Genomic DNA, 230,686 nt, shown 5'->3' on the forward strand with positions numbered 1-230,686 from the left:
CCCGGCGACGAATTCGAGATATTCGAGCGGCGTGAGCTTGTCATAGATCATCGGCTCGTCGGAGACCCAGGCCATCACTTGCTTCGCGGCGATCGGCTCGCGCAGCGCATCGATGCCGAAAATCTCGATGCGGCCGGCATCCGGACGCAGCAGACCGGCGACCATGCGCAACGTCGTCGTCTTCCCGGCGCCGTTGGGGCCGACCAGCGCGTAGAACTCACCGACGCGCACGATCAGGTCGAGCCCGTCGACCGCAGGCCGTTCGAAACATTTCGTTAACCCTCGCACGGCGAGGGCTGGAGTGTCTGGTGTCATGAACCGCTCGTTCTCTTCGCGCCTCCAACTTGGACGCAACTCGTTGCAGCGCGGTGAACGCCCGCTCGATTGCGATGCCGAAGGTCGATCCCGGGGATCCAGCTGCTCCGCGCACTACACTCCTGAGCCGGATCGCCACCGCAGCTTAGCGCAATGATCCGAGCGCGGAGCAGAATCGTTGGCCATGTGGGCCGCCGCCGCGGAACCTTGCGCTCCACGGCTCCGGAGGGGATGGATATGACGAACGAGCTGATCGCAACGCCACGGGGCCGGCACCGCTGATGGAGCAGCTTCTCCCGCCTCCCGCGCACCGCCAAGGCCGCGGCCTCCACGACTGGCGCGGCACGCCAGTCCCGTGTTGACGCGCCATGCCGAAAATGCGGCGCAAGGCCGACCTGCCGATCAAGATCTGCAAGGCGTGTGGCCGCCCCTTCGCGTGGCGGCGCAAATGGGCGCGCGACTGGGACGGGGTGAAGTTCTGTTCCGATCGCTGCCGATTCGAGCGGCAACGAAAAGGCCCGGCCGCGCAATCGTGATGCCTGCCCAGCGGAGCCCGATTGGCTGTCGGCCATGGACAAGGCGGCAATCCCTCGGGCAAGCTTGCCCATCCCTCGCGAGGCGCCATGAACATCCTGCTGCTCAATCCCAACATCCGCACTGATATCACCGAGCTGATGCTGCAGGTCGGTCGCGAGGCCGCCGCACCCGGCACGACCTTGATCCCCTGCACCGCGCCGCGTGGCGTGCCCTATATTGCGACCCGCGCTGAGGCGCAGATCGGCGGGGCCGTCGCGCTGGAGATGCTGGCCGAACGTAACGGCACGTTCGATGCCGCGATCATCGCCGCGTTCGGCGATCCCGGCCTGTTCGCCGCGCGCGAGCTGTTCGACGTGCCGGTGATCGGGCTCGCGGAAGCGGCGATGCTGACCGCCTGCATGGCCGGACGGCGCTTCGCCATCGTCACCTTCGCGCAGGCGCTCGGCCCCTGGTACGAGGAGTGTGTGCGCATGCATGGGCTGATGGATCGCTGCGCCGGCATCCGCATGCTCGACGGCAGCTTCAAGCAGATCTCCGACGTGCAGCATGAAAAGGAGGAACTGCTGGTCGGGTTGGCATTGCGCGCGGTCGAGGAGAACGAGGCCGACGTGCTGATCTTCGCCGGCGCGCCACTCTCAGGGCTGGCGGCCCGCGTCGCGCACCGCATTCCCGTGCCGGTGGTCGATCAGGTGATCGCCGCGGTGAAGCAGGCCGAAGCGCTGCTGGCCCTGAAGATGCGCAAGGCGACCGCAGGGACGTTCAGGCGGCCGGCAGCGAAGCCGACGGTGGGATTGGCAGAGGCGCTGGCCGCACGGCTGGAGCATCGTGATGCGTAGTCGACAATTGAGCGTCGTGAGGAACACCGGCTCTCTCCCCACGTCATTCCAGGGCGCGCGTCAGCGCGAGCCCGGAATCCATAACCACGACTGCACGGCTGGACCCGAGACATAGCCACGGCGCCCTCGCTCCGCGATGACGGCCTGTGGATACGGATTCCAGGCTACGCGCCCCCCGGAATGGCGCGCGGAGAGAGTAAGCCACAAACCAAGTGCGACGCCGGCGGATCGAGTAGCGTCGTTTGAGCCCCTCCGATACCGGCGCCTGCAGCTCCTGTACACAAGCCGCTTCCGCTGCCTGAAAAGGCGGCACGCTTCTTGCTTTTTCAAACGAATAGAGCAGGAAGCCCATGGCCAGCGTATCGGAAGCCAAGTCGCTAGTTCTGGATCGGATCACGCACCGCTTTGCCAGCGGCACGATGGCTGTATCCGACATCAATCTCGATGTGAAAGGCGGCGAGATCATCGCCCTGCTCGGCCCGTCCGGCTGTGGCAAGACCACGCTGCTGCGGATCATCGCCGGCTTCATCGGCCAGAGCGAGGGGCGTGTCATCATCGGCAATAACGTCGTCGATGCGCTGCCGCCAAATCGCCGCGCCGTCGGCATCGTGTTCCAGAACTACGCACTGTTCCCGCATCTGTCGATCAACGAGAATGTCGGCTACGGCCTCGCCGCACGCGGCGTCGGCCAGGCCGCGCGCAACGCGGAAGCGCAACGACTGCTCGACATGGTGCAGCTCGGCCAATTCGGCGAACGACTGCCGCGGCAATTGTCGGGCGGCCAGCAGCAGCGGGTGGCATTGGCACGCGCGCTCGCGATCAAGCCCTCGATCCTGCTGCTCGATGAGCCGTTCGCGGCGCTCGACAAGAATTTGCGGCTGGACATGCAGATCGAGGTCAAGCGGCTGCAACGCATGGCGGGCATCACCACCCTCATCGTGACCCACGACCAGGAGGAGGCGTTGTCGATGGCCGACCGCGTCGCCGTGCTGAGCCACGGCCATCTCGAGCAGTTCGGCACGCCGAGTGAGATCTATGACCAGCCGCAGACGCTGTTCGTGAACACCTTCGTCGGCACGGCGAACAAGATGAAGGGCGTGGTGCTTGCGACCGATGCGAGTAACGTAAGGGTCGGCCTTGAGGCCGGCGGCGAGATCATCGCCCGCGCGCCGAAGACGGTTCGTGCCTCAGACGAGGTCACCGTCTGCCTGCGTCCCGAGCATCTCACCTTCGTCAGCGACGGCTCCGGCTTTGCCGGCGAGATCGGCATGGCGCTGCCGCTCGGTGCCACCGTCGTCCATGAGATCAAGGCCAAGGACGGATCGAGCATCAAGATTTCGCAGGCCCGTACCGGCGGTACGCCGCTGCGGGAGGCCGGCACGCCGGTGCGCGTTGCGCCGCTCGCACCGGGACTCGCGACCGTCTTTCCGCAATGAACAACCAACACATCGGAGTGAAACATGATGCTTGATCGCCGCCGGCTCCTCACCAGCGCCTTGACGCTGGGCGCAATGCACGCCTTCCCTGGTCTCAGTCTCGCGCAGGCGCGGCCGCTGGTGTTCGCGACCTTCACCGGCAGCTGGGAGGAAGCGCACAAGGCGGTGCTGGTCCCGGCCTTCCGCAAGGCCAACGCCGATGCAGCGATCGTGCTCGACCCGATGCTGTCGGTCGACCAGATCGCCAAGGTCAACGCCGCCAAGGCCAATCCGCCGATCGACGTCATGCTGCACGATCCGGGTCCGGCGCTGGTCGCGATCGGCCAGGACCTGGTCGATCCGTTCCCGGCCGACAAGAGCGCGTACTACAAGGATCTGATTCCGGAAGCGCAGGACGCCATGGGCCCGGCGCCGTTCTTCCAGGTCGTCGGCCTCACCTACAATCCGGAGACCGTGAAGACGCCGCCAACGTCATGGGCCGATCTGTGGAAGCCGGAATTCAAGGGCAAGGTCGGCATCACCAACCTGAACTCGACGCTCGGCACCGGCTGGCTGGTCGAGATCGCCCGCATGCGGGGAGGCTCGGAGGCCAATGTCGACGAAGGCTTCAAGGCGCTGGAAGAGCTGAAGCCGAACCTCGCTGCCGTCGCCGCCAATCCCGGCGCACTGGCGACGTTGTTCCAGCAGGGCCAGGTCGACATCTCGCCCGGCAATTTCAACGCTATCCAGATCCTCAAAGCGCGCGGCGTGCCGGTCGAATTCGTGGCGCCGAAGGAAGGCGCGATCGCCTTCAAGACCACGATCCACATCGTCAAGAACTCGCCCAACAAGGAACTCGCCTTCAAGCTGATCGAGGCGGCGCTGTCGCCCGAGGTGCAGACCACCTTGATGAACTCGCCCTATCTGATCGTGCCGACCAATACCAAGGTCGCCATGTCAGGCGAGATCGCCAAGGTGCTGGCCAAGGATACCGACGAGTTGAAGAAGAAGTTCGTGTTCCAGGACTGGAAGAAGATCAACGAGCAGCGCGCCTCCTGGATCGAGAAGTTCAACCGCGACATCAAGATCTGACGCGATGAAGAGCGCCACGACAGCGCCGGGAGACGTAACCAGCTTCAGCCTGGGGCTCGCGCTGCCCCTCGGCGCGGCCTTCGCGATCTTCTTCGTGCTGCCGCTGGCGCAGCTGCTTTATCTGTCGCTGCACAACGACACTGCAGCGACGGTGTGGGGGCTCGGCCAGTACATCAAGTTCCTGACCGATCCCTTCAGCCTGTCCGTGCTCGGCTCGACGCTTCTGCTCGGCGCCGAGGTGACGCTGGCCTGCCTCGTGCTCGGCTATCCCATTGCCTGGCTCTATCAGCGCTCCGGCAGCCGGGTGCAGACGCTGATCATCATGATCGTGCTGCTGCCGCTGCTGACCAGCGTCGTGGTCCGCACCTTCGCCTGGATCGTGATCCTGGGACGGCAAGGCATCATCAACTCCGTGCTGCAGTCGCTCGGCCTGATCGGCACGCCGCTGCGCATGATCTATACGCAAGGCGGACTGATCGCGGCACTGGCGCAGGTGCAGATGCCGCTGATGGTGCTGCCGCTGATCACCGCGATCGGCCGCATCGACCCCAATCTCTCCGATGCCTCGGCCTCGCTCGGCGCCGGCAGCTGGCGCACCTTCGTCAAGGTGTTGCTGCCGCTGTCGATGCCCGGCATCATCGCCGGCTGCACCCTGACCTATGCGGCTGCCATCACCGCCTTCATCACCCAGTCGCTGGTCGGCGGCGGGCAGATGCTGTTCATGCCGATGTATCTCTATCAGCAGGCCTCGACCCTGCAGAACTGGCCGTTCGCCGCCGCGATCTCGATCATCTTCCTGTTCGCGGTGCTGGCCATCGTCGCGCTGTTCTCGACGCTCGGACGGCGCGCCCGTGGCTATGGAGACATCAGATGAGCCGCAGGCAGCACAATCTCGAAGCGCTCAGCTTCCAGATCGTCATGACGGTCATCGCCATCCTGGCGCTGATCCTGATCGTGTCGCCGTCGCTGGTCGTGGTAATCGTCTCGTTCACGTCAGGTTTCTCGCTGAAGTTCCCGCCGCCAGGGTATTCGACGCGCTGGTACCTCGAGCTGTGGAACGCCTGGCAGCTTCAGTTCGCCGCACGCAACAGCGTCGTCGTCGCGCTATGGTCGACCGGACTGTCGATCGTGCTCGGCGTCGCCGCATCGCTGGCGATCTCGCGCTCCAAGCGCCTGACCGCCAAGCTGCTCGATTCGCTGTTCATGTCGCCGCTGGTGCTGCCGGCGCTCGCTTTTGGCCTCGCAGCGCTGATGTTCTTCTCGCTGATCGGGCTGCCGGTGTCGCTGCTGACGCTGGTGATCGGCCACACCATCGTCTGCGTGCCCTATGTGGTCCGCAATACAGTGGCGGCGCTGGCGCAGCTCGAGCCGACCTTGCTGGAGAGTTCGGCCATTCTTGGCGCGTCCAGGCTGTACACCTTCCGCCGCATCGTGCTGCCGCTGATCCGTCCGGGCATCATCTCCGGCGCGTTCATCGCCTTCATGTCGTCGTTCGACAACGTGCCGGTATCGCTGTTCCTGCGCGATGCCGCCACCGACATGCTGCCGATCCGGATGTGGCAGGACCTCGAAGGCAAGCTCGACGTCACCATCGCCGCCCTTTCCAGCGTGCTGATCATCGCCACCATCGCCCTGATGGCCATCATGGAGCGCACCACGGGCCTGTCAAAGCGGCTGACGGGCTGAGCCTCGCTCTCAAGCCCCGCGGAAGATCGAATAGCCCCAGGGGGTGAATTTCAGCGGCAGGTGAAAATGCTCCTCGACCTTGTCGATCGCGAAACGGAAGGGCACTGTTGTCAGGAATTTCGTCTGCCCGCCCGCTCCGAAGAACTCACCAATATGGAACAGCACCTCATACTCGCCGGCAGTAACGCCGTCGCCCGTGACGACCGGCGCCTCAAGGGTGCCGTCGGCGCCAAGCTGGCCTTCGGCGAGCAGCGTGCGATCGGGCACCACGCGCCAGATCGCGACGCGCAGGCCCAGCGCCGGCCGCCCGTTCGCCACATCGACCGCGTGAACCGAGATACCGCCGGCCATCACCTACTCCGCTGCCAGGTTATCAAGTCATGATAGACGCGAAACGGGTCGCCGCGCCAGCAGCGCCGCTGTGGCCCGCCGTCGCTGCCATGACGGCGCTACAGGCGCTGGTCTCGTTGGCTTTGTTCGCGCCGGGCACGATCGCGCCTCGTGCGGGGATCAGTATCGAGCAGCTGTCGCTGTTCTCGACAGCGGCGTTCGCCATCAGCCTCGTCTCCTCGTTCTGGGGCGGCACATTGGTGCAGAAGGTCGGCTCGCTGCGCGTCGCAGCGCTGTGCGCGGTCGCCGTCTGCGCCGGCATGTCGCTGGCGACGCTCGGCTATGGCTGGGCGCTGCTCGGCGCCGGGCTGACGCTGGGCCTAGCTGCCGGACCGGAAACGCCGGCGAGCTCGGCGCTGCTCGGTCGGCTGGTGCCGCCTGAGAAGCGCGCGATGGTGTTCTCGATCCGGCAGACCGGCAGCCAGATCGGCGCCGTGATGGGCTCGCTGCTGCTGCCGCCGCTTGCCGTCGGACTCGCGCCAAGCTCGGCCTATGCCGCGGTGATCGTCTGCGCCGTCATCGGCTTCGTCAGCTTCGAGCGGCTGCGCCCGGCCTATGCCGTCACGACGCAGGTCATGCCGAACCTCGGCCTGCGGCAGCGGCTGCAACTCGTCAGCACCGACGGCCGCATGGCCGCGCTCGCGATTGCCTCGATCCCGTTCAGCGGCATGCAGGTGATCCTCAACACCTGCTTCGTCAGCTTCGGCACCGCGGAGCTCGGGCTGAGCCATGTCGAGGCCGGCTGGGTGCTGGCATCAGCGCAAGGCGCGGGCCTGATGGGACGGCTGGGTTGGGGCGTGGTGGCGACACGGCTGCGCTCGGCGCACGCGGTGCTGGTGATGGCGGGCGCGGGCATGGCGGCCTGCGCGCTGCTGCTCGGTCTCTGGGGTCCGCTGCTGAGCAGACCAATCCTGGTCCTGCTCACCGTCGTGTTCGGACTGACGGCGAGCGGCTGGAACGGTGTGTTCATTGCCGAGATCGCCAACCTCGCCAAGCCCGAACGTGTTGCCGAGGCAACGGGCGCGGTGCTCACGGCGTCGTTCCTCGGCCTCGTCGCGGCGCCTCTGCTCGTTGCCGTTCTGACGCCTCGCTTTGGGCTCGGCGGCAGCTTTGTCGCGCTGGCGCTGCTATCCGCCGCGGGTGCGGCCGTGCTGCTGATGGAGCGGGTCCATGCGCGCGAGTGAGATCGCATTTGCCGTCAACGCGCGGCAGAGCACCGCCAGGGAAATGGCCGAGCAGGCATTGGCGCGCATCGCCGCTGCGCGCGACCTCAACGCCATCGTCACCACAGATCCGGAGCGCACACGCGCCGAGGCCGACGCTGTCGACGCGCGCGTAGCCGCGGGCGAGACGCTGCCGCTCGCCGGCGTGCCGGTCGTGGTGAAGGACAATATCTGGGTCGCAGGCTGGCGCATCACGCAGGGCTCGCGTCTGTTTGCCGAGTTCACGGCACCCGAAGATGCCATCGCAGTCGCGCGGGTGCGCCGGGCCGGCGCGGTCGTCGTCGGCATCGGTGCGACCTCCGAATTCGCCTGCAAGGGCGTCACGACCTCGCTCCTGTTTGGGCCGACGCATCATCCGCAAGACCCGCGTCTCACGCCGGGCGGATCGTCGGGCGGACCGGCCGCAGCCGTCGCGGCCGGCCTCGTGCCGCTCGCGATCGGCACCGATGCCGGCGGATCGAGCCGCCGGCCGCCGGCCCATGTCGGCGTCGTCGGCTTCAAGCCGTCCTATGGCGCGATCCCTTATGGGCCCGGGTTTCCCGAGCCGTTCTGGGGCATCTCGGTGATCGCGCCGATTGCAGCCGATGTCGGCGATGCCAGGCTTGCGTTCGAGGTCATGGCCGGCGCCGATCCGCGGGATCCTGATTCATTCGATGTGCCCGCGGCACATCCTGCAAAGCCGCTCAGCGTGGCGTTCTCGCCGCGGCTCGGGCTCGATACTGCCGTCGATGATGAGGTGAGCACGGGCCTGCAGCAGGCGGTCGATCGCCTGCGCGCCAAGGGCATGATGATCGTGAACAGGGATCCGGTCTGGCCATCCGGTCTCGCCGAGGACGCCGTCATGCCACTCCAGCATGCCGGGCTCGCCGCGCTCCATGGCGATGCCTTCCGCAAAGATCCCGCGCAGTTCGATCCGGACATTGCCAGGCAGATCGAGCGGGGCCTGAGCCTGAGCGGCGCCGATGTCGGCCGCGCACTGGAGGCCAGCACACGAATCGCGCGCGCCTTCGCGAGCTTCTTCACAGAGGTCGATGTGCTGCTGGCGCCGACCGTGCCATGTGTCGCGTGGCCGTTGACACAGCTTGGCCCGACCACGATCGGCGGCCGGCCGGCGAGCCCGCGGGCACACGCGGTGTTCACGCCCTCCGCCAATCATGCGGGAGTGCCGGCGATCTCCGTTCCCTGCGGGACGAATGCGCAGGGCCTGCCGTTCGGTCTGCAACTGATTGCGGCGCGCGGCCGAGACCGGATGCTGCTGGATGTCGCCGCGGAGGCGGAGCGAGTGTTGCTGGTCTAGTTTGACCCCGGCGCGAGCGGCTTGCTCGTGTACCGCTCTTGTCCGCCGTAGCTCGAAGAGCGAAGGCGGATGCGGATGCGGATGCGGGGAGAGGCCGGATTGCATCGCCAGATGCAATCCGGGTGAGGGGGTACAGGTCTCTCCACAAACACTTCCCGTGCGGCTGTCCCTCACCCCAACCCTCTCAGCGCGAGCGAAGCTCGTCGCGGCCCCGTAAGAACGGGGAGAGGGAGCGCACCGTCAGCACGGCTCCATCCGGGGCTTCATGAGCTCGCAACTACAAAAGCCTTCACCCCTGCTCGAACTTCTTCGCCAGCCGCGCCCGCGTGATGTGGCCGATCTGGTCGATCGCGTTGGCGATCTCGGTGTCCAGGTCGTTGCCGATGCGACGGTCCATCTCGGCGATGACCGAGGGGCGGTCGGCGTGCAGCGCAAGGGCCACGATCAGCGGCATGCCGAACTTGTCGCGGTAGCGGCGGTTGATGTCGGCGACGCGCTCGAACTCGGCGCGCGACAGCGCCGTGAAACCGAGCCGGCCCTGCTCGCCGATCGAATCGTTCGTCATCTCGCCGGCCAGCGCTTCTCGCCCGGCCAGTTCAGGATGGGCGCGGATCAGCCTCAGTCTCTCGTCGCGGCTCATGGCGCGGACGACGTTCATCAAGGTCGTGTGCAGCGCATCAGCGGAATCGTCGAATGCGGACAGACCCGCGCGATAGGCACGATCGGCAATCTCGGGCGTGTGCTCGAAGATGTCGCCATAGCGCTCCACGAACAGCACGCGCGACATCTGCGACGGCCTGAGATGGCCGGCCGGCGGATGCGTCCTGATCCAGTGCCGGGCGATGTCCAGCCGGGTCGCCACCCAGACCTTGTTGTGGCCCATGACGTAGTCGAGGAAGCGCGCCAGCGCCGCGGCGCGCCCGGGACGGCCGACGAGACGGCAATGCAGCCCGACCGACAGCATGCGCGGGCTCTCCGCGCCTTCGGCGTAGAGCGTGTCGAAGCTGTCCTTCAGATAGGCGAAGAACTGATCGCCCGAATTGAAGCCCTGCGGGCTTGCAAAGCGCATGTCGTTGGCATCGAGCGTGTACGGCACGATCAGCTGCGGGCCGTGCGGGCCTTTGATCCAATAAGGCAACTCATCGGCATAGGAATCGGCGCTGTAGACGAAGCCCTGCTCGTTCAGGACGATGTCGAGCGTGTTGGCTGACGTGCGGCCCTGGTAGAAGCCGAGCGGCCGTTCTCCGGTCAGTTCGGTGTGAAGGCGGATCGCCTCCTCGATATGGGCGCGCTCGTCGGACTCGGAGACGTCGCGGTAGTCGATCCATTTCAATCCGTGCGAGGCGATCTCCCAGCCTGCCTCCTTCATGGCAGCGACGGCCTCCGGGTTGCGTGCCATCGCGGTGGCGATGGCGAACACCGTGACCGGCAGCTTGCGCGCGGTGAACATGCGCCACAGACGCCAGAACCCCGCCCGCGAGCCGAACTCGTAGATCGACTCCATGTTCATGTGGCGCTGGCCCGGCCAGGGCTGCGCGCCGACGATCTCGGAGAGGAACGCCTCGGACGCGGCGTCGCCGTGGAGAATGTTGTTCTCGCCGCCTTCCTCGTAGTTGATCACGAACTGCACGGCGATGCGGGCATCACCCGGCCAGCGCGGATGCGGCGGCGTGCGGCCGTAGCCGACCATGTCGCGCGGATAAACGTCCCCACTCATCCGGCTCAACTCCCGCGATAGGTCTGATAGCTCCAGGGTGTCGCGAGCAGCGGCACATGGTAGTGCGCGTCGGCGTCGGCGACCGTGAAACGGAGCGGGATCAAATCGAGAAACAGCGGATCGCCCGAGGCAAGGCCGTGCGCCTTGAAATGAGCGCCCATATGGAAAGTCAGCATGTAGGTGCCGGTCGTGAGCTCGTCCCCCGCCAGCAGCGGCTGGTCGGTGCGGCCGTCGTCATTGGTCCGGACCTGCTTCACCCGGCGCCAGGAGCCATCCGACTGCAGAGCATCCAGGTCGATCGCAACGTCGGCGGCGGGCTTGCCCCTGACCGTGTCCAGAATATGCGTGCTCAGCCGCCCCATCCGTATGTCCTTCTCGTGCCGGTCCGAACAGAACATTAGCAGCAGCCAGAGCGGCGTTCGAAGCGATTTTCGAGGCCGTGCGTCAGCCCGCGATGACGTCGTTAAAAAAGCTCACCGGCCCCATCTGCCCGCCCTTGAGGATGATGTCGCGGCCGTCGAGGTGGGGATCGTCGCTATGCAGGCGGCACAGCGGCGCGCCAGGGGCCATCGGTGCCCGATAGGACAGCCCCCAGGCATCGAGCGCGGCGAACGCGAGGCTCGAGGTGTCGCCGCCGGCCACGACGATGCGCGAGACGTCCGCCCCGGCGAGCACTGCGGCGAGCAGCGCGCCGGTCGCATGCGCCACGCGCGCCATCTCGGCGCCGGGTGCCCCATCCGTGACCAGCATGACGTGTCCGTGGGCAAGTCCCGCGACGGCGTCGCGGCACAGCGCCTGCTGATCACCGTCGTTGACGAGCAGCCTCGCCGGATCGACCGCGATGATCTTGTAGCCCCCCGCCGCCGCGACCTGCGCCCGCGTCACCGGCGACAGGCTTCCGACCAGCGCCAGCACGGAGCCGCCGACGCGCGGCGTGGCAGCGGGCAGAGCCGAGTTCTCGGCCGGCCCATCCCACGCCGACGCAAACGCCCTCGCCACCGAGCTCGGGCCGACCGCGAGCATCGAGCCGGCGGCGAGGCGATCGGTGAGCAGCCGGCCGATGACGGCCAGGTCGCTCTCCTGGGCCACATCCAACAGCACGGCATGAGGCGCGGCCGCCATGTTCGCATCGAGGCTGGTCTCGGCGTCCCCGTCCGCATAGGCGCGGTAGTCGATCAGTGCGATCCGCTCCAGACCTTGAGCCGCGAGATGCCGGCGCAGATCGGCCTCGGCCATCGGCGTCACCGGATGCCGGCTCATGGTCGGGTGGCGATCGATGCGATGAACCTCGACACCAGCACCGGCTGCGGCGAACAACTGACCGAACAGGCAGTAGCGGCCGAGATTGGGCTGGCCGCCGACGATCGGCACGAGCGGATTGGCGACATGCCGCCGCAGCACTGACACGGCCGCGCCGATGCTGCCGACCTCGGGCGCGCTGTCGAAGGTCGAGCAGCATTTGTAGTGCAGGACGTCGACGCCGAGTGCCGCCAAAGCACGTCCGGCGGCGTCGAGCTCCACGGCAGCCGCAGCGGGCGGCATCGATCGGGTCGCACCGGCGATGCCGACGGCGTCGAGCGGACCTGCCGCTGCCAACTGCGCCGTCGTCGGCGGCCGCAGAAACAGCTGCGCGCGATGGCCGCGCTCGGCCCAGGTCGCGAGCGTGTCGGTGGCGCCGGTCAGGTCGTCGCCATACCAGCCGACGCGCGGCCGCGCGAAATGTGCCAAGGCACTCATCCGGTCCGCCCGAAGCTCGCCAAAGCCTGCCGCAACTCCGGATGCACACCGGCCGCCTGTTCGAGCGAAACACCTGACGTGACCGCGTCCCAAGCCTGCCGGATGCTGCTGACGCCGGCCGCGGGTCCGCCCGGATGCGCCATGATGCCGCCGCCGGCCATGAACAGGAGATCGGCGTGGCCAATCGCGTCATAGGTCGCCTGGACCGTGGCGGCGGATTGCCCGGAGGAGAAGGCCGGCAGCACGCGATCGTCGCAGCCCTCGGTCAGCGGCGTCACGCAGTCCCTCGCCGACTCGACCACCTCGTCGTCCTCCTGCGCGAACTTGCCCTGCAGCCCGTGCACATGCATGTGGTCGACCCCGGCGAGCCGCCACAACGTTTGATAAGGCTGGAAGCCGATGCCGAGCAGCGGGTGGCGCGAGATCGCGCCAAAGCCGTTGCGATGACCATGCAGCGCAAGATCGGAGCTGCGGCGCAACGTCGTCACCGCCGAGAAACCGCACCAGTTCAGCGACACCATGGCGCAGGATCCGCCATGCTGCGCGATCAGATCGGCGTGGCGCCGCATCGCGTCGGTCTCGTCGGTGATGTTGAATGCCATCATGACGTGCTTGCCGGTTGAATCCCGATGCCGCCTGATCGCCGCCATCACGGCAGGGATGCGCTTGGCGAGCGGGGCGTGATCGGGATCGGCGGAGATCTCGTCGTCCTTGATGAAGTCGACGCCAGCCGCGCAGAGACGCGCGACCAGCGCCGCGGTCTCGTCCGCGTCGAGGCCGACATTCGGCTTGATGATCGAGCCGACCAGCGCGCCGCTACGAACTCCCGTCAGCCGGCGCGTGCCGGCGATGCCCTGCTTCGGACTATCGAAGCGCGCGCGATAGGCCGCAGGCAGCGTGATCTGCTCCAGCCGGAGACCGGTGACCTCGCCGAGATCGTAGAGATTGCCGGCAACGACCGAGGCCAGCGTCGGCAGATTGGCGCCGACATTGGCGACGGGAAACGAGATCGTCACGCGCGCGCGACGATAGGGACCTGTCGCGCCCTTGCGCCGCAGCCAGGCATTCGGCAGGCTGGGTTGGTCCACGGCCGGTAGCTCCACGACGCCGGTCACCGAGGCGCGGGCGCGCGCGCGCAAGGCATCGGTCTCGCCCTCGACCCGGGTGAACGTGCCGCAGGACTGCTCGCCCGCCATCACCTCCGCAACATCCAGGGGATCGAGCGGCGTCTCGATCAGGTAGCTGGCCTCGAAGTGGTCGGACGCAACCATGCTCACAACCTGCTGAGATCCGGGAACGGGCGCACCGGGTCCTTGCCGTCCCAGTCCTGCGAAGCCTCGCGGATCATGCGGAACATCGTGCCCTTCGGTCCCAGCACCTCCGACAGCTCGATGACGGTGCCGGGATGATAGTGCGTGTCAAAATAGATGAAGCGGCCGCGCTCGCCAACCTCGCCGCTCATGACCGGCTTGAAGCCCTGGCCGAGCAGCCGTTCGAGATCGGCGTCGTAGCTCTCGGTCCAATACGCCACATGCTGCAGGCCGAAATGGCCAGCTTGCGTGAAGTCGCGATACATCGAGGGCACGTCGTTGCGGCACTGGATCAGCTCGATCTGCAGCGGGCCGGAATTGGCCAGCGCCACCGAATTGTGCGGCTCGTAGCTCGCGCCGCGATATTGGTAGTTCCTGATCGGGACACGCTCGTTGTAGAAAAACGGGCCGACGCCCAGCACGCGTGACCAGTAATCCATCGCCGCCTCGATATCGGGTACGACATACCCGGCTTGACGGATCTCGCCGAACAGGCGGCTCATGGCAACGTCCTTTCCAACACTGGCCCAAACATCAAAGGAAGCCGATCGAGAACCACGGGATTGCGGCCACGGCGACAAGACCGAGCAGCAGCGCGAGCACATAGCCCCAGATGTAGCGCAGCCCCTCGTCCGGATTGATCTTGCTGATGGCGCAGGCGCCGTAGTAGCCGACGCCGAACGGCGGCGCGAACAGGCCGATGCCCATCGCGAAGATCACCACCATCGCGTAGTGCACCTCGTGCACGCCGGCCTGGCGTGCGATCGGGAACAGCAGCGGCCCGAACAGCACGATCGCTGGAATGCCTTCGAGGATGCTGCCGAGGATGATGAAGGTCACGATCGAAACCGCCAGGAAGCCCCAGGCCCCGCCGGGAATGGCCGCCATCAGCTCCGCAAGCTTCTGCGAGAAGCCGGATTGGGTGAGACCCCAGGCCATCGCCGTGGCGCAGCCGATGATGAAGACGATGGCGCCGGTGAGCGCGGCGGTCTCGACCAGCATCGCCGGCAGCCGGCGCCAGTCGAACTGGCGATAGATCAGGAGGCCGGCGATCACGGAATAGGCGATGCCGATGGTCGAGACCTCGGTGGCGGTCGCCACGCCTTCCACCACGGCAAGCCGGATCACAAATGGCAGTGCGATCGCGGGCAAGGCGACCAGGCCGAGCCGTCCGACCTCGCGCCACGTCGGACGCCGGACATGGCTGAGATCCTCGTTACGATAGCGCCACCAGACGACGCTGCACAACCCGAGGCCCAGCACCAGCGCCGGCAGCATGCCGCCGGTAAACAGCGCGGCGATCGAGACGCCGGTGACGGAACCAATCGTGATCAGCACGATCGAGGGCGGAATGGTTTCGGTCTGCGCGCCCGTGGCCGCGAGCAGCGCGACGAGATCGCCCGGCTTGGCGCCGCGCGCTTGCATCTCTGGAAACAACACCGGCGCGATCGCGGCCATGTCGGCGATCTTCGAGCCTGAAATGCCCGACACCAGATACATGGCGCCGATCAGCACATAAGAGAGCCCGCCTCTGACGTGGCCGAGCAGCGCCGACAGCCACTGAATCATGGCCGCGGCCATCCCGGTCATGCCGATCAGGGCGCCCAGGAAGATGAACAGCGGCACGGCCAGGAGAACGAGATGGCTCATGCCCTCGTCGAGCCGGCCGACCATCACCAGCATCGGCGTCGAGGTGGTCAAGCCGAGATAGCCGAAGGTGGCGAGCGCGAAGGCGAACGCGATCGGCACGCCCGCGAACACGTTGAGGCCGACGACGCCGACGAAGAAAACCACGAGATTGAGCCGTCCGAGCGGCTTCAGCACCGGTCCCGCGAGCCAGAACACCATCAGCAATGCAGCCGTGAGCGCGATCGCGAGGAGCACCGGCTTGAGTGCGTGCAGCCGCACCAGGCGAAACACCGCCGCAAGCAGCATCAGCGCAATCCCGGTCGGGATCGCCGCCGCGCGCCAGGCGCTGGCGATTTCCAGCGCCGGCGTGACGATGAAGCGTTCCTCGGATGCGTAGTCCAGCGCATGCGGCAGGATCAGCAGCAGGAACGCGATCGCCGCCGTCGTCGCCACGGCTTCGAGCAGCGCCCTCACCGCGGGCGACACCCGCGCCACCACGCCTGTCATGCGCATGTGCTCGCCGCGCCGGAGCGCGATCGCTGCACCCAGCATCGACAGCCACAGGAACAGGATCGAGGCGAGCTCGTCCGACCACACCAGCGGCGCATGCAGGACGTAGCGCGCGATGACGCCGGCGCCGAGGATCAGGATCTCGGCGACCAGCACGATCGCGGCAACGGCCTCGACGATGCGGCCCACGGTCTGCTCGATCCGATGGGCAGCCGCCGTCAGGCCTGATGCCGGCAGATCCGGCGCCGGCATCGCAACCGCGTGACTGTTCATGGCGCTCGACTCCCGAAGCATCTGGCGACGCTCAGGCGAGCACGCCGACCTCTTTCTCCAGCAGGCCCCACGCCTCCGCGCCGAACCGCTCCTTCCATTCCTTGTAGAAGCCGGCGTCGCGCAGCTTGGCGCGGAAGGAGTCCGGCGCGGCCTTGTTGAAGGCGAGGCCCTTGGCCTGCAGTTCGGCCTGAACCGATTCATTCAGGCGCCTGACGTCGTCGCGCTGCTTCATGCCGGCGTCGTTGAGCGCCTCGGTGATGACGGCCTTGACGTCATCGGGCAGACCCGCCCAGGCGCGGCCGTTGGCGACGAACCAGAAGCCGTCCCAGATGTGGTTGGTGAGCGCGCAGAATTTCTGCACCTCGTAGAGCTTGGCGACCTGGATGATCGACACCGGGTTCTCTTGCGCATCGACGATGCGGGTCTGCAGCGAGGTATAGACCTCGCTGAACTGCAGGCTGGCCGGCGCCGAGTCGAGCGCCTTGAACATCGACAGGCTGAGCGGGCTCACCGGCACGCGGATCTTGAGCCCCGCCATGTCCTTGGCCGACTCGATCGGCTTGCTGCTCGAGGTCATCTGGCGGAAGCCGTTGTCCCAGATCTTCTCGAACGCGTGCAGATTGACCTTGGCGATCGCGGCGCGAACATGCGCGCCGAGGCCGCCATCCATCGCGCGCCAGACCTGATCGTAATCGGCGAAGGCGAAGCCGACCGCGTTGATCGCGGCCACCGGCACCAGCGTCGCGATCACCAGCGCCGACGGCGTGAAGAAGGTGATGCCGCCATTGCGCACCTGGCTCAGCATGTCCGTGTCGCCGCCGAGCTGGTTGTTGGGGAAGATCTTGATCTCGACCCGGCCGTTGGTCTTGTCCCTGACCTGATCGGCCGCCTGCTGCGCGCGGATGTTGAGCGGATGGGTCGAGGGCAGATTGTTGCCGTAGCGCAGCTCGATCTCGGCTGCGCGCGCCACGACAGGCGCGCCGATCATTGAGGCCGCGGAGGCACTCGCGAGCACCCCCAGGACGCTGCGCCGGCTCAGTCGGGTCATGACTTCCTCCCTTTGTTGTTGGTCGGCCAGCCCTTGTTGTCAGGCTCTTGCCGCATCGTCGCCGGCACGATAGAGAGCACGGATGACGGCCGTCAAACTCAATTCTTGATGGTTTTTGATGGCTTTTTGACCCGCCAGGAACGACCTGATGACGGAGACGAGCACTGAAACGCCGCGCCGCCGCCGGCGGGCGGGCATCGACGACATCGCGCGGCTTTCCGGCGTCTCCGCCGCCACCGTCGACCGCGTGTTGAACCAGCGGCCCGGCGTTCGCCCCATCACGGTGCAACGCGTGCTGCAGGCCGCCAAAGAGCTCGGCTATCTCATGGAAGGCACGCTGCACGCGCAGGCGCTGAAGCCGTGGCGGCTCGGCTTCCTGCTGCCGGCCGGCACCAATCGCTTTCTCAACATGCTGGGACGGCTGATCATCTCCTCGCAGGACCAGCTCGCCTCGTTCAACATGCGCGCCCGCGTCGAGCACATCGAGAGCCTGAAGCCGGATCTGCTGGCGCAGGAGCTGCTGCGGCTCGGCCGTGAGGTCGACGGCATCGTGTTCATGGCGATCGAGCATCCTGCGGTCCGCGAGTCGGTCGACGTGCTCGCCGAACGCGGCGTGCCGACGGTGACGCTGATCTCGGACATCGCCAATACACGACGCGTCGCCTATGTCGGGCTCGATAACCGTGCGGCCGGCCGCACCGCTGGCTATCTGATCGCGCGCTTCATCGGCAACCGCCCGGCGCAGGTGGCGATGATCGCGGGCAGCCTCAGCTATCGCGCCCATGAGGAGCGCGAGATGGGCTTCCTGCATCTGTTCCGCGAACAATTTCCTGAGATCGAGGTCGTGGGTCTGCGCGAGGGTCACGACGACGAAGCGCACAACTATCGCCAGACCAAGCTGCTGCTGGCCAAGCATCCGCGGCTTGCCGGCATCTACAACATCGGCGGCGGCGCCGACGGCATCGGACGCGCGCTACGCGAGGCCGGGCGCCAGCACGACGTGGTGTTCGTCGGCCATGGCCTGTCGCCCGACACCCGCGCGATGCTGCTCGACGGCACCCTGGACGCCGTGATCTCGCAGAACCCGCAGACCTCGCTGATGGACTGCGTCACCATCTTCTCCAGCCTGCGCGCCGGACGCGCCGTGCAGGACATCGCACGCGCCCGCGCCGAACTGATCCTGCGCGAGAACCTGCCGTGACCTAAATTCGTCAGCCTGCGTTTCTGCCGAAGCGCTCGACCAGGAAGTCGATGAAGAGGCGGACCTTCACCGACAGGTGTCGCGTCGGCGGATAGATCGCGTAGAGCGCCAGCGGTGGCGCGATGTAGTCGGAGAGGATCGCGGTGAGCGCGCCGCTCGCGAGCGCCTCCGCGGCGATGAAGCGCGGGATCAGCGCGATGCCCTGCCCGCGGATAGCGACGTCGCGCAGCACCTCGGCATTGTTGACGCACAGTCTCCAGGCCGGCTGGATCCAATGATCGCCGTCGCGTCCCGTGAGCTTCCACTGATTGCCGGTCAGCAGGAAGCCATAGGTCAGCGAGGTGTGGCGGCGGAGATCCTCCGGGCTTTGCGGCGTGCCATGCCGCGCCAGATAGCCGGGCGCGGCGCAGATAACGCGCTCGACCGGCATGATCCGTCGCGCCACCAGGCTGGAGGATTCCAGCTCGGCGATCCGCAAGGTCACGTCGAAGCCGTCCTGCACCGGATCGAGCAGGTCGTCGCTGAGCACGATCTGCAGCTGCAACTCGGGGTAATCGGCCATGAAATCGGCAACGACCGGCCCGAGCCGCATGGTGCCGAACGACATCGGCGCATTGACGCGGAGCAGCCCGCGCGGCGCGGCCTGGGACTGGCTGACGGCCTGGTCGGCCGCGTCGAGCTCGGCGAGGATAGCAACTGCGCGCTCGAAATAGCGCTGGCCGGTCTCGGTCGGGCTGGCGTGACGCGTGGTGCGGACGATGAGTTGCACGCCGAGGCTCTGCTCGAGCTCGCCGATATATTTCGAGATCGCCGAGCGCGACAGCCGCAGCTGCCGCCCGGCTTCAGCAAAACTGCCGCTCTCGACCACCTTCACGAAGGCGCGCAGGCTGCTCAGTTTGTCCATGGTCCCCGGACCATTATTGTCGCCATTTCGTAGACAGAGACGTCACAAGAGCACGGATTGTCTCCAAATCAAAGCCGACCAATATTGCGTCACAGGAATTCAACGGCCCACTCGGGGCCCTACCGGCAGGAGACCCACATGCCCGGACTTCACCACGTGACAGCGATTGCCGGCGACGCGATCCGCAATTTCGGCTTCTACACCCGCGATCTCGGCCTGCGCTTCGTCAAGAAGACGGTCAATTTCGACGATCCCGGCACCTATCATTTCTATTATGGCGACGAGACCGGCCGCCCCGGCACCATCCTGACCTTCTTCCCCTGGGCCGGCGCGCGGCCCGGCCGTCGCGGCGTCGGCGAGACGCATCAGACCGCGTTCCGGGTGCCGCAGCGCTCCCTCGGCTACTGGACGCAGCGGCTCACCGAAAAGGGCATCGCCTATGAGGCGCTGGAGAAACGCTTCGGCGAATCCGTGCTGCCGTTCACCGATCCCGACGGCATGGCGCTGGCGCTGGTCGGCGTCCCCGGCGCGGAGAATGAGCCGGGTTACAGCAATGGCGACATTCCGGCCGAGCACGCCATCCGCGGCTTCCACGGCATCACGCTGCTGCTCGACTCGGCCGAGAAGACCGCCGCCGTCCTGACCGACGTGTTCGGCTTCGAGGAAAAGGGGCGCGAAGGCTCGGTGATCCGCTTCAAGGCGCCGGGCGACGCGCAAGGCAGCGTGGTCGACATCTACGAGGCCAAGGGATTCCTTCGCGGCGCGCAGGGTGCCGGCTCGGTGCATCATATCGCGTTCCGTGCGGCCGACGACGCGGCGCAGGGTGTCATGGCGCAGCGGCTGGTCGATCGCCACGGCCTGCATCCGACCGAGCAGAAGGACCGCAACTACTTCCGCTCGATCTACTTCCGCGAGCCGGGCGGCGTGCTGTTCGAGATCGCGACCGACATCCCGGGCTTTGCGGTCGACGAGCCGGTCGCCGAGCTCGGACGCAATCTGAAGCTGCCCGCGTTCCTCGAATCGCACCGCAAGCAGATCGAGGGCGTGCTGCCCAACCTCGAGGAGGCCACATCGTGACCGGGACATTGTCCTTCACCCACCGCTTCCAGCCTGGAAGCACACCGGGAGCAGCACCATTGCTGCTCCTGCACGGCACCGGCGGCGACGAGAACGATCTGCTGCCGCTTGGCGCCACGCTGTCGCCCGGCGCGGCGCTGCTGTCGCCGCGCGGGCAGGTGCTCGAACATGGCATGCCGCGCTTCTTCCGCCGCTTGGCGGAAGGCGTGTTCGACGAAGACGATGTGCGCCGGCGCGCGCTGGAGCTCGGCGCCTTCGTCGGCGAGGCACGTCAGCGCTATGGCATCGCGGCGCCGGTCGCGGTCGGCTATTCCAACGGCGCCAACATCGCCGCCGCGCTGTTGCTGCTACAGCCGGAGGTGCTGGCCGGCGCGGTGCTGTTCCGCGCCATGGTGCCGCTGACGCAACCGCCGGCAGTCAAGCTGAAGCGCCAGCCGGTGCTGATGCTGTCCGGGCTGGCCGATCCGATTGTGCCGGCGGCCAATTCGGCCAAGCTGTGCAGCCAGCTGTCGGATGCCGGCGCCGACGTGACCCACACGACGCTGCCGGCCGGGCACCAGCTGTCGCAGGCGGACATCGCGCTCGCCCGCGACTGGATCGCCGGACTGCCGCAGGCCATCGCGGCCTGAAGGCGCTTGCAGCTCTCACCGCTCTTGATCGAGAATGTCTTCTCGTCAGCGCCAGCATCGGACCGTCCACGGCGGCTCCAATGCTGGCGCGCGGATGGGAAGGATTTCCGGATGGCCGTCGACAAGCTGTTCATCAATGCGCGGCTCGACCGCGGCGCTCGCCATGCGATCACGGTCGACAACGGCCGCATCAGCGGCCTGCTGGCCGAGACGGAGCGGCCAGAAGCACGCGAGGTGATCGATCTCGGCGGCGCGCTGGTCGTGCCCGGCTTGGTCGAGGGCCACATCCATCTCGACACCAGCTTCTATGGTGATGCCTGGAAGCCGCACAAGCCGTGCACTGATGGTTTCGACGTGCACGAGCGGGTCGCGTTCCAGGCGCAGAACATGGCCGCTGCGGCGCCGATGGACGTCCGCGCCCGTAACCAGCTCGATCTCTGCATCGGCCATGGCACCACACGGATGCGCAGCCACGTCATGGTCGACGGCTCGGTCGGTCTGAAATCCCTGGAGACCATCCTGCGCGTGCGCGAGGAGTATCGCGACCTCATCGAGATCCAGCTCGTCGCGTTTCCGCAAAGCGGCATCCTCAAGAGCCCAGGCACGCCGGAGTTGCTCGACGAGGCGATCAAGCTCGGTGCCAACCTCGTCGGCGGCCTTGATCCGGCGAGCTTCGACCGCGACGTCGAGAAGCATCTCGATGTCGTGTTCGGCACGGCGCACAAGCACGGCGTCGATGTCGACATCCACCTGCACGATGCGAGCATGCTCGGTCTGTTCGAGCTGGAGCAGATCGCGGCGCGCACGCGTGCGCTGGGGATGCAGGGCCATGTCGCGGTCAGCCACGCCTATGCGCTCGGCGATCTGCCTGCGGACCCGCTCAAGAAGATCGCCGACGTGCTGGCGGCATCAGGCGTCGCCATCATGACGAACGCGCCGGGCGCACGGCCCTTCCCTCCGGTCGCGCTACTGCGTGCGGCCGGCGTCACCGTGTTCAGCGGAAACGACAACATCCGGGATTCCTGGTGGCCCTATGGCGACGGCGATCTCTTGAACCGAGCCATGATGATCGGCTACCGCTCCGGTTTCTACGTCGACGATGAGTTGCGGGTCGCCTTCGACCTTGTGACCGAGGCCGGCGCCAAGGCGCTGCGGCTCCAAGATTATGGCCTTGGCGTCGGCGCCCGCGCTGATTTCGTGACCTTGAGCGCCGAGCACGTTCCTGAAGCTGTAGTCAGCGTGCCCAAAGGACGCTCCGTGTACAAGGACGGCCGCCTCGTCGCGCGCGACGGACGCGTGACGAAGCCAGCTTTCTGAGCTGCGCTCACTGCGCCGGTTCGACCGGCGCCTGCGAGCGCGGCGGCTCGGCGCGAGAGATGGTCGCAGCAGCGATCCACTGCGTGACGGCCGAAAGCTGCCCCCCGGACTCACGAAACGCCTGCAGCTGATAATCCGACGAGCTGCCGAACTGCATGATGGTGCGGCAGCGCTCGACCTCGGCGAGACATCCGAGCTCTTCGGCATGCGGCGCCACGTCGGTGATCATCCGGTTCAGGATTTCCTGGCCGGTGACGGGACCATCCTCGGTGACGAAGATGCAGTCGGTGCCGTAGCGCTGGGCCCGCCACTTGTTCTCGACCGCGATCGCGCGCTCGACATTGCCGACGGTCTCAGCGAGTTCCGGGTTGAGATAGAGGTGGCGCGCGAGGGCGCGATAGAGCGAGGCGATGGCGACGGCATCGTCCACCGCGGTGCAGACGTCGGGAGCACGCAATTCGAGGGTTGGATGACGCAGCGACGGCCGCATTGCCCACCAGACATGGCTCTCGTTCGGCATCGCGCCGGACTTGGTCAGTGCCGCGACGTAGCGGTCGAATTGCTGCTTGGACGTGAACAGTTCGGGCAGGCCCGTGCGCGGCAGCTCGTCATAGGCGGCAAGCCGGTAGCCCTTCAACCCCGTCTCGCGCGAATTCCAGAACGGTGACGACGCCGACAGCGCGATGAACACCGGGATATAAGGGATCATCGCCCGCATCACGACGAAGCGCAGCTCGGGATCCGGCAACTGGACATGCACGTGCATGCCGCAAAGCATGTTGCGCTGCCCGACGATGCGCAGATCCTCCATCATCTCCGCGTAGCGCGGCTTCGGGCTCGGCTGCGAGCTGCGCCACATCGCGGTCGGATGGGTCGAGCAGGCCAGGATCGTCAGGCCGTATTGGCTCGCGACGCTGGCCACCTCGCGGCGCAGGAATTTAATCTCCTCGCGCGCATCGCCGACGTCGACATGGACGTTGGTCGCGACCTCGAGCTGCGCCTGCAGCATCTCGCGCATCGCCTGTCCACCGGTCGACCAGTTGGCGGCCTCGAACAGGTCGTCCGGCGTGCGGATCGCGACATCCAGCGTCTGGGCATCGACCAGGAAGTATTCCTCCTCGATGCCGAAGGAATATTCGCTGACCTCTTCGCCACCGGTGGCGGAACGGATCACCAGGCGGCGTTCATCGTCACTCAAACCCAGCCGCAGCTTTTCGAGTATCCTTGGATCCAAACCCATTTTGGCAATCCCTGTCTGTTGTCAAATTCCGTGGGTCTGCAGCCAGGCTTCCAGCAAGGCCGCCTGCCACAGCCGCGAATGTCCCTTCGGACTCATCTCGGCTTCAGGGTGTTGCAGCATATGGTCGACGAAATCGCGCTGGTAGAGACCCCGCGTCCGCGCCTTGTCGGCAGTGAGGACGTCACGCACATAGTCCAGGAACGGCCCGCGCAGATAGCGCAGCGATGGCACCGGGAAGTAGCCCTTGGGGCGGTCGATCACCTCGGCCGGCACGCACCGGCGCGCAGTCTCCTTGAGGATGTACTTGCCGCCGTTCTTCACCTTCAGCCCGGCGGGCATCCGCGCGGCAAGCTCCACGACCTCGTGGTCGAGAAACGGCACGCGGGCTTCCAGGCCGAACGCCATGGTCATGTTGTCGACCCGCTTCACGGGGTCGTCGACCATCATGATCTCGGTGTCGATCTGCAGCACCTTGTCGACCGCGGATGCGCGGCCGCAATCGCCGAAGAAGCGCTCCACGAAGGTCAGGCTATGGTCATCGCCCAGCAACTCCGGCGTCAGCAGCCGCTGCAGATCCGAATGCTTCCAGTCGAAATAAGCCGCCTGATATTGCTGGACCGGATCGTTCGCCGACAGGAAGCCGGGATACCAGCTGTAGCCGCCGAACACCTCGTCGGCACCCTGCCCGCTCTGCACCACCTTGACGCGCTTGGCGACCTCCGACGACAACAGATAGAAGGCCACACTATCGTGGCTGACCATCGGCTCGGACATTGCATCGATGGCATTGGGCAATGCCTCGAGTGCGCGGTTGCCGCCGATCCTGATCTGCTCGTGGTTGGTGCCGAACGTCCGCGCAATGATGTCCGAGTAGCGGAACTCGTCGCCGCTATGCTCTTCGACCGCATCGAATCCGATCGAGAAGGTTCTGATGTCCTGATGCCCGAGCTTCGACAGCAGCGCCACCAGCAGCGACGAATCCAGGCCGCCCGACAGCAATACGCCAACCGGAACGTCGGCAACGCGGCGGCGGTCGACGGCAGCGGTCATCGCTTCGAGCAGCGCGTCAGACCATTCTTCCTGGCTCATGGCGCGATCGGTCGGGCGCGGCTCGCCGACGCTGAACTGCCAATAGCGCTCGCGGTGCTGTGTTCCGTCCGGCTCGATCGTCAGCAAGGTTGCCGGTTCGAGCTTTTTCACACCGTTGAGGATGGTCCGCGGCGCGGGGACGGCAGCGTGAAAGCTGAAGAAGTGGTGCAACGCAGTTCGATCGAGCGAGGTGTCGACACCACCGCCTGCGAGCAACGCGGGAAGAGATGAAGCAAAACGGAAGAAGCCAGGGCTTTCGGTATAGTATAGCGGCTTGATGCCGAGCCTGTCGCGCACAAGCACGAGGCGCCCGCTGTCGCGCTCCCATAGCGCGAACGCGAACATGCCCTTGAAGCGCTCAACGCAGGCTTTGCCCCAGGCATGATAGGCCTTGAGGATGACCTCGGTGTCGCCGTCAGAGAAGAAGCGATAACCCTTCGCCTGCAGCTCCGAACGCAATGCACGGAAATTGTAGATGCAGCCATTGAACGCGATGCCGAGACCCAGCGCCGCATCGATCATCGGCTGCTGCGCGGCGGCCGAGAGATCGAGGATGCTGAGCCGGCGATGGCCGAGCGCAATTCCGCCCTGCACGTACACGCCGGCCGCATCGGGCCCGCGCGCCTGCATCGCGTCATTGACGCGGCCGAGCGCCGTGAGCGACGGCTGACCGGAATATCTGACTTCACCACAAATGCCGCACATCGCGGACCATCGAACTCCCTGTTGTTCTATATGCGTCCGATAACCCTCTGTGATCGCTTGCGTTCCGCCTCGAAGCCGACGGAACCTGCGACAAGGAGCGGAACGATTTCGGCACGGCGTGACGCGCGCGCGACCAGCACGTGGTCCGGCGGCACCTCGATCCAGTCCGACTCCTTGTCATAGGGCTCGGAGACAGCGATGACCTGATCGCCGTCCTCGCGGTAATAGAGCGAGTTGGCGTGATCGTTCGCGGCGAAACGAAACGCATAGAGATCGTGGCCGTTCGACAACGCCGAGGTGAAGCGCAGATGCTCGCTGAGACCGTCCTCATTGACCAGTTGACAGAGCGCGCGCAGAACCGTGCTGGTGGCTCCGATCGGATCCTTATCGATCCCGGCGCCGACGATGGCGAGGAACACGGCTTCCGAGTCCGTGGTACCGAGCCGCGACGGATACAGCGCATCTGGAATCATCGCCTCGACCTTGCGTCGCAGCCGGTTCCAACTGCCGACGAATCCGTTGTGCATGAACAGCCAGCGGCCGCAGGCGAACGGATGGCAGTTCTGCCGCGTCACCGCCGTGCCGGTGGCTGCGCGCACATGGGCGAAGAACAAATGCGAATGCAGATGCCGGCAGAGATAGCGCAGATTTTCGTCCGACCACGCCGGCCGCGTCTCGCGATAGAGACCCGGTTCGGGATGATCACCGTACCAGCCGAGACCAAAGCCGTCGCCATTGGTGCCTGCGGTCGATTCCAGCGCACGCAGGCTTTGTGTGACCAGCGAGTGCTCAGGCTCGGTGACGTAATGCTCGAACGCGGTGCGCTCTCCGCGATAGGCGATCCAACGGCACATCCCTGCCCCCTCTGGATGGATGAATGAAATCGAGGCGCGCTTCGGTTCGCGCATGGCGAGGGAGGCAGGAACGCGTCAGGACGAAGCAAGTTCCGCACGCCTCCAAGGCGTGTTCCTCAGCTTGAGCTACATCCCGGCTGGTTGCGTCGCGCCGCGCGTCACGCCTCGCCGCCGCGCTCGCGCACCAGCCTGAGCCACGCGGCCGCAGCGGGCGACAGATAGGCACCGCGCCGCCAGGCCATCGCCAGCGTCCATTCGGTGCCGGGCTCGTCGAGCAGGACGAGACTGATCGGCACCTGCGTGCGCTGGGTTGCGATCATGCGCGGCAGGAAGGCGATGCCGAGTCCCGCGCCGGCAAGTTCGGCAATGAAATCGATCTGGGTGCTGCGCGCCGCCACGATCGGCTCGAAGCCGTGACGACGGCAGGCCTCACGGATGATGCGGTTGAGCGCGAAGCCGGCCTCGAACAGCACGAACGGCATGCCGCGCAGCTCTGCCAGTGTGACGCTCTCGCGCTGCGCCAGCGGATGGTCGACCGAGATCAGCGCCATCAGCGGCTCGCGGCGCACGACCTGGGATGCGAACTCATCGGCGATCGGCGGCAGCAAGCCGGCAAAATCGATGTCGCCGGCCGCGAGCAGTTCGCTCAAGCGGTCGCTGCCGTGCTCGACCAGCCGGATCTCGATCTCCGGATAGAGTTGGCGATAGAGCGCGAACAACGGCGCGAACAGCGTGCTCGATCCGATCGGCGGCAGACCGAGACGAAGCACGCCGCGCTTGAGCCCGCGCAGCTCCTCGAGCTCCGCCTGGAGGTCGTCCCGTTCGGCCAATAACCGGATGGCGCGGCGATAGACGATCTCGCCGGCTGCGGTCATGCGGCTCTTGTGGCCGAGCCGGTCCAGCAGCGGCAGGCCGAGCTCGTCCTCGAGCTGCTTGACCGCCTTGCTCACGGTCGACTGGGTGGCGAACACCACCTTGGCGGCCTGGGAGAAACCGCCCTGCCGGACGACCTCCACGAAGGTTTTCAGGGTCCTGAGTTCCATAATGGGACACACTATTCCTAATACGACTTGAGATCATTCATTCAATTCACTTTCTACATGCTGCGATGCCGCATAATCTATGCTGCAGAAACCGATTTGGACCTCTCCATGACGCATCGCAGCATTCCTATCCAGCTCCAACGCCTGCTCCGCCGCAATCGGCTGGTGCAGATCGGCCTGCTCGGCGCGTTCTGGGCCGCCGGCGAGGCACTGGCGCGGACGACTGGCCTGCCGCTGCCCGGCGGCATCATCGGCATGGTGCTGGCCCTCGTCCTATTCCTGGCCGGCGGGCTGAAGGTCGCCAGCATGAAGCGCGGTGCCAACTGGATGCTGGCCGAGATGCTGCTGTTCTTCGTACCGGCGGTGCTGGCGCTGCTCGACCATCGCGAGCTGTTCGGCCTGCTCGGCCTGAAGATCTTCGCCCTCATCATCGTGAGCACGACCGCCGTGATGTGCGTGACCGCGCTCACCGTCGACATCTGCTACCGCTGGACGGAGCGTGATGACAGCAGCAGCGCTGTGGCGTGAGCCGCTGGCCCAGGCTGCGGTCTGGTCGCTGGCGACGATCCTGCTCTATCTGCTGGCCAAGCGCCTGCACCGCCGCTGGCCACGCTGGTGGCTGATGCCGCTTGCGGTGGCGCCCGCGCTACTGATGATCGCAGCGCTCGCGCTCAACGTTTCCTATCGCGACTACATCCGCGGCACCCATTGGCTGGTGGCGCTGCTCGGCCCTGCCACCGTCGCCTTCGCCGTGCCGATCTACGAGCAGCGCGCGCTGATCCGCCGCCGCTGGCCGCTGCTGCTGGCCGGCATGGTCGCCGGCAGCCTCACCGCCGTCGCGACCAGCTGGGCGCTGGCCTACGTGCTGGGCATCGATGGCGAACTGCGGCTGAGCCTGTTGCCGCGCTCGATCAGCACGCCGTTCGCGATGGAGATCTCCGGCGAGATCGGCGGCAGTCCCGACCTCACGGCCGTATTCGTCGTGCTCACCGGCATCATTGGCGCAGCCGTCGGCGACATCGTGCTGGCGCGTCTGCCGCTGCGCTCGACGCTCGCCAAGGGCGCCCTGTTCGGCGTCGGCGCGCATGGGGCCGGCACCGCACGCGCCCATCAGATCGGCCGCGAGGAAGGCGCGATCGCCGGCTTGGTGATGGTGCTGGTCGGGCTGATGAACGTGGCACTGGCGCCGCTCATCGTTCAGTTCATGAGGTAGCCGTCTCAGCGGGCGTCGAGCGAGGCGATCCAGTTGCTGATCTCGGCCTGGCGCAGCCCGTCATTCGCGACGTCCTGATCGAGCCCGAGGCGCCAGAGAATGTCGCGCCTCGCACGATCATGATGGAGGGCGGCGAGATCGACGGCATAGCGCTCGAGCTCGGCCAGATCAGCGAAGAATCCTTCATCGACCAACGGCTGCCCGATGCGACGGATCACCCAGGAGACGTCCTGCAGGCTGAACTCGGGATGATACTGCACGCCCCAGAACCGGCCCCGTCCATTGCGGATTTCCGCGGCTTGCACCTCGCTCATCGCGTTGCGCGCTGTAACCGTCGTGTCCGGCGGCAGCCGGGTGACAATGTCGCTATGGATCGCGGGGGCGTCGAACACATCGCCGCGCGCCACGTGCATCGGATGGGCGCGGCCAAGTTCGGTCAGTGCGATCTTGCGCGCGAAGCCGACCTCGCGGCCGGCCGGATTGAGCGACACTTCGCCGCCGGCAGCGACGGTGGCGAGCTGCAGCCCCCAGCACGAACCGAACATCGGCACGCCCTGCACGAAGATCGCACGCACCAGTTCGATCTGGCGCAGCGATTCCGGCTCGCGCTGATAGATGTTGAGCGCCGAGCCGGTGATGACGATGCCCTGATAGGCGTCGAGCGGCTGCGGCAGCCGCGCATCGGCATCGGCGGGCGTGCAGATGTCGACGACGGCGCCGGGCGCCAGCGCGCGCAGCACGTCAGCATAGCTTTCCGACGGCGTGAGACCCGCGACCTCCGCCCAACGACGGCGGCCGGCCAGCGAATTGCCTTCGAGGACGAGCAGTCTCAGCACCTTTGCAATCTCCGACCATTCGCCGAGATGACGGCCTTACGGATTCAGGACCCCGCGCAGGAACGAAGCGGTCCGCTCCCGTACCTCCGGCCGATTCAGGATGGTGTGCACGTCGGCATCGATCACCAGGACCTCCGCCTTCGGATCGTCCTTGAGGGCCGCGGCACAGGAGCCGGTAACGGCGCGGTCCTTGTTCCAGGGGTTCGCCGCCGAAAAATACGGATCGCGCGCCGAGATCGCGTTCAGCACCGGTTCCTTCGGCCCGATGCCGAGCCGCGGCGCGGTGACGAAGTAGTTGTCCTCGCACGACCATGAATAGATCAGGCGCGCAGCGGCGTCCTTGCCGGCGTACCGGGCGACCGCGACCGCGCCCTCGCTGGTGCCAGCCAAGACGACGCGAAAGCGGTCGACCCAGCTCCAGTCGCGCACGGCCTTCAATGCGTTTTCCAGCTCGGCCAGCCGCAAGGCATGGACGCGTTCGTACGTCGCCACGTCGACCGGGGACGTGTAGGTCAGCCGGTCGGGGATCGCGAGGCTGTCGGGCGCCACCGACGCGGCGCCGAGCTCATCGGCGAGCCAGACCTGATAGTCCTTGATGGCAGGCGCCACGCCGCTCGATCCGTGCATCACGACGACCAGCGGCGCAATGCCGACCACGTCTGGTGCGTCCTCTGCATGCCCCTCCCAGCGCCGTCCGCCCATGAGCGTCGCCGGCAACACCAGGTTCGCTCTCGCCCAGGTCAGCGCCAGATTGTCGGGCGACGGCTCCAGCGCCGTGCCCTTGGTCTCACCGGGCGCGTCGGCGGCGAGAACGGCGGTGGCGAGCAGCAGCGCGGCGGACGCGAGCAGGAAGCGCGACAAGAACATGAACGGGCTGCACCTGGTTGCCAGTGACGAGCACGCGAGCCGGGCGCGCCATATCCACCTCAATCTCACGACACGGATATCCGGACAAGCGGCGTGCGCCGAGCGGCGCCTGCAGGGCACCCATGCGCGCTCATGTGACCGAACCGTGTCGCGCATCCGCGGCACCGGATGCCTTCGGGTGAAATCGCTCGCTACTTGCCCAAATAGGCCGCCAGGAAGTCTTGCATCTCAGAGGTCGAGCGCGCGGCTGCGTCGGCATCGTATTGCAGCCAATGGCCGAAGCTCGACAGGCCATATTTGAGCGCGGGAAAATCGAACGCGTGATAGGCGCCGGGATAGACCTGCAGCCGGACGGCGGCTCCCTTGGCTGGCCGCAGCGACAGCCATTGCAAGCAGTTCTCTGCCGGCGTCCAATCGTCCTTTTCGCCGATCAGGATCAGCGTCGGCACCGCGAGCCAACGCGTCGCGACGCTGCAGATCGGATAATAGGCGACGGCGACCTTGAAGGTGAGATCGTCGGGCACATCATAGATCTTGACGTCATGCGTCGAGGCGAGCCGCATCGTGACTATGCCGCCCTGCGAGGAGCCGACGATGCCGATCCGCGCCCGGTCCACAAACGGCAGCGACGAGAGGTACGCCATGGCGCCCCAGGCGTCGGCCTGACGATCGGGCATCGGTCGGTCGCAGGCCTGCGCGAGGCCGCGCGCACTGAAGCTGTCGACGGCAAGCACGACATAGCCCCAGCCCGTCAACATGCTGGCGAAATGACGGCGGGTGCGCTCGCTGAGCCCGCCACATCCGTGCAGATATACGACGGCCGCGAACGGACCCGCGCCTTCGGGCTTCGACAGATAGCCATCGATGCTCTGGCGGGTTGCCCTCACCATCTCGCCACGCTCGAGTGCGAGACGCTGCTGCAGGCGGCCGAGCACGTAGGGCGCGGGGCCAAAGGTGACGTGTTCATCTGCGGTCTGGGCTGCCGCGTCCTCCATGAGGGCGGACAGGCCGATCAGCAGTGCCGCAACGAATCCGGAGCGATGCATGGCACCTCAGCTCTCGCGATATCCGTAGCAGCTTGCGCCCAATGCACCTGAAATTCCACTGCATTGATCAACGGTGCGGCCCCCCGGACACACTCCGGCTCGATCAACGCCAGCGCAGGCGGCGGCGCTTGGCGGCCGGCGTGCGCAACGAGCGGACGCGATGGCGTGGCGTCATCGCGTCGTGAGACATCGCGCTCGGCGCGATCGCTGACGCGGCCTGGGCTTCGAGCGCCCCGCCGCAATCGCTGACAACGCGAAGCCGCGGCCGGGGCGAGCACACATCGCGAGAGACGTCGGCGCCTTCGCGCGGGCGGCGTTGGCTGTCCGCCGGAACCAGGGCGGACAGCGTCGCCTTCAACCCTGCCAAGATCGCGGCCATGGCGCGCGACGGCCGTGTCCACCGGGGCGAGCGATGCTTGCGACGACCGACGCGCTTCGCTCGCATCCCCGCGCCCGTCCGTCGGCCGCGCGGCTCGCAAGTCGATACGTCCTCATCGGACTGCAGCATCAACCGGAACGGCTCTTCCCACGGACCGGCCGCGATCAGCAATTTGCGCATGCGTCTCACCTTTATCTCAACGCGGCCAATCGTTCGGCCGCGCTGATCGCACCGTTGCGCAGCAGCGGTGACGGCAAGCTGTTGGCTGATGTCAGCGACATGTCAGCTCCGCCGTCCCCGCCGTCAGCCTCAGTTCTCCTCCCTCATCATCGCCCTGTCCGCGGCGCCTCGCGCTTCAGCTGTTCGAGCGCCTCCGGCATCATGCGGCCGAACATCGAGCTCAGCATCGCGGTCGGAATCAGACCGGAATTTCCGCTCTCCTGGCCCTGCCCGCCCGACATCAGGAATTGCGGGACCAGCGGCTGGTTGATCTTGGTGAGCGCGTCGGCGAACTTGGCGAAGTTCTGCTCGGCAAGCCTGAACTCCGGCCCGCCATAGGCATCGACCGCAAGCTTGGTCGCCTGGGCGCTGGCGGTACCGACCGCGAGCGCACGATCGGCCTCGCCCTGGCCTTCCAGCCGCGACTGTTCGCCGACGGCGGCCGCCGTCACCTTGCGGGTCTCGGCATCCTTCTGCGCGCGGGCGAGCGCGGCGGCGCCCTCGTTCTCATTGACCCGGATCTGGATCAGCGACTGCGTCAGCGCGGCCTGTGCCGCGGCCGTCGCCTTGGCCTCGTTCAGCGTGCGCTCCTGCACCGCGGCCTTCTCCTGCTCCTGGAAGGTCTCGACCTGCTCGCGCGCGACCTGGCGCATGCGTAGCTGGATCAGGATGTTCTCGATGGTCTGGTCGCCTTGAGCCGCGCGCGGCGTGCCGATCAGGACCTCCTGCAGTTCGAGCGAATAGCCTTCGAACTTCACCTTCATCTCGGCCGCCGATTCCTCCTGGATCGCAGCACGGTTCTGCAGCAGCTCGATCAGGGTCATCTTCTGGGCGACGTTCTTGAAGAAGGCCGAGACCATCGGATCGAGCGTCTGCTCGACCAGCTTCTTCACGTCGCCGAAGCGCTGGATGATCATCGGCGCCTTCTTGTAGTCGATGTGCATGACCACCGAGAGCGGCAGGGTCGGCTCGAACGCGTCCTTGGTGATCAGCGAGATCTCCGACAGGTTCTCGTCGAGCTTCATCGCACCGACCTCGCCGCGCACCCATTTCAGGATGAAGTTGACGGTCGGGATGATCTCGATCTTGCCGGCGTAGGTGTTGAAGGCGTACTTGCCGGGCAGCAGCGGATCCTTCCAGACACCGCGGCTGCCATTGCCGACCAGCTCGCCATGGCGATACTGCTCGCCCGAGACGTCGGCGGTGCGCGGTCCTGTATAGAAGATCACGACGCCGACATTGCCGACCGGGATGATCGTCTTCGCCACGCTCTCGACGGTCGCGAACAGCCGGTTGATGTACCAGGTGCCTTCGACGATGACCTGCAGCTGACGGCCGCGGTGGCCGCCGGCGGCGAGGAATTTCTCGGGCTCCTGGAAGTTGTTGTGGAACGTCGCGGCGTCATGCAGATCGGTGCCGACCTCGGGCGCGATTATCTCGCCGGGAGGCAGCGACGGGCCGTCATGCACGGTGACGATGCCGACCAAGTCATGATCGGCCGCCAGGATGACCGGCGTGAAGCCCCAGCGCTCGGCGATCGTCAGTTGCATCGCGTCGAGCACGATGCGCTCCTGGTCGCTCAGCGCATGGCCGTAGACGCGCTCGTCGGTGATGATGGCGAACTGCGTCGTGTTGATCGCATAGGTGCCCTCGCGCAGGATCTTGCGCTGCGGACCCTTCTGACCGCCGGCACGGAGAAAGCGCCGCGCATTCTGGAAGTCGCTCTTGTCGTCGCTCTCGTTGGCGCCCAGCACCTGCGAAGCGCCGAGCGGCGCGCCGTCCCGGGCAAACACATAGGCGATCTTGCCCTGGCCGACCGTCACCAGGTCGGAGCGGTGGATGCGGTACATGAAGGGAAAAAACAGATGCAGGCCGCCGCGCAGCACCTCCGGCTCGAAGCCGGCCTCGCCGTTGAGCGCGATGAAGCCGTCGGCGACGGAGCCGCTGGTGCTCCACAGCTTCTCGACGATTCCGACCTGGTTGTTGGGGATGTAGCGAATGATGTTGGAAAGCTTCAGCAAGGCAAGCAGCGCAATGACCGCCCCGGCCCAGAGGGCCGGTTGGATCAGACTGGTGATGTCCATGAGGGATCTCCAAGTCGCGCGCGGCCGGCGCGGCTGCTGCCGCAACGCTGTCGCCGTGCGCGATCATGCCGTTCGATGTCGGCGGGCGAGCAATTAGGCATGAGCGCTGCGTTTCAAAGACCACCATCGCCGAAATATTTCGTCTCCTCCGTTTGAACCGACGCCCCGCTCCGGCGACTCAGGCGGCTCCGCCCAGCCGTGACGCCACCAGCGCCAGCACGTCGGGCTCGTCGAACGCAGCCGCAGTGAGCACGGCGCCCGCCGCGATCAGGTCGTCATGGCCGAGATTGGTGCGCATGCCGATGGTGGCAATGCCAGCGGCAGTTGCAGCCGTGATGCCGGCGCGCGAATCCTCGAACGCGACCGCGTCCTCCGGCGCGGCGCCCGCCGCGCGCAGACCTTCGAGATAGGGCAGCGGGTGCGGCTTGCCGTGCGGCAGCTCGTCGCCGATGATGACGGCGCGAAACCGGTCCGTGATGCCGAGCCCGTGCAGGATCATCTCGGCATTCGCACGCGGCGCGTTGGTCACCGCGACGACCGGGATCGCCGCCGCCTCGGCATGAGCGAGCAACGCCATCAACCCCGGCAGCGGCTGCACCTTGCCTGCGGCGAGGCTGCGAAACACCTCCTCCTTCCGCGCCATGATGGCGGCGCGCTGCTCGGGCGGCTCATCCGGCAGAAATTCGGCACCGATCGACAGATTTGAGCGTCCCAACAGTTCGCGTGCCGCACGCGGGCGATCGAAATCATGGCCGAAGGGCCCGAACACCGCGTTGAAGGCCTCGATATGCAGCGCATCGGTGTCGGCGAGCGTGCCGTCGATGTCGAACAGCAGGGCCCGCGGCCCCTTGAGAACGCCTCGCATCAGCAAATTGACCTCATCTAATCCGGAAGTTGACGCGATCTGATCCAACTATCGACCTGAGCCGCTGTCGTTATCTCGCAAACGGAGTGAAACCGCGACGGGGGAAATTGCAATGATTGGCCAGTCGAACACGTTGCCTGATCTCAGATCGACGAAGCTCGGAGCCGCCGCAGCGCTCATGACCGTCATCTGCCTTGCTGCACCCGCGGCTGCGCAGGCGGGCTCGACGAACAGCGAGACCGTCAACGGGCAATACTGCAACGATCTCTGCAAGGCCTATATGGCCTGGTCCAATCGCGTTCTCGCCATCACCCAGCCGTCTTATGCCCGGCCGCAAATGCGGGTCGCGCTGCCGCAGAGCAGTTCGCCGAAGAAGATGGACCACCTCGACAAGCCGGAGCGGATGACGCAGCAGACGCCGAAATCGCACCGGCCGGCCAATCTGGACTCGTTCGCGCAGTTGCCGGCCGGCAGCCGGGCGGCGATGGACCGGACATCGGGCGACGACGGCTCGGCCGCCTATGCCGGCGCGCAAATGGGACGAATGCTGGCAGCCGATGCCCCGGCGCCGGAGCTGACCGGCCTGCGTGGCAGCACGGCCGACGCCGCCGACATGCGGCTGGTGTCGATGACCGACCCCCGCATGGCGGGTCCGACGACCGTCGGCGACGCCTCGGGCAGCACGCGCTCGAAGATGCCCTCGATCTGGATCATGCTCGCAGCTGCCGCGCTGCTGGCGTTCTTCGGCCACGGCTGGCTGAAGCGCCGGGCCGAGGCGTCCGAAGGGATCCGCTGAGAGCCGGCCGGCTGACGGCCCCCCGCGATACCCCGCGGGAACCATGCCGGACAATGTGATGCTCCGCCACCCCGGGCCGGCCGGCGCTCGGTTGAACTCGAACGCCCACGGCCTTATGCGTGGGCGATGAACATCGCCCTCCCCGCCGCCAAGCCCCTGGGTTCCTGGCCCCGCCACCGCGCGGACCTCACGCCTGCGCCGTTCCTGCCGATGAGCCGCAAGGAGATGGACGCGCTCGGCTGGGACGTCTGCGACATCGTGCTGGTGACGGGCGACGCCTATGTCGACCATCCCTCGTTCGGCATGGCCATCATCGGCCGGCTGCTCGAGGCTCAGGGCTTCCGCGTCGGCATCATCTCCCAGCCGGACTGGCAGTCGGCCGAGCCGTTCAAGGCGCTCGGCCGCCCGCGCGTGTTCTTCGGCGTCACCGGCGGCAACATGGACTCCATGGTCAACCGCTACACGGCGGATCGCCGCATCCGCAGCGACGACGCCTACACGCCGAACGGCGAGGGCGGCAAGCGGCCGGACCGCTGCACGCTGGTCTACGCCCAGCGCTGCCGCGAGGCGTTCAAGGACGTGCCGGTCGTGCTCGGCGGCATCGAGGCCTCGCTGCGCCGGATCGCGCATTACGACTATTGGTCCGACAAGGTGCGCCGCTCGGTGCTGGCCGACGCCAAGGCCGACATCCTGCTCTATGGCAATGCCGAGCGCGCCGTGATCGAGGTGGCGCACCGGATCGCCGGCGGCGAACCGCCGAAGGAGATGCAGTCGATCCGCGGCACCGCCTTGTTCCGGAAAGTGCCCGAAGGCTTTGTCGAGCTGCATGCCGACGATCTCGACTCCGCCGATGAGGGCGCCGCGCGCGAGAAGGGCGACGTCGTCATCCGGCTGCCCTCCTGCGAGCAGGTCGAGCAGGACAAGGAGGCCTATGCCCGGGCCTCGCGCGTGCTGCATCGGGAGAGCAATCCCGGCAATGCGCGTCCCCTGGTGCAGCGTCACGGCGACCGCGACCTCTGGCTCAACCCGCCGCCGATCCCGCTCACCATGGCCGAGATGGATTCTGTCTACGACCTGCCCTACGCCCGCGCGCCGCATCCGTCTTACGGAGACGCGAAGATCCCGGCCTGGGAGATGATCAAGTTCTCGGTGACGATCATGCGCGGCTGCTTCGGCGGCTGCACCTTCTGCTCGATCACCGAGCATGAGGGCCGCATCATCCAGAGCCGCTCGGAAGGGTCGATCCTGCAGGAGATCGAGCGCATCCGGGACAAGACGCCGGGCTTCACCGGCGTGATCTCCGACATCGGCGGCCCCACCGCCAACATGTACCGGATGGCGTGCAAGGACCCCAAGGTCGAGGCCGCGTGCCGCCGGCCGTCCTGCGTGTTTCCCGAGATCTGCCCGAACCTCAACACCTCGCATGACGATCTCATCCGGCTCTATCGCAAGGTGCGCGAGGTCAAGGGCGTCAAGCGCGTAATGGTCGCCTCCGGCGTGCGCTACGACCTTGCGGTCGAGAGCCCGGCCTATATCAAGGAGCTGGTGACGCATCACGTCGGCGGCTATCTGAAGATTGCGCCCGAGCATACCGAGCGCGGCCCGCTCGACAAGATGATGAAGCCGGGCATCGGCGCCTATGACCGCTTCAAGGAGATGTTCGACACGGCGGCGCGAGAGGCCGGCAAGAAGTACTATCTGATCCCCTATTTCATCGCCGCCCATCCTGGGACCAGCGACGAGGACATGATGAACCTCGCGCTGTGGCTCAAGCGCAACCGCTACCGCGCCGATCAGGTGCAGACCTTCCTGCCGTCGCCGATGGCGACCGCGACCGCGATGTACCACACCGGCGTCAACCCGCTGCGCGGCGTCCGCCACGGCGGCAGCGACAAGGTCGAAGCCATCAAGGGCCTGCGCCAGCGCCGCCTTCACAAGGCGTTCCTGCGCTATCACGACCCGGACAATTGGCCCGTCCTGCGCGACGCTTTGAGGGCCATGGGCCGCGCCGACCTGATCGGCTCGCGCCCGGACCAGCTGGTGCCCGCGCATCAGCCACCGGGGACAGGCAAGGCCGCAGCGACGCGGCGACCGGTGCGGCCCGATGAGCGCGCGCAGCGCTTCACGACCAAGGGTGTCAGGATCAGGAAGTAGAGCACCGGCGCGGCGTGAGCAAACATTGCACCGAGTCCGCGCGTGAGTTGGTATCTCACGCTCCACATTCAGTCGTCATCACCCGCCAACGGGTCTCGCCTTCGGCGAGCCCGATGACAGGCTCCGGCGGGTGATCCAGTACGCCGCGGCCCCTCGGCTCCATCTCCACCGCCTCTGGAATACTGGATCGCCCGGTCAAGCCGGGCGATGACAGCGAAATTGTAGCTCGACCGTTTCGCCTCACCCTCCGCTGTCGTCCCGGACGAGCGCGCATCGCGCGCGAAGATCCGGGACCCATAACCACAGGGAGAGGTGTTGGGCACACTCTGAGCCACCAGCCTGCCTCACACGACCGCCTGTGGTTATGGGTCCCGGCTCAAGGCCGGGACGACACCAAGTTTGTAGAGCCGCCACCTCGCCTCATACGCATCGCAGGCACCGGCGCGCATGACGCCTTTGCGTCTTCGCTCCTCACCCACATCCACTCCACGATTTTTCCAAACAGCCCACCGCAGCCCCGCGGCACGGATCGCGCCCAGGTCATGCTGCCGGCATTGCCCTCGATAACGAGAGGGCGCGGGGAAGACCGGACCTCGACTGAGGCCCGTGGCCCGCCTGCAGAAAAAAATGCAGGCGGCAGGTACCACGAGTCCAGCCGGACGACCCGGCCTTCCCCGCGCGATGGCTTTAACGGCTGCTTCGCGATCTCCCTGGGGACCGGGCTTTCTTGCCCCCATCACCGGCGCGACGCGTCTCCGCATCATCAGCCAGCTTGACCTCAGCGTCGGGAGGCCAGGACCACGCGACTTGACCGTACGTCCCAGGCTCACTCGCCGGCCCGCTTGCGCGAAAGCCCCAAGCCCGACACGTCCACCGCTCCCCGCTTGCTACGCTCCGTGACGATCGGCCGAAACGCCCCTCTTCATCGCGAACGGGATGGCCGAGAGCATCGTTCTGATTTGCCCGACGGTGCAAGCCGAACAGCATGCGACAAACTGGCTCGACGGGCAGTTTGCGCATGATGGGAATGCGGGAATTGCCCGTCGTGCAGGCGATCGCGTGTGCTGGGATCGCAAAAAAGAGCAAGCGGTGTACTATCGTCGTGAGTCTGTTCGAAGATTGGAGAGTTCGATGGCTGAGACAACGATCGAATGGACCGACGTGACCTGGAACCCAGTCGCCGGCTGCACCGCTCTGACCGCTGGTTGCACGAACTGTTACGCTATGCGGATGGCCGCCAGACTAGAAGCCATGGGTACTGAGAAGTACCGGGGGCTCACCCGCAAGAGCGGAAAGCGGGCAGTCTGGACAGGCAAGATTGCGATGGACGAAAGGGCGCTCCAGGCCCCCGAGAGGTGGGCGAAGCCTCGTAAGGTCTTCGTGAACTCAATGTCAGACTTGTTCCACCCCGATGTCTCCGTGAGTTTTATACTTCGTGTATGGAAAGTGATGCAAACCACGCCACGCCACACCTATCAAATTCTTACAAAGCGTCCAGAACGCATGTCATCCGTTCTATCAATGCGAGACTTTGCGGTCCTGCCAAATGTTTGGCTTGGCACAAGTGTGGAAGATGATCGTGTTTTCGAGCGATTGGACGCGCTTCGATCCGCTCCGGCCGCGGTGCGGTTCGTTTCGTTTGAACCGCTCATCGGATCGGTGAAGGCAGCGAATCTTGCGGACATTGACTGGGCGATTGTTGGCGGTGAAAGCGGTCCCGCCGCTCGCGAGATGAAATCGGAATGGGTCGACGAAATTCAGGTTATGTGCGAGCGTTATGAGACAGTATTCTTCTTTAAGCAGTGGGGAGGAAACAATAAGAAGGCAACCGGTCGCCTTCTCCATGGGAAGATTTACGACGGCATGCCCGACGATTTCAGAATATGATCTCCGATTCGAGCGGCTACAGTTATTGCTCTCTCGTTCCGGCTTGAGATGCACAAGAACAGCAAATATCTCGTTGGCCCTCTTTCCCGCGGGAGGCAAAGGGGATCGAGGTCGGTGTGATAGCCCTCGAAGCTATGGTCAATCGAGCGCGGCTTAATTGGCATACCAATCTCCCCGCAGCCAACCTTCCGCAACCTAGAGGCGAGATCAAGAAGAAAATCGAACTCTGAACCTCGTAATCCGCTCGCAAGCTCGGCGAGGGTCGAGCGACTTGGCGAGCCGGAGCGCGGTGTCGGCGTTACGCTGGTCTGCTGGCTGGCAATCCGCTCGGCCCTACCGACTCCGCTCCATCTCGAGCTCAGCCTTCAGGCTATCGATGTCGCGGTAGATCGAGGCGACCGCGAGCACGCGGCCGGCGCGTTTGTAGCGCAGCACGCAGTCCTTCTGCCTGATGTCGCCGTCGAGCGCGATCTCGTCCCATTTCTCCGCGTGGCCGACATAGTTGATCGGCACATCGTAATGCTGGCTCCAGAAGAAAGGCACGGCATCGAAGGGCTCGTTGAAGCCCATCATGTTGCGGGCGGCGGTCTGTCCCTGCCGCTCCGCGACCACCCAATGTTCGACGCGGATGCTCTCGCCGGAATGGCGGTCGGGCCAGCGCGCGATATCGCCGGCGGCAAAGATGCCGGGCACGCTGGTTTCGAGAGTCCCGTCAACGACCACGCCGCGGTCGACCTTGAGGCCGGCCTGCTCGGCCAAAGCGAGACGCGGTTTGACGCCGATGCCGGCCACGACGAGGTCGGCCTCCAACGTGCTGCCACCCTTGAGGCTGATCGTCCGGCCATCGATCGCCGTCACGCTGTCCTGCAGGTGGAAGACGACGCCATGCTCCTCGTGCAGCGCGCGGACGAAATCGCCCATGTCGGGTCCGAGGATGCGCTCCATCGGTCGCTGCTCGGGCGCAATCACGTGCACCTCGATGTCGCGGTCGCGCAGCGCGGCGGCAACTTCGAGGCCGATGAAGCTGGCGCCGATCACGACGGCCCGTTTTGCATGCGCAGCACTGGCTATGATCGCGCGGCAGTCCGCCAGCGTTCGCAGCATGTGAACATGCGGCTGGTCGACACCGGGGATTTGCAGTTTGACAGGCTCGGCACCGGTCGCGAGCAGCAGCCGGTCGAAGGGCAGGCGCTTGCCATCGCCGAGCACGACCTGCTGCGCCTTGCCATCGATGGCCGTGACGTCGGTCCGCAGCCGGAGATCGATCTTGGACTCCGAATAGAACTCATTCGGCCGGAGCGGCACCCATTCCTCGGGTGCCTTGCCGGCCAGATAATCCTTCGACAGGTTCGGACGGTCGACCGGGGCCGCCTCGTCGCGGCTGAGCATGATGACCTCACCGCCATAGCCCTCGCGGCGCAGCATTTCCGCCGCCGCAAAGCCTGCGGCGCCGCCGCCGACGATCACGATGCGACGAGGTGCATCGGCCGCCGCCGCCCGGGCCGGGCCCACTCGGTCGCGCTTGCGCCTGACCATGATGCGGCCGGCTTCCTGCTCGACCTGCCACACCGACAATGGCGAGAGCGCGGGCGCTCGCCTGGCCTCGCCGGTCCGCAGATCGAAGCAGGCGTGATGCCAAGGGCAACGAACGCTGTCGCCGACGACCAAACCGTCGGCAAGCGGGCCGTGATAGTGGCTGCAGAACGCGTCGATCGCAAAGATGTCGGAGCCGGTGTGCACCAGCAGCACGGCCTCCTTGTCGACGCAGCCGAGCAGCATGCCGTTCTTGAAATCGCTTGGGGACACTCCGAGCGTTAGATCCGGGCCTTCCAGCTTGCTTTCATCGTCGGGCATGGCAGATGCCTCCTTCGTTCGGCCTGCGGCAGATCAGAACTACCTCGCCACCAAGCCACAATCCGGCGATCGGTTCCCCGATGTATCGAGACCGAAATCTTGCCGACGTCCTGCCCATCCGCGTTGGCTGGCGATCGTCGAATGAGACACCGTCCAAGCGCCATCACGACCGAAGACGGGCGCAGCGGCCAGCTTCCGGTAAGCCGAGACCGCCTTGGCCAGCGGCTTTGCACCGACGCGAGATATGACAATCATACTACCTTAAGATATGCTCCGAGAAAACGATCAGCGAGGGTGGACATCGGGAGGGGGCACGGCATGATGGTCTTAACACTGGACGCCTATCACAAACTCATCAGCTTCCTGCGCGAACATGTTGCTCCGATCAGCGCGGTGGTGGCGATCCTCGCCGGCGCCGTCGCCATCTACACCAACGCCCGCTCTCTCGACATGATGCTGAAGCAACTCGACCAGATCGATGCCGGCCAATACCAGCAGTATCAAGGGTCGATCGCACTCGCGTGGCGGACCATCGGCGAAGCCAACGGCAAGCGCTTCGAGGTCGGACAGTCGACGTCCCTGTACTATCTTGCCGTGAACAGCGAGCTGTCCGGAAATGTCACGCTCAACAATTCCTCGCTGAATCTGACACCGCCGCGAGCGCGCGTCGTTTCGGCCGGGCATGACCCACGCTACGTCACGTTCGACCTGAGCAAGAGCTCCCTGTGCGGTACCGAGATTTCAAAGTTCTCTTCAACGACCAACGGCAGCCGCCGAACGGCATTCACTCAAGCATTCATGCGTACCGGTGCGATGTATGGCTCATATGTCAGCGACGACTTTTTGGCAGCTGACATGCAAGAACTGCGCTTCGTCAACGTGAAGGCGGAGAACGCCCGGTTCGCGGCTGCCGACCTTCGGAGATCCGTCTTCGTTGGAGGTCTCTTCAGCGATGCGGATTTCCAAGGCGTGGACTTGCGCGAAGCACGGACGGAGCGCGGCATCCTCGGATTCGGCGTCACCGGATATGATAGTTACAGCTACGATGTCTTCATCGACGACCCGTCGCAGCGCACGGTCTGGCCGGCGCTGTTCGATCCTGGACTCGGCATCAACGACGTCATGGCTGCGACCGGTCAACGATCCTCGAGCGAAGGCGCATCGTACCCCGTCGACTTCTCGAAGGCGAATTTCACGGGTGCGGACCTGCGCGGCGCACAGCTGCAGAATTCGAACATCTCGCAGGCCCAGATCAACCAGGCCTGCGTCGATGCAACCACGGTCCTGCCCGAAGGTCGCAGCGCGGCAAAACCGTGTGAGTTTCCGATGCTGTTCGCCGAAAAGCTCGCCGTGCTTCGTGGGCCGGTGAAGCGGAATCCGCTGGAGCGCGCCTGCGCCACGGCCCTCCAAACGCCGGAATAGAGTCCCGGCGGCCGCTTGCCGCCGTGCGCTTCCGCGCCGGCGTGACGTCGGACCGATCGCGGACGCCGCTCTATCCGCTGCAGCGCATTGGTCGCAGCTCGAAAAACCGGCTTGCCCTGTCCGGCCTCCGCGTGTAGATGGCGCGTGTCGCGAAAAGCGGCCGCGGCCTGCGGCCGAGTACAAGCCGTCCATCCGCCGTCCCGGCGTGGACCGGCCCAGCGTCTCCCAAACTCAATCGCCTGACGACCGTCAGGCTCCAGCGAGCAGCCGGCGCTTTTCAGCGTCGCTGGCTCGCGTGGATTGGAGCGCGCCATGAGCAAGCCTCTTGCCGTCATCTACCTCACCATCGTGCTCGATGCCGTCGGCATCGGGCTGATCTTTCCCATCCTGCCTTCGCTGCTGCAGGAGGTGACGCACGCCGACAACGTGGCGTCCACGCTCGGCATCCTGACTGCGCTCTACGCAGCCATGCAGTTCGTCTGCGCGCCGGTGCTCGGCTCGCTCAGCGACCGGCTCGGCCGGCGCCCGCTGCTGCTGGTCTCGCTGGCCGGCGCCACCGTCAACTATGTGTTCCTCGCCTTTGCATCCGATCTCTGGATGCTTCTGCTCGGCCGCGCCGTCGCCGGCGTCACCAGCGCCAACGTCTCGGTCGCCACCGCCTACATCACCGACATTTCCGCCGAGGAGGAGCGGGCCCGCCGCTTCGGACTTCTCAACGCGATGTTCGGCCTCGGATTCATCATCGGTCCCGTGCTTGGCGGCACGCTCGGCGATCATTGGCTGCGGCTGCCGTTCGTCGTGGCGGCGGTCCTGAACGGATGCAATCTCCTGCTGGCGCTTGCGACGTTGCCGGAGTCGCACGCGCCGAGCCGCGCGCCGATCGAGATCGCCGTCCTGAACCCGCTGCGGCCGCTGCGCTGGGCATTCTCGGCGAAAGGCCTGCTGCCCATCGTGGCCGTTTTCTTCCTGTTCAGCGCGACCGGCGAGGCCTACGGCGTCTGCTGGGCGCTGTGGGGCGGCGATACGTTCCGGTGGAACGGCCTGTGGATCGGCCTCTCGCTGGGCACCTTCGGCGTGTTCCAGACGCTCGCACAGGCATTCCTGCCCGGCCCCGCCGTGAGGCTGTTGAGCGAACGTGGCGCCATCCTCACCGGGATCGCCGGCGTCTGCATCGCCCTCACGTCGCTGGCATTCGCCAGCCGGAGCTGGATGGTGTTTGCCATCATGCCGATGTTCGCGCTCGGCGGCATCGGCGCGCCGGCCCTGCAGTCCATCGCCACGCGGCACGTGGACAGCGAACTGCAAGGACAGCTCCAGGGCGTCCTCGCCTCGACGGTGAGCCTCGCATCGATCGTTGCGCCACTCGGATTCTCCAGCATGTACTTCGTCGTCCGAGAGCAATGGCCCGGCGCCATCTGGCTGTCCGTCGTTGCCATCTACGTCCTCATCGTTCCCTTCGTCCTGTGGCTGCGGCCGGCCAAGGCGACATCCGGGCTCTGACGGTCTCGCGAGAGGCTCATGAGCGATGAGTTCCAGCGCCGCAGGATTTCGGAACGATCGCCGGCGCCGCCGGTTATCTCCGATGCTTCAGGTCGAAATCGCAAAGCCGCTCGTTCGAGCGATGAAGATCTATCGCCGCATGGCCAGACGTGATCTGGACGAGGGAACGCGGCGTGACGTCGCGCGCCACATTCGCAGGCTCGCCGAACAAGGCCTGCACGATCCCGGCCGGCTGACGGTCTGCGGCCTCAGCTACCTGCGCCAACTCGAACGGCAGCGAGCGTCCGAACGATCCTGATGGCCGGGATCAATTCCGTCCGCCAGCAGGCGGGGAACCCGCCTTCAAATGGCGCCGCGGCTGATCATTGCATCCAATTCGGTGCGGACCTGCGCGATCACCGGCGCATAGTCGCGGCGCTGGTCCTGGCGGAACAGGCGCATGCTCGGATACCACGGGCTGTCGTCGCGATCGAGCAGCCAGCGATAGTCCGGCACTGACGGCAGCAGAACCCAGGTCGGGCGGCCCAGCGCGGCGGCGAGATGCGCAACGCTGGTGTCGACGGTGATCACGAGATCGAGGCAGGAGACGAGTGCCGCGGTTTCGACGAAGTCGGTCAGATCCGCGGTGGGATCGATGATGTCGGTGCGCGCCAGCAGCGCCGGCCTGTCGTCTGCGCGCGGATCCTTCTGCAGACTGATGAAGGTCGCGGCGGCATCGAGGAGCGGCGCCAGGGCGCTGAACGGCATGGAGCGGGCGCGGTCGCGCGGATGTCGCGGATTGCCCGACCAGACGAGGCCGACCCGCAAGCGGTCATGTGCGCCGAGGCGTTGCGCCCAGGCCTCGACGCGCTCGGGCGGTGGCGCGGGAAGATAGCAGGTTTGCGCCGGGATGGTGTCGAGGCGGGTCCCGAACATCAGCGGCAGGCTGGTCAGCGGACAGTGAAAATCGTAAGGCGGCGCCGTCGTGGTCGATTTTGGCAGGCACAGCGCGACGCCGGGCAGCCTGGCGAGCAGCGGCTGCAGCTCGTCCTGGACCAGCAGGATCACGCGCGCGCCGCGTGCCGCCAGCAGCGGCACGTAGCGGGAGAACTGGATGACGTCGCCGAGACCTTCATCCGGGCAGACCAGGATGGTCTTGCCCGCGATCGGCTCGGCGCCCTGCCAGAGCGGTCCGGACAGCTTCGGATAACCCGCGACGAGGATCGGGATCTTCCAGCGCGCCGCCTCGCGGCCCGCCCAGCCGGCCTCGAAATTCCCGGTCAGCAGCTGCAGCAGCGCGAGATTCCATGCCGCGCCGGCATCATCGGGATCGGCGGCGGCAGCCCGCCGATAGCCGGCGATGGCGAGGTCGAACCGGCCAAGCTGCTCCAGCGCGATCGCCTTGTTCTTCAGCGCATGCGTGTCGCCGAGCGCGAAGGCCTTGTCGTAGGCGGACAGCGCCTGTTCGGATCGGCCGAGCGCCGACAGACAGTTTCCCAGCTGGTTGCAGAGATCGGCATTCGCCGGATCGAGCAGACGGAGACGTTCGAGATCGCCGAGGGCGTCGGCGTATCGTCCCAGGCTCAACCGCGCATTGGCGCGCAGGCTGAGCATCTGGACATCGCCCGGCTTCAGCACCTCACACCGGTCGAGAGCGACGAGCGCCTCCTCCGAACGCCCCGCCTGCTGCAGCAGGATCGCGAGCTTGCGCGCGGCATCCCACGCGCCGGGCGCGAGTTCGAGCGCATGCTGAAAGCTGAGGATCGCGTCATCAGATCGCTGCAGCTCGGCCAGCACCATGCCGAGATTTTGCCAGCGCTCTGCGTTGCCGGGCTCGAGCTCGGCCGCCTTCTGAAACGCCTTGAGGCCGTCGGCGCCGCGGCCCTGCTGCAGCAGCACGGTCCCGAGCGTGGTGAGATAGAGCGGCTTCGGCTCGCGCCGGATCGCGCCGGCGACCCATTCGACGGCGTGATCGAACTGTCCGGCCTGGATCGACAACAGCCCCATCAGATGCAGCGTGTCGGCATGGCCGGGATCGGTTGTCAGGATCTGCTGGCAACACAGCTGGGCATCGAGCTGCCGGCCGGCCCGCATGTGATCGAGAGCGGCCTGGTGCAGCTGAGCCGGGCTCTCGGGCGTCGCTCGACCGGTGTTGTCGCGCCCGGAAGCCGTCTCGATCTCGCGACCCTTCATTGCGCCACCCCAGATTGCCTTCGGTCCATGGGTATTTGATTCTCCCAGGGGCTGAAAGGATCTGCTCGCCCGGCCGCTCGCCGGCACCGCTTCGACCGCGGCAAGGCGTGATCTGCGCCGGTTTGCGCGGCGCGCGTCAGTTGGCGGTGATGGCGTGCAGATGCATGGCGAGCATGGCGTCGTGGTGCGCGTCGGTTGAATAGGAGGCGTAGGTCGCCGTCTCGTGATGGCTCGCGCCGGCATCGGTCGCGTTGGCGGCGGCCGCATCGGCATGCGCATTCGCGAGCACCTGCGCGGCGCCTGCCGCATCACCCAGCTTCGTCAGGCTGGCGGCCGTCTCCGCCGCGACGGCAGACGCGATCGCGACAGCCTGCTGCGGCGTCTGCGCCGGCGCGGCGACGCCCGCCGCATGCGGGATCTGCGCGAGCAGCGCCTGGGTATCCGGCGTCGAGATGTTGTAGCCGAGCGTCTCCAGCACCACGAGGTCGATCGGCGACAGCGTCTGCGACGTGGTGGGATTGTAGAACTCGTTCAGCGGATCGTGGGCGCCCTGGATGCCGGTGTTGAGGAAGTCGGCCGGATCCGACATCTGGCCGTAATCGGCAATCTTGGTGACGCCGCCGTCGAGCGAGAAGTACGCAGGCGGCGCCGAGCTGATGCTGTTGTTGATCAGATGCTGTCCCGGCTTGGTGAAATCGAACAGGTCGAAGACGTCGAGATTGCCCGGCGAGGGCACGCGTCCGAGCGCGTGCGACAATTCGTGCAGCGCGACGCCGACCAGCGACTGGGTCGGGATGTCGGTGTTGAAGACGGCGAAGCCATCCTCCGTCGTCGTGTTGTTCGGGTCGATCAGGCCGAGCACCTTGGCCTGCGCGTTGGCGACGAACACCTGCTGATGGCCCTGCACCGCCTTGGTGGTCGGCAGATTGTCGAACACGGTGTCGCCCGCCGCGGCGTGATCCTGCAGATCGGTCCTGAGCTGCGTGTAGTTGGCGAGCACGCCGTTGCTGACATTGGCGCCGGCGCCGCCGCCGGTGCCGGCAAAATCGATCGCGAGATTGACGGTGGCCTGGTCGGTGATCGCCGATGACAGGATCGCCGCGGCCTGCTCGACGCCGGCGCGGAAGCTCTCGGGCGCCGCGGCGGCCGCGGCATCGAAGGTGAGATTGAAGGTGAGTCCGCCGGTATGGACTGCGACCGTCTCCGAGCCGTCGGCATGCACGATCGGATCCGAGACGGCGCCCGCCGGCAGTACGAACGGCGACGCGGCCGCGGCCGCCGTGGCCGGCGTCTTTGGCGACGCCGGATCCGGCGCCATCAAGGCATCGGAGCTCAGTCCGAGCTGGTCATAGGTCAGCGTGTTCATTGGACGGACTCCTCTCACCCGTGCCCCGCGCCCAGCTGCGAGACATTCGCAATTGCCGGACCATCATCTGCAACTAAGTGAAAAGTCTGGCGGCGCCGGAACCATCTCGGGGCAGCCGCGCCATGGTTTGGATGCGGCATGGCGGCCCCGCCATGCTCCTGCCGCGCTGGTCACGCGCGATGAATGGAGGCAATCTGCCGCGGGCCTTCGCCCGCCATCCCGCCACACATTCAGCAGCTCCACCGAATCGAGAGACAGTCATGAAGATGCGTCCGCTCGGCCGTTCCGGCCTCCTCGTTCCGCCCATCTGCTTCGGCTGCAACGTGTTCGGCTGGACCGTGGACGAGGCGGCCTCGTTCAGACTGCTCGACAAGGTGCTGGACGCGGGGCTCAGCTTCCTCGACACCGCCGACGTCTATTCGCGCTGGGTACCGAGCCACACGGGCGGCGAGTCCGAGACCATCATCGGCAAATGGATGAAGCTGCGCGGCAACCGCGACAAGATCATTCTGGCCACCAAGGTCGGCATGGACATGGGCGACGGCAAGGTCGGGCTGAAGGCCGATTACATCGCCCGCGCGGTGGAGGACTCGCTGCGGCGGCTGCAGACCGAAATGATCGATCTCTATCAGTCGCACAAGGACGACGAGACCACGCCGCAGGAGGAGACGCTGGCGGCGTATGACAGACTGATCAAGGCCGGCAAGGTGCGCGTCATCGGCGCCTCGAACTTCTCGGCCGAACGGCTGCAGGCCGCGCTCGACATCGCCAAGGCCAATGGCCTGCCGCGCTATGAGAGCCTGCAACCGGAATACAGCCTTGCCGAGCGCGCGTCCTATGAGGGCGCGCTGCAGCGGGTGTGCGAGCAGAACGAGGTCGGCGTCATCACCTTCTTCTCGCTCGCCGCGGGCTTCCTCACCGGCAAGTACCGCTCGGAGGCCGACTACGGCAAGAGCCCGCGCGGCGCGCGCAGCGTGCCGAAATACATGAACGCGCGCGGCCTGCGCATCCTCGCCGCGCTGGACGCGGTCGCGAACGAAACCGGCGCACAGCCGGCGTCGATCGCGCTGGCCTGGCTGCTGGCCAAGCCGTCGGTGACCGCGCCGATCGCGAGCGCCACCAGGCCGGAGCAGGTCGACACGCTGGTCGCGGCAACGCAGCTCACGCTGACGAAGGACCAGGTCGCGCGGCTCGATGCCGCCAGCGCGAACTAACAACATCCTTGCTAACAACATCCTTGGCGGTCATTCCGGGCGCAGGTGCGCGCCCGGAATGACGCGCAGCCAATCCCGCGAAAGCTGCGTCCTCGCGGTGATACAACATCGACGCGCGCGCACCGCATTTCCAGCACAGGCGTGGAGCCGGTCAGGCCATTTTGAAGCTTCTTGGGCATCGCCACGGCGTGGCCAAAATTCAGCCCGGATCGAATTGCTAAGTGCACTGCCAAATTAGAATGAATCGAGGAAGCGTTCGGTGAATCGTGTCGCGCGCGTAACTGTTGGCGCATTCGTCGTTGCCATCGTATCATCATCTCTCCTGGCGCTGACCGGCAGCGTCCGAGCCCAGCAGCAGCGTGCGCCCGTGGCCGGAGCCCCCGTCGGCACCCTGCCCGATCGCGAGTCGCTCAATTCCGGCACCGTGACCGTCATCACCGCACCGATCGGCGGCCCGATGTCGGTGATGGGCTCGGACATGGCGGCGGTGCTCGACGAAGGCGAAAGCCTGCGCGTGCTGCCGATCCTCGGCAAGGGCTCGGCGCAGAACCTCGTCGACATCATCATGTTGAAGAACATCGACATGGGCTTCGTCGCCACCGATGCGCTGGAATTCGTCAAGACGGAATACAACATTCCGGACATCGCCCAGCGCGTGCGCTACATCGCCCAGCTGTTCCACAACGACGTCCACATCGTCGCGCGGCGCGAGATCCGCTCGCTGCAGGATCTCAACGGCAAGCGCGTGTTCGCCGAGCGCTCGATCGGCCTGCCCGCGGCGCGGACGATCTTCCGGCGGCTCGGCATCCAGGCCGACATCGATTCGCAGACCGATCCGACCGGCGGCCTGCAGAAGCTGATCGACGGCCAGGGCGATGCCTGGATCGCCTCGGTGTCCAAGGATGCACCGATCATCAAGGGCATCAAGAACGATGGCGGCCGGCTGCATCTGCTGGCCGTCCCCTACGACCACGCGCTGCAGGACATCTATCTGCCGTCGTCGTTCTCGTCCGAGGAATATCCGAACCTGGTGCCGCCAGGCACCAGGGTCGACGCGGTCGCGGCCTCCACCGTGCTGATGGTCTACAATTGGCCGGAGAACAGCGAGCGCTATCGCCGCACGGCGCGGTTCGTCGATGCGTTGTTCGGCAAGATCCAGGTGCTGCAGTCGCCGCCGCGGCATCCGAAATGGCGCGACACCGTGCTGTCGGCGCCGGTGCAGGGCCTGGTCCGCTTCAAGGCCGCGCAAGAATGGCTCGACGGCGCCCGCGCCATGCAGTCGCCGGCGCAGGACGGCAACCCGGCGGAATTCCGCAAGTTTCTCGACGAGCGCAAGGCGCAGGCGCGGATGTCGCCGGACGAGGCGGCGAGGCTCTACAGCGACTTCCTCAAATGGCAGCGGAGCAAGGAGCCGCGCTGAGACGGCGGCGACCTTCGGCGTCAGAGCGTCCACGCTCACAGGCTATTAGTCGCAGTGGTGGCGTTGAACACGTCGCCGCGCCTTACCAAAACGTGCAGAATAACCGAGCACAACCGCTGTAGCCGCGCGGCAACATCTCGAACATGTCTTGTTGTTGCGTAGTATTTCCGAAAGCGCACGCTGCATTTCAGATGTTACGGTTCCCGCCAGGGAACAGTGACTGCGTAGTTGGGGCGTGGAAATGCAAGTGCAAGTTGGGCAGGTGGTTCGTGCGTCATCCGAACGCGGCACACATCGTCGCCGGCGCTGCTGGGAGAGCAGCGTGTCCGCGCTGGCTCTCGGGATCGCGGTATTGGCGCTCGGCACCGGCGCGGCCCATGCCGACTGTACGCCGGCCGCCGCCGACGGCGTGACCGCGACCTGTTCCGGCCCCACGACGGGTCAGGGCGCTGGCGCGCCCGGAACGAACACCAGCACCTTCGGCTACGGCACCGGCATCGAGACGGCGATCGCCGTCAACGTTGCAGCCGGAGCCACGGTGACCGGCTCGGATGCGGGCATCAACATCCATGACGGAAGCATCATCAATGCCGGAGCCATCACCGGCATCGGGTGGAATGGCTCCAGGGCTACACCCTGACCATCTCGAATGCAGCCGGTGCCACCATCACGGGACACAACAACGCCATCGAGGGCTATTCATCCTTCATCATCGTCAATTCCGGCACCATTTCCGGCGCAGCAGGCTTTGTCAGTCCTTTTGGTTTGGGGACGATCACGAACCTCGCTGGAGGTGTCATCAGCGGCACGAATCTCGGCATCGGCGGCGGCAACGGCGTCCTCGCGGTTTTCAATTCGGGCACGATCAGCAGCCCAGGAGGGGGCGGTGTCTTCCTCGGCAGCAACTCGCTGATCTACAATGACGGCACGATCAGCGGCGGCGGCTATGGCATTTCGGCCTCCGGTTCCTCGATCATCAATGCCGGCACGATCAATGGCGGGATCAGCTTCTTTGGCCCCGGCAACACGCTGACGCTCGCACCGGGCTCGGTCATCAACGGCCTCGTCGGCGGAAGTGCCAACAACACGCTGCAGCTCGGCGGCAGCGGCAGCTCGACCTTCGACATCTCGCAGCTCGGCGCGGCCGCGCAGTATCGCGACTTCTCCACCTTCGACAAGGTCGGCTCCTCGGCCTGGACCCTGACCGGCACCAGCACCTACGCCGGCGCCGTCAACGTCAATGCCGGCACCTTGCGCATCGACGGCAATTTTGCTTCCGCCAGCGGCCTCACCGTGAACACAGGCGGCACGCTGAGCGGCATCGGCACCGTCGGCGGCACGACCGTCGCGAGCGGCGGCATCCTGGCGCCCGGCAACGGCGTCGCCGGCACTTCGCTCGGCGTCTCCGGCAATCTCGCCTTCCAGTCCGGCGCGATCTACCTGGTGCAGGTCTCGCCCACGACCGCGTCGACGACGAATGTCAGCGGCACCGCCACGCTCGGCGGCGCGACCGTTAACATCGCCTTCGCGCCGGGCAGCTATGTCGCCAAGACCTACACCATCCTCACCGCGAGCGGCGGCGTCTCCGGCAGTTTCGCGCCGACCGTCACCACCACGGGCACGGCCACGCTCACGAGGTCGCTCAGCTATGACGCCAACAACGTCTATCTGAACGTCGCGCTGGGCTATGGCGGCATCCCCGGCCTGAACGGCAATCAGCGCGCCGCCGGCGACGCCCTGACCAACGCCTTCAATGCCGGCGGCGGCATTTCCGCGGCCTACGCATCGCTGACGCCGGCCGGCCTGTCGCAGGCCGCCGGCCAGCTCGGCACGTCGTCGCAGCAGACGACGTTCGGCGCGATGGCGCAGTTCATGGGTCTGTTGACCGATCCGGCGCAGCGCGGCGGCACGATGGGCGCTCAAGGCGGCGCTACGGGCTATGCCGAGGACGACGACCGCGCCAGCGCCTCTGCGGCACGTCGGGGCGGCGACGCCTTCGCGATGGCCACCAAGGCGCCGGCCGCGCCGTTCGCGTCGCGCTGGAGCATGTGGGCCGCCGGCTTCGGCGGGTCGCAGACCACGGACGGCAATGCGGCCGCGGGCTCGACCAACACGGCGAGCAACCTCTACGGCACGGCCGTCGGCGCCGACTACCAGTTCTCTCCGAATACGCTGGCCGGCTTCGCGCTCGCGGGCGGCGGCACCAGCTTCAACGTCACCGGCCAGGGCTGGGGCCGCTCCGACCTGTTCCAGGCCGGCGCCTATCTGCGTCACGTGCAAGGCCCGGCCTATGTCTCCGCGACGCTCGCCTATGGCTGGCAGTCGGTCACGACCGACCGCATCGTCACCGTTGCCGGCAGCGATCATCTGAGCGCCGCGTTCAACGCCAACGCCTATTCCGGCCGCATCGAGGCCGGCACGCGCTTCGTCTCGCCCTGGATCGGCGGCATCGGCTTCACGCCTTATGCCGCGGCCCAGGTGACGGCCCTGGATCTGCCGGGCTATGCCGAGCGCACAGTCTCTGGCAGCGGCGCCTTCGCGCTCGCCTATGCGGCCCGGACATCGACCGACACGCGCACCGAGCTCGGCCTGCGCAGCGACAAATCCTATGCCATGCAGGACGCCGTGCTGACCCTGCGCGGCCGCGCAGCGTGGGCGCACGACTTCAACCCGAACCGCGCGGTCACGGCGACGTTCCAGGCGCTGCCGGCCGCGAGCTTCGTCGTCAACGGCGCGGCGCAGGCCAGCGAATCCGCACTGACCACCGCCTCGGCCGAGCTGAAATGGACGAACGGCTGGGCGGCGGCCGCGACCTTCGAGGGCGAGTTCTCGAACGTCACGCGCTCCTACGCCGGCAAGGGCGTCGTCCGCTACGCCTGGTAAGGCCGCTCGCCGTCGATCGTCGTCGCAATTCCGGTCTCGATCCCGGCGGGCGCCATAAGCGGATGCGCGAGATGACACAGCTGAACTCTCTCATCATCGACCGCTTCGGTGCGGCTACCGAGATGCCGAATCCGATCAACCAGTCCGGAGCAAGCGCTGCTGGCTTGGCTCTGCGCCGAGCTACGAGCGTCAGGCTACGATGCGATCGAGCCTGATGCTGACGCTTGGTCGTCAGGAGCGCGCCAGCGGCCCGGCCTTTTCGACCGTGCGCACGGCCGGCCAAGCCGCCCCTCTTGCAACCGGCGCGCCTTGCTGAGGCGCCGCAGGCGCGAAGCTCAGCCGGACCGTCGTGCCGCCGCCGGGCGTCTCACGGAGCTCGACGCGGCCATGATGCGTGGCCATGACCTGCGAAACGATGGAAAGCCCGAGCCCCATGCCTTCGCCGCGGGCCTGCCCGCGCTCGAACGGCTGCAGCAGGCGCTCGGGCTGATCCGACTGCAGGCCCGGCCCGGAATCGATCACGCTCAGGCTTGCTGCCGCGTCGACGTCGACGAGAATGGGACCACCGGCGCCAGCATGCGTGACGGCGTTCCTGATCAGGTTCGAGAGCGCGACCGCGAGGGCAGGCTCCGAGCCCTGGATCCACACCGGAGCGTCGGATCCGGCAAAGCCGAGCTCCAGCCCGGCCTGCAGCGCCATCGGCACGTGCTCGGCCGTAACGCGCCGCGCCAGCGCGACCAGATCGATCTCGGTCAGCTCGACCGGCTCCATCGAAATCCGCGCCAGTTGCAGGAGCATGGTGACGATCGATGACAGCTTCTGATTCTCGGCAACGAGCCTCGCGCGCAGTCCCGCATCCTGGACCGCTTCGAGCGCGGTCCGCGCATTGGTCAGCGGGGTCCGCAGCTCATGGGCGGCGTTGGACAGGAAGTTGCGCTGCGCCTCGGCGGCATGGTCGATGCGCGACAATGCGCGGTTGAACGCCGCGATCAGCGGCAGCAATTCGGCCGGCGCATCGCCCTCGGGCAGCCGGCGGCCATCCGGCACGCCGTCGATCATCTCGGCCGCGCTCGCCACCGTGCGAACCGGGCGCGCGATCAGCGTCGGCACGAACACCAGGGCCGCGAACACCGTCGCCAGCAGCACCAGGATGATGGGAAGCGCAACGATCGTCGCATCGGTCAGCGTGCCGAGCATCAGTTGCGTCGACGTATAGGCCACGCCGCCGGTCTCGATCAGGACCTCGCCGACCGACGTATTCCGGACGGCGGTCATGCGCTTCAGACGAAGGGTCTCGCCGTCGATCGCATAAGCCAGGAAGCTGGTGCCGTCCTGTGCTGCCGCAGGCTTCTGCGGGCGCCATTTCGGGAGTGGCCCGAAACTGACCTCGCCGCTCTTGTCCGACACGACATACCAGAACGTCGGAAAATCCTGGATGATCCTGTCGAGACGGGGAGTCGGCTTGACGAGCAGTCGACCGCTGGCATCGCGGGAAACCGCCTCCTTCAACGCATCGGCGACATCGGCGGCGCCCCACGTGCCGTCATCGTCGCCACCGAAGCGGATCAGCAGGGCGGCAGCGCAGATCAGCATGATGGTGCTGACGACCCCGATCAACGTCGCGGAGAGCAAGGTGATGGAGCGACGGATACGGGTGAGCTTCTGCCACTTGCGCATCCGTCACTCGCCACTCAGGAGATAGCCGAGGCCGCGCACCGGCCTGATCGCGGCCTTGCAATTGGCTTCGCGCAGGCGGCGGCGCAGCCGGGAGACATGCGCCTCGATCGCATTCGACTGGATCTCGTCCTCGAAGCCATAGGCTGCGGATTCGAGCGTCTCGCGCAGGACCACCCGCCCGCTGCGGCGGACCAGCGCCTCGAGGATCGCCAACTCGCGCCGCGGCACGACGATGGGAGCCTGATCGACGCAGACCGCGCGATTGACGACGTCGTAGCTCAGATTGGCAATGGAAACCATCGCGCCGCGGTCGAGAAACAGGCGGCGCAGCACCGCCCTCGCCCGCGCGACCAGTTCGATCGGCTCGAATGGCTTGGCGACGTAATCGTCCGCGCCCTCATCCAGCGCACGTGCGATGTCGACGGGATCGTCGAGCGCGGTCAGCACGACGGTCGCCGGACTCGGCTGTTGCTGCCGCAGGTGCGGCAACAGCGCCAGCCCGTCACCGTCCGGAAGGCCGCGGTCGATCACCACGAGCTCGAAACTGCGCACGGCGATCGCAGCCCGCGCCTCGTCGAGGGTGGTGACGATATCCGACGAGCCGAAGGCCGTCGCGAGCGCGTCCCGCAGCCAGATCCCCAGCTGGGGGTCATCCTCAACGACCAGAACGCGCACGCCATTCTCCCGCAACATCGACACCTGCGTGTTCCTATCATTACGGACGGATTACAATAGGATTACGTCGACCGCGCTCTGGTACCGCTATTTCAAGCGACCGACCGAAAATTGAATTGTTCTGCCCCGTGCCGCCCGGGCGCAACTTTTCTTCCCGTGTGCTCCATGCGGCGCCGCCGACGGGTGCAACGCCTCCTTTCGTGTCCCATCCCGACAGTCTCCGGTTGTAGAACGAACAGCTTCTCAGCCGGCGCGATTGCAGTCGTATGACGGACGATGCCGCTGTGAACCGATTTGCAATCGGCCAGCGCGTACGTGATGAAATGTCAGCTTTTCGTAATCGTCTCGACCGAGACTCACGCGTTCAACAATGGCCGAGGATTCGCCCGTATGGAGCCTGACGCATGATCGACCGGACACGTCGGGCGGTCCCGATCCCATCATCAGTTGCGGCGCGATCTTCGTCGTCCCGCCAATTCCTTGACTGCCACACGCCTCGGCCTACGTCGCACGCGTGCTGCCGACGCCTCGCGGCCGCTGACCGAACGTCGCGTCCGGCGCACCATCTTTGATGCACACCGACATGCTCCATGACTTTGCGTTCTCGGCGCTCGCCGAACGGTCGGACAGCCAGCCGGCGGCGTGGCGCCGTCCATTCCTGCGCTGGTTGGACGGCATCGAGGCCGGCTGGGCCATACCATTGCTGCTGGCGTGCTTCGTGATCGTCTGGACGATCTATCTGTCGATCGCCTATGCCGGCGCCGGCCTGCATCCCGACGTTCTGGAGACGTGGACATTCGGACGACAGTTCGGCTGGGGCTACAACAAGCATCCGCCACTGATGGGCTGGGTCGCCGGTGGCTGGACCGCCGTATTCCCCTTGTCCGACTGGTCATTTCACCTGATGGCGATGACCAACGCGGCGCTGGCGCTGTGGTTCGTCGACCTCGTTTCGCGCCGCTTCGTGACCGGGGACAAGCGGGTGATCGTGCTGCTGCTGCTGATGTTGACGCCCGCCTATCAGTTTCACGCGCAGCGCTTCAACGCGAACTCGGTGCAGCTGGCGACATGGCCGCTGGCCACCTACTGCTTCCTGCGCGCGTTCGAAACGCGAGCGATGCTCTGGTCGATCGCAGCAGGCCTCACGACCGCGCTCGCTGTGCTGGGCAAGTACTATTCGATCTTTCTGGTGATGAGCTTCGCATTCGCGGCAATGGCGCATCCGCAGCGCCGTGCCTACTTCACGTCGGCTTCGCCATGGATCTCGACGGCGGCCGGGCTAGCCGCGCTGTCGATGCATCTCGACTGGCTCGTCGCCACCGATGCAGCGCCCATCCAGCACGCGCTGATGCACGCCAAATCCAACCTGTGCACGTCCCTGCGGGATTCCGTGTTCTTCCTGCTGGGGCTCGTCGCCGCGATGGCGGTGGCGGCCGTGACCTGGATCATCGTTGCCGGGGCCAGGATCAGGCAATTCCCCGCAGAGATGGCTGCGCTGAACGATGGCCTCCGGCTGCTGGCGTACGTCGCCGTCGGTTCGGTCGGACTGCCCGTCGTCAACGCGCTGATCATGGGAACCGACCTGCCATCCTTGTGGGCGCTTCAAGGACTGTTCTTGTTCGTGGTCGTCGTCGTATGCGGCGCGAGCTATCGGATCGAACGATTCTACACCGTCAACCTGGCGATGCTGACGGCCGGAGTCGCCATCGCAGCCGCGATCATCGCCGCTCCACTGCACGCTCTCTATCGCAACAATCACGGCTATGAAGAAGGCCGCACCTTCTATCAGCAGACGGCGCAGGAAGCGACGCGGCAATGGCGGGAGTTGACCGGCAGGCCCCTCGCGCATGTCGGCGGCACCGAAAGCCTTGCGCTTGCGACCACCTTCTATAGCGACGATCACCCTTCCTACGGCCTCCCCACCACAGCTCGTCAACCGATTTCGGACAGCCCGGCCGAGGCGAATGACGACCGCGGCTGGGTCTCGCTGTGCTTCCGGGACCAGACGGATTGCATCGCAGCCGCGGAATCGGCCGCTCGCCCAGGGGACTACGTCAAACGCGAGTTCGTGGTGCAGGCCCGACTGTTCGGATGGACCGGATGCACGCGGACGGTGGTCGCATTCCTGGTGACACGCTAAGGCGGCGCGCAGCCCGACCGCACCAACCATCGTTCGACGGCTTCGAGTCAGCCGGCAGTCGAACCGCCGACGGCGCTCCGCTACTGACCCTGCCGCTGCGCGTCCGTGTTTCCGCGCCAGCGGGACCAGATGCGTGCCTGCGCAATCTTCGAGGCATCGATGGTTTTGCCGTTGCCGACGTCTTGCGATCGGATAACGCCGGCGATGGCCACCTCGACGACGGCGCCGCCGATCTGCGCCGCGCGCCGTCCCTCGATCGCAAGACGACCGTCCGGCAACACCTGCGTGATCACGGCGGCCACGCTCATGCGCCTCGGGTCTCGGCGCGACGCCGTCAATTGGCCTGCGGCGCTGCCCGGCCCCGCGCTTCTCGGCTCTCCGGCTCCAACCGTCTGCTGTTTGGGCGCGCTGGAGACAATCATGCGCTCGTCGACATTGACGTCAACCGTCAGGATGTCGCCAATCTGCGCTGAGCGCCGCGTCCTGGAAACGACGCGGGATTCGCTTCGCTGCTGCGATGGAGGATGCGCCGGAACCGGCGCGATCAGTGAGGCCGCCGGAGCCGGCTCCGTGTCCGGACGAGGCGCAGCCTCACTGGACGGCGGCACTTCCGAAGACGATGGACCGTCGAGTTGAGCGCAGCCGCCTGCCAATCCGAAGGCACCGACGGCCATGAGCGTGCGTGCGACGCTGCGAACCATCACGCGCGGCCTCGCGCAGAGATGGACCGATCGATCAGGAGAGAGCGAGCACCACCCGCTTCACCGCTCATGACTGCCCGCAACTGGTAGCACAGGACTGCTCGCGCAGGACGGAAGGCGTTCGATCGCGAGCGAGCGATGCGTACAGCTTTGCGCTCATTTGGCTAATCAGCACGTCATGGGACTTTCAAGAAGCGCTTCAAATTGCTCGATCATGGGCATCCGGCATAGTGGATGCGGACATGTCGAGGCGACGCAGGACGCATCGGTCACGTCGCCGCATCCGGGCGCCGCACGCTCTGGATCGAAGGCAAGGCCCCGCATTGGCGGGACCTTGCGCATTGCGGATACGTGAAGGCTTCAGTCGCCGTCCCAAGCTCCGTCCGAATAGCCGTCTCTGTAGCCGGACAGATAGCCACTGCCATAGCCATCACCATGGCTGCCGCCATATCCGGCGTCATACTCGTAGACACGGTAACGACGATAGACGACCGGAGGCGGCGAATAGTCCTCGTAGCTGTAGACATAGCTGGGAGCGGAACGGGCGGTCGCCGCAGACCCGAGAAGGGCTCCGATCGCCAGACCTCCCACCACGCCGGCTGCCACCGCCGCTCCGCGGTTGCCGCCGGCGCTGGCCGGCGTCGTGATCGTGGCTGCCATGGTCGATGCCACGATCAGAAGCGCGCAAATCCGTTTCATTCTGTTCTCCTTGCATTCGGCTCAGCCGTCGCGGCAGGAGAGTCGCGGTTGCGGCTTACGGCATCATTACAGATCGCGGCACCACGACCTCGTCATCAGAACGCCTCTGAACCCAGTTCGGTCCGCCGGCTGCCGTGCGTATGTCCGAACAACGCGATGAACGTGCGACCGCAGACGTCGTTACGGAGAAGAGACACCAGGTACAAAGAGGAATTTGAGATAGAGCGAGGCGAAGCATTGCAGGCCGTTCGGGGGCGTGGGGCTGGGTCACAACCCGAACGGCCTGCTCACTGGACTCCGACGACGTTCGAAGCCATGCGGTGCCAGCTTTTCTTGGAGAGGTGCCGCAGGTGGGACGGAGCCAACCTGATCAGGTCGAGCTTTCAGTTCTGCGACACCTCTCCAATGTCATTCCGGTCAAGCGCCACATCGTGGGGTGGAGAGTCATCGCTGCCGACACGCGCGGTCGATTGCGAAACTGATGTGACGTCGACCGCAAGGACAGTTCGAAAACTAGGTTCTCGCCCTTACCGCAGGATTACATCGCGCGTTCGATCGGGCACTCTCCGGGCCCGGACTACACCAGTGCAACCGACAGGAGCGAGGATCCGTCTACATCTGGCCCGGATCTCGCTCGCGCCGCATGTACCCGGGCATCTCTCCCATGGCTGATCGGGAAAAATCCAATGCGGGTGGTGTGTATGAACCCGGCTCTCGTGACGGATCACCCTGCCATCTCGAGGCTGCATCGGGACATCGCGCAGCGGGCGACCGATACATGCACGGACGAAGCACAACCAGTGTTGTTACGTGGCAACATCCGCAACATGTTTCGATGCCGCGCGACTTTTCTGAAAGCGCGTACTCCGGTCCAGATGTTACGGTTTCCGATGAGAACACCGACGTCTCATCGGAACGTGGTCCTCCGGAACAACAAATGTCGTACCCTTCGTGACCGGTTGCGCGGCCTGCCGACGACGATCGGTCAGCCGCGATTGACCCAGCTGATCAATGCTGAACAGAACTTCCAAATGTCTTGGATCGACAGGGATTGATCAGTTGATCGTCCTCGACGAGCCGTTGTTCGCGGAACCAAAATGAAACGGTTCGCCCTGGCCTGTATCCTGCAGCTCGGCCGCTACGCGGTTCTGCCGATCGTCGCGCTTGCCTGGGGGTTGTTCGTCCTCTGGCTCATGCTACTGGACGACTACACGAGGGCAGCACTCGTCACGGCTCCCCTCATGTTCTGCCTGGTGACGGCGGCAGTTGCGCTGGCACTTGGGATCCTGTTGCTGCCGACGCGAGCAGATCGGAGCAATGCCCTCGACGAGACCATGGCCCCCCATCTCTGGCGGATCTGGCGGGAGCTCGACCCCGCCTTTGCCAAGCGCAATCGCACGCCGCGGACCGATGCCGCGCTCAATGCCTCGATCGGCGAAACGCGCGCTTATGCCGGTATATTCGGGCAGCACGTCACCATGACCGTCGGACTGCCGTTGCTGATGATTTTCGACGAGCGCGCCGTCCGCGCGGTCATCGCGCATGAGGTCGCGCATGCCGAACTGCAGCACATCTCGGGCGGCGCCAACCTGCTGGACTTCCTGCGCGCGTGCGAGAATGTTCTCCACTACGCAAACCCCGACCGCACCGTCACCGGACGCCTCGCCGAACCGTTGCTGCGTTCGCTGCTGATCTGGCTGAACAGCGAATACAGCACGCTGTCGCGGCGGGACGAGCTGGCCGCCGACAGTCGTGCCGCACAGTGGATCGGACAGGCTGAGATGGCGCGCGCCCTGACTCTGTTGGCCGGCTGCACGGTGCGTCTGCGCGAGCTGGTGTTTGCTCCCTTGGAAAGCGACATGCTCGGAGCGATCCGCGTACCGGCCACGCCGCTGCAGCGGATGTCGGCACAGCGCGCCGAGATCCGCGCCGATGACGCGCTTGCCGCCGCGGCGGCCACGGCAATGACGGAGGAAAAAGACGACCCGGATTCGACGCACCCGCCGTTCAGCAAGCGGCTTGCCAATCTCGGCTACACCGCAATTCCCGCGATCGATCCGGTCGAGACGCCGGCCATCGAGCGGCTGCTGGTGCCGGAGGCCGCGCGCGAGCTATCAGCGCGGCTCGACGCCGAATGGCGCAAAATGGCACAGACCTGGGTGCAGGTGGGGATGTGATCGCAGCCTGCCGCGCTCCCGCGCACCACTGGAACGCATCTCGTTCTGTGCTATAATTGCCTCGTGCACGATCCCCGGGAGTCTTCGGTGCAGCGCGCGCAGGTCAAGGTCGACGTCCAGGCCCACGAGCCGGACTGGACGCCTGCGCGGCAGGAGCTGTGGCAGCGCATCGTCGCGCATGACTTCGAGCCCGATACGCCGCTCAACTTCACGCAACGCCTCGCCCGCGACCATGGCTGGAGCCTCGACGAGGCCCGCGTTGCCATCGAGGCCTATCGCCGCTTCTGCTTCCTCGCGATGGTCTCGCCAACGCCGGTCACCCCGAGCGAGGCCGTCGACGAGGTCTGGCACCAGCATCTGATCTATTCGCGCGACTATTGGACCGTCTGGTGCGGCGAGCGGCTGCAGGCGCCGCTGCATCATGATCCCACTCCGGGCGGCGCTGAGGCGCAGATGACCTATCGCCGGCAATATGCCGAGACCCTGGCGCTGCACGAACGCTTCTTCGGACCACCCAGCCCCGATCTGTGGCCTGCAACACATCTGCGCTTCGCCGGCCCGCGTTATCACGTCACGGACCGCAATATCTGGCTCATCCTGCCGCGGCCTCGCGCTTGGCTGCGGCGACTGTTTGGGAGATGAACACTTGCCGCTCAATCCATTCGACTGGACGGCCGGCCCCTTTTTGCTGCTCTATGTCGCCTGTGCCGGCATTCTCTTCTGGCTTGCCTTTCAGGCGCGGCGGATGATCGGTCCCGCCGCAGCCACCATCCATCCGCTGACCGAGCTTGAGCTGGCCTATCTGTCCGGCGGCGAGCGCCGGCTCGGTGACGCGGTGCTGCTCGGCTTCGCCGCCAGCAAGGCCGCAACTTTCACGCCGCGCGATCACAGGATCACGGTCTCGGACCAGACGCCGCTGGCCGCCCTGATCGATCGGCCGCCGCCGCTCAAGCTGCATCCCGAGATGACGCGGACGGAATTCCAGACGGCACTGGCGCCGCTTGCCCTCCAGCTCCAGGATCGCCTGAGGGCCATCGGCTATTATCCGACTGATCCGCAGATGAAAGCCTTCCGCAGCGCGGTACTGCCATTCGTCGGCGCCCTGCTGCTGTTCGGCGCCATCAAGGCCGTCGTCGGCACCGAGCGGCATCACCCGGTCGGCTTCCTGCTCATCCTGCTCGCCGCGACCTGCCTGGCGGCCTATGTGCTGGCGAAGCCACCGACGCGGACGCGCGCCGGCGTCGACGCGCTCCGCAGCTACCAGGCATCCCACGCCCGCGTTGCCCGAGCGCCACGCGAGCATGAATTGCTGCTGGCGGTGGCGCTGTCGGGCGCCGTGGTGTTGTCCGGCACCGCTTATGCCTCGGTGCTGGCAACCTCCAAGGCACTGAGCAGTAGTGGGGGAGGATGCGGCGGCGGAGGCTGCGGGGGCGGTGGTGGCGGCGGATGCGGTGGCTGCAGCTGACAATCACCGGTGCGCGCCGTTGCCGTCGGCATCGAAGTCTTCCCTATGAGGGCGCAAGGCCGCATCATGGCCATTGCTAAATCTCGATCTCGCCACCGACTCGTTCAGAGAATGTCTCATGCAGGCGGTCAACCAGATCACTGGAGCTCGGCGTGTTCTGGCGTGACGTTTTCCTCACCCTCCTGGTTGCGCTGATCGTCTTGAGCTTTCTCCGTCCACTGCGGAGCTCACGGCCCCGTGACGACTCGACGCTGATGGAGAACGGCGAGGGATATCTGCACCACCATTTGCCTGAACTGATCAGCGAGATCGAGGGCGCCGGCGACATCCGGCTTGCTGCGATCGGCATCAACCACCGCGTCGAGCGCTACTACAAGCGAAGCATCACGATCGACTCCCCGGAGCAATTGGAAGAGGCTGTCGTTCAGATCATCGGGCAGCTATTGGCTGCACCACACTGTTTTGATTATCAGAATAATCCAATTTAGGCGCGCCCGCAATCGGCCCCCGCAAATCTCAGCTGTTCTGCACCAGCACCTCGCGCAGCGCGTCCGTCAGGCGCGCGAGCTCGGCTTCCGAGCCGATGGTGATGCGAAGGTAGTCGGCGATGCGCTCCGCCGTGAAGTGGCGGACGAGCACCGCGCGCTCGCGCAGCGCGGCGGCCAGCGCCTGGCCAGAGCGGTCCGGATGGCGCGCAAAGACGAAATTGGCGCTGGACGGCAGCACCTCGAAGCCGAGCCCGGCCAGCGCGGCGGTGAGGTCGGCGCGGTTCTTGATGATGACCGCGCGCGCCTGCTGGAAATACGCGTCGTCCTCGAGCGAGGCGATTGCGCCGGCCTGGGCCGGGCGGCCGAGCGGATAGGAATTGAAGCTGTCCTTGACCCGGGTCAGGCCCGCGATGAGTCCGGCATCGCCGATCGCATAGCCGACGCGCAGGCCGGCGAGCGCGCGCGACTTCGACATCGTCTGCACGACCAGGAGATTGGGGTAGTCGCGGATCAGCGGGATCGCCGTCTCGGCGCCGAAATCGACATAGGCCTCGTCGACCACGACAGCCGCGTCGCTGCGCGCCGACACCAGCCGCGCGATCTCCGCGCGCGACAGCGCGATTCCCGTCGGCGCATTCGGATTGGCCACGATCACCGGCCCGGCACGGCCGAGATAGTCGTCGACGCGCACGCGCATCCCGGCGTCGAGCGGAACCGTCGTGTAGTCGATTCCCAGGAGCCGGCAGTAGACCGGATAGAAGCTGTAGGTCACGTCGGGGAACAGCAGCGGCGACGACTGCTTCAGCAGCGCCGCGAAGGTGTGCGCGAGCACCTCGTCGGAGCCGTTGCCGACGAAAACCTGGTCGGGCGCGACCTCGTGATAGTCGGCCAGCGCCTCGCGCAGGCGCGTCGCCTGCGGGTCGGGATAAAGGCGCAGCGTGTCGGCGGCCGTCGCCCGGATGGCCTCGATGGCCTTCGGCGATGGTCCGAACGGGCTCTCATTGGTGTTGAGCTTGACGAGGCCCGGTATCTGCGGCTGTTCGCCGGGCACGTAGGGCGACAGCCCCCGGGCGAGCTCCGACCAGAAACGGCTCAAGATCGTCCTCCTGCGGACCCGTGACGCGCCCAACGGCCGATCGACCGGAGGCGACCGAAGCGCAAATTGAACGTGTGACGTTGCATCCGTAAATGGCGCGCCCGACACGATTCGAACGACCGCCCCTCAAATCCGCAGTTCAATACCATCTCCTCGCTCCGCTGTGCGACCGTACGTCACGGCGAAACGAAAGCCAAGCGACCCTCAATCGCCAGGCGTCCATCGAACATCTTCGTACCGCAGCGGCGGGCTGTCCCACGACGAGATGGCGCGGGTCACCGCAGCCGCGATCAGCTCCTCGATTCCGGGAGCACAGCCGACCACGCCGGCAGAAACAATGTCGTCACGCGCCAGCTCCACCATCAATCTTGGCATGTCGCGCGCGCCATGCAGCCCTTCACCGGAAAACAGGCCGACCACGACTGCGGGACCGGAAACCTGCCGCGCAACTTCACCAAGGTGTGGCCGCTCCTCCAGGAATGCAGTCCGGACATCTGCAAACACGGCGCTGTGGCCAATCTCCTTTGCTATCTGTTCGGCCGCTTCGCGGGATTCGGACCTGCGCCGAGAGCCATGCGCCAACAAGACGACGGCACAGTCCGCCGGTGAAACATCGGTCGCTTTGGCAGCCCGCCGTGCGCATTGCGTGATGAACGCCGGCAGGGCGGGATCCATGCCGAGCGGAGGCAGGCTCATGACCTCCCGCTTACGATGCCTGTCGGCGTCGTCGAGCAGTTGCACCAGGCGGTCACGGCTGAAATAGCCCGACGACACGAACAGCGGATAGACGATGACCCGGTGCGCCGTCAGCCGGCGCAGCGCCGCTTCGATGCCGGGCTCACCGGAGATGAAGCCGACCCCGACCTCGGATACGAGACCGCGAGCGGACAGCGCTTGCGCGATCCGCCATACGCCGTCATTGCCCGCTCCCTCCCGCCGTTCGCCATGGGCGGCGAGCAGCAGCGCCGTGTCGAACGGATGCGGCTCAGTGGCTGGTCCCATCGGAGAAGGTGATCTTGTTCCAGACGTTGTACTTGCCCGAGGGGCGCGACATCGGCAGCCGCTTCAGCTCGGTGAACGTTTGCGCATCGTACACCACGAGCGCACCCTGATCCTCCCAGATCGACACCAGCGCATGCCGGCCGCTCTTGTCGAACTCGACATGGGCGGCCGTCTTGCCTGGCTCCGGCGTGATGCTGCGCACCACTTCGAGGCTACGCTTGTCTATGATCGACAGGGTGTCCTTTTTCGCGCCCATCATGCTGTCGGTCCAGGCATAGGGCGTGTTCTCGTGGCTGCGCATGAAGAAGCCGGGACCGGGCGTCTCGATCACTTTCACCTCCGACCAATCCTGCATGTCGAGCACGCTGATCTTGCCTTCCTTCAACAGCGGCGTCGCCATCACGCGGCGGCCGTCCCAGGTCCATGAGATGCCGGAGCCGAGATGCGGCAGGCCGGGCAGATCGAGCTGCTTGACGTCGCGGCCGACGGTGAGGTTGACGACGATCGCCCTGCCCTCGCGCGCCGAGCCGATCAGGTTGCGATAGGGCGGATCGAAAAAGAAGTCGTCGAGCGGCTCCGGCACCTCGATCCGGCGCAGCGCGAACAGGCCCTGCGACGACGGCAGCGCCTCGATCATGCCCTTCTCGTGGCTATGGACGAAGCCCGGATAGACCGGCGGCGCATTCGGATCGGTCGCGATCTCCCAGATCTCGCCGACGTCCTTGAGCGCGGCAATGAAGCTGTCGCGCGGCGGCGCCTGGTAGACGGCCGAGACGCGCGAGGACTTGCCGTGCTTGTCCTTGACGTCGAAGATCTTCTCCACGGAGAGATCGTCGGTCGACAGCATCACCAGCGTGTGCGGCAGATAATTGGCGACCGCGATGTGCTTGCCGTCGCGCGAGATGGCGATGTTGCGCGCATTGATCCCGGCGCGTACCTCCGCCAGCATGGTCAAGGTCCACAGATCATATTTGCTGACCCAGCCGTCGCGCGACATGAAGAACACGTAACGGCCGTCGGGGGTGAATTTCGGCCCGCCATGCAACGCGAAGCGGGTCTGGAACCGCGTCAACGGCTCGAAGCGGTCGCCATCGAGGATGGTGGCGTGATGATCGCCGGCCTCGACCACGACGAACAGGTTCATCGGATCGGCATCGAAGCGCGGCCTGTCCAGTTTCTCCGCCTGCGCGTGCACGACGCGGCTCGCCTCGATCTCATGCTGGCCCCAGACGGGAATGTCCGGCAGCGGCGTCGAGATATAGGCGACGAGTGCGGCGATCTCGTCCTTGGCGAGCTTGCCGGCAAAACCTGGCATCTGCGTCGCCGTGCGGCCATCGGCGATGACGGCGCCCGCCCGCGCCCCCATCATGCGGCCGAGATTTTCCGGCAGCAATGCCGGCCCGAGCCGGCCGAGACGGTCGGCGCCGTGACACTCCGCGCAATTGTCCGCGAACAATTTTGTGGCATCGGGTTCGGCGCGGGCCGCCCCCGTCAGCGCAGCAGCGACCAACAAGGCTTCAAGCAGACAGCGGAGCTTCATGACTCATTCCGCGGTAGAGTGAGGTCTTGACGCGGTCGACCGGCCCGGCCAGCCCGATCTCTGCATCGGTGAGGTAGCAGCCGGGGTCCTCGGCCCAGGCATCGCCGGTGATCCGCAGCGCGCGCACGCGCGTATTGCCATTGCAGATGTCGATATACGCGCAGGCGCCGCAACGGCCGCCGACCAAGCGCGGCTTGCGCTTCAGGCCGGCCATGATCGGGTCCGACAGGTCGGTCCAGATCGCCGAGAACGGCCGCTCCTTGACGTTGCCGAGATCGTGGTGCCACCACATCGTATCCGGATGCACGTTGCCGAGATTGTCGATGTTGGCGACGTTGACGCCCGAGGAATTGCCACCCCAGCGCTTGAGCTTGGCGCGTAGCGCGTCTACGGCGGACGGCACGTTGCGCGCCGCCCATTGCAGCAGATAGATCGCGTCGGCATCGTTGTTGCCGGTGACGATCTCCATCTCGCTGCCGGCTTGCGCCCAGCGCCAGGCGCGTGCGATCACCATGTCCATGGCCTCGCGCGTCGTCTGCCATAGCGCATCGTCGCCACGGTTCTTGTTGCCGCGCCCGGCATAGACCAGATGCGACAGATAGAATTTTGGAAAACCTTCGCGCTCGACCAGGTCGAGCAGCAGCGGCAGCTCCGCCGCGTTGTCCTCCGTCATCGTGAAGCGGACGCCGACCTTGATGCCGCGATCGCGCAGGCGCCGCAGCCCGCCCAGCGCCTGCTCATAGGCGCCCTCCTTGCGGCGGAAGCGGTCGTGGGTCGCGCCGATGCCGTCGAGCGAGATGCCGACATAATCGTAGCCGATGTCACGGATGCGATCGGCCATCGCGTCGTCCACCAAGGTGCCGTTGCTGGACAGGCCGACATAGAAGCGCATCGCCTTGGCACGCTGCGAAATCTCGAAGATGTCACGACGCATCAAGGGCTCGCCGCCGGACAGGATCAGCACGGGCACGCGGAATGCCTTGAGATCGTCCATGACGTCGAAGACTTCGGCGGTCGACAATTCGCCGGGAAAGTCGACATCGCCCGAGATCGAGTAGCAATGCTTGCAGGTGAGGTTGCAGCGGCGGATCAGGTTCCAGATCACCACGGGTCCCGGCGGCTGCCGCACCGGCCCGGTGGGCGGCGGCTCGTGCAGGTCACGCAGATATTGGCTCAGGCGGAACATGACCCGTCTCCTCAGGCAGCGATGCGAAGTCCAGTCTTCTTCAGGATCCGGGTCGAGAACAGCACCTCGTGCGCACGCGCCGCGGGACCGATCAGGCGGGCGATGTCGGCAACCTCAGACCTGACCTCGTCGCGCGTGCGGCCATGCACCATGGCGAACAGATTGTACGGCCACAGCGGCAGATGGCGCGGACGCTCATAGCAATGGGTGACGGCATCGAGCGCGCCGACCATGGCGCCGACCTCAGCGATTTCCTCGTCGGCGACATCCCACACCGACATGCCGTTAGCGGTGAAGCCGAGCGCATAATGGTTCGGGATCGCACCGATGCGCCGGATCGCCCCGCGCGCCAGGAGGTCCTGCAGTCGCGCGATCACCTGGGCCTCGGGCAGGCCGAGCTGGTCCGCCAGCGCGGCATAGGGCTCGCGCACCAGCGGCAAGCCGCCTTGCGTGGCGGCAATCAGCTTGCGATCGATGGCATCAAGCATGGATTACACCTCCACCCGGAAGCCGACGAAAAACTCCTGCCGCTTAGGCATCGCATGGACGACAAGCCCGGTCTCGCGCTCGATCTCGGCCAAGACGGCGTCGATCCGCGCCGGGTCCTCGGAGGAGACGACGAACCACATGTTGAGCGCGTGGCCGCGCTCGTAGTTATGCGCGACCTCGGGATGGGCATTGACCTGGTTGGCCACCGCATCGAACCGCGCCGGCGGCACGGCGATCGCGGCGAGGCACACGGCGCCGCCGAGCTCCACGGCGTTCCACAGCGGCCCGAACCGGCTCAACTGACCCGCCGCGATCAGTTCGCCGACGCCTTCAATCAATTCATCCTCGGTGAGCCCGAGCGCAGCGCCGGCTTCGCGGAAGGGCCGCGACGTCAGCGGAAAACCGCCTTGCAGGCCGTTGATGATCGCGCGTCCCGTCGGATCCACGATGCCCATCAGCTCGCCTCCTTCAGCTCGGCGAAAACAGCGCCGCGCTGCTTGAAGCAGCGGGTCGAGAACAGCACGTCGTGCGGCAGCAGCCCGGTGTCGGCCTGCAGCGCGAGATCGTCGAGCACGGCATAGGCCTCATCGCGCGATTTCGCGTGCACCATGCAGAACAGATTGTAGCGCCAGAACGGCAGGCGCCGCGGCCGCTGGTAGCACAGGGTCACGCGCGGATGGCGCGCGAACATGGCGGCAACGGCATCGACCATGTCGTCCGGCACGTCCCACACCGCCATCGCATTGGCGCGGTAGCCGAGCTTGTCGTGACGCAGGACGCAGCCGAACCGTGTGACGACGCCGGCGGCGACCAGATGCTCCAGCCGGCCGATCACATCGGCTTCGTCGAGACCAAGCGCGTCGGCGACCGCGCGATAGGGCGTCTCGACCAGCGGCAGGCCATCCTGGATCGCGGCGAGAATATTGCGGTCGGCGGGCGCGGGTGTATAGCCGATCGCGCCGGCCTTGGTGCGCGGCTGCGACGTCTCGGGACTGAGCGAAAAGCCAAGTCCGAGATGATAGGCGCGCAGCATCGGCAGATCGAGCACCGCAATCCCGGTCTGCGCAGCGATGCTGCGCATCGCAGAACGGATCGCATCCACATTGGCGCCGGCCAGCACGAACCACAGGTTCAAATCATGCGTGCGCTCGTAGTTGTGCGTGACCAGCGGCTGCCGGCTCACCAGCGTGGCAACCTGCTCCAGCCGTTCCGCCGGCACCTGCATCACCGCCAGCGTCGAGGCGCCGACCGTGTTCGGCCGCACCACGGCGCCGATCCGCGAGATCACCTCGCGCGCATGCATGGCGCGGAAGATGCCGATCGTCTCGGTCTGGTTCAGCGCCGCGGAGCGTCCGACGACCTCGAACGGCCGCTCGACCAGCGGAAAATTGTGCTGCCAGCGATCGATCAAGGCGAGTTCGGTCGGGTTCGGCGTCATTGTCCAATCCTCGTCGCACGCACGGTGAAGAAAATTCCGGAGGGCTTCTGCGCCGGGATCTCGGCCTTCTTGGCAAACGTCGTGGCGTCATAGACGTCGACCCGGTCGGCATCGCGCACGGAGACCCAGACCTCATTGCCACGCGGCGTGAACTCCATGTGCAGCACCGCCGGTCCCGGCGCGAAGCGGTGCACGATCTTCAGCGACAGCGTGTCGACGATTTCGATGGTGTCGTTGCGCGGATGCGCAAAGTTGACCCAGACGTAGCGACCGTCGGGCCGCGCCACCGCGAACACCGGCTGGCCATGGGTGGCGATGCGGCCGACCTCCTTGAAGTCGCGCAGATCCACCGCGATCAGATCGTGGTGGCCGACAGCCGGCAGCAGCAGCCGGTCGCCGACGGCGGCCCAGCCTTCGAGATGCGGCATCTTGTAGACCGGCAGCGGCTCCTCGCCCTTGCCATATCCGTTGAGGATGCGCTCGGCCCTGAGCGGCGTCTGCCAAGTGTCGACATGGACGACACCGTCCTCACCGAACAGGCCGGCGAGATAATGCCTGCCATCCGGTGTGACGTTGCCGTCATAGGGCAGCTTGCCGATGCCGGTCAGCTTGGTGAGCTGCGGCGCCTTGGCGTCGGTGAGATCGGCGACCCAGATCTCGCCGGCGTCGTATAGCGACCACGCGAAGCGCCGCCCCGGCAGGTCGACGAGGCCGAGCGTCTTCGACGATTTTCCATCGGCGCCGGTGGCGGGAATGTCGATGACGGGATCGAGCGTCTTCGCATCGAATACGCGCACCCCGCCCGGTTCGTAGTTCGAGACGGCGATCAGCGTGCCATCGTCGGAGATGGCGCCGCCGATCGCATTGCCGGCCTGCACGATACGCCTCACGATCGAGGCCGTCAGCAGGTCGACCTTGGTCAGCCCGCCGTCGCGACCAAACACGAAGGCGAAACGCTGGTCCGGCGAGAACACGACGGAAGCATGCGAGAGATCGCCGAGCCCCTCGACGCGGCCGATCGTCCCGCGCTGGCTGGTATCGACGACCAGCACAGAGCCGGTGGCGCGCTCGATGACGATGCCGAGATCGCCGGTGCCGCGCAATTCGGTCGCCTGCGCCAGCAACGGCAGCATGCAGACGAGCGCAAACCACAGCTTCGTTCCGAGCCTCATGGCAGATTGCCCTCCTGCAGCCGCGCGACGATCCAGCGAGCATCCTCTTCGCTGATCAATGGACGCCAGGGCGGCATCGGCGTGCCCGGCACACCGTCGAGCACGATGCTGACGAGTTGATCGCTGTTCCAGGCACGCAGATGATCCGGCGTCAGCGGCTTGCCGAGCCCGCCCTTCAAGGTCAGCCCGTGACAGGAGCCGCAGTCCTGCCGCACCAGATTGGCGAGCTTGGCAGGGTCCGGCGAGGCTTCACCCGCGCAGGCGACCGTCGTCGCCACGATCCACAGGCCGATGGCGCTAGGCCACGACGGAGATGGCACCGACATCGGTCCCATGGTTCTGCTCACTCCGCTGCAAGGCCATGCCGGCGACACGGCCGATGATGAACAGCACGGGTCCGGTGAATGCCGCCTCGCGCGTCACTGCTGTGAGCGCGTCCAGGCGTGTGCATATTCGCCGCTCCTGTGCCGTCGTTCCTTGACACACCGCAAGCACCGGCAACGATCCCGGCAGCCCGCGCGCGATCAGGTTGCGCGTGATCTCCTCGACATTGGCGAGGCCCATGTAGACGACCAGCGTCGTGTCCGGATCGGCCAGGCTGTCCCAGTCGAGCTCGAGCGGCTCATCGGCTTTGCGATGGCCGGTCACATAGCGAACGCCGGTGGCGAGCCCGCGATGAGTCAACGGAATCCGCGCCGCGGCCGCACAACCCTGCGCCGCCGTGATGCCCGGAATCACCTCATAAGGAATGCCTGCGGCCTCGAGCTCGGCAGCCTCTTCCGAACCGCGGCCGAAGATGAAGGGATCGCCACCCTTCAGGCGGACCACGGTGCGCCCGGCCCGGCCGAGCTTCACAAGAATATCGTTGATCTCGACCTGCGGCACCGGATGCAAGCCGGCCTGCTTGCCGACATTGATACGGGCGACGCCGTCACTGATGGTGGCGAGAATGCCGTCGGGCACCAGGCGGTCGTAGACCACGACGTCGGCCGCGGCGATCGCACGCACCGCCTTGACCGTCAGAAGCTCGGGATCGCCCGGACCAGCCCCGACCAGATAGACCTTTCCCATCGACATTGCGCGCGCTCCAGCCATCTTCGCTTTCTGCTGACGCCGATGGCGTGGCGATGCTCTCGCCACACCATCGGGCTTCGCGTTCACGTTCAGTAGACGTCGTTTCGCGTGTTGTAGACGTTGAACTTGCCGGTGGGCGTGACCAGCCGCTTGTCGCGGATCACCGTCTTCATCGTCAGCGTCTTGTCATCGACGACCACGATCGCCGATTCCTGCGCCTTGTTGTTCCACACGGAGAACCAGATCTCGTTGCCCTCCTTGTTGAACTCGCCCTGCACCACGCGACGGGCGCCTTCGGAGATGCCCGACCATTGGCCGATCGGCAGCACCTTGTATTCAGGCTTCTCCTTGGTGAGGTCCTTGATCTTGAAGACGGCGACCGAGGAGGAGATTTCGGCGTCGGTGTTCAGCGGCGTATCGACGTAGATGTTCTCCGACTTCGGATGGGTCTTGATGAACAGCGAACCGCCGCCCTGGCCGTCGACCGTCTGCACCACCTTCCAGGCGTTGTCCTTGTGCTTCTCGGGATCGGAGCCGATGAACGAGATGGTCTCGTTGCCGAGATGGCTGGTGGCCCAGACCGGCCCGAACTTCGGATGCTCGAAATTCGCGCCGCGGCCCGGATGCGGCGTCTGGCCGCCCGACTCCAACACCTTGACCAGCTTGTCCTCCTTGGTGTCGATGATCGCGATCCGATGCCGCGCATTCGCCGCCACGAAGAAATAGCGCCCGGTCTTGTCGAAGCCGCCATCATGCAGGAAGCGCTCGGCTTCGATCGCGGTCACCTTCAGGTTCTTGATGTCCTTGTAGTTGACCAGCAGGGTCTGTCCGGTCTCCTTGATGTTGACCACGAACTCCGGATTGTAGTGCGAGGCCACGATCGAGGCGACACGCGGCTCCGGATGGAATTCCTGCGTGTCGTAGGTCATGCCGCGGGTCGAGACCACCTTGAGCGGCTCCAGCGTCGCGCCATCCATCAGCACGTATTGCGGCGGCCAATAGGCACCGGCAATGGCGTACTTGTCCTCATAGCCCTTGAACTTCGAGGTCTCGACCGAGCGCGCCTCGGTGCCGATCTTGAGCTCGGCGACCGTCTGCGGCGGGTCCATCCAGAGATCGACCAGATTGAGCTTGGAGTCGCGGCCGACCGTGTAGAGGTAGCGGCCGGAGGCCGACATGCGCGAGATGTGCACGGCGTAGCCGGTCTGCAGGATCAGCTCGATCTTCTTGGTGGTGCCGTCGATGAGAGCGACCTCGCCGGCATCGCGCAGCGTCACCGCGAACAGGTTGTCGATGTCGAGCTTGTTCAGCTTCTTGGTCGGCCGCTGCGCCACCGGCACGATGACCTTCCAGCTGTCCTTCATCTCCTTGAGGCCGAACTCCGGCGGCTGCGCCGGGTCGTTGAGCAGATAGCGCGCCATCAGCGCCACTTCGGCCTCCGAAAGCTGGCCGGACGAACCCCAGTTCGGCATGCCGCCGGGCGATCCGTAGGTGATGAAGTCGCGCAGATAGTCGAAGCCGAGCTTCTTGGTCAGGTCAGGCGTCAGCGGCTTGCCCGTGGCGCCCTTGCGCAGCACGCCATGGCAGCCGGCGCAGCGCTCGAAATAGATGCGGTTGGCCTGATCGAACTCCGCCTTGCTCAGCACGGGATCGCCCGGTTTGGTGCCCGGCTGTTCGGTCGGCTTCGCGCCCAGCGTGTCGAGGCTCGGCTGGTACTGGCCGCCCGGCGTCGTCTTGTGTTGTTGGACGTCGGCAGGCTTTGGCGCTGCGCTGTCAGCCTGCGCATTCGCCGCGACCGGTCCCAGAATTGCTCCGCCGATGACGGCTATGCCGCCTGTCAGCATCGCAAGTAAAAAAGCGCGATTCCGCATTCGATCCTCTCCCAGCATAAGAATTGGTGTCGACCTTATGCCCGAGGACGTCGCGGACCGCCTTGACCGCAGTTAAGCCGCCCATTGACCTGCCTCAATGCGGAGCAGTGAGACAGCGGCCTGATGCCCGACATGCGAAACGCCTCGGGTGGGATATGTCTGCTGCGATGAGCAAGGTCCTGAGCGGTTTTGTGCTCGCGATAGGCCTTATGGCCGGCGCGGCTGATGCCGCCGATCTTCAGGTCGCAGCGCAGTTCTTCGCATCATCGACACCGGTGACGGTCGAGGCGGCACAGGGCAAGCCGCCGGCCGCGCCGGTCAAGGCCGCGGACGGGCGTCTCCTCGGCTACGCCTTTTCGACCCTCGATGTCTCCGGCTCGGTCGGCTATGCCGGCCGGCCGCTCGACATCGTTGCCGCGATCACGACCGACGGAATCGTCACCGGCGCGACCATTGTCGCGCATGAGGAGCCGATCCTGGTGATCGGCATTCCCAAGGATGCCCTTGCGGCCTATGTCGCCAATTTCAAGGGCTTCGACATCAGGCCGGGCGCCTCGCTGAAGCCGTCCGACGATCTCTCGCGCGGACCGCACGCGGTGGCGGGCGCCACCATCACCTCGACGGTGATCCGCGACGCGATCCTGCGCTCGGCCCGCGCGGTGTTGCGCAGCCGCGTGGCGGTGACCGACACCGCACCGCGACTGGACCGCGAGACGCTGCGCCGCCTGTCCTGGCAGGGCCTGCTCGCCGAAGGCGCCGTGCAGCGCCGGCTGATCTCGCGCGGCGAAGCGGCAAAGCGCCTGGGCACGCAGGACGGCGAGCCGGACAAGCCTTTCATCGACCTGTGGCTCGCGCTCGCCACGCCGCCGCCGATCGGCGAGAGCCTGCTCGGCCAGCGCGGCTATGAGGCCGAAATGGGCAAGGTCGGCACCGAGGACGATCTGGTGCTGATCGGCGCCTCCGGCCTCTATTCGTTCAAGGGCACGGCGTGGCGGCAGAGCGGCACGTTCGAGAGGATCGAGCTGGTGCAGGGCAGCCGCACCATCGCCCTGAAAGCCGCCGACCACACGGCGATCGAGGCGCTGCATGCGGCGGGCGCGCCGGAGCTGCGCGAGATCGCGGTGTTTCGTATTCGGCATGCGAGCGGCTTCGATCCGACCAAGCCATTCCGGCTCGACCTCGATCTCGGCGCACCGTCATCGGCCGCAGGTCCCGCTGTCGTCGGCATCGACTACCGCATTCCCGACCGCTATCTGATCGCGCCGCCGCCGCCCTCAACGCCATCGACCCCTGCAGCGTCCGCGGCAGCCGCGCAGGCGCAGAGCCCGGTCTGGCAGGACATCTGGTGGAGCCGCCGCTACGAGATCGGCGTGCTCGGCGCCATGCTCGCCGTGTTGGCCGCGATCCTGGTGTTACAGGATACGGTGACCGCCCACGGCCAATTCTACTATCGCCTGCGCACCGGCTACATGCTGCTGACCCTGGTGTTTCTCGGCCTGATCGCCAATGCGCAGCTGTCGGTGGTGAATGTCCTCACCTTCATTCACGCGCTGCTCTCGGGCTTTCGCTGGGAGCTGTTTCTGCTTGATCCGCTGGTGTTCCTGCTGTGGAGCTTCGTCGCCGTCTCGATGCTGTTCTGGGGGCGTGGCGTGTTCTGCGGCTGGCTGTGTCCGTTCGGCACGCTGCAGGAGCTGTCCAATCATCTGGCGCGGCGGATCGGCATCAAGCAGATCGAGGTGCCGTTCGGGCTGCACGAGCGGCTCTGGATGATCAAATATGTCGGCTTCGTCGCCATCCTCGCCATCTCCTTGCGCTCGATCCTCGCCGCCTTCACGGTGGCCGAGATCGAGCCGTTCAAGACCACGATCACGATGAAGCTGATGCGCGAATGGCCGTTCGTGCTGTATGCGTTGACCCTGCTCGGCGCCGGACTGTTCATCGAGCGCTTCTACTGCCGCTACCTCTGCCCGCTCGGCGCGGCGCTGGCGATCCCTGCCCGCATGCGCATGTTCGAATGGCTGAAGCGCTACCGGGAATGTGGCGCCGAATGCCATGTCTGCGCCCGCCGCTGCACCGTGCAGGCGATCCATCCGCTCGGCCAGATCAACCCGAACGAATGCATCTACTGCCTGAAATGCCAGGCCAACTACTTCGATAGCGAGACCTGCCTTCATCTGAAGAAGCGCGCGCAACGGCGCACGCCCTTGCCGCCGCCGACTTCGGCTCCTCCGGCCCGGTCATCGTGAGAACGCACATGCCGCACGCGCATCCGACACGCCGCCGCTTCATCACCATCTTCGCAGCTGCAGCCGCAAGCACGTTCGGCGGCGCGGCCCATCCTGCTGATGTCGACTACGAATGGACCGGCACCGCGATGGGGGCCGCCGCCCGCATTCTCCTCAACATGCCTCGCGCGCAAGACGCGCGTGGGATCATCGACCTCGTCGAGGCGGAAATCGAGCGTCTGGAAACGATCCTGAGCTTGTTCCGGTCCGACTCACAATTGTGTCGGCTCAATCGAGAGGGGTATCTCGCACAACCGAGCAGCGATCTACGCCGGGCCCTTGGATTGGGTCTCGGCATCTCCAGGCTCACCGACGGCCTGTTCGATCCGACCGTGCAGGCGCTTTGGGAGGCTCATGTCGACTGGTTCAGGGATCAGGATCACACCACGCTGCCGCCCGACGGGGTGATCGCTTCTGCGCGACGCCTGGTGAATTGGCGGAAGGTGCAAGTCGCACCCGATGTGATCCGCCTCGGCGAAGGTCAGCGCATCACGCTCAACGGACTTGGCCAGGGCTATGTCACCGATCGTGTGGCGGAGCTGCTTGTTGGCCGCGGCCTGACCAACGTCCTGGTCGATCTCGGCGAGCAGCGCGCGCTTGGACCGCGCCCCGACCACTCACCCTGGCTGATCGCCCGCCGCGACGCCGCGTCGATCGCGCTCAGTCGTGGCGCTCTCGCCACGTCCGAAGGCTCAGGCTGTGTGCTGGGCGCCCGCGGCGCCGCGCACCATTTGTTCGATCCGCGCAGTGGCCGCAGCGCCCAGCAGTGGCAAACGATCACCGTCCATCACGACTCGGCCGCGGTTGCCGATGCGCTTTCGACCGCGTTCTCCGTGGCAAGCGCCGACGAGCTGCAGCGGTTGCAGCCGAGGGTGGGACGCCCCGCGATCTGGGCGACCGACCTGACCGGCCGGCATCATCACTGGCCGGCGAGCAACCCGGAAAACATCGCCGGGTGAACACGAGGCACAGACGGCTTTAAGCCTAAGCGGACTTGGCGGCCGGCTGGATCGCAACCGGACGGTCGCGACACATGAGCCGCGGCTTGATGGGACAAGGCGCCGTGTCGCAGTCGACGAGTTGGCAGAGCTGGGCCATATCGCGCACCACGACGTTGGACGCGCGGACATCGACGCCGACCGAGCGCAGCTTGGCAAACACCCGCGACAGGGATTCGGGCTTGAGACCGAGCCGGCCGGCAATCAGGGACTTGTCGTAGGGCAGCTTGATCGTGCATGGCCCCGTGGTGCCTGGCGCCAGCGAGGCCAGGAATTCCGCGACCCTCTGCATGGCGCTCCGCGCCATCAACCGCTCGATCTGCAGCGCCAATCGATGCAGGTGCTGCGACGTCGACGCGATCATCGCGATCGCGACTTCGGGCATCCCGCGAATGCAGCTCAGCACGTGGCCGGCGGGAATGACCATGACCCGCGTCGCGGTCGCTGCGCGGGCCGTGGCGGGATAGTGGCCGGATGTAAAGGTGACGGCCTCGGCAAGGCTCTCGCCCTTGCCCAGCACGTTGAGCACCGCCTCGTCGCCCGCCGCCGTGACTCGATACAGCTTGATCCACCCCTCCATGATGATGAAGAACGCCTCCGCTGCGTCACCCTGCCGGAACAGCGCGCGCCCTGGACGAAGGTTCAGGATGCTGGCTCCATCGAGCAGGACGGCCATCTCGTGCGGCTTGAGGCCGCTCAAGACAGGGATCTGCGCAGCGAGCTCGATATCAACCGGAGTGGGCGCTGCCATCGTTTCATCCCTGGGTGAGTTTTGATTCCGCTCAACTTCGTCCATTCGTGGTCAGTCAAATTGACATGCGTCAATATGCAGCCCGAGCACGTCGGAGCTCACCGCGACAGAACAGCACGGCAGTACCTACGCCGAGACGTAGGACGCACCGGGGGCCCCGTGCAGGAAGCCGTTGGCAAACGGAACGTCCGGATAGAGCTCGCGCAAGCAGAGTTCTGCTGCTTCGGCCTCCACGCGGCCCGCCAGGACCGCCTGGAATTGCCTGGACACCGCGACCATGTCGCAGGCCTGAGGCGACAGCCGCAGCGATCTCACGCCGCCTTGCTTCAGACGATCGAGATCACCGAGCAGGTTCGAGCAGGCATGCGACAGCGTCTGCACGCCATTCATGTTGAGGAACGCCTGATCCTCCAGCGTCGTCACGACGAGGCCGTCCGGATCCTGCTCGCACACGAAGCGGCAATTGTCCTTGGCGAGCTTGTGGAGGCGGGCGTGATAGCAGCGCGCGGAGATCGCGAGCGGCACACGGCCGAAGGCGAACACTTCGATCGCGACCTGCGGCACGGCGCCGGCGATCGCGGCAACCGAAGACAGCGGCAGCTCCGGCGGCAGGCAGATCCGGGTGGCGCCCTTGGCGGCATGAAACGCGGCGCTGGCCTCGTTGTAGATGTTGACGAACGGACCGATGGCGTGCGGCCGGCCGGCGATCGACTTGAGGCAGGTGAGGTCGTTGACCTCGACGAGACCGTCGCCGAATTCGGCGAGGCTGGCCGTCTGCCGGCGCTCGCGCCGCAACGACACCAGGACCAGCGATCCCAGCAGCACCTGCTTGCCGGCCGCTGCAAGCCGTTCGATGACTTCAGGCAGATACGGCTCGAAGAACGGCGCGCGCTTCGAGCACACGACCTCGCCGACCACGACGCGGTCGACCGGCGCCTCGTCGGCGATGCGAAAGTAGAAATCACGCCAGCGCTCCGGCTGCCAATTGTAGAGCACGGGCCCCAAAGTGAGTTGCATTCGCTCTCCGCCTTGATCCGCCATTGTCATGTCGTCTAACGCCAGGTCTTGCGGTAGGCGCCCTGCGTGGTGGCCTGCCCTTCGGTGAACGCGGTGAGGCCGGGCGCCTCGGTGGACAGGCCGGCGTCGAGCGCTGCCAGCACGCTGCGAAAATGCCGCACGACCCCGTCAACATAGGCGCGGCCGCGCTGGCGGCCCTCGATCTTGAGCGCGGTGACACCGGCTTCGCGCAGGCCGGCGAGCAGGGTCGTGGCATCGAGGCTGACCGGATCCTCGAAGAGGTAGCCGGCGCCCTGCGCGGTCGAGAAGCGACCCTTGCACAGCGTCGGATAGCCGGCGGGCTCGTTGCGCCCGAAGCGGTTGATGGTGAAGCCGCCGAGCCGCGAGGTCGTTCCCTGTGGCGTCTCCTGATAGACGACGTGGCTCGGCGGCGAGCACACGCCCTGCATGTTCGGTGACTTGCCGGTGGCGTAGGAGGACAGCGAGCAGCGTCCCTCGGCCATCACGCAGAGTCCGCCGAACACGAACACCTCGGTCTCGCAGGCCGTCTCACGGGTGATCTCGGCGATCTCGGGCACGCTCAGCACGCGCGGCAGCACCACGCGGCGGGCGCCGAAATTCTCGACATAGAACGCGATCGCGTCGACATTCGCCGCCGCCGCTTGCACCGAGACATGCAGCCGCTGTTCGGGATGGCGCCGCGCCGTGTAGTCCATCAGCCCGACATCGGCGAGGATCAGGGCGTCGGCGCCGGCCTTCACGGCATCATCGACCGCGCGATGCCACAAATCGACCGCGCCGGCCCGCGGGAAGGTATTGATCGCGACCAGCACCTTGGCGCCGCGCCGATGCGCGAGCGCTACGCCTTCACGCAACTGTTCGCGGCTGAAATTCAGCCCGGGAAAGTTGCGGGCATTGGTCTCGTCGGCGAAGCCGCAATAGACGGCATCGGCGCCGGCTTCGACCGCGCTCTTCAGCGCCGCCGGCGTCCCTGCCGGACAGATCAGCTCCATCGTCGCATCCCGCTTTCGTTCGTCGTCGATTTCAGCAGCGCGTCGCGCGCGGCCGCGAGCAGGCGCTGCGCGGGCACACTGAGCGGACCCGAGAGCGCCGCGATCTCACCGACCAGATCCAGACCGGCATCGTCGATCGCGTTGCGCAGCGCCAGCACCGCCTCGATATCGCCTTCGATGACGAGCTGACGCGAAAACATCAGCGCATCGCCGTCGAGGCGGCCCTCGACCAGCGCCAACAGGCTGACGATCGACGCGGAGATGGAGGCATCGAGATCGGTCGGCAGCTCGCGCACCGCCGCGAGTTGCGGTCGCTGCGGGTCCGCCTGAATCACGAATGCGAACGGCAGATCGGTCGGCTTGATGCCAAAGCGCTTTCCGCGATGCGACCCGAGCCGGTCGAGCAGATGCGGATGCCGGCGCAAGAGGCCGCGCAGGAAGGCGCCGAGCGCGATCTGCAGCGGCAGCAAAGGCAACGGACGCAGTATCTGCCCAAGCAGTGGCGGCAACAGCGGCAACGACGTCGAGGACGCATCCTGGAGAGAGTTCATGGCACAAGCTCTGACCGGATCGGCGGAGGAAGTATTTGACCCGGAACAAAGATCACATTGATTGTTCCAGCTACGAGGCGCTTTTTGAACGGAGCCCCGTAGGTGCGACGTGATGTCCCTCGCTTCCGCGAGTTATCGGATTTCCTGCGCTTTCTCCACGAGCGGGGGCAGCTGCGACGCATTCGCGACAGCGTCTCTGTCGTCCACGAGATCACCGAGATTCATCGCCGCGTCATCGCCGCCGAAGGGCCCGTGCTGCTGTTCGAACGGCCGATCAAGGCGTGCGGATCGGTCTCGCCGATACCGCTCGTCACCAATCTGTTCGGCACCGTGGAGCGGGTGGCCTGGGGCATGGGCGTGCGACCGGAGCGATTGGCGGAGCTCGGCGAACTGATGGCAGAGCTGCGTGCCCCGCGGCCGCCGCGCGACTTCAGGGAGGCGCTGCAGAAGCTGCCGCTGGCACGCGCAGCGCTGTCGACCCGGCCGAGGCTACGATCAGCCGCGCCGGTGCATGACTATGTCACAATGGGCGATGACATCGACCTGACCACGTTGCCGGCACAGATCTGCTGGCCGGGTGAGCCGGCGCCACTGTTGACGTGGCCGCTCGTCATCACCGTTCCGCCGGATGCGTCCGCCGGCGAGCAGGAAAATGTCGGCGTCTACCGCATGCAGGTAATGGGGCGCGATCGCGCCATCATGCGCTGGCTCGCGCATCGCGGCGGCGCCCGTCACCACCAGCAATGGCAGGCGCAGGGGCGCGACATGCCGATCGCGATCGTGATCGGCGCCGATCCCGCCACCATCCTCAGCGCCGTGCTGCCGTTGCCCGAGACCATCTCCGAGCTGCGTTTCGCCGGCATCCTGCGCGGCGATCGTCCCGAGCTGGTCGAATGCCTCACCGTGCCCCTGTCGGTACCGGCGACCGCCGAGATCGTGATCGAGGGCGTCGTGTCGGCCACCGACACCGCGCCGGAAGGTCCCTACGGCGATCACACCGGCTACTACAACGCCATCGAGAACTTTCCGGTGCTTCAGGTCACCGCGATCACGACGCGCCGCAATCCGCTCTATCTTTCGACGTTCACAGGACGCGCGCCGGACGAGCCGTCCCGGATCGGCGAGGCGCTGAATACATTGTTCGTGCCGTTGATCCGGCAGCAATTCCCGGAGGTCGTCGACTGCTATCTGCCGCCGGAGGCCTGTTCCTACAGGATCGCCGTGGTCGCGATCAAGAAGCGCTATCCGGGTCAGGCGCGGCGCATCATGCTCGGCCTGTGGTCGATGCTGCCGCAGTTCAGCTACACCAAGCTCCTCATCGTGGTCGACGATGACATCGACGTTCGCGACTGGCGCGCGGTGATGTGGGCCGTGGCGACGCGCAGCGACTCCTCGCGCGACCTGGTGCCGCTTGCCAACACGCCGATCGACTACCTCGATTTCGCCTCGCCGAAATCCGGCCTCGGCGGCAAACTCGGCATCGACGCCACCACCAAGATCGGCGCCGAGACCGAGCGCGCCTGGGGCGAGGTGCTGACGATGGACCCCGCTGTCGCGGCGCGCATCGACGCGATGTGGCCGAGCCTCGGCCTCGGCGAAGCCATAGCCGACCGAGCGGCCTCGGCATGAGCGGGCGGCATCACATCATCGTCGGCATCAGCGGCGCCTCGGGCGCCGCGATCGGTGTGCGCATCGTCGAACGGCTCGCGGAGCAGCCGCAATGCGCAGTCCATCTCGTGGTCTCGGGCGCCGCCGCCCGCACCCTGCGCGAGGAGGTCGGTCCGGACAGCCTGGCGCGGCTGCGCGATCTGGCGACGCATGCACATGATGTCGCCGACATCGGCGCCTGCATCGCCAGCGGCTCGTTTTCGACAGCCGGCATGATCGTGGCGCCCTGCTCGATCCGCACGCTGTCGGCGATCGCCTGGGGCCAGCTCGACAATCTGCTGGTCCGCGCCGCCGACGTCCAACTCAAGGAGCGGCGTCGTCTGGTCCTGCTGGTGCGCGAGAGCCCGCTGCATCTCGGCCATCTCCGTGCGATGACGCAGGCCACCGAGATCGGCGCCATCATCGCGCCGCCAATGCCGGCGTTCTACCTGAGGCCGCAATCGCTCGATGACGTCGTCGAGCAGATCGCCTGCCGCGCCATCAACCTGCTCGGCATCCCCGGGCTCCGCGCCAACGCGCGGGAATGGGACGGCGGCACGACGGTAACCTCCGACCTCGCATGACATGACATGGCCAGCGGAGACGCCGACGTCTCGATCGCGGGTGGAATGGAAAATCTCTGCGCAGCTGCGCGACAGGCAGGAGCCACGTCCGGCAGCCTGCACCGTTCAAACCCGTTTTGATCTTCGCGTCTCAAACGGTGAATGTCAGTAAGCCATCGATTGAATGGCGCGCCCGGAACGATTCGAACGTCCGACCCTCAGATTCGTAGTCTGATGCTCTATCCAGCTGAGCTACGGGCGCGTTTTCGCTTTTGGCGGGCTTCGGACGTGATGGCCGAATCCCGGAAGGCCGGAGCGGCAGATGCCGGCAGGCCTCGCGAAGGGCCTCTGACTAACGGCTCAGGGGCCGCTTGGCAAGCCGGAGGGAGACATTTTGCGACCATTTTTCCGCGGGCGCCGGTCGCCCGGAACAAGCGGAGCGAGCGGTCGAACGTCCCCGTCTGCCGCGGCCAGGGTCTTTTCGACACGATCGAGATTCCGGATTTGAGCGGCGGTGGAACGACGGCAAATGCGGGTGCCGGGCAGTCTCAGGCGCTGGCGCGTTCGGTCCAGAACGTCTGCAGCTCGACCGGGCGGTCGGGAATGGTGATCCGGAAGGTTGCCCCGAGCGTGCCCTCGACAAGCTGGATATCGCCGTCATGGGCGCGCACGAGTTCGGCCGCGATCGCAAGTCCCAGCCCCGAGCCGCCGGGGCGGCCGGCGCCACGGAAGGCCTCGAACAGGTGCTCCCGCACCTTGGTCGGCACGCCGGGCCCGGTGTCGGACACTTCCAGAATCGCCACCGCGCCCTCGCGGCGGCCCGTGATGCGGATCTGGCGTACGCCGGCATCGGGCGCCAGGCTGTCCAAAGCCTGCGCGGCATTGCGCACGAGATTGAGCAGCACACGGAACAGCTGATCCGGATCGGCATCGATCTTCAGGCCGCGCTCGATGGCGGCGACCCAGGTGATGGAGACATCCGGCGACAGCCCGGCGGTTTCGCGCACCTCGACGACGACGGGTTCGACCGCGACCAGACGACGATCCGGCGCCGGCTCCTGGACCTTGCCGTAGGACAGCGTCGATTGGCAGAACGCAATGGCGCGCTCCAGCGAGCGCATCAGCTTGGGCGCGAAACGCTGCACCCGCGGGTCCGGCACGCTGGCAAGCTGGTCCGACAGCAGCTGCGACGAGGCCAGCAGGTTGCGCAGATCGTGGTTGATCTTGGAGACGGCCAGGCCAAGCGCCGCCAGGCGACTCTTCTGATGCAGCATCGAGACGAGATCGCGCTGCATGTCGGCAAGCTCGCGCTCGGCGACGCCGATTTCGTCCGAGCGATGGCTCGGCACGATGATTCGCGCCGCGCTCTCCGGGTTTTCGTGGAATCCGACCAGACTGGCGGTGAGCCGCCGCATCGGCCGCACGAACAGGAAATGAAGAGCGAGATAGACCAGGGCTGCGGTCACCACCGCCAGCAGCAGCGACACGCCGAGCAGGTTTCGCGAGAAGCGATACATCGCCCGGCGCAACGGCTTCTCGTCGGTCACGACCTCGATGAATTGCGCCCGGCCCGGCGCCGGCCCGATCACGCGCATGGTGTGATCGCCGGTCTCGGTCATCATCTTCAGCGAATTGACGATCGACGACCACGCGGTCATGTCGCGCATGTCGAAATCATGATCGATGGACGCCGGCAGATCGGCGCTGGCGAGCAGGCGGCGCTGCTGGCCCATCTTGATCGCCACGCCGCGGGCATTGATCGAGGTCAGGATCTGGCGCGCCAGCGAATCCGGCACCATGCCGGACGGGGCAGCGTCGAGCACCAGCGCAGCGGTATTGGCCGCCGCCAAACGGTCGTTCAGCCGGTTGGTCCAGAAATTGGCGATCGCCGGCACATAGATCAGCACTTCCGCGATCATCACCAGCGGAATGGTTAACAGCAGCAGCTTGCCGGACAAGCCGAGCCGGCGCGACCTTTTCGGTCGCAGACGCTCCAGAATCGGCTTGGTATCGCTCTCTGACACGTATCGCCCTTGTAAGAGACACCCCACCCTTACGGGTGCGCAAGATGGGACTGCACCGGAGTCCCGTCAAATTACGGATCGCTCATGTTCCAGGTTCCAATCGTTCAGAATGGAACCGAACGCCACGTTCGCAATGCCACGTCCTCATCGTCGTGAACCCCTTCACACGGGGACTATTCTCGCGCTTCTCGCGCCGTGCTTTCTTTTCGTTTCCCTTCTCGTCGCGAACGCTGACCCGGGTCGTGTTACCAAGGCCTTGATGAGGGGCCTTGATGAGGCTCTGCCCGCGCCACCGCTGCGACCCGGGAGATGCCTTTTTGCCGCGATTGACGAAGGCGGGACGCTCCCTTATAAGCCGCGCCAACTGTCCGCGATGACCCGGCTCGCCCGGGAGCGGCTCGATTTTCAGGGCCGGCAGCGGTCCACTTCGGGCCCGGAAGCATCACCGGACATCAATCGACATTTCAAGCCGGCAAGTTGTCAACTGGCAAATTGCCCGTCAGCGGAGAACGACCCGTGAAGCGGACTTATCAACCCAGCAAACTGGTGCGCAAGCGCCGTCACGGCTTCCGCGCCCGTCTCGCCACCACCGGCGGCCGCAAGGTCCTTGCCGCCCGTCGCGCGCGTGGCCGCAAGCGCCTGAGCGCCTGACGCCAGGGCGTCTGTCCCGGAGATTTCCATCATGGATCGGCTGCGGCAGCGGGCGGACTTTCTCGCCGTTGCCGATGGCGTGCGGGCGAACAGCCCTGCCTTCGTGGTCCAGCGCCGGGAACGGCAGGACCAGGGCCCGGTCCGGATCGGCTTTACCGTCACCAAGAAGAATGGCACCGCCACGGAGCGCAATCGCATCCGTCGGCGGTTGCGCGCGCTTGTGAATCAGCTCGATCCCCTGTCGATGCGGCCGCACAGTGACTACGTACTGGTCGGTCGGCGGGATGCCTTGTCACGTGAATTCTCGACCATGCTCGCCGATCTTCAGGCGACGCTCCGCCGCCTCGACCGGCCGCAGGCCAAGCCGCAGCCGCGAAAAACGTCTGATGCGGACAGGCGAAACGCTCCCGCACCGGCCGCGCATTCCCGCAAACCGGATTGAATGACGAGACGATAAGAGAACGATGACCGACAATCGCAACACCATCTTCGCCGTCATTCTGTCCGGCCTCGTGCTGATCCTCTGGCAGGTCTTCTACAATGGGCCGCAGATGGAGAAGCAGCGAGCGCAAGCCCAGATGCAGGCCGAGCTCGCCAAGAAGCAGGCGCCGGCAACCCAGCCCGACAGCACCGCGCCGTCGGCCACCCCGCAACCGAACGCGGCCGCCTCCGGCAGCCCGAGCGCGCCTGGCGGCGCCGTGACCACGGCTTCCGGCGTGATGCCGCGCGAGGCTGCAATCGCCGCCTCGCCCCGCGTCAAGATCGACACCCCGCGGCTGACCGGCAGCATCTCGCTGAAGGGCGCCCGGATCGACGATGTGGCGTTCGTGCAGTATCGCGAGACGGTCGATCCGAAGTCGCCGGCAATCGTGCTGTTCTCGCCGTCCAATACCGCCGAGCCCTATTATGCCGAGTTCGGCTGGGTCACGGCCCCCGGCGCGAAGGTGCAGGTGCCTGACCAGAACACCGCGTGGCAGCAGGACGGCACCAACGCTTTGACGCCGTCGACCCCGGTCAAGCTGACCACCACCAATGCCGACGGCCTGACCTTCCAGCGCACCATTTCGGTCGACGACCACTATCTCTTCACCATCAAGGACGAGGTCACGAACGCGGGTAGCGCGCCGGTGACGTTGTATCCTTTCGGCCTGATCTCGCGCCACGGCACGCCGCACGTGTCGGGGTACTACATCCTGCATGAAGGCTTGATCGGCTATCTCGGCGAGAAGGGCCTGCAGGAGTTCACCTACAAGAAGATGGACGACGAGAAGGCCGCGAAGTTCGACGTCACCAATGGCTGGCTCGGAATCACCGACAAATACTGGGCGACGGCGCTGCTGCCGATGACGGACGCCCGCCTGCAGGCGAATTACTCGTCGAAGCTGGTCGACAACCAGCATCGCTATCAGACCGACTATGTCGAGAACTCGCAGACCGTTCCGGCCGGCGGCTCTGCCACCGTCTCCACCCGGCTGTTTGCCGGCGCCAAGGAAGCCGGCGTGGTCGGCATCAACTTCCCGGTCGGCGGGCTCGGCGGCTACAACCAGCAGCTCGGGCTCAACCACTTCGATCTCCTGATCGATTGGGGCTGGTTCTATTTCCTGACCAAGCCGATGTTCCTGGCACTCGACTTCTTCTACCGCTTCTTCGGCAATTTCGGCATCTCGATCCTGCTGGTGACGGTGCTGGTGAAGCTGTTGTTCTTCCCGCTCGCCAACAAGTCCTACGCCTCGATGGCGAAGATGAAGGCGATCCAGCCGCAGCTGCAATCGCTCAAGGAGCGCTATCCGGACGACCGGATGAAGCAGCAGCAGGAGATGATGGAGATCTACAAGAAGGAGAAGATCAACCCGATCGCCGGCTGCCTTCCGGTCGCGCTGCAGATCCCGGTGTTCTTTTCGCTCTACAAGGTCCTGTTCGTCACCATCGAGATGCGGCACGCGCCGTTCTATGGCTGGATCAAGGACCTGTCGGCGCCCGACCCAACTAATTTGTTCACGCTGTTCGGCCTGATCCCGTTCGACCCGACCCAGCTGCCGCTGTTCGGTCACTACCTCGCGCTCGGCATCTGGCCGATCATCATGGGCATCACGATGTGGTTCCAGATGAAGCTGAACCCGACGCCGCCGGATCCGACGCAGGCGATGATCTTCAACTGGATGCCGCTGATCTTCACTTTCATGCTCGCGGGCTTCCCGGCCGGCCTCGTGATCTACTGGGCCTGGAACAACACGCTGTCGGTGCTGCAGCAGGGCTTCATCATGCGCCGCAACGGCGTCAAGGTGGAGCTGTTCGACAACATCCGCGGCACGTTCAGGAAGAAGGCGGCGTGACGGGTAAGGCTGTGTGAGAGAGACGGCGGCGCAATCGGCGGCCGTCATTGCGAGGAGCGCAGCGACGAAGCAATCCAGAGTCCTTGCTCAGCCCTGGATTGCTTCGCTTCGCTCGCAATGACGAGGCGAGAGCATTCATGACCACCCACGACACCGACGAGCGCCTGATCGAAAAGGGCCGCAAGCTGTTTGCACAGTCGTGGCGCTTCACCCACGCCTCGCCGTCGATCGAGAGCCTGCCGCCGATGGGGAGCCTCGAAGTCGCCTTTGCCGGCCGCTCCAATGTCGGCAAGTCCAGCCTGATCAACGCGTTGACCGGCCAGAACGCGCTCGCGCGCACCTCGCACACGCCCGGCCGCACCCAGGAGCTGATCTTCTTCGAAGGGCCCGAATATGCGCCGCTGCGGCTGGTCGACATGCCCGGCTATGGCTACGCCGCGGCAGCAAAGACCAAGGTCGCGTCCTGGACCGAGCTGATCCACCAGTTCCTGCTCGGGCGCACCTCTCTCGCCCGCGTCTATGTGCTGATCGACGCCCGCCACGGGCTGAAGGAAGTCGATCAGGAGATTCTCAAGACCCTCGACCGATCCGCGGTCAGCTATCAGCTGATCCTGACCAAGGCCGACCAGATCAAGCCGGCCGAGCTTGCAAGCCGCATCGCCGAGACCGAGGCCGCGCTCGCGAAACATCCGGCGGCGTTCCCGCAGGTGCTGGCGACATCGTCGCGATCCGGCACAGGCATGCCGGAGCTGCGCGCCGCGATGGTGCGGCTGTTGGAGGAGCGCGGCGCATGATGAAGCCGTGGCGGATCCTGGTGGCGATGGCCGGATTGATGGGCGCCGCCGGCGTCGCGCTGGCGGCCAAGGCCGCCCACGATCCCGATGCATCGCGGCTCGCGACCGCCTCCACCATGCTGCTGTTCCACGCCTGTGCGCTGCTCGGCACCATCGCGCTGGCCGAGCGCGGCGTCGTGCATCGACGCATCGGCCTGATCACGGCGATCGGCTTCGTGCTCGGCGCGGCCCTGTTCGCCGGCGACCTCCTGATGCGGCAGTTCACCGGCGACCGGCTGTTTCCGTTTGCGGCGCCGATCGGCGGCAGCCTGCAGATCGCAAGCTGGCTGGCGCTCGCGGTCTGCGCGCTGTGGCCGCGGCGGGCCTGATCCGGCGCTTTGCGCCGCGCCCGGCAATCGGATAGAACCGCGCGCGACAATCCGACAGCCGAGATCCCCCCGACATGACCGACGCGACCAACATCAGCCCGCTCGATCAGGCCCGCATCCTGTCCGAAGCGCTCCCGCACATGCAGGAGTATGACGACGAAACCATCGTCATCAAATATGGCGGCCACGCCATGGGTGACGAGGACACCGCGAAAGCGTTCGCGCGCGACATCGTGCTCCTGGAGCAGACCGCAATCAACCCGGTGGTCGTCCATGGCGGCGGGCCGCAGATCGCGACCATGCTCAAGCGCCTCGGCATCGTCTCCGAATTCGCCGCCGGCCTGCGCATCACCGATGCGGCAACTATCGAAATCGTCGAGATGGTGCTGGCCGGCTCGATCAACAAGCAGCTGGTCGGCTACGTCAACGAAGCCGGCGGCAAGGCCGTCGGCCTGTGCGGCAAGGACGGCAACATGGTGCGCGCGGTCAAGGCGACCCGCACCATGGTGGATCCGGACAGCCACATCGAGAAGGTGGTCGATCTCGGTTTCGTCGGCGAACCCGACAAGGTCGATCTCACGCTGCTCAACCAGTTGATCGGCTACGAGCTGATCCCGGTGCTGGCACCGCTCGCGACGTCGAAGGATGGCCAGACCTTCAACGTCAACGCCGATACGTTTGCCGGCGCGGTTGCCGGTGCGCTGAAGGCCAAGCGGCTGCTGCTGCTCACCGACGTCCCCGGCGTGCTCGACAAGTCGAAGAAGCTGATTCCGGAATTGTCGGTGAAGGATGCGCGCAAGCTGATCGCCGACGGCACGATCTCCGGCGGCATGATCCCGAAGGTCGAGACCTGCATCTACGCGCTCGAGCAGGGCGTGCAGGGTGTCGTGATCCTCGACGGCAAGGTGCCGCACGCGGTGCTGCTCGAACTGTTCACCAACCAGGGCACGGGCACGCTGATCCACAAGTGAGCACATCCCGCCAACTCTCTCCGTCATGGCCGGGCTTGTCCCGCCTGCGCGGCCGAAGCCGCTTCGGCGCGTCGAAGGCCCGGCCATCCACGCCTCGCCGCGGTCTCGGAGAGAAAGGCGTGGATGCCCGGGTCAAGCCCTGGCATGACGATAGAGAGAGATGTGGGCCGACAATGTCGCCCGTGACTCGCGTTGCGCTCGCGCTGGCGGCGCTGCTTCTTCCTCTCCTCGCTTCCGCCTCCCCCGCCCGCGCCGACCTCAAGCTCTGCAACCGCATGAGCTATGTCGTCGAGGCCGCGATCGGCATCGATGAAAAAGCGGCGACTGCCACGCGCGGCTGGTTTCGACTGGATCCAGCGACCTGCCGCGTGGTTCTGCAGGGAACGATGACGGCAGACCGCATTCTGCTGCATGCGCGCGCGCTGAGCCTGTATGGCGCCTCGCCGATCGCCGGGAATGGCAATGACCAGCTCTGCGTGGCCACCGACAATTTCATCATCGCGGCCGCCCGGCAGTGCCGCACCGGGCAGACGCCGGCGCCGTTCACACAGGTCACGCCGACCAAGGCCGACGACGGCACGCTGATCGCCTATCTCGCCGAGAGCGCCGAATATGACGACGAGCAGGCGCGCCTCGCCGGCATCCAGCGGCTGCTCGGCATCGCCGGCTATGACGTCTCGCCGATCGATGGCGTCGACGGGCCGAAGACGCAAGCCGCGCTCGCAGCGTTCCTGAAGAGCCGCGGGCTGGCGTCCGACGTCGTGTCTCAGCCGACGTTCTTCGCCACCATGGTGGATGCGGTGCAGACACCGTCACCGACGGGGCTGACCTGGTGCAACGACACCCCGCACAAGGTGATGGCGGCAGTTGCGACCGACGACGGCCGCACCGTGGTCAGCCGCGGCTGGTACCGCATCGATGCCGGCAAGTGCCTGCATCCCGACATCACCGGACAGCCGAAGAAGGTCTACAGCTTTGCCGAGGCCGTCGACGATGAGAACCGCACCATCAAGCTGAAGAACAAGCCGCTGAACTGGGGCGGCCTGGTGCAGCTCTGCACCCGCGAGAACAAGTTCGAGACATCCGAGCAGGGTGATTGCCCGAGCCGCGGCTTCGCAGCGACCGGCTTCACCGCCGTCGACATCACCCGCGGCGGCAAGACGCTGCGATTTGCGCTGCCGTGATGGACGCATCAGTTTTGTCCCAGATGCCGCCACGCCTTACACTGTCATCCCCGCGAACGCGGGGATCCATAACCACAAGGCGTCGTGTGAGCCACCGACATCAGCCATCGTGCCTCAAGACAGATCACGCGGTATGGGTCCCGGCGTTCGCCGGGACGACAGCGGAATATGACGCCCTAGCCGAGCAAGATGGACCGACGCAGACATGACAGAGTGCCCCCGCTCCTTCGGCCATATCGACACCTGGGTGTTCGATCTCGACAACACGCTGTATCCGCATCACGTCAATCTGTGGCAGCAGGTCGATGCTCGCATTGGCGAGTTCGTGTCGAACTGGCTGAAGGTCGATGCGCAGGAGGCGCGGCGCATCCAGAAGGACTACTACCGCCGCTATGGCACCACGATGCGCGGCATGATGACCGAGCATGGCGTGCACGCCGACGACTTCCTGGCCTACGTGCACAAGATCGACCATTCGCCGCTGGAGCCGAATCCGGCGATGGGCGCGGCGATCGAGCAGCTGCCGGGACGCAAGCTGATCCTGACCAACGGCTCGGTGGACCATGTCGGCGCAGTGCTGAGCCGGCTCGGCATCGCCGGACACTTCCACGGCGTGTTCGACATCATCGCTGCCGAGCTGACGCCGAAGCCGGCACGCGAGACCTATGACAAATTCGTCCGGCTGCACGATGTCGATCCGACGCGCTCCGCGATGTTCGAGGATCTCGCCCGCAACCTCGTCGTGCCCCACGAGCTCGGCATGACCACCGTGCTGGTGGTGCCCGACGGCACCAAGGAAGTCGTGCGCGAAGACTGGGAGCTCGCCGGCCGCGGCGACCCGCATGTCGATCACGTCACGGATGACCTGACCGGGTTCTTGCAACGATTGGTCGCCGCCTAAAACCTCGCCGTCGTCCCGGACACGCGCAGCGCCCGGCTCGCGGTTGGCGTCTTCGCGCTGTCCCGCGAGCTGACACCATTCAAGAAGGCGCCAGCCGGGCGCCGCGCTTGTCCGGGACGACGGCGGTGGATGCCTTGACTCCCCCCGCCCAAACTCCGAAAAAGCCGACCTGCCCTTCATGCTCGTACATGACCGACCCAGGCGACCTGCCCGGGACCTAGCGAGGATCGACCGATGTCACTGTCCGCCCTGGAATCCACCATCAACAGCGCCTTCGACGCCCGTGACGGCGTCTCGACCACGACCAAGGGCGAAGTTCGCGACGCCGTGGAGAGCGCGCTGGAGCTGCTCGACAAGGGCGAGGCGCGGGTCGCCGAGCGCGGCACGGACGGCAAGTGGAGCGTGAACCAGTGGCTGAAGAAGGCCGTGCTGCTGTCGTTCCGGCTCAACGACATGAGCGTGATTCCCGGCGGCCCCGGCCAGGCGTCGTGGTGGGACAAGGTACCGTCGAAGTTCGAGGGCTGGGGCGAGAACCGCTTCCGTGACGCCGGCTTCCGCGCCGTGCCCGGCGCGATCGTGCGCCGCTCGGCCTTCATCGCCAGGAACGTCGTGCTGATGCCGTCCTTCGTCAATCTCGGCGCCTATGTCGACGAGGCGACCATGGTCGACACCTGGTCGACGGTCGGCTCCTGCGCCCAGATCGGCAAGCGCGTGCACATCTCCGGCGGCGTCGGCATTGGCGGCGTGCTGGAGCCGCTGCAGGCCGGTCCGGTCATCATCGAGGATGATTGCTTCATCGGCGCGCGATCGGAGGTCGCCGAGGGTGTGGTCGTGCGCAAGGGCGCGGTGCTGTCGATGGGCGTGTTCCTGGGCGCCTCGACCAAGATCGTCGACCGCGAAACCGGCGAGGTGTTCGTCGGCGAGGTGCCGGAATATGCCGTCGTGGTGCCCGGCGCGCTGCCGGGCAAGCCGATGAAGAACGGCCAGATCGGCCCGTCCACGGCCTGCGCCGTCATCGTCAAGCGCGTCGACGAGCGCACCCGCTCCAAGACCTCGATCAACGAGCTGCTGCGCGACTGATCGAACCCGCGCTGCGGTCGTAGCGACGAATCTCCGGACCGGCCAAGCCGTCGGTCCGGAGATCGCCGATGGACTGGACCTGGTTTCTGTTCCGCTTCAATGGCCGGATCAACCGCGCGAGGCTCTGGCTGTCCGCGCTGGTCGTCTTTTGCTGGATGGCTTTTGCCGCAGCCGCTCTGGCCGGTACCAGCAAGCTGCTGGGCCACCCGGCAACCGCCAGCTTCAATCTGACCGATATTTTCGCGGCCCTCGACCCGGACACGTTTCATGGCCTGACGCGGGCCGATATCTTGCCCGGCGCGGTTCATCTCATCCTGACACCGCTGTTCGCCTGGGTCTTTGCCGCGGGCGCCATCAAGCGGCTGCACGACCGCGACAGGAGCGGCTGGTGGATGGTGCCGTTCTTCGTCGTTCCGGGACTGGTCGACCAGTACGCCGACCGCATCCCGGGTACGATCGCTCCAGCGATCATCGGCGGCGTTGGCGCCCTGCTCTGCCTCTGGGGCTTCATCGAATTGTACTGTCTCGCCGGCGATCGGCGGAGCAACCGCTTTGGATCCGATCCGCTGCCGAAGGTCCAATCGCGCGGACGCTCCGCCCGGCAAGCAGGGTCGCAGAGCGGCTGGGATCAGCACAAGGCATTGGAATTCACACCGCATATTGCAACCCCGCCGCTGGCCGCAGCGGCAATCGGCAGCACTAGCCGCCCGCCAAAATAGCGTGTTAAGCGAGGGCATGACCGATGCCCTCTCCATCACCCGCGACCTGATCCGCTGCCCCTCCGTCACCCCGGCCGACGCCGGGGCGCTGGGTGTGCTCGAAACCCTGCTGAAGGAAGCCGGCTTCGCAACGCATCGCGTGACGTTCTCCGAGGCCGGCACCGCCGATATCGACAATCTCTACGCCCGCATCGGCACCGAGGAGCCGCACATCACGTTCGCCGGCCATACAGACGTGGTGCCGCCCGGCGATGAAGCCGCCTGGAGCCTTGGCGCCTTCTCAGGCGAGGTGAAGGACGGCTACATCTATGGCCGCGGCGCGGTCGACATGAAGGGCGGCATCGCCTGCAGCGTCGCCGCTGCTCTCGACTATCTGCGCGACAATGGCGGGCAGCCGAACGGCTCGATCTCGTTCCTCATCACCGGCGACGAAGAGGACGTCTCGGTCAACGGCACCATCAAGCTGTTGCAGTGGGCGGCCGAGCGCGGCGAGCGGTTCGACCATTGCGTGCTCGGCGAGCCGTCGAATCAGGAAGTCATGGGCGACTGCATCAAGATCGGCCGCCGCGGCTCGCAGTCCGGCACCCTGATCGTCGAGGGCAAGCAGGGCCACGTCGCCTATCCGCACCGCGCCGCTAATCCGGTCCCGGACATCTCGCGCCTGGTCGTCGCGCTCTCGGACGAGCCGCTTGATCACGGCAGCGCGCAGTTCCAGCCGTCCAATCTCGAATTCACCACGGTCGATGTCGGCAACACCGCCACCAACGTCATTCCCGGCCTGGCGCGGGCGAAATTCAACATCCGCTACAATGACTGCCACACCCAGGAGTCGCTGCGTGCGCTGGTCGAGGAACGGCTGAGAGTGGCCTGCGGCAATCGCATTCGCGCCCGCATCGACTGGCTGCCCTCGAACTCAAACGTGTTCCTGACCAAGCCGGGGCCATTCACCGATCTCGCGGTCGCGGCTATTGAAGAGATCACGGGACGCAAGCCGGAACTCTCCACCACCGGCGGCACCTCGGACGCGCGCTTCATTTCGAGCTACTGCCCGGTGATCGAGTTCGGCCTGGTCGGGCAGACCATGCACCAGATCGACGAGCGCGCCTCTGTTGCCGACATCGTCACCTTGACGAAGATCTATCGGGGCATTCTCGACAGATACTTCGGGTAGGCGAGCCAATCTGCGGGCCCTAACATGAACAAACGAACTCTGAATGCCGCGGATGCGCCACAACCTTCAGGCGGCTACAGCCAAGTCTGTGAGATCTCCAACCCGACGCGCTGGGCATTCGTGAGCGGCCAGATCCCACAGTCGGCGGAAGGCGTGGTGCCGTCGGATTTCGGATCACAGGCGCGGCTCGCCTGGCGGAACGTCGAAGCGCAGCTGCGGGCCGCAGACATGACCCTGGACAACGTCGTCAAGGTCACGACCTACTTGTCCGATCGACAGTACAGCGCCGAGAACCGCGACGTTCGCAATGAGGTTCTGGGCGAGCGTTCACCGGCGCTCACCGTCATTATTGCCGGCATCTTCGACAGCGCATGGCTGCTCGAGATCGAGGCCGTCGCCGCAGCCTGATCTCGACCTGTGCGATAGCCACAGGGCCGCTCCGGTCAGGCGGCTTTCACTTCGGCCAGGAACTGATCGACCTCGCGGCGCAGATCGGTCGCTTGGCCTGCAAGGCTGGCAGCGGAGTCGAGCAGCGAGCGCGCCGAGCCGCGGGTGTCGGCTGCGGCGGCGCTGACCAGCGCGATCGACGACGAGACGTCGTTGGTGCCGCTCGCAGTCTGTTGTACGCTGCGGGCGATTTCCCGCGTCGTGGCGCTCTGCTCGGCCACCGCGCTCGCCACCGCTCCGGTGACACCGCTGATCGTGTTGACGACGGCGGCGATCTTCTCGATCGCAGCCACCGTGCTGCCGGTCTCGTTCTGGATCGCGACGATCTGGCTTTCGATCTCCTCGGTCGCCTTGCTGGTCTGTGATGCCAGGCTCTTCACCTCGGAGGCAACGACGGCGAAGCCCTTGCCGGCCTCGCCCGCGCGCGCCGATTCGATCGTGGCATTGAGCGCCAGCAGGTTGGTCTGCGAGGCGATGGCGCGGATCAGCTGCACGACGTCGCCGATGCGCGTGGCGCTGCCGGCGAGCGTCCGAACCTTGTCGGTGGTGTCGAGCGCCTGGCTGGTCGCGTTCGAAGACTCCGACGCAGCTTCCGAGATCTGCCGGGTGATCTCCTTCATCGACGCGTCGAGTTCTTCCGAGGCAGCCGCCACCGTATTGACGCCGGCGGTCGCCTGCGCCGCGGCGTCGGCCACGGCTGTGGCGCGGGATGCCGTCGTGCTGGCCGAGCCGTCGAGCGTCTCGGCCGATTGTTTCAGGCCGCTGGCAGCGTCGCTCAGCCGGCCGCACAGCGTGTCGATGACGTCGCCGAAGCGGCGGGTGAGCGCCTCGACCTTCTGCCGGCGCGCATCGCGCCGGGCCTCGGCGTCGGCGCCCTGCAGCGACAGCCGATCGGCTTCCGCGGATTTGTCCTGGAGAACGCCGATGGCGTTGGCGAGCGTGCCGACCTCGTCGGTGCGGTCGCGATAGGCGATCACCACGTTGCGTTCGCCGCCGGCGATGCGGCCGATCAACTCGGTCAGGTTGGAGAGAGGCTTGATGACGCGGCTGTTGAACCAGAGCGTTCCGAGCGCGGCGGCGGCGATGTTGACGACGAGCAGAACGAGCGCCAGCACGAAACGAAACTGAGCGTCGCCGATCGCGACCTCGCTCTGGCGCAGTGCCTCGGTGAGCGCGGCATCGCGCAGCGGCAGGATGGTGTCGAGGATCGGGAACAGCGAGCGGAGGAACTGATCGGGATCGAGCTCCAGCACCTTGCCGCGGTTCGGCGCCACCTGCGAGGTGTAGAGTTCGCCGCCGCGCGCCCAATAGCCGTTCTCCACCTCGGTCATCGCTGCGAAGATCGGCTTCTGATCGATCTCGGCAGCGGCGAGCTTCGCGGTCGACCAGATCCGCTCGATGCGTCCCTTGAAGGCGGCGAGCGCCTCGGCCGGCTCGCCGGCCATCGGCTGCTTGGTCGCGATCATGCGAATGAGCGTGGTCGTGGCGCGACCGGCCCAGTCGCGCAAATCCCAACCGGTCACGGCGAGCCGCGCGGCCTGGCCGACCGCAGGATTGGCTGCAGCGATCCGGCGCACGATCACCTCGACATGGCTGCCGGTGGCTTCCTGAACCGTGAACATCTGCGGCACGTAGTCCCGCATGATCGCCTCGGAACGCGCCGTCTTGGGCTGGGCAACGGCGTCGAGGGCCGTCCCGCGCAGCGACCGCAGCTTCTGCTCGATCGAATCCAAGGCTGCGACGTCCTCGCGAAGCTGCGCCAGACTACGCGCCTTCGCGAGCGCCTCATCGGAGCTTCCGGTGGTCTTTTTGAGCGCCGCAAGTTCCTCCGCCGTCGCCGCATTGGCGGATGCCAAGCGCGGGTTGACCCAGGCCCGCTCCACATTGAGCTTTTCGGGGAGCCGCAGCATGGCGGCCAGCAGTTGCGCATCGCTGCCCGCGGTGCGGGCCGCCTGCAGCGAGGTCAGCTGCTGCCAGGCGAACAGCACGGTGGCGAGCAGGCCGATGACGGCCCCGAGCAGCAGAGAGAGCAGGAAGACTTGACGAATGCGCACGATCGACCTCGCTGGAGAGCAGCCTGAGGTGCAGATAGCAGCACGGACTTCAATTTGGGGTTAAGAAACCCTGGCTCGCAACACCGAACGACAACTAATCAGGACGAGCGCTCAGCTCATGGACACGATGCACCAGGTTCCATCGTAGGAGCGGTTTCAATAGTCGACCTTCACCAGATAGAGCCCTTCCGGCGGCGCGACGACGCCGCAGGCGGCGCGGTTGCGCGCGGCGAGCGCGGCGGCGAGATCATCGGCGCTCCAGCGGCCCTGCCCGACCCACACCAGCGACCCGACCATCGAGCGCACCTGGCTGTGCAGGTAGGAGCGCGCCGAAGTGAGGATCGTCACCCCGTCGCCGTCCCTGACGACGTCGAGCTGATCAAGCGTCTTCTCCGGCGACTTCGCCTGGCATTCCGTGTCGCGGAAGGTCGTGAAATCATGCTTCCCGATCAGCCGCTGGGCGGCCGCGTGCATCGCGTCGGAATCGAGCCGTTGTGGCACGCGCCAGACGCGGCCGACCTCGAGCGCAAGATTGGGGCGGCGGTTGACGATGCGATAGCGATAGTGGCGTTTGCGGGCGGAGAACCGCGCCTCGAACGTCTCGGGCACGATCTCGGCGGCGAGCACGGCGACCGGATTCGGCCGCAGATGGGCGTTGAGCGCGTCGCGCAATTTGTCGGGCCGGAATTCCTTCTCGATGTCGCAATGCGCGACCTGGCCGGTGGCGTGAACGCCGGCATCGGTGCGCCCCGAGCCGTGCACGCGAGTCGGCACGCCGCAGGTCGCCTGCACTGCCGCTTCCAGCGCCCCCTGCACCGACGGCAGAGTCGCCTGCAGCTGCCAGCCGCAGAACGGCGCGCCGTCATATTCGATGGTAAGCTTGTAGCGGGGCATCGCCTCGATCGCGTTTGGCCGTCATTGCCGGGCTCGACCCGGCAACCCATCCAAGAACGAAGGTTGTTCGCGAGATGGATGCGCCGGTCAAGCCCGCGCATGACGGGTTGAGGACGTCAGCCGAAGCGCAGGCCCGGCGCAACGCGGGTCCCGCGCAGAAAATCGCCGGCCTTCATTGGCGCCTTGCCGGCGCGCTGCAGCTCGACGATGCGAATGGCGCCGTCGCCGCAGGCAATGGTGAGCTGTTCGTCCAACACGGTACCGGGCTCACCGGCGCCGGTCACCTGCTGGCAGCGCAGGATCTTCAGCCGCACCGCCTCACCGTCCAGCGCGACCTCACTCCAGGCGCCGGGAAACGGCGACAGGCCATGGATGTGCCGCAGCACAGCGTGGGCCGGCCTGGCCCAGTCGATCCGCGCCTCCGCCTTCTCGATCTTGGCCGCATAGGTCACGCCGTCCTCGGCCTGCTTCGTCAGCGTCAGCCCGCCGCGCTCCAGCGCCGCCATTGCCCGCACCATCAGGTCGGCGCCAATCCGCGCCAGTTTGTCGTGCAGGTCGGACGCGGTCATCGCATCGGTAATGCCCAGGCGCTCGGCCATCGCGACGTCGCCGGTGTCGAGGCCGACATCCATCTTCATCACCATGACGCCGGACTCGGCATCGCCTGCCATGATGGCACGGTTGATCGGCGCGGCGCCGCGCCAGCGCGGCAGCAGCGAAGCGTGGAGGTTGTAGCAGCCGAGCCCGGGCGCATCGAGAATGGCCTGCGGCAAGATCATGCCATAGGCGACCACGACGGCGGCATCAGCTCCATGCGCGCGAAACTCGGCCAGCGCCTCCGCCGTCCGCAGCGTCTTCGGCGTGAATACGGGAATGCCGAGCCGGCGCGCCTCGGTCTCGATCGGCGTCGGCTGCAGGGCAAGGCCACGGCGGCCGCCTGGCTTCGGCGCCCGCGTGTAGACGGCCGCGATCTCATGACCATGGCCGGCAAGCTCGAGCAGCGTCGGCACGGCGAAATCGGGCGTGCCCATGAAAATCAGGCGAAGCGGCATCGATACACTCTCGTCTTGCGAGGTCCGCCTCCCCGCGCTCGTCATGCCCGCGCTTGTCGCGGGCTTCCACGTCTTGCGTCGTTCCAGGCTATCGCGTGAATGGCCGGGTCAAGCCCGGCCATGACGGGTGAGTTTTGGATCTACTCCGCGCGCTTGGCGGCCTTGGTAAACTTCTTCATCACGCGGTCGCGCTTCAGCTTCGACAGATAGTCGATGAACAGCACGCCGTTGAGATGATCGATCTCGTGCTGGATGCAGGTGGCGTAGAGCCCCTCGGCATCCTCTTCCCGCAGCTTGCCGTCGAGATCGATGAATCGCACGCGCACCCGCGCCGGCCGTTCGACCTCCTCGTAATATTCGGGGATCGACAGGCAGCCTTCCTCGTACACCGACAACTCGTCGGACCTGGCGATGATCTCGGGATTGATGAAGACGCGCGGCTCGCGCTTGGTCTCGCCGCCCTCCGCGTCCGGCTTGGCCAGATCCATGGTGATGACGCGCAAGGGTTGTGCGACCTGGATCGCCGCGAGCCCGATGCCGGGCGCGTCGTACATGGTCTGGAACATGTCGTCGACCAGCTGCCGGATCTCCGGCGTGACCTTCTCGACAGGCTTGGACACCAGCCGCAACTGCTTGTCCGGCAGGATGATGATTTCGCGTAGTGACATGGGCGCGATTTAAGCCGGGGAACAGAGGCGGTCAATGTGATCGGGAGCGGTTAAGACATCGCTAACCAAGAATTTCAACGCTTCGTTAACCATGCTTCTTAACCCGGCGTTAACCATAAACGTTCTCTCTTCGTTCGCGAGGTCCAGCGAATCGGATAGACGGAGGCGATGACCGCCAGCCAATCCCTCAATCCTGTCGTCGTCATGATCGGCGATCTGCCCATCAGGGCCAGCGATGCGCTGATCGGATTTGGCGTTCTGGTGCTGCTGTTGCTCGTGATGATCGCCCTTGCGGTGACCCGCTCCGGCCGGCGCGGCGTGGAGCTTGCCGCCCAGCAGGCGATGCGCGCCGACGAGCTCGAACAGCGATTCGGCGACATGATGCGGATCCAGAGCGAGGCTTCGGGGCGGGTCGACGCGATGGCGCAACTCCTCGCCGGCCGCCAGGTAGATCTTGCCCGCAGCGTCAACGAACGGCTCGACGCCGTCACCCACCGCGTCGGCCAGTCGATGGAGCAGAGCACGCGCCACACCATGGACTCCTTGCGCGTGCTGCACGAGCGGCTCGGCATCATCGACAATGCCCATCGCGACCTCAGCGAACTGACGACGCAGGTGACCACGTTGCGCGACGTGCTCGCCAACAAGCAGTCGCGCGGCGCCTTCGGCCAGGCGCGCATGGAGGCGATCGTGCAGGACGGGCTGCCGAAAGGCAGCTACGCGTTCCAGTACACCCTCGCCAGCGGCAAGCGGCCGGACTGCGTGGTGTTCCTGCCCGACGCCCGGCCGCTTTGCATCGATGCCAAGTTTCCGCTGGAGGCGGTGACCGCGCTGCATGACGCCGCAAGCGAGGAGGAAAAGCGTGTCGCTGCGCAGCGGCTGCGCACCGACGTGCTGCGCCACGTCAACGACATCGCCGAAAAATATCTGGTCGTCGGCGAGACGCAGGACACCGCGCTGATGTTCGTGCCCTCGGAATCGGTCTACGCCGAGATTCATGACGGCTTCGACGACGTCATCCAGAAGGCCTACCGCGCCCGTGTCGTGCTGGTGTCGCCATCGCTCTTGATGCTGGCGATCCAGGTCATGCAGCAGATCATGAAGGACGCCCGCATCCGCGACGCCGCCGATCAGATCCGCAACGAGGTGATCCATCTCGGCGACGATCTCGGCCGCCTGCGCGAGCGCGTGCTCAAGCTGCAGAAACATTTCGGCGATGTCGGCGAAGACATCCGCCAGATCCTCATTTCCGCCGACAAGATCGAAAAGCGCGCGAGCCGCATCGAGGAGCTGGATTTCAGCAAGCAGGACGCGGCCGTGGAGTCGCCGCGGATTGCGCCGAGCACAGGCGCGACGCCGGACTTGTTTCCGCTGGCGGGGCGGATGCAGGCGGGGGAGTGATGAGGGGACTGCCTTGGTTGCAGGAGGGGGCAATCCCAACAACACTGTCATCGCCCGGCTTGACCGGGCGATCCAGTATTCCAGAGACGTCAGATGAGTGCACGGAGCTACTACGTGTACATCCTCGCCAGCCATATTGGCGGCACGCTGTACATCGGAGTCACCAACGACCTGATCCGTCGGGTCGCCGAGCACCGATCGAAGGTCTCCGAGAGCTTCACCAAACGCTACGGTGTGACCAAGCTCGTTTACTTCGAGGCATTCGAACAGATCGAGCAAGCGATCCATCGCGAGAAGCGCTTGAAGAAATGGCAGCGGGATTGGAAGATTTCTTTGATCGAGAAAGACAACCCGAACTGGAACGATCTTTATCCGGAGATCGCCGGAGGCGATGGACAGGCCTCTGGAATACTGGATCGCCCGGTCGAGCCGGGCGATGACAGCTGAGCTTGTGGCACCGTCCAAATCTGGTACCACCCTCCCATGACCGCACCTCAGGCTCCTCCCGACATCACAGCGACCGCAGCGAATCCCGGCACCGCCAAGCCCGCCCCCACCTGGCGCGAGAGCATGGCGGTCTACCTGCAGCCGCGCGTCCTTGTCGTGCTGTTCCTCGGCTTCTCATCGGGGCTGCCGCTGGCGTTGTCCGGGTCGACCTTGCAGATCTGGATGCGCGAGCTCGGTGTCGATCTCGGCACCATCGGGCTGTTCGCGCTGGTCGGAACTCCGTACACGCTGAAATTCCTGTGGGCACCGCTGGTCGACGCGCTGCACGTACCGCTGCTGACGCGCGCGTTCGGACGGCGGCGCGGCTGGCTGGTGTTCGCGCAAGCGCTGCTGATCGGCGCCATTCTGCTGCTGGCGCTGACCGACCCGGCGCGAGCGCCGTTCATGGTGGCGCTGGCCGCCGTGCTGGTGGCCGCGATGTCGTCGACCCAGGACATCGTCGTCGATGCCTTCCGCGTTGAGAGCCTGCCGGAGAGCGAGCAGGCCGCCGGCATGGCGTCCTACGTCGCCGCCTACCGCATCGGCATGCTGGTCTCGACCGCGGGCACGCTGGTGGTGGTCAGCGCCTTCGAGAACTCAGGACTTTCCCGCCCGTCGTCCTGGATGTGGGGCTATGTCGTGATGGCAGCGCTGGTGCTGATCGGCACGATCACGGCGCTGGCCGCGACCGAGCCGGCGCAGTCGAAGCAGGCGGAGGCGGAGATGGGTGCGGACACCGCGCTCGCCCGCGTGATGCATGCGGCCGCCGGCGCCTTCCTCGAATTCCTCAGCCGGCGCGATGCGCTTGGGGCGCTCGCCTTCGTGGTGCTGTTCAAGTTCACCGACGCCTTCTCCGGCACGATGACCGCGCCATTCGTGATCGATCTCGGCTTCAGCAAGGTCGACTATGCGGCAATCGTGAAGGGCGTCGGCCTCGCCGCAACGCTGGCCGGCGGCTTTGCCGGCGGCTTCGTCGCGCGGCGCTATTCGCTGCCAACCAGCCTGTTGATCGGCGGCGTGGTACAGGCGCTCGCCAACCTGTCGTTCTCCTGGCTGGCAATTGTCGGCGTCAATCAATGGGCGCTGGCGCTGGCGATTTCGGCGGAGAACTTCACCAGCGCGATCGGCACCGTGATCTTCGTCGCCTATCTCTCGGCGCTGTGCCAGAACCCGCTGCACACCGCGACCCAATATGCGCTGCTCACCGCGCTGGCGGCGGTCGGGCGGACCTATTTGTCATCGGGCGCGGGCTACGTTGCGAAAGCCACCGGATGGCCGCTGTTCTTCGTGATCTGCGTTCTGGTGGCGATCCCGAGCCTCGTGCTGCTTGCCTGGCTGCAGAGACGCGGACATTTCGATGGATTGGGGCCAGTGAAGGTCTAGCTGCCGCCTGGAGTTAGACCGTCATCACCCGCGAAGGCGGGCTCCAGTATTGCAGAGACGCCTGCGATCAACCGAGAGGCCGCGGCGTACTGGATCGCCCGGTCAAGCCGGGCGATGACAGCGGAAATCATGGCGCTGCATTCGCGTGAACGTCCCCAGAGGCCTCACCGCTTCACCAGGCTCCACTTCGTCACCACCGCCTCGCTGATCTGGCCGGCATCCTGGGCGCAGGTGATCTCGTCGACCTTGACCGCGATCTGCTTGCCGAGCAGGCCCTTGAGCTGCGAGGCCTGCGCGGTGTTGGCGGTGACGAGCTGGAACGTCTCGGGACCGGTCTCGAGGTTGCAGAGGCCGCTCGGCGGCGGCAGACGGCGCGGCTCGCTGGTGATCTGATAGGCGGCAGGCTGACCGGGCTTGGCGCTGCGGAGCTTCAGCGCGGTGAGTTCACCGGACAGCACGTCACCGGCGTTGAGCGGCTTGCCCGCCTTCTGTGGCGCCTCGCTTTGCTGCGCCAGAACGGATGGCGCCGAGAGCGCCACCCAAATCGCGCCCAAAGCCAGCCGTTTGCCGAATCCGCGTTTCGTCATCATTCCACTTCCGTCTGTGCTTAGAACAAAGTCCGCTGTCGCATCGCGGCCGACAGCGTGCCTTCGTCGAGATAGTCGAGCTCGCCGCCGACCGGCACGCCATGCGCCAGCCGCGTGACCTTGACGTTCGCCTCCTGCAGGAGGTCGGTGATGTAGTGCGCGGTGGTCTGGCCGTCGACCGTCGCATTCAGAGCGAGGATGATCTCTGACACCTCGGGCGCGTGCGCGCGCTGCACCAGCGCATCGATGGTGAGATCCTGCGGGCCGACGCCGTCGAGCGGCGACAGCGTACCACCGAGCACGTGATAACGACCATTGCTGGCCTTGGCGCGCTCCAGCGCCCAGAGGTCGGCGACATCGGCGACGACGACGATCATCGCCGGATCGCGCCGCGGATCCGTGCAGACCGTGCAGGGACTCTGGGTGTCGATGTTGCCGCAGGTCTTGCAGACCTGGATGCGCTCGATCGCGACCTGCATCGCCGAGGCGAGCGGCACCATCAGCGCCTCGCGCTTCTTGATCAGATGCAGCGCAGCGCGCCGCGCCGAACGCGGCCCCAGGCCGGGCAGGCGCGCGAGCAGCTGGATCAGACGCTCGATTTCGGGACCGGCGACGGCCATCAGTTCACGAATGTCATTCGTTGACTAGCCGAAACCGAAGCCCGGCGGCAGGCCGAGCTTGCCGGTGATTGCCTGCATCTTCTCCTGCATCGCCGCTTCCGCCTTGCGGCGCGCATCGCCATGCGCGGTGACCAGCAGATCCTCCAGGATCTCGGCCTCCTCCGGCTTCAAAAGCGAGGGATCGATCTTGATGGACTTCACATCCATCTTGGCAGTCATGCGCACGGCGACGAGGCCGCCGCCCGAGATGCCCTCGACCTCGACATTGCCGAGCTCCGCCTGCATCTCCTGCATCTTCGTTTGCAGCTGCGCCGCCTGTTTCATCATGCCGAGAAAGTCAGCCATCGGAGCACCTCGTCATCAGCCTTTTTGTTGAGCATGATCTTTCGGAAAACCGGTCTCCACTTTTCCGGATCATGCTCTAGAAGTCATCATCACTATCGGACTCGTCAGGCGGCTCGACAGCACTGGCGTCCGATTCGGGCGGCTCGGGGGCGAGCCTGCGCACTTCGACCACCTTGGTGCCCGGGAACCGCGCCAGGATCTCCTGCACCCGCGGATCGGCTTCCGCGGCCGCCTCGCGTTCACTCTTGGCGCGCAGATTCTGCTCGCGCAAGGTCGCCTGGCCCGCCTCGTTGGAAACGATCACGGTCCAGCGCCGGCCGGTCCAATCCTCGAGCTTGCGGCCGAGGTCGGAGACAAGCGAGCGCTGCGCCGTCCGTTCCAGCGCGATCTCCAGCCGTCCCTCTTCGAAGCGGACGAGCCTGACGTCCATCTCGAGCGCGCTCTTGGTGATCAGGTCGCGATTCTTGCCGGCGAGTGCGGCGAGCTCCTGGAAGCTCGCGATGCGCAGCACAGGCTGGTCCTGCGATGCCGGCGCCGGCTGCGATGCCATCGCCTGCGGACGCATTCCACCACCGACCGCGGCGAGCGTCGGGCCTTGCGCACGCGGCGCCTGCATCGGCGCTGAGCTCATCACCGGAGGTGCACCCGCACTCATGCTGGGTGCAGATGCAGGACGCGCGCCGCCGCCGTTCGTGACAACAGGCGATCCGCCGCCATTCTGGTCGATCATCCGAATGGCTTCGTCGGGCGTCGGCAGATCGGCCGCGTAGGCAATCCTTACCAGCACCATCTCCGCCGCGGCGGCCGGGCGCGTCGCGCCCTGCGTCTCGGCGATGCCCTTGAGCAGCATCTGCCACATCCGCGACAGCACGCGCATCGACAGCTTGGTCGCGAAATCGCGCGCGCGAAGCCGCTCGGTCTCGCTGAAGGCGACGTTGTCGGCCGTCGCCGGCACCACCTTCACGCGGGTGACGAAGTTGACGAACTCGGCGAGATCGGACAGCACGACCACAGGATCGGCACCGACGTCATACTGCTCGCGGAATTCCTTGAACGCCGCCGCGATGTCGCCGCTGGCGAGATGGTGAAACAGGTCGATGACCCGGGTGCGGTCGGCAAGGCCCAGCATCTGCCGGACGTCGTCGGCCCGCACCTCGCCGGCGCTGTGGGCGATCGCCTGGTCGAGCAGCGACAGCGAATCGCGAACCGAGCCTTCAGCGGCGCGCGCAATGATGCCAAGCGCCTCGGGCTCGATCGTGACGCCTTCCTTGGTCGCAATGCCGGCGAGATGCTTCATCAGCACGTCGGCCTCGACCCGGCGCAGGTCGAAGCGCTGGCAGCGCGACAGCACCGTCACCGGAACTTTTCGAATCTCGGTGGTCGCGAACACGAATTTGGCGTGCTCCGGCGGCTCCTCCAGCGTCTTCAGGAAGGCGTTGAACGCCGCCGTCGACAGCATGTGGACTTCGTCGATGATGTAGACCTTGTAGCGCGCGCTGGCCGGCGCATAGCGGACGCTGTCATTGATCTGGCGAACGTCGTCGACGCCGGTATGCGACGCCGCGTCCATCTCCAGGATGTCCATGTGCCGGCTTTCCATGATCGCCTGGCAATGGGTCCCGAGCACCGGCATGTGGATGGTCGGACCCTTCACCGATCCGTCCGGCAGCTCGTAGTTCAGGGCGCGGGCCAGGATGCGGGCGGTGGTCGTCTTGCCGACGCCGCGGACGCCGGTCAGGATCCAGGCCTGCGGAATCCGGCCGGTCTCGAACGCGTTCGAGACCGTGCGCACCACAGCCTCCTGGCCGATCAGATCTGCGAAGCTGGAGGGCCGGTATTTGCGCGCCAGCACCCGGTAGGGTTTGGCGGGAGCCTCGGCGCTGTCGGGCGGAACGGGTGGGGCGCCAGCGTCAGTCATCGAGCGATCCGCAAGTGAGTATTCCAGGCCGGCATCGATCGCGATCGTCGACGCAATCAGCCTCGACGCAATCAACCGGAGCGCGGTCGAGCGCCCGCCCTGCGCGGGGTCCCCGCCATCTGTGCGCGATTCGCTCGAGAAAACAGGTAGGAGACTGACGAGCGACCCGATCCGGACCTCGTTAGGGCTGCTTCCTTCCGGACCTGACCCGGTTGGCGAGTGGCTCGTCCACCGCCAATCTCCCGCTGCCTATTTGGGGCCAAACCGTCCGGAAAGCAAGCGCGAGCTTCGCCGGGGGAGGCCGCCCCCCGCGGGCTTGTGCCGCAGCCCCGAAAGGCTTTAGGTGCCGTCGCGCTCGCCCGCATGACCGCCCTGCCCGGAACCTGCCGCATGCCCGAATCCGACTGGTCGCTGCACCCGCAACTTCAGAAGGACACGATCGATATCGGCGACCTGCCGCTGTCGCGCGTGCTGGTGATCAAGGACGCGAACTACCCGTGGCTGCTATTGGTGCCGCGCCGCGAGGCCGCCGTCGAGATCATCGATCTGGATGAGGTGGCACAAGCGCAGCTGATGACCGAGATCACGCGGGTCTCGCGCGCCGTCAAAGAGATCACCAAATGCGACAAGCTCAACGTCGCCGCGCTCGGCAACGTGGTGCCGCAATTGCACGTCCACATCATCGCGCGCCGCACCACTGACGTCGCCTGGCCGCGTCCGGTGTGGGGCGTGGCACCGGCGCTGCCGCACGACGCGCAGGAGGTGCAGCAATTCATCAGCGCCGTCAGGCGCAAGATCTGGTTAGGGTGAGAGATGTCACCATTCGACTTGTTCCCGCTGGGGCAGCCGGCCTTCGTCGGCCATTCGATCGACCGCGCCGCCCATCTGCGCTTCCATGACGACAAGCTGTTGGCCTTCGAGAGCAAGCCGTCGACGCGCGCCTATGTCGTGCATCGCGATTCGCTGGTCTTGAAGCGCGACGGCGACCAGCTGCGGGCGCTGCTGTCGATCGACGAGGCTCTGAAGTTCGGCGCCAATCCGGGCACGATCTTCCTGGGGCTGCGCGACGGTGAGGCCGTGTTCGGCATGGGCATCTCGCCGGTCGCGGTCGAGAAGCTCGCCGGTCGCGAGGATGTCTCGGTGACCGAGCTGCGCGGCATCGCGATGCAGGGTGCGATTCCGCCGGACCAGCTGGCGACGATCGCGATGGCCAAGTCGCTGGTGTCCTGGCATCAGCGCCACGGCTTCTGCGCCAATTGCGGCGCCAAGACCGCGATGCGCGAGGGCGGCTGGAAGCGCGAATGCCCTGCTTGCAAGACCGAGCATTTCCCGCGCACCGACCCGGTGGTGATCTCGCTGGTCGCCTCCGGCGACAAGTGTCTGCTCGGCCGCCAGAAGCAGTTTCCGGCCGGCATGTATTCGTGCCTGGCCGGCTTCGTCGAGGCGGCCGAGACCATCGAGGACGCGGTGCGCCGCGAGGTGTTCGAGGAGTCCGGGATCCGCTGCAGCGACGTCACCTATTACATGACGCAGCCCTGGCCCTATCCGTCGTCGCTGATGATCGGCTGCAGCGCTCGTGCGCTGAACGAGGACATCGTCATCGACCGCACCGAGCTCGAGGACGTCCGCTGGTTCAGCCGCGACGAGGCACGGCTGATGCTGCTGCGGCAGCATCAGGAGGGCCTCGCTGGCCCTCATCCCTTCGCCATCGCCCACCATCTGGTCGGCCGCTGGTTGAAGAACGACGAATAGCGGTAATTAAAGACCGCATTCTCGCATGGCGCGAGACTTGGCTGGACTGGTGGGAAGGTCTGAACGGCCGCGCCTTGCCTTGGAACGATTTTCTCTATATGAGGGTTTCTCGACCTTCATATGGAACAAATTTCTCCATGTCCGACATCTCCGCCCAGAGCCCCGAAGCCAATCGCCGGCTCGACGCTATCGACCGCAAGATCCTGATGGTCCTGCAGGAGGATGCGTCCCTGTCCGTCGCCGAGATCGGCGACCGGGTCGGACTGTCGTCGACACCCTGCTGGAAGCGCATCCAACGCCTCGAGGCTGACGGCGTGATCCTGCGCCGGGTCGCCCTGGTCGACCAGTACAAGATCGGGCTCGGCATCTCCGTGTTCGTGTCGGTCGAGAGCGCCGACCATTCCGAGGCCTGGCTGCGGAAATTCGCCGAGGCGGTCAGCTCCATGCCGGAGGTGATGGAATTCTACCGGATGGCCGGCGACGTCGACTACATGCTGCGCGTGGTGGTCGCGGACATGCAGAGCTACGACGTGTTCTACAAGAAGCTGATCAGCGCGGTGCCGCTGAAGAACGTCACTTCGCGCTTCGCGATGGAGAAGATCAAGTCGGTGACGGCACTGCCGGTGCCGCCGGTCTGAGTGGGCCATTTCGGCCGCCCTCGACGGTGTGGCGCGGGCGTCCGCACCTCGGCGTCATGGCTAACGAACGTTTACCGGAAGTTATTGCCACCGCTCTATTCTTCAGTGCGATGACGTCTGGTGCAACCATACCTCCATCTTCGCGCGCATGGCTCAATGCCACGGCGTTGCTGATCGCGAGCTTCATCGCGGTCGCGGCACTGTCACTCCAGGTACGCGCGGGGAGCGAAGTCGTGGCCGTCGCCTTCCCACCGTGGTGGAGCGCGCAACAAGCGATGCTCGCCGCAGCCTCGGCTGACGCAGCTCTCGTGCGCACAACGACCCTTTCATCACTGCTGGTCGTCCGTCCTCGCGAACATGACGGCCTGGCGCGGCTGCGCGAGGCCGGAGTCTGGCTCGTCATCGACCCGCAGGCGGTCTCCGCCTGTTTCGCGAAATGATCAATTTGGGGAATGGGAATGACTGTCGAGACCAGCGATCTGGCCACTCTCCGGCACACGACAAGCAAGCTGCTGCTGGCGGTGCTCTGGGTGCACGTTCCGCTCTCCCTCATGATCGGATTGTCGCGCGGCGACTGGCTGATGCCGACCATTCTCATGGTCGTCATGGCAATGGTGGCGACCCTGTCCTGGCGCAGCGCCGGCGATAGCTTGTCGACCCAGCTCACCGTCGCAGTCGCCATCATGGGCGGCGTATCCGTGCTCGTCTACCAGATGTCCGGACATGCCTGGCAGATCGACATGCACATGTACTTCTTCGCGGCGCTGGCCTGTCTGGTCGCGTATTGCGACTACCGGCCGATCCTGGCCGGCACCATCGCCGTCGCGCTTCACCATCTGGTCCTGAACTTCGTCTTTCCCGCGGCGATCTTCCCGGGCGGCGCTGATCTCGGCCGCGTGGTGCTGCATGCGGTCATCCTGCTGATCGAGGCCGGCGTCCTCGTCGCGCTCGCGCTCAAGCTGACGCAGTTGTTCGAAACCAGCGCGCGCAAGACCGCGGAAGCCGAATCGGCGATCGCCGCAGAGGCGCGCGCAACCGCCGAGCGGTTCGAGACCGAGCAACGCGTCAAGCAGCAGGCCGATCTTGCCCGGCGCGAGCTCGCAGAAGGCTTCGAGCGCAAAATTGGCGGCATCGTCGAAGCCGTAGCGGTCGCCGCGAACGAGATGCAGAGCCTGTCCTCGTCGATGAGCCGGAGCAGCGCGGAATCATCGCGCCAGACGTCGGCCGCGGCCGGCGCCTCGCAACGGGCGTCGACGAATGTCGGGACGGTCGCGGCGGCGACGGAAGAGCTGACTGCGTCGATCAACAACATCTCTCAGCAGGTGACGCGCTCGGCGGAGATCGCCGCGAAAGCGGCGGACGAAGCTCGCCGCACCAATACGGTGGTCGAGAGCCTGGCTGCCGGCACCCAGAAGATCGGCGAGGTGGTCACGTTGATCCAGACCATCGCCAGCCAGACCAACCTGCTGGCGCTGAACGCCACCATCGAGGCGGCGCGCGCCGGCGAACACGGCAGGGGCTTTGCCGTGGTGGCAAGCGAGGTGAAGGCGCTGGCCAACCAGACCGCGAAAGCGACCGAGGAAATCTCCAGCCAGGTGCAGAGCATCCAGAGCGCCACGGGCGACGCCGTCAGCGCCATCCAGGCGATCGGAGGAACGATTGCCGAGATCGACGACATCTCCAAGGAGATCGCCACCGCGGTCGAACAGCAGGGCCTCGCCACCGGAGAGATTTCCGGCAACGTGCAACAGGCGGCTGAAGGCACGCGGCTGGTCAGCCAAAGCATGGGCAGCGTGACCCGTGCCTCCGACGAGACCGGCAGCGCCGCCTCGCGCCTGCTGGAGTCCGCGAACGGACTAACCTCGCAATCGACCCGGCTCAAATCGGAGGTTGATCAGTTCCTGAGTTCCCTGAGGGCCGCTTGACCGCGTGATGGGAGAAGCGCGAACCTCGGCCGCCAGCGGGGCATCCTCGTCGCGGCCTCAGATCGTCTGGTTGTAGGCGCCGACTTCGGGATGCGTCCGCAGCACGACGTTGACCGCTTCGAACATGTCGTGCATCCGCCGCTCGGACACCGGGCTTTCGACCACCACCACGAGTTCGGGCTTGTTGGATGACGCCCGGACCAGGCACCAGCTGCCGTCCTCGACCGTGACGCGCACGCCGTTGACGGTGACGAGATCGCGAATCCGCTGCCCCGCCACTTGGCCGCCCTGCTGCTGCAGCGCCTGGAAGTGCTTCACCACGGCGTCGACCACGCCGTATTTGACCTCGTCGCCACAATGCGGCGACATCGTCGGCGACGACCAGGTCTTGGGCAGCGCGTCCTTCAGGTCCGCCATCGATTTGCCCGGCGCGCGGTCGAGCATCTCGCAGATCGCGATCGCCGACACCAGACCATCGTCATAGCCGCGGCCGAACGGCTTGTTGAAGAAGAAGTGGCCGGACTTCTCGAAACCGGCGAGCGCGCCGAGCTCGTTGGTCCGGCGCTTCATGTAGGAGTGGCCGGTCTTCCAATAGACCGTGTTCGCGCCCTGGGCCTGCAGCACCGGGTCGGTCATGAACAGCCCGGTCGATTTCACGTCGACGACGAACTGCGCCTGCTTGTGGATCGCCGACATGTCGCGCGCCAGCATGACGCCGACCTTGTCGGCGAAGATCTCCTCGCCGGTGTTGTCGACGACGCCGCAGCGGTCGCCATCGCCATCGAAGCCAAGGCCGACATCGGCCTTGTGTTCGAGCACGGCGTCACGGATGGCGTGCAGCATCTCCATATCTTCGGGATTGGGATTGTATTTCGGGAAGGTGTGGTCGAGCTCGGTGTCGAGCGGGATCACCTCGCAACCGATCGCCTGGAGCACCTGCGGCGCGAACGCACCGGCGGTGCCGTTGCCGCAGGCCGCGACAACCTTCAGTCTGCGCTTGAGCTTGGGACGGTTGGTGAGATCGGCGATGTAGCGCGCCGGATAGTTCTCATGGAACTGATAAGACCCGCCGCCGCCGTTCTTGAACTCGGCGTTGAGCACGATCTCCTTCAGCCGGGTCATCTCCTCAGGGCCGAAGGTCAGCGGCCGGTTGGCGCCCATCTTCACACCGGTCCAGCCATTGTCGTTATGCGAGGCCGTCACCATCGCCACGCAAGGCACGTCGAGATCGAACTGGGCGAAATAGGCCATCGGCGTCACGGCAAGACCGACGTCGTGCACCTTGCAGCCCGCGGCCATCAGGCCGGAGATCAGCGCATATTTGATCGAGGCCGAGTAGCCGCGGAAATCGTGCCCGGTCACGATCTCCTGCTTCACACCGCGTTCGGCGATCAGCGCGCCCAGCCCCATGCCGAGCGCCTGCACCCCCATCAAATTGATTTCCTTGTTGAACAGCCAGCGCGCGTCATATTCGCGGAAGCCCGTCGGCTTCACCATCGGCTCGGATTCGAAGGCGTAGGTATTGGGAACCAGGACAGGCTTGGGTTTCGGAAACATCAGGAGGTGGCCTCGGCAATATCACAACAATGGAAGAAGGCGCTCGTGCGTAGCACGACGTCAGACAACAATGTCAGAAGGCAGAGGAATGCAGGCAACAATCGGGCAGGACCGCTCGAGCTAGCCACCAGACGGACCATTCAACGGCTGGGACTCGGGATCGGCCGGCCCTGCCGGTATATGGGGGCCGGTGGCGCGCGAAACAACATTCCGCTTCGGCGCAGCCTATTGCTCCAGCACCATCTGGCCGTTGGCGTAGGCGAAGCGCTTGAGCTTGGATAGGAACGACAGGCCGAGCAGGTTCTCCGACAGCGCCGTGTCGGGCAGCACCAGCGCATCGACGTCGCGCACGGTGAGCTCGCCGAGTTCGACCATCGCAAGCTTGGCCCGCGCCGCCTTCACGGTGCCGTTGGCCGTGGTCACATTGGCGGTGTAGTCGCCACGAGCGGGGCGCAGGCCGAACCGGGCAGCCGAACTCTCGTTCAGCGCGACCATCGAGGCACCGGTATCGACCATGAAGCTGATGCGCTGGCCGTCGATGCGGCCGTCGGCCCGGAAATGACCGCGGCGGTCGGTCGGAATGGCGAGGCTGCGCTGGCCCGTGGCAGCTGACTCCATCGTCGCAGCACGGGCAGACGGCGTCGCGGATGCCGACGCGGGGGTCAAGCGATCGGCCAGTTGCGCCATGAAGGTGCCGAGACCGACGAGAACGGCCGCGAAGATCATTATGTTACGCATTACGCAAACGCCCGACTTTACCCCGCAACCGATTTGACCATCAAAGCCGCCAACACGCGACTGAGCCGGACAGGCTGCCGCCGCCATTTTGGCGAAAACGATGAGCGAAGCGTTAACGATGGCGATGGCGGCGGTATAATTTGCACGAGCTACGTGCCGCGCGGCTTGGCCCGCCGGGTCGGCTGCGCATTGGCGGGATCATCGGGCCAGGGATGGCGCGGATACCGGCCGCGCAGGTCGGTGCGGACGGCCGCATAGGAGCCGCGCCAGAAGCCGGGCAGATCGCGCGTCACCTGCACCGGGCGCTGCGCTGGCGACAGCAGCTCCAGCACCAGCGGCACCGCGCCGCGCGCGATCGACGGATGAACATTCAGCCCGAACAGTTCCTGGAGCCGCACCGCGATGGTCGGGCCCTGCTCGGCCTCGTAGTCGATCGCGAGCAGGGTGCCGGTCGGCGCCTCGAAATGGGTCGGCGCCTCCCGGTCGAGCCGGGCGCGCAGATCCCACGGCAGCAGCGCCATCACCGCGTCCGAGACGTCGCCGGAAGAGACATCCTTGAGCGAGGTCTTGCCGGCCAGCAGCGGCACCAGCCAGTCGTCGCGCCGCTCGGCCAAGCCCGTGTCCGACAGGTCCGGCCAGCTATCGCCCTCCGCCTTGCGCAGGAACGTGACGCGGTCGCGCCATTGCCTGGCGGCCTTCGACCAGGGCAGGCGGTCGAGGCCGGCAGCGCAGATACCCCCGGCGAAGATGCGCGCGGTTTCCTCGGACGGCGTCAGCGCGACCGGCGCATCGGCCATCGTGATCGCGTGCAACTTGCGCCGGCGGCGCGCCCGCAGCGCCATCGCGTTTTGATCGAAGCTGACCTCGTCCTTCATTTCGATATGAGCAGCAAAATGCCGTTCGATGTCCTCGATCGCGAGCGGCGCAGCGAGCAGGATGCGGCCGCTGGCGGCCGTTCCGGTCAGCTCACCGACCGCGATATAGGGCAACCGCGCCAGCGACGAGGTCTGCTCGACCGCGGCGCCGCGGCCATTGGCGAGCACGAAGCTGCCATTGCCGCGATTGCGCGCGACGCGATCGGGGAAGGCGAAGGCGAGCATCAGGCCGGTGGTCAGCTCCCCTCCCCGATCCGGTGATGAAGAAGGGCCGACCTGCTGCGCCCAACGCCGCGCCATGTCACGCGCGCTCTGCGCGCGGGACGAGCGGTCGCGGCGGAATTGATCGAGCCGCACCTCGAGGTCGACACTGTCGCCGCCGAGACCACGCTCGGTCAGGATGGCCGCGATGTCGGCCGCGTCAGCGGCTGCACCATAGTCGGCGGCATCGACGATCATGCGGGCAAGCCGCGGCGGCAGCGCCAGTGCCCGGAGTCGGCGGCCCTCATCGGTCAGGCGACCGTCGGCATCGAGGGCACCGAGCTCGTTCAGCAGGTCGCGCGCTTCCTTCCAGGCCGGCTGCGGCGGCGGATCGAGGAAGCTCAGCGTGGTGGGGTCGCTGACGCCCCATTGCGCGAGATCGAGCACCAGCGAGGACAGGTCGGCGCTGAGAATCTCCGGCTGCGTGTAGGCCGCGAGCGAGGCCGTCTGCGGCTCGTCCCACAGACGATAACAGACGCCGGGCTCGGTGCGGCCGGCGCGACCGCGGCGCTGGTCGACGGCGGCGCGCGAGGCCCGCACGGTCTCCAGCCGGGTCAAGCCGATATCAGGCTCGTAGCGCGGTACCCGGGCAAGGCCGGAATCCACCACGATGCGAACGCCCTCAATGGTCAGCGAGGTCTCGGCGATCGAGGTCGCCAGTACGACCTTGCGGCTGCCCTTCGGCGCCGGCGAGATCGCGCGGTCCTGTACCGCGGCGTCGAGCGCGCCGAACAGCGGCACGACCTCGATTGCAGCATCGTGGACGCGCTCGGCGAGCATGGTCTGGGTGCGCCGGATCTCGGCGGCGCCCGGCAGGAAGGCCAGCACCGAGCCGGCATCGGCTCGCAACGCGCTGGCGATCGTCTCTGCCATCTGCCGCTCGACCGGGGCATCCGGCTTGCGGCCGACATAGCGGGTCTCGACCGGAAAAGCGCGGCCCTCGCTCTCGACCACCGGCGCGTCACCGAGCAGGCTGGCGACCCGGGCGCCATCGAGCGTTGCCGACATCACGAGGATGCGGAGGTCCTCGCGCAAGCCCTGCTGCGCATCGCGCGCCAATGCGAGGCCGAGATCGGCATCGAGCGAGCGCTCGTGGAATTCGTCGAACAGCACGGCGGCGACGCCGGTCAGCTCGGGGTCGTCCAGGATCTGCCGGGTGAAGATGCCCTCGGTGACGACCTCGATGCGGGTCGCGCGCGAGATCTTCGAGCCGAAGCGCACGCGATAGCCGACGGTGTCGCCGGCGCGCTCGCCGAGCGACTTCGCCATGCGTTCGGCTGAGGCGCGAGCGGCGATCCGCCGCGGCTCCAGCACGATGATCTTCTTAGTCCCGACCCAGGCCGCATCACGCAGCGCCAGCGGCACGCGCGTGGTCTTGCCGGCGCCCGGCGGCGCCACCAGGACGGCGGTATTGCTGCGTTCGAGCGTGCCGGACAGTTCGCCCAGCACGGCGTCGATGGGCAGCGGTGTGTCGAAGCGAAGGGGCAATCAATGAACCCGTCATCACCCGCGAAAGCGGGTGATCCAGTAAACGCAGATCTCGCGGATCACGACGATCGAGCGTACTGGATACCCCGCCTGCGCGGGGTATGACAATGTCATGTCGTCAGCCCTTTACCGGCGGCCTGCCGACGCTTTCGTAGACGAAGCCGTGGGCGGCCATCTCCTCGGGGCGGTAGACGTTGCGCAGGTCGACCACGACCGGGCTCGCCATCACCTGCTTGAGGCGATCGAGATCCATGGCGCGGTACTGCACCCATTCGGTGACCAGCACGATCGCATCGGCGCCGGTCGCACACTCATAGGGATCCTCGTAATAGGCGATCTCTGGCAATTCCTTCTTGGCCTGCTCGATGCCGACCGGGTCATGCGCGCGCACCCTGGCGCCCATGTCGAGCAGCCCCGTCACCAGTGGGATCGACGGCGCTTCGCGCATGTCGTCGGTCTCCGGCTTGAAGGTGAGGCCGAGCACCGCGACCGTCTTGCCGCGCAGATTGCCACCGACGGCATGCGCCACCTTGCGCGCCATCGCGCGCTTGCGGTTGTCGTTGACCGCCAGCACCGATTCGACGATGCGCAGCTGCGTGTCGTAGTCCTGCGCGATCTTGATCAGCGCACGCGTGTCCTTCGGGAAGCACGAGCCACCGAAGCCCGGCCCGGCATGCAGGAACTTGGCGCCGATACGGTTGTCGAGGCCGATGCCGCGGGCCACTTCCTGGACGTCAGCGCCGACCTTCTCGGCGAGATCGGCGACCTCGTTGATGAAGGTGATCTTGGTCGCGAGGAACGCGTTGGCGGCGTATTTGATCAGCTCGGCAGTGCGGCGCTCGGTGTACATCATCGGCGCCTGGTTCAGCGACAGCGGACGGTAGATGTCACCCATCACCTTGCGGCCCCGCTCATCCGAGGTGCCGACGACGATACGATCCGGCCATTTGAAGTCGCGGATCGCCGCACCTTCGCGCAGGAATTCTGGGTTGGAGGCGACGACGACATCGGCTGAGGGATTGGTCTCGCGAATGATGCGCTCGACTTCGTCGCCGGTGCCGACCGGCACCGTCGATTTGGTCACCACCACCGTGAAGCCGGTCAGCGAGGCCGCGATCTCGCGCGCGGCGGCGTAGACGTAAGTGAGGTCGGCATGACCGTCGCCACGCCGCGACGGCGTGCCGACGGCGATGAAGACGGCGTCGGCCTCCGCGACCGGCTGCTTGAGGTCCGTGGTGAAATCGAGCCGCTTGGCCTTCACATTGGCCGCGACCAGCGCATCGAGCCCGGGCTCGAAGATCGGGATTTCTCCGCGATGCAGCGCGGCGATCTTGCTTTCGTCCTTGTCCACGCAGGTGACCTGGTGGCCGAAATCGGCGAAGCAGGCACCGGACACCAGCCCCACATAGCCCGTGCCGATCATCGCAATTCGCATCGAAACCCATCCTTCAAGGTTAATACTTTCGCGTCTTAAACCATTTGCGGCTCAAGGGGAATTTAGAAAACGGCATGACGTTTGGATGACAGAGAGGAGTATTAACGGCTCTGCCCGACAATGCGGCAGCTCCGCGCCAAAGAGGGACAGCATGACCGCAAATGGTACGCCGAAATCGGCCGGAACCGAGGCGCGCATCGATTGGGTCGACTACGCCAAGGGTATCTGCATCATCATGGTGGTGATGATGCACAGCGTGCTCGGCGTCGAGCTCGCCGCGGGCGAGACCGGCTTCATGCATGCCGTCGTTGCCTTCGCCAAACCGTTCCGGATGCCGGACTTCTTCCTGATCTCCGGCCTGTTCCTGCCGCTCGTGATCGACCGCGACTGGCGGACCTACATCGACCGCAAGGTCGTGCATTTCGCCTATTTCTACGTGCTGTGGGTGACCATCCAGTTCGGCTTCAAGGCGCCCGGCTTCGCGGCGGCGAGCGGCTGGGAGCATGCCGGCTATCTGTATCTCGAATCCTTCATCGAGCCGTTCGGCACGCTGTGGTTCATCTATCTGCTGCCGATCTTCTTCGTCGTCATCAAGCTGACACGAAAGCTGCCAGCTCCCCTCATCTGGGGCATCGCGGCCGGCCTCGAAATGTCGCACATCGTCACCGGCTGGACCGTGATCGACGAGTTCTGCGCCCGCTTCGTCTACATCTATTCGGGCTATCTGTTCGCCACCACCATCTTCGCGGTGTCCGATCGCGCGCGGGCGCAGCCCATGCTCGCGATCATCGGCCTGCTCGCCTGGGCCGTGATCAACCAGAGCCTGGTCAGTCTCGGCGTCAGCGAATGGCCGATCGTCTCGCTGGCACTCGGCTATGCCGGCGCGATCGCCATCATCATCGCCGGCACCCTGCTGGCGCGGGCGCAGCTCCTCAACGTGCTGCGGTTCTGCGGCGAGCATTCGATCGTGATCTATCTCGCGTTCTTCCTGCCGATGGCGGCGACCCGCGCGGTGCTGCTGAAGACCGGTGTGATCGGCGACATCGGAACCATCTCGCTGCTGGTGACCATCGCTGGCGTGATCGGCGCGCTCGTGATCTGGCGCCTTGCGCTGCGCTTCAACGCGCAGTTCCTGTTCGAACGCCCCATCGCGTTCTGGATCGCGCCGCCGAAGCCAAAGGCCGTGTTGCAGCCCGCGGAGTAACCCCACCCACGGTGTCGTCCCGGGCAAGTCCGACAACGCGAAGCGTTGATCGGACGCCGACCCGGGACCCATAGCCACCGCCCCCTGTTTGAGGCACGCTGCGGCTCCATCCTGCCGCCTCACCACCGCCGCGGAGTTTGGGTCCCGGGTCGGCGCCCCGCCGCCGCTTCGCGCCGTCGAGGCTTGCCCGGGACGACAGGGTTTTTTGTGGCGAAGACCGAGGGCCTCGCAAACGCCGATTTGCGTGGGGAACGCTCCGGATTCCGCCGTTCCGAGGGTGTCAATCCGGGCCAAATTCCCTACATTGCGGCCATGCCCAAAGCTCCCCAGAAAGCCGCCGTCCCGCCCGCCGCCCCTGTGCCCGCTGCCAAGAGCGCGGCCAAGGGCGACCATGTGTTCCTGGTCGACGGCTCGTCCTACATCTTCCGCGCCTATCACGCGCTGCCGCCGCTCAACCGTAAATCCGACGGGCTGCAGGTCAACGCCGTGCTCGGCTTCTGCAACATGCTGTGGAAGCTGCTGCGCGACATGCCCGAGACCGACCGGCCGACACATCTGGCGATCGTGTTCGACAAGTCCGAGGTCACGTTCCGCAACAAGATCTATGGCGACTACAAGGCCCATCGGCCGCCGGCCCCCGATGATCTGATCCCGCAATTCGCGCTGATCCGCGAGGCCGTGCACGCCTTCGACCTGCCGTGCCTGGAACAGAGCGGCTTCGAGGCCGACGACCTGATCGCGACCTATGCACGGCTCGCCTGCGAGCGCGGTGCCACCACCACCATCGTGTCCTCCGACAAGGATTTGATGCAGCTCGTCAACGACTGCGTCACGATGTACGACACGATGAAGGACCGCCGCATCGGCATCGCCGAGGTGATCGAGAAGTTCGGCGTGCCGCCGGAGAAGGTGGTCGAGGTGCAGGCGCTGGCCGGCGATTCCACCGACAACGTGCCGGGCGTGCCCGGCATCGGCATCAAGACCGCCGCGCAGCTGATCACCGACTATGGCGATCTCGAAAGCCTGCTGGCGCGCGCGACCGAGATCAAGCAGCCGAAGCGGCGCGAGGCGCTGATCGAGAATGCCGAGAAGGCGCGGATCTCGCGCCAGCTGGTGCTGCTCGACGACAAGGTCGCGCTCGACGTGCCGCTCGACGATCTCGCGGTGCACGAGCCCGATCCGCGCAAGCTGATCGCGTTCCTGAAGGCGATGGAGTTCACCACGCTGACGCGGCGTGTCGCTGATTATTCGCGGATCGATCCGGCCGACGTGTCGGCGGATGAGCATCTGAAGAGTGGCGGTGGTGCACCTCCCCCGCCTGCGGGGGAGGTCGGATCGCGGAGCGATCCGGGTGGGGGCATGCCCGCGGCAGGTGCCCCCACCCCGCCCTCCCCCGCAAGCGGGGGAGGGAGACGAGGCGGCGATGCCAGGACCGACAAATCCGCCATGAGCAAGGGCACGCCGGCGAGCCTCGCCGAGTCCAGGGCCGAGGCAGCGAAGAGCGCGCGGATCGATCGCGACAAATATCAGACCCTGCGCAGCCTGCCCGAGCTGAACGCCTGGCTTGCCCGCGTCCACGATCTCGGCCGGGTCACGCTTGACGTGAAAGCAAGCTCGATCGACCCGATGCAGGCGAGCCTGTGCGGCATCGCGCTGGCGCTGGCGCCGAACGATGCCTGCTACATTCCGCTGTCGCACCGCCAGGCCGGCGATGGCGGCGGGCTGTTCGATGCGGGGCTGGCGCCCGACCAGATCAACGCGCGCGACGCGCTTGCGGCGCTCAAGCCGATCCTGGAATCCGACGGCCTGCTCAAGATCGGCTTCAACATCAAGTTCGCCGCCGTGCTGCTCGCGCAACACGGCATCATCATCGCCAACGCCGACGACGTGCAGCTGATGAGCTACGCGCTCGATGCCGGTCGCGGATCGCAAAAGCTGGATTCGCTGGCCGAGCACGTGCTCGGCCACGCCGTCATCAGTGAAGGCGAGCTGATCGGCAGCGGCCGGAACAAGCTCACCTTCGAGCAGGTCGCAATCGACCGCGCCACCGCGCATTCCGCCGAAGCGGCCGACGTCATCCATCGGCTGTGGCGGGTGCTGAAGCCGCGGCTGGTGGCCGAGCGCATGACCGCCGTCTATGAGACGCTGGAGCGGCCGCTGGTGCCGGTGCTGGCACGCATGGAGCGGCGCGGCATCTCGATCGACCGCCAGGTGCTGTCGCGGCTGTCCGGCGATTTTGCCCAGACGGCGGCGCGCGTCGAGGCTGAGCTGCAAGAGTTGGCCGGCGAGCCGATCAATGTCGGCAGCCCGAAGCAGATCGGCGACATCCTGTTCGGCAAGATGGGCCTTTCGGGCGGCACCAAGACCAAGACCGGCGCCTGGTCGACATCGGCGTCGATTCTCGATGACCTCGCCGAGCAGGGCAACGATTTCGCGCGCAAGATCCTGGAATGGCGCCAGGTCTCGAAGCTGAAATCGACCTACACCGATGCGCTGCCGACCTATGTCAACCCGCAGACGCACCGCGTGCACACCACCTACGCGCTGGCCGCGACCACCACGGGCCGGCTGTCGTCGAACGAGCCGAACCTGCAGAACATCCCGGTGCGCACCGAGGACGGCCGCAAGATCCGCCGCGCTTTCATCGCGACACCGGGGCACAAGCTGGTGTCGGCCGACTACTCGCAGATCGAACTGCGGCTGCTCGCGGAGATCGCCGACATTCCGGTGCTGAAGCAGGCCTTCAAGGACGGGCTCGACATCCACGCGATGACGGCGTCCGAGATGTTCGGCGTGCCGATCAAGGACATGCCGAGCGAGGTCCGCCGTCGTGCCAAGGCGATCAATTTCGGCATCATCTACGGCATCTCGGCGTTCGGCCTCGCCAACCAGCTCGGCATCGCCCGCGAGGAGGCCTCGGCCTACATCAAGCGCTATTTCGAGCGCTTCCCGGGCATCCGCGCCTACATGGACGAGACCCGCGAGTTCTGCCGCAAGAACGGCTATGTCGTCACGCTGTTCGGCCGCAAGTGCCACTACCCGGAGATCAAGGCGTCGAACGCCTCGGTGCGCGCCTTCAACGAGCGCGCCGCGATCAACGCCCGGCTGCAAGGCACCGCCGCCGACATCATCCGCCGCGCGATGACGCGGGTCGAGGAGGCGCTGGCGCAAAAGAAGCTCTCGGCCCAGATGCTGCTGCAGGTGCATGACGAATTGATCTTCGAAGTCCCGGACGATGAAGTCGCCGCGACCTTGCCTGTGGTGCAGCACGTGATGCAGGACGCCCCATTCCCGGCCGTGCTGCTGTCGGTGCCGCTGCACGTCGACGCCCGCGCTGCTGATAATTGGGACGAGGCGCATTGATCCACCCGCCTCACCCTCTCCTCCGTCATTGCGAGGAGCAAAGCGACGAAGCAATCCAGACTGGTTCCGCAGAAGCGCCCTGGATTGCTTCGCTGCGCTCGCAATGACAGTGCGGCGGCATCGCGCCCGCATCTGTCGAAGAGCTTGAGACTCCTTCGGAACGCAGCGCATTCAACTAACTCGCTGTCATCGCCCGGCTTGACCGGGCGATCCAGTACTCGCCGGCGGGTTTTGCTTCACTCCACTGCCAACCGAGAGCCTCATTGAGGCCTCTGGAATACTGGATCGCCCGCCTTCGCGGGCGATGACACTGAATGTGTATGAACCTTCATGGGATCTCACGACGACGTTCTCGGCGACTGTGAAACGGCCTAAGGGCATGCTACCACCTTCTCGCGGCACATCATGCCCGAGTGATGCATCTCATTCGCCCTCCGGAATTCGATGAGGGCGCAGGGAAGGCCGGACCTCGGCTGAGGCCCGTGGCCCGCCTGCTCAAAAGAATGCAGGCGGCAGGTACCACAGGTTCAGCCGGACGACCCGGCCCTCCCTGCGCGACGGTTTTAACGGCTGCTTCGCGTTCTCCCTGGTGCGCCGGGCTTGTTGGCCACCATTGCGCATGATGCTTGCGCATCAGCGCGTGATACCAGCATCGGGGTATCAGGACCGCGCGACTTGACCGTGCATGCCCTGCCGTTCGTCCGCATGGTCAGACCACGCTGCAGCAAGACATGCCCATCGCATCCCACCGCCAACGATCCGTGACGTTCGCGAAACGCCCCTCATACGGTGGCGGGACGTGCGGAAATGTGCCGGTGATTTGCCCGACGGTGCAACGTCACCGGCCTGCGACAAAGTAACCCGACGGGCAATCTGCGCATGGGGCACATGCGCTGTGCGCTCACGCGCGAACAACACGCGGCTTAACCGGCCGTTAGCCATGGCGGGATCAAGCCGGTGGGGCGCAATGCGCCAGTAACACGGCCTGCAGACGGTGGACGCCAAGACTTCCGGGAGACGCGCGAGCAATCGCCGGGCGCCCCGGAGATCGCAACCTGGCCAGCCGTCGCGGCTGGTGTCGCACGCTTTGGCCGAAAGATGACCGTGACTTCATCCGCAGCATCCAGACAGATCAGCGTTCGCCCGACACTGCTGATTCTGCTGCTGACGGCCTTCTGTCTCTACAACGTCCTTTATCTCGCGCGCTGGTGGCCGGCCTCGTCGCAGCCGGGCTTCGGCGACTTCTTCGGCCTGTGGTCGTTCGGCAAATTCGCAGCACTTGCAGGCGCAGGCATCTACGATCCGTTCGCGCTGGCCGACTATCAGCAGAAGCTGGACCCCACGCTCGATGGCGGCGGCTTCCCCTACCCCTATCCGCCGACCTTCCTGCTGGCGCTGATTCCGCTGGGCATGATGGCGTTGCCGGTTGCGTATGTCTGCTGGATCTCCGTGACGTTCGCGCTCTACGGCCTGGCGACGCTGGGCCGCGCGTGGCGCTCGCTGTCCGGCCTTGCCCTGCTCGCCGCGCCGACCACGCTGATCAACGCGATCGCGGGCCAGAACGGCTTCCTCTCGGCGGCGCTGCTGATCGGCGGACTACGCCTCCTCACGAGCCACCCGGCGACGGCGGGCGTCCTGCTCGGCCTGCTCGCCTACAAGCCGCAATTTGTGCTGCTGATGCCGGTCGTTCTGCTGGCCTCGCGCAATTGGCGCGCGATCCTCGCGGCGGTTGCTACGACCCTGATCGTCGCTGTCATCACCAGCGCTGCGCTCGACTGGTCGATCTGGCCACTTTGGGTCGCCCGCTTTCCAGTTTATCAGGCCCTGCTGCAGGCCAACCAGGGCAGCCTGATTCACATGATGCCGACGGTGATGGCAGGCATCCATGCGATCGGCGCGCCGCCCGCCCTCGGCTACGGGATCCAGCTCGTGTTGTCCTGCGCTGTCGTCGTGGTGGTCTGGGACGCGTGGCGGCGCGGCATGACGGACCGGGCGATCGCGCTGGTTGCGATCGGCAGCATCATCGTCACGCCGTATGCGATGATCTACGACATGCCGATGGTGGCCGCAGCAATCGCGATCCATTGGAAGGCGCGGGTCGATGCCGGTGAAGCAGTCGCGCCGCTGGAGATCGGCGTGGTGATCGCGCTGGCGGCCTGCGCGCTCGCCATGATCAGTCATTCCCTGCCGTTCGTGGCGGCGATCCTGATGGTCTTGTTGTTCCTGAGCGTGACAGGCGTGTTTAGTCGGGCTGGTCGGCTGGCCGCATCGCACGTCCGATCGCCAGCGGCGACGTGATCTTGCAGGACGCAGCGCTCTGAACGGTGGGGCGCCGCGACCGGCTGTCCACGGTCCATATCCGCACCCCAACGATCGCCACGCAGCTACTCGGCATAGGCGCCGCGATAATTCCCTGCGCGGATGCTTTCCAGGATCTCCGCTTCACGCTGCTCCTGGGCGCGGACGGCGTTCAGCAACTCGGCGGCGATCGCCTGCGGGAAAGCGACGACGCCGTCGGCATCGCCGACCACCACGTCGCGCGGTGCGACGATCATCCCGCCGATCGACACCGGCACGTTGATCGCGCCAGGACCATTCTTATAGGGACCGCGGTGATTGATGGCCCTTGCGAACACCGGGAAGTCGGAGCTCATGAGTACGGCGGAATCCCTGATGGCGCCGTCAACCACGATTCCGGCCGCACCACGCTGCCTGGCGATGGCAGCAATGATCTCCCCGACCAAGGCCCGTGTCTCGTCGCCCCCGCCATTGACGACGATGACATCGCCCGGCTTGACGCATTCGAGCGCCCGATGGATGAAGAGGTTGTCTCCCGGCGCCGTGTTCACCGTCAGCGCGATCCCCACCATCGGCGCGCCCGTATAGAACGACCTCAAGCTCGCAGCCCCGGGCAGCCGCTGCAGATTGTCACTGATCACCGCGGTGGCAGCGGTCTTGAAGGCAGCCAGGATTGCAGGATCGGCCTGCGCGGCGGGCGGTGATTCTTCATGGGCCATTGTCGCTGATCCCTCTGCTTTCACCGCCCATGGGTCTCTCCCCGAGCATCGTGACACCGCATGGGGCGATACCGCGCGTCCAAGGGCGTGGGTCAGCTGTGTAGGACTCGCCATGAATTCTGAAAACAGATAAATTGAGATGCCGGGTCATCTCTTTTTTGAATGTCACATGGTCACTCTGAAGCAGCTCGAGGCCTTGAACTGGATCGCGGAGCTGGGCACGTTCGAGCGCGCCGCAGCCAAGCTCAACACGACACAATCGGCGATCTCGAAGCGCGTCCAAGAGCTAGAGGCCTCTGCGCGCGTCCCGCTGTTCGACCGCAGCCAGCGCGGCGCTCGCCTCACGGAACGAGGCGAACAGATCCTGGCTCTCGGCCGGCAGATGCTGGCATTGCAGGATCAGATCCTGGAGATGAAGGACGGGCGGCAGACGCCGGCCCGCCGTCTTCGTCTCGGGGCCACGGAACTGTCCGCGCTGACTTGGCTGCCGCGGCTGGTATCAGCCATTCGCGGAGCGCATCCCGCGGTGACGATCGAGCCCGAGGTGGACAACAGCCGGAGCCTGTACGATCGGCTCATCGAAGGCAGCATCGATCTCATCGTGATCCCGGATGTGTTTTCGGATCCAGAGGTGACGTCAGTCCGGCTGGCCGAGGTCCAGAACGTCTGGACCGCGCGCCCTGGCCTGGTCCGGTCGCGCCGGCCTCTCGGATTCGACGAGCTCGGCGACCATACAATCCTGATGCAGGGCCGCCGCTCGGGCTCCGGCCTGTTCTTCAACAAATGGCTCACGGCGAATGGCGTAGCCTTCAAGCACGCCATTTCAGTCGACAACCTGACCGCCCTGGTCGGACTTGCGGTGGCCGGCCTCGGCATCAGCTATCTGCCGCAACGCTGTTTCCGTCCGCTGTTCGAAGAGAGAAAGCTCACCATCGTGCCCGTCAAGCCGGCCCTGCCCGCCGTGCCCTATGCAGCCATGTATCGCAACGACAGACCCTCGGCCTTCACGGCCGCCGTCGCCGAGCTGGCGCGCAAGACCTGCGATTTCGGGCGTCAGCTGCAGGGGTGATCCGGCGTCACTGCAGGCAGCGCCCGCCGGTAATCGCTTTTTGGAATGATATATAAGGCGTTTTTATCCCTTTTCATCGTCGCCTGCCGAAGCGAGGCTGCCATGGTCGGCATCTGCGGCGCTCGCCGCATGCGAAGAGAATTGCTGGGAGGAGAAGCTTTGATGCGCATCTGGGGAATTCTGTTGACGGCCGTGCTTGCCGCAAACGCTGCGAGCGCCGAGGAGCTGACGGGCACGCTTCAGAAGATAAAGGAGACCAACCGGATCGCGATCGGCTTCCAGGAATCATCTGTGCCGTTCAGCTACCTGGACGGCAACCAGAAGCCGGTCGGCTATGCGCTCGATATCTGCGCGCGCATCGCGGAAGCCGTCAAGACGGAGCTCCGGCTGCCCAACCTCACCATCGAGACCGTTCCGGTGACGTCCTCCAACCGCATTCCGCTGATGACGAACGGCACGATCGACCTGCTGTGCGCATCCACCACCAACAACGCCGAACGCCAGAAGCTCGTTGCCTTCGCCAATACGCACTTTCTCAGCGCTACGCGCTTTGCCGCCAAGAAGTCGCTGTCGATCGACACGATCGAGGATCTGAAAGGCAAGACCGCCGTCGCGATCGCCGGATCGACCAACATCGCGCAGCTGAACAAGGTCAATGTGGAGCGCAAGCTCGGCATCAACATCGTTCCGGCCAAGGATCAAGCCGAGGCGTTCCTGATGCTGGAGACCGACCGCGCGCAGGCCTATGTGCTCGATGACGTCCAGCTCGCGGTCGCGATCGCGCGGTCCAAGGACCCCGCGGCATACGCGATCAGCAAGGACGAGTTCTCGAAGCCGGAGCCGTTCGGCATCATGCTGCGCAAGGACGATGCGCCGTTCAAGGCCATCGCCGACCGTGTCACGGCCCAGCTCTACCAGAGCCCGGACATCGAGGCGATCTACAGGAAGTGGTTCGAATCGCCTGTCCCACCGATCGGGATCAATTTCAATTATCCGATGCCGTCGGCCCTGCGCGCCGCATTCAAGAAGCCCAGCAGCAGCCCCGATCCGGATGCCTACGTACTTAACTGAGGCCGGACGCCGCGATCATGCAATCGGCGGAGCAACGAGCATCGGCTGCTGAAGGCAGCCGATCTCGACCCGGGATGATCTCGGTAAAGCCTCCGGCAGATGCGGTATCTCGAGCCCCTCAATCCAGCTTCGCCTCCATGCCACGCTTCACGGCGGGGCGGGCCATCAGCGCGTCGTACCAGCGATTGACGTGGGGGAAGTCGGCGAGATCGACCTTGTGGCGCGGGTGGCGCCAGGCCCAGCCGAGAATGGCGAAGTCGGCGATCGAGAGCGGGCCGGCCACGAACTCGTGCTGCGCCAGGCGGCGGTCGAGCACACCGTAGAGCCGGACCGTCTCGGCCATGTAGCGCTTGAGGCCGTAGGCGCGGTCCTGCTCATTGGTGAGCGCGATGAAATGATGTACCTGGCCGGGCATCGGGCCGAACCCGCCCATCTGCCACATCAGCCATTCATAGACCGGGATCCGCTCGGACAGCGGCTTGGGGAGGAACTGCCCGGTCTTCTCAGCCAAATAGAGCAGGATGGCGCCCGATTCGAACACGCTGACCGGCTTGCCATCCGGGCCCTCGGGATCGACGATCGCCGGAATCTTGTTGTTGGGGCTGATCGCGAGAAATCCGGGGCCATCTGGGCGCCCTTGGTGATGTCGACCGGAATCACGCGGTAGGGCAGCCCCATCTCCTCCAGCGCGACCGAGATCTTGCGGCCGTTCGGCGTGTTCCAGGTGTGCAGCTCGATCGTCATGGCGGGGCGTCCTTCCAAATTGCTTGCTTAACGTTGGGCTCCCCCTTAGCTCGAAACCGCATCAAGCTTCAAACGTACCGTTGTTGATGGGACATCCTGGCCGCTGGCCACGGCCGCTCGCCCCCGATAGATTGCGCCACCCAGAATCCAAAGACCCTCAGGGGAAAACGCCGTGTCCAAATCCGCCTCCCGCGCCCGCCTCCTCGAGATCATCCGCAGGCGCTCGTTCGGCCGTGGCGAGGTCACGCTGGCCTCCGGCCGCAAGAGCGACTTCTACTTCAACCTCAAGCCGACCATGATGGACCCGGAGGGCGCCACCCTGCTCGCTGAGCTCACCTATGAGGCGCTGAAGGACGAGGGCTTCGATTATATCGGCGGGCTGGAGATGGGCGCGGTGCCGCTGGCCGGCGCGATCGCGCAGATCTCCTGGATCAAGGGCCATCCGATCGCGGCTTTCTTCGTGCGCAAGAAGCCGAAGGAGCATGGCGCCAGGCTCGCCATCGAGGGGCTGACCCGGGACGAGAGCCTGGCCGGCAAGCGCATCGTCGTGGTCGAGGACGTCACCACCACCGGCGGCTCGGCGATGAAGGCGGTGGAAGCGCTGCGCGAGGCCGGCGCCGAGGTGGCGCTGGTGTTCACGATGGTCGACCGCGAGGAAGGCGCCGAGGAGGCCTTCGCCGAGGCCCGCCTGCCGTTCCGCGCGCTCTACAAGGCGCGCGAGTTTCTCTAAAGACACCTTCGCGGGATTTCTGCGTGCCGGCAGGCCTCGCATACCGCTCATTTACCAACGCTCGTTAAGGTTACCGCAAAGCTGATGGCGCCGTGCCCTTGGGGCCGGCCCGTCCGATCGCACATGATCGACGCGACCCGGACACGCCGTGTCCGGGCAGGGCTTGACGGTGAAGACCTTGGCGGTGGGAGCTGGCGTTGCGTAGCGTGTTGTCGTTTCGACGGATGCCCCGCCCCGTGGCGGCCACGACCGCCATCGCCGTCGCGGTGATCGCGCTGACGCCGCCGATGGCGTCGGCCCAGGGCCTGTTCGACTTCCTGTTCAGCGGTTTCAACAAGCCGGCGTCACAGCGGCCGGCGCCGCAAGGCGGCTTGTTCGCCGACCCGTTCGGCACCAATCCGCAAGCGCCGGCGCAGCCGCGCGCGGCCTCCGGCGGCTCGGGCGCGGCGTTCTGCGTGCGCAGCTGCGACGGCCGCTATTTCCCGTTGACGCGCGGTCTCGCCTCACCGGTGCAGATGTGCCAGGCGTTCTGCCCGGCGAGCGCCACCAAGGTCTATTTCGGCTCCAACATCGACTACGCGACAGCAGCCAATGGCGAGCGCTATGCCGACAGCGAGAATGCGTTCGCCTACCGCCAGGCGCTGCGCGCCGACTGCACCTGCAACGGCCGCGATCCGGCCGGGCTGGCACCGGTCGATCTGTCGCTCGACACCTCGCTGCGCCCCGGCGACGTGGTCGCGACCAGCGACGGGCTGGTCGCCTATTCCGGCGCGCGCGGCAGCGGCGGCCAGCCGGTCGACTTCAAGCCGGTCGCATCCTATCCCGGACTGAACTCGGACATGCGCGCGCGGCTGAACGAGATGAAGGTGGCGCCGGTGCGCGCCGAGATGCTGGCGGCCGATGCTCTGGCAGCCATGCCGCCGCCCGAGGCCAATGTGAGTAATGCCAGCGTCGCGCCGCCGATGACGATCGCACCGAAGCCTGCCACGGGCCGCGCCAAGCGCGCGGACGTGGATTGAACTAGCTTTCGTCATCGCGAGCGAAGCGAAGCAATCCAGAGCCCTCGCGCCGCCCTGGATTGCTTCGCTTCGCTCGCAATGACGGAAAACTGGGCTAGCGCCCGACGATGACGCCGATGACGTTCGGCGCTTCCAGATACTTCTCCTCGATCGCCGCCCGCGCCGCAGCACGGTTGTCCGGCGTCAGCAGGCCGCGCTTCTCGGCCAGGATCATCCAGCAGAAGCCCCACCAGTCGGTCAGCATGCCGTCGTCGTCGACCAGGTCGTAGCCCTGCTCGGCGGCGAAAATTCGCGCCCTTCCCTCATCGAGGCCGTCGAGGAAGGTGTGGTCGGTGGCGGCGAACAGGTCGTCGGAAATGTCGTCGGTGGTGTAGCCCCAGACCGACATGCAGACCGCGTTGAACGCGCGGTCGATCTGGTCGTCGTCAACGGCCCGGCGCCGCGCCGTCTTGTGCAGCCGCGTCAAGCTCCGCGCAAAATCGGCGATACGGGTCAAGGCCAGGGGATCGAAGGCGATGGTGGACATGGTATCCTCGCGTGATGCGCTGATGCCGGGGGTGGTCTGGCGGGTCGAATCGCAACAGAGATAACGATCGCTTGCTAAATTGTTCTTAATTTGTTCCGGCCGGATTGTCCATCCTCTTTGAAGGACCTGATGCTCGATGGAGGCTACGCCCCCGACACCAGATCGCAAGCGCCTCAACCATCTGCTGCAGGAGGTATGTGTCGGCTGGAGCTTTTTGCAGCCGCCTCTGCGCAGATGATCTGCTGTCCGGGCACGAAGCCCTGAGTGCACGGGACCTCGCCGAAGCCGTTCAGGCCGAAGGAAGGAGCGCTGAGCTGGAACCCACGCGGCGCCGGCGGATCGAAGAGCTGTCCATCGCTCGCTTCGGCCGAAGAGTCTGGAGCCGGCGTTAGCCGAGATGACGAGGGAGAGTCTCCGGGACGCACGTGCAGCATCAATCTCCGCGTTCGCCCGCCGGAACCCGGCCCGAACCTTGCATAATTTTCCATCACCTCCTGTGTGGACCGGCCCTTCCCCGGGTTTCGATCCGCGCCCAAGCATCGTATGCTTTTTCTGGTTCCTCGTAGCATCACAGGTTTGCAAGGTGACAGATCAGCCGTCTCAGCGCAGCTTCGTAAGCACCGGCCAGCCCGTCGACGAATTGGCGGTGGCGGAGATCAAGAGCGACGTCCTCGCCAAGCTTCGGCTCGCGATCGGCAAGGAGGCAAGCCAGGCGACGCAACAGGACTGGTATCACGCCGCCGCGCTCACCTTGCGCGACCGCATCGTGCATCGCTGGCTCACCGCGGACAAAGAGAGTTACGATGCCGGCCGCAAGCGCGTCTATTATCTCAGCCTGGAATTCCTGATCGGCCGCCTGTTCACCGACGCGCTCAACAACATGGGCCTGATGAAGGTGTTCGAGATCGCACTCGGCGATCTCGGCGTCGGCCTGATGGACCTGCGCAAATGCGAGCCGGACGCTGCGCTCGGCAATGGCGGCCTGGGGCGGCTCGCGGCCTGCTTCATGGAGAGCATGTCGACGTTGCAGATCCCGGCGATCGGCTACGGCATCCGGTATGATTTCGGCTTGTTCCGGCAGGTGATCGTCGACGGCTGGCAGCACGAATATCCCGACGTCTGGCTGTCGTTCGGCAATCCCTGGGAATTTCAGCGCCCCGAGGTGGTCTATCACGTGCATTTCGGCGGTGGCGTCGAGCATGTCGACGACAAGGGCCGCGCCCGCGCCGTCTGGCATCCCGGCGAGACCGTGCAGGCCGTCGCCTATGACACGCCGATCGTCGGCTGGCGCGGCCAGCACGTGAATGCGCTCCGGCTGTGGTCGGCGCGCTCGCCCGATCCGCTCAAGCTCGACGTGTTCAACTCAGGCGACTATCTCGGCGCATCGGCCGAAGAGGCGCGCGCGGAAGCGATCTGCAAGTTCCTCTATCCGAACGACGAGAGTCCGGCGGGACGCGAGCTGCGGCTGCGCCAGGAATATTTCTTCGTCTCGGCCTCGCTGCAGGATCTCGTCAAGCGCCATCTCGGCTCCGACGGGCAGCTCCGCAGCCTGTCGCAGAAGGCCGCCGTGCAGCTCAACGATACGCATCCGTCGCTCGCTGTCGCCGAGCTGATGCGCATCCTGGTCGACCTGCATAATTTCCGCTGGGACGAGGCCTGGAAGGTCACGGTCGCGACCTTGTCCTACACCAACCACACGCTGCTGCCGGAAGCGCTCGAGACCTGGCCGGTCGAACTGTTCGAGCGGCTGCTGCCGCGGCATCTCGAGATCATCTACCGCATCAACGCCCAGCATCTCGCGCTCGCCGAGCAGCGCGCGCCCGGCGATATCGACTATCGCGCCTCGGTGTCGCTGATCGACGAGAAGAGCGGCCGCCGCGTGCGCATGGGCCAGCTCGCCTTCGTCGGCTCGCACCGCATCAACGGCGTCTCGGCGATGCATTCGGACCTGATGAAGGAGACCGTGTTCCACGATCTCAACCATCTCTATTCCGGCCGCATCACCAACAAGACCAACGGCATCACCTTCCGCCGCTGGCTCATGCTGGCCAATCCAAAGCTGACCAGCCTGCTGCAGGAGGCCTGCGGCGATGCCATCGTCGACGATCCGACGCTGCTGTCGAGCCTCGAAAGCTACATTGCCGACAGCGGCTTCCACCAGAAGTTCCGCGCCGTGAAGCACCACAACAAGGTGCAGCTCGCACGTCTCATCGGCGAGCGCATGAACGTGCGCCTCGACCCCGGCGCGCTGTTCGACGTGCAGATCAAGCGCATCCACGAATACAAGCGCCAGCTGCTCAACATTCTCGAAGCGGTCGCGCTGTATCAGGACATGAAGGACAATCCCCAGGCCGACTGGGTGCCGCGGGTCAAGATCTTCGCCGGCAAGGCGGCGGCGAGCTATCGCTATGCCAAGCTCATCATCAAGCTGATCAACGACGTCGCCGAGGTTGTCAACAACGATCCCGCGATCGGCGGCAAGCTCAAGGTCGTGTTCATGGCCGACTATAATGTCAGCCTGGCGGAAGCGATCATCCCCGCGGCCGACCTGTCGGAGCAGATCTCGACCGCCGGCATGGAGGCCTCCGGCACGGGCAACATGAAGCTGGCGCTGAACGGCGCCCTCACCATCGGCACGCTGGACGGCGCCAATATCGAGATCCGCGACAATGTCGGCGCCGACAACATCGCGATCTTCGGCATGGAGGCCGGCGACGTCATGCTCCGCCGCCAGCAGGGCCTCGACGCCACCGACATCATCCGCCGCTCGCCGCGGCTGGCGCGCGCGATCGATGCGATCGCCTCCGGCCTGTTCTCGCCGGACGAGCCCGGCCGGTTCGAGCCGATCGCGCATGCGCTGCGCCATCTCGACCACTACATGGTCTCGGCCGATTTCGATTCCTACTACGAGGCCCAGCGCGGCATCGACGCACGCTGGCAGACCGTGCCGGCCTGGACCCGCGCCTCGATTCTCAACGTCGCGCGCATGGCCTGGTTCTCTTCCGACCGCACCATCCGCGAATATGCCGACGACATCTGGAACGTGCCGGTCGGGCCGGTTGCGGCAGCGCCCGCGCATGCGCAGCGGGCGTGAGGGCTCAGCCACCCGTCCTCGGCAATGCCCTGTGACGTCGTTGCGGGCCTCGTCGAATTGCGTTTGACCTGACGACCATCATACAGTGATCGTCAGGAGAATTGCATGACCGAACCGCTTCCAGCCCACCTGTTCGACGAAGCCACCCGCGTCACTGCCGGCGACAGCCGGTGGCAGGGCAGGACCAGCCCCGACTACTGGGCCTTCGTCGGCCCGTTCGGCGGCGTCACCGCGGCGACGGTGCTGCGCGCGCTGATCGAGCATCCGCAAGTCCAGGGCGATCCGCTGGCGGTGACGGTGAACTACTGCGCGCCGATCGCGGAAGGGCCGTTCGATCTCGACGTGCGGCTGGTGAAGGCGAACCGCTCCTCACAGCACTGGTGCGTGGAGCTGAGCCAGGGCGACGCGGACGCAGCGACGCTCGCCACCGCCGTGTTCGCCGAGCGACGACCGTCCTGGTCGCACCAGCCGGCGCAGATGCCCGACGCGCCACCCTTCAGCGAGGTCAAGCGCCATCCCGACACGAACATGTCGTGGACCAGGCAGTACGACTTCCGCTTCGTCGAGGGGCGCCCCGCGCTCGGCGCGTCAGCGACGGGCGAGCCACACAGCAGCTATTCCCGGCTGTGGATCTCCGACCGCAAGCCGCGCAAGCTCGACTGCCTGTCGCTGCTGTCGATGTCGGACGCGTTCTTCGGCCGGGTCTTCCATGCCCGCGGCGAGCTGGTGCCGTTCGGCACGGTGTCGCTGACGACCTATTTGCATGTCAGCCGCGAGGAGCTCGCCGCTGAAGACATCACGCATGTGCTGGCAACCGCGGATGCCAAGGTGTTCAACCGCAGCTATCAGGATCAGCACGGCGAGCTGTGGTCGCCGTCAGGCCGGCTGCTCGCGACCACGACGCAGATCGCGTATTTCAAGGCGTGAGGCAGAAGAAAGGCCCCACACAGTCGGTGTCGTCCGGCCTTGAGCCGGGACCCCTATGCACAGCATCGCGTTTGTGCCGAGAAAGCCGCCACTACCACAACTGTCATCGCCCGGCTTGACCGGGCGATCCAGTAACCGGGATCGGCAGTAAGTTACACAACTGGCTGCACGGCGTACTGGATCACCCGCTTTCGCGGGTGATGACAACTGAGCTTGTTGCGGCAGCTTCTGCCAATCGTCCGGCATCGAGTGATCACGACGTCCCAAGCGACGCCGTATACGAAAACTCCGGCAGCGCGGCCGCTGCCGGAGTCACTTGAGTGGGTTTCGGAGCCAGTCGCGATGCGGCTGTCGCGGAAAAGCGTGACAGCCCTACTCCGCCGCCAGCTTCAGGTCCGGCGCGGCGGCGCGGACGTCGGCGTCGACCTGGGCTTCGAACTTGGCAAAGTTCTTCTGGAACATGCCGACCAGCGCGCGGGCGGTCTTGTCGAACTCGGCCTTGTCCTTCCAGGTGTTGACGGGATCGAGGATCTCGCTCGGCACGCCGGGCAATGCGGTCGGGACCGCGAAGCCGAAATACTTGTCGGTGCGGAACTCGACGTTGCGCAGGCTGCCATCGAGCGCGGCGGTCAGCAGCGCACGCGTCACCTTGATCGGCATGCGCGAGCCCGTGCCATATTTGCCGCCGGTCCAGCCGGTGTTGACCAGCCAGCAATCGACATTGTGGTCGGCGATCAGTTGCCGCAGCATGTTGCCGTAGACGGAGGGATCGAGCGGCAGGAACGGCGAGCCGAAGCAGGTCGAGAATTCCGGCTGCGGCTCGTTGCCGAGGCCGCGCTCGGTGCCGGCGACCTTGGCGGTGTAGCCGGACAGGAAGTGGTACATCGCCTGCGCCGGCGACAGCTTTGCGATCGGCGGCAGCACGCCGAACGCGTCGGCAGCAAGCATCACGACGTTCTTCGGATGCGGCGCGCGGCCGGTGCGCGAGGCGTTCGGGATGTAGTCGAGCGGATAGGCCGAGCGGGTGTTCTCGGTCTTGGAGCCGTCGTCGAAATCGGGAACGCGGCTGTCCTCGTCGAGCACGACGTTCTCGAGCACGGCACCGAAGCGGGTCGACGCCGCATAGATCTGCGGCTCGGCGTCCTGCGACAGCTTGATGCACTTGGCGTAGCAGCCGCCCTCGAAGTTGAAGACGCCGGACGGACCCCAGCCGTGCTCGTCGTCGCCGATCAAGGTACGGTTCGGGTCTGCCGACAGCGTCGTCTTGCCGGTGCCGGACAGGCCGAAGAAGATCGCGGTGTCGCCCTTCGGACCGACATTGGCCGAGCAGTGCATCGGCATCACGCCGCGCTCGGGCAGATAGTAGTTGAGCGTCGTGAACACGCTCTTCTTCATCTCGCCGGCATAATAAGACCCGCCGATCAGGACGATCTTGCGGGCGAAATCGATCGCGACGACGTTCTGCGAGCGCACGCCGTGACGTTTCGGGTCGGCACGGAAGCTGGGCATGTCGATGATGGTGAGCTCCGGCACGAAGGTGTCGAGCTCGATCGTCTCGGGACGGATCAGCAGGGTGCGGATGAACAGCGAGTGCCAGGCGAGCTCGGTGAAGACGCGCGTCTTGATGCGGAAGGAGGGATCCGCACCGCCATAGAGATCCTGCGCGAACAGGGTCTTGCCTTCGGCATGCCTGGTGAAGTCCTGATACAGCGCCTCGAACTGTTCGGGCGTGATCGCCTGGTTGCCGGCCCACCACATCTTCTCGGTGGAGGCGTCGCGCACCGTGAACTTGTCCTTCGGGCTACGACCGGTGAACTCGCCAGTATCCGCGCACAGAGCCCCGTCGGCAGACAGCACCGCCTCGCCGGCCGCCAGCGAATACTGATAGAGCTGGGGAGCGCCGAGATTCCAATGCAGCTGCTTGAGATTCTTTAAGCCGAACTTGTCGGCACCGAAGGCACCGTTGCGAATACCCGTCTCTTGCACGAAATTCCCTCCTGAGAGCCCGCATCCGTTGCGCGCAATTTCTTGGCGCAGTGCGCGGTGACCGTTACCGTTTACATCGCCTGACGCGAGCGCGGTCGCAGACCTAATACTGGATCAACGCTGGTCTTGCCAAGACGATCCGACCGAATTGGTTATTGCCAACGGCTGATGTGCGTAGCTCATTTTTGGCGCGCGGCTGCTTATCGGAGCGGCACGCTGCCTGTGCGCACGAGCATGCTGCAACGCAACAGATATATCAATACACTTCGGTTTCGCCGAGAAACACGAATGGCGCCCCAACCGAAGGATCCGCGCTGGCAGACGAAGATTTATCATCGAGCAAAGGCCAGCATGGCCCTGCCGCAGCAGCCTCGCTGCGACCCATTGTCGGACGGTCCGTGAGCGGACGCGCGGGGAGTGGAGCGTCGCCGTCGCGCCACAGGCCTAACGCCACCGCAACGACGGGGTGCTCGCGTATCGATTGAGAATGGAATTTGAGTTTGTTCGTTCAAGACAATCTCGGCCGACGCGGACGCTGCAACCTCTCCCCGCTCTCTGCGGGGAGAGGTCGGATCGCGCAGCAATCCGGGTGAGGGGCATGGCACGTACGGGAGCCCAGATCCTGGTCTATCGGACGGGCACAACGATGCGCATCGATGGAAAACACTGAAAGCGTCCTCACATCCGTCTTGCGCCGATGACAAGAATTCAGTTCGAAGCAAGGAAGCTGCACCGCCCGCGCGACTGCCCCTCACCCCGACCCTCTCCCCGCGAAGAGCGGGGAGAGGGAGCAGACCGCCTTCGTGGCGGCAGCCATACGTCAATAGAACTACACCTAGTGAGCTATTAGTCCTTCGCTCTCGCCTCATCCGCAAGCCGCACCAGCATCTTGCGCAAGCCTCCGGGTGTCGTGACGCGCTCGGGAAAATCCAGCCGCAGCGTCCTGCCGTCGGCCATCAGATCGAGCCCGTCGGGATCGCAGCCGCTGCAGCGCCACTCCGCGGCGTCGGCACCGATCAGCTTCGTCGCGTAGAGTCCCAAGGCCTCGCGATGATCTTCGTTCATGTGATCGACGGCGCCCTGCTCAGCCGCGAGCAGCTCGGCGGCGTCTGATGTCTCCGTGAGAAACTGCTCGGGCTTGAGATCGACGATGCGGCCGAAGCCGGCGACGAGATGCGTGCCGGACGGGCGAATGACAAAGAACGCGAAGTCGGCGAAGTCAGCGTAATCAGCAGCGGATGGATGCGCATTGAGATACCGACGGCGCAGCGTTTCGCGATTGTCGTCGGTCGCCTGTTCGGCTTTTCCAGACAGCATGATCCGCGTACCTTCCAGGGGATCACCGGGCGCGCGTTCATCGAGCATCAGCGACACGCGCGAATCAGCAAGTACATTCCTGGTGTGCACAGCTAATCGCGAGATCAGAATGATCGGAGCAGCATCGGGCGCAGTGGCGACGTTGACCAGAGAGCAGTAGGGATCGCCCGAACCAACCATCAAGGTTGCAAGTGCGCCCTGCCGGCTTCGGCGCAGCAGGGAATGCGTCACGCGGTTAGGGTTAAAGCTCGCAGGCATCGTCTTTCCCTCGTCCATCCAGTTGCAATGAAGGCCTTTTTTCGGCTAAACGAACCACAAACTTGGGCGGGGCACAAAACTTTGCCATGCTATTTGTGGAACTCGGTCACACTTCAGCCCAGCTTGCATTGCTCGTTGACCATGTTCGAAGCCCATTTATGCGGCCCTTAGCTCGATTCTCGTTGTCTCGGCTAAACAGACTCTGAAAGCAGGCTCATGCCCACAATCGCCTTGGTCGATGACGACCGCAACATTCTGACATCCGTCTCGATCGCGCTCGAGGCCGAAGGCTATCGCATCATGACCTATACCGATGGTGCATCGGCACTCGACGGATTCCGGACCAGCCAGCCCGACCTCGCCATCCTCGACATCAAGATGCCGCGCATGGACGGCATGGAGACGCTGCGGCGGCTGAGGCAGAAATCCGACCTGCCCGTGATCTTCCTCACCTCCAAGGACGAGGAGATCGACGAGCTGTTCGGCCTCAAGATGGGTGCGGACGACTTCATCCGCAAACCGTTCTCGCAGCGCCTCCTGGTCGAGCGCGTCAAGGCCGTGCTGCGCCGCTCGCAGCCGAAGGATCCGACGGCGCTGCCGAAGGAGAACGACGCCAAGGCGCTCGATCGCGGCCTTCTGCGCATGGACCCGGAGCGCCACACCTGCACCTGGAAGAACGAGCCGGTGACGCTCACGGTCACCGAGTTCCTGATCCTGCAGGCGCTGGCGCAGCGTCCCGGCGTGGTCAAGAGCCGCAATGCGCTGATGGATGCGGCCTATGACGACCAGGTCTATGTCGACGATCGCACCATCGACAGCCACATCAAGCGACTGCGCAAGAAGTTCAAGATGGTCGACGAGGAGTTCGAGATGATCGAGACCCTCTACGGCGTCGGCTATCGCTTCAAGGAAACCTGAAGCCAAGGACGTGAAGCCCAGGTCCTGGAGCAAGGGACCTGAAGCCAAGGACCTGAAGCATTGCCTCGAGCGACGTCATGCGATTTTGCGCGCTGACGTCGCGGCCCGGATTGGGTAGAATGCGAATGCTTCCGCGCCTTTCGAGGCGCAGAGGCCGGAAAAGGGCCGTTTGGTGCGGCCAATTTGGGGACGGCGAATTTCGGTGCGGCGAATTTGAAGGTCTCTCGGGAGCCCGCCGCACATGCCTCGCGAACTCATGTCCTGCGAACCCATTCTTGTCTTGCGAACCCATTCTTGTCTTGCGAACCCATGACTTGCGAATCCACGCCTTGCGAACCTCGGAATCGGAGCGCTCCCATTGCTCGATCGCACCCATCCTGATCCGGGGCTGAACGCCGAGGCATCGATCCCCTCCGACGTCGTGGACGAGACCCCGAAGGTCTCCGGCTGGCAGCGTCCGTTGAGCTGGTTGCGCCGCGCCGGACAGTTCCTGTTCGCGCTCTCGTTCTCGAGCCTCACCCGCCGCATCGTCTCGCTGAACATCGCCGGCCTGCTCGCACTGGTTGCAAGCATCCTCTATCTGTCTCAGTTCCGCGCCGGCCTGATCGATGCGCGCGCCCAGAGCCTGCTGGTGCAGGCCGAGATCATCGCAGGCGCGATCGCGGCCTCGGCCACGGTGCAGACCAATACGATCACGATCGACCCTGAGCGCCTGCTCGACCTGAAGCCGGGCGAGAGCTACGGCGCGCCTGACGAATATTCGCCGCTCGATTTTCCGATCAATCCGGAACGGGTCGCGCCGGTGCTGCGCACGCTGATCTCGCCGACCAAGACGCGGGCGCGCATCTACGATCCGAACGGCGGGCTGCTGCTCGACAGCCGGAATCTCGAGAACGTGCTGCGCTTCGACCTGCCGCCGCCATCGAGCGAGAAGCCTGGATATGTCGAGCGCGCCATGATCTCGGTGCGCACCTGGCTCAATCGCGGCGACCTGCCGCTGTATCGCGAATACGGCCCCGAGAACGGCAACGGCTATGAAGAGGTCACGGATGCGCTCAAGGGCCAGAAGCGCAGCATGGTCCGGGTCAATTCACGCGGCGAGGTGATCGTCTCGGTTGCGGTGTCGGTGCAGCGCTCGCGCACCATCCACGGCGCGCTGATGCTGTCGACGCAGGGCGACGACATCGACCAGATGGTCACCGCCGAACGGCTCGCCATCCTCAAGGTCGGCGGCGTCGCCTCCGCCGTCATGATCGTGCTGTCGCTGCTGCTCGCCAGCACCATCGCAGGTCCCGTCCGCCGGCTGGCCGACAGCGCCGAACGCGTCCGCCGCCGCATCAAGACCCGAGTCGAGATTCCCGACTTCACCCGCCGCCGCGACGAGATCGGCCATCTCTCCGGCGCGCTGCGCGACATGACGGATGCGCTCTACAACCGCATCGAGGCGATCGAGATGTTCGCCGCCGACGTCGCCCACGAGCTCAAGAACCCGCTGACCTCGCTGCGCTCGGCGGTCGAGACCCTGCCGCTGGCGCGCAACGACAACAGCCGCGCCCGCCTGCTCGCAGTGATCGAGCACGACGTGAAGCGGCTCGACCGCCTGATCTCGGACATTTCCGACGCCAGCCGGCTCGACGCCGAGCTGCAGCGCCAGGACATGACCCTGGTCGACCTGCGGCGGCTCTTGAACACACTGACCTCGGTCGCCAACGAGACCACTAAGCTGGGCACCGATGTCGCCGTCGAGGTCCGGTTCGAGGGCCGCGGCGCCAACGACACCTTCTCGGTGCCGGGCCATGATTCGCGGCTCGGCCAGGTCATCTCCAACCTGCTGTCGAACGCGCAATCGTTCTCGGCGACCGGCGGCAAGGTGCGCATCACCTGCCGGCGGGTGCGCTCCGAGATCGAGATCATGGTCGATGATGACGGCCCCGGCATTCGCGAGGATGCCCTGCAGCGCATCTTCGAGCGCTTCTACACCGACCGCCCGCACCAGGGCTTCGGCCAGAATTCGGGCCTCGGCCTGTCGATCTCCAAGCAGATCATCGACGCCCATGGCGGGCGGATCTGGGCCGAGAACCGGCCCGGCCCGGTGGATGACGAGGGCAATCCGACCGTGTCCGGCGCCCGCTTCATCGTGCGGCTGCCGGCGTCTTGAGCACCGGGCCTGCCAGCATTCATGCGTCGGCCGTCAAAGTCGGGGACCACGCCGTGCTGATCCGCGGACCGTCGGGCGCCGGAAAGTCGCGGCTGGCGTTCGATCTGATTCTGGCCGGCCGCGCCGGGCAGATCCCACCGGCCGTCCTGGTCGGTGACGACCGTGTTCATCTCGCCACACGCGGCGGAGAAATGTGGGTCAGCGCGGCCCCCGCTCTGGCCGGCCTGATCGAGATTCGCGGGCTCGGCATCCGCGCCTGCGACCACGTGTCCGAGGCACCGATCGGCCTGGTCGTCGATTTGATGGCAGAGGATGCCGAGCGGCTGCCGGCGCCCGAAGCCCTGCGCTGGACTCAAAATGGTATTGAATTGCCGCGGATACCGGTCGGTACGGGGCAACAGCCCCTCCCGCTGGTTGTGGCCGCCCTGACCACGACCAAGAGTTCATGACCCGGTAATCTTTCGGCCAATTGTGTGAAGCGAATTGGTAACCATATCACCCCCACTATCGCGACCCTGTAGACCATCGCCAGCTCCCCCTTCCGCACGCCAGAATCCGGGAGAATCGCGAACATGCCCTCTTGCGCGGGGGCTCCGGATGGTCAAAGTGGCGCGTTCGTGCGGTGCACCCTAGGCGCCCGCGAGGAGTATCCGATGATTGGCCTGGTACTGGTGACCCATGGGCGCCTCGCCGACGAGTTCCGAGCAGCGCTCGAACACGTCATGGGTCCTCAAAAACAAATCGAAGCGGTCACGATTGGCGCCGACGATGATTCCGATCTCTGTCGTAGCGACATCATCGAAGCCGTGAACCGCGTGGACACCGGCGACGGCGTCGCCATCCTCACCGACATGTTCGGCGGCACGCCGTCGAACCTTGCCATCTCCTGCATGAGCCGGCCCAAGGTCGAGGTGCTCGCGGGCATCAACCTGCCCATGCTCGTCAAACTCGCCAAGGTGCGCGAGGAGCGCTCGCTACCGGACGCGATCGCGATGGCGCAGGAGGCTGGACGCAAATACGTCACCATCGCCAGCCGGGTGCTTGCCGGCAAATGAGCGACGAGGACGACGCGCCCCAGGACAATGTCGCCGGCGCCGCCGTGCCGGCAGGCGCCTTGTCCCGAGAGCTCCTCATCACCAACAAGCGCGGCCTGCACGCGCGCGCCTCCGCCAAGTTCGTGCAGATGGTCGAGAAGTTCCAGGCCGAGGTCTGGGTGACGCGCGGCGGCGAGACCGTCGGCGGCCGCTCGATCATGGGCCTGATGATGCTGGCGGCCGCGCCGGGAACCAAGATCCTGGTCTCCGCCACCGGCGCCGAGGCCGAAGCCGCACTGCAGGCGATCACCGACCTCGTGAACGACAAATTCCACGAAGAAGGCGTTTAGCCGGCACGGCGCCGTGGTGATCTTGCCGGCGCGGCATCGAGTCGATAGATTTGTGCCGTCTCAATTCATACTGAGGGGAAGTCGGTGGTGCGTCGCTGCTTCCATAACCGCACCCGCGGACCTGTCTCCGCCCCGCGCTTGATCTCGCGGGGCTGACCAGGGACCGCATCGCTGTCTCATCGTCAGCCTTCACGGCGCAATTTGCGCTTTTCCTGACTGATGAGACTGCAATGTCCCTGATCGCTGTCAAAAGCCTTGCGTTGACACGCACCGAGTCTCTTTTTGCCGCACTCACTTTCTCGATCACCAAGGGCGACCGCCTTGGCCTGGTTGCCGCCAATGGTCGTGGCAAGTCGTCCCTTCTGCGCATCATGGCGGGCGAGGACGATGGAACGACCGGAACGATCACCCGCGCTCGCGGGCTGGTGGTCGGATTGGCGCCGCAGGACCCACCCGAACGACTCCTGTCATTGAGTTTCCGGGACGCCGTGCGCGACGCCCTTGCCCCCGAAATCGCAGAGGCCGAGAACTGGCGGGTCGACGTCCTGCTCGACGAGCTCGCTGTCGATGACGCCTTGCGCAGCCGCGCGATTCACGGCCTTTCCGGCGGCTGGCAGCGGGTGATGCTGCTGGCAAGAGCGGCCATCATCGCGCCCGATCTGCTGCTGCTCGACGAGCCGACCAACCATCTCGACATCGGCCGGATCGGTGCTCTCCAGAGATTCCTCGCCGCGTTGCCGCGCGACTGCGCCGTCGTCGCGGCCAGCCATGACAGGGCTTTTCTCGATGACGTCACCGACCGCACCCTGTTCCTGCGCCCGGAGGATAGCGCGGATTTCTCGCTCCCTTATTCCCGCGCGCTCCAGGCCTTGAAAGAACGGGACACGGCCCGGGACCGGCAATTCGAGAACGACATGCGCAAGGTCCGTGGCCTGCGGCAACAGGCGACGAAGCTCAAGAACATCGGCATCAATTCCGGCTCGGATCTGCTGGTGGTGAAGACCAGGCAGCTGTCCGATCGCGCCGACAGGCTGGAGGAGCAGGCACGCCCTGCGCATCGCGAACGCTCCGCGGGAGCCATCCGGCTGACCAACAGCGGCAGCCATGCCAAGGCGCTGGTGACGATCGACGACGCGACGATCGCGGCGCCGGACGGACGGAAGCTGTTCCGCACGGGACGGCTCTGGATCGAGAACGGCGATCGCGTGGCCCTGCTGGGGGCCAACGGCACGGGCAAGACTCGGCTGATCGAGCGCCTGCAGGCGGCCCTTGCTGGGGGAGTTGCGGGGCAAGATCCCAATATCCGGGGCTCCGCGAGCCTCAAGCCCGGCCATTCGGATCAGGCCCTCTCCCAGCTCGACGCTTTTCCCACGCCCTGGGATGCGATCAAGCGGTCGAGCCGTCTGACCGACAGTGAGGCGCGGGCGCAGCTCGCCGGCGCAGGAATTGCGATTGATGCGCAGACAGCCCCCCTGACCCGTCTGTCAGGGGGACAGCGCGCTCGGCTGGCGCTGCTGCTGCTACGCCTGTCGGAGCCCAATTTCTATCTGCTGGACGAGCCGACCAACCATCTCGATATCGAGGGCCAGGAGATGCTGGCAGGCGAACTGGTCCAGCGGGGTGCGGCAGGCCTTCTGGTCAGCCATGACCGCGCCTTCGTGCGCGCCGTGGCCACCCGGATCTGGGTGATCGAGGGCAGGCGCCTGGTCGAGATCGACGATCCGGGCAGAGTTTTCAGCAGGCTGATGTCCGGGTGACGTCTTTCACCGCCCCGGCCCCTGAATATACACCTTCCAAACGATTGCAGGGCCCGCCTGGCCATGGAAGAAGCGCTGGGTGGTCATGACCAGGGGTTCGGCGCCGGGCGCTTCCTTGGCCATCCAGGCCTCGCAGGCGGCGATCCGGTTGTCGGTGGTGTCGCAGACGCCGATGAAGCCCTCGCGCTTGAGGTCGTCGAGCGAGCTCAGGCCCGAGCCCCAGGTCTCCTCGGCCGAATAGGGCACGGTGTACGGCCGCGGGTGATCCGGGCTGTAGAAGGTCATCGGCGTGTTCATCTCGGAATAGCCGGCGACCAGCGGCCAGGCGGAGCCGAACCGGGCGTGCCAGGCCTGGGTCAGCTGCGCGGCGAGCTGCGACCGCGCGCCATAGCCGGTGACGCCGTTCGGATTGGCGGCCATCTCGCGCCGCGCGATCCAGGGCGAGGCGGCCAGCGTGATCAGCGACAGGACCAGCCAGACGGCAGCGAGCCGCGGCAACATGACCGATCGCAGCCGCAGGGCCGGGATCGCGACCAGCCCCAGCGGCACCAGGAAGAACAGCGAGATGCCCCAATCGGTCTTCATGTAGATCGTGAAAGCGAGGCCGCCGAGCGGCGGCCCGACGGCGACGATCGCCTGCACCAGCCAGACATTCAGCGCCTGGCCCACATTGACGCCCGGATTGGGCCCACGCTGCCAATTGCGAAACGCGAAGCGCGGCGGCCAGGCCAGGACCAGCGCCGCCAGCGCAACCGGCAACGCCAGCAGCGCCAGATTGTGGCCGACATAGCCGCTGACGAGCTCCGCGGCGCGGCCGCGATCCGACAGCGTGTAGACGTCGCCGGCGTAGGTGACCGCGACGAAATCCACCTTCCAGAGCCAGACCAGATGCGGAATCATGGCGACCAGCATCGTGCCGATCGCGACCCATGGCGCTGGCGAGGCCAGGAAGCGCAACCGCTCGGGGTGCAACAGCGCCGCGATGCCAATGGCGCCGATCATGGTCAGCACCCAGTATTTGGTCATCAGCGCGACCGCACCGGCGAGGCCGAGCCAGACGCCGGAGGCGACGCTGCGCTTCTCGAAGGCATGCAGATAGGCCAGAAACAGCAACGGCAGGGTGAGCAACTGGACCAGGTCGGCGTTGTACTTGAAGCCCTTGAAATTGAAGATCGGGTACAGCGCGACCATGACCACGACGAAGAACGCCCTGCGACGGTCGACCACCTTGAGGCTCGCAAACCAGATGGCGACGAGACCGCCGCCGGCCATGGCCATCGCCAGCGCATAGGTCGCCCAGTCCCTGACCGGAAACACCGTGAACCAGAGGCCCGCGATCCAGCCCGACAGCGGCGGATGCTTGCCGTAGCCGAGCAGAAGCCGGCTGCCCCAGGCATAGGCCTCGGCGACGTCCATGTGGACGTCCTGCGCCGCCTTCAGATTGGTCAGGATCGCCGTCCACAACATGACATGGACGAGAACGAAGGCGATCACGACCCAGGACGAGGTCGCGGGCGCCGTGGCGCGCGCCACCAGCCATGCGGCCAAACGCCGGGGTCCGAGGCGGCTGCGCGGGCTGGCGACCGAATGCGGCAGAGAGGTACTCGACATGCGCTCTCGGTAGCCTGTTTTCGAGCCGCGGGGAATCAGCTTGGCGTGAAGAAAGGCCCTGGAAATTCAGCAATATGGTTGCTGGTTGGGGGCTCGGGGTGCTATCTGCGCGACCCATGACGACCGTCCCCATTCCCAACATCCGCAACTTCTCCATCGTCGCCCATATCGACCATGGAAAGTCCACGCTGGCCGATCGCCTGATCCAGATGACGGGGGGCCTGTCGGACCGCGAGATGGCGGGCAAGGAGCAGGTGCTCGATTCGATGGATATCGAGCGCGAGCGCGGCATCACCATCAAGGCGCAGACCGTGCGCCTGCAGTACCGCGCCAAGGACGGCAAGGATTACATCTTCAATCTGATGGACACGCCCGGCCACGTCGACTTCGCCTACGAAGTGTCGCGGTCGCTGGCAGCCTGCGAAGGCTCGCTGCTGGTGGTCGACGCCAGCCAGGGCGTCGAGGCGCAGACGCTCGCCAACGTCTACCAGGCGCTCGACAACAATCACGAGATCGTTCCGGTCCTCAACAAGATCGACCTGCCGGCGGCCGAGCCGGACAAGATCAAGCAGCAGATCGAGGACGTGATCGGCATCGACGCGTCCGACGCGGTGATGATCTCGGCCAAGACCGGCCTCGGGGTTCCCGACGTGCTCGAAGCCATCGTCACCCGCCTGCCGCCGCCCAAGGGCGACCGCGACGCGACCTTGAAGGCGCTGCTGGTCGACAGCTGGTACGACGTCTATCTCGGCGTCGTTGTCTTGGTGCGCATCGTCGACGGCGTCATGAAGAAGGGCCAGCGGGTCCGGATGATGGGCACGGGCGCGGCCTATGACGTCGAGCGCGTCGGCTTCTTCACCCCGAAGATGACCCAGGTCGACGAGCTCGGCCCCGGCGAGATCGGCTTCATCACCGCCGCGATCAAGGAAGTCGCCGACACCCGCGTCGGCGACACCATCACCGACGACCGCAAGCCGGTGACCGAGATGCTGCCGGGCTTCAAGCCGGCGATTCCGGTCGTGTTCTGCGGCCTGTTCCCGGTCGACGCCGACGATTTCGAGACGCTGCGCGCGGCGATGGGCAAGCTCCGGCTCAACGACGCCAGCTTCTCGTTCGAGATGGAGACCTCGGCCGCACTCGGCTTCGGCTTCCGCTGCGGCTTCCTCGGCCTGCTGCATCTGGAGATCATCCAGGAGCGGCTCTCCCGCGAGTTCGACCTCAATTTGATCGCGACCGCGCCAAGCGTCATCTACAAGATGAAGCTGACCGACGGCGAGGAGATCGAGATCCACAACCCCGTCGACATGCCGGACGTGGTCAAGATCGCCGAGATCCAGGAGCCGTGGATCGAGGCCACGATCCTGACGCCGGACGAATATCTCGGCAGCGTGCTCAAGCTGTGCCAGGACCGCCGCGGCAATCAGAAGGAGCTCACCTATGTCGGCGCCCGCGCCATGGTGAAGTACGAGCTGCCGCTCAACGAGGTGGTGCTCGACTTCTACGACCGGCTGAAATCGGTCTCCAAGGGCTACGCCTCGTTCGACTATCATCTGACCGACTACAAGCCGGCCGATCTGGTGAAGATGCAGATCCTCGTCAACAACGAGCCGGTCGACGCGCTGTCGATGCTGGTGCACCGGACCCGTGCCGAAGGGCGCGGCCGCGCCATGGTCGAGAAGATGAAGGACCTGATCCCGCCGCACATGTTCCAGATCCCGATCCAGGCGGCGATCGGCGGCAAGGTGATCGCGCGCGAGACCGTGCGCGCGCTGCGCAAGGACGTCACCGCCAAGTGCTACGGCGGCGACATCACGCGCAAGCGCAAGCTTCTGGAGAAGCAGAAGGAAGGCAAGAAGAAGATGCGGCAGTTCGGCAAGGTCGACATCCCGCAGGAAGCCTTCATCGCCGCGCTCAAGGTCGATAGCTGAGCCACCGCCGCTCCGCATGCGACGCTAGAGCCCGATGAGTTTTGGTTCGATCGAATAGCCCGCCGCGATCTCTGTTCCCCTCTCCCAAAGCGAGAGGTGAACTGAAATCGCGGCAGGCGCTTTGATTCAACCAGTTTGATTCAACAAGGACGCATCACGCACGATAGGGGCTGATCGAGCTCCTGCAGCTACGAGCGCCGGGCGGTCAGGCTGCGCTCGGCGGGTTTTCTTCGACTGCGCCTGCTCGCCTTTGAGTCATCTGCCCGGTCGGTCTGCAAGCCCAGCAGCGCATTGCGGACGATTTCGAGCGCCGGCTCGTTCGGCTTGTTGCGGTGCTCGATCAGCGCAAGCGTGCGCGTGAGCGGCGGACGCAGCGGCCGGACGATGAAATCGGGGTTGTGGATGCCGACGGCAATGTCCGGCACGATCGCCATGCCCAAGCTGGACGCAACGGCGCTCTTCAACGCCTCGACAGTCCCGAGCGGGGTCGGCCCTTGCGCGGGGGAATGGCCCGAGAGCCAGCCGAGAACGAGCGAATAGGCCGCGCTGCTGGTTTGCTCGATCAGCAGATTGTGTCCGGCGACGTAGTCGGGCGTGACCTCGTCGGGAACATCCGGGAGGCCTGCGGGAAAGATCGCCACCATGGCTTCCGACAGCAGCGGCGTGACGTCGAGTTGCCGCTTGTTGATCGGCAGATGCACGAGTGCGAGATCGACCCTGTTCTCGACGACGTCCTGAACGCCCTTGTCGGTCGGCATGTTGGTCACGACCAGATCGATGCGGGGATGATCGAGACGAACTTTGCGCAGGATCGGCGGCAATCGATAGATCATGGCGGTCAGCGTCGTGGCAACCTGGACACGGCCCACCCAGCCGTCGTGAAAGCGCCGCATCGCCGCGTCAGCCTGCTCGCACTCGTGGAAAATCCGCCTCGTCGCCTCGACCAGCTCGCAACCGGGCGCCGTTGCATGCGCCTGCTTGCCCAGGCGCTCGATCAGCCGCAGGCCGAAGCGCCGCTCGAGCTCACGGATCTGCAGGCTCACCGCAGGCTGCGTGAGGTTGAGCCGCCGCGCGGCTGCGGAGAAGCTGCCCTGCTCGACGACCTCGAGGAGGGCCCTCAGCTGATCGAGGTTGAGACCGCGCAATCAAAGTTCTCCTTATCAAAAGGATTGGCATAACAAATTTGCCTTGTCGGCGAGAACGTTTCAAGTTGCTGCTCGCGCACAGGTCGTAAGAGTCTCCGTCGGCGGCATCAGGTAGCATCGCCCGAACGAAGGATGACGGGACAAAAGAAGCCGACGCCGGCTGTGCAGCGTTTGTCGAAATCTCGATCAGCAGGCCGGTCGGCAGTATGAGTGAAGACGATAAGCTGAACTCCGTTGTCAGCCACATCTATGATGCCGTGCTCAATCCCGGGCTCTGGGGCGCGGCGCTGGAACGACTCGCGCGATTCGTGAGCGGCGAGGCCGGAACGCTGTGCCTCGAGGATCTGACCGCCAAGTTCGTCAGCGCCGGTCACGATATCGGTTCCGATCTCGAATACATGCAGATCCATTCTGAACTGTACGGGGACTACTTCGACCCGCTCACCGCCGTATCGCAATTGGAGGTCGAGGAGGTCGTGAGCCTCCTCGAGCTCGTTCCCCATCGCGAAGACTGCGCTCGGCTCTTCTACCAGGAACACCGGACACCCCGAGGTCATGCCACGAAAGCCGCGATCGGAACGCGCGAGGACGATGACGGGCTGCTCGGCCTGCATCGTGGCGCGCCCGACGAGGTGATCGACGATGCGATGAGGCGACGCATATCGCTGGTGGCGCCTCACATTCGCCGAGCCATTCTCATCGGCAAGGTGTTCGGCCGCAAATTCGGCGAAGCGGCGATCTTCGCCTCCATCCTGGACCAGTTGAACGCCGGCCTGTTCCTGATCGATCGTGACGGTCGGATCATTCACGCCAATACGACCGGACGAAGAATCCTCGGCACCGACGACTTCCTGCGTGCGATCAACGGACGGCTGGTCGCACGCGACACGGACGCCAATCGCGCCATGCAGGCCGCCTTCGCCCGAAAGGGCGCTCTCGAGATGGATGCGAAGGGCATTGCCCTTTCGCTGACAGCGGAGGATCGCGACTGTCACGTGGTCCACGTGCTGCCGCAACGGCTGGCAGCCGGTCCAGGAACGGCAAGGTCCGGGGCCGTCACCGCCGCGGTCGTCGTCTGCAAGACACGGCTCGAGCTCCCTCTCGCGCCAGATATCATCGGCCGCGCCTACCAGCTCACGCCGACCGAGCTGCGGGTGCTGCTTGCCCTTGTCAATGTCGGCGGCATTTCCGAAGTGGCGGCATCGCTCGGCGTCTCGGTGTCGACGATCAAGACCCATGTCGGTCGGCTGTTCGCAAAAACCGGATCCGCCCGCCAGGCGGACCTGGTCAAGCTGGTCGCCGGCTTCCGGCCCATGTTCGTGGCCTGAGATCCTCCCGGCGTGCACCTCCTGGGGGATCGTGCCTGCCGCGCCCCTGACATCCCTCGCGAAGCGCTCCACCGGCGAGGTCCACCCACAGACGGGAGTCATGGCCCCTGTGCAGCTCCGACGCCTGGCCCGTTTAGGTCCCGTGAAACCACGGTATATGTTCCTTAATGGTATTTTGGGACCTTTGCTGCGTAGCAAGGAATGCCCCCCAATGTCCCGCCTCCGGTCGATCTCCGCCCGCCTCATCATCGCGCTCTCGCTCACCGTTGCCATCGCCTGTGCCGTGCTCGGCACCTTTTCCGTGATCCAGCAGCGCGCCTTGACCCGGCTGGCGCTGGAGCAGCAGCTCAAGCTGCAGTTCGACAGCGTCTCGGCCGGCATCGATTACGAGGGCCGCGCGGCGCTGGCGGTGAGCTCGACATTGGCGGCGCTGCCGCCGATCGCCGACGCCTATCTCAAGGGCGACCGCGATGCGCTCGGCGCGCTGCTCGGCGGCGCCATGCCGCTGCTGAAGGCGCAAGGGATTCCGCTGGTCAACGTGTGGGCGCCGCCGGCCACCAATTTCTATCGCGTGCACGAGCCGAAAGTGTTCGGCGACGACACCTCCAAGCGGCGCATCACCGTGGTGCAGGCCAACCAGACCGGCCGCCTGATCGCCGGAGTCGAGCAGAGCCGGCTGTCGCTCGGCATCTTCGGCATGACGCCGATCGTGCGCGACGGCAAGGTGATCGCGACCGTCGATGTCGGCGCCGCCTTCGGCAAGGAATTCGTCGAGCGTGCCAAGCAGCGCTTCGGCATCGATCTCGCCGTCTACTGGATCAACGACGGGCAGCCGAAGCGGCTGTCGTCGACCTTCGGCGACGATGTCGTCGCCACGCCCGACGAGGTGCTCGCAGTGTTCAAGGGCGCGCCGCTGCAGCGTGACGCCACGCTGTCCGGCCGGCCCGCCGCGGTCTATGTCGGCCAGATCAGGAACTATGCCGGCGATCCGGTCGCCGTGCTCGAGGTGATCAAGGACACCACCGCCTATGAGGCCGCCGCCGCCGGCGCGCAGCAGCAGCTGATCATCGGCACGGTCGTGATCCTGCTGCTCGCCGTCATCGTCGCGCTGTTCGTCGCCCGCGGCATCTCGCGTCCGCTAATCGCGATCACCGCCGTGATGCACCGGCTGTCGAGCGGCGACACCGAGGTCACGATCCCCGGCGGCCAGCGCAAGGACGAGCTCGGCACCATGGCGCAGGCGGTCGACGTTTTCCGCCGTACCATGATCGAGACGAGCTCGCTTCGCGAGGCGCAGGAGGCCTCGCAGCAGCAGGCCGAGCATGACAAGCAGACCCTGCAGCGGCAGATGGCCGACCGCTTCGAGGCCGACGTCAAGGGCGTGGTCTCTTCAGTCGCCAAGGCCACCGAGGACATGGAGCGCGTCGTCCACCAGATCACGACGAGCGTGAACGGCACCTCGCAGCGCGCCGCTGCGGCAGCGGCGGCATCCGAGGAAGCTTCGAGCGGCGTCTCGACGGTCGCGGCCGCGTCGGAAGAGCTCGCCTCCTCGGTGACGGAGATCGGCCGTCAAGTCGCGCATTCGAGCAAGGTGGCCGATGGCGCCGTCATCAAGGCCCGGCAGACGACGGAGATGGTCAGCAGCCTCGCCGCCGCCGCCGAGAAGATCGGCGACGTGCTGCGCCTGATCGACGCAATCGCGAGCCAGACCAACCTGCTCGCGCTCAACGCCACGATCGAAGCGGCCCGCGCCGGCGAGGCTGGTCGCGGCTTCGCCGTCGTCGCCGCCGAGGTCAAGGAGCTGGCCGGCCAGACCGCGAAGGCGACGGAGGAGATCGCCGGCCAGGTCAGCTCGATCCAGGCCGCGACGTCCGACTGCGTCACCGCCATCGGCGGCATCAGCACCACGATCCAGGAGATCAGCGGCATTGCCGCGACCATCGCCGCCGCCGTCGAGCAGCAGGGCTCGGCGACGCGCGAGATCGCGCGCAGCGTCCAGCAGGCGGCCTCCGGCACCAATGAGGTGTCGCAGAACGTCGTCGGCGCCAGCGACGCCGCCGAGCAGTCGCGCCAGCTCGCCGACCACGTCATGGTCGCCACGCGCGACCTCGGCAAGCACGCCAACCACCTGTTCAGGAGCGTCGACACGTTCCTCGCCGGCCTGCGCAAGGCGGCGTAGCGCGCGACTTTCACCATCCCGCACTCTTTGCTCGCAGCATTCCAACGCTGCGAGCTCCAAAATCGGTGTCGTCCCGGCGAACGAGGGGACCCATAACCACCGAAGCGAGAGGTGAGAGCGAGCTGGAGCGACAGCAATGCCTCACGGCTGGCGCCGCGGATTATGGGTCCCCGCATTCGCGGGGACGACGGTGGAGATGAGGCAAGAGCCGGGCTCCCACTTCAATCGCCGGCGGTGAGCGCAAATCCCTCGTCGAGCCAGCCGGTGATGCCACCGATCATCATCTTGACCGGAAGCCCGAGCCGCGCGAGGCGGATGGCGGCCCGGTTGGCGCCGTTGCAGTGCGGACCGGCGCAGTAGACCACGAAGAGCTTGTCCTTGGGATACTCGGCCATCCGCTCCGCAGTCATGGTCCGGTGCGGAATGTTGATGGCGCCGGCGATGTGCCCCTTCGCAAACGAGGCCGGGCCGCGGACATCCACCAGGATGAAATCCGGATCGGCGGCACCCAGGCTTTCGTGAACGTCCCAGCAATCGGTCTCGAATCCGAGCATCGCCTCGAAATGCTGGAGCGCCAGCGCTGAGGGAGGGGCGGGCACTTCGGTGACATGCGTGGTCATTGGACCTCCATCCGGCTGGCGTGAACGGCCCAACTTCACTCGAAGTGGCCGCCGCCCCAAGTGACGGATCCGACAAAGTCCGGTAAGTTTCCGCCAATGCCGCCAGCCGCCGCCAACACCCGTCCCCGGGATCCGGGCCTCGTCGCCGTCATCGCCTATGACGGGCTGTGCACGTTCGAATTCGGCATTGCCGTCGAAGTGTTCGGACTGCCGCGGCCGGAGTTCGATTTTTCCTGGTATCAGTTCACGGTCGTCGCGGCGGAGGGACGGCGATCACGCGCGATCGGCGGCGTCGTGATCGAAGCCGGTGCTTCGCTCGCACGCCTGAAGGCCGCCAGCACGATCATCGTGCCGGGATGGCGCGATCGCAACGAGCGCCCGCCGGAGCGGCTGCTGCGCGCCATCTCGCAGGCCGCGGCGCGCGGAGCGCGATGCGTGTCGATCTGTTCGGGCGTGTTCGTTCTGGCCGCGGCCGGCCTGCTCGACGGCAAGCGCGCCACCACGCATTGGCGGCACATTCCCGACCTGAAGCGGCTCTATCCGGACATTTCCGTCGAGGAGGACACGCTCTATGTCGACGAGGGCAATGTCATCACCTCCGCGGGCAGCGCGGCAGGCATCGACGCCTGCCTGCATCTCGTCCGGCGCGACTTCGGCAGCAGGGTCGCGAACGCCGTTGCGCGCCGGCTGGTGATGCCGCCGCATCGCGACGGTGGACAGGCGCAATATGTCGTTGCGCCGGTCCAGGCGCGGCCGGGACGAACGATCGGTGAGGTCATGGACTGGGCTCGCGCGCGGCTGTCGCATCCCATCGCGATCAGCGCGATGGCCAAGCGGGCCCGGATGAGCGAGCGCACCTTCCTGCGGCGCTTCAGCGACGGCACGGGATCGAGCCCCGCGGCCTGGCTGCAGCAGGAGCGCATGGCGCGTGCGCGCGAACTGCTGGAGAACGCGACGCTGTCGCTCGCCGACGTGTCGGCGCAATGCGGCTACCAGTCGCTCGAAACCTTCCGCGTCGCCTTCCGGCGCAGCGTCGGAACGTCGCCGGCCGCCTACCGTTCGCGGTTCAGGACCGGGGCATCCTAGGACAAAACGTTCATATATGACCCTGGACAGGTGGTGGCGACGAGCGAACACGCCAACGAGTTACGCGTCATGCCCGAGCTTGTCGGCCATGACTGAGGAGAGATATCTGGCCACAAGCCCAGATTTCCACATGCGATTGCCTGCTTGATAGAGCGTCGCTCAGGCCACCATGGCCTTGCCCGCAGACGGCCCTTCCGCAGCATCCTTTTGCGCCTGCAGCAGTCCGACGATGTCCACATTGGGCCGGGGGCGGCTGAACAGGTAGCCTTGCCCCTCGTGGCAGCCTTCGGCGCGCAGGCAGCGCAGCTCCGCCTCGGTCTCGACGCCCTCGGCGGTGATGATGACGCCGAGACCCTTGCCGAGGCTGACGATCGAACGGACGATCGCCTGGGCCTCGCGGTTGGCGGCAAGATCGCGGATGAACGACTGATCGATCTTGATCTTGTCGAACGGAAAGCTGCGCAGATAGCTCAGGCTGGAATAGCCGGTGCCGAAATCATCCATCGAGATGCGGACGCCGAGCGCGCGCAGCGCATGCAGGGTCGCGAGCACCTGGCCGCTCTTCTCCAGCACCAGCGTCTCGGTGATCTCGAGCTCGAGCCGGCTCGGCGACAGGCCGGACTGCTTCAGCGCATCCATCACCAGCGACAGCACGTTGCCGACACGGAACTGCAGCGGCGACATGTTCACGGCGACGCGGACCTCGTCCGGCCATTTCGCCGCATCGCTGCAGGCCTGCCGCAGCATCGAGCGGCCGAGCGCCGAGATCAGGCCGGTCTCCTCGGCAATCGGAATGAACTCGGACGGCGGGATCATGCCGCGCTCCGGATGCGGCCAGCGCACCAATGCCTCGAAGCCGGTGATGTGGCCGGTCGAAAGGTCGATCAACGGCTGATAGTGCGGCCGCAGGACGTCGCGCTGGATGGCGTCGCGCAGCTCGATCTCGGTCTTGCGCCGGCTCTGCGCACGCGCATCCATGCCGGACTCGAAATAGCTGAAGGTGCCGCGGGTCTCGTTCTTCGCCCGCGACAGCGCCATGTCGGCGTTCTTGAGGAGCTTCTCGGCGTCGTCACCATCGTTCGGCGCCATCGCGATGCCGATCGTTGCACCGATCGTCACGGAGCTGCCATCGATCAGATAGGGATCCGCGATCGCCTGCAGCAGCCGGCGGCACAGCTGGACCGCATCATCCGGCCGCGCCAGCCCACCCTGCACGACCGCGAACTCGTCCGAGTTCAACCGCGCGACGATGTCCTCCTGGCGCAGGATCGAGCGCAGCCGCTTGCCGACGCCGCGCAACAGCCGGTCGCCGACGGCGTGACCCAGCGTGTCGTTGATCGACTTGAAATTGTCGAGGCCGAGCACCAGCACGGCCACCTTCTCGGAGCCGCGCCGCATCTGGGCGAGCTTGTCGTCGATCTTCTGGCGCAGCAGGTTGCGGCTCGGCAGGCCCGTCAACGCATCGTGCTGGGCCAGGAACGCCAGCCGCGCCTCGGCGCGCTTGCGCTCGGTGATGTCCATCAGCGCCAGCAGCACCGCCGGCCGATCGTTGTGGACGAGATGGCGCGAATAGATCGCAAGGTCGATCAGGGTGCCGTCGGCGCGGACATGCTTCCAGGTGCGCGCCGCCTGCTCCTCGCTGGACTGCTCGCCGGCCCAGGGCGGCTCGCTCTCATAGGCCTGGAGATTGCGGATGCTGAGCTGCTCGAAGGCGGCGCGGCTGTAGCCGTAATGCTGGGCGGCCGCATCGTTGACGCCGAGCACGCGCTCATCATCCGTCGCGCAGACGATCATCGGCACCGGATTGCCATCGAACAGCAGCCGGAACGACTCTTCGCGCTGCTTCAGCTCGGTGATGTCGACGCGCAGGCCGACGATGCCGCCGTCGCCGGTCAGGCGCTCCTCGATCAGGATGGTGCGGCCGTCCGACAGCCTCTGCTCGTGGCGGCCGCTCGGATGGAACAGCCTTTCGAGCCGTTCGGCGATCCACTCCTCTTCGCGGCCCGCCGCTTCCGGATAGTCGCCGCGGGCGACGCCGATCCGGATCGTATCCTGCAGCCGGGCACCGGATGCGAACAGGTCCGAGCTGCGATTGTAGATCTCGGCGTATTTCTTGTTCCAGAGGATGTAGCGGCCGTCGGCGTCGAGGAACACGATCCCCTCGGGAAGAATGTCGATCGCCTCGATCAGCCGATCATGCGCCTTCTTCGCCTCCGCCATCGCCACCTCGGCGCACTGGCCCGCGTCCTCGTCGATCGGGCCGCGCTGACGCAGGTTGTGCCGGCGCAGTCTTAGGCGTGGCTTGACCGGGTGGATTGCATCGCGAGCGCTTGGCACGCGATTGCGCTTTTTTGCCTTGGTTGGCCGAACGGGCCGCATCGCGTGCACTCTCCTTCTCGGAGAGCAGTTTTCGGCCACGTTTCTGAAAAAATGGTATCTTGATGCAGGACACTTCATCCGCTGGTTACGCGAAAACGCAAATACACTCTCGTATTTGGCGAGTTGAGACATGCGCAGTGGATCAACCGAGGGCTGCGGTACAACCAGCGATAAGTGACGTCGGTTGCTGCGGGTCAGAAAAGACCCGCATAACGTGCAACGGCCCAGGACATGGTGTTCATTTACCGAACACATTCAGGCAATTGAGCCATGTTCAGTCGGTTCCGCCAATCCGGCAGCAGGGTTAAAGCCCATTTAAAATGGCCACGATAGCGCGCCGTTGACGCAGAATTGGCATCCCGGCCGGCCGGCAACCGCTACACTGGCGTCATGCATGTCCGCCTGATTCTGGTCGCCATCCTCAGTTCGGCTCTCGTGGCCGCGGCGCCTCCGGCCCGTGCCCAGGACAAGGGCAGCGTCGAGCCCAAGGCCCTGCCGCCACTGGCGCATCCGGACGATCCAGATACCCCCGCCAAGGAGCTGTTCGCCCGTCGGCTCCTGCCCTCGGCCCAGCCGACCAAAGTGATCGGGACCTATAATCGCGGCTGCATCGCCGGCGCCGAGCGCATGCCGATCAATGGCGACGACTGGCAGGTGATGCGGCTGTCGCGCAACCGCAATTTCGGCCATCCCAATTTGATCGCGCTGCTGAAGCGGCTCGCTGCCCGGGCGCACAAGGACGCCGGCTGGCCCGGCATCCTGGTCGGCGACATCGGACAGCCGCGCGGCGGTCCGGCGCTGAGCGGCCACGCCAGCCACCAGATCGGGCTCGACGCCGACATCTGGCTGACGCCGATGCCCCAGCACCGGCTGTCGCGCAACGAGCGCGAGGAGACATCGGCGGTCATGATGGTGCGCGAAGACCGGCTCGACGTCGATCCGCGCGTGTTCACGAAGGGCCACCTCGCGGTGATCCGCGCTGCCGCGCTGGAGCCGTCGGTGCAGCGCATCTTCGTCAACGCCGCGATCAAGAAGGCGCTGTGCCGCGACGCCAGGGGAGACCGCAGCTGGCTCACCAAGGTGCGGCCGTGGTGGGGTCACGACTATCATTTCCACATCCGCATGGTGTGCCCACCCGGAAACCCCGACTGCCACGGCCAGACCGCCCAGGAGGGCGGCGACGGCTGCGGCGACCTCGACTATTGGTTCTCGGACGCAGTGCTGCATCCGCCGCCGCCGAAGGAGCCGCCCAAGCCGCCGCAGCCGATCACGATGGCGCAGCTGCCGCCGGCCTGCCGCGCCGTGCTGCATGCGCCGGACGCCAAGAATTGATGCTGCCGATGCTGACGCAATTGGGAGTCGCGGTGCCCAAGCGGCCGCTCTAGGATGACAGGGCTCGCGCCGTAATCGCGACGATCGAAGGGGATGACGGTCCCTCCACCTCCTGTTATCGCGGTATCGAAATGCCGCGCGCCGCTGCGCGGCGTAACCGTAGCGAGTCCGTCATGATCCTGATTCGTCCCGCCGCGATTGCCCTCCTCCTCATGCTGACGAGCACGGCCGCCCTCGCCGCCGAGCCGAGCGGCTGCGACAAGTTCAAATGGGACATCGCGCGCGAGCGCGCCGCGCTGACCGCGGCCGACCGCGAGAGGCTCACCTCGGGCGCCGAGATCGCCGCCATTCCTGCGACCGGCATCGTGCTGGAGCTGCGCCCGGCCGCCGAGGCCAAGCTGCCGACGGCGCCGGAACGCGCGCCGAAGGACGGCACCTTTGCCGGCATCACGCGGATCACCGCAGCGCCGAAGGCCGGCGTCTACACCATCAGCCTGTCGGCCGCGGCCTGGATCGACGTGGTGCAGGACGGCAAGGTTCTCAAGCCGGTCGGCTTCAGCGGCGCCACCGATTGCGACGGCATCCGCAAGACCGTGAAGTACGAGCTGGGATCGCAGCCTTTCGTGCTGCAGGTCAGCGGCGCACCGGAGAATACGATCTCGCTCGCGATCCTGCCGGCGGAGTGACCGGGGACGCAGCCCTGTGTAAGTGTCCCGATCATCTTGCCGGCGCGCCGCGATCTCGATCTAACCCAGGGTCTCACCCTCCCCTGGAGGGGGAGGGTCGCGCGCGAAGCGAGCGAGCGGGGTGGGGTGAAGCCGCGGGAACCGGTGCAAGTGGAGAGATCACCCCACCCCGGCTCACATGCGCTTCGCGCATCTGAGCCGACCCTCCCCCTCCAGGGGAGGGTGAGAGCGGGGCTGACCTCCAGGCTGCGCGCTGCGAAATCGCGACCGCGGAAGGCTGCGGACTTCTCGGAAAACCGAGCGAACGACGCTCACACCCCGACCACCGACGACCAGACATCGGCGAGCTTGCGCTTGACCTGCTGCTTGCGGGTCAGCACCGGCACGTCCTCCTCGTCTTCCGGCAGGCGCAGGCCGACGACGTTGACGCGGCCGCCGGAGATCGAGCGCGCGACCAGCACGATGGTGTCGAGCGCGACGGTGGCGCCTTCCTTCGGGGCGTTGTCGAGGTGGATGTCGAAATAGTCGGCCAGCGTCAGCCGCTCCTCGCCCTCGCCGAGCTTGACGCCATAGATGCCGGCGACCTCGTCGAGCGTATGCTCGGCCGAAACCATGAAGTCGCCGAGCAGATGCGGGTCGGGCGCCGCCGATGGCGGCATGTCGACGAAGAAGCGGTCGAGCGACTCGGCCTTCTCCGGCGGCGCCAACAGATAGAGATAATCGCCCGGTGCGATCGGCTCGGCCTCGGCCGGCGACAGGATCTGCTGGTTGCGGATCACCAGCGTCGGCTTGGACCAGGACGGAATCAGGCCGCGGCGGAAATACAGGCTCTTGGAGCGGATCGCGTAGCCGACCAGTTGCTGCTCGAGCTGGCCCGGCAGATCGAGCTCGATGCGGCGCGGGCCGCGATCGGTGCGCGGCAGCGCGACGTGCAGCTTGCGCGCGGCGACACCGAGCGTCCAGCCTTGCGCCAGCAGCGAGATGATGACGACGACGAAGGCGACGTCGAAATACAGATAGGCCTTAGACAGGCCGACCAGCATCGGGATCGACGCCAGGAAGATTGCGACCGCGCCGCGCAGGCCGGTCCAGGCGATGAAGGCCTTCTCCCGCCAGTTGAAGCGGAACGGATAGAGACAGAGAAACACCGCGGCCGGCCGCGCGATCAGCATCAGCACCAGCGCCACGGCAATCGCGGGCACGAGGCTGTCGAGCAGCCGGTGCGGCGACACCAAGAGGCCGAGCAGCACGAACATCACGATCTGCGCCAGCCAGGTCGCGGCATCGAGAAAGGCGACGACAGAATTATGCGCGCGCGTCGGCCGGTTGCCGATGATGATGCCGGCGAGATAGACCGCGAGGAACCCGGAGCCGTGGGCGATCTGCGCCATGCCGAAGATGACGAGCGCGGCCGTCGCCACGAACGGCGCGTGCAGTCCCTGCGGCAACGCCACCTTGTTGAGGCCGATCACCACCAGGCGACCGCCGACGATGCCGAACAGCGTGCCGAGCACGGCCTCGCGAACCAATTCGATCACGAAATGCGTGAACGAGCCGTGGCCGGCCGAGATCAGTTCGACCAGCATCAGGGTCAGGAACACCGCGAACGGATCGTTGCTGCCGGACTCCGCCTCCAGCGTGGCGCCGACGCGCGGGCGCAGCCGCAGGCCCTGGGCATGCACCAGCAGGAACACGGCGGCGGCATCGGTCGAAGCGATGACGGCGCCGACCAGCATGGCCTCGGTCCAGCCGAGGTCGAGGGCATATTTCGCGACCGGCGCGGTGATGAACGCGGTCATCAGCACGCCCACGGTGGCGAGCACCATCGAGGGCGCCAGCACGGTGCGGATGCTCTGGAAGCGCGTGCGCAGGCCGCCGTCGAACAGGATCAGCGCCAGCGCGACCGAGCCGACCAGATAGGTGGTACGGACGTCCTGGAATTCGATATGACCGGGGCCGGAATCACCTGCGAGCATGCCGATGACGAGGAACACCAGCAGCAGCGGCGCGCCGAAGCGCAGGGCCAGCAGGCTCGACAGGATGCCGGCCATGACCAGGACCGCGCCAAGGAGGATGGCAATGCTGACGGCGTCGAGTGATGTCATGAAAAAACGTTGATGAATCCGACTTTTACATCCTTATCGTCGCCACACTTGCACGCCAACCGGATTTGCTCATATCGCGGCGATATGCCCATTTTTCCATCCTCGCCCGCGTTCGGGGTATATTTCGGGGCAATCGCGCTTCACGAAAACGAGCTAAATCCTACGCGTCGGACCTGCCCGCGCCTCCGTTCCTCTCCGAGACCCTGCTGATGGACCTCGACTTAAAAGATATTCTCGACTTCCTGCAGACCGTGGCGCGCTCGATCGGCGCCGAGGTCACCTCGCCCTGGTTCTACCTTCAGCTCGGACTGGTGCTGAGCGGCGCGGGCCTCGCCTTCGCCGCCAGCGCCACGGTGCGCGCGCGCATCGACGTGACCTCGTTGGCGATGGGCTGGCCGGGCCCGCTGCGTCAGCTGCTGCGGGTGCTGCTGGAGAGCGTCACCACGGTGGTGTTCGTGATCCTGATGCGGATCGCGCGCACCGGCATGGTGCTGTGGACCTGGCCGAGCCGCTCCTATCTGCTCGCGGTCGCGCTCAAGCTCGCGCTGGCCTGGCTCGTCATCCGCCTGATCACCTCGGTGATCCGCAGCACCTTCATCGTGCAGATCGTGTCGATCTCGGCCTGGCTGGTCGCGGCGCTCAGCATCATCGGTCAGCTCGACAACGTGGTCGACGCACTCGATTCCGTCTCGGTCGTGCTCGGCGGCCTCAGGCTGACGCCGCTTCTGGTGATCAAGCTCGGCGTGCTGCTGCTCGGGGTGCTCTGGCTGACCAACATCGCCAGCAACTTCGTCGAGAGCCGGATCACGCGCTCGACTGATTTGACGCCGTCGATCCAGGTGCTGCTGATCAAGATGGTCCGCATGGGCCTGATGATCCTCGGCATCGCGATCGCCATCAGTGCGGTCGGCATCAACCTCTCGGCGCTCGCGATCTTCTCCGGCGCCGCCGGTGTCGGTATCGGTCTCGGCCTGCAGCGCATCGTCGCCAACTTCGTCGCCGGCATCATCCTGCTCGCCGACAAATCGGTGAAGCCGGGCGACCTCGTCACCATCGGCGACAGCTCGGGGCGCATCAGCGCGATGAATACGCGCTACATCTCGGTCGCCGCCGGCGACGGCCGCGAGTTCCTGATCCCGAACGAGGACCTCGTCACCCAGAAGGTGACCAACTGGACCTATACCGACAAGAACACGCTGGTGAAGGTCAATTTCGGCACCAACTACGATGCCGATCCCCGGCTGGTGTGCAAGCTCGCCACCGAGATGGCGGCCGAGATCCCGCGCACGCTGAAATCGAAGTCGCCGAACTGCCTGCTGACCGAGTTCACCGAGGCCGGAATGAAGTTTTCGCTGACCTGCTGGATCGCCGATCCCAGCTACATGGACAGCGTCAAGAGCGAAGTCATGCTGGCGCTGTGGGAGGCCTTCAAGCGCGAGGGCATCCGTGTGCCCTATCCGGTACGCGAGATCCGCGTTCGCGGCGGCGCCGTGCCGGTGGAGACCACGGTCGAAGTGCCGACCTGATCTGAATGCCGTGCGTCGCATCGACGCATGCACCGCCAAGTATGAAGTAGTTCATAGTTCACGCGAGAGTGAAGGTGCATACGCCTTCTCCCTGTTGCGCGGTATCGACGTGAGGGTCCCTGTGCCCCCGCGTGTACCGAATGATCCATTCACCCCCTGTCCTGCCCTTTCTATCGTCGGCGTGCTCAGCGATCCCCGTCGTTGTCGCGCGACGGATCGCGATCGCAAGCAATTGCAAAGCAATTGATAGATCCGCGACCGAGGAGGAAGAACATGGACGGACAGCAAGTGAACGGTGCGCTACAGACAATGACCCCTTATGGTCTTCTGGCTGCTCAACAGCTGGCACCGCAAGGTTTCGTGGGCAATCTGCTCGGCCAGTACGGCGCGCCGCTCGGTGGCGTCATCGGTGGTGCATTCGGCAATCAAGGTCTCGGCAACACCGTCGGCGGTCTCGCCGGCCAGCTCGCCCAGCGCTTCCTGCCGTTCGAGGCCGCACCGCAATTCGCCCCACAGGGCTTCTTCGGCAACCTGCTCGGCCAGGTCGGCGCTCCGATCGGTAGCGCCATCGGCGGCGCGTTCGGCCATCAGGGTCTCGGCAACAGCATCGGCGGCGTTGCCGGCCAGCTCGCCCAGCGCTTCCTGCCGTTCGAGGCCGCACCGCAATTTGCGCCGCAGGGCGCGATCGGCAACTTCCTCGGCCAGTACGGTGGCCAGCTTGGCGGCGTGATTGGCAATGCGTTCGGTAATCAGGGCCTCGGCCAGAGCATCGGCGGCCTCGCCGGCCAGCTCGGTCAGCGCTTCCTGCCGTTCGAAGCCGCGCCGCAATTCGTGCCGCAGGGCGCGATCGGCAATTTCCTCGGCCAGTACGGTGGCCAGCTCGGCGGCATGATTGGCAATGCGTTCGGTAATCAGGGCCTCGGCCAGAGCATCGGCGGCCTCGCCGGCCAGCTCGGTCAGCGCTTCCTGCCGTTCGAAGCCGCGCCGCAATTCGTGCCGCAGGGCGCGATCGGCAACTTCCTCGGCCAGTACGGTGGCCAGCTCGGCGGCATGATTGGCAATGCGTTCGGTAATCAGGGCCTCGGCCAGAGCATCGGCGGCCTCGCCGGCCAGCTCGGTCAGCGCTTCCTGCCGTTCGAAGCTGCGCCTCAGTTCGCTCCGCAGGGCTTCTTCGGCAACCTGCTCGGCCAGGTCGGCGCACCGCTTGGCGGCGCCATCGGCGGCGCGTTCGGCAACCAGGGCCTTGGCAACACGATCGGCGGCGTCGCCGGCCAGCTCGCCCAGCGCTTCCTGCCGTTCGAGGCCGCGCCGCAATTCGCCCCCCAAGGCTTCTTCGGCAACCTGCTCGGTCAGGTCGGCGCTCCGATCGGCAGCGCCATCGGCGGTGCGTTCGGCAACCAGGGCCTTGGCAACACGATCGGCGGCGTCGCCGGCCAGTTCGCCCAGCGCTTCCTGCCGTTCGAAGCTGCGCCGGAATTCGCTCCGCAGGGCTTCTTCGGCAACCTGCTCGGCCGGGTCGGCGCTCCGCTCGGCAGTGCCATCGGTGGCGCCTTCGGCCATCAGGGCCTCGGCAACAGCATCGGCGGCGTCGCCGGTCAGCTCGCCCAGCGTTTCCTGCCGTTCGAGGCCACGCCGGAATTCGCTCCGCAGGGCTTCTTCAGCAACCTGCCCGGCACACCGTACGGCGGCATCATGACCAACTGCTTCGGCAATCGGAGTCTCAGCCCGACCTTTGGCAGCATCATGAGCCAGCCTGGCCAGCACGTCCTGCCGTTCGAAGCCGCGCCTGAGTTTGCCCCGCAGGGCATCCTGGGCGGCTTCCTCGGCAGCACGCTCGGCGGTCTCGGCGGCGGCTTCGTCGGCAAGGCGCTCGGCAACCGCAACCTCGGCCATACGATCGGCAGCACCGCGGGCGGCATCCTCGGCTCGATCCTGCCCTTCGACGCCAGTCCGCAACTGGCGCAGAATGGCTGGGCCAACGTCCCGATCGCCTCGATCTATCCCTATCCCTACCAGGGCGTGACCTATCACTGAGCCCCGGCATGCCGGCGTGAGGCTGCATTCGGACATTGCACGTTTCCCCTGGGCGGCTCGATAGTCGGCCCAGGGGCAACATCCAGACAGTGAGGACGACCATCATGACCGACAGCTTCGCCACGGACGGATCCCGCGATCAGTTCATCGTCGCCGGACGCAGCACGTCCGACACATCCCACCTCACCGCGTTCGAAGACGCGTTGAAGGGCATTTCCGGTGCCTCGATCGTCGCCAGGGGCGGCAGTCCAGACCAGCCGCACCTCGTCGTGAATCTGACATCGCGAGACGCCGAACAACTCAAATCACGCTTCGGAGCAGCGTTGATCATCGAACGGAACGCAAAGCTCAGCCCGTTCTGATCCGTCAACGCCATGCGCCGATCCAACAAGCGACAGAGATCCAAGGAGAGAGACGCGATGGCCGACAATTCGAGCGATAATTCTTCGAGCCAAGGTTCGAACCAGGGCAAGGGCCCGAACAGCCGCGGCAATGCCGCGCAGAGCAAAACCGATGCGGCTGCGCCGACGGTGGAGCCCACGGTGAAGGCGAGACGCTCGCGCTTCCTGGTCGCAGCGCGCCCGCTGCCCGGCGTCCAGCCGATGGCGGTCGACGCGATCGCGACGACCCTCAACAACATGCCGGACGTCCAGATCATCAAGCAGGTCAAGCCGAGCGGCTTCGGCGCATTGTCGGCCGGAGGTGGCAGCGGCGGCATGCCGGAGATCGTCGTTGCAGAAATGGATCCGGCGCGCGGCGCTGCGCTGCGCGCGAGCGCGCCGCCTAACGTCATCGTCGAGCACGACGCGCTGCTGCAACACGCCGACGACCTGTCGATGGCGTTCAACAATGCCATGACGATGCTGCCCGGCATCGGAATCGACGTGAAGCTGCGCGTCGTCGGAGCCGGCGGACAGCCGCTGCCGAAGGCGACGGTCTATGTCTATGGACTCGGCTTCCCCGGCCAGGGCGTGACCGACGACAAGGGCGAGGTCACCGTGACCGTGTTCGGCGGACCGCTGGAGACGATCCAGGCGATCTACGTCAAGCCGGTCGCAAACTACTGGGACCGCATGTTCGAGCGGCCCGCTCTGTCCGATGGCATGACCACGCTGCAGCTGCAGCCGTTCACGGCGACCTTCCAGGGTTTCCCCGAGTCGCCCTATGTCGGCTGGGGTCAGCAGCTGATGAAGCTGGATCAGATCGATCCATCGCTGACCGGACAGGGCGTCAAGGTCGCCATCATCGACTCCGGCTGCGACAGCGGCCATCCGCAGCTGACCCATGTCACGCGCGGCATGGACTTCACCAACAACAAGGACATGGCGAGCTGGACCAGGGACACGATGTCCCACGGCACGCACTGCGCCGGCATCATCACCGCCGCGACCTCCGGCCAGTTGAAGGCGGTGCGCGGCTTCGCACCGATGGCCGAGGTGCACGCCTTGAAAGTGTTCCCGGGCGGCCGCTTCAGCGACCTGATCGACGCGCTCGACCAGGCCATCACGCGGCAGGTCGACATCGTCAACATGAGCCTCGGCAGCAGCGAGGCGTCCGAACTGGTCGCGCACAAGCTGATCGAGGCGCGGCAGAACGGCGTGGCCTGCATCGTGGCGGCCGGCAATGCCAGCGGTCCGGTGCAGTTTCCGGGCAACCAGCCGTCGGTGCTCACGGTGTCGGCGATCGGCAAGCTCGGCGAATTTCCCGACGACAGCTATCACGCCCGCACGGTCGTGCCCAACATGGTCGCGGGCGCGATGTTCTCGCCGCGCTTCACCTGTTTCGGACCGCAGGTCGCAGTGGCCGGCCCGGGCGTCGCGATCGTCTCCACCGTGCCCGGCGGCGGCTATGCCGCCTGGGACGGCACCTCGATGGCGACGCCGCACATCACCGGCATGGGCGCGCTGCTGCTCGCGCATCATCCGGTGTTCCGTGATGCGGCGAAGGCTCGCAACGAACAGCGCGTGGCGCAGCTGTTCTCGCTGCTCGCCAGCGCAGGCGTGCGCTATCTCGGCGATCCCACGCGCGAAGGCGTCGGCGTCCCGGACCTGCAGCGCGTCGCCGGCCTCGGTGCCGCCGCCCAGAGCGGAAACATGGCGACCGCATCGGCGGCACCGCCGCTCGGCGGCACTGTGAGCTTCGGCGTGCCGTATCAAGGCTCGCCGTTCGCCAACGCCTATCTGCAGCCGGCCCAGATGATCCATCCGGCGCTGCTGCAGAGCTTCCTGCAGATGCGCAGCGCAGGACTGGTCTGACGATCGAGACAAGGCAACAGCAAGACGATCCGCCGGCGTCAACGCCGGCGGATGTCGATTCGAAGCTGGTTGAAGTGCAACAACGCAGCGCCCGCCGGCATCGCGGAGTGCCGGTCCTCAGCGCTGGTGATGAGCCCGCAGACGATGCGCTGCCTGATTGCGCCGGCGCACGTTGAGCTTCTCGAGGATGTTGTGCACGTGGTTCTTGACCGTGCCGACCTCGATCCTGAGATTTCGCGCGATCTCCTTGTTGGACAATCCCACCTCGATCATCTGCAGGATTTCGCATTCCCGCGGCGTCAGCTCGCCGAAGCGCGACTTCGTCGCAGGTGTCGGTTGCAGGTGATCGAGCTGTGCCCCGGGTTCAGCCACGATCGAGATCTGTTCGTTGCGGGGTCCCGCCGTCAGCCGGTCGACCTGGGCGATGACATCGTCGATCGATCCGTCACGCGGCACACAGCCGGCGATGCCGGGGCCGATGGTGGAAAATGCCGCCGCTGCGATCTCGGGCACGCCGATGGCGAGGATCTCCAGGTCCGGCTGCTCGCGCAGCAGCGCGGTTGCGCGATCGAGACCGTGCCATTCGCCGACGTCGAGCAGCACCAGATCGGGACGGCCGAGCGCGACCAGGCGGAGCGCGCCACGGTGATCGACGGTGTCGATCACCTCGAAACGGTCGTTCTGTCCCAGCCGAGCGCCGAGAGCCTCACGAAAGAAACGGGTTTCGCTGACGATGAGAATGCGGGTTTGGCCCGTGGCCGCTTCGGCGATGTCGGCCGCAAGGGAGGGAACCGGCAGAATGTCGACTTCGACCGCACGTCGCGACATTGGAAACTCCCAATTGCAAAAGCGGCGGCAGCGGTCCTGCGTCGCATGCGCGCGCAGGGACCGGGCGGATTGCACTTGAAATGATGCTGGGAATTGAACAACCTTTGGGCGAAATCTGACCGGCAATCGTGACGAGAACGTGGTCGGTGCCGTCGGGCGCTTCGTCGCAGCTGATGGCACAAAGCCGGTATGATGCTGCGGGCCAAGAACATCTGCGCCATCTCCTCACGAACGAACCATGGACTTGCAAATGCACCTACAAGATGTGTCTCGACACGCGGCAAAACGTTCGATGATTTGCCAATGGAACGCACGACTTGACCGGCCGCGCAAACCCGGCTTGCACCAGCCGGCACGATCATTAAATTAGGCGATCACCCCACGACCATTTCGAGAACGAAACAGGCCCATGAGCTATACCGAAACCACTGACACCGCTGCGCGCAAGAACGGCCAGATCAAGCTGCATGGCGCGAGCGGCTTTGCCGGCATGCGCAAGGCCGGCGCGCTGGTGTCGAAGTGTCTCGATGCGCTCACCGACCTCGTCAAGCCGGGCGTTCCGACCTCGCGGATCGACGATTTCGTGCGTGACTTCGCCTTCAGCCATGGCGCCTATCCGGCGACGCTGATGTATCGCGGCTATCGCTACTCGACCTGCACGTCGATCAACCACGTGGTCTGCCACGGCATGCCGAACGACCGGCCGCTGAAGGAAGGCGACATCATCAATGTCGACGTCACCTTCATCGTCGACGGCTGGTATGGCGATTCCAGCCGGATGTATGCGATCGGCCCGATCTCGCGCAAGGCGGAGCGGCTGATCGAGGTCACCTACGAATCGATGATGCGCGGCATCGCGGCGGTGAAGCCCGGCGCCACCACCGGCGACATCGGCCACGCGATCCAGAGCTTCGTCGAGCCGCAGGGCATGAGCGTGGTGCGCGACTTCTGCGGCCACGGCCTCGGCCGGCTGTTCCACGACGAGCCGAACATCATCCATGTCGGCCGCCCCGGCGAGGGCGTGCTGCTGAAGCCCGGCATGTTCTTCACGATCGAGCCGATGATCAATCTCGGCAAGCCGCATGTGAAGATCCTGTCCGACGGCTGGACCGCCGTGACGCGCGACCGCTCGATGTCGGCACAGTTCGAGCATTCGATCGGCGTCACAGCCGACGGCTGCGAGATCTTCACGCTGTCTGAGCGCCATGGCGAGAAGCCGCTGACGCAGGTGTGAGCCGCGACTCGCGGCCGCGAGTCCCCGTCGAGCAACCGCGGAGCTCAGTTGCGGTTGCGCTTCGGCAGATCCACCTGCCCGCGATGCGGCGCGCCGTTCGGCAGAGAATCGAACAGCACGACGAACGTCACGCGATCCGCGCTCGCCTCGAGCACGGCAAGTGCTTCCGCCTTTCCAACCACCGTCTCGCCCTTGATGGTTTCTGCGACTGGCGCCAGCGTGCCCAATTCTTCCGACGCCCCGCTCGCGGGCTCGACGGCGAACAGCTTGAACGGGACCTCCGGTCCATGTGGCGCGCCGGCGAGCACCAGCAGCCGGCCGTCCGGCAGCGCCGCGAGATCGCGAATTCCACGTCCGTCGAGCCTGACGGGAACGGCATCCGCCTTCGCGCTGCCCGGCTCGTGCCCCGCTGCGAACAGGTCGGAGACCACAGCCGATACGAGATAGGCGTTGTCGCCGACCACGGGTGCGCGCAGGCCGAACCACAGCCTGTCACCCTGCGCGGCGACGCCTTCGATGTTCAGCCCGTTCTCGGATTCGAGATCCTTCGCGAAATACGTATCGACCGGCGTAGCCCGGCGCAGGAGGTCGGACACCCGGTAGGTGGTCTCGGCTTGGCCTGACGCCGCAGGATCGGCGTTCACGCGCGCCAGGATGAAGGACGACAGGCGGAACTTGTCCTTCTTGCGCGAGCAGCCATGCGAACCGACGATGTAGAAATAGGGATCGGCATACGCCACGCCTTCGCCGTCGAGGTCCTCGAAATCATCCTTCTTCTTGCAGGTCGCGTCCGGCGCGGTGCCGAGTGTCTTCGCGCTCGGCTGCTCGCCGATCAGTTCGACGATAGCGCCAGCGGTGATCCGGTCGTTCTCGATGACCGCGCGCTGCGCGGCCCTGCTCTCGTCATTGATCAGGAGGCAGTTGCGCCTGCCCTGTTGCGGCGCCAGGCATGCGATGCCGCTGAGGTCCTTTGCGGTCTTGTCAGGCTCCTTCAGGAAGGTGCCGGATATGTCGAGCCTGGTGAGCGGGATCGTACCGGACTGCGCGGCCACCCATGATGTGCCGCCGTCGAGGACCATCAGCGCAGTGAGGATCAGGCATGCCAATCGCATTCGATCGTCTCCCGTCAATGAGCGCGTGCTGAAACATCTCACGGTTGCACGGGCGCCGGCGGGCCGCAATGGCGCCGTCTGCCGCAGATCGGTTCCCGCTCCCCCATCGGCGAAGGTCCGATTATTGCCACGCCCCGGTGATTTGACTGCAGCATCAACAGCGCTTGGAGGCACTCTTGGCGAAGGCAACACGCCGCGGCTTTCTTGGGTTCGTCTCCGCGGGCGCCGCGCTGCTCGCACCGGCGGCGCGCGCCGCATCGGATGCCACGGGGTCATCGGGCGCCGACGACGCCTGCATCCTCACGCCGCAGTCCGAATCCGGTCCGTACTATCTCGACCCCCGGCTGGTGCGCGCCGATATCGCCGAGGACCGGCCGGGCGTGCCGCTTCAGCTGCGCCTTCGCGTCATCGAGGCCGGCCCCTGCACCCCGATCCCGGGCGCGCGGGTCGACATCTGGCATTGCGACGCGCGCGGCATCTATTCGGGCTATCCGGGCCAGAGCGACAATCACAAGGTGGACCAGACCGGCAAGACGTTTCTGCGCGGCACCCAGATGGCCGATACGTCCGGCTGGGCCGGGTTCAGGACGATCTATCCCGGCTGGTACGCCGGCCGCGCGACCCACATCCACTTCAGGGTGTTTGTCGACGACGCGACGGTGCTGACCGGACAGACCTTCTTTCCCGAGGCGCTGAACGAATTTATCTACACCAACGTGCCGGACTACACGGGACGGCCGAAGCAGCGGCTCGTCATCAATGCCAATGACCGCGTCGCCACCGACGCCGATCCGGATCACCGCGCGTATTGCGCGATCAAGGAAGAGCGCGACCGTTACCTCGCGACCCTCACGCTGGCCATAAGCCGCAAGCCGGCCGCACCGGTGGAGATGCCGACCGGAAAGCTGCCGCCGGCGCCCTGGATCAAGGACCGCCTGGCGGCGCTGGTGCCTGGATTGAAGCGCAGCCCGTTCTGATCAGCTCTGCTCGGTGAACGAATAAGCCAGCGCCGCGAGCGGCAGCGCGGTGCCGAGCGCCGCCGCCAGCGTCCAGCCGCCATGGGCATAGGCGAAGGCACCGATGCCCGAGCCGGCCGCGCCGGCAACGAAGAACGTCGTCATGAAGAGCCCGTTGAGCCGGCTGCGCTGTCCGGCGCCGAGCACGAATAGCACGCGGTAGCCGAGGATGAGGCTGAGCTGCGCGCCGCAATCGATCGCGATGGCGGCGACCACGAGCATGGCCAATGACCAGTTGGTCCCGAGCGGCGCCAGCAGCGTCAGCGCGAATCCGATCGCGCACAGCAGCATCGCAGCGATCGTCGCCGGCCTGGTCCAGCCGCGATCGGCAATGCGGCCGGCAACCGGCGCCATGATCGCACCGGCGACGCCGGCAAGCGCGAACAGCGCGATGCCCGTCTGCGACATGTGGAAATCGGGTCCCGCCAGCAGCAGCGGCGACGTCGTCCAGAACACGCTGAAGCAGCTGAACAGCGCGGCCTGGTAGAGCGCGCGTCGGCGCAGCGCCGGGGTGTCGCGATAGAGCTGGACCATCGAGCCGAGCAGCTGGCCATAGCTCAGCCGCGCCTCGGGCTCACGCGGCGGCAGCGCCACGCGCAGCACGACGGCCAGTATCACCATGGCGAGCGCCGAGGCTGCATAGATGACGTGCCAGGACGCGTGCGCGGCGACGAAGCTTGCCACCGGGCGCGCCAGCATGATGCCGAGCATCAGGCCGGTGGTGACGTTGCCGACGGCGCGGCCGCGGATCGCCTCCGGCGCCATGTGCCCGGCATAGGGAATCAGGATCTGCACCGCGACCGAGCCGAAGCCGATCAGCAGCGCCGAGATCAGGAAGGTCGACGGCTGCGTTGCGAGCGCGGCACAAGCCAGCGCGGCGGCGCCGATGACGATCGTGGTGATGACGAGCTTGCGGTTCTCGATGAGATCGCCGAGCGGCACGACCAGCAGCAGCCCCGCGCCGTAGCCGATCTGGCTCATGGTCACGAGCAGGCCCGCCAGTTGCGGCGGCAGGCCGAGGTCGGCGCTGATCGGCCCAATCAGCGGCTGCGCGTAATAGATGTTGGCGACGATCAACCCGCAGGAAAAGGCCAATAGCAGAGTGATCCAGGCCGACAGCGAGTCGGCGGAATCGGACGTCACGGTGGTCAATGCAGATGTCTCCCAGGGTCGGACTCGTCCCGCCATGCCATCCTCCAGCCAGCCTCGGCGCGACGCACGCGCCCAAGGCTGCTGGAAACTCCGAGATGGCAGAGGCGGGTTGGCCAGACAACGCGAGGAGCGCATCTGGTCAGGACCCAGATATAGGAAACGATCGCTTCCTATACAAACTCACGTCTGCGTGGGCGCGCCGATGAGCAGGCCGGCACCAAAAATGCCGGCCCCACGTGGGTGACGGCTGGGCGACGGCGTTCATGCTTGGCGGCCGAACAGGCGCGGCAGCAGCATCGGAACCCGCTGCCGGTAGCGCTGATAGCTGTCGCCGAACGCGGCGATCAGGTCACGTTCCTCGAACTGCAGCCCGACCAGGATATAGGCCGTGTTGAGCGCAGCAAACAGCAGGTGGCCGACCGTCATCTCCGGTGTCGCCCAGAAGGCGAGCAGGAAGCCGAGCATCAGCGGATGACGCACCAGGCGATAGAGCAGCGGCGTCTTGAACGGCTGCGCTGGCGCCGCCTTGCCGCGCAGGGCGAAGAAGGCCTGGCGCAGCCCGGACAGATCGAAATGATCGATCATGTAGGTCGAGGAGAGCACGATCAGCCAGCCGAGCCAGTGGATTCCGGTCAGCACGTTTGCAGCGATCCCGTCGACCCGCCAGACCGGGATCGGGATCGAGCGCCACTGCCAGAACAGCAGCAGCAGGATCAGGCTCGACAGCAGCACATAGGTGCTGCGCTCGGCTGCCGCCGGAATGATGCGCGTCCACCATCGCTTGAACGCCGGACGCGCCATGACGCTGTGCTGGAGCGCAAACAGCGCGAGCAGCAGCACGTCGACGACGACCGCGTCGACCAGGTTCCCCGCTGCGCCACTGTCGATCGACTTGGATGCGAGCTGGTTGTAATTGCCGACGAAGCCGAGCGCCCACACGAAGGACGCGAGAAAGGCGGCGTAGCCCGTGGCGGCGTAGAACATGATGAGAAGACGTGCGAACATGACTGTTTCCCGGTTTTGTGCCGATGGCGGCGTTGTCGGCGCGAGGGATCAAATGATCCGGAGGACGCGCGCCGCGATCGCATTCGAGCGCTATCATCCCACCGTCCCCTGAGCGTCCCCCCCGGACGCCGTCATGGCAGGTCGCATCACGATGGCTCGGTTCAGCATTCGGACATTTGGCTTTCCGGAGATCCGCCGGGACGACCAGGCGTGCCGGCTGTCGCTGCGCAAGGGTCTCGCGCTGCTGGTCTATCTGGCCGAGGCCAGAGGCGCCGTCGCGCGCGACGTCGTCGCGACGATGTTCTGGCCGGACAGCTCCGAAGAGGTGGCGCGGGCGCGCCTGCGCCGCCTGCTGCACCGTCTCCAGGCCACGCTCGGCGACGGCGTGCTCACCACCGACCGCGCCACGATCCGCTGGTCGCCGGCAATTGCACTGGAAGTCGATTCCGCCCTGTTCGAAGCGGCGGGCGATCGCGGCGAGTTCGAGCAGGCCTGCCGGCTCTATCCGGGCGATTTCCTGGACGGGTTCACGCCCGGCGACTGCCCGCAATTCGACGAATGGGCCTTCTTCCGGCGCGAAGCCTTGCGCGGCCGGGCGGTCCAGGCGCTGGAGCGCGTGGTGCAGGCGAGAAGCGGCTGCGGCGATCACGCCGCCGCCGCGGCCCATGCCCGACGCCTCGTCGCGCTCGATCCGCTCAGCGAAGTCTATGCTCGTGCCCTCATCCGCAGCCTGATGCTGGCCGGAGATCGCGCGGCCGCCGGGCGCGAGCTCGAGGCGCTCACCAAGCGCCTTCGCGACGAGCTCGGCGTGGCGCCCGAGGCGGACACGCTGGCGCTCATGCGACAGGGCGCAGCGACGGCAAGCGAAACCACGCCGCAGACGCGCTATGTCGGCGGCGGCGGCGTTCATCTCGCGTTTCAGACCTATGGCAGCGGCCCCGTCGACATCCTGCTGCTGCCCGGCTTCGTCTCTCACGTCGAGCGCATCTGGGAGGAGCCGCACTGCCGCGCCTTCCTGTCCGCACTCGCCGGGATGGGGCGCCTCATCCTGTTCGATCGCCGCGGCATCGGGCTCTCCGATCGGCTCGGTTTCAACCCTGGCGTCGATGCGACGGCGCGGGACATCGAGACGGTGCTCGACGCCGCCGGCAGCCGCCGTACCGTATTGTTCGGCGCCTCCGAGGGCGGGCCGGCCTGCATCCGATTCGCGGCCGATCATCCCGATCGCGTGTCGGGGCTGATCCTGTTTGCTTCGCTGGCCAAGGGCAGCGCAACGGCCGATTATCCGCATGCGCTGCAGGCCGAGCAGTACGGCCTATGGCTGCAGCAGCTCGTGGCCGGATGGGGTGGACCAGCCGGCATCGAGACGTTCGCGCCAAGCCTCGCAGGCGATCCCCAGGCGCGCGCCTGGTGGGCCGGCCTGCTCCGCGCCGCTTCGAGCCCGGGCGCCATCAAGGGCCTGCTCGAGGCGCTCAGGGATGCGGATGTCCGGCATCTGCTGGGCCGGGTGTCGGCACCGACGCTGGTGCTCCACCGTCGCGATGACCGCGCCGTCCGCATCGGTGCCGGCCGGCATCTCGCCAGCCGCATCCCGCAGGCGCGGTTCGTCGAGCTCGACGGCGCCGATCATTGGGCCTTCGCCGGGGATCAGCGGCAGGTCCTCGCCAGCATCGAATCATTCATCAGCGGTCTCACGGCGTGAGCACGATCGGCCATCGTGACCAGGCGTGCAGCTTCCGAGGCTCACCGCGAACACTTCGAGGTTGCAAAAACGCGGCATCGCGGCATGCTGACGCCGATGCCTGAGAAAGCCCTTTCGCCCGACGACACGCCGCCCGAGACGCCGCATTACCACGGCCATCGGCAGCGCCTGCGCGAGCGCTTCCACAGCGCCGGCCCGGATGCGCTCAACGACTACGAGCTGCTGGAGATGGTGCTGTTTCCGGCGCTGCCGCGGCGGGACGTCAAGCCGCTGGCGAAGGCGCTGCTGAAGACTTTTGGCTCGTTCGCCGAGGTGATCCACGCACCGGAGCCGCGGCTGCGCGAGATCGACGGCATCGGCGATGCCTCGATCACGCAGCTCAAGCTGATCGCGGCGGCCGCGCAGCGCATCGCCAAGGGCGAGGTCCGGCAGAAGCACGCGCTGGCGTCATGGCAGGACGTCATCACCTATTGCCGCACCAGCATGGCGTTCGCCGACAAGGAGCAGTTCAGGTTGCTGTTTCTCGACAAGCGCAACCAGCTGATCGCCGATGAAGTGCAGCAGACCGGCACCGTCGATCACACGCCGGTGTATCCACGCGAGGTGATCAAGCGCGCACTGGAGCTGTCGGCTACCGCGATCATCCTGGTGCACAACCACCCCACTCGCCACTTTTCGCTCACGCCTGATCACGCTCAAGCTCATTGAAACACTTATAAAATATCATTTTTCCGACATTGCGTAGTGGGGGCGGTTTTGGCAAATTGGGGGCTGTAAAAGGGGTAGAAAACGGCCTTCCGCTCCCAGCTAGCGATCCCTGCTTCTCCTCGACCGATCCCAGTTCCGGAAAGGAGGAAACGCTATGCCCGCCCTAACTGACACCGCGATCCGACATGCGCTGAAGCGCGTCGAGATCAGTCGCAAGCAGGAGAACCTCGCCGATGGCGAGGGGCGCGGCACCGGCCGTCTCGTTCTCGTCCTCAAGCCCATGCCCAAGCGGGTCACCGCCGACTGGATGGCGCAGCAGTGGCGCGACGGAAGACGCACTAAGAAAAAGATCGGCGCCTATCCCTCGATGTCGCTCACGCAAGCTCGCGAGATCTACAAGCGCGACTTTGCTGACGTCATCCAGAAGGGCCGAAGCATCAAGATCGCCACCGACACTCGCCCCGGCACGGTCGCCGATCTATTCGAGGGTTATGTCGCTGCGCTCAAGGACGGAGGCAAACCGTCCTGGAAGGAAACTGAAAAAGGCCTCAACAAGATCGCCGACACGCTCGGGCGTAATCGCCTCGCCCGCGAGATTGAGGCCGAGGAAATCATCGAGCTGATCCGCCCGATCTACGAGCGCGGTGCCAAGTCGATGGCCGACCATGTGCGCTCCTATCTCCATGCCGCCTTTAGTTGGGGCATGAAGTCCGACAACGACTATCGTCAGCAATCCTCTCGCCGCTTCCGGATTCCCTTTAATCCGGCAACGGGCATCCCCACCGAACCCAAGGTCCAAGGCAGTCGCTGGCTCGACGAAAACGAGTTCGTGCAGCTCTATCGCTGGCTGGAGCACCCCGACACGCCGGTTCATCCCTCTTATCCGCGCGCCGTGCAGCTCATCATGCTGACCGGCCAGCGCGTCGAGGAAATCGCGCGGCTCCGTATCGATCAATGGGACGCCAAGGAGCGGATCATTGACTGGTCCAAGACCAAGAACGACCAACCCCACGCCGTCCCAGTCCCATTGCTCGCTGCTGAGCTGATCGAGTCGATTAAGCCGAACGAATATGGCTGGTACTTCCCATCGGCCAAAGACCCGAGGAAGCCCGTCAGCCACGGAACGCTCTATAGCTTCGTGTGGCGGCAGCGCGACCGCGGCGTCATACCTTACGCAACCAATCGGGATCTCCGACGGACGTTCAAGACGTTGGCAGGCAAGGCCGGCGTTTCAAAAGAGATCCGCGACCGCCTCCAAAACCACGCGCTCCAGGATGTGAGCTCCAAGAATTACGATCGGTGGCACTATATGCCCGAGAAGCGCGCCGGGATGGCCAAATGGGACAGGTTCGTTCGGACCCTGCTCAAGGAGAAGAAGGCCAACCGCGCATTGGAGCAGGCCGCGTGAGTTGCCGCTCGCTTATCGTGGTTGGCACGCCCGCCGTGTTCGGCTCCATGGCTTGTGCCCACGCCGACCCATGCCAAGTATCACTGACGAGCTAGGCAGGCCTCTACTTTTCCGGAGGCACCCGCCACGTTGGTGATAGAGACAGCCCTTTTCGCCGGTACAGTCGACCCCTCCGAATGGATCGAAGTTCGGCTCCGGATCTCAGTCAAACGTCTCGCTCAACACGTCGGCCCGCCCTGTCAGAAATGTATCCCCATTTCCGACCGGAGAGTCGAGGCTGTCAGAAAAACGATTACAAATTTCTGACGTCTTTCCCTTCCGGCGGCTGGCTGGTAAGGGCGGTTTCGACCCCACCGGCACCTCAATCCCTCCCTCCCGGTTACCGCTCACGCCGCCGAGCCGCCCCTAACCCACTGAACGACACCCGGCGTCATGTAGACCAGCGCGCCCCGGTGAGCGCCCGTCGCCCGTACATAGTCTTCGAGCTGACCGGCATGGAGGCGAATATCAGCGTCGGACGGATCGACGTCGCTCTTCCAGTCGACGACCACTTCGGCGCGATCCCCAGCGTAGGCGATGGCGTCGATGCGCCCGGAGAGCGCGCTTGGCTTCGAGCTATCCTCGAGCAGCGCATACACCGGCCACTCAGGGGTCAGCCGCTCGCGAAGCGCCACGATGTCCGGCAGCTGCAACGTACGCCAAGCGGTAGCCGCTATCTCGCCGGCGTCCGGAAGGCCGTCGCCGTCGTCGGGATCGAGGACCAGTTCAGCCGCCAACTGGCACGCGCGGCTGGCAAAGCGCTCCACCTCCTCGACGAGTTCGCCCGTCAGCACCTCTTCCATCAGCTTGTGCAGGAGAAGACCGCGCACGCGCCCCGCACCGACAGGCTGGTTGACCTCGGGCGCATCGCCGGCATCGAGCGTGATGGCCTCGATCGACTGCAAGCGGTCCGGATCATGATCGCTCGGCCGCACCCAGGTCAGCGGAACGGCCGCTTCCTCGATGACCCCGCGCTCGGCTGCAAAGAGCTCAGCGGTCTGGGTATTCGGCGGGTCGGCGCTCATCGACGTCGGCACCGGCGCCATGCGGGAGACGTCCAGCTCCGGCAATGCGTCCTGGCCCAGGTTGACGACACGAGCCCAGGACCTCTGCTCGGCCTGCGCTAGTTCCGGCACGATCAGCAGCTCACGGGCTCGCGTACACGCCACGTACCAGAGCCGTTCCCGTTCGCGCATCAGGCTCTCGTCATCGGTCTCCAGCGCAGCGCGCAGCTCGGGCGGCACGACATCGCCGATCACCCAATGTAGCGTGTCGTCGTCAGCCCGGTGCACAAACGGCTCGTGGGAGCGCAGCAAGGTCGCGGTGTTGATCGGGATCACCACCGGCCATTCGAGCCCCTTGGCGCTGTGGATGGTGATGATCTCGATGGCGTCTCCGTCGGCATCGACACGGCCCTCGTTGTAGGCGGCGCCGTCGCGCCAGTCGCGGCTCACGTCGCGGGCAAAGCGCTTCATGCCTTTGACGCTGTAGGATCGTGCCCGTTCGAGCAGCGCCTCGACGTTGGCGGCGGCTCGCGCGCTGCGGTCGCCTTCGCGCGCGCTCAAGATCGGCCGCACGGCCAGCCGCTCGACAGCTTCGGCAAGCAGCAACGCAGGCGTCGTCGCCCGTGTCCGGCGGCGTAGGTCCTGGAGGATCGTGAGGATCCGCCGCGCGACTGGATGAGCGACGTGATCGGGATCCATCGCCAGCGAGAATTGAGGAATTGCGTCGGGCCGATCCGCAAGCGCCGGCAAACCAGCGGTGATGTCGAGCAACTCCTCCTCGCTGAGGCCAACCAGCGGACCGCGCATCAAGGCGCCGAACGCCAAGGTGTCACCGGCGTCCGCCAGCACGCGCGCGAGTGCGACAAGGTCCTGCACCTCCTGGCGACGGAACAGTCCTTTCCCAGCCTGCGAAGCGATCGGGAGCCCGCGCGCTTCAAACGCGCGCTCGTATCGCCAGAGCTCGGAGCCCGTCGGGGCGAGCAGCGCGATGCCGCCCGGCGTGAGCGGCGCAAGCTCGCCGTCCTCGTCGCGGATCTTCAAGTTGCCGATTAGCCGTGTGCAGAGATCGGCGACGGCTTCGGCCTCGGCGTCGCGGATCTGCGCCGCCCGCGAGTCCGGCGGCAGATCGATCGTGATCTTGGCGGCGCACGGCAGCTCGTGATCCGGCGGATCGAGCGTTGGCGCGAGCTCCACGTAACCCGGCTGATTCCGGCCGGAGAGCGGCGCCGCGAAACACCGGTTGATATGGGTCAGGACCGCCGGCCGCGAGCGGAAGTTCGCCGTGATCTGGACGATGTTGTCGGGCCAGCGCCGGGCGACGGCGCCCCGTGCTTCTGCGTAGGAGCCCACGTCGGCGCCTCGGAAGCGGTAGATCGCCTGCTTAGGGTCGCCGACCATAAAGAGAGCGCCCTCGCGCAGAACGCTGTCCTGCCATCGGGGCGCACCGTCGTCGGCGGCGATCCGAAACAGGATCTCCGCCTGGATCGGGTCGGTATCCTGGAATTCGTCGACGAAGATGTGGCGATATCGCTGTCCAAGCGCGCGTCGAACTGCATCGTGCTCCCGCACGAGCGCGTGCGCCCGCTCCAACAGATCGTCGAAGTCAAGAACGGCGGCGGCGCGTTTGAAGGCAGCGTAGTCGGCGAGTACCTCATCGAGCTCATCGGACAACTTGGCGACCAGCGCGGTCGCGACACGGCCGAGAATGACGCGGTAACAGTGGTCGACCCGCGCAAAATGGCGACCGGCCTCCGCGTTGAGTTCGGCGCCGCGATCCTTGCCGGCGGCCTTGTCCCATGCCGTCTTCATCCTTGGGGTTAGCAAATCGAAGGTGTAGCGCCGCATACAAGGCAGACGCGCCGGATGAGCGAGCCGCCAGAGCGTGTCGAAAACAGGCGGCGTCGTGAAGCTGCCCTCGAAATGACTGGCCAGTGTCTCCAGCTGTCTGACCACTTCGAGCGTCTTGGGCTCGACGGGCTGCGCCGACAGCCAGCGGCGGAAATCCGCGACGGCCTCGACGATATCGATATCCGGCCGGCCGCTGAGATCGGCCGCGGGCGCCCGCGCACCGCGATGCTTCAGGCGAAACCGAGCAAGCCCCTGCAAGGTGGCGGCCACGTGACGCGGATCATACTCCGATAGGGAGGCGATCGGATCATTGGCCCGTGCCGGTCCGTTCAGCCGCCTTCTGAACCATTGCTCAAACACGGCCTCAAAAGCGGCCTCGGCCTGCGTCGCATCGAGGATGCGTGCGCCGGGATCGATATCGGCTTCGACCGCGTAACTGCAGATGATGGTCTGGCAAAACGCGTGGATTGTCGTGGCGGTGAGCTCATCAAGCTTGCCGGCAGCCGCCGAAAGGGCGCGCCGCTGCGCGTCGGTCAAGCCGTCGGGCAGAGCTTCCCGCAACGGATTCGGAACACGTCCCGCGAGCAGATCGTCGACATAACGGTGGACGCGGGCGCCGAGCGCGCTCGCCGCGAGCTCCGTGAAGGTGATGGCCGCTATCGAGCGTGGTTCGGCGCCGCGCGCTAACAGCATCGTCAGTCGGCCCGCCATGAGAGCGGTCTTGCCCGTCCCTGCCGCCGCCTCCACCAGCAGCGTCAAATGGAGTTGTGTGAGCGCCCTCAGCCGCGCGGATTCGTCGACGAGTTTCGTCATCGCACGCTCCAGATTCGGGCAAAGTCGCCAAAGGCGCGGCCCAAAGCTGCTTGTTTGCTCTGGAAATAGACCGCGGGGTTCGCTGGCAGCGCCAATGCGAAGTCGTTCCAGGCCTCGCGTGCATCAGGACCCGGCAAGGCGTTGCCGCGACGCAGAAGATCGATGGCCGCGCTGATATGCGCGCCAATGTCAGCGATCGCCTGATCGACATCCGGCAGACTGTACGGCCTGGGCCGATCAGCCCCCAGAAAGACCAGGCGCGCGATGACCCGCGGATTGTCCGCCACGAGTTGGCGCGCGGCTAGCGCGTAGAGCACACGCTGCAGCTCGGCGCCGCGCCCGAGAACGATCTCGCTGGCCTTCGCCGGTTCGGCGCCGGTCTTATAATCGGAGACGCGGACGGCTTTATAGGCGCTGTTGAAGTCCACCCGATCGATGCTGCCGCGAATGCGCACCCCGGCACCGGGAATGATCACCTGTCCCGTCGGCGGCCACAGGAGATCGCCAGCGGCGTCCGTGGCATTTTCCTCGCGGCCGAACGCGAGTTCGGTCCAGCTGCGCGTGACAGCCTGAAACGCCTCATCGAGCGTCAACGCCTTGAGCGCAAGATCGCGCGCGGCGGCTAGCGTGTGGCGCCACAAAAGAAGGGGTGGGGTCGAACGCTCGACCGGCCACTGCGCCCCGATGGCGGCAGATGCCGCATCGAGGGCGTTTTCGATCTCATGGCGGGCCGCGCGCACATAGCCGGGATTGGGCTCGAGCGCGTCGACCGTGCGCTTCAGCATCTCGTGGACGAGCTCGCCGAAGGCGCGCGCGTCGAGCGACAAAGGTTGCTCGTCTTCGACCGGCGAGCGCCAGCCCAAGGCGTAGCGCCACACAAAGGCGAGCGGGTCGCGCAGCATGAGGCGAAGCGATGTAGCCGACTGCACCTGCTCGATGGCCCGCGTGATGACGGGATGGTCGTGGCTCACGCGACCGTCATGAGCGGTCACTGCAGGGTTTCGGCGATTGCGCCAGCAGGCGTCAGCGGCTCGCAGCGCCGCCGAGATCGCCGCCTCTTCGGGCCGAGCCAGCAGGCGGTCGGCCTCGCTGAAAGCATGGCTCGGGATGCGCGCGCGTTTCAATGCCGTGGTGCATGGGCCGTGCGGCAGGAGCGGACTGGGCGCCTGCAGCCCGCCTTGGGCGTTGCGGCGACTTCGCGACAGCACCAAAGCGCCGGCGGCCTGCGCGGTGATGATCGCATACGCCCGCCGGTCCTGTTCGCTGACCGACACGGAATCCAGTAAGTCACGCGACAGGATGTGGCTCGGAACCAGCGGATCTTCGCCGGTTCGCCGCGGCCACGATTGCGTCGTCAGACCAAGCAGACGGACGAAGCGACGTGGCGCGGCCGCGAGATGATTCGCCGGACACCAGACCGCGCAGGCGCCCGGGTCGCGGCCATCGGGAAGACGAAGCTCCTGCAGCGAAAATTCGAGCGCATCCGGCGGCGCACGGCGAAGCGCCTCGACCCAGAGCGCCTGTGCCGCGCGCCCGAGCAACAGACCGCAGGCTGCATCTGCGGCGCCGGCTCCTCTGGCAAGCACCTCGAGAACAGGCATGAGCAGCGGCCGCACGTCGACGCCATCCGTGCGACGAGCATGGGCTTCATCGAGTGCGCGGCGCCATTGCTCAAGCTCGAAGAGCGCAGCGCCAGGCCTCAGGCCCTGCGCCCAGGTCGGAGGCAGCGCATCGAGGCCGCGGCTGCGTCCAACGGCGCGGCCGAGGAGGCGGCGCACGCGATCCTGGCTCAACCCATTGAGCAAGACGTCGGCTAAGGCGGCGCAGGTCTGGCCTTCCCGCGACGCCAGCGCCGGCACGCCGTGCGAGAAATGCACCGGCAGACCGGAGTCAGCCGTCAGCACCAGCATGTGGTCGTCCCAGCCCTCGGTCGCCGTGGCGCAGACGGCGATCTCGTCCGGCCGTGCGCGGCCTGACGCGATGAGTTCGCGGATCCACCGCAGGGCTTCGACGGCCTCGGCGCGCGGCGAAGCGCAGGAGACGATCTCGGGTGGCGCCGGTGTGGGCCGCGGATCGGAGCCAAGCTCGCCGGCGAACCAGGCGACATCGGGATCGCCGGGATTGCGCCAGATGAGCGGCACCTGTTGCGCGAGGGCAATGAGCAGCGGGCGCCAAACGGGGGCGACCCAAACGACGCGATCGAGCTCGACCGCGCCGAGGACCGTGGGCGCGTACGCTACACGCTGTAGGGCTGCATCGCGCAGATCGCGCGGCGACAGGACACCCGCAGGCAGGCTCGCACGCACATGCGCATCGATTGTCATAAGATCCTGGAGCCGCGCGCGCTCACGGGCGCGGTCGGCCAACGCGAAGTCGGCGTTCCACAGCCGGTTCAGCGTCCAAGCCGCAGAACGCGTCATGCCGGGAAGGCTTCGGATGCTCTCGAGTTCGGCGAAACCGCCGGCTTCGAGCGCCGACCGGATCGCCCGGTCAAGCTCCTCCGATTGGGCGGGGCGCGTGAAGCCGCCGGCTAGCCGTGCCGCAAGCTGCGGCAAGGTTATGATCTGCACGCCGCCTTCATTTTGTCGTGCGGCGGCGATCCGCCTCATGCGAAAGGCGAGCGGCCCTTCAACGACAACAGTTCGACGAATCATCACCCCGCTCCCCGCATCCCCCATCAACGAATTGCTAGGTGATCCCCCAAGGGATGCCTCGCCAAGTTCCGCCTTCTATTCGATGCTGTAGTTCTGCTTGTCGCTATAGCCTGCCCAGGCTTCAGAGGTGAAAGAGGGTGAACCGTCAATCCACCCGGCTGTCTGCCACAGGATATCCAATTGCTCTTGAACCTTCGGGGCGAGTTCACCGTTCATCTCGGCCAGTTTGGCCACAGGCAAGATGACCTCCGGTTGCCGCACTCGTCTTCCGCCGGGCCGTGCGGCAGACAACTCAACGTCTTCAACTCCATCGAGGGAAATCGAAACCAGCGCAGGGCCTGCCACACCGAGGTCGCTGGCGATCGCGGCCATTCGCTCCAGGGACGCGAATGAGCTTCCGCAGCATACGGTGAAAGACTGTAAGGCAGCCATCGGATCCAGCTTGGAAGGGTTTCGACATTGAATACTTTCAAGGCGCGTTCGGACAAATTTAGCTCCAGGCGCGATTGAACTGAAATAGCTTTTCTAGATTGTCCGAATTATAGCGGCCCGAAGATCGCTCCTCACCCGCGGGCTGGAGATAGTCACTCTGCTGAAAACATGCTGCAGGTCGTCGCGCGTGCGACCCAACAGTTAGGAGCCGCGATCTTGGGCTATTTGACGTATGCCAGAAGTCGCCGGTTCTGAACTTCAACAGGTTAGACACGATTCAGAACGAAGCAGCCGAAGTCGTCAACCGCCTTAATTCAGGCTCGGCTCCAGAGGCGGCCCGTGGTGGCGCGGCAATCGTCCTGAACTGGAAGTGAGTGCCAACGCGTGAAGCAGTCTGTCATCGTACTAAGCGAACTCCAGGATGATCGCCGTCGATGAATTGCACGCCGGCGGCCTCAAGAGCGCGCCTGACAGCCGCCAGATTGTTGATTGACGGAATACGACGGCCTTTTTCGAAATCACGAATTGTACTCTCGCTCAAATTGGACCGAGCAGCCAATTCAGCCTGAGACCAGTCGAGCAAACCACGAGCCGCCCGAGATTGATCGGGAGTCATTCAACCGCCATTTCATGGGAACACGATTTTCGTTTAACAGCCACGAAAAGCGTTGACATCCGCGATTATAAACGCTAACCGTGTAAAATTATCGGTTTCCGTGTACCGAGTTGAAAAAATGCGTGATTGCGCCAAAGGCACCACCCCCGAGGAAGCTGCCGGAGACCTAGACGCTCCTTTGGTCGCCTTCGAAAACCAGTTCTTGGCGTTGGTAGCTGAACTCGATCGTGACGGTGAAAACCTAAAGCAGTCCGACGAGTACCTGACGGCGCGGGATGAGGCCCTCCTGGCCCGCCTTGATCCCGTTGAACGAGCCATCATGGGGACCCCCGCCTATACGATGACGGGCTTGAGTGTGAAGGCCCGTCACTTGGCCTACGTTCTGTCGGAGTACTGGGAAGCCCCAATCGATCAAATAGGTTGGGAAGGACGAGCGGTGCGTCTGCTCGTTGAAGCGATATGCAACGTCGCAAGCACGCCCTTAAGCATCCGAAAGCCACAAGTCGGAAAACAGCAGACGGAAGGTGGCCATAGAGATCCCAACGGGTGAGCGTGACGATTGAGCGGCTCCTCACTCAGTCGAGGGTTCAATGCGCTGGAGCGTTTCCATCAAAGTCCCCCCGGGAAATACCTGCCATTTTCGGTATTCGCGGCAAAGACAGCTTAGGCATTGAGCCAGCAAACCCGCTTTCGGTCCGCTCATGCCCTCAAACCTGCAACCACAATCATATACAAGGTTACAGCAATCAACGCCTACATGCTTATGGGTCTGGTGCGGGACAAGCGTGCGAATTAGTGGCCTTTTTCCATACGCTTCAGAATTTTCTTTCGAGCGCTCGCTGTTGGGCTAGCTCGTCTAGAGTGTCCGCAGCCTCTTTCGACAGATCCAACGTTAGACGTGCCCTAGGGCCGAAATTGGCTCTCATGTCATCAAGCGCGCTGGGCCTCTTCACCGAGTATCTCCTTCAAAAGGCAACACAATCTATCAACGCGCGCAGTACTTTTGCTGCCGAGTTCGGTCACTTTGGTGCGTCAAGGCACACCTCCCGACACGACGCGGTTCGGCTCGTGCCGGGTAATTGGAAAAGACCCAAGTGCGGATAATGACTAGCGCGGCTGAGGATCCTCGTGCAAAATCCAGGAATTGCAACTTTTGCGTTCAGGGGTTCGCTATGCGCCTAGTATTTTTTCCTACCACGCTCGCTTGCGCTCTTAGTTTTACTACTTCGTCCTTGGCCGATTGCGACGCCAGAGACTTCATTGTGCAAGACAAGACTTCCATCCAGACTAGCGAGCAAATCCAACTCGATTCGTTCTGACGGCCACCCGAGAACATTTCGGCAACCAAATGTTCTCTACCTTGAAGGGAAGCCCTCACGAAGCGATTACAACAAGCGTCGCTGCGACATCGGGGTGGTTGACCTAAAAGTATCCTCAGGGGGACTAAGTCATGCAAGCATATGCGATGCGAACGTTGGCTTTGATTGGATTTTTCGCGCTACCGCTTGCGGCGCAAGAGGCAGCCGCAGAGAATTGCGAGTTAAAGATCGTGATGGCCACTTACGAGCGCACCTCTAGCTATCATTCAGATTACCGTCTAGCCAAATTCGTCAAAGAAGAAGATTGGAACGAACTGTCTAAAAACGCTGGAGCCAGCGGAAAAATATATGGTGTCCCTGTTAGCGGCAGCTATGGTGAGTTCAAAAAGGCTTACAACGCAATGGAGCAGCAGCTAAGCGAATCGCTCAGCCAAGATCAAGCTCAACAAATCTTCTGGACCGGATTGGATAAGAGTGCCGCCGATGCATACCAAAAATGTTTGGAGTTGAACGTCTTCAATCAGCTCGGCCTTCATATCGCTGTGGTGGAAGGGAGCGAAGACGCTGTACTTTTGAAGGTTCGCTGGACATTTCCAGGAGCGAACACCGCGATCAAAATCAAATGGACCGTTCCGACTGTAAATGGAGAGCCGCTCCCAACAGAGATTGATCCTGGCGATAATTTTGTTTCCGTAGCGCGCCCCAAAACCGGCGGCATTATCGTGGCCGCCACCTACAATGGCGTTGCTTCGGAAGTAATCAAAATCGCCTCTCTCCCTCCTCCGCCTCCAATTAAGATCGAAAACTGTGTTTTGCAACCTTCCGCAGACGTGTGCCTTCGGTGTGAATTTGAGGTAAATGACGTTGTTACGAAAGGAGCAAATTCCAAAGAATATGCGTGCCGTAAGATGCCCGGGGGCGCCCTGATTAGTGTTCAACCGTTAGACGTGAAAATATCTCGGGCTGCAGGAACGGGCGACTGCTGGTACGACGTTCAAATGAAAGGACCGGACGAAAAGCCGTTCTCTGTCTTGAACTATTCAGGTGAATGTCTTGACCCAATGTCCGCCTCCGGATCAAGCAAGTTTGTGAAACCAGTGGTCAACGGCTTAGGAAAAGCCAGCTTCTTTGTAGAGAAGTGTGGCTCGGGGTCGATATGCCGCATCCAAGGCAAGCTAGTCATTGAAGCGGAAACGTCCGCGAAATAACTCCTTCGGAAATTCGGCGGCAAGTCGCCTGCTGGCAGCGTGCTGATTTTGCATTTACCATTAGAGCGGCCGAAGATTTTTTCGTAGCGGGACACGTTAGTGTATCAGACAAGCAAACTCGGACTCCGTTTCGGTGATAAGCTGCCAATCGATTACTTGCGTTCCCCCAAAAGAAGATGACCAAAGCAAATCGGACTAGATATGGGCAAGGAAGAGCAACTGCTATCGCTATCTATCGCCGACACGATCCATAAGGCCGACGCAGTCGTGCAGAAGATTTCGTACATAATTTCAGGCTTCCGAGACTCGGACGACGCCGACCGCGATAATCCAGAATTGGATGAAGCCAACGAGCAGTTGAGCTGGTGCGTCACAAAGATCTACCGTGATGTCGGTATACTTGCAGAGCGCATGGGCCTAGCGCAACTCGCCGCCAGCATGGCCGCTGAATTCAAGAGCATCAAAAACATATCGGAGGTTCATCCGCCTGCCGGAGACATTTTCTTTACAAGCCCCCATCTCACGAGCGCTCGGGGCGCATTTAGCTCAATTGCGACGATGACGCAGGGGACCGAGATAACTGGTCTGAGCGTGTTGGAAACGATCCTCGAGAACACGCCTCAAATTATCGAGCTTACGCGAGCCGATCCGAAAAAGGAGTCCGATGTCCAGCGCGAGGTCCTGAAGGTTTTGAAGATCGCGTTTCCTGACACCGAACGTGAGCCGTCGATCAGCCAGGTGTTTAAGCACTATCATCCCGATTTCGGCATCCGGTCCTTGATGGCGGCGGTCGAGTACAAGTTCTGTGACACTAAGGCCGAGGTCGTTACGGCCCTTGATGGACTTTACACCGACATGAAGGGCTACATCGGCCATTACGACTGGCGAACATTCTTCGCAGTGATCTACACGACCGATACGCTTGTTAATCCGAAAGAGATCGCCGCTGAATTCCGCGGTATGAAGGCAGACACGAACTGGATTCCGATTGTTGTCGTCGGCAAGGGAGGAAGGCAAGCTAAGCCGTGATGGGATCCGACACCAGCCACTCCGCTGGTTTTGTCCGATGGGCGGTTCGAGCCGGAGAGAGTGCCTACCCTATCAAAGCGCGGCTTTTGTTAAGCTGCATCAATTGCTTGAGGATTTTTTGGTAGCGGGGGAACGCTACCGCCTTTCACCACACCAACCATACATAAGATACTCTATCCAGTCATTCGCCTGAATCGTGCCGGCGCAAGCAGGGGAAAAACGGTTGACAGCGCAGCTCCTGGACTGGTCTCAACCGGCACGACAATGTATCAACCAGGGATGGTAGTTGACCCGAAATGGCTTGAGCTATTCAAACTGCCGCTAAGGACGGCCCTTGCCGTCGCTATCGCCAGCTGCGTTTTGCTGGCATTGGTCTTTACTCAGATTCTGGACCTGGGGCCGATTGGCCTGTTCGCCCTTCCCGTTCTCATCATTGCAGCGGTCGTTTCCACGGCAATGTCCGTTGTTGGAATCGTCGTTGCCTTGTCCGCCCCACTTCGTGAGAAGCGGAAGCAATCCGCGCTGGAACAGCGACGCGCAATTCGAAAAAAAGAGGAAGATGAGCGGCAAGAACAAAGGAGGGTTAGCGTCCTTGGCAGGCTGAACCACCTATCAAAGGAAGAAATCGACGTGGTGGCGAAGGCTCTCCGCGACGGCTCGCCAACCTTCTACACCTACGTGTTTAGCCCGCCCGTTGGCGTCATGCAGGGAAAAGGGTTGGTGTGGTCGCCTGGCGGCACTCACCACCAAGACTATTACCCGTTCAGCTTTCACGACTTTGTTTGGGAGGCGCTACTGGAGCGCAAAGACGAGTTCATCGCAAAGGACGCAGAGCACAAACGGGCCGAGGAAGAGCGCAAGAAGGCTGAAAGAAGCCGTCGCTATTGAGAATTACCGCTCCTATGGCCCTATGAGAATGGACCCTGAAGCTCTGTACCATCAGCTTGGCCACCTGGTGGCCACCATGCCAAATCTCAACGGCGGCGACTGGAAAACACCCGAGGGCCAGCGTTGGCTTGGACGTGCCGCTGTGCTTGTCCAGGCATTGGGGGCGAACAGCGCTGATATCGCCGCTTTCAACGTGGCCAGTAACAACCTTGGTACTGGCTTACATACTCAAAACGTTCAGGCAAGGCCTGGCCCCTGCGAGGAGCCTGCACGATCGTATAATCACCATAGACGACGCGGGCGCCTGGACGCCTGGACGCTTACCCAATCGCTGAAGGACTTTGCGGCTCGCTCGCCAGCTACCATCGTTAAGGTCGATGCCGAAACCGCCGCCTTAAAGGTCAGCGCATACGGTGCCATCTGGCAGACCGCTGCAGCGCTTTAGTTCAGCCATGCCCACAATCAGCCCCCCGCCGGCGAGAAGGGGCCTAAGCCATTGGACAATCTGGTTGCGGGATGCGCAACAGCCGCCCCCCCCAAAGACTGCCGCCGTTTGTTATTTCTTTAGCGTTCTGAATAGCTTGCATCTCCGAGCATGCTTGAAGCTTTTCGCTCCGGAAGAGGACCGAGAAAAATTTGATGTCAGCAGAATGTGTTGTGGAGTTGAAAGTCGACCGCAAGGCTATCGCAGACGCGCCATTTGAACTGGATGGGATGCTCCAAAGCACAGGCTCAATCGCTCCGGTAACTCGAACACCCCAGGGAGGATCGTTGCTCCCTCGGCACTGGAAAAGAAAACATTTGGAAGATGCCATCGGAGCCAGTATGCGACGATTCCGCTCGGATCAGCGCCACTTAGTACGGCGGTGAGGCAGTCCAACCTACGCTACTGGCCGCAGGGAGTGTATCTCCAGGCACACTCAAGCTGAGCGACTTTGTGGCCGTGCTTATCTCTCAGTTCGCCTGTTTGGTCGTCGAAAGAAAACAGGGTGCCGGATACGCTGATCTGTCTAAGACCCGGATCGCCTGGCCCACCTTCCATCAACTGCAGGTCTGCGTTCAGGGCTGCCTGCTCGGCTGCGGTCGGCCCACGAGAGCTGGAATAGTGAGGGGATTTCGTATCGCGATGAGAATGCCATCCTTTTGGACCGGCCGCCCCAGCGGCAGGCCGATAAAGTATTCTGTAGCATGAGGTGACATCATTGAATCCGATGTCGATAGAGTCTTTGATAGCTTTTTTCTTCCCGGGCGACTTGGCCTCAGCCTCAGCCTTTAGAGCGTGCGCGGCATGTGCGAAGTCAACTCCGGCGATTGGAAAGGGTCTTCCCCCCGGATACTTGCCGAGGAAATACTGCGACCAGGTATGCTTGTTTTCTTTCGTCGGACAGTTTCCGTCAGCCATTATTGGGTTGACGGCCGACGCTCGCTCCGTTGAAGCGAGGGCACACACCGCAAAACATGAGATCAATATACGACAATACCGCCCGCGATTAGTGATCATCTTGTAGGCCCCAGATAATATTCGAAGTTCGGTTCTTGCCGTATTGGCGGTCGAATGGGAGAATTCCGAAACGGAGACGCAGGGGGCGGTCGTCGAGGTGGCTGGATTGATCTCATCGTTTCTGCCAACTTGTGCCATTGAGAGTCTTTCACCGTTTGCGCGCGAGCCGTCTCACTCGACGTTTGACTATTCGAATTATTTTGGGCGAGGTATCTCACGAACGGCACCGGCCATTGCAACCACGGTTCGATGACGTTCTCGACGGTTTCTGGTACTTTCAGGTCGAGCGTCCGAGCGACATCAGTCGCCAAGGACACGCAGTTTTGGGAGGGAAGCGAGTATTCCTTTTCGTTCCACTGCTGCATCACAAACAGCACATTATAGAACTGGGAGGCAGTAACGGTCGTCCGAAAGTGCACATCGCTGTGCATGTCTTCAAAATCGTAATCCACTTTGCCATCGACGCCGGCGACTAGCTTTCTGATGGCTTCGCTTTGCGTTTTCGGATCGGGGTAGAATCCGCCGATGGCACGATAAATACGGAGACCGTTGCCCTCGACCCCAAGCGCAACGAACGCATGACCTGAATGTCCAATACCCGCGGGGCCTCTGCCCCTAAATTCGACAAACGGCGCCCAGGAGGGGCTTGAATCTGGAAAAAGCTCCTGAATATCGCCCCCATAAGCGAGCGACGAAGGGAGAACAAGCCCACAGAGAAGAGCTAAATTCCTCAAGAACTTTCGGCGACTAGCCATGACGTCTTCTCGCTGTCGTATGGCAAACAGCAGTTCAAGCAGTCAAAAATCTACTTTAGGCCCCTTTGAAGTCAATCGCCTCAGTGATGAGACCAAAGTCCCGTGCTGTTGGCGATGACGAGGCCAGCGGTAAGCGCGCACACTCGCGGCTGTGGGTACTATCAGGGACCTGCAACGACCTCAAATTGCTATTTGAGGCAGCGGCTTGAACGGGCAGATCGGCCGGCCCGATCCGCGGGCACCCGGGTTCTCCAAGAATGAGGAGTGGGCGACCGAGTGGAACGAAGGCTCAGCTGTGCCACTTTATTCGAGCCATCCGCTCATCAAGAAGAGCTAGCCCCCACGCTCGCCATCGTTCCGTTACGCATGAGAGGCGTCAACTCCTGCTGATTCGGCGGATTCATTGCACGAAGAATTCATGACCAAGCATTGCTGCGCTTGTGGCATGCTACACTACGTCCTGTTGTTCTGCTCCGGAGATTCCTGAGCAAGTAACGAGCGAGAGACTGCGGCTTGCTTCGATTGCCGCAAGCCCTTTCCATGAGGCCCGCTGTTGTTGGAACTTCACGGCCGGCTGAAAGGAAGCAGCGTTCGAGCGTCTCAGGCGGTTCAAGCGCCAGCCGGTTAGCTAACGCTTCGGACTCCCGCCCCTTCTGAAATGGTTTCCTTTGCCGGGCGCCCAGGTTGGCTTGTCCGGTCTACGCGACGGACGAACAGGCTGTAGCGTTAGGCGCTCAATCTGTTTGCGGGCCAACTGCATCTGCTCGTACAGCTCGTTGGGCGGAATAGTGATGCGGCCTGCGTCAATCTTGAGGATGTAGCGGAGAAACTGAATTCGAATATCGTCGAATCGGCTGTTTGTAAGCGACTTCTTGATTTCATCACGAGCGAACGGCTCGTTGATCCCGGTGACCAATGCCATCTGATCAATGTATACGGGCGACGTAAGTAGCAGCTCCAGATGAGCAATGCCGCTCTCCTTGATCGCCACCTTGTCAGCGAGCGTCACGTATTGAACGTTCGGGTCAAGCGCCTCCACGAGGCGACGATCGTAAAGCCGATTGACAGCTGTAAGGATCAATTCTTCGGCGACGCCACATCCCTCAAAGAACTGCACGAGGTTCGAGACCGACCAGTGCGCAGCTTCAACGTTCTCATCTTGGTTATTGCGCGCATTGTGCATTTGACGGCGGAGAATCCACAGAATGTAATAGCTCAACAGCGGTGGCCCAGGCTTCTGCGGATTGGTCTGGAACAAGTTCGATATGTACTCGTTCTCCCGCTCGCTAAACCGGTCGTACTCACCTCTTATTAGGGCCCGATGCGTTCTGACGCGGTCGGTGGTCACGTCCTCGCCCGAGAACTTCGACTTGATGATGTCGTCAATCGCGAGCTCGGGAGAGATGAATATCCGCTCGGCAATTTTCAGCATTCGGCGGATATCAAAATTTCCAAGACGCCCGATGAAGCCAGAAACATAGTCGTTCTCGACGAAAACCTTGCCGACAGCCTCGGCAAGAATCGCAAGATCGTTCACCTTCACATGAAAACCTCGCCGCGAGAAATAGGATTCGGTGGCCTTGGGTTCTCCATGGACCTTGCTCTTCAGGAAGTTGACACGGCGCGAGATGATCTCTTTCGCGTCGGGCACAGGCAAATAGAAGCTCTTTGCCGAATAGCTCTGCAACGCCCCTGCTTTCGACAGCCGCCACACGGTCCTGTCAGTGATCGGCACAATGGTGAAGACGGGCGCGGCGCTTTCGAGGGAATGCGCGAGCTGATACACCATATCCTGGACATCGGTCGGGAACTGGTCCGTGTTGTCGAATACCAGGCACGATAGCTTCTGGTGACCTGAGGCGGCCCAGGCGAGCAGCAGCCGCACGTATTCGTCGGGATGGTTTTCGCGCCGCTCCTCAATGTGCTTGCCGAACTGGTCGCGAAACTCGTTCCTGTTGGTCTCGTACAGGTGCTTTCGCGGACCGGTTGACCACCGTTGGTATTCAGAGAAGAAAATGCCGCGCAACTCGTCGTAGCTTGGCGGATTAGTCGCGCACACCACCGCTTCGAGCTTGTCGCGCAACTGGAGCATCGCCCAAGGCACGATGCCCCTGGGATCTGCGTGATAATCCTCAAGATCAACGCGCGCCACGATGCACTTTTCCCGCAACTGCTTTGCGAGAACCTGCTCAAAGAACCTGTCAACAAAGGTCGATTTACCTGCACCCTTGTTGCCCACAAGTAAGACGGTCTCGGAACGGCGCGTGGTGATCACGCGCTGGATCTGGCTCTGTAGCTCCTCGCTTTGGGCGGTGTCGAGCGATGAGATGTTGTTCAACACCCGCTGGACGATCTTCTCCAACTCGAAGTCGGCTCTTTGGCTTTCTGAAGTCTCAACGAAGCAATCCCGAAGCATCTCGCGGTCTTTCTCGTTCGACAATCGCGAGAAGAATTGTTGGAACAGAAGCGCCGCGTCGCTGGCGAGCGGGTCGCGTTGCTTCATGCTGGCTTCGCCCGGATCAAGCACGAAGAGCTGCTGCTCTGCCTCCGGCACGGCCAGCCCGTCAGCGTCGGCGAGATGCGCCAGATGCAGCCGCTTCATGATCGCTGAAAAGTTCAGCAATTCGACGAACTTTGCGAAGTTCGCGATTACCGTCTCCAAGCACGGAAAGAGGATACCCTTGCCTTCGAGCGGCTTCAGACCGTCCGTCCGGGATGCCCGGAAGAAGAGCCAGGTGTTGCCATCGGTGACCGCAGCGACTGCAACGCCATTTTCTAGAGCATATCCCATCGCCTGCCTGATGCCGGCCAACAGCGGCTTGACCACCGGTCCTGACAAGGTGACGACCATCAAATCTTTGCTCTTGGTCGCGGGTTGGAGAAGTCCAGCCTTCTTAGCCTCCAGCACCATGGCTCCGCGGCGATCGGCAATCGTCAAAAGGTAGTCGATATAGCCTGAGTCAGTAGGCGGTTCGGTGAAGACGGCCTCGTGCTTCCACTCCAGAACCTCGAACAGAAACCGGTCCAAAACCTTCAGCCGCGTATCGGCCTCATTCAGCTTCGCTGCCAAGGCGGCTTCAATATCGGCCTTCAGTTTCAGCAGGCGCTCGTACGCCTGGTCGATCGAATTGGTCATGGCCACGCCCCGGACGGCTCAGAAGGCCTAAATAGCTGAAAATCGGTAGAGAATCGAGATTATTCAGGGTCTTCGCCTCCTTTGGTTATCCCAAGAATCCCCTCCACCAAGCAAATATTGCCCCAGCAGCCGACAAGACGGCCCAGCGAACGCAACGCTCGACCGGACTCCTGCCGTCCCGCAGGATCGCTAACCCAGCGAGGACGGTTTTGTTTGCGGCTCCTACCTGAAGTCGCCCGATACTGTCGATCACCTCCGATAGTGACCGGTCTTTAGACATGGCTCCGCCCTCCGGGCCAAAGCCCGTTGTGCCAAGGGATGCCCTCGGCTCCTGCGAAAAGGTCTAGTACGGTGGACTTGCAATCAACAACGCACCACGGACTGGCTCGTTACATAGTGACTCGAACCAGCTTGGCGATAAGTGAGCGCCACCGTGCGCTCACTCGCAACGCACTCTGCACAGATAGGTCTGACAAACGACGCGACCGTTTGTCAAATCTTGCCAGAAACCTCTATTTTTGCAGGCTCCCTTACGGGGCCTCTATGAGCCGTGCGTTAACACCAGAGCAATTTATGGCAGCACTAGAAGTCAAGACCAAATGCGAGAACGAATCAAGAATGAGCACTGCAACAATCTTCTTTCAAATTCAACCTCCGACTAAACTCATTGGGTTCGGTAATCATCCTCTCCGACAAGCTGGTCGAGTAGAGTTCGAAACAGGAGACGCAGCTCAGTGACGCCAATACTCGTCCATTAAGCGGCGCAGGCCTGACATCAACACCTGCCAGGTTGGGGCAGCTACCCAACCGACTCCGCATCAAAGCGCCGCCCAACTTGGTTCTCGTCTCGGCCACGTGCTCCGCACGATGGATCAGCCGACCGGCATGTCTGGCGTTAGAATCAAGCTCCGCTACCGCGAGTACGAGCGCGATTGACCGAGAGCCCGGAGAACAATTGGATTGCTTTCCGGCCTGCAGCGGCCGTTCGCTCGCGCAACGGAACTGCGCGGTTCGCTATCGATCTGCAGCCCTCCGGAGGCGATCTGCGAACTTCAATCCAGAACGCTAGAGCCGACAGCTTTGGGCCCCCTAAACCGAAGCAAGCTCACCATGGACCGAGAGCGAGACCGGCAATTCCGTTCGTATGCGCGCTCAAACGCTAGCAAGTTGTTGACGAGCCGTGTTTTGTCGTGCCTTTCGCAGGTCCGCTGTATTCACGCGGACCGACTTTTGTAAACACCAATCGACGGGAGCTTTCTGTTTCACCCCAATGAGATAGCCGCGGGCGGCCCGCGAAGCGTCAGCACCGGAGGTGCATAGGGTGTGAGAAACCCCTTGCTTCATTCTTCTGGCCTTCGGCTGCAAGTTTGCGCGGAAGCAGGTTTGCTGGTCACCGATTTGGCCAAGACCCGTATCGCGCAATGAGCTTGCTTAGAGACGAAACGGCAAAGTCAGAATGAACCAGCGCGCCTGCTGTGAACTCCGGCAGCGAGCAGCAGCGCCACAGCCATCGGATCAAGGACGGCAACGAGCGCCAGCGTGAGCAGCCGGACCGCTCTCTCGAAGTCCGTGGCAGGTATGCCAATCAGCTCGGCGAGATATCGTATCGGTCCGACCTCGGCCTCGGCACGCCTGCGTTGCGCGTCAATCTTGGCTTTTTCGATCTGTAGATTAGCGAGAGCCTGGGACTCACGTTGGCGTTCCGCCGCGATGTCGGCACGTTCGCGACGCCTCTGGTCAGAAATCGTCATCGCACCGACCGGCCGGCCAAGGCGCGTCGCCTCGTCGATGGCCGCGTCGATCTGGGCAATGCGCCGGTCAATGTCGGTGACCACTCGGCTCTGCATCCCGAGGCGGGCCTCGACGTCTGCGGTTTTGTCGGCAAGAGCGAGATCTATGGATGCCATATGGTCGAGGTGAGCGCGGGTGAGAAAGCCGAATACGCCAACGGCGTTCAGGCCCATCAACACGCCAATCATCAGGACCAGGACGAACCTCAGGAAGGACGGCGCAGACGTCCAATGCTCAGTCAGCCAGGCCGCCGCCACGAGCTTTCCGGCCTCCAGCACGGCGCCCATGATGATGACAGGCCAGAAGGCTCCGGCAAAGATCGCGGTCAGGCCGTCGATGGAAAAGGCAGCCGATACACAAGCCAACGCCAGAGCGACAATCAAAGCAGCGAGCTTGACGCGTGTCGGAGAACCATGGGCTTTCTCCGTTACAGACACTCCTGTGACGCCGGCCGCGTCCGTAACGCTGGCGGTACCATCCGTAACGGTCGGTGTTACGGTCTCCGTTACAATGATCGCTTCAGCGTTACGGCTGATCAGGCCCGCGCGCTCCCAGGCTTTCAGGCGACGACTGGTCCGCATCCTATTCCAGCCCCATTGGCGTCCGAGCTCAGCAGCGCTGACCGTCACGTGTCCCTCGGGCTGGGAGCGCAGCCAAGCCAGCGCCTCCCTGTCATCAAATGGATGGGGCGGAACGGGCTCAGTCATGATCAGATGTTGCTCCTTGCGTCTCCGCCCCGCGAGATCGGAGGCGCGCGAAAGGCCGGCTGCTCCAGAACGATGACGCTGACCTCATTGGCCGGAACGGGGAGCTGCCGGCCCCAGACCGGAATCGGTCATCCCTCCTGCTCGCCCCGTGGAAAGAATACGGAGGGCCCTGCGCGTTGCGGTGCGGATTGCGGGCGATTTTCTGCCGCCGCTTGGCGAAAGCGGATCAAGCCTCGCGAGCCCTGCCCTGCGTGCAGGTGTCCCGCAAAGGTGGCATTTTCGAAGTCAGAGCGGAACGGCCGAATTGCGCGACGTCGCACGCTACGGCCCTCCGCTTAACGGCCACTATGCGCGGTTGCTGCCGAACTGCCGCCGATCGACACTCGATCTGAGCCATCCGTATTGGCGACTTGCGCGCGGCTTTAACACCGATCTTCCTCGACGTTGGACCGGTCCGTGTCGAATTGATGCCGGCGGGCAGTCCGACTTTCCATCTCGGATCTCCAGACGAATAGCATCGCCGATGCAGTTCGATCACTCTGGTTTCTGTTGATAGATCTCTAAGACCCCGCGCTCGGATGCCAATGGTCTGACCGGAGCCGTGGCAAAGATGCTGTCTGAGACTCACTACCCGTGTAGCTACCGCGCGGTGTCTGAGCACAGTTCAGCCTGAGATTGGAGAGGAGCGAGCAGAGGGCGGGTTCGACGGCAAGATAAAATCGCCTCTCCGCGGCGTAGACTCGGCGGTCGTAAGTTTTTGAGGTTACTTATCGCAGCACGGCACTGCTCCAACACTCATAGTGTTGCTAGAGGAAGAAAGACCTGAGAGATCAATGTCCCGAATGGCACTAATCGCAGCTTAGCGAACTAGGTCGCAGAATTGGGACATACCTAGCCATGCGCGCATGGAAGGCTGCTACAGGGCTAACGGAGCCCGTCAAGGCTCGCCCTAAGCGCGCGGCGAAGCCGCTGACGGGCCTTGACCGGATTGCGGCTGGCCCGGACCTTTTCCTTCGAGGCGCCAATGGCTTCTTGTGAGCGGGGCTGCACTGATCACAACGCGAAGCAGTCCCGCGGGTCAGCTTTCCCATGAAGAACAGAAACGATCCAGGTCGATCCGAGGCGACACGATTAACCCAAAGCCGACGTTTGCGGCCGCATCAGCGGATTATCCGCTTTTGACCGATTTCGTTGAAAAAGTCAGCAGTTGCGACGCAGAGATATCGGTGATTCAGTCTGTCTAGTGGGCAGGACTGAAGGTCATGATGGGGCATCGGCAAGTCGAACAGGCTGCGTTGTTCTATGAGTTCTCGCTGGAAAGGCACATCCCAGCCGACCACCTCGTGCGGTCGATCGATAGGTTCGTCGACCTTGACGACTTACGGCGGGAGCTGGCGCCGTTCTACAGCAACATCGGGCGGCCCTCGATCGATCCGGAGCTGATGATCAGGATGCTCTTGATCGGCTATTGCTTCGGCATCCGATCGGAACGGCGCCTCTGCGATGAAGTCCATCTCAATCTGGCATACCGCTGGTTTTGCCGGCTGGGTCTAGATGGAGGCGTCCCCGATCACTCGACGTTCTCGAAGAACAGGCACGGCCGCTTCCGTGAGAGCGATCTCTTCCGTCGCGTGTTCGAGACCGTCTTGCGCCGCTGCATCCGGGAGCGCCTGATCGGCGGCGAAGGGTTCGCAGTCGACGCGAGCCTGATCAAGGCGGATGCCAATCGGCAGAAGGGAATCGAAGGCGATAAGAGGCTTCCGCCGGAGGCTGCGGGTCGAGCGATCGACGAGTATCTTGCCGTTCTTGATGATGCCGCGTTCGGTGCCGCGACGGAGGTCACGCCCAAGTTCGTGTCGCCCTCCGACCCGGCGGCGCGCTGGACGGGAGCGCACGGCGGCCAGGCCTTCTTCGCTTACTCGACGAATTATCTGGTCGACGTCGAGAATGCGATCATCGTTGATGTCGAGGCGACCACGGCGATCCGCCAGGCAGAAGTATTGGCCGCCAAGCGCATGATTGAGCGTTCAATCGAAAGGTTCGATCTTTATCCAAGCCGGCTTCTCGGCGACAGCGCCTATGGCTCCGCTGAGATGCTCGGGTGGCTGGTCTACGAGCACGGGATCGAGCCGCACGTGACCGTCTTCGACAAGTCGGCCCGCACCGACGGGACCTTCTCGCGTGAGGCCTTCACCTACGACCATACCAGGGACGTCTATCGCTGCCCCGCTGGCAACCCCCTCACCACTACAGGGACGCTGGTGAACAACGACACGACGGTCCTCTACCGTGCGAGCAAGCGCGATTGTCAAGCATGCTCTCTAAGAAGCAGGTGTTGCCCCAACACCCCGGCTCGAAAAGTGCCGCGCTCGATCTACGAGGGCGCTCGCGACATGGCACGCGAGATCGCAAGCTCATGGGAAGGCCGCACTTCACGCCGGCTCCGCAAGAAGATTGAGATGCTGTTCGCGCATCTCAAGCGCATCCTCAAGCTAGATCGGCTGCGACTAAGAGGGCCGAACGGCGCACGCGACGAGTTCACCCTCGCTGCAGCCGCTCAGAACCTTCGTAAGATGGCCAAGCTGATCCCGATGCCCGCGCTGACGCCCGCGTGAACCACAACGCGCCAATTCGTCCTCGAAACAGATGGCGTTCACGACGAAACTACTGCCGACTTTTTCAACGGAATCGACCCAAAGCCGATCAGCGGCAGCATCCCCGGCGAAAGACTGGTTTTGGTCCAGAGACATCCGCACTTTGTTCAACGGCTCCTTAGCCCACGCGGACGGTATAGAGAAATTTTGGCGAATTAGACCAGCAATCGGTTACTATCACCAGACGATACTGAGCAGCTGCTTCCACGCGCTATAGCCGCAACTCGCGAAGGCACTCTGCCAGCGAATGACGCACCCCAGCCTGTTCTAATCAATCCAGTTGCTGAATGTATTTGCAGCGCTGGGCCGAGCATATGCGCGATCAGAATTGCGATCTGTCTGGGCATCGCTGAGAGGACAAACAACCTGCGCCCGCGCTTCGTTGGTTGAGGATAGACGAGCTGTTTTACGACGGGCTTGGCGTACGAAGGCCATAATCCTTCGCGCGCCCCGAGGTTGATGCATCCTGCGCTGACCCATCGGCACACAACCCGCCGTCTTCATTAGCGTCGCTAGGCCTCGAATAAGTTGATCCGTTTTGCGTCGATTACCGGTCGGCAGACTCGATGAACGCGGCCACCTCCCGCGGATGAGACAGCATCACTGCGTGGCTGCTATTTATTTCTTCCACTCGCGCACCGCTTCGCTTAGCCATCTTTCTCTGTGAACTGGGGGTTATCATGCGGTCCTGAGACGGGATCAGGAAGGAACTCGGCTTTGCCTTCCAGCCCACTTTTGTGGTCTTGGCTTCGACGGCTTTCAGTCCCCATGGCACTTGCGCGGCCGCCATGAACTCAGTCAGCGCCGCAGGGGAATCCGCCGCAAAGGAAGTCGGGAACTTCACGGGATCGACCAGCAGGTAACCGTCTTGCGGCGGCAGCAGGGGCGCCTTCGCCTCGCCAGGCTCTGCCGGCCAGTCATTCAGGGATGCGGCAGATTCGCCAGCGTCCGGCGCAAAGGCCGCGATGTAAGCCAGGCTCTTGACCTTCGGATTGTCGCCAGCCTGTGTGATCACCATGCCGCCATACGAGTGGCCAACCAGCACAACAGGGTATTTGGCTGCTGCGATCACGGCTTCCGTGGCGGCGACGTCACCCTCGAGCGTGATGGTCGGATTCTGGACCACCAGCACTTCGTATCCGCCCTTTTTAAGGAGATCGTATACCGCTTGCCAGCCTGAGCCATCGACAAACGCGCCGTGCACAAGGACGACCGATGTCGTTTTCTGTTGCTGAGCTCCCGCGGAGTTCGACGTGATAGCGAGCGCGCACATTGCCAGCAGAGATGCCAAATAGTTCACAGGAATTCCTTTCGTGTTGTGGGGCGTCGTGATAGATCGGCTACCTTTAAGTTCGTGCGAAAGTCTTGCGTCAGGGCCGTTCATTCGTTCGGTCGAGGAAGTCGCTGATCAGCGGCGCCATCACGTCGAGTTGGTCCTCAAGTGCGAAGTGACCGGTGTCGAGGATGTGTAACTCGGCGTCTGGCAAGTCGCGCAAATAGGAATGTGCGCCGGCTTCAGCGAAGACCTTGTCGTTCTTGCCCCAGAGGATTAGAGCGGGCGGCTTCCTTTCGCGGAAAAACGCTTGGAACGCCGGATAAAGCGGGATATTGGTCGCGTGGTCGTAGAGCAGGTCCAGCTGAATGTCCTTATTGCCGGGACGATCCAGCAGCGCTTGGTCTTGCACCCAATTGTCAGGACTTATGCGCGTCAGATCGCGGACGCCATCGGTGTATAGGAATTTGGTCGCGCGGAGAGAGACGAGGGATGAAAGCGCATTCCTCCGCTCCTCCGTTCCTTCCCTCCAATACGCCTTGATCGGGTCCCAAGCTTCCCGCAATCCTTCTTCGTAAGCGTTGCCGTTCTGGATGATGAGGGCAGTCACGCGCTCCGGATGCTTGAGGGCGAGGCGATAGCCGACCGGTGCGCCGTAATCCATGACGTACATGGTGTAGCGTTTCGCTCCGAGTTGATTCAGCAAGGCGTCGATCATCTCGGCATAGTTCGCAAAACTATAGGAAAAGCGGTTGCGATCCGGCGCATCGCTTTGCCCGAAGCCGGGGTAATCCGGCGCGATGATACGGTATCGGTGGGCTAGATTCGGAATCAGATTGCGGAACATGTGTGAGGACGTCGGAAAGCCGTGCAGAAGGAGAACGACGGGCCCATCTGCTGGCCCAGCTTCGCGGTAGAACACGTTCACGCCGCTGATGGCGGCCGTGCGGTAATGAACGGTTAAATCGCCTACGCTGCCGCCGGGCATTGGCCCGCAACGATGAGCGGGCGTTGCCCCCGGTCCACATGCAGAAGCCGTGGACCTCCCGAGCGATGGATGTGCGCTTACAATGGTTAAGGCGATGAGAGTCGCGCAAGAAAGGCGCATGGCAACTCCTTTATACGGTACGTCGTTCCTCAAACCCGATTATCTCACGTCTACGGATTCCGCGATTACTGCCGTACGTTCGGCCAGTTCGGGAACCCTGGCCAAGTAGGCCTGGTAATGTTGCGAGGCGCGATGTGCTTCGACCGCAGTGATATCTCGGTAGAGCTCATCAAGGACGTAATGATGATCGTTCGAAGTGTCGCGCCAAACGTCCCAACGCAGATTACCGGGCTCTGCCCTGCAATGCGGCGCAAGGCCGACCAGAAGTTCTCTCAGCTCATCGCTTTTGCCGGGGTGAGCAACCAGAAGAGCAGTAATCTTCGACGGCATCGCGATCGACCAAAACTTTTCAGAGTGACTGCTGGCTTCAGTTCAGCCAGGCGATGTTCGGCTGCCTGTCTTATAATTTTCTCAGTGCTGCCAGCAGCTCTTTTGCCAGGCGCCCGGCTGAGGCGGGATTCTGGCCGGTGATGAGACGTCCATCGACGACAACGTGAGGTTCCCAGTTTGCCACGGACGTATATTCGGCGCCCTCTGCCCGCAGGGCGTCCTCAAGTTCGTAGGGAACATCTTCGCGCGCGTAGTCGTACTCTTCCTTCTTCGAGAACGAAGTCAGCTTCTTGCCCTGCACGAATGGCTTGCCATCGCCAAGGTCCACCCCGAGAAGCGCGCACGGACCGTGACAAACGGCCGTCACGAATTTTCCCGTGCTCCAGGCGCGCACGACTGCATTTTGAACGATGGGGTTACGCTGGATGTCGACCATCGGCCCGAGCCCGCCGGGCACGAGAATGGCATCAAAATCCGCAGCATCCACCTCGGCAAGTTTGCGGCTGCGATTGAGGCGGCGAAAAGCCTTGCTTTCAAGAAAGGCCTTTTCCGCAGGATCTTTCTCGTCGTAGGCATCGTAGGGCGTCCATCCGCCTCTCAAGGAAGCGAACTCAACGGCGATGCCTGCCTTGTCAAGAACATCGAACGGATGCGCGACCTCGGCGAAAAAGAAGCCCGTCTTACGATTTTGCGGGCCGATCACCGCTGCGTTGCTGACGATAAACAGGACGTGTTGAGTCATGATTCGTTTCCTGGAGGTATCCATAAAGTCGAAGAGCGCCGCAACGACACTACCCGCGCGGCCCAGAACCGTATTTCCGAATCCTGCGGGATCATGAGCAATCCCTGCGGTACTCCGCATCGGAACGATCGGCATTCACCTCGATCTGGCCGCAGCACAACTCGCGATACTGCCCCGGCGTAAGGCTTGCGGCCTTGCGGAAGACGCGCGTGAAGTTTGCTTGCGAGCCAAAACCGAACTCCAGGGCGATTTCGACCAGCGACAGTCGGTTGCGCGCGAGCTCGTGCCGCGCAGCCTGGACGCGCCGATCGGTCACGTATCGGTGCGGTGACAATCCCGTCGCCTCGCGAAACAGCCGGGAGAAATGATAGGGGCTGAGACAGGCCTGAGCCGCCAGATCCTCGAGTCTGATTTCGTCTCCCAGAGACGACTCGATATAATCGAGCACGCGCTGCAGGCGCCGTGGATCGAGCGACGGAGACCTGTCGGGCGCACGCCAGCGGTCGATCGTATAGTTGCCCAGAAGATGCGCTGCAAGCGCGACTTGAATTCCCTCCACGAACAGCGCGTCAGTCGACTGGCGCGGACGATGAAGCAGATCCCGAAGCGGCGAGCAGATGTGGAAGAGCACCTGGTCCGTCAGACCGTGGGCGTAGGCGATCTCGATCCTTGCCGGATCGATATTGAAGTCCGCAAGCGCGCTCTGGTCCAGCAGCGCCGGCGGGAGGTAGAGGTGAAGACACTCCATCCGGTCCGAAAGCTCGAGATGGCTCTCCTGCGTCCCGACCGGAACGAGGTAGCTCATGCCGGGGCGCGCGAGGCTTTTCTGGACTTCACCGTTGCCGGTGCGACACACCATCCCGCCGCCGGACAGTAGCATCACCAGTTCGGTGCAGATAGGCACCGGCGTCGCCTGGCGCCCCGCTTCGAACTTGCGATGTTCGATGCTCAGCCCTGGCCAATCGTTGGCCGCCGCGAGCTTCTCGCTGTTCTGGTACTTCTGATCTCCATGAGTCACGAGCGCCATCACGACCTCCGCAAGTTGCGGCGAATCCCGGCCCCGTATCGCAAGAGAGCGATCATTCCATCCGGTAAATGAGTGCAGCCCCGGCCCGCTGCCACGCCGATCCTGAATTTCTCACAAGGACCGATAGCGAAGTCCAGAGGCGGCACGGTTAAAAGAAGTAAAAGGCAAGCAAAGCAAAAGGTTGGAGCACGCGCACCGCCGCTTCGAAAGCTGCTCTCATCGAAGATGAGCAAGATGCGTCCATCGTCGCGCAGGAATCGGGAATACCGCAACTTCTCAGCTGCGCTAATGAAGCTCATCAAACGGCAATGTCGCCGTATCAAGGATCGGAGCCTGCTATGAAGCCGCTTATTTCCGCGCTTGTTGCAATGTCGATCGCAACGGCCGTCCCCGCGGTGGCCGCCGAGAAGACCGTTTCCATCGTCCTTGTCCACGGCGCTTTCGTCGACGGCTCGGGCTGGAAGGACACCTACGACATTCTCTCGAATGCGGGCTATGAAGTGCTCGTCGTCCAGCAGCCGACGATCTCGCTTCGTGACGATGTCGCGGAGACCGAACGCGTGATCGCCAAGGCGCGGCATCCGGTCATCCTCGTCGGACATTCCTATGGTGGCATGGTCATCACGGAGGCCGGCGACAATCCGAAGGTTCAGAGCCTTGTCTATCTCGCGGCATATGCTCCCGACGCCGGAGAGTCTGTCAGCACGCTGTCGGAAGGCTCAGTGCCCGCCGGCGAGCAAAAGGGTCCGCTCGTCGTCGAAGGCAACTTTATCTTCGTCGACCGCGACAAATTCCCGACCTCTTTCGCCGGCGGCGTCGACGCTGCGACCGCGCGCTTCATGGCTGCGGCGCAATTGCCGTTTGGATTGCAGGCGGTGCAGTCCAAGGTCGACCGCGTGGCCTGGAAGACCAAGCCGACCTATTACATGGTCACGATGGAGGATCACATTATCCCGCCGACCTGGCTGCGCACCATGGCCAAGCGCTCGGGCGCGAAGGTGACGGAGATCAAAAGCGGCCACGCGGTGATGCTGTCGCATCCGCGCGAGGTCGCGGCCTTCATCAGAAGCGCGGATACCTCCGCGACCGAATGAGACGGGCGGCGCCGCGCACGGGCGGACTTGCCTGTCGCAGACGAGGACACGCAACATGGCCCTCAAGAATATTCTGCCGGGAAGATTGGGCTTCGGCGCGGCGCCGCTCGGCAACATGTTTCGCGACATCCCGGAGCAGGAAGCGCTCGCGACGGTGAGTGCGGCCTGGGACGACGGCATCCGCTATTTCGACACCGCGCCCTTCTATGGCGCGGGTCTTGCCGAGATCCGCATGGGCGCCGCGCTCGCCGACCGGCCGCGAAGCGATTATGTCGTCAGCACCAAGGTCGGAAGATTGATCCTGGACGAGATCGAGGATGTCGGCGCCCGCGACCTCGGCGAGAAGGGGGATGTGTTCAAATACGGGCGTCCGAACAAGATTGTGAACGACTATTCCGAAGACGCGACGCTGCGCTCGATCGAAGACAGTCTGAAGCGGCTCGCGACCTCCCACATCGACATCGCCTTCGTGCATGACGTGGCGCAGGACTTCTACGGCGACGAATGGCTTTCGGTGTTCGAAAGCGCACGCAAGGGGGCGTTCAAGGCGCTCGACCGGCTACGCGACGAAGGCGTGATCAAGGCGTGGGGCCTCGGCGTCAACCGGGTCGAGCCGATCGAACTGCTGCTGGCGCTGGAAGAGCCGCGCCCCGACGGCTTCCTTCTCGCGGGCCGCTACACGCTGCTCGACCATGCGAGGGCGCTTCAGCGTGTGATCCCGATGGTTGCGGAGCATGAGCTCGCGATCGTCGTCGGCGGCCCCTACAGTTCGGGCGCGCTCGTCGGCGGCCCGAATTTTGAATATGCGCCGGCGCCCCCGGAAATCATCGACAAGGTGGGGAGGATCAAGGCAATCGCCGACCGCTACGGCATCAGCATGAAGGCGGCGGGCCTCCAGTTCGTGCTGGCTAACCCGGTGGTGGCTGCCGTCATTCCCGGCGCGAGCCGTCCAGGCCGCATTGCCGAGGATCGCGCCGCGCTCGAGGAAGTCGTCCCCGTCGATTTCTGGCGCGAGCTGCGCTCGCAGGCGCTCGTCAACTCCGCAGCTCCGCTCCCCGGTTGAAGTGGGTGTGAGAGGGTGGTTCGCCGAGGTTCCGACCAATGAAGCGTCGAGATTGTGAGCACAGCGGTTCTTCGCAAGCCAAAAAAATAGCCACACCCGCGTGGTTTTGCGCAGCGGTCGTGAAAGTCAGAACGGCTCACTTCAACAAGTTTGCAGTGCATGATAATACCAAGCGATCTCTTCGATCGATTGGCAATGCGAAATGCGGACGGCCAGACGGCAACGGGGCGCACCTCGACAGAAGCTGACATTCAGCTTCGGCCCGTTTCGACTGGTCCCCGGCCGTCAGTTGCTTCTTCTAGACGAGCGCCCCGTCAAGATTGGCGGACGCGCCTTCGAGCTCTTGCGGCTGCTGGTGCAGCGCCGCGGCGAGCTGGTCAGCAAGAACGAGCTGATGGCGGCAGCCTGGCCGGGCACGTTCGTCCACGACAGCAATCTTAAGGTCAATATGTGGAGCTTGCGGCGCTCGCTGGGAGATACCCAGATCGAGCCCATCTACATCGCGACCGTGGCGCGGCGTGGGTACAAGTTCATCGCCGATGTCCGGGTCGGCATCGGCGAGATCGAGGGGGAGCCTGCGCTGGCCGATCCGCTCCCGCTTTCGCATGCGCCATCGCCGCGCGGCATCGTCGGCCGCGAAGCCGATATCGTTGAAATCGCCGATCTGCTCGCCGAGGACAGGCACGTGACCCTGACCGGCGCAGGAGGGATCGGTAAGACGACCGTAGCCCTGGCCGTCGCCCAGGCGTTCGTGTCAAGGTATCGCGACGGCGTCTGCTTCATCGATCTCGCGACAATCTCCGATCCTACTCTGTTCGGCGCGGCGCTCGTGACGGCACTCGGTATCCGAGGCAATACGGACATGGGGCTGGCTGCTGTCCTCGACTATCTGAGGCCGCGGCAGATGCTGCTCATCCTCGACAATTGCGAGCATGTGCTGCCAGCCGCCACGATCTTTGCCAGCAAGTTCATGACGGACACATCGCCATCCCGGCTGCTTGCCACGAGTCGCGAGCCGCTCGGCACCACCACTGAGCACGTCGTGCGGCTTGGCTCTCTATCTGCTCCGAGTTCAGGCCTTGGGCTGTCGGTGGATCAGGCCGTCAGATTCCCGGCGGTGGAGTTGTTCGTTCGACGCGCCGCCGAATGGTCGGATTACGAGTTCGTCGACGAGGATTGCGACGCCATCGCAGCGGTCTGTCATTCGCTGGACGGGCTTCCCCTAGCCATCGAATTGGCTGCCGCCCAGATCGGCAGGTTCACCCCGCGGGAGCTGTTGGTCGTCCTCGATCAGAGGCTTGGCTTTAGCGCGACCGGGGCCGCCGCCGGGCCGCCGCGCCATGAAACCCTGATGGCAACGATCGATTGGAGCTACCGGCTGCTGTCGCAGACGGAAGCCAGGCTCTTCGCCCTGCTGTCAGTGTTCAGTGACGGGTTCGAGCACGAGGATGCGGTCTTCGTCGCGGAAGCGGCAGGTCTCACGCCGATCGACGTCGCGACCGCACTCGGCAGTCTCGTCGCCAAATCACTGTTGAGCGCGGTAGCGCGGGGCGCGAGCCTGCGCTACCGGCTGCTCGATAGCACGCGTCGCTATGCCGCCGAGCGGCGTCGGGGCGATCCGGCGTGCAGCGGGGCGATGCGCCGCCATGCGGAGCGCATGGCTGCGCTGTTCGAGCAATCCGAGGAGGATTGGAAATGGCGCGAGCCGACCGATTGGACCGAGCGCTACCTTGGCCGCATTGCCGATTTGAGAAGTGCGCTTTCATGGTCGTTCGGCGAGCAGGGCGATGACATCCTCGGAATCAGGCTTGCGGTTGCTGCGATCACCCTGTGGTCGGAGACCTCCATCCTGTCGGAGGCGCAAGCGCGGTTGGAGGTCGCACTCGCGTTGGCCAAGCGCGTTCCATGCGACGATCTGTCCAAGGCAAAGCTCGCCTGTGCCCTCGGATGGAGCCTCTTCTACGCCCGCAAGAGTTCGAACGAGAACGAAGTCACCTGGCTTGACGCAATCGCATTCGCAAGGCGTGCTGACAGTGTCGACCTTCAGCAGCGCGCGCTGACGGGTTTTGCGTTCTATCTGCTCCAGATCGGCGAGATCGCACGTGCCATCACTTATCTCGAGGAGGCCACCTCGCTGGCCGACCGAGACCCCGATTCGACGGCGACATCCGAAGCCGACAAGGCCCTGGCCTGGGCCCACGCCTTCGCCGGCGAATTAAGCAAAAGCCGCCCGGTTCTCGATCGTCTCGCGTCAACCCATTCGCTAGTCCGGGGGCGTTCGCGCAAGGATGCGAATGAGGTCTACCGCTTCATCACCGTCCGCACCAACATGCCTTTTGTAGTGTGGATGCAGGGGCAGGCCGACTACGCCGCTCGACTGGCGCGTGAGGCCGTTGATGCTGCGGACCGCGGTGGCCATTGGGTGTCGCAGTCGAACGCACTTGGGCTCGCCGCACTTCCTATCTCGCTTGAAATCGGCGATCTTGACGCGCTCGATATGTTCACGGAACGCCTGCGTCGCAATCTGGAACGCGAGCGCATCTGGCGCTGGGTTTCGGTCGAGCGCTATTTCTCCGCCTGCCTGCGCGAATTGCGCAGCGATCCGCGCGCGGTGGAGGATATTCGGGCCGCGATTGACGAACTGATCGAATGCCGCTTTCTGATGCGGATCGGCAGCTATCTGGCTTTCCTCGCTCGTGCTTATCTGCGGCAAGGGCGGATCGCGCAAGCGCGTGACGCCGTCACGCGCGCCATCGACTATCAGGAAAGGCAGGGCGAGCGCTGGTGCCGCTCGGAACTTCAGCGAGTCAATGCATCTATCCTTCTTGAGGATGGCGAAACAGTCCGCGCTGAAAAGCTATTAAAGGAGGCGCTGGCTGAAGCTCGCGCTATCGGCGCGTTAACTTTCGCGCTTCGGATCGCCACCGACCTCGCCGCTCATTGGGCGGCGACAAACCGCGAGATAGACGCGGTTCAATTGCTCGCTCCGATTTTTGGCGAATTCACCGAAGGGTTTGGTACGCAAGACCTTGTTCGTGCCTCCCGATTGTTGGCTCAGATAGAGAACCGTACAAGTGGCGTAGGACTCTAAAAACATGCCCCCGAGCACAAGTTGGTGCAACTGGCAAGCCATCGGTCAGAAGGGCTACGAGTTCTGATTGGATTTTTACTCGACTTCTGGAGCGCGGCAAATGCCTCGGGCATCCGCTACTCTCGCGGATACTTCCGCTTCTGGTCCATCTCTGACCTTGCCACCGACGCCGGCTGCGTCCGGTGTTGGAGGGAAAGCGGACCAAAACGCGATTGCGCTGTGACGGTCGCTTTTGACCCTAACTCTGTGAAAACGCCGCGGGTCCGAGTTCCGAGCTCGATCCGGGCTGACGAGAAGGATCTTCCGGAGGTCCTTCGGCTCGAGCATGTCCTTCGTGATTTTCACGTGCTCGATCTCGTCGAAATATTCGGCTCGATCTCGGGTTGACGTGGACGATACGCCTTTGCGTGGCCGTTAGCCTTCTCTTTCACTATCGACAATGCATCCAGCTTCCGAGAGCGGTCAGGACCGTGAATTACTGAATTCATGGTCGCGTGATCGGGAGTGCGGCAATGGACGATCGAAAATATCTGACGCCAGAGGAAGTCTCGGAGCGCTACCGTGGCGCGGTCAGCGTCGGGACCCTTCGCAACTGGCGAGCGATGCGCGTCGGACCCGCCTTCGTCAAAATCGGGAAAGCGGTCCTATATCCGGTTGGCGAACTCGATGCTTGGGACAAGAGAAACATGGTGTCCTGCCGTGCGCCAGGACGATCACCGATGACTGGGCCTGATCAGGCGTGATGATCACGATTTGGCGTGCACTACCGTCCCCACTCTCCGTCCCCCGCTTGATGGTCGGCCTGCTAAATCCGTTATTCTTCAATTACATAGCTGCGGCGCTACGCTCATGCACAACCATCCGTCCGGCGACCCGACGCCGTCGCAGGCCGACATCCGCATGACCAAGACGATCGTCGACATCGCCAAGCCGCTCGGCATCACCGTCCACGACCACATCATCGTCGGCAAGAACGGGCATACCAGCCTCAAGGGCTCGGGGTTGATGTAGGTTACTGCCCCGGATCAGCCGGCGTCGCCGCCAGCTTGAACCGACTGCCCCCTGGCGATCACCTAGACTGTGGTGATGCATGAACAGGGATCTGCCAGATGCGCGCGGCTTTGATCGGGCTTGTGTTCGGGCTTCTCGGCCCGACGGCAGCGTCCGCCTACGATGCCAACGATCCGGCCAATTGCAACGGCATCGGCTGGGACGACGCGCGGCCGCTCACCGTCGCCAAGGTGAACGGGACACCACGCGTCAACTTCGTGAAGAGTCCGTACGACGACGACTTCAAGGCTGCCGCATGCCCCGCTTCGACCGACGCCTGCCGGAAGAAGGCCTATCTCGTCAGCGGCGACCTCGTGCTGGTCGGCAGGACCCGCGGTGACTTCACCTGCGTCAGCTACCAGGCTCCGCGTGCCAAAGCGCAGATCTGGACCACCGGCTGGCTGCCGCGCGCGGCACTCGCCGCCATTGCGCCGATGGCCGCGCCTGCGATGTCCGAGTGGATCGGCAGCTGGGAGCATCCTGGAGGGGGACTGACGATCAGGAAAGGCGCCGGCGGCGCGCTCCGGATCGAAGGCGATCAGGTGCTGCCGGCCGGACGCGAGCTGCGCAACGGATCACTCGGCGCCACCGCAGAGCCCAAGGGAGGCCTGATCGCCTTCGTCGACGACGGCAGCACGCCGTTCGAGCGGCCGAACGCCGGCGACGAGTGCCGCGTTCGTCTGCAGCGCGTCGAAGCATGGCTGCTGGTCGAGGACAACAATGATTGCGGCGGCGCCGGTGTCAGCTTCACCGGCCTCTATCGCCGGAAATGATCTTCGGCTCACGCCCATCGCCGCGCCAACGCGACACAGAGCACGACGGCCCCGGCTGCACCGAGCATCGTTGCAGACACCGGCTCATGCAGCAGCAGGCTGGCGAAGGCGAGGCCGAGAAAGGGCTGCAGCAGTTGCAGCTGCCCCACCGTCGCGGTGCCGCCGCGCGCGAGGCCGCGGTACCAGAAGGCAAAGCCGATGAACATGCTGAAGACGGAGACATAGGCGAGGCCGAGCCAGGCCGCAGCCGTGATGGCCTGCGGCCCGGCCGGCAGGGTCATCAGCGATAGCAGCAGCATCACGGGGGCCGACAGCACCAGCGCCCAGGAGATCACCTGCCAGCCGCCGAGCCGCCGCGTCAGCATCGCGCCTTCGGCATAGCCGAGCCCGCAGACGATCACGGCTGCGATCATTGCAAGGTCACCCAGCGGGGATGCGGCGTCATCCTGCGACAACGCAAAGCCGGAGACGGCTGCAGCGCCGAGCACAGCGAACAGCCAGAACAGCGGCCGTGGCCTCTCGCCGCCGCGCAGCACGCCGAACATGGCGGTCGAGAGCGGCAGCAGGCCGATGAAGACGATCGCATGCGCCGAGGTGATGTGCCGCAGCGCGAGCGCCGTCAGCAGCGGAAACCCGATGACCACGCCGAGCGACACGATGCCGAGCGACGGGAGATCGCGCCGGCCGGGAAGCGGCTGCCGGAACAATGTGAGACAGAGCGCGGCCAGCACCGCCGCCAGCGTCGCGCGGGCCCCGGTCAGGAACAGCGGCGCGAAGCCTTCGAGCGCCGCGCGCGTCGCCGGCAACGAGCCGCTGAAGATCGTCATCCCCAGCGCGCCGCTGCCCCAGCCCTCGACCGATCCCTTCATCCTGCAATCCTCCGGCCTCCGTCTTATCGGGACGCGCCTTGTTGCGGGAGCCACAGATCGATACAATCTGCCCAAACTGTACTGACATTGGACCGACACAGTTGAGCTCCGCAACACCAGATCTGCGCCGGGGCGGCGCCCGAACCGCTGCCATCGTCGAGGCCATCAGGCAGCGGCTGGTGGCGCGCACGCTCGGTCCCGGCCAGCGTCTGCCCTCGATCCGCGCCTTTGCCGCGGCGATGCGCGTCTCGCCGGCCACGGTCGTCGAGGCCTATGACCGGCTTGCGGCCGAGGGCGTGATCCGCGCCCGCCGCGGATCCGGCTTCTATGTCGCCGACACCGCGCTGCCGCCGCTCGCCTTGGCCGCGGGCGAGCCACGCCGGCCGCGCGCCGTGGATCCGTTCTGGGTGTCGCGGCAATCGCTCGATGCCGATGCCGCGACACTGACGCCGGGCTGCGGCTGGCTGCCGGCGGATTGGATGCCGCAGGACGCGCTGCGGCGCGCGGTCCGCGCGCTGGCACGCAGCGATGGCGCCGTGCTGACCGACTACAGCGCCGCGCGCGGATCGGCTGCATTGCGGCGGGTGCTGCAGGCCCGGCTCGCCAGCCTTGGCATCGACACGTCGAGCGAGCAGATCCTGCTGACGTCGTCGGGCACGCAGGCGATCGACCTGATCTGCCGGATGCTGCTGCGCCCGGGCGACGCGGTGCTGGTCGACGATCCCTGCTACTTCAATTTCCTGGCGCTGCTGCGCGCGCACCAGGCGCGGATCGTCGGCGTGCCGATGACGCCCGCCGGGCCCGACATCGCCCGTTTCGAGGCGGTGCTCGCAGCCGAACGCCCGCGGCTCTACATCACCAATTCCGGCCTGCACAATCCAACCGGCGCGACACTGTCGCTGCAGACCGCGCATCGGCTGCTCAATGCCGCCGCCGCGCACGACATGATCGTCATCGAGGACGACATCTACGGCGATTTCGAACCGGAGCCGTCGCCGCGGCTCGCCGCGCTCGACGGACTGGCGCGGGTGATCCTGATCGGCAGCTTCTCCAAGACGCTGTCGGCCTCGGTGCGGTCGGGCTACATCGCCGCGCAGCCGGACTGGATAGAGCCGCTGATCGATCTGCAGATCGCAACCGGCTTCGGCGGCCCCGGCCAGTTCGCCGCCGAGACCCTGGCCCAGGTGCTGACCGGCGGCTCCTATCGCAAGCACATCGAGGAGCTGCGCTCGCGGCTGGCACGGGCGCGGCCGCGCGTGGCCGCCCGGCTGCAACGCCTCGGCATCACGCCGTGGCTGATGCCGCGCGGCGGCTTTCATCTGTGGTGCAGGCTGCCGGAGGGATGCACGGCGATCGAGGTCGCCCGGTCGGCGATGGAGCACGACGTCGTGCTGGCGCCCGGCGACGTGTTCAGCGCAGCGCAATCAGCTGCCGCGATGATGCGCTTCAACGTGGCGCATTGCGACGACCAGCGCGTCATGGCCGCGCTGGAGCGCGCGCTCAAATGATCGGCTGCGCAGCTCGCCGCGCAGTCCGATGATACTCAGGCTGATCCGAAGAGGCTGATCGGGAACGGCTCAGTAGCAGTAGCGCGGATGGACGCGGACATAGGCGCCGTCACCGCGCTGCAGGTAGCAACCATTGCGATAGGCGTAGTAGCCGCCCCGGCGCCGCTCGCCGTCGGCTGCGATCGCGGCTCCGGTGCCGGCGCCGATCACGGCGCCAATCGCAGCGCCGCGTCCACCGCCGATCGCGCCGCCGAGAATGGCACCGCCGGCGCCACCGAGGATCGCGCCACCGAGCACGTCCTGCGCAGCCGCCTGATGCAGCGGCGCGACGGTTGCGAGCACCAGCAGAGCTGCGGCACTCAGGCGGGCGGCAAAGGGAATCCCCAGGCGTCGGGTCATGGATAGGCCTCCGTTCCGAGCTTGTTATCTGACCCGGTCCGGCCGTTCTTGATGCAGATCAAGGCGACGTCAAGGCAGGGACATCCCGGACTCCTGCGGTCCGGCGTCATGCCGCAGCGCGCTGATCTGCCGTGCGATCCTCGATGATGTTGAGCAGAAACTTCGGTTCGCCCTCGCCGATCGAGACCCGCAGTCTGCGCACCACCACCTCACGGATTCGGTTGCCGGGCATCTCGACACTGTGCGACTTCGGAGTTTGATCGGTCTCGTCGCTAAGCAGCTGGCGATCGAAGTTCTCGATCAGCGTGCATGTCGGCTCCGGAAACAAGTCGCGCGCGGCGCGGCCGATGATCTCGGACCGCGGCAGGCCGAACAGGACTTCGGTGGCGCGATTGACGAACACATAGCGCAGCGACTCGGCATCCTTTGCCACCACCGCCTGGGGAATGTTCTCCAGCAGCGCCGCGAGGAAGTATTCAGCGCGCGCCAGGATTCGCTCGTTGCGACGCTGCGCCGTGAAGTCCTCGTGCGTCGCCATCCAGCCACCGCCCTGTACGGGACGTTCGCACACCCGGATGACGCGTCCATCACCGAGATCGACCTCGACGGTGGACGGCCGACCCTCCTTCATGCGCTGCCTGAGCGCGGCAAGATATTCGGACGGCTTCTCGCGCAGCAGGCCCATCTTGGCACGATGCGCGAGGATGTCGCGCGCATGGGCACCGGGCCGGGCGATCGAGGCCGGCAGGTTATAGAGCGCGCGATACTGATCGTTGACCATCAGCACGTAGCAGAAGCTGTCCAGCATGATCAGACCCTGCGCCATGCTGGCGATCGCAGCATCAAGGCGCTGCTGGGTGCTCAACGCGCCCTGCTCCAGCCGCACGTGCTCGCGCAGGATATCGGCGTGCTGGCGCTCGAATTCGATTTCGTGCTGCTCGAGCTCCTGGATGCGGAACACGCCGTTTTGGAAGGCCTCGACCGCCCGCGCCACGCGCCCGATCTCGTCCTGGCGCTTCGAATGCGGGATCCGCAGCTTGATGCGGCCGGCGGTGATCCGGTCGGTGACCTTTGCGATATCGAGAAGCGGCCGCAGCACACCGTGGCGGAGCGCCAGCACCGCCGTCGCGAGCAGCATGATCTTGACTGCGCCGAGCGTGCCGAGAAAGAAGTAGGCCGCGCCGCGGGCGTCGGCGAGTTGGTCCAGCTCGCTCATCCACTCGGCATAGGCGCGCGACACCTGATCGAGCTCGTCGTTGAGGGCGGTTCGCGCCGCGCGATTCTCGTCATTGTCGCCGAGCTCGCGCGCCGCGGTCGAGCCGACCGAGATGGTCTGGCGCGCCATGTCGGTGCGGAACGCGATGAACTGGTCGAGGCGCTGCTTGGCCTGGGCAAACCGGGCCCCGTCGTCAGGGGTGATCTGGTTCTGCCATTCGTCGGCGATTTTGGTCAGCTGTTGCAGCTTGGCGAGCTGCGAATCGGCGTAGCGCCGCGCCGTCGTCCGGTCCGCTGACATATAGATGCCGCGCGATTCCATCACGACGGCATAGATCAGCCCATTGATGCGCTCGATGTTGCGGGAGGCGGCGGAGAGGGCTTCGAGCCGACCGTAGAGCGCGCGCTGCTCGCGAAAGGCCGTGAGCGACACCACGGTCGACAGCAGCACGAGGGCGGCAAACGCGGCAGCCGCGGCCGAGATCTTGTCGTTCAGGCTGAACGACGGCAGCGACTTCGCGAACCCGCGCAACAACTCCCGCATGGCTGGCTCCCCTGGATGAGCGCAACCATCAGACGAAAGATGCGTAAACAACAAGTTCCACTAGCAGGATCTTGACGGCAACACCGTATTAACCCTGTTTCGGAGCGAGCCGCCGCCGATCCAGGCCGCCGCCTCTCACTGCCGGAGCATGATCAGCGGGTTGGCGCTGTCCGGCACCAGCCGCCATTGCGCATTGTCGTCGGCCTCGAAGCGCCAGGTCTCGCCGCGGGCCGACATCAGCATCATCTGGCCGTGCTCGAGCCGCCACATCGTCGGCGCGAAGGCCGCGATCGTGGCATCGCATTTCGGCTTCACGAACACCTGGAAGTTGTCATTGCCGGCGTCGTTGTTGGTCAGCACCAGGCTGCAGATCGTGGCGCCGTTGCCGCGGACCATGGCCCAGTCGCCGATCATCTGGTCCATCGACTTGGCCAGCGATCGCGCCGCCGCCAGGTTCTGCAGGATGTAGACGCCCTCGCCCTGGCGCAGGCCTTCGAAGATGCCGGCCTCGACCTCGGTGAAGTCGATCACCGCCTCGCCATTGGCGGCCTGGAGGCTGACGATGTCGAGGCCCTTCACGTTCCAGCCCGCGATGTCCTTGGTGAAGGGCAGCGCCGCGGCACAGCTCGGCTCCAGTTCGAGCTTCTGCCCACGCGGCGCGGCGTCCGGCTTCAAGGTCACGACGCAGGTCTTGCTGCGCTCGGTGGTCGCGAGCTCCCACTGCCCGATCATCGCCTTCTTCAGGCTGGTCGCATCCTGCGCAACGGCAGGGACGCTCGCCACCGTTGCGAGCAGCGCGATCAGGAGCGGGAGAGCACGTGTCATCAGCGGCCTTTCACCGGCGTTTCCGGAACGGGCGTCAGCGGCGGCTTCCCGGCAAACCAGACCTTGAGGTTGTCGACCACCAGCTGATCCATCGCGTTGCGGGTTACGATGGCAGCCGAGCCGATGTGTGGCAGCAGCACGACGTTATCCATCGCCTTGAGCTCGTCGGGCACCGCCGGCTCCTTCTCGAACACGTCGAGGCCGGCGCCGAGAATGGTGCCGGACTTCAGCGCTTCGACCAAAGCCTGTTCGTCGATCACCGAGCCGCGGGCAACGTTGACGACGACGCCGCGCGGTCCGAGCGCCTTCAGCACCTCGGCGTTGACGATTCTGTTGGTGCCGGCGCCGCCGGGCACGATGACGACCAGCGTGTCGACGTCCTTGGCCATCTGCAGCAGGTCGGGATAATGCCTGTTGGCGACGCCGGCGGCAGGGTTGCGCGAGTGATAGACCACCGGAACAAGCGACGCTTCGAGCCGGCGTGCGATCGCCTGGCCGATGCGGCCCATGCCGACCATGCCGACGGTGCGGTCGCGCAGCGAGCCGACGCTGAGCGGATAGGGCTTCTCGCTCCACTCGCCCGAACGAACGAAGCGATCGGCCTTGATGAACTCGCGGCAGGTCGCGATCAGGAGGCCGAGCGCGACGTCGGCGACCTCCTCGGTGAGCACGTCCGGCGTGTTGGTGACGATGATGCCGTGCTGGCCGGCGTGGCTGGCCGCGATGTGGTCATAACCGACGCCGAAGCTTGCGATCATCTCCAGCTTCGGCAGCATCGCCATCACGGCGGCATCGGTCTTGACGGTGTGGAAGGTCACGGCGATGCCGCGGATGCGACCCTTCACGTCCGCCGGCAGCGCTTCGAGATCGGCCTGCGTCGTCGCATGGTGCACGTTGAAGCTGTCCGGGAACCCTTTCTCCAGGATCGGCCGCAGCGGCCCATAGACCAGAACATCGATCTTGTCGGACGAAGTCGCCGCCATCAGTTATCCTTTCCAAGCGCGCTCTCATGCCAGCGCCGTAAAACGAGGTGCGAAACTAGCGCCAGCAAACCATAGATGACAATCCCGGCGACCGACAGCAGCACCAGCGCTGCGAACATGCGGGGTATGTTGAGTCGATAGCCGGATTCCGCGATGCGATAGGCGAGACCCGATCCGGCGCCGGCACTGCCCGCCGCGATCTCGGCAACGACGGCACCGATCAGCGATAGGCCGCCTGCGATGCGCAGGCCGCCAAGAATGTAGGGCAGCGCTGCCGGCAGCTTCAGATAGCGCAAGGTCTGCCAGCGCGAGGCGCCATAGAGCTGGAACAGCCCGGCGAGATTGCGATCGACCGAGTTGAGGCCGAGCGCGGTGTTGGACAGCACCGGGAAGAAGCCGACGATCCAGGCGCACACGACCACCGCCGTCTGCTGCGGCAGATAGATCAGGAGCATCGGCGCGATCGCGATGACAGGCGTGACCTGCAGCACCACGGCATAGGGAAACAACGCCCATTCCAGCCATCGCGACTGGTTGAACAACAGCGCCAGCGCGATGCCGCCGAGCGCTGCGGCGATGAAGCCTTCGAATGTCGTGATCAGGGTCGTCAGCAGCGATTGCGCGAGAATGTCCCAATCGGCAACCAGCGTCTTCAGCACCAGCAGCGGCCCGGGCAGCACATAGGGCTGGATGCCGTTGAGGCGCACCACCAGCTCCCACGCCGTCATCGCAGCGACGAACACGATCGCGGGAAAGGCGAGGCTCGCGAGCCGCGCGCCCGAGACGGACGATTCTCGACCCTGCATGCTCACAGCGCATGCACTCCGGTATAGGCCGGTGCCAGCGCATCCGAGACACGGCGGCAGCAATCGGCATAGACCGGCGAGGCACGAAACGCATCATCGCGCTGGTCGGTGTCGATCCTGATCTCGGCGCTGAGCCGGCCGGGCCGCGCCGTCATCACCAGCACGCGCTGCGACAGATAGACCGACTCGAACACCGAATGGGTGACGAACACGACCGTCATGTTCAGCCTGCGCCACAGCTCCAGCAGATCATTGTTGAGGCGGAAGCGCGTGATCTCGTCGAGCGCTGCGAACGGCTCGTCCATCAGCAGGATGCCGGGGTGCGTGACGAGCGCGCGCGCCAGCGAGGCGCGCATCTTCATGCCGCCGGATAATTCGCGCGGAAAGGCGTCGGCAAAATCAGCGAGGCCGACCTGCTCGAGCGCCGCATCGATCCTCGGACGCGCCTGGCTGGCCGGCACCCGCGCGAGCTTCAACGGCAGGCCGACATTGTCGCGCACGCTGGTCCAGGGCATCAGGGTCGGCTCCTGGAACACGAAGCCGACGCGATCGCCGGGATGCGCCTCTGACGAGGCGGCGACATCGACCGTCCCGGCGCTTGGCGCCACCAGGCCCGCAATCAGGCGCAGCGCGGTCGATTTGCCGCAGCCGGAGGGGCCGAGCAGCGACACGAACTCGCCCTTGGCGATCGCGAGATCGATCGGCCCGAGCGCCGCGACGCCGGACTCATACACCTTGGTGACGCCGCGCAGGCGCACCGCAATGTCGGTCACGGTCTCGGATGAAGGGGACGAGCTCATCTGCCGACGGCGTCGATGCAATGCGACCTATTGCTTCGGCCTGAGATCGACGCCGACGCCCTTGTTGACGAAGCGCAGCGTGTAGGACTTGCGATAGTCGATCGTCGGCTTGACCACGCCGGCGCGCACCATCTTGTCGAAGAAGCTGGTGACGCGCTCGTCGGTCATGGCGCCGATGCCCTTGTCGACGCTGTCGCCGGAATCGACGATGCCGTACTCCTTCATCTTGGCGACCGAATAGGCCAGCAGGTCGTCGGTCATCTCCGGGTTCATCTTCTTGATCAGCGCATTGCCGGCGGAATTGTTGCCGTAGATGTAGGTGTACCAGCCGATGATCGAGGCATCGACGAAGCGCTGCACCAGGTCCGGCTTGCTCTCGATCAGGTCGCGCCGCGTCTCGATCAGCGTCGAATAGGTGTTGAAGCCGTTGTCCGCGAGCAGGATCACGCCGGGCTTGAAACCGGCGGCGCGCTCGACTGCGAACGGCTCCGACGTGACGTAGCCCTGCATCGCGCTCTGCGCGGTGGCGATGAAAGGTTGCGGATTGAAGGTGTAGGGCCGGACGTTCTTCTCGGAGAAGCCGTATTCCGATTTCAGCCATTGATAGTAGCTGGAGATGCCTTCCTTGGAGACGAACAGGGTGAGCGGCTTCAGCTCTTCAAGCTTGGTGATCCTGGACTCCGGATGCGTCAGGAACACCTGCGGGTCCTTCTGGAACATCGCCGCGATCGACACCACCGGCACGTTGTTGGCGACCGCATCGAACGACATCAGCGTGTTCGCCGCCATGAAGAACTCGAGCTTGCCGGAGATCAGCAGCATGCGGTTGTTCTCGTTGGGACCGCCCGGCACGATCGTCACGTCCAGCCCGTAGCGCTTGTAGGTGCCGTCGGCGACCGCCTGGAAGAAGCCGCCATGCTCGGCCTCCGCGACCCAGTTGGTGCCGAACGACACCTTGTCCAGGGTCTGGGCCGTGGCCGCCGAGACCATCCCAGCCGCGACCAGCAGCGCCGCCATTAACGTTCGCGACAGAAGCGCCTGCGCCATGTCTGGTCTCCCCGGTTGTTTCTGGCTGAACATGTTAAGATCGATCGAGCGATAACTACCCTGCCCGACCGACGAAGGAAATGGCCCGCGCGATGACCCTGCCGCCCCGCGACTGGACCGAGCTGTACTGGCCCGCTTTGGGAACGTCTGACGCCACCAGCTGGATCGCGGTGCTGCCGCTCGCCGCGACCGAGCAGCACGGGCCGCATCTGCCGCTCGGCACCGACGTCTACATCGCGGAGGCCTATCTCGCCCGCGTCCGCGCGCTGCTGCCGCCGGCACTGCCGGTGACGGTCCTGCCGGTGCAGCCGATCGGAATCTCGACCGAGCATGTCGATTATCCGGGCACGCTGACCTTGCCGACCAGCGTTGCCTTGAAGAGCTGGCGCGCGATCGGCGACAGCGTCGCCCGCGCCGGGATCAGGAAGCTCGTCATCGTCACCAGCCACGGCGGCAACAGCGCCGCGATGACGCTGGTGGCGCAGGACCTGCGCGCGGCCCATCGCATGCTGGTGGTGACGACGTCCTGGTCGCGCTTCGGCACGCCCAATGGCCTGTTCTCAGCGGACGAGCTGCGCCACGGCATCCATGGCGGCGCCGTCGAAACCTCGATCATGCAGGCCTGCCATCCGGCGCTGGTGCGCAGCGACGCGATCGCGAATTTCGCATCGTCAGGCGCGGCGATGGAAGCCAACAACCGCGTGCTGTCGACGCAGCGGCCGGCACCGATGGCCTGGCAGACGCAGGATCTCAATCCCAGCGGCGCGGTCGGCGATGCCACCCAGGCCTCGGCCGAGAAGGGCGAGCGCGTGCTCGACCACGGCGCGCGCGCCTTCTGTGCGCTGCTCGAGGATATCGATAACTTCGACGTGAACACACTCGGCGCAGGCCCTCTCGCGGGCCGCTAGATCGACCCCAAGCCTCTCCAATTACTAGATAATTTTGACCCCACCCGAGTTCCAATCAGTCGATTCGAACCGCTTTCGAGAAGCCCTCGTCCAATTGGCAAGCGGCCAGGAACGGCCGCCCCAACTGAGAACAGGAGCCTCCATCATGTCGATCAAGACCAGGATTGCCGCCCTCGCGCTTGCCGCGCTCGCCGTCACCGGCACCATCGCCGCGACCTCCACGCCTGCCGCCGCCCACGGTTTCCATCACGGCTGGGGCTGGGGAGTCGGAGCCGGCCTCGTCGGAGCCGCCGTCGTCGGCAGCGCCATCGCCGCCAGCAACGAGGGCCCGTATTACGGCGGCGGCTACCGCTACTGCCGCTGGGTGCCGCAATACAATGTCTACGGCCAGTATGTCGGCCGCGTCAGGGCCTGCGGCTATTGATGCTCCGGCGTTCGCCTCGCCGAACCGCCGGGCCAAGGCCCAGTCCGAGGCCCGCTCCCCACCTCGCTTGTCCGGCACCGCCTTGCTCCCCGCTCTTTGACGCGGGTGTCCCGCCTCCTCTCATCCGCGTCTCATCAGCCCGCCCGGGCGCCCCGGGCGGGCTTTTTGTTGCATGGATGTCACAGCCACCGAACGGAATTGACATCAAGCCTCGCCTATCTTGCAGATGCAAATTAATCGCAATAGAAATCATCCACAAATCGCCGCAGCTGGTCCACATTTCCGATTGAACATCGGCTACTCCGTAATCTTCTCGTGACTGTGCGCGGGCAATCAGTTGTGACGTTGCCTGTGTCGTGTGCCTTGCCTTGGGAATCTGCCGCCATGATCCGCTCGAACTGCACCAGGGAGACGATCGTGGCCGGCGCCATGATCGCCCTGTTCGGCCCGCTCGCCGTGCCAGCCGCTGCCGCCGACCTGCCGCTCAAGGCGCGGATGGCGCAGACGGTGTTCGACTGGACCGGGCTCTATGTCGGTGTCCACGCCGGCTACACCCGTGACCATGCCCAGGCGACCCTCACCGACCCGAGCGGCGTGGTCAGCTCAGGCAGCCCGTTCAGCGGGCTCACGGGCGGCGCGCAGGCCGGCTACAACTGGGTCACCCGCTCCGGGCTGCTGCTCGGGCTCGAGGGCGATTTCAGCTTTCCGAACTACCTCACCTCGAATCACACCGTCGCCAGGCTGGCCACGGCGCAGTCGAGCGCCCAGGAGCTGTGGGACTACGTCGCCACCGCGCGCGGCCGTGTCGGCTACGTCAGCGGTGACTGGCTGGTCTATGCCACCGGCGGGCTCGCCTGGACCGGCGGCCGCTTCATCAACACCAATGCCGCCGGCGAGGACGAGAAGCTGCTGGCCACCCGGCTCGGCTGGGTCGCGGGCGCCGGCATCGAGCGCGGCTTTGCGCCGCATTGGAGCTGGCGCCTCGAATATCTCTACAGCCACTTCGAGAACGGCGGCGTCCGTTTCTCCAACGGCGCCAGCTACAATTCTGCGCTCGAATTCCAGACCCTGCGCGTCGGCCTCAACCGCAAGCTCGATTTCGCCGATGGTCCCGACATCAAGCTCAAGAGCGATCCGTCCGATCCCGAATCCGATCGCTGGGAAATTCATGGCCAGGCGACCGTCATCGGCCAGGGCTATCCGGCGTTCCGCGCCGCCTACACCGGCACCAACAGCCTGACCCCGGCGCGCCAGTTCCAGGAGACCTGGAGCAACAGCCTGTATCTCAATGCGCGGCTGTGGGACGGCGGCGAGGTCTATTACAATCCGGAGCTGCTGCAGGGCTTCGGCCTCAGCAACACCGTCGGTGTCGGCGGCTTCCCCAACGGCGAAGCGCAGAAGTCCGATTTCCCCTATCCGCACTACAACACGTCGCGGCTGTTCCTGCGCCAGACCTTCGGCTTCGGCGGCGAGCAGGAAACGCTGGGCAGCGGCCAGCTGCAGCTCGCCGGCAAGCAGGACGTCTCTCGACTCACGTTTCAGATCGGCAAGTTCGCCGTGCTCGACGTGTTCGACGGCAACGCCTACGCCAAGGACACCCGCAAGGACTTCATGAACTGGTCGGTGTGGGCGCCCGGCGCGTTCGACTATGCGGCCGACAAGCTCGGCCTAACGTATGGCGCCACGGCCGAGCTCAACCAGAAGAACTGGGCGCTGCGCGCCGGCTATTTCCTGATGGACGCCGTGTCGAACTCCAACAATTTCGACACGAACGTATTCCGGCGCGGCCAATACGTCGTCGAGCTGGAGACGCGCTATCAGCTGTTCTCGCAGCCGGGCCATCTGCGCACCATCGGCTGGTTCAACAGCGTGTTCGCCGGCAGCTATCGCGAGACTCTCGACAATCTCGCGCTCAACCTCGACATCAGCCAGACCCGCCGGGGCCGATCCAAGTTCGGCTATGTCATAAGCTTCGACCAGGCGCTGTCCGACGACGTCGGCCTGTTCGGGCGCTGGAGCTGGAACGACGGCAAGACCGAAATCATGGCGTTCACTGACATCGACAGCAGCCTGTCGCTCGGCACCTCCATCAGGGGCACGCGCTGGGGCCGCCCCGACGACACCATCGGCATCGCCGGCGTCAGCAACGGCCTGTCACGCGACCACCGCGCCTTCCTCGCCGCCGGCGGCTTCGGTCCCTTGATCGGCGACGGCGCGCTGAACTATCGCCGCGAGGCTATCGTCGAGGCCTACTACGCCTACTCGATCAACAAATACCTGACCTTCACCGCCGACTATCAGTTCGTCAGCAACCCCGCCTACAACGCCGACCGCGGCCCGGTGTCGATCTTCTCCGGGCGGCTGCACGGGGATTTCTGAGACCGGCGTCGCTGCTGCGGGAGCAACTGCCGAAGCAAGTGCGGTTCGCCGCGGATTCGGCGCGATCCTCTCCACGGCCGTCATTGCGAGGAGCGAAGCGACGAAGCAATCCAGAGTCCCGCTCACGACTCTGGATTGCTTCGCTACGCTCGCAATGACGCTGAGGAGCCAGTGACGCCTCGTCAAAGTACAGTGTCGTCCCCGCGAACGCGGGGACCCATACCGCGGACGCTCTCGAGGAACGTTGCTGGCAGTTGCCTGCCTCATCGCGGACGGTGGCTATGGGTCCCGGCTCAAGGCCGGGACGACGGCGGAGGTCCAGGCGCTGCAAGTGCCCCAACCTGATCGCCCTCCCCCACCCGCACCAGCCATTCACCCACCGCAACGCGGCAATGGGCGCTTGCCGTCCCCATATGCTAGGACCTGTCCCCATCCCGCCCCTTCGGGCGCTCACAGGTCGAAATGCTCTCAATCGAACTCGCCATCATCGTCGTCCTCATCGTCGTCAACGGCCTGTTGTCGATGTCCGAACTCGCGATCGTGTCGTCGCGGCCGGCGCGCCTGGCGATGCTCGCCGAAAAGGGCATCTCCGGCGCGCGCCGCGCGCTGACGCTGGCGTCCGATCCCGGCCGGTTCCTGTCGACGGTCCAGATCGGCATCACCCTGGTCGGCGTGCTCTCCGGCGCCTTTTCCGGCGCCACGCTCGGCCAGCGCCTGACGCAATGGCTGCTGGAGGCCGGCATGTCCGCCTCCGTCGCCGACATCGTCGGCGTCGGCCTGGTCGTCACCACCATCACCTATGCGACCCTGATCGTCGGCGAGCTGGTGCCGAAGCAGCTCGCCTTGCGCGATCCCGAGGCGGTTGCCGTCCGCGTCGCTCCGGCGATGCAGGTGCTCGCAAAGGTGTCGCTGCCGCTGGTGGTGCTGCTCGACCTCTCCGGCAAGCTGATCCTGGCGCTGCTGGGCCGCTCCGGCGAAGCCGAGGAAAAGGTGTCGGAGGCGGAGATCCACCATCTGGTGCGCGAGGCCGAGACCGCCGGCGTGCTCGAGCCCGGCGAGAAAGAGATGATTGCGGGTGTGATGCGGCTCGGCGACCGTCCGGTCGGCGCCATCATGACGCCGCGCCCCGAGGTCGATGTCGTCGATCTCAACGACGACCCCAAGACGATTCGCGAGCTGCTCGCCAAGAGCCCGCATTCGCGCCTGCCGGTGTCGGACGGCGAGCGCGACCGTCCGATCGGCGTGCTGCAGGCCAAGGACCTGCTCGCCGCCTATTTGCGCGACGAGACGCCGGATTTGCGCAGCCTGGTGCGCGAGGTGCCGATCGTGCCGTCGACGGTCGACGCGCGCGACGTGATCGCGATCCTCAAAGTGGCGCCGGTGCATATGGGGCTGGTGCATGACGAATACGGCGCGTTCGAAGGCGTCGTGACGGCGGCTGATATCCTGGAGTCGATCGTCGGCGCGTTCTCCTCCGAGGACGGTCCGCCCGAGCCGGCCTGCGTCCGCCGCGACGACGGCTCGCTGCTGGTCTCCGGCTGGATGCAGATCGACGAATTCGCCGACCTGCTCGCGATCGAGGTGCCGCCGCATCGGGGCTACCACACCGTCGCCGGCCTCGTGCTGCAGCACTTCGGCAGCGTGCCCGAGGTCGGCCAGAGCTTCGAGCTGCAAGGCTGGCGCTTCGAAATCATCGACCTCGACGGCCGCCGCATCGACAAGATCCTGGCGACGAAGCTCGATCCGGAGGGCAGCGAGCCGAACGTGGGGTAGTGATTGTCGCTCGATGGGGATCACCGCTCCAGCCGCACGGGCAGTGCGCTCCCTCGCCCCGTTCTTACGGGGAGAGGGTTGGGGTGAGGGGCAGCCGCACGAGAAGTGTTCGCGGTGAGACCTGTCCCCCCTCACCCGGATTGCATCTTCGATGCAATCCGACCTCTCCCCGCAAGCGGGGCGAGGTGTACTGAGCGAGTCGCACGGGCGTACCCCAATCAACTGTTTCCTGGCGCGATTCGCCCGACGGGCGGAGTGCGACGCTCCCGCACCCTCGAGGACCTCAGATGCGTCGCGCCTTCGATGCGCGCCAAAACACTCGTTTCCCCAGCGAGCTCAACATGAAGCCCCGTTTCAAGAGCCCCCACCAAAAATAAACCTCTTCCGAAAATCATAAATTCTGTTCTATGCTCCCTCCGTTCCGGTCCTGATGAGGGGCGTACGCGTCGTCACGAACGTTGGGCCGGCAATGCGATGGACGTGATGGCGGCGCCGGACGAGCGCTGATGTCACGGACGGCGAAATCGTGTGGTCCTGACCTCCCGACGCTGAGGTCCGCGCAAGGTGCGTGATGCGCGCCTTGTCGCCACGGTGGCCAGAAAGCCCGGCGCACCGAGGAGAGCACGTATAAGCCGTAACACTGTCGCGCAGGGAGGGCCGGGTCATCCGGCTGAACCTGTGGTTCCTGCCGCCTGCATTTTTTCCGCAGGCGGGCCACGGGCCTCAGTCGAGGTCCGGCCTTCCCTGCGCCCTCACGTTGCACGAGGGCCAAACGACAGGCATACCCCGGACATCGGATGTCGCGGGAACGTGAAGACGTGCACGGCGCATCCTTTGATAGGCCGGACCGCGGGCCGGGCCAAGCGGCCCTCACCTGATATCAAACCATCACACGGCGCCCTTACGGTGCGAATTCGGCCGGCAGCCCTGCAGCTTGAACCCGCCCCATGTGCCATGACAAAGACACGTCCGAAGCCAACTGGCATGGCTGCGGGCGACGAGACGAGACACGCCGATGCTGCTTCAGGACCTCCGGACGACCGTGCTGCGGGAAACCGTGCGTCCCAACATCTGGGACGTGGTCGCGCTGATCATCGTGGTCGGCGCGATGGTGCTGATCGTCTATGGCGGCGAGCAGACCACGCTGCCGCTGTCGGCGCTGGACACCGCCCCGGTCTCGCTCGACCCGGCCAACCTGCCGCTGTACGCGCTGCGCACCACGCTCCGCATGCTGCTCGCGATCGTGTGCTCGCTGGTCTTCACCTTCGTCTACGCGGCGCTGGCGGCGAAGAGCCGGCGCGCCGAGATCGTGCTGATCCCGCTGCTCGACATCCTGCAATCGGTGCCGATCCTCGGCTTCCTGACCTTCACCGTCGTGTTCTTCATGAACCTGTTCCCCGGCAAGGTGCTGGGCGCCGAGCTCGCCTGCGTGTTCGCGATCTTCACCAGCCAGGCCTGGAACATGACCTTCAGCATGTACCAGTCGATGCGCAACGTGCCGAAGGACCTGGAGGAAGCGACGCGCAGCTTCCACCTCTCCGGCTGGCAGCGCTTCTGGCGGCTCGACGTGCCCTACGCGATGCCCGGCCTGATCTGGAATGCGATGATGTCGATGTCCGGCGGCTGGTTCTTCGTCGTCGCGTCCGAAGCGATCACCGTCGGCAACACCACCGTGACCCTGCCGGGCATCGGCTCCTACGTCGCGCTCGCAATCCAGCAGAAGGATCTCACGGCGATCGCCGCCGCGCTGCTGACGATGCTGCTCGTCATCACCGCCTATGACCAGTTGCTGTTCCGTCCAATCGTCGCCTGGGCCGACAAATTCCGCTTCGAGCAGACCGCCTCCGGCAATCCGCCGACCTCCTGGATGCTCGATCTGTTCCGGCGCACCCGCGCGCTGCGCTCGCTGTCCGTTCCCTTCGCCGCGATCAATCGCACCTTCTCGAACCTGCGGATCAACTGGCCGCGCGCCTGGAGCGGCCCCGTGCGTCGCGCGCCGCCGTCACAGCTCGTGGACGGCCTCTGGCTCGCCGTCGTCATCCTCGGCTGCGCCTATGCAGGCTGGAAGACCTATCTCTATCTCTCGGCGACGCTGGCGCCCGCCGATGTTCTCACCGCGATCGGCTACGGCCTGATCACATTGCTGCGGGTCGCCGTGCTGATTGCGCTGGCGTCGCTGATCTGGGTGCCCGTCGGCGTCTGGATCGGGCTGCGGCCGAAGCTGGCCGAGCGCATCCAGCCGCTGGCACAATTCCTCGCGGCGTTCCCCGCCAATCTCGCCTTCCCGGTATTCGTCGTCCTGATCGTCCGCTACGGCCTCGATGCCAATGTCTGGCTGAGCCCGCTGATGATCCTGGGCACGCAGTGGTACATCCTGTTCAACGTCGTCGCCGGCGCCAGCGCCTTCCCCACCGATCTGCGCGAAGCGGCCGCGAGCCTGCAGCTGACCGGCTGGCGCTGGTGGTTCAAGGTCGTGCTGCCCGGCGTCTTTCCCTATTACATCACCGGCGCCATCACCGCCTCCGGCGGCTCATGGAACGCGGCGATCGTCGCCGAAGTCGCGAGCTGGGGTGATACGCATCTCACGGCGAGCGGCCTCGGCGCCTACATCGCCGCGGCCACCGAGCGCGGGGATTTTCCGCGCGTCGTGCTCGGCATTGCGGTGATGTGCATTCTCGTCACTCTGTTCAACCGGCTGCTGTGGCGGCCGCTCTATGCCTTCGGCGAGCGCTGGCTGCGGCTCGGCTGATCGGGAGAATCTGTCATGCGCGACCAGGTCAAGGACACTTCGCTGATCGAGATCAAGAGCGTCAGCCGGCTGTTTCCGAAGGGCAGCGGAGAGGATCTCGTCGTGCTCGAGAAGGTCGACCTCACGATCCGCGCCGGCGAGATCGTCGGCCTGCTCGGACGCTCCGGCTCGGGCAAGTCGACCTTGCTGCGGATCATCGCCGGCCTCGTGTCGCCGTCGTCGGGTGAAGCGCGCTGCCGCGGCGAGATCATCGCCGGTCCGCCCCGCGGCGTCGCCATGGTGTTCCAGTCGTTCGCGCTGTTTCCCTGGCTCACTGTGCTGCAGAACGTCGAGCTCGGCCTGGAGGCGCTCGGCATCGAGGCGGGCGAGCGGCGCAAGCGCGCGCTCGCGGCGATCGACCTGATCGGCCTCGACGGCTTCGAATCCGCGTTTCCCAAAGAGTTGTCCGGCGGCATGCGCCAGCGCGTCGGCTTCGCCCGCGCGCTGGTCGTGCATCCAGACCTCCTGCTGATGGACGAGCCGTTCTCCGCACTGGACGTGCTGACCGCAGAGACACTCCGCACCGACCTCGTCGATCTCTGGACCGACGGACGGCTGCCGATCAAGTCGGTGCTGATGGTGACGCACAACATCGAGGAGGCCGTGCTGATGTGCGACCGCATCCTTGTGTTCTCCTCCAACCCAGGCCGCGTCGCCGCCGAGTTCAAGGTCGACCTGCCGCATCCGCGCAACCGGCTCGATGCCGCGTTCCGCCAGCTGGTCGACAGTCTCTATGCCCGCATGACGCAGCGGCCGGAGCCGAAGCTGCCGAGCACCGCGAGCGCCGGCGTCGGCATGGTGCTGAGCCACGTGTCCTCGAACTCGATCTCCGGCCTGATCGAGACGCTCGCCGGCGAGCCCTACAACGGGCATGCCGACCTGCCGGTGCTGGCAGGCCACCTGCAGCTTGAGGTCGACGAGATCTTTCCGTTGGCCGAGGCGCTGCAACTCCTGCGCTTCGCCCAACTCAGCGAAGGCGATCTGACCCTAACCGAGGCCGGACAGCGGTTCGCCCATCTCGAGACCGACGAGCGCAAGAAGCTGTTCGCGCAGCATCTGATCGAGAACGTGCCGCTGATGGGATTGATCCGCCGCGTGCTCGACGACCGCCCTTCGCACGCAGCACCAGCCGCGCGCTTCCGCATCGAGCTCGAGGACTACATGTCCGAGCACTATGCCGACGAGACGCTGCACACCATCGTGTCATGGGGTCGCTACGCCGAGCTGTTCGCCTACGACGAACAGTCCGAGACGTTCAGCCTGGAGAACCCGCATTGAGGCAGCGCCGCCTCACCCCCGCTGTCGTCCCGGGCAAGCCCGACGACGCGCGAGCGGCGTCGGGCGCCGACCCGGGACCCATACCGCGTGATCTCGCTTGGGGCAGGCTGCAAGTCGAACCTTCCGCGCAACAAACTACTTTCTGGGGTTATGGATCCCCGCGTACGCGGGGATGACAGCGAGGGCAGAGACGCGGCGTACGAACTAACTAACAATGGCGAAGCAAACTCACGCCGGTGCAAACGTATCCGCACGCGCCATCGCCCAGGCGTCGCGGTAGCGGATGTCCTCGGTCCCGTCGAGCAGCTCGCCCGGCCGCAGCGGCGGATAGAGCTTGGCGAAGGTCGAGACTTCGGTGGTCGAGGTCCGCTGCGAGAAGTGGATGGGACGCAGGTCCTGCGGATGTTCGAGGCCCGCAGCGGCAAGCAGCTCGGCGAGCGCATGCAAAGTGGCGTGGTGATAGTTGTAGACGCGCTCCAGCTTGTGCGGAACCACCAGCGCGCGAGCGCGCGTCGGATCCTGGGTGGCGACACCGGTCGGGCACTTGTCGGTATGGCAGCTCAACGACTGGATGCAGCCGAGCGAGAACATGAAGCCACGCGCGGAATTGCACCAGTCGGCGCCGATCGACATCGCGCGCGCCATGTCGAAGGCGGTGGCAATCTTGCCGGAGGCGCCGAGCTTGATGCGGTCGCGGATGTTCAGACCGACCAGCGCGTTGTGTACGAAGCTGACGCCCTCGCGCATCGGCATGCCCAGATGGTCCATGAATTCGAGCGGCGCAGCGCCGGTGCCGCCCTCGTTGCCGTCGACGACGATGAAATCGGGATAGATGCCGGTCTCGCGCATGGCCTTGCAGATCGCGAGGAATTCCCAGGGATGGCCGATGCACAGCTTGAAGCCGGCCGGCTTGCCGCCCGACAGCCGGCGCATCTCGCCGATGAACTGCATCATGCCGATCGGTGTCGAGAACGCGCGATGCGCCGGCGGCGAGATGCAATCCTCGCCCATCGAGACACCGCGGATCTTCGAGATCTCCTCGGACACCTTCGCGGCGGGCAGCACCCCGCCATGGCCGGGCTTGGCCCCCTGGCTGATCTTGAGCTCCACCATCTTGATCTGGTCCTGGCTCGCGACCCGCGTGAACGCCTCGGGATCGAACGTGCCGTCGTGGCGCCGGCAGCCGAAATAGCCGGAGCCGATCTCCCAGATGATGTCGCCGCCCATTTCCGCATGGTAGGGACTGAAGCCGCCTTCGCCAGTGTCGTGGGCGAAGCCGCCCTTCTTCGCCCCACCATTCAGGGCACGCACCGCATTCGGGCTCAACGCGCCGAAGCTCATGGCGGAGATGTTGAACACCGAGGCCGAATACGGCTTCGTGCAATCCGGACCGCCGATAGTGATGCGGAACTTCTCTTCCGCGTGGGGCTTGGGCGCGATCGAATGGTGCATCCATTCGTAGCCCTCGCGGTAGACGTCCTCCTGGGTGCCGAACGGGCGCTTGTCGAGCTCCATCTTGGCGCGCTGGTAGACGACGGCGCGGGTGTCGCGCGAGAACGGCATGCCGTCCTTCTCGCTCTCGAAGAAA

The 230,686-nt window shown here is 65.1% G+C and carries 192 protein-coding genes, 1 tRNA gene, 1 other RNA gene and 1 pseudogene (2 of these 195 running past the window's edge); 102 read left to right on the top strand and 93 right to left on the bottom strand.

The features are described 5' to 3' along the window. A protein-coding gene (locus S58_RS33110; protein WP_015669801.1) for an ABC transporter ATP-binding protein crosses the window boundary here: on the bottom strand, nucleotides 1–315 show its beginning. The gene continues 435 nt to the left of window position 1, outside the view; 315 of the gene's 750 nt are visible here — the first part of the coding sequence; it begins with the start codon at nucleotides 313–315; the stop codon falls past the left edge of the window. Between the two features lie 368 nt (nucleotides 316–683). Here S58_RS33110 and S58_RS36030 point away from each other — a divergent pair, with 368 nt between their 5' ends. The 6 genes from S58_RS36030 (at nucleotide 684) to S58_RS33135 (ending at nucleotide 5,881) form a co-directional block, all read left to right on the top strand. Continuing rightward, complete coding sequence (locus tag S58_RS36030) at nucleotides 684–851, top strand: DUF2256 domain-containing protein (RefSeq protein WP_015669802.1); 168 nt, start codon at nucleotides 684–686, stop codon at nucleotides 849–851. Between the two features lie 87 nt (nucleotides 852–938). Further along, complete coding sequence (locus tag S58_RS33115) at nucleotides 939–1,688, top strand: aspartate/glutamate racemase family protein (RefSeq protein WP_042340382.1); 750 nt, start codon at nucleotides 939–941, stop codon at nucleotides 1,686–1,688. A gap of 350 nt (nucleotides 1,689–2,038) precedes the next feature. Then, nucleotides 2,039–3,124 (top strand): ABC transporter ATP-binding protein, encoded by a 1,086-nt coding sequence (locus S58_RS33120; protein WP_015669804.1) that lies wholly within the window; start codon nucleotides 2,039–2,041, stop codon nucleotides 3,122–3,124. Nucleotides 3,125–3,148: 24 nt separating this feature from the next. Further along, nucleotides 3,149–4,195: an ABC transporter substrate-binding protein gene (locus S58_RS33125; protein ID WP_015669805.1), complete on the top strand. Its 1,047-nt coding sequence runs from the start codon at nucleotides 3,149–3,151 to the stop codon at nucleotides 4,193–4,195. 4 nt (nucleotides 4,196–4,199) lie between these two features. Beyond that, nucleotides 4,200–5,069 carry an ABC transporter permease gene (locus tag S58_RS33130; RefSeq protein ID WP_015669806.1) on the top strand — a complete coding sequence of 290 codons (870 nt, stop codon included), beginning with the start codon at nucleotides 4,200–4,202 and terminating at the stop codon, nucleotides 5,067–5,069. Continuing rightward, nucleotides 5,066–5,881, top strand: a complete 816-nt coding sequence (locus S58_RS33135) for an ABC transporter permease (protein WP_015669807.1) — start codon at nucleotides 5,066–5,068, stop codon at nucleotides 5,879–5,881. The genes S58_RS33130 and S58_RS33135 overlap by 4 nt, the downstream gene beginning before the upstream one ends. A 9-nt stretch (nucleotides 5,882–5,890) precedes the next feature. Here the strand turns inward: S58_RS33135 and S58_RS33140 are convergent, their stop codons facing one another. Continuing rightward, the gene (locus S58_RS33140) at nucleotides 5,891–6,232 is read right to left on the bottom strand and encodes a hydroxyisourate hydrolase (protein ID WP_015669808.1); all 342 of its coding nucleotides are present in this window, start codon (nucleotides 6,230–6,232) and stop codon (nucleotides 5,891–5,893) included. Between the two features lie 29 nt (nucleotides 6,233–6,261). On the opposite strand from S58_RS33140, the gene S58_RS33145 reads away from it, so the two are divergent. Both S58_RS33145 and S58_RS33150 read left to right on the top strand, forming a co-directional pair. Continuing rightward, the gene (locus tag S58_RS33145) at nucleotides 6,262–7,455 is read left to right on the top strand and encodes an MFS transporter (protein WP_015669809.1); all 1,194 of its coding nucleotides are present in this window, start codon (nucleotides 6,262–6,264) and stop codon (nucleotides 7,453–7,455) included. Beyond that, entirely contained in the window at nucleotides 7,442–8,791 is a 1,350-nt protein-coding gene (locus S58_RS33150) for an amidase (protein ID WP_015669810.1), read from the top strand. Before S58_RS33145 ends, S58_RS33150 begins: the two co-directional genes overlap by 14 nt. Before the next feature lie 289 nt (nucleotides 8,792–9,080). Here S58_RS33150 and puuE read toward each other — a convergent pair whose 3' ends face one another. The 7 genes from puuE to S58_RS33185 form a co-directional block, all read right to left on the bottom strand. Beyond that, nucleotides 9,081–10,508 carry an allantoinase PuuE gene (gene puuE, locus S58_RS33155; RefSeq protein ID WP_015669811.1) on the bottom strand — a complete coding sequence of 476 codons (1,428 nt, stop codon included), beginning with the start codon at nucleotides 10,506–10,508 and terminating at the stop codon, nucleotides 9,081–9,083. Nucleotides 10,509–10,513: 5 nt separating this feature from the next. Then, entirely contained in the window at nucleotides 10,514–10,870 is a 357-nt protein-coding gene (gene uraH / locus S58_RS33160) for a hydroxyisourate hydrolase (protein ID WP_015669812.1), read from the bottom strand. A gap of 82 nt (nucleotides 10,871–10,952) precedes the next feature. Next, nucleotides 10,953–12,245 (bottom strand): four-carbon acid sugar kinase family protein, encoded by a 1,293-nt coding sequence (locus S58_RS33165; protein ID WP_015669813.1) that lies wholly within the window; start codon nucleotides 12,243–12,245, stop codon nucleotides 10,953–10,955. Continuing rightward, nucleotides 12,242–13,516 carry a ribulose-bisphosphate carboxylase large subunit family protein gene (locus tag S58_RS33170; RefSeq protein WP_015669814.1) on the bottom strand — a complete coding sequence of 425 codons (1,275 nt, stop codon included), beginning with the start codon at nucleotides 13,514–13,516 and terminating at the stop codon, nucleotides 12,242–12,244. Before S58_RS33170 ends, S58_RS33165 begins: the two co-directional genes overlap by 4 nt. Before the next feature lie 2 nt (nucleotides 13,517–13,518). After that, nucleotides 13,519–14,058, bottom strand: coding sequence for a VOC family protein (locus tag S58_RS33175; protein WP_015669815.1), 540 nt, complete (start codon nucleotides 14,056–14,058; stop codon nucleotides 13,519–13,521). A 31-nt stretch (nucleotides 14,059–14,089) separates the two neighbouring features. Further along, nucleotides 14,090–15,946, bottom strand: coding sequence for a TRAP transporter large permease (locus tag S58_RS33180; RefSeq protein ID WP_198409266.1), 1,857 nt, complete (start codon nucleotides 15,944–15,946; stop codon nucleotides 14,090–14,092). A 52-nt stretch (nucleotides 15,947–15,998) separates the two neighbouring features. After that, nucleotides 15,999–17,015 carry a TRAP transporter substrate-binding protein gene (locus S58_RS33185; RefSeq protein ID WP_015669817.1) on the bottom strand — a complete coding sequence of 339 codons (1,017 nt, stop codon included), beginning with the start codon at nucleotides 17,013–17,015 and terminating at the stop codon, nucleotides 15,999–16,001. A 148-nt stretch (nucleotides 17,016–17,163) separates the two neighbouring features. On the opposite strand from S58_RS33185, the gene S58_RS33190 reads away from it, so the two are divergent. Continuing rightward, nucleotides 17,164–18,216: a LacI family DNA-binding transcriptional regulator gene (locus S58_RS33190; RefSeq protein WP_015669818.1), complete on the top strand. Its 1,053-nt coding sequence runs from the start codon at nucleotides 17,164–17,166 to the stop codon at nucleotides 18,214–18,216. Between the two features lie 10 nt (nucleotides 18,217–18,226). Here S58_RS33190 and S58_RS33195 read toward each other — a convergent pair whose 3' ends face one another. Continuing rightward, nucleotides 18,227–19,120 (bottom strand): LysR family transcriptional regulator, encoded by an 894-nt coding sequence (locus S58_RS33195; protein WP_015669819.1) that lies wholly within the window; start codon nucleotides 19,118–19,120, stop codon nucleotides 18,227–18,229. Nucleotides 19,121–19,258: 138 nt separating this feature from the next. Between S58_RS33195 and S58_RS33200 the strand changes: the two genes are divergently transcribed. The 3 genes from S58_RS33200 (at nucleotide 19,259) to S58_RS33210 (ending at nucleotide 22,143) form a co-directional block, all read left to right on the top strand. Continuing rightward, on the top strand, nucleotides 19,259–20,197 hold the full coding sequence (locus S58_RS33200; protein WP_015669820.1) for a ring-cleaving dioxygenase: 939 nt from the start codon (nucleotides 19,259–19,261) through the stop codon (nucleotides 20,195–20,197). After that, nucleotides 20,194–20,826, top strand: a complete 633-nt coding sequence (locus S58_RS33205; RefSeq protein WP_042340384.1) for an alpha/beta hydrolase — start codon at nucleotides 20,194–20,196, stop codon at nucleotides 20,824–20,826. Before S58_RS33200 ends, S58_RS33205 begins: the two co-directional genes overlap by 4 nt. Before the next feature lie 111 nt (nucleotides 20,827–20,937). After that, nucleotides 20,938–22,143 carry an amidohydrolase family protein gene (locus S58_RS33210; RefSeq protein ID WP_015669822.1) on the top strand — a complete coding sequence of 402 codons (1,206 nt, stop codon included), beginning with the start codon at nucleotides 20,938–20,940 and terminating at the stop codon, nucleotides 22,141–22,143. A gap of 7 nt (nucleotides 22,144–22,150) precedes the next feature. Here the strand turns inward: S58_RS33210 and S58_RS33215 are convergent, their stop codons facing one another. The 4 genes from S58_RS33215 to S58_RS33230 all read right to left on the bottom strand — a co-directional run bounded on the left by S58_RS33215 (nucleotide 22,151) and on the right by S58_RS33230 (nucleotide 27,074). Beyond that, nucleotides 22,151–23,383 (bottom strand): carboxylate-amine ligase, encoded by a 1,233-nt coding sequence (locus tag S58_RS33215; RefSeq protein WP_015669823.1) that lies wholly within the window; start codon nucleotides 23,381–23,383, stop codon nucleotides 22,151–22,153. Nucleotides 23,384–23,404: 21 nt separating this feature from the next. Next, complete coding sequence (locus S58_RS33220) at nucleotides 23,405–25,177, bottom strand: N-acetylglutaminylglutamine amidotransferase (protein WP_015669824.1); 1,773 nt, start codon at nucleotides 25,175–25,177, stop codon at nucleotides 23,405–23,407. Between the two features lie 26 nt (nucleotides 25,178–25,203). Beyond that, nucleotides 25,204–26,031 (bottom strand): class II glutamine amidotransferase, encoded by an 828-nt coding sequence (locus tag S58_RS33225; protein WP_015669825.1) that lies wholly within the window; start codon nucleotides 26,029–26,031, stop codon nucleotides 25,204–25,206. Nucleotides 26,032–26,189: 158 nt separating this feature from the next. Beyond that, a complete protein-coding gene (locus S58_RS33230) occupies nucleotides 26,190–27,074 on the bottom strand; it encodes a LysR family transcriptional regulator (RefSeq protein ID WP_015669826.1) in 885 nt (294 codons plus the stop codon). A 108-nt stretch (nucleotides 27,075–27,182) separates the two neighbouring features. On the opposite strand from S58_RS33230, the gene S58_RS33235 reads away from it, so the two are divergent. After that, nucleotides 27,183–27,602: a CidA/LrgA family protein gene (locus tag S58_RS33235; protein WP_015669827.1), complete on the top strand. Its 420-nt coding sequence runs from the start codon at nucleotides 27,183–27,185 to the stop codon at nucleotides 27,600–27,602. Further along, nucleotides 27,577–28,287: an LrgB family protein gene (locus S58_RS33240; RefSeq protein ID WP_015669828.1), complete on the top strand. Its 711-nt coding sequence runs from the start codon at nucleotides 27,577–27,579 to the stop codon at nucleotides 28,285–28,287. Before S58_RS33235 ends, S58_RS33240 begins: the two co-directional genes overlap by 26 nt. Before the next feature lie 5 nt (nucleotides 28,288–28,292). On the opposite strand, the gene S58_RS33245 is transcribed toward S58_RS33240, so the two are convergent. From S58_RS33245 to S58_RS33270, 6 genes are all read right to left on the bottom strand, one after another. Then, on the bottom strand, nucleotides 28,293–29,123 hold the full coding sequence (locus S58_RS33245) for a type 1 glutamine amidotransferase (RefSeq protein ID WP_015669829.1): 831 nt from the start codon (nucleotides 29,121–29,123) through the stop codon (nucleotides 28,293–28,295). Nucleotides 29,124–29,159: 36 nt separating this feature from the next. Then, the gene (locus S58_RS33250) at nucleotides 29,160–29,990 is read right to left on the bottom strand and encodes a dienelactone hydrolase family protein (RefSeq protein WP_015669830.1); all 831 of its coding nucleotides are present in this window, start codon (nucleotides 29,988–29,990) and stop codon (nucleotides 29,160–29,162) included. A gap of 191 nt (nucleotides 29,991–30,181) precedes the next feature. Further along, on the bottom strand, nucleotides 30,182–31,036 hold the full coding sequence (locus S58_RS33255; RefSeq protein WP_015669831.1) for a dienelactone hydrolase family protein: 855 nt from the start codon (nucleotides 31,034–31,036) through the stop codon (nucleotides 30,182–30,184). A 103-nt stretch (nucleotides 31,037–31,139) separates the two neighbouring features. Beyond that, complete coding sequence (locus S58_RS33260; RefSeq protein ID WP_144058438.1) at nucleotides 31,140–31,586, bottom strand: hypothetical protein; 447 nt, start codon at nucleotides 31,584–31,586, stop codon at nucleotides 31,140–31,142. A 155-nt stretch (nucleotides 31,587–31,741) separates the two neighbouring features. Then, nucleotides 31,742–33,718 (bottom strand): SPFH domain-containing protein, encoded by a 1,977-nt coding sequence (locus S58_RS33265; RefSeq protein WP_015669833.1) that lies wholly within the window; start codon nucleotides 33,716–33,718, stop codon nucleotides 31,742–31,744. Nucleotides 33,719–33,896: 178 nt separating this feature from the next. Continuing rightward, complete coding sequence (locus S58_RS33270) at nucleotides 33,897–34,589, bottom strand: HAD family hydrolase (RefSeq protein ID WP_015669834.1); 693 nt, start codon at nucleotides 34,587–34,589, stop codon at nucleotides 33,897–33,899. Between the two features lie 106 nt (nucleotides 34,590–34,695). Here S58_RS33270 and S58_RS33275 point away from each other — a divergent pair, with 106 nt between their 5' ends. From S58_RS33275 to S58_RS33285, 3 genes are all read left to right on the top strand, one after another. Further along, nucleotides 34,696–35,379: a hypothetical protein gene (locus S58_RS33275; RefSeq protein WP_042340385.1), complete on the top strand. Its 684-nt coding sequence runs from the start codon at nucleotides 34,696–34,698 to the stop codon at nucleotides 35,377–35,379. Between the two features lie 126 nt (nucleotides 35,380–35,505). Continuing rightward, a complete protein-coding gene (locus tag S58_RS33280; RefSeq protein WP_015669836.1) occupies nucleotides 35,506–37,533 on the top strand; it encodes a YgiQ family radical SAM protein in 2,028 nt (675 codons plus the stop codon). A 1,131-nt stretch (nucleotides 37,534–38,664) separates the two neighbouring features. Then, a complete protein-coding gene (locus S58_RS33285) occupies nucleotides 38,665–39,420 on the top strand; it encodes a DUF5131 family protein (protein ID WP_042341065.1) in 756 nt (251 codons plus the stop codon). 333 nt (nucleotides 39,421–39,753) lie between these two features. Here S58_RS33285 and S58_RS33290 read toward each other — a convergent pair whose 3' ends face one another. Next, entirely contained in the window at nucleotides 39,754–41,274 is a 1,521-nt protein-coding gene (locus tag S58_RS33290) for an FAD-dependent oxidoreductase (protein ID WP_015669838.1), read from the bottom strand. A gap of 294 nt (nucleotides 41,275–41,568) precedes the next feature. Here S58_RS33290 and S58_RS35905 point away from each other — a divergent pair, with 294 nt between their 5' ends. From S58_RS35905 to S58_RS33305, 3 genes are all read left to right on the top strand, one after another. Next, nucleotides 41,569–42,696 (top strand): pentapeptide repeat-containing protein, encoded by a 1,128-nt coding sequence (locus S58_RS35905; protein ID WP_160167622.1) that lies wholly within the window; start codon nucleotides 41,569–41,571, stop codon nucleotides 42,694–42,696. Nucleotides 42,697–43,008: 312 nt separating this feature from the next. Then, nucleotides 43,009–44,196: a TCR/Tet family MFS transporter gene (locus S58_RS33300; RefSeq protein WP_015669840.1), complete on the top strand. Its 1,188-nt coding sequence runs from the start codon at nucleotides 43,009–43,011 to the stop codon at nucleotides 44,194–44,196. Between the two features lie 25 nt (nucleotides 44,197–44,221). Next, on the top strand, nucleotides 44,222–44,494 hold the full coding sequence (locus S58_RS33305) for a hypothetical protein (RefSeq protein ID WP_144058439.1): 273 nt from the start codon (nucleotides 44,222–44,224) through the stop codon (nucleotides 44,492–44,494). Between the two features lie 44 nt (nucleotides 44,495–44,538). On the opposite strand, the gene S58_RS33310 is transcribed toward S58_RS33305, so the two are convergent. Continuing rightward, a complete protein-coding gene (locus tag S58_RS33310) occupies nucleotides 44,539–46,368 on the bottom strand; it encodes a tetratricopeptide repeat protein (RefSeq protein ID WP_015669841.1) in 1,830 nt (609 codons plus the stop codon). A gap of 136 nt (nucleotides 46,369–46,504) precedes the next feature. Next, the gene (locus S58_RS33315; protein ID WP_015669842.1) at nucleotides 46,505–47,734 is read right to left on the bottom strand and encodes an NF038122 family metalloprotease; all 1,230 of its coding nucleotides are present in this window, start codon (nucleotides 47,732–47,734) and stop codon (nucleotides 46,505–46,507) included. A 260-nt stretch (nucleotides 47,735–47,994) separates the two neighbouring features. Here S58_RS33315 and S58_RS33320 point away from each other — a divergent pair, with 260 nt between their 5' ends. From S58_RS33320 to S58_RS33335, 4 genes are all read left to right on the top strand, one after another. Beyond that, nucleotides 47,995–48,948, top strand: a complete 954-nt coding sequence (locus S58_RS33320; RefSeq protein ID WP_015669843.1) for an aldo/keto reductase — start codon at nucleotides 47,995–47,997, stop codon at nucleotides 48,946–48,948. A 259-nt stretch (nucleotides 48,949–49,207) separates the two neighbouring features. Beyond that, nucleotides 49,208–50,368, top strand: a complete 1,161-nt coding sequence (locus S58_RS33325) for a TAXI family TRAP transporter solute-binding subunit (RefSeq protein ID WP_015669844.1) — start codon at nucleotides 49,208–49,210, stop codon at nucleotides 50,366–50,368. 322 nt (nucleotides 50,369–50,690) lie between these two features. Further along, a complete protein-coding gene (locus tag S58_RS39250) occupies nucleotides 50,691–51,008 on the top strand; it encodes a hypothetical protein (RefSeq protein ID WP_015669845.1) in 318 nt (105 codons plus the stop codon). After that, a complete protein-coding gene (locus S58_RS33335) occupies nucleotides 50,981–53,251 on the top strand; it encodes an autotransporter outer membrane beta-barrel domain-containing protein (RefSeq protein WP_015669846.1) in 2,271 nt (756 codons plus the stop codon). Before S58_RS39250 ends, S58_RS33335 begins: the two co-directional genes overlap by 28 nt. A gap of 231 nt (nucleotides 53,252–53,482) precedes the next feature. On the opposite strand, the gene S58_RS33340 is transcribed toward S58_RS33335, so the two are convergent. Together S58_RS33340 and S58_RS33345 are read right to left on the bottom strand one after the other, a co-directional pair. Then, on the bottom strand, nucleotides 53,483–54,928 hold the full coding sequence (locus S58_RS33340) for a sensor histidine kinase (RefSeq protein ID WP_015669847.1): 1,446 nt from the start codon (nucleotides 54,926–54,928) through the stop codon (nucleotides 53,483–53,485). Between the two features lie 3 nt (nucleotides 54,929–54,931). Further along, entirely contained in the window at nucleotides 54,932–55,603 is a 672-nt protein-coding gene (locus S58_RS33345; RefSeq protein ID WP_042341068.1) for a response regulator, read from the bottom strand. A 583-nt stretch (nucleotides 55,604–56,186) separates the two neighbouring features. On the opposite strand from S58_RS33345, the gene S58_RS33350 reads away from it, so the two are divergent. Then, entirely contained in the window at nucleotides 56,187–57,743 is a 1,557-nt protein-coding gene (locus tag S58_RS33350) for a glycosyltransferase family 39 protein (protein WP_042341069.1), read from the top strand. A gap of 80 nt (nucleotides 57,744–57,823) precedes the next feature. Here S58_RS33350 and S58_RS33355 read toward each other — a convergent pair whose 3' ends face one another. Both S58_RS33355 and S58_RS33360 read right to left on the bottom strand, forming a co-directional pair. Further along, the gene (locus tag S58_RS33355; RefSeq protein WP_042340388.1) at nucleotides 57,824–58,444 is read right to left on the bottom strand and encodes a flagellar basal body L-ring protein FlgH; all 621 of its coding nucleotides are present in this window, start codon (nucleotides 58,442–58,444) and stop codon (nucleotides 57,824–57,826) included. 360 nt (nucleotides 58,445–58,804) lie between these two features. Then, on the bottom strand, nucleotides 58,805–59,143 hold the full coding sequence (locus tag S58_RS33360; protein WP_015669851.1) for a hypothetical protein: 339 nt from the start codon (nucleotides 59,141–59,143) through the stop codon (nucleotides 58,805–58,807). A 1,097-nt stretch (nucleotides 59,144–60,240) separates the two neighbouring features. Here S58_RS33360 and S58_RS37040 point away from each other — a divergent pair. From S58_RS37040 to S58_RS33385, 4 genes are all read left to right on the top strand, one after another. Further along, complete coding sequence (locus S58_RS37040; protein ID WP_015669852.1) at nucleotides 60,241–61,320, top strand: M48 family metalloprotease; 1,080 nt, start codon at nucleotides 60,241–60,243, stop codon at nucleotides 61,318–61,320. 87 nt (nucleotides 61,321–61,407) lie between these two features. Next, nucleotides 61,408–61,962, top strand: a complete 555-nt coding sequence (locus S58_RS33375) for a glycine-rich domain-containing protein (protein ID WP_015669853.1) — start codon at nucleotides 61,408–61,410, stop codon at nucleotides 61,960–61,962. Nucleotides 61,963–61,966: 4 nt separating this feature from the next. Beyond that, nucleotides 61,967–62,785: a TIGR04222 domain-containing membrane protein gene (locus S58_RS33380; RefSeq protein WP_015669854.1), complete on the top strand. Its 819-nt coding sequence runs from the start codon at nucleotides 61,967–61,969 to the stop codon at nucleotides 62,783–62,785. A 152-nt stretch (nucleotides 62,786–62,937) separates the two neighbouring features. Then, nucleotides 62,938–63,273, top strand: a complete 336-nt coding sequence (locus tag S58_RS33385) for a cobaltochelatase CobT-related protein (RefSeq protein WP_015669855.1) — start codon at nucleotides 62,938–62,940, stop codon at nucleotides 63,271–63,273. A gap of 28 nt (nucleotides 63,274–63,301) precedes the next feature. Here the strand turns inward: S58_RS33385 and hisC are convergent, their stop codons facing one another. The 11 genes from hisC to S58_RS33440 form a co-directional block, all read right to left on the bottom strand. Beyond that, nucleotides 63,302–64,369: a histidinol-phosphate transaminase gene (gene hisC, locus S58_RS33390; RefSeq protein WP_015669856.1), complete on the bottom strand. Its 1,068-nt coding sequence runs from the start codon at nucleotides 64,367–64,369 to the stop codon at nucleotides 63,302–63,304. A gap of 204 nt (nucleotides 64,370–64,573) precedes the next feature. Further along, nucleotides 64,574–65,371 (bottom strand): CbiX/SirB N-terminal domain-containing protein, encoded by a 798-nt coding sequence (locus S58_RS33395; RefSeq protein WP_015669857.1) that lies wholly within the window; start codon nucleotides 65,369–65,371, stop codon nucleotides 64,574–64,576. Next, on the bottom strand, nucleotides 65,355–66,911 hold the full coding sequence (locus S58_RS33400) for a cytochrome D1 domain-containing protein (RefSeq protein ID WP_015669858.1): 1,557 nt from the start codon (nucleotides 66,909–66,911) through the stop codon (nucleotides 65,355–65,357). Before S58_RS33400 ends, S58_RS33395 begins: the two co-directional genes overlap by 17 nt. Next, a complete protein-coding gene (nirJ, locus tag S58_RS33405; protein WP_015669859.1) occupies nucleotides 66,889–68,097 on the bottom strand; it encodes a heme d1 biosynthesis radical SAM protein NirJ in 1,209 nt (402 codons plus the stop codon). Before nirJ ends, S58_RS33400 begins: the two co-directional genes overlap by 23 nt. A gap of 11 nt (nucleotides 68,098–68,108) precedes the next feature. Then, the gene (gene ahbB, locus S58_RS38850; RefSeq protein ID WP_015669860.1) at nucleotides 68,109–68,585 is read right to left on the bottom strand and encodes a siroheme decarboxylase subunit beta; all 477 of its coding nucleotides are present in this window, start codon (nucleotides 68,583–68,585) and stop codon (nucleotides 68,109–68,111) included. A gap of 3 nt (nucleotides 68,586–68,588) precedes the next feature. Continuing rightward, nucleotides 68,589–69,041 carry an Lrp/AsnC family transcriptional regulator gene (locus S58_RS38855; RefSeq protein WP_015669861.1) on the bottom strand — a complete coding sequence of 151 codons (453 nt, stop codon included), beginning with the start codon at nucleotides 69,039–69,041 and terminating at the stop codon, nucleotides 68,589–68,591. Continuing rightward, nucleotides 69,041–70,024, bottom strand: a complete 984-nt coding sequence (ahbB, locus tag S58_RS33420) for a siroheme decarboxylase subunit beta (protein ID WP_015669862.1) — start codon at nucleotides 70,022–70,024, stop codon at nucleotides 69,041–69,043. Before ahbB (S58_RS33420) ends, S58_RS38855 begins: the two co-directional genes overlap by 1 nt. After that, nucleotides 70,021–71,196, bottom strand: coding sequence for a cytochrome D1 domain-containing protein (locus S58_RS33425; protein WP_015669863.1), 1,176 nt, complete (start codon nucleotides 71,194–71,196; stop codon nucleotides 70,021–70,023). The genes ahbB (S58_RS33420) and S58_RS33425 overlap by 4 nt, the downstream gene beginning before the upstream one ends. Then, the gene (locus S58_RS33430; protein ID WP_015669864.1) at nucleotides 71,193–71,531 is read right to left on the bottom strand and encodes a c-type cytochrome; all 339 of its coding nucleotides are present in this window, start codon (nucleotides 71,529–71,531) and stop codon (nucleotides 71,193–71,195) included. The genes S58_RS33425 and S58_RS33430 overlap by 4 nt, the downstream gene beginning before the upstream one ends. After that, the gene (cobA, locus tag S58_RS33435; protein ID WP_015669865.1) at nucleotides 71,494–72,273 is read right to left on the bottom strand and encodes a uroporphyrinogen-III C-methyltransferase; all 780 of its coding nucleotides are present in this window, start codon (nucleotides 72,271–72,273) and stop codon (nucleotides 71,494–71,496) included. Before cobA ends, S58_RS33430 begins: the two co-directional genes overlap by 38 nt. An 86-nt stretch (nucleotides 72,274–72,359) precedes the next feature. Beyond that, nucleotides 72,360–74,141 carry a nitrite reductase gene (locus S58_RS33440; protein ID WP_042340392.1) on the bottom strand — a complete coding sequence of 594 codons (1,782 nt, stop codon included), beginning with the start codon at nucleotides 74,139–74,141 and terminating at the stop codon, nucleotides 72,360–72,362. A 167-nt stretch (nucleotides 74,142–74,308) separates the two neighbouring features. On the opposite strand from S58_RS33440, the gene S58_RS33445 reads away from it, so the two are divergent. Beyond that, complete coding sequence (locus S58_RS33445) at nucleotides 74,309–76,387, top strand: NosR/NirI family protein (protein ID WP_015669867.1); 2,079 nt, start codon at nucleotides 74,309–74,311, stop codon at nucleotides 76,385–76,387. Between the two features lie 128 nt (nucleotides 76,388–76,515). Next, nucleotides 76,516–77,385 carry an FAD:protein FMN transferase gene (locus tag S58_RS33450; RefSeq protein WP_160167623.1) on the top strand — a complete coding sequence of 290 codons (870 nt, stop codon included), beginning with the start codon at nucleotides 76,516–76,518 and terminating at the stop codon, nucleotides 77,383–77,385. A gap of 25 nt (nucleotides 77,386–77,410) precedes the next feature. Here S58_RS33450 and S58_RS33455 read toward each other — a convergent pair whose 3' ends face one another. The 4 genes from S58_RS33455 to ubiT form a co-directional block, all read right to left on the bottom strand. After that, nucleotides 77,411–78,175, bottom strand: coding sequence for a Crp/Fnr family transcriptional regulator (locus tag S58_RS33455; RefSeq protein WP_015669869.1), 765 nt, complete (start codon nucleotides 78,173–78,175; stop codon nucleotides 77,411–77,413). A gap of 126 nt (nucleotides 78,176–78,301) precedes the next feature. Further along, entirely contained in the window at nucleotides 78,302–79,192 is an 891-nt protein-coding gene (gene ubiV, locus S58_RS33460; RefSeq protein ID WP_015669870.1) for a ubiquinone anaerobic biosynthesis protein UbiV, read from the bottom strand. A 35-nt stretch (nucleotides 79,193–79,227) separates the two neighbouring features. Further along, complete coding sequence (ubiU, locus tag S58_RS33465; RefSeq protein ID WP_015669871.1) at nucleotides 79,228–80,205, bottom strand: ubiquinone anaerobic biosynthesis protein UbiU; 978 nt, start codon at nucleotides 80,203–80,205, stop codon at nucleotides 79,228–79,230. Beyond that, the gene (ubiT, locus tag S58_RS33470; protein WP_015669872.1) at nucleotides 80,196–80,756 is read right to left on the bottom strand and encodes a ubiquinone anaerobic biosynthesis accessory factor UbiT; all 561 of its coding nucleotides are present in this window, start codon (nucleotides 80,754–80,756) and stop codon (nucleotides 80,196–80,198) included. Before ubiT ends, ubiU begins: the two co-directional genes overlap by 10 nt. 102 nt (nucleotides 80,757–80,858) lie before the next feature. Between ubiT and S58_RS33475 the strand changes: the two genes are divergently transcribed. Both S58_RS33475 and S58_RS33480 read left to right on the top strand, forming a co-directional pair. Continuing rightward, nucleotides 80,859–82,385 (top strand): UbiD family decarboxylase, encoded by a 1,527-nt coding sequence (locus S58_RS33475; RefSeq protein WP_015669873.1) that lies wholly within the window; start codon nucleotides 80,859–80,861, stop codon nucleotides 82,383–82,385. After that, the gene (locus tag S58_RS33480; protein WP_015669874.1) at nucleotides 82,382–82,987 is read left to right on the top strand and encodes a UbiX family flavin prenyltransferase; all 606 of its coding nucleotides are present in this window, start codon (nucleotides 82,382–82,384) and stop codon (nucleotides 82,985–82,987) included. The genes S58_RS33475 and S58_RS33480 overlap by 4 nt, the downstream gene beginning before the upstream one ends. Before the next feature lie 164 nt (nucleotides 82,988–83,151). Here the strand turns inward: S58_RS33480 and S58_RS33485 are convergent. Both S58_RS33485 and S58_RS33490 read right to left on the bottom strand, forming a co-directional pair. Further along, a tRNA-Arg gene (locus S58_RS33485) sits at nucleotides 83,152–83,228 on the bottom strand. A gap of 286 nt (nucleotides 83,229–83,514) precedes the next feature. Beyond that, nucleotides 83,515–84,990 carry a sensor histidine kinase gene (locus S58_RS33490; RefSeq protein ID WP_015669875.1) on the bottom strand — a complete coding sequence of 492 codons (1,476 nt, stop codon included), beginning with the start codon at nucleotides 84,988–84,990 and terminating at the stop codon, nucleotides 83,515–83,517. A 516-nt stretch (nucleotides 84,991–85,506) separates the two neighbouring features. On the opposite strand from S58_RS33490, the gene rpmH reads away from it, so the two are divergent. The 12 genes from rpmH to S58_RS33550 all read left to right on the top strand — a co-directional run bounded on the left by rpmH (nucleotide 85,507) and on the right by S58_RS33550 (nucleotide 95,570). After that, the gene (rpmH, locus tag S58_RS37045; RefSeq protein WP_006609582.1) at nucleotides 85,507–85,641 is read left to right on the top strand and encodes a 50S ribosomal protein L34; all 135 of its coding nucleotides are present in this window, start codon (nucleotides 85,507–85,509) and stop codon (nucleotides 85,639–85,641) included. A gap of 31 nt (nucleotides 85,642–85,672) precedes the next feature. After that, a complete protein-coding gene (rnpA, locus tag S58_RS33500; RefSeq protein WP_015669876.1) occupies nucleotides 85,673–86,083 on the top strand; it encodes a ribonuclease P protein component in 411 nt (136 codons plus the stop codon). A gap of 22 nt (nucleotides 86,084–86,105) precedes the next feature. Continuing rightward, nucleotides 86,106–87,974: a membrane protein insertase YidC gene (gene yidC, locus S58_RS33505; RefSeq protein WP_015669877.1), complete on the top strand. Its 1,869-nt coding sequence runs from the start codon at nucleotides 86,106–86,108 to the stop codon at nucleotides 87,972–87,974. 137 nt (nucleotides 87,975–88,111) lie between these two features. Then, the gene (yihA, locus tag S58_RS33510) at nucleotides 88,112–88,768 is read left to right on the top strand and encodes a ribosome biogenesis GTP-binding protein YihA/YsxC (protein ID WP_015669878.1); all 657 of its coding nucleotides are present in this window, start codon (nucleotides 88,112–88,114) and stop codon (nucleotides 88,766–88,768) included. Continuing rightward, nucleotides 88,765–89,136: a DUF423 domain-containing protein gene (locus S58_RS33515; RefSeq protein ID WP_015669879.1), complete on the top strand. Its 372-nt coding sequence runs from the start codon at nucleotides 88,765–88,767 to the stop codon at nucleotides 89,134–89,136. The genes yihA and S58_RS33515 overlap by 4 nt, the downstream gene beginning before the upstream one ends. Before the next feature lie 74 nt (nucleotides 89,137–89,210). Beyond that, the gene (gene argB / locus S58_RS33520) at nucleotides 89,211–90,107 is read left to right on the top strand and encodes an acetylglutamate kinase (RefSeq protein WP_015669880.1); all 897 of its coding nucleotides are present in this window, start codon (nucleotides 89,211–89,213) and stop codon (nucleotides 90,105–90,107) included. Between the two features lie 119 nt (nucleotides 90,108–90,226). Next, nucleotides 90,227–91,291: a DUF1036 domain-containing protein gene (locus tag S58_RS33525; RefSeq protein WP_042340397.1), complete on the top strand. Its 1,065-nt coding sequence runs from the start codon at nucleotides 90,227–90,229 to the stop codon at nucleotides 91,289–91,291. A gap of 205 nt (nucleotides 91,292–91,496) precedes the next feature. After that, on the top strand, nucleotides 91,497–92,192 hold the full coding sequence (locus tag S58_RS33530) for a pyrimidine 5'-nucleotidase (protein WP_015669882.1): 696 nt from the start codon (nucleotides 91,497–91,499) through the stop codon (nucleotides 92,190–92,192). Between the two features lie 234 nt (nucleotides 92,193–92,426). Beyond that, nucleotides 92,427–93,272, top strand: a complete 846-nt coding sequence (gene dapD / locus S58_RS33535; protein ID WP_015669883.1) for a 2,3,4,5-tetrahydropyridine-2,6-dicarboxylate N-succinyltransferase — start codon at nucleotides 92,427–92,429, stop codon at nucleotides 93,270–93,272. Nucleotides 93,273–93,340: 68 nt separating this feature from the next. Next, nucleotides 93,341–93,991, top strand: a complete 651-nt coding sequence (locus S58_RS33540; protein ID WP_015669884.1) for a DUF805 domain-containing protein — start codon at nucleotides 93,341–93,343, stop codon at nucleotides 93,989–93,991. Nucleotides 93,992–94,007: 16 nt separating this feature from the next. Continuing rightward, a complete protein-coding gene (gene dapE, locus S58_RS33545; protein WP_015669885.1) occupies nucleotides 94,008–95,162 on the top strand; it encodes a succinyl-diaminopimelate desuccinylase in 1,155 nt (384 codons plus the stop codon). Between the two features lie 24 nt (nucleotides 95,163–95,186). Further along, nucleotides 95,187–95,570 carry a RidA family protein gene (locus S58_RS33550; RefSeq protein ID WP_015669886.1) on the top strand — a complete coding sequence of 128 codons (384 nt, stop codon included), beginning with the start codon at nucleotides 95,187–95,189 and terminating at the stop codon, nucleotides 95,568–95,570. A 35-nt stretch (nucleotides 95,571–95,605) separates the two neighbouring features. On the opposite strand, the gene S58_RS33555 is transcribed toward S58_RS33550, so the two are convergent. The 4 genes from S58_RS33555 to def all read right to left on the bottom strand — a co-directional run bounded on the left by S58_RS33555 (nucleotide 95,606) and on the right by def (nucleotide 100,277). Further along, on the bottom strand, nucleotides 95,606–97,663 hold the full coding sequence (locus S58_RS33555) for a methyl-accepting chemotaxis protein (protein WP_015669887.1): 2,058 nt from the start codon (nucleotides 97,661–97,663) through the stop codon (nucleotides 95,606–95,608). 156 nt (nucleotides 97,664–97,819) lie between these two features. Further along, nucleotides 97,820–98,557: a tRNA pseudouridine(38-40) synthase TruA gene (truA, locus tag S58_RS33560; RefSeq protein WP_015669888.1), complete on the bottom strand. Its 738-nt coding sequence runs from the start codon at nucleotides 98,555–98,557 to the stop codon at nucleotides 97,820–97,822. A 116-nt stretch (nucleotides 98,558–98,673) separates the two neighbouring features. Next, the gene (gene fmt / locus S58_RS33565) at nucleotides 98,674–99,609 is read right to left on the bottom strand and encodes a methionyl-tRNA formyltransferase (protein ID WP_015669889.1); all 936 of its coding nucleotides are present in this window, start codon (nucleotides 99,607–99,609) and stop codon (nucleotides 98,674–98,676) included. Nucleotides 99,610–99,749: 140 nt separating this feature from the next. Further along, the gene (gene def, locus S58_RS33570; protein WP_015669890.1) at nucleotides 99,750–100,277 is read right to left on the bottom strand and encodes a peptide deformylase; all 528 of its coding nucleotides are present in this window, start codon (nucleotides 100,275–100,277) and stop codon (nucleotides 99,750–99,752) included. 168 nt (nucleotides 100,278–100,445) lie between these two features. Between def and S58_RS33575 the strand changes: the two genes are divergently transcribed. The 3 genes from S58_RS33575 to S58_RS33585 all read left to right on the top strand — a co-directional run bounded on the left by S58_RS33575 (nucleotide 100,446) and on the right by S58_RS33585 (nucleotide 103,547). Next, nucleotides 100,446–101,678: a DNA recombination protein RmuC gene (locus tag S58_RS33575; protein ID WP_015669891.1), complete on the top strand. Its 1,233-nt coding sequence runs from the start codon at nucleotides 100,446–100,448 to the stop codon at nucleotides 101,676–101,678. A 93-nt stretch (nucleotides 101,679–101,771) separates the two neighbouring features. Beyond that, entirely contained in the window at nucleotides 101,772–102,125 is a 354-nt protein-coding gene (locus tag S58_RS33580) for a GIY-YIG nuclease family protein (protein ID WP_015669892.1), read from the top strand. Between the two features lie 36 nt (nucleotides 102,126–102,161). Further along, nucleotides 102,162–103,547, top strand: coding sequence for an AmpG family muropeptide MFS transporter (locus S58_RS33585; RefSeq protein ID WP_015669893.1), 1,386 nt, complete (start codon nucleotides 102,162–102,164; stop codon nucleotides 103,545–103,547). Between the two features lie 164 nt (nucleotides 103,548–103,711). On the opposite strand, the gene S58_RS33590 is transcribed toward S58_RS33585, so the two are convergent. The 5 genes from S58_RS33590 to ffs all read right to left on the bottom strand — a co-directional run bounded on the left by S58_RS33590 (nucleotide 103,712) and on the right by ffs (nucleotide 107,260). After that, the gene (locus S58_RS33590) at nucleotides 103,712–104,134 is read right to left on the bottom strand and encodes a hypothetical protein (protein WP_015669894.1); all 423 of its coding nucleotides are present in this window, start codon (nucleotides 104,132–104,134) and stop codon (nucleotides 103,712–103,714) included. 20 nt (nucleotides 104,135–104,154) lie between these two features. Continuing rightward, complete coding sequence (recR, locus tag S58_RS33595) at nucleotides 104,155–104,754, bottom strand: recombination mediator RecR (protein WP_012047111.1); 600 nt, start codon at nucleotides 104,752–104,754, stop codon at nucleotides 104,155–104,157. 24 nt (nucleotides 104,755–104,778) lie between these two features. Continuing rightward, entirely contained in the window at nucleotides 104,779–105,099 is a 321-nt protein-coding gene (locus tag S58_RS33600) for a YbaB/EbfC family nucleoid-associated protein (protein WP_008964176.1), read from the bottom strand. A gap of 76 nt (nucleotides 105,100–105,175) precedes the next feature. Then, complete coding sequence (locus S58_RS33605) at nucleotides 105,176–107,017, bottom strand: DNA polymerase III subunit gamma/tau (protein ID WP_015669895.1); 1,842 nt, start codon at nucleotides 107,015–107,017, stop codon at nucleotides 105,176–105,178. 146 nt (nucleotides 107,018–107,163) lie between these two features. Then, an RNA gene (ffs, locus tag S58_RS36035) (signal recognition particle sRNA small type) lies at nucleotides 107,164–107,260 on the bottom strand. A 147-nt stretch (nucleotides 107,261–107,407) separates the two neighbouring features. Between ffs and S58_RS33610 the strand changes: the two genes are divergently transcribed. From S58_RS33610 to S58_RS33630, 5 genes are all read left to right on the top strand, one after another. Next, nucleotides 107,408–107,827, top strand: coding sequence for an HIT domain-containing protein (locus tag S58_RS33610; protein ID WP_042341073.1), 420 nt, complete (start codon nucleotides 107,408–107,410; stop codon nucleotides 107,825–107,827). A gap of 3 nt (nucleotides 107,828–107,830) precedes the next feature. Then, nucleotides 107,831–108,769, top strand: a complete 939-nt coding sequence (gene nudC / locus S58_RS33615; protein WP_015669897.1) for an NAD(+) diphosphatase — start codon at nucleotides 107,831–107,833, stop codon at nucleotides 108,767–108,769. A gap of 137 nt (nucleotides 108,770–108,906) precedes the next feature. Then, the gene (locus tag S58_RS33620; protein ID WP_015669898.1) at nucleotides 108,907–109,407 is read left to right on the top strand and encodes an Lrp/AsnC family transcriptional regulator; all 501 of its coding nucleotides are present in this window, start codon (nucleotides 108,907–108,909) and stop codon (nucleotides 109,405–109,407) included. Between the two features lie 110 nt (nucleotides 109,408–109,517). Beyond that, entirely contained in the window at nucleotides 109,518–109,847 is a 330-nt protein-coding gene (locus S58_RS33625; protein WP_042341074.1) for a hypothetical protein, read from the top strand. Between the two features lie 18 nt (nucleotides 109,848–109,865). Beyond that, entirely contained in the window at nucleotides 109,866–111,332 is a 1,467-nt protein-coding gene (locus tag S58_RS33630; RefSeq protein ID WP_042340398.1) for a methyl-accepting chemotaxis protein, read from the top strand. Between the two features lie 57 nt (nucleotides 111,333–111,389). On the opposite strand, the gene S58_RS33635 is transcribed toward S58_RS33630, so the two are convergent. From S58_RS33635 to S58_RS33650, 4 genes are all read right to left on the bottom strand, one after another. Continuing rightward, nucleotides 111,390–112,889, bottom strand: coding sequence for a phosphomannomutase/phosphoglucomutase (locus S58_RS33635; RefSeq protein ID WP_015669901.1), 1,500 nt, complete (start codon nucleotides 112,887–112,889; stop codon nucleotides 111,390–111,392). A gap of 225 nt (nucleotides 112,890–113,114) precedes the next feature. Beyond that, nucleotides 113,115–113,615 carry a TIGR02281 family clan AA aspartic protease gene (locus tag S58_RS33640; protein WP_015669902.1) on the bottom strand — a complete coding sequence of 167 codons (501 nt, stop codon included), beginning with the start codon at nucleotides 113,613–113,615 and terminating at the stop codon, nucleotides 113,115–113,117. A 161-nt stretch (nucleotides 113,616–113,776) separates the two neighbouring features. Beyond that, complete coding sequence (gene hrpB / locus S58_RS33645; protein ID WP_015669903.1) at nucleotides 113,777–116,251, bottom strand: ATP-dependent helicase HrpB; 2,475 nt, start codon at nucleotides 116,249–116,251, stop codon at nucleotides 113,777–113,779. Between the two features lie 118 nt (nucleotides 116,252–116,369). Continuing rightward, a complete protein-coding gene (locus S58_RS33650) occupies nucleotides 116,370–117,686 on the bottom strand; it encodes a UDP-glucose dehydrogenase family protein (protein ID WP_015669904.1) in 1,317 nt (438 codons plus the stop codon). Between the two features lie 151 nt (nucleotides 117,687–117,837). On the opposite strand from S58_RS33650, the gene S58_RS33655 reads away from it, so the two are divergent. The 3 genes from S58_RS33655 (at nucleotide 117,838) to S58_RS33665 (ending at nucleotide 124,551) form a co-directional block, all read left to right on the top strand. Continuing rightward, a complete protein-coding gene (locus S58_RS33655; RefSeq protein WP_015669905.1) occupies nucleotides 117,838–118,890 on the top strand; it encodes an acyltransferase family protein in 1,053 nt (350 codons plus the stop codon). 312 nt (nucleotides 118,891–119,202) lie between these two features. Beyond that, entirely contained in the window at nucleotides 119,203–122,253 is a 3,051-nt protein-coding gene (gene polA, locus S58_RS33660) for a DNA polymerase I (protein WP_042341075.1), read from the top strand. Between the two features lie 1,098 nt (nucleotides 122,254–123,351). Continuing rightward, nucleotides 123,352–124,551, top strand: a complete 1,200-nt coding sequence (locus S58_RS33665) for a glycosyltransferase family 87 protein (protein WP_015669907.1) — start codon at nucleotides 123,352–123,354, stop codon at nucleotides 124,549–124,551. An 86-nt stretch (nucleotides 124,552–124,637) separates the two neighbouring features. Here S58_RS33665 and S58_RS33670 read toward each other — a convergent pair whose 3' ends face one another. Then, entirely contained in the window at nucleotides 124,638–125,270 is a 633-nt protein-coding gene (locus tag S58_RS33670; RefSeq protein ID WP_015669908.1) for an RraA family protein, read from the bottom strand. Nucleotides 125,271–125,439: 169 nt separating this feature from the next. Between S58_RS33670 and S58_RS33675 the strand changes: the two genes are divergently transcribed. Together S58_RS33675 and S58_RS33680 are read left to right on the top strand one after the other, a co-directional pair. Continuing rightward, nucleotides 125,440–126,339, top strand: a complete 900-nt coding sequence (locus S58_RS33675) for a LysR family transcriptional regulator (protein ID WP_042340399.1) — start codon at nucleotides 125,440–125,442, stop codon at nucleotides 126,337–126,339. 162 nt (nucleotides 126,340–126,501) lie between these two features. After that, on the top strand, nucleotides 126,502–127,410 hold the full coding sequence (locus tag S58_RS33680) for an amino acid ABC transporter substrate-binding protein (RefSeq protein ID WP_015669910.1): 909 nt from the start codon (nucleotides 126,502–126,504) through the stop codon (nucleotides 127,408–127,410). A gap of 118 nt (nucleotides 127,411–127,528) precedes the next feature. On the opposite strand, the pseudogene S58_RS33685 reads toward S58_RS33680, so the two are convergent. Then, nucleotides 127,529–128,154 (bottom strand): annotated as a pseudogene (locus tag S58_RS33685) (glutathione S-transferase family protein). 172 nt (nucleotides 128,155–128,326) lie between these two features. Between S58_RS33685 and pyrE the strand changes: the two are divergent. Together pyrE and S58_RS33695 are read left to right on the top strand one after the other, a co-directional pair. Next, on the top strand, nucleotides 128,327–128,884 hold the full coding sequence (gene pyrE / locus S58_RS33690; RefSeq protein ID WP_015669912.1) for an orotate phosphoribosyltransferase: 558 nt from the start codon (nucleotides 128,327–128,329) through the stop codon (nucleotides 128,882–128,884). A gap of 197 nt (nucleotides 128,885–129,081) precedes the next feature. Continuing rightward, entirely contained in the window at nucleotides 129,082–129,903 is an 822-nt protein-coding gene (locus S58_RS33695; protein WP_042340400.1) for a DUF2865 domain-containing protein, read from the top strand. 94 nt (nucleotides 129,904–129,997) lie between these two features. On the opposite strand, the gene S58_RS33700 is transcribed toward S58_RS33695, so the two are convergent. Further along, a complete protein-coding gene (locus S58_RS33700) occupies nucleotides 129,998–130,429 on the bottom strand; it encodes a hypothetical protein (protein ID WP_015669914.1) in 432 nt (143 codons plus the stop codon). Between the two features lie 583 nt (nucleotides 130,430–131,012). Between S58_RS33700 and S58_RS33705 the strand changes: the two genes are divergently transcribed. Further along, complete coding sequence (locus S58_RS33705) at nucleotides 131,013–133,523, top strand: glycogen/starch/alpha-glucan phosphorylase (protein ID WP_042340401.1); 2,511 nt, start codon at nucleotides 131,013–131,015, stop codon at nucleotides 133,521–133,523. A gap of 105 nt (nucleotides 133,524–133,628) precedes the next feature. After that, the gene (locus S58_RS33710) at nucleotides 133,629–134,450 is read left to right on the top strand and encodes an acyl-CoA thioesterase (protein ID WP_015669916.1); all 822 of its coding nucleotides are present in this window, start codon (nucleotides 133,629–133,631) and stop codon (nucleotides 134,448–134,450) included. A gap of 372 nt (nucleotides 134,451–134,822) precedes the next feature. Here the strand turns inward: S58_RS33710 and S58_RS33715 are convergent, their stop codons facing one another. Together S58_RS33715 and S58_RS33720 are read right to left on the bottom strand one after the other, a co-directional pair. After that, nucleotides 134,823–136,436, bottom strand: coding sequence for a phosphoenolpyruvate carboxykinase (locus S58_RS33715; protein ID WP_015669917.1), 1,614 nt, complete (start codon nucleotides 136,434–136,436; stop codon nucleotides 134,823–134,825). An 846-nt stretch (nucleotides 136,437–137,282) separates the two neighbouring features. After that, nucleotides 137,283–138,011 (bottom strand): HugZ family pyridoxamine 5'-phosphate oxidase, encoded by a 729-nt coding sequence (locus S58_RS33720; RefSeq protein ID WP_015669918.1) that lies wholly within the window; start codon nucleotides 138,009–138,011, stop codon nucleotides 137,283–137,285. A gap of 216 nt (nucleotides 138,012–138,227) precedes the next feature. On the opposite strand from S58_RS33720, the gene S58_RS33725 reads away from it, so the two are divergent. The 6 genes from S58_RS33725 to S58_RS33750 all read left to right on the top strand — a co-directional run bounded on the left by S58_RS33725 (nucleotide 138,228) and on the right by S58_RS33750 (nucleotide 144,228). Beyond that, on the top strand, nucleotides 138,228–138,929 hold the full coding sequence (locus S58_RS33725; protein ID WP_006611449.1) for a response regulator transcription factor: 702 nt from the start codon (nucleotides 138,228–138,230) through the stop codon (nucleotides 138,927–138,929). A gap of 358 nt (nucleotides 138,930–139,287) precedes the next feature. Then, entirely contained in the window at nucleotides 139,288–141,087 is a 1,800-nt protein-coding gene (locus tag S58_RS33730; protein WP_015669919.1) for a sensor histidine kinase, read from the top strand. Then, a complete protein-coding gene (locus S58_RS33735) occupies nucleotides 141,084–141,536 on the top strand; it encodes an HPr kinase/phosphorylase (protein WP_015669920.1) in 453 nt (150 codons plus the stop codon). Before S58_RS33730 ends, S58_RS33735 begins: the two co-directional genes overlap by 4 nt. A 204-nt stretch (nucleotides 141,537–141,740) precedes the next feature. Next, nucleotides 141,741–142,142, top strand: coding sequence for a PTS sugar transporter subunit IIA (locus tag S58_RS33740; protein WP_006611446.1), 402 nt, complete (start codon nucleotides 141,741–141,743; stop codon nucleotides 142,140–142,142). Further along, nucleotides 142,139–142,471, top strand: coding sequence for an HPr family phosphocarrier protein (locus tag S58_RS33745; RefSeq protein ID WP_015669923.1), 333 nt, complete (start codon nucleotides 142,139–142,141; stop codon nucleotides 142,469–142,471). Before S58_RS33740 ends, S58_RS33745 begins: the two co-directional genes overlap by 4 nt. A 230-nt stretch (nucleotides 142,472–142,701) precedes the next feature. Beyond that, a complete protein-coding gene (locus S58_RS33750; RefSeq protein WP_015669924.1) occupies nucleotides 142,702–144,228 on the top strand; it encodes an ATP-binding cassette domain-containing protein in 1,527 nt (508 codons plus the stop codon). Between the two features lie 6 nt (nucleotides 144,229–144,234). Here the strand turns inward: S58_RS33750 and S58_RS33755 are convergent, their stop codons facing one another. After that, entirely contained in the window at nucleotides 144,235–145,839 is a 1,605-nt protein-coding gene (locus S58_RS33755) for a glycosyltransferase family 39 protein (protein WP_042340402.1), read from the bottom strand. A gap of 116 nt (nucleotides 145,840–145,955) precedes the next feature. On the opposite strand from S58_RS33755, the gene lepA reads away from it, so the two are divergent. Then, a complete protein-coding gene (lepA, locus tag S58_RS33760; protein ID WP_015669926.1) occupies nucleotides 145,956–147,767 on the top strand; it encodes a translation elongation factor 4 in 1,812 nt (603 codons plus the stop codon). Nucleotides 147,768–147,955: 188 nt separating this feature from the next. Here lepA and S58_RS33765 read toward each other — a convergent pair whose 3' ends face one another. Next, entirely contained in the window at nucleotides 147,956–148,912 is a 957-nt protein-coding gene (locus tag S58_RS33765; protein ID WP_015669927.1) for a LysR family transcriptional regulator, read from the bottom strand. 206 nt (nucleotides 148,913–149,118) lie between these two features. Here S58_RS33765 and S58_RS33770 point away from each other — a divergent pair, with 206 nt between their 5' ends. Next, nucleotides 149,119–150,240, top strand: a complete 1,122-nt coding sequence (locus S58_RS33770; protein ID WP_015669928.1) for a helix-turn-helix transcriptional regulator — start codon at nucleotides 149,119–149,121, stop codon at nucleotides 150,238–150,240. A gap of 211 nt (nucleotides 150,241–150,451) precedes the next feature. Then, nucleotides 150,452–152,419, top strand: a complete 1,968-nt coding sequence (locus S58_RS33775; RefSeq protein ID WP_015669929.1) for a methyl-accepting chemotaxis protein — start codon at nucleotides 150,452–150,454, stop codon at nucleotides 152,417–152,419. A gap of 221 nt (nucleotides 152,420–152,640) precedes the next feature. Here the strand turns inward: S58_RS33775 and S58_RS33780 are convergent, their stop codons facing one another. Further along, nucleotides 152,641–153,039 (bottom strand): rhodanese-like domain-containing protein, encoded by a 399-nt coding sequence (locus S58_RS33780; RefSeq protein WP_015669930.1) that lies wholly within the window; start codon nucleotides 153,037–153,039, stop codon nucleotides 152,641–152,643. A 96-nt stretch (nucleotides 153,040–153,135) separates the two neighbouring features. Here S58_RS33780 and ftrA point away from each other — a divergent pair, with 96 nt between their 5' ends. Continuing rightward, nucleotides 153,136–154,125 (top strand): transcriptional regulator FtrA, encoded by a 990-nt coding sequence (gene ftrA, locus S58_RS33785; protein ID WP_015669931.1) that lies wholly within the window; start codon nucleotides 153,136–153,138, stop codon nucleotides 154,123–154,125. 159 nt (nucleotides 154,126–154,284) lie between these two features. On the opposite strand, the gene S58_RS33790 is transcribed toward ftrA, so the two are convergent. After that, on the bottom strand, nucleotides 154,285–156,504 hold the full coding sequence (locus tag S58_RS33790; protein ID WP_015669932.1) for a putative bifunctional diguanylate cyclase/phosphodiesterase: 2,220 nt from the start codon (nucleotides 156,502–156,504) through the stop codon (nucleotides 154,285–154,287). A gap of 390 nt (nucleotides 156,505–156,894) precedes the next feature. Here S58_RS33790 and mepA point away from each other — a divergent pair, with 390 nt between their 5' ends. Both mepA and S58_RS33800 read left to right on the top strand, forming a co-directional pair. Continuing rightward, on the top strand, nucleotides 156,895–157,836 hold the full coding sequence (gene mepA / locus S58_RS33795; protein WP_042340403.1) for a penicillin-insensitive murein endopeptidase: 942 nt from the start codon (nucleotides 156,895–156,897) through the stop codon (nucleotides 157,834–157,836). A gap of 173 nt (nucleotides 157,837–158,009) precedes the next feature. Further along, nucleotides 158,010–158,522: a hypothetical protein gene (locus S58_RS33800; protein ID WP_015669934.1), complete on the top strand. Its 513-nt coding sequence runs from the start codon at nucleotides 158,010–158,012 to the stop codon at nucleotides 158,520–158,522. Nucleotides 158,523–158,833: 311 nt separating this feature from the next. On the opposite strand, the gene S58_RS33805 is transcribed toward S58_RS33800, so the two are convergent. Further along, the gene (locus S58_RS33805; protein WP_015669935.1) at nucleotides 158,834–160,627 is read right to left on the bottom strand and encodes a potassium/proton antiporter; all 1,794 of its coding nucleotides are present in this window, start codon (nucleotides 160,625–160,627) and stop codon (nucleotides 158,834–158,836) included. A 209-nt stretch (nucleotides 160,628–160,836) separates the two neighbouring features. Here S58_RS33805 and S58_RS33810 point away from each other — a divergent pair, with 209 nt between their 5' ends. From S58_RS33810 to S58_RS33830, 4 genes are all read left to right on the top strand, one after another. After that, complete coding sequence (locus tag S58_RS33810; protein ID WP_015669936.1) at nucleotides 160,837–162,153, top strand: mechanosensitive ion channel family protein; 1,317 nt, start codon at nucleotides 160,837–160,839, stop codon at nucleotides 162,151–162,153. A gap of 273 nt (nucleotides 162,154–162,426) precedes the next feature. Then, complete coding sequence (locus S58_RS39255; protein WP_015669937.1) at nucleotides 162,427–164,187, top strand: hypothetical protein; 1,761 nt, start codon at nucleotides 162,427–162,429, stop codon at nucleotides 164,185–164,187. A 104-nt stretch (nucleotides 164,188–164,291) separates the two neighbouring features. Beyond that, nucleotides 164,292–164,549: a hypothetical protein gene (locus S58_RS33825; protein WP_015669938.1), complete on the top strand. Its 258-nt coding sequence runs from the start codon at nucleotides 164,292–164,294 to the stop codon at nucleotides 164,547–164,549. A gap of 57 nt (nucleotides 164,550–164,606) precedes the next feature. Continuing rightward, on the top strand, nucleotides 164,607–166,442 hold the full coding sequence (locus S58_RS33830) for a S8 family serine peptidase (RefSeq protein ID WP_015669939.1): 1,836 nt from the start codon (nucleotides 164,607–164,609) through the stop codon (nucleotides 166,440–166,442). Nucleotides 166,443–166,559: 117 nt separating this feature from the next. Here S58_RS33830 and S58_RS33835 read toward each other — a convergent pair whose 3' ends face one another. Next, nucleotides 166,560–167,270: a response regulator transcription factor gene (locus S58_RS33835; RefSeq protein WP_015669940.1), complete on the bottom strand. Its 711-nt coding sequence runs from the start codon at nucleotides 167,268–167,270 to the stop codon at nucleotides 166,560–166,562. A 409-nt stretch (nucleotides 167,271–167,679) separates the two neighbouring features. On the opposite strand from S58_RS33835, the gene map reads away from it, so the two are divergent. Beyond that, nucleotides 167,680–168,504, top strand: coding sequence for a type I methionyl aminopeptidase (gene map, locus S58_RS33840; RefSeq protein WP_015669941.1), 825 nt, complete (start codon nucleotides 167,680–167,682; stop codon nucleotides 168,502–168,504). A 44-nt stretch (nucleotides 168,505–168,548) separates the two neighbouring features. Here the strand turns inward: map and S58_RS33845 are convergent, their stop codons facing one another. Beyond that, complete coding sequence (locus tag S58_RS33845; RefSeq protein WP_015669942.1) at nucleotides 168,549–169,616, bottom strand: DUF3616 domain-containing protein; 1,068 nt, start codon at nucleotides 169,614–169,616, stop codon at nucleotides 168,549–168,551. 176 nt (nucleotides 169,617–169,792) lie between these two features. Between S58_RS33845 and S58_RS33850 the strand changes: the two genes are divergently transcribed. Further along, nucleotides 169,793–170,593 (top strand): intradiol ring-cleavage dioxygenase, encoded by an 801-nt coding sequence (locus S58_RS33850; RefSeq protein WP_015669943.1) that lies wholly within the window; start codon nucleotides 169,793–169,795, stop codon nucleotides 170,591–170,593. Here the strand turns inward: S58_RS33850 and S58_RS33855 are convergent, their stop codons facing one another. Further along, on the bottom strand, nucleotides 170,594–171,820 hold the full coding sequence (locus tag S58_RS33855; protein WP_015669944.1) for an MFS transporter: 1,227 nt from the start codon (nucleotides 171,818–171,820) through the stop codon (nucleotides 170,594–170,596). Between the two features lie 225 nt (nucleotides 171,821–172,045). Further along, nucleotides 172,046–172,789, bottom strand: coding sequence for a methanethiol S-methyltransferase (gene mddA, locus S58_RS33860; protein ID WP_015669945.1), 744 nt, complete (start codon nucleotides 172,787–172,789; stop codon nucleotides 172,046–172,048). Nucleotides 172,790–172,940: 151 nt separating this feature from the next. Here mddA and S58_RS33865 point away from each other — a divergent pair, with 151 nt between their 5' ends. The 3 genes from S58_RS33865 (at nucleotide 172,941) to S58_RS33875 (ending at nucleotide 176,607) form a co-directional block, all read left to right on the top strand. Continuing rightward, a complete protein-coding gene (locus tag S58_RS33865; protein ID WP_015669946.1) occupies nucleotides 172,941–174,491 on the top strand; it encodes an alpha/beta hydrolase in 1,551 nt (516 codons plus the stop codon). A gap of 96 nt (nucleotides 174,492–174,587) precedes the next feature. Continuing rightward, a complete protein-coding gene (locus tag S58_RS33870) occupies nucleotides 174,588–175,199 on the top strand; it encodes a JAB domain-containing protein (RefSeq protein WP_042341079.1) in 612 nt (203 codons plus the stop codon). A 154-nt stretch (nucleotides 175,200–175,353) separates the two neighbouring features. Further along, complete coding sequence (locus S58_RS33875; RefSeq protein ID WP_015669948.1) at nucleotides 175,354–176,607, top strand: tyrosine-type recombinase/integrase; 1,254 nt, start codon at nucleotides 175,354–175,356, stop codon at nucleotides 176,605–176,607. A gap of 386 nt (nucleotides 176,608–176,993) precedes the next feature. On the opposite strand, the gene S58_RS33880 is transcribed toward S58_RS33875, so the two are convergent. From S58_RS33880 to S58_RS37055, 4 genes are all read right to left on the bottom strand, one after another. Continuing rightward, nucleotides 176,994–180,311 carry a UvrD-helicase domain-containing protein gene (locus tag S58_RS33880; protein WP_015669949.1) on the bottom strand — a complete coding sequence of 1,106 codons (3,318 nt, stop codon included), beginning with the start codon at nucleotides 180,309–180,311 and terminating at the stop codon, nucleotides 176,994–176,996. Next, entirely contained in the window at nucleotides 180,308–182,965 is a 2,658-nt protein-coding gene (locus S58_RS33885) for a PD-(D/E)XK nuclease family protein (RefSeq protein ID WP_042340405.1), read from the bottom strand. The genes S58_RS33880 and S58_RS33885 overlap by 4 nt, the downstream gene beginning before the upstream one ends. Nucleotides 182,966–183,040: 75 nt before the next feature. Continuing rightward, entirely contained in the window at nucleotides 183,041–183,337 is a 297-nt protein-coding gene (locus tag S58_RS33890) for a hypothetical protein (RefSeq protein ID WP_015669951.1), read from the bottom strand. A gap of 457 nt (nucleotides 183,338–183,794) precedes the next feature. After that, complete coding sequence (locus tag S58_RS37055; RefSeq protein WP_042340407.1) at nucleotides 183,795–184,013, bottom strand: helix-turn-helix domain-containing protein; 219 nt, start codon at nucleotides 184,011–184,013, stop codon at nucleotides 183,795–183,797. Between the two features lie 118 nt (nucleotides 184,014–184,131). Between S58_RS37055 and S58_RS33900 the strand changes: the two genes are divergently transcribed. The 5 genes from S58_RS33900 to S58_RS38000 all read left to right on the top strand — a co-directional run bounded on the left by S58_RS33900 (nucleotide 184,132) and on the right by S58_RS38000 (nucleotide 188,902). After that, nucleotides 184,132–184,563 (top strand): hypothetical protein, encoded by a 432-nt coding sequence (locus S58_RS33900; RefSeq protein WP_015669952.1) that lies wholly within the window; start codon nucleotides 184,132–184,134, stop codon nucleotides 184,561–184,563. A gap of 900 nt (nucleotides 184,564–185,463) precedes the next feature. Continuing rightward, the gene (locus S58_RS37995; protein WP_015669953.1) at nucleotides 185,464–186,540 is read left to right on the top strand and encodes a hypothetical protein; all 1,077 of its coding nucleotides are present in this window, start codon (nucleotides 185,464–185,466) and stop codon (nucleotides 186,538–186,540) included. Between the two features lie 201 nt (nucleotides 186,541–186,741). Further along, entirely contained in the window at nucleotides 186,742–187,569 is an 828-nt protein-coding gene (locus S58_RS33905) for a PD-(D/E)XK nuclease domain-containing protein (RefSeq protein ID WP_015669954.1), read from the top strand. Between the two features lie 279 nt (nucleotides 187,570–187,848). Then, nucleotides 187,849–188,457 carry a hypothetical protein gene (locus S58_RS33910; RefSeq protein ID WP_015669955.1) on the top strand — a complete coding sequence of 203 codons (609 nt, stop codon included), beginning with the start codon at nucleotides 187,849–187,851 and terminating at the stop codon, nucleotides 188,455–188,457. Between the two features lie 28 nt (nucleotides 188,458–188,485). Then, entirely contained in the window at nucleotides 188,486–188,902 is a 417-nt protein-coding gene (locus S58_RS38000; protein WP_015669956.1) for a hypothetical protein, read from the top strand. A 441-nt stretch (nucleotides 188,903–189,343) separates the two neighbouring features. Here the strand turns inward: S58_RS38000 and S58_RS38005 are convergent, their stop codons facing one another. The 4 genes from S58_RS38005 to S58_RS33920 form a co-directional block, all read right to left on the bottom strand. After that, a complete protein-coding gene (locus S58_RS38005) occupies nucleotides 189,344–189,859 on the bottom strand; it encodes a hypothetical protein (protein WP_015669957.1) in 516 nt (171 codons plus the stop codon). A gap of 95 nt (nucleotides 189,860–189,954) precedes the next feature. Then, nucleotides 189,955–190,713, bottom strand: a complete 759-nt coding sequence (locus S58_RS38010; RefSeq protein WP_144058442.1) for a hypothetical protein — start codon at nucleotides 190,711–190,713, stop codon at nucleotides 189,955–189,957. 628 nt (nucleotides 190,714–191,341) lie between these two features. Then, nucleotides 191,342–193,849 (bottom strand): AAA family ATPase, encoded by a 2,508-nt coding sequence (locus tag S58_RS33915; protein ID WP_042340408.1) that lies wholly within the window; start codon nucleotides 193,847–193,849, stop codon nucleotides 191,342–191,344. 1,451 nt (nucleotides 193,850–195,300) lie between these two features. Then, complete coding sequence (locus S58_RS33920) at nucleotides 195,301–196,347, bottom strand: hypothetical protein (protein WP_015669960.1); 1,047 nt, start codon at nucleotides 196,345–196,347, stop codon at nucleotides 195,301–195,303. A gap of 1,262 nt (nucleotides 196,348–197,609) precedes the next feature. Here S58_RS33920 and S58_RS33925 point away from each other — a divergent pair. After that, entirely contained in the window at nucleotides 197,610–198,962 is a 1,353-nt protein-coding gene (locus S58_RS33925) for an IS1182 family transposase (RefSeq protein WP_015669961.1), read from the top strand. A gap of 586 nt (nucleotides 198,963–199,548) precedes the next feature. Here the strand turns inward: S58_RS33925 and S58_RS33930 are convergent. From S58_RS33930 to S58_RS33945, 5 genes are all read right to left on the bottom strand, one after another. After that, nucleotides 199,549–200,274: an alpha/beta hydrolase gene (locus S58_RS33930; RefSeq protein WP_042340409.1), complete on the bottom strand. Its 726-nt coding sequence runs from the start codon at nucleotides 200,272–200,274 to the stop codon at nucleotides 199,549–199,551. A 97-nt stretch (nucleotides 200,275–200,371) separates the two neighbouring features. Then, nucleotides 200,372–201,262 carry an alpha/beta fold hydrolase gene (locus S58_RS33935; RefSeq protein ID WP_015669963.1) on the bottom strand — a complete coding sequence of 297 codons (891 nt, stop codon included), beginning with the start codon at nucleotides 201,260–201,262 and terminating at the stop codon, nucleotides 200,372–200,374. A 159-nt stretch (nucleotides 201,263–201,421) separates the two neighbouring features. Next, on the bottom strand, nucleotides 201,422–201,712 hold the full coding sequence (locus S58_RS37060) for a putative quinol monooxygenase (protein WP_083938732.1): 291 nt from the start codon (nucleotides 201,710–201,712) through the stop codon (nucleotides 201,422–201,424). A 70-nt stretch (nucleotides 201,713–201,782) separates the two neighbouring features. Further along, nucleotides 201,783–202,454 carry a type 1 glutamine amidotransferase domain-containing protein gene (locus S58_RS33940; protein ID WP_015669964.1) on the bottom strand — a complete coding sequence of 224 codons (672 nt, stop codon included), beginning with the start codon at nucleotides 202,452–202,454 and terminating at the stop codon, nucleotides 201,783–201,785. A 91-nt stretch (nucleotides 202,455–202,545) separates the two neighbouring features. Beyond that, nucleotides 202,546–203,481 (bottom strand): helix-turn-helix domain-containing protein, encoded by a 936-nt coding sequence (locus tag S58_RS33945; protein WP_015669965.1) that lies wholly within the window; start codon nucleotides 203,479–203,481, stop codon nucleotides 202,546–202,548. Between the two features lie 338 nt (nucleotides 203,482–203,819). Between S58_RS33945 and S58_RS33955 the strand changes: the two genes are divergently transcribed. From S58_RS33955 to S58_RS33970, 6 genes are all read left to right on the top strand, one after another. After that, nucleotides 203,820–204,575 carry an alpha/beta fold hydrolase gene (locus tag S58_RS33955; RefSeq protein WP_015669966.1) on the top strand — a complete coding sequence of 252 codons (756 nt, stop codon included), beginning with the start codon at nucleotides 203,820–203,822 and terminating at the stop codon, nucleotides 204,573–204,575. Nucleotides 204,576–204,630: 55 nt separating this feature from the next. After that, the gene (locus tag S58_RS33960) at nucleotides 204,631–205,638 is read left to right on the top strand and encodes an aldo/keto reductase (RefSeq protein WP_015669967.1); all 1,008 of its coding nucleotides are present in this window, start codon (nucleotides 204,631–204,633) and stop codon (nucleotides 205,636–205,638) included. 202 nt (nucleotides 205,639–205,840) lie between these two features. Further along, nucleotides 205,841–208,729 (top strand): ATP-binding protein, encoded by a 2,889-nt coding sequence (locus S58_RS33965; RefSeq protein WP_015669968.1) that lies wholly within the window; start codon nucleotides 205,841–205,843, stop codon nucleotides 208,727–208,729. Between the two features lie 512 nt (nucleotides 208,730–209,241). Continuing rightward, nucleotides 209,242–209,472, top strand: coding sequence for a helix-turn-helix domain-containing protein (locus S58_RS39260; protein WP_083938734.1), 231 nt, complete (start codon nucleotides 209,242–209,244; stop codon nucleotides 209,470–209,472). 10 nt (nucleotides 209,473–209,482) lie between these two features. Beyond that, nucleotides 209,483–209,740 carry a JAB domain-containing protein gene (locus tag S58_RS39400; RefSeq protein WP_277996601.1) on the top strand — a complete coding sequence of 86 codons (258 nt, stop codon included), beginning with the start codon at nucleotides 209,483–209,485 and terminating at the stop codon, nucleotides 209,738–209,740. A gap of 98 nt (nucleotides 209,741–209,838) precedes the next feature. Further along, the gene (locus S58_RS33970; protein ID WP_015669970.1) at nucleotides 209,839–210,552 is read left to right on the top strand and encodes a hypothetical protein; all 714 of its coding nucleotides are present in this window, start codon (nucleotides 209,839–209,841) and stop codon (nucleotides 210,550–210,552) included. Nucleotides 210,553–210,560: 8 nt separating this feature from the next. Here S58_RS33970 and S58_RS33975 read toward each other — a convergent pair whose 3' ends face one another. Then, nucleotides 210,561–211,421: a DMT family transporter gene (locus S58_RS33975; RefSeq protein WP_015669971.1), complete on the bottom strand. Its 861-nt coding sequence runs from the start codon at nucleotides 211,419–211,421 to the stop codon at nucleotides 210,561–210,563. 101 nt (nucleotides 211,422–211,522) lie between these two features. Here S58_RS33975 and S58_RS33980 point away from each other — a divergent pair, with 101 nt between their 5' ends. Next, nucleotides 211,523–212,929, top strand: coding sequence for an aminotransferase-like domain-containing protein (locus tag S58_RS33980; RefSeq protein ID WP_042340412.1), 1,407 nt, complete (start codon nucleotides 211,523–211,525; stop codon nucleotides 212,927–212,929). A gap of 69 nt (nucleotides 212,930–212,998) precedes the next feature. On the opposite strand, the gene S58_RS33985 is transcribed toward S58_RS33980, so the two are convergent. The 7 genes from S58_RS33985 to S58_RS34015 form a co-directional block, all read right to left on the bottom strand. Further along, complete coding sequence (locus S58_RS33985) at nucleotides 212,999–213,328, bottom strand: hypothetical protein (protein ID WP_015669973.1); 330 nt, start codon at nucleotides 213,326–213,328, stop codon at nucleotides 212,999–213,001. Between the two features lie 106 nt (nucleotides 213,329–213,434). Further along, complete coding sequence (locus tag S58_RS33990; RefSeq protein ID WP_015669974.1) at nucleotides 213,435–215,087, bottom strand: PAS-domain containing protein; 1,653 nt, start codon at nucleotides 215,085–215,087, stop codon at nucleotides 213,435–213,437. Between the two features lie 135 nt (nucleotides 215,088–215,222). Continuing rightward, nucleotides 215,223–215,819: an AprI/Inh family metalloprotease inhibitor gene (locus tag S58_RS33995; RefSeq protein ID WP_042341083.1), complete on the bottom strand. Its 597-nt coding sequence runs from the start codon at nucleotides 215,817–215,819 to the stop codon at nucleotides 215,223–215,225. A gap of 92 nt (nucleotides 215,820–215,911) precedes the next feature. Beyond that, complete coding sequence (locus tag S58_RS34000) at nucleotides 215,912–216,895, bottom strand: 2-hydroxyacid dehydrogenase (RefSeq protein WP_015669976.1); 984 nt, start codon at nucleotides 216,893–216,895, stop codon at nucleotides 215,912–215,914. Then, nucleotides 216,895–217,701 carry an ABC transporter permease gene (locus S58_RS34005; protein ID WP_015669977.1) on the bottom strand — a complete coding sequence of 269 codons (807 nt, stop codon included), beginning with the start codon at nucleotides 217,699–217,701 and terminating at the stop codon, nucleotides 216,895–216,897. Before S58_RS34005 ends, S58_RS34000 begins: the two co-directional genes overlap by 1 nt. A 2-nt stretch (nucleotides 217,702–217,703) precedes the next feature. Next, a complete protein-coding gene (locus S58_RS34010) occupies nucleotides 217,704–218,501 on the bottom strand; it encodes an ABC transporter ATP-binding protein (RefSeq protein ID WP_015669978.1) in 798 nt (265 codons plus the stop codon). A gap of 27 nt (nucleotides 218,502–218,528) precedes the next feature. Next, the gene (locus S58_RS34015; protein ID WP_015669979.1) at nucleotides 218,529–219,548 is read right to left on the bottom strand and encodes an ABC transporter substrate-binding protein; all 1,020 of its coding nucleotides are present in this window, start codon (nucleotides 219,546–219,548) and stop codon (nucleotides 218,529–218,531) included. Nucleotides 219,549–219,628: 80 nt separating this feature from the next. Here S58_RS34015 and S58_RS34020 point away from each other — a divergent pair, with 80 nt between their 5' ends. From S58_RS34020 to S58_RS34045, 6 genes are all read left to right on the top strand, one after another. Next, nucleotides 219,629–220,456 carry a creatininase family protein gene (locus S58_RS34020; protein ID WP_015669980.1) on the top strand — a complete coding sequence of 276 codons (828 nt, stop codon included), beginning with the start codon at nucleotides 219,629–219,631 and terminating at the stop codon, nucleotides 220,454–220,456. Nucleotides 220,457–220,601: 145 nt separating this feature from the next. Continuing rightward, on the top strand, nucleotides 220,602–220,880 hold the full coding sequence (locus S58_RS34025) for a hypothetical protein (protein WP_015669981.1): 279 nt from the start codon (nucleotides 220,602–220,604) through the stop codon (nucleotides 220,878–220,880). A gap of 384 nt (nucleotides 220,881–221,264) precedes the next feature. Then, nucleotides 221,265–223,259 (top strand): carbohydrate porin, encoded by a 1,995-nt coding sequence (locus S58_RS34030; RefSeq protein WP_015669982.1) that lies wholly within the window; start codon nucleotides 221,265–221,267, stop codon nucleotides 223,257–223,259. Between the two features lie 462 nt (nucleotides 223,260–223,721). Further along, nucleotides 223,722–225,032: a hemolysin family protein gene (locus S58_RS34035; protein ID WP_015669983.1), complete on the top strand. Its 1,311-nt coding sequence runs from the start codon at nucleotides 223,722–223,724 to the stop codon at nucleotides 225,030–225,032. A 1,015-nt stretch (nucleotides 225,033–226,047) separates the two neighbouring features. After that, nucleotides 226,048–227,781 (top strand): ABC transporter permease, encoded by a 1,734-nt coding sequence (locus S58_RS34040; RefSeq protein WP_015669984.1) that lies wholly within the window; start codon nucleotides 226,048–226,050, stop codon nucleotides 227,779–227,781. A 15-nt stretch (nucleotides 227,782–227,796) separates the two neighbouring features. Beyond that, nucleotides 227,797–229,098: an ABC transporter ATP-binding protein gene (locus S58_RS34045; protein WP_015669985.1), complete on the top strand. Its 1,302-nt coding sequence runs from the start codon at nucleotides 227,797–227,799 to the stop codon at nucleotides 229,096–229,098. Nucleotides 229,099–229,326: 228 nt separating this feature from the next. Here the strand turns inward: S58_RS34045 and S58_RS34050 are convergent, their stop codons facing one another. Continuing rightward, nucleotides 229,327–230,686 carry the 3' portion of an FMN-binding glutamate synthase family protein gene (locus S58_RS34050; RefSeq protein WP_015669986.1) on the bottom strand. It continues 263 nt past the right edge of the window, so only the last 1,360 of its 1,623 coding nucleotides appear in the window; its start codon lies off the right edge, out of view; it ends in the stop codon at nucleotides 229,327–229,329.

The organism is Bradyrhizobium oligotrophicum S58, assembly GCF_000344805.1.
GTDB lineage: Bacteria > Pseudomonadota > Alphaproteobacteria > Rhizobiales > Xanthobacteraceae > Bradyrhizobium > Bradyrhizobium oligotrophicum.

Excerpts from the sequence above, each read along its gene's own strand:
- S58_RS36030 (WP_015669802.1), top strand. The coding sequence starts at position 684 with ATGCCGAAAATGCGGCGCAAGGCCGACCTGCCGATCAAGATCTGCAAG.
- S58_RS33115 (WP_042340382.1), top strand. The coding sequence starts at position 939 with ATGAACATCCTGCTGCTCAATCCCAACATCCGCACTGATATCACCGAG.
- S58_RS33120 (WP_015669804.1), top strand. The coding sequence starts at position 2,039 with ATGGCCAGCGTATCGGAAGCCAAGTCGCTAGTTCTGGATCGGATCACG.
- S58_RS33125 (WP_015669805.1), top strand. The coding sequence starts at position 3,149 with ATGATGCTTGATCGCCGCCGGCTCCTCACCAGCGCCTTGACGCTGGGC.
- S58_RS33130 (WP_015669806.1), top strand. The coding sequence starts at position 4,200 with ATGAAGAGCGCCACGACAGCGCCGGGAGACGTAACCAGCTTCAGCCTG.
- S58_RS33135 (WP_015669807.1), top strand. The coding sequence starts at position 5,066 with ATGAGCCGCAGGCAGCACAATCTCGAAGCGCTCAGCTTCCAGATCGTC.
- S58_RS33140 (WP_015669808.1), bottom strand. The coding sequence starts at position 6,232 with ATGGCCGGCGGTATCTCGGTTCACGCGGTCGATGTGGCGAACGGGCGG.
- S58_RS33145 (WP_015669809.1), top strand. The coding sequence starts at position 6,262 with ATGATAGACGCGAAACGGGTCGCCGCGCCAGCAGCGCCGCTGTGGCCC.
- S58_RS33150 (WP_015669810.1), top strand. The coding sequence starts at position 7,442 with ATGCGCGCGAGTGAGATCGCATTTGCCGTCAACGCGCGGCAGAGCACC.
- puuE (WP_015669811.1), bottom strand. The coding sequence starts at position 10,508 with ATGAGTGGGGACGTTTATCCGCGCGACATGGTCGGCTACGGCCGCACG.
- uraH (WP_015669812.1), bottom strand. The coding sequence starts at position 10,870 with ATGGGGCGGCTGAGCACGCATATTCTGGACACGGTCAGGGGCAAGCCC.
- S58_RS33165 (WP_015669813.1), bottom strand. The coding sequence starts at position 12,245 with ATGAGTGCCTTGGCACATTTCGCGCGGCCGCGCGTCGGCTGGTATGGC.
- S58_RS33170 (WP_015669814.1), bottom strand. The coding sequence starts at position 13,516 with ATGGTTGCGTCCGACCACTTCGAGGCCAGCTACCTGATCGAGACGCCG.
- S58_RS33175 (WP_015669815.1), bottom strand. The coding sequence starts at position 14,058 with ATGAGCCGCCTGTTCGGCGAGATCCGTCAAGCCGGGTATGTCGTACCC.
- S58_RS33180 (WP_198409266.1), bottom strand. The coding sequence starts at position 15,946 with ATGCCGGCGCCGGATCTGCCGGCATCAGGCCTGACGGCGGCTGCCCAT.
- S58_RS33185 (WP_015669817.1), bottom strand. The coding sequence starts at position 17,015 with ATGACCCGACTGAGCCGGCGCAGCGTCCTGGGGGTGCTCGCGAGTGCC.
- S58_RS33190 (WP_015669818.1), top strand. The coding sequence starts at position 17,164 with ATGACGGAGACGAGCACTGAAACGCCGCGCCGCCGCCGGCGGGCGGGC.
- S58_RS33195 (WP_015669819.1), bottom strand. The coding sequence starts at position 19,120 with ATGGACAAACTGAGCAGCCTGCGCGCCTTCGTGAAGGTGGTCGAGAGC.
- S58_RS33200 (WP_015669820.1), top strand. The coding sequence starts at position 19,259 with ATGCCCGGACTTCACCACGTGACAGCGATTGCCGGCGACGCGATCCGC.
- S58_RS33210 (WP_015669822.1), top strand. The coding sequence starts at position 20,938 with ATGGCCGTCGACAAGCTGTTCATCAATGCGCGGCTCGACCGCGGCGCT.
- S58_RS33215 (WP_015669823.1), bottom strand. The coding sequence starts at position 23,383 with ATGGGTTTGGATCCAAGGATACTCGAAAAGCTGCGGCTGGGTTTGAGT.
- S58_RS33220 (WP_015669824.1), bottom strand. The coding sequence starts at position 25,177 with ATGTGCGGCATTTGTGGTGAAGTCAGATATTCCGGTCAGCCGTCGCTC.
- S58_RS33225 (WP_015669825.1), bottom strand. The coding sequence starts at position 26,031 with ATGTGCCGTTGGATCGCCTATCGCGGAGAGCGCACCGCGTTCGAGCAT.
- S58_RS33230 (WP_015669826.1), bottom strand. The coding sequence starts at position 27,074 with ATGGAACTCAGGACCCTGAAAACCTTCGTGGAGGTCGTCCGGCAGGGC.
- S58_RS33235 (WP_015669827.1), top strand. The coding sequence starts at position 27,183 with ATGACGCATCGCAGCATTCCTATCCAGCTCCAACGCCTGCTCCGCCGC.
- S58_RS33240 (WP_015669828.1), top strand. The coding sequence starts at position 27,577 with ATGACAGCAGCAGCGCTGTGGCGTGAGCCGCTGGCCCAGGCTGCGGTC.
- S58_RS33250 (WP_015669830.1), bottom strand. The coding sequence starts at position 29,990 with ATGTTCTTGTCGCGCTTCCTGCTCGCGTCCGCCGCGCTGCTGCTCGCC.
- S58_RS33255 (WP_015669831.1), bottom strand. The coding sequence starts at position 31,036 with ATGCATCGCTCCGGATTCGTTGCGGCACTGCTGATCGGCCTGTCCGCC.
- S58_RS33265 (WP_015669833.1), bottom strand. The coding sequence starts at position 33,718 with ATGGACATCACCAGTCTGATCCAACCGGCCCTCTGGGCCGGGGCGGTC.
- S58_RS33275 (WP_042340385.1), top strand. The coding sequence starts at position 34,696 with ATGATTGGCCAGTCGAACACGTTGCCTGATCTCAGATCGACGAAGCTC.
- S58_RS33280 (WP_015669836.1), top strand. The coding sequence starts at position 35,506 with ATGAACATCGCCCTCCCCGCCGCCAAGCCCCTGGGTTCCTGGCCCCGC.
- S58_RS33285 (WP_042341065.1), top strand. The coding sequence starts at position 38,665 with ATGGCTGAGACAACGATCGAATGGACCGACGTGACCTGGAACCCAGTC.
- S58_RS33290 (WP_015669838.1), bottom strand. The coding sequence starts at position 41,274 with ATGCCCGACGATGAAAGCAAGCTGGAAGGCCCGGATCTAACGCTCGGA.
- S58_RS33300 (WP_015669840.1), top strand. The coding sequence starts at position 43,009 with ATGAGCAAGCCTCTTGCCGTCATCTACCTCACCATCGTGCTCGATGCC.
- S58_RS33305 (WP_144058439.1), top strand. The coding sequence starts at position 44,222 with ATGAGTTCCAGCGCCGCAGGATTTCGGAACGATCGCCGGCGCCGCCGG.
- S58_RS33310 (WP_015669841.1), bottom strand. The coding sequence starts at position 46,368 with ATGAAGGGTCGCGAGATCGAGACGGCTTCCGGGCGCGACAACACCGGT.
- S58_RS33315 (WP_015669842.1), bottom strand. The coding sequence starts at position 47,734 with ATGAACACGCTGACCTATGACCAGCTCGGACTGAGCTCCGATGCCTTG.
- S58_RS33320 (WP_015669843.1), top strand. The coding sequence starts at position 47,995 with ATGAAGATGCGTCCGCTCGGCCGTTCCGGCCTCCTCGTTCCGCCCATC.
- S58_RS33340 (WP_015669847.1), bottom strand. The coding sequence starts at position 54,928 with ATGCGCAAGTGGCAGAAGCTCACCCGTATCCGTCGCTCCATCACCTTG.
- S58_RS33350 (WP_042341069.1), top strand. The coding sequence starts at position 56,187 with ATGCTCCATGACTTTGCGTTCTCGGCGCTCGCCGAACGGTCGGACAGC.
- S58_RS33355 (WP_042340388.1), bottom strand. The coding sequence starts at position 58,444 with ATGGTTCGCAGCGTCGCACGCACGCTCATGGCCGTCGGTGCCTTCGGA.
- S58_RS33360 (WP_015669851.1), bottom strand. The coding sequence starts at position 59,143 with ATGAAACGGATTTGCGCGCTTCTGATCGTGGCATCGACCATGGCAGCC.
- S58_RS37040 (WP_015669852.1), top strand. The coding sequence starts at position 60,241 with ATGAAACGGTTCGCCCTGGCCTGTATCCTGCAGCTCGGCCGCTACGCG.
- S58_RS33395 (WP_015669857.1), bottom strand. The coding sequence starts at position 65,371 with ATGGGACCAGCCACTGAGCCGCATCCGTTCGACACGGCGCTGCTGCTC.
- S58_RS33400 (WP_015669858.1), bottom strand. The coding sequence starts at position 66,911 with ATGAAGCTCCGCTGTCTGCTTGAAGCCTTGTTGGTCGCTGCTGCGCTG.
- nirJ (WP_015669859.1), bottom strand. The coding sequence starts at position 68,097 with ATGTTCCGCCTGAGCCAATATCTGCGTGACCTGCACGAGCCGCCGCCC.
- ahbB (WP_015669860.1), bottom strand. The coding sequence starts at position 68,585 with ATGCTTGATGCCATCGATCGCAAGCTGATTGCCGCCACGCAAGGCGGC.
- S58_RS38855 (WP_015669861.1), bottom strand. The coding sequence starts at position 69,041 with ATGGGCATCGTGGATCCGACGGGACGCGCGATCATCAACGGCCTGCAA.
- ahbB (WP_015669862.1), bottom strand. The coding sequence starts at position 70,024 with ATGACGCCGAACCCGACCGAACTCGCCTTGATCGATCGCTGGCAGCAC.
- S58_RS33425 (WP_015669863.1), bottom strand. The coding sequence starts at position 71,196 with ATGAGGCTCGGAACGAAGCTGTGGTTTGCGCTCGTCTGCATGCTGCCG.
- S58_RS33430 (WP_015669864.1), bottom strand. The coding sequence starts at position 71,531 with ATGGGACCGATGTCGGTGCCATCTCCGTCGTGGCCTAGCGCCATCGGC.
- cobA (WP_015669865.1), bottom strand. The coding sequence starts at position 72,273 with ATGTCGATGGGAAAGGTCTATCTGGTCGGGGCTGGTCCGGGCGATCCC.
- S58_RS33440 (WP_042340392.1), bottom strand. The coding sequence starts at position 74,141 with ATGCGGAATCGCGCTTTTTTACTTGCGATGCTGACAGGCGGCATAGCC.
- S58_RS33445 (WP_015669867.1), top strand. The coding sequence starts at position 74,309 with ATGAGCAAGGTCCTGAGCGGTTTTGTGCTCGCGATAGGCCTTATGGCC.
- S58_RS33450 (WP_160167623.1), top strand. The coding sequence starts at position 76,516 with ATGGGGGCCGCCGCCCGCATTCTCCTCAACATGCCTCGCGCGCAAGAC.
- S58_RS33455 (WP_015669869.1), bottom strand. The coding sequence starts at position 78,175 with ATGGCAGCGCCCACTCCGGTTGATATCGAGCTCGCTGCGCAGATCCCT.
- ubiV (WP_015669870.1), bottom strand. The coding sequence starts at position 79,192 with ATGCAACTCACTTTGGGGCCCGTGCTCTACAATTGGCAGCCGGAGCGC.
- ubiU (WP_015669871.1), bottom strand. The coding sequence starts at position 80,205 with ATGGAGCTGATCTGTCCGGCAGGGACGCCGGCGGCGCTGAAGAGCGCG.
- ubiT (WP_015669872.1), bottom strand. The coding sequence starts at position 80,756 with ATGAACTCTCTCCAGGATGCGTCCTCGACGTCGTTGCCGCTGTTGCCG.
- S58_RS33480 (WP_015669874.1), top strand. The coding sequence starts at position 82,382 with ATGAGCGGGCGGCATCACATCATCGTCGGCATCAGCGGCGCCTCGGGC.
- rnpA (WP_015669876.1), top strand. The coding sequence starts at position 85,673 with ATGGATCGGCTGCGGCAGCGGGCGGACTTTCTCGCCGTTGCCGATGGC.
- yidC (WP_015669877.1), top strand. The coding sequence starts at position 86,106 with ATGACCGACAATCGCAACACCATCTTCGCCGTCATTCTGTCCGGCCTC.
- yihA (WP_015669878.1), top strand. The coding sequence starts at position 88,112 with ATGACCACCCACGACACCGACGAGCGCCTGATCGAAAAGGGCCGCAAG.
- S58_RS33515 (WP_015669879.1), top strand. The coding sequence starts at position 88,765 with ATGATGAAGCCGTGGCGGATCCTGGTGGCGATGGCCGGATTGATGGGC.
- argB (WP_015669880.1), top strand. The coding sequence starts at position 89,211 with ATGACCGACGCGACCAACATCAGCCCGCTCGATCAGGCCCGCATCCTG.
- S58_RS33530 (WP_015669882.1), top strand. The coding sequence starts at position 91,497 with ATGACAGAGTGCCCCCGCTCCTTCGGCCATATCGACACCTGGGTGTTC.
- dapD (WP_015669883.1), top strand. The coding sequence starts at position 92,427 with ATGTCACTGTCCGCCCTGGAATCCACCATCAACAGCGCCTTCGACGCC.
- S58_RS33540 (WP_015669884.1), top strand. The coding sequence starts at position 93,341 with ATGGACTGGACCTGGTTTCTGTTCCGCTTCAATGGCCGGATCAACCGC.
- dapE (WP_015669885.1), top strand. The coding sequence starts at position 94,008 with ATGACCGATGCCCTCTCCATCACCCGCGACCTGATCCGCTGCCCCTCC.
- S58_RS33550 (WP_015669886.1), top strand. The coding sequence starts at position 95,187 with ATGAACAAACGAACTCTGAATGCCGCGGATGCGCCACAACCTTCAGGC.
- truA (WP_015669888.1), bottom strand. The coding sequence starts at position 98,557 with ATGCCCCGCTACAAGCTTACCATCGAATATGACGGCGCGCCGTTCTGC.
- fmt (WP_015669889.1), bottom strand. The coding sequence starts at position 99,609 with ATGCCGCTTCGCCTGATTTTCATGGGCACGCCCGATTTCGCCGTGCCG.
- def (WP_015669890.1), bottom strand. The coding sequence starts at position 100,277 with ATGTCACTACGCGAAATCATCATCCTGCCGGACAAGCAGTTGCGGCTG.
- S58_RS33575 (WP_015669891.1), top strand. The coding sequence starts at position 100,446 with ATGACCGCCAGCCAATCCCTCAATCCTGTCGTCGTCATGATCGGCGAT.
- S58_RS33580 (WP_015669892.1), top strand. The coding sequence starts at position 101,772 with ATGAGTGCACGGAGCTACTACGTGTACATCCTCGCCAGCCATATTGGC.
- S58_RS33585 (WP_015669893.1), top strand. The coding sequence starts at position 102,162 with ATGACCGCACCTCAGGCTCCTCCCGACATCACAGCGACCGCAGCGAAT.
- S58_RS33590 (WP_015669894.1), bottom strand. The coding sequence starts at position 104,134 with ATGACGAAACGCGGATTCGGCAAACGGCTGGCTTTGGGCGCGATTTGG.
- recR (WP_012047111.1), bottom strand. The coding sequence starts at position 104,754 with ATGGCCGTCGCCGGTCCCGAAATCGAGCGTCTGATCCAGCTGCTCGCG.
- S58_RS33600 (WP_008964176.1), bottom strand. The coding sequence starts at position 105,099 with ATGGCTGACTTTCTCGGCATGATGAAACAGGCGGCGCAGCTGCAAACG.
- S58_RS33605 (WP_015669895.1), bottom strand. The coding sequence starts at position 107,017 with ATGACTGACGCTGGCGCCCCACCCGTTCCGCCCGACAGCGCCGAGGCT.
- S58_RS33610 (WP_042341073.1), top strand. The coding sequence starts at position 107,408 with ATGCCCGAATCCGACTGGTCGCTGCACCCGCAACTTCAGAAGGACACG.
- nudC (WP_015669897.1), top strand. The coding sequence starts at position 107,831 with ATGTCACCATTCGACTTGTTCCCGCTGGGGCAGCCGGCCTTCGTCGGC.
- S58_RS33620 (WP_015669898.1), top strand. The coding sequence starts at position 108,907 with ATGTCCGACATCTCCGCCCAGAGCCCCGAAGCCAATCGCCGGCTCGAC.
- S58_RS33625 (WP_042341074.1), top strand. The coding sequence starts at position 109,518 with ATGACGTCTGGTGCAACCATACCTCCATCTTCGCGCGCATGGCTCAAT.
- S58_RS33630 (WP_042340398.1), top strand. The coding sequence starts at position 109,866 with ATGACTGTCGAGACCAGCGATCTGGCCACTCTCCGGCACACGACAAGC.
- S58_RS33635 (WP_015669901.1), bottom strand. The coding sequence starts at position 112,889 with ATGTTTCCGAAACCCAAGCCTGTCCTGGTTCCCAATACCTACGCCTTC.
- S58_RS33640 (WP_015669902.1), bottom strand. The coding sequence starts at position 113,615 with ATGATCTTCGCGGCCGTTCTCGTCGGTCTCGGCACCTTCATGGCGCAA.
- S58_RS33650 (WP_015669904.1), bottom strand. The coding sequence starts at position 117,686 with ATGCGAATTGCGATGATCGGCACGGGCTATGTGGGGCTGGTGTCCGGT.
- S58_RS33655 (WP_015669905.1), top strand. The coding sequence starts at position 117,838 with ATGACCGCAAATGGTACGCCGAAATCGGCCGGAACCGAGGCGCGCATC.
- polA (WP_042341075.1), top strand. The coding sequence starts at position 119,203 with ATGCCCAAAGCTCCCCAGAAAGCCGCCGTCCCGCCCGCCGCCCCTGTG.
- S58_RS33665 (WP_015669907.1), top strand. The coding sequence starts at position 123,352 with ATGACCGTGACTTCATCCGCAGCATCCAGACAGATCAGCGTTCGCCCG.
- S58_RS33670 (WP_015669908.1), bottom strand. The coding sequence starts at position 125,270 with ATGGCCCATGAAGAATCACCGCCCGCCGCGCAGGCCGATCCTGCAATC.
- S58_RS33675 (WP_042340399.1), top strand. The coding sequence starts at position 125,440 with ATGGTCACTCTGAAGCAGCTCGAGGCCTTGAACTGGATCGCGGAGCTG.
- S58_RS33680 (WP_015669910.1), top strand. The coding sequence starts at position 126,502 with ATGCGCATCTGGGGAATTCTGTTGACGGCCGTGCTTGCCGCAAACGCT.
- S58_RS33700 (WP_015669914.1), bottom strand. The coding sequence starts at position 130,429 with ATGTCCACCATCGCCTTCGATCCCCTGGCCTTGACCCGTATCGCCGAT.
- S58_RS33710 (WP_015669916.1), top strand. The coding sequence starts at position 133,629 with ATGACCGAACCGCTTCCAGCCCACCTGTTCGACGAAGCCACCCGCGTC.
- S58_RS33720 (WP_015669918.1), bottom strand. The coding sequence starts at position 138,011 with ATGCCTGCGAGCTTTAACCCTAACCGCGTGACGCATTCCCTGCTGCGC.
- S58_RS33725 (WP_006611449.1), top strand. The coding sequence starts at position 138,228 with ATGCCCACAATCGCCTTGGTCGATGACGACCGCAACATTCTGACATCC.
- S58_RS33740 (WP_006611446.1), top strand. The coding sequence starts at position 141,741 with ATGATTGGCCTGGTACTGGTGACCCATGGGCGCCTCGCCGACGAGTTC.
- S58_RS33745 (WP_015669923.1), top strand. The coding sequence starts at position 142,139 with ATGAGCGACGAGGACGACGCGCCCCAGGACAATGTCGCCGGCGCCGCC.
- S58_RS33750 (WP_015669924.1), top strand. The coding sequence starts at position 142,702 with ATGTCCCTGATCGCTGTCAAAAGCCTTGCGTTGACACGCACCGAGTCT.
- S58_RS33755 (WP_042340402.1), bottom strand. The coding sequence starts at position 145,839 with ATGTCGAGTACCTCTCTGCCGCATTCGGTCGCCAGCCCGCGCAGCCGC.
- lepA (WP_015669926.1), top strand. The coding sequence starts at position 145,956 with ATGACGACCGTCCCCATTCCCAACATCCGCAACTTCTCCATCGTCGCC.
- S58_RS33770 (WP_015669928.1), top strand. The coding sequence starts at position 149,119 with ATGAGTGAAGACGATAAGCTGAACTCCGTTGTCAGCCACATCTATGAT.
- S58_RS33775 (WP_015669929.1), top strand. The coding sequence starts at position 150,452 with ATGTCCCGCCTCCGGTCGATCTCCGCCCGCCTCATCATCGCGCTCTCG.
- S58_RS33780 (WP_015669930.1), bottom strand. The coding sequence starts at position 153,039 with ATGACCACGCATGTCACCGAAGTGCCCGCCCCTCCCTCAGCGCTGGCG.
- ftrA (WP_015669931.1), top strand. The coding sequence starts at position 153,136 with ATGCCGCCAGCCGCCGCCAACACCCGTCCCCGGGATCCGGGCCTCGTC.
- S58_RS33790 (WP_015669932.1), bottom strand. The coding sequence starts at position 156,504 with ATGCGGCCCGTTCGGCCAACCAAGGCAAAAAAGCGCAATCGCGTGCCA.
- mepA (WP_042340403.1), top strand. The coding sequence starts at position 156,895 with ATGCATGTCCGCCTGATTCTGGTCGCCATCCTCAGTTCGGCTCTCGTG.
- S58_RS33800 (WP_015669934.1), top strand. The coding sequence starts at position 158,010 with ATGATCCTGATTCGTCCCGCCGCGATTGCCCTCCTCCTCATGCTGACG.
- S58_RS33805 (WP_015669935.1), bottom strand. The coding sequence starts at position 160,627 with ATGACATCACTCGACGCCGTCAGCATTGCCATCCTCCTTGGCGCGGTC.
- S58_RS33810 (WP_015669936.1), top strand. The coding sequence starts at position 160,837 with ATGGACCTCGACTTAAAAGATATTCTCGACTTCCTGCAGACCGTGGCG.
- S58_RS39255 (WP_015669937.1), top strand. The coding sequence starts at position 162,427 with ATGGACGGACAGCAAGTGAACGGTGCGCTACAGACAATGACCCCTTAT.
- S58_RS33825 (WP_015669938.1), top strand. The coding sequence starts at position 164,292 with ATGACCGACAGCTTCGCCACGGACGGATCCCGCGATCAGTTCATCGTC.
- S58_RS33830 (WP_015669939.1), top strand. The coding sequence starts at position 164,607 with ATGGCCGACAATTCGAGCGATAATTCTTCGAGCCAAGGTTCGAACCAG.
- S58_RS33835 (WP_015669940.1), bottom strand. The coding sequence starts at position 167,270 with ATGTCGCGACGTGCGGTCGAAGTCGACATTCTGCCGGTTCCCTCCCTT.
- map (WP_015669941.1), top strand. The coding sequence starts at position 167,680 with ATGAGCTATACCGAAACCACTGACACCGCTGCGCGCAAGAACGGCCAG.
- S58_RS33845 (WP_015669942.1), bottom strand. The coding sequence starts at position 169,616 with ATGCGATTGGCATGCCTGATCCTCACTGCGCTGATGGTCCTCGACGGC.
- S58_RS33855 (WP_015669944.1), bottom strand. The coding sequence starts at position 171,820 with ATGGCGGGACGAGTCCGACCCTGGGAGACATCTGCATTGACCACCGTG.
- mddA (WP_015669945.1), bottom strand. The coding sequence starts at position 172,789 with ATGTTCGCACGTCTTCTCATCATGTTCTACGCCGCCACGGGCTACGCC.
- S58_RS33865 (WP_015669946.1), top strand. The coding sequence starts at position 172,941 with ATGGCTCGGTTCAGCATTCGGACATTTGGCTTTCCGGAGATCCGCCGG.
- S58_RS33870 (WP_042341079.1), top strand. The coding sequence starts at position 174,588 with ATGCCTGAGAAAGCCCTTTCGCCCGACGACACGCCGCCCGAGACGCCG.
- S58_RS33875 (WP_015669948.1), top strand. The coding sequence starts at position 175,354 with ATGCCCGCCCTAACTGACACCGCGATCCGACATGCGCTGAAGCGCGTC.
- S58_RS33880 (WP_015669949.1), bottom strand. The coding sequence starts at position 180,311 with ATGACGAAACTCGTCGACGAATCCGCGCGGCTGAGGGCGCTCACACAA.
- S58_RS33885 (WP_042340405.1), bottom strand. The coding sequence starts at position 182,965 with ATGATTCGTCGAACTGTTGTCGTTGAAGGGCCGCTCGCCTTTCGCATG.
- S58_RS33890 (WP_015669951.1), bottom strand. The coding sequence starts at position 183,337 with ATGGCCGCGATCGCCAGCGACCTCGGTGTGGCAGGCCCTGCGCTGGTT.
- S58_RS37055 (WP_042340407.1), bottom strand. The coding sequence starts at position 184,013 with ATGACTCCCGATCAATCTCGGGCGGCTCGTGGTTTGCTCGACTGGTCT.
- S58_RS33900 (WP_015669952.1), top strand. The coding sequence starts at position 184,132 with ATGCGTGATTGCGCCAAAGGCACCACCCCCGAGGAAGCTGCCGGAGAC.
- S58_RS37995 (WP_015669953.1), top strand. The coding sequence starts at position 185,464 with ATGCAAGCATATGCGATGCGAACGTTGGCTTTGATTGGATTTTTCGCG.
- S58_RS33905 (WP_015669954.1), top strand. The coding sequence starts at position 186,742 with ATGGGCAAGGAAGAGCAACTGCTATCGCTATCTATCGCCGACACGATC.
- S58_RS33910 (WP_015669955.1), top strand. The coding sequence starts at position 187,849 with ATGGTAGTTGACCCGAAATGGCTTGAGCTATTCAAACTGCCGCTAAGG.
- S58_RS38000 (WP_015669956.1), top strand. The coding sequence starts at position 188,486 with ATGGACCCTGAAGCTCTGTACCATCAGCTTGGCCACCTGGTGGCCACC.
- S58_RS38005 (WP_015669957.1), bottom strand. The coding sequence starts at position 189,859 with ATGGCTGACGGAAACTGTCCGACGAAAGAAAACAAGCATACCTGGTCG.
- S58_RS38010 (WP_144058442.1), bottom strand. The coding sequence starts at position 190,713 with ATGGCTAGTCGCCGAAAGTTCTTGAGGAATTTAGCTCTTCTCTGTGGG.
- S58_RS33915 (WP_042340408.1), bottom strand. The coding sequence starts at position 193,849 with ATGACCAATTCGATCGACCAGGCGTACGAGCGCCTGCTGAAACTGAAG.
- S58_RS33920 (WP_015669960.1), bottom strand. The coding sequence starts at position 196,347 with ATGACTGAGCCCGTTCCGCCCCATCCATTTGATGACAGGGAGGCGCTG.
- S58_RS33925 (WP_015669961.1), top strand. The coding sequence starts at position 197,610 with ATGATGGGGCATCGGCAAGTCGAACAGGCTGCGTTGTTCTATGAGTTC.
- S58_RS33930 (WP_042340409.1), bottom strand. The coding sequence starts at position 200,274 with ATGTGCGCGCTCGCTATCACGTCGAACTCCGCGGGAGCTCAGCAACAG.
- S58_RS33935 (WP_015669963.1), bottom strand. The coding sequence starts at position 201,262 with ATGCCCGGCGGCAGCGTAGGCGATTTAACCGTTCATTACCGCACGGCC.
- S58_RS37060 (WP_083938732.1), bottom strand. The coding sequence starts at position 201,712 with ATGCCGTCGAAGATTACTGCTCTTCTGGTTGCTCACCCCGGCAAAAGC.
- S58_RS33940 (WP_015669964.1), bottom strand. The coding sequence starts at position 202,454 with ATGACTCAACACGTCCTGTTTATCGTCAGCAACGCAGCGGTGATCGGC.
- S58_RS33945 (WP_015669965.1), bottom strand. The coding sequence starts at position 203,481 with ATGGCGCTCGTGACTCATGGAGATCAGAAGTACCAGAACAGCGAGAAG.
- S58_RS33955 (WP_015669966.1), top strand. The coding sequence starts at position 203,820 with ATGAAGCCGCTTATTTCCGCGCTTGTTGCAATGTCGATCGCAACGGCC.
- S58_RS33960 (WP_015669967.1), top strand. The coding sequence starts at position 204,631 with ATGGCCCTCAAGAATATTCTGCCGGGAAGATTGGGCTTCGGCGCGGCG.
- S58_RS33965 (WP_015669968.1), top strand. The coding sequence starts at position 205,841 with ATGCGGACGGCCAGACGGCAACGGGGCGCACCTCGACAGAAGCTGACA.
- S58_RS39260 (WP_083938734.1), top strand. The coding sequence starts at position 209,242 with ATGGACGATCGAAAATATCTGACGCCAGAGGAAGTCTCGGAGCGCTAC.
- S58_RS33970 (WP_015669970.1), top strand. The coding sequence starts at position 209,839 with ATGCGCGCGGCTTTGATCGGGCTTGTGTTCGGGCTTCTCGGCCCGACG.
- S58_RS33975 (WP_015669971.1), bottom strand. The coding sequence starts at position 211,421 with ATGAAGGGATCGGTCGAGGGCTGGGGCAGCGGCGCGCTGGGGATGACG.
- S58_RS33985 (WP_015669973.1), bottom strand. The coding sequence starts at position 213,328 with ATGACCCGACGCCTGGGGATTCCCTTTGCCGCCCGCCTGAGTGCCGCA.
- S58_RS33990 (WP_015669974.1), bottom strand. The coding sequence starts at position 215,087 with ATGCGGGAGTTGTTGCGCGGGTTCGCGAAGTCGCTGCCGTCGTTCAGC.
- S58_RS33995 (WP_042341083.1), bottom strand. The coding sequence starts at position 215,819 with ATGATCGGGCAGTGGGAGCTCGCGACCACCGAGCGCAGCAAGACCTGC.
- S58_RS34000 (WP_015669976.1), bottom strand. The coding sequence starts at position 216,895 with ATGGCGGCGACTTCGTCCGACAAGATCGATGTTCTGGTCTATGGGCCG.
- S58_RS34005 (WP_015669977.1), bottom strand. The coding sequence starts at position 217,701 with ATGCAGGGTCGAGAATCGTCCGTCTCGGGCGCGCGGCTCGCGAGCCTC.
- S58_RS34010 (WP_015669978.1), bottom strand. The coding sequence starts at position 218,501 with ATGAGCTCGTCCCCTTCATCCGAGACCGTGACCGACATTGCGGTGCGC.
- S58_RS34015 (WP_015669979.1), bottom strand. The coding sequence starts at position 219,548 with ATGGCGCAGGCGCTTCTGTCGCGAACGTTAATGGCGGCGCTGCTGGTC.
- S58_RS34020 (WP_015669980.1), top strand. The coding sequence starts at position 219,629 with ATGGCCCGCGCGATGACCCTGCCGCCCCGCGACTGGACCGAGCTGTAC.
- S58_RS34025 (WP_015669981.1), top strand. The coding sequence starts at position 220,602 with ATGTCGATCAAGACCAGGATTGCCGCCCTCGCGCTTGCCGCGCTCGCC.
- S58_RS34030 (WP_015669982.1), top strand. The coding sequence starts at position 221,265 with ATGATCCGCTCGAACTGCACCAGGGAGACGATCGTGGCCGGCGCCATG.
- S58_RS34035 (WP_015669983.1), top strand. The coding sequence starts at position 223,722 with ATGCTCTCAATCGAACTCGCCATCATCGTCGTCCTCATCGTCGTCAAC.
- S58_RS34040 (WP_015669984.1), top strand. The coding sequence starts at position 226,048 with ATGCTGCTTCAGGACCTCCGGACGACCGTGCTGCGGGAAACCGTGCGT.
- S58_RS34045 (WP_015669985.1), top strand. The coding sequence starts at position 227,797 with ATGCGCGACCAGGTCAAGGACACTTCGCTGATCGAGATCAAGAGCGTC.